218 protein-coding genes and 5 tRNA genes (1 of these 223 cut by a window edge) are annotated in these 230,686 nt (G+C 43.9%); 123 read left to right on the top strand and 100 right to left on the bottom strand.

The annotated features are described in order from the left end of the window. Positions 1-3,129, bottom strand: the 5' portion of a protein-coding gene (gene mfd, locus HKI82_RS06680; protein ID WP_171137550.1) for a transcription-repair coupling factor. 333 nt of this gene lie to the left of the window's left edge; 3,129 of the gene's 3,462 nt are visible here — the first part of the coding sequence; the start codon lies at positions 3,127-3,129; the stop codon falls past the left edge of the window. A gap of 8 nt (positions 3,130-3,137) precedes the next feature. Beyond that, positions 3,138-3,707 (bottom strand): PilZ domain-containing protein, encoded by a 570-nt coding sequence (locus HKI82_RS06675; RefSeq protein WP_171137549.1) that lies wholly within the window; start codon positions 3,705-3,707, stop codon positions 3,138-3,140. Between the two features lie 249 nt (positions 3,708-3,956). On the opposite strand from HKI82_RS06675, the gene lolC reads away from it, so the two are divergent. Genes lolC through lolE form a run of 3 tightly spaced genes read left to right on the top strand, consistent with a single transcriptional unit; the run spans position 3,957 to position 7,088 of the window. After that, the gene (gene lolC, locus HKI82_RS06670) at positions 3,957-5,165 is read left to right on the top strand and encodes a lipoprotein-releasing ABC transporter permease subunit LolC (RefSeq protein WP_171137548.1); all 1,209 of its coding nucleotides are present in this window, start codon (positions 3,957-3,959) and stop codon (positions 5,163-5,165) included. Next, positions 5,158-5,844 (top strand): lipoprotein-releasing ABC transporter ATP-binding protein LolD, encoded by a 687-nt coding sequence (gene lolD / locus HKI82_RS06665; RefSeq protein WP_171137547.1) that lies wholly within the window; start codon positions 5,158-5,160, stop codon positions 5,842-5,844. The genes lolC and lolD overlap by 8 nt, the downstream gene beginning before the upstream one ends. Continuing rightward, positions 5,844-7,088 carry a lipoprotein-releasing ABC transporter permease subunit LolE gene (lolE, locus tag HKI82_RS06660; protein ID WP_171137546.1) on the top strand — a complete coding sequence of 415 codons (1,245 nt, stop codon included), beginning with the start codon at positions 5,844-5,846 and terminating at the stop codon, positions 7,086-7,088. Before lolD ends, lolE begins: the two co-directional genes overlap by 1 nt. Positions 7,089-7,235: 147 nt before the next feature. Here lolE and HKI82_RS06655 read toward each other — a convergent pair whose 3' ends face one another. Next, entirely contained in the window at positions 7,236-7,751 is a 516-nt protein-coding gene (locus HKI82_RS06655; RefSeq protein ID WP_171137545.1) for a DUF2062 domain-containing protein, read from the bottom strand. A gap of 8 nt (positions 7,752-7,759) precedes the next feature. Here HKI82_RS06655 and HKI82_RS06650 point away from each other — a divergent pair, with 8 nt between their 5' ends. From HKI82_RS06650 to kdsB, 5 genes are read left to right on the top strand one after another with little or no spacing between them, the layout of a single operon-like run. Then, positions 7,760-10,003, top strand: coding sequence for a DNA internalization-related competence protein ComEC/Rec2 (locus HKI82_RS06650; protein WP_171137544.1), 2,244 nt, complete (start codon positions 7,760-7,762; stop codon positions 10,001-10,003). 32 nt (positions 10,004-10,035) lie between these two features. Next, on the top strand, positions 10,036-11,784 hold the full coding sequence (msbA, locus tag HKI82_RS06645; protein WP_102940706.1) for a lipid A ABC transporter ATP-binding protein/permease MsbA: 1,749 nt from the start codon (positions 10,036-10,038) through the stop codon (positions 11,782-11,784). Positions 11,785-11,793: 9 nt separating this feature from the next. Beyond that, positions 11,794-12,801 carry a tetraacyldisaccharide 4'-kinase gene (gene lpxK / locus HKI82_RS06640; protein ID WP_171137543.1) on the top strand — a complete coding sequence of 336 codons (1,008 nt, stop codon included), beginning with the start codon at positions 11,794-11,796 and terminating at the stop codon, positions 12,799-12,801. Beyond that, the gene (locus tag HKI82_RS06635; RefSeq protein ID WP_102940655.1) at positions 12,782-12,961 is read left to right on the top strand and encodes a Trm112 family protein; all 180 of its coding nucleotides are present in this window, start codon (positions 12,782-12,784) and stop codon (positions 12,959-12,961) included. The genes lpxK and HKI82_RS06635 overlap by 20 nt, the downstream gene beginning before the upstream one ends. Continuing rightward, entirely contained in the window at positions 12,961-13,716 is a 756-nt protein-coding gene (gene kdsB / locus HKI82_RS06630; protein WP_171137542.1) for a 3-deoxy-manno-octulosonate cytidylyltransferase, read from the top strand. The genes HKI82_RS06635 and kdsB overlap by 1 nt, the downstream gene beginning before the upstream one ends. Positions 13,717-13,857: 141 nt before the next feature. Here the strand turns inward: kdsB and HKI82_RS06625 are convergent, their stop codons facing one another. The 3 genes from HKI82_RS06625 to HKI82_RS06615 all read right to left on the bottom strand — a co-directional run bounded on the left by HKI82_RS06625 (position 13,858) and on the right by HKI82_RS06615 (position 18,755). Beyond that, a complete protein-coding gene (locus HKI82_RS06625; RefSeq protein WP_171137541.1) occupies positions 13,858-15,414 on the bottom strand; it encodes a SpoVR family protein in 1,557 nt (518 codons plus the stop codon). Between the two features lie 12 nt (positions 15,415-15,426). Continuing rightward, the gene (locus tag HKI82_RS06620) at positions 15,427-16,698 is read right to left on the bottom strand and encodes a YeaH/YhbH family protein (RefSeq protein ID WP_171137540.1); all 1,272 of its coding nucleotides are present in this window, start codon (positions 16,696-16,698) and stop codon (positions 15,427-15,429) included. Between the two features lie 122 nt (positions 16,699-16,820). Continuing rightward, entirely contained in the window at positions 16,821-18,755 is a 1,935-nt protein-coding gene (locus HKI82_RS06615) for a PrkA family serine protein kinase (RefSeq protein WP_102940651.1), read from the bottom strand. Between the two features lie 308 nt (positions 18,756-19,063). On the opposite strand from HKI82_RS06615, the gene HKI82_RS06610 reads away from it, so the two are divergent. Next, positions 19,064-19,834 (top strand): MipA/OmpV family protein, encoded by a 771-nt coding sequence (locus HKI82_RS06610; protein WP_390631924.1) that lies wholly within the window; start codon positions 19,064-19,066, stop codon positions 19,832-19,834. A gap of 92 nt (positions 19,835-19,926) precedes the next feature. Here the strand turns inward: HKI82_RS06610 and HKI82_RS06605 are convergent, their stop codons facing one another. From HKI82_RS06605 to pflA, 3 genes are all read right to left on the bottom strand, one after another. Then, positions 19,927-20,427 carry a YfbU family protein gene (locus tag HKI82_RS06605; protein ID WP_102940650.1) on the bottom strand — a complete coding sequence of 167 codons (501 nt, stop codon included), beginning with the start codon at positions 20,425-20,427 and terminating at the stop codon, positions 19,927-19,929. Positions 20,428-20,551: 124 nt separating this feature from the next. Beyond that, on the bottom strand, positions 20,552-21,193 hold the full coding sequence (locus tag HKI82_RS06600; RefSeq protein WP_390632445.1) for an energy-coupling factor ABC transporter permease: 642 nt from the start codon (positions 21,191-21,193) through the stop codon (positions 20,552-20,554). A gap of 139 nt (positions 21,194-21,332) precedes the next feature. Further along, complete coding sequence (gene pflA / locus HKI82_RS06595) at positions 21,333-22,073, bottom strand: pyruvate formate lyase 1-activating protein (protein ID WP_102940704.1); 741 nt, start codon at positions 22,071-22,073, stop codon at positions 21,333-21,335. A gap of 236 nt (positions 22,074-22,309) precedes the next feature. On the opposite strand from pflA, the gene HKI82_RS06590 reads away from it, so the two are divergent. Further along, complete coding sequence (locus HKI82_RS06590) at positions 22,310-24,190, top strand: methyl-accepting chemotaxis protein (RefSeq protein ID WP_102940648.1); 1,881 nt, start codon at positions 22,310-22,312, stop codon at positions 24,188-24,190. Positions 24,191-24,203: 13 nt separating this feature from the next. Here HKI82_RS06590 and HKI82_RS06585 read toward each other — a convergent pair whose 3' ends face one another. The 3 genes from HKI82_RS06585 to HKI82_RS06575 form a co-directional block, all read right to left on the bottom strand. Next, positions 24,204-25,190 (bottom strand): lipid A deacylase LpxR family protein, encoded by a 987-nt coding sequence (locus HKI82_RS06585; RefSeq protein WP_102940647.1) that lies wholly within the window; start codon positions 25,188-25,190, stop codon positions 24,204-24,206. A gap of 189 nt (positions 25,191-25,379) precedes the next feature. Next, positions 25,380-27,659, bottom strand: coding sequence for a formate C-acetyltransferase (gene pflB / locus HKI82_RS06580; RefSeq protein WP_102940646.1), 2,280 nt, complete (start codon positions 27,657-27,659; stop codon positions 25,380-25,382). A gap of 319 nt (positions 27,660-27,978) precedes the next feature. Then, complete coding sequence (locus HKI82_RS06575) at positions 27,979-29,526, bottom strand: DUF3360 family protein (protein ID WP_171137538.1); 1,548 nt, start codon at positions 29,524-29,526, stop codon at positions 27,979-27,981. Between the two features lie 611 nt (positions 29,527-30,137). On the opposite strand from HKI82_RS06575, the gene HKI82_RS06570 reads away from it, so the two are divergent. The 4 genes from HKI82_RS06570 to HKI82_RS06555 all read left to right on the top strand — a co-directional run bounded on the left by HKI82_RS06570 (position 30,138) and on the right by HKI82_RS06555 (position 33,305). Next, a complete protein-coding gene (locus HKI82_RS06570; protein WP_102940644.1) occupies positions 30,138-30,908 on the top strand; it encodes an ABC transporter ATP-binding protein in 771 nt (256 codons plus the stop codon). 83 nt (positions 30,909-30,991) lie between these two features. Beyond that, entirely contained in the window at positions 30,992-31,768 is a 777-nt protein-coding gene (locus tag HKI82_RS06565) for an ABC transporter substrate-binding protein (protein ID WP_102940643.1), read from the top strand. Positions 31,769-31,893: 125 nt separating this feature from the next. Next, positions 31,894-32,625, top strand: coding sequence for an ABC transporter permease (locus HKI82_RS06560; RefSeq protein WP_171137537.1), 732 nt, complete (start codon positions 31,894-31,896; stop codon positions 32,623-32,625). A gap of 2 nt (positions 32,626-32,627) precedes the next feature. Continuing rightward, positions 32,628-33,305, top strand: coding sequence for an ABC transporter permease (locus tag HKI82_RS06555; RefSeq protein WP_042486663.1), 678 nt, complete (start codon positions 32,628-32,630; stop codon positions 33,303-33,305). Between the two features lie 97 nt (positions 33,306-33,402). Here the strand turns inward: HKI82_RS06555 and xthA are convergent, their stop codons facing one another. Further along, positions 33,403-34,209 (bottom strand): exodeoxyribonuclease III, encoded by an 807-nt coding sequence (gene xthA, locus HKI82_RS06550; protein ID WP_171137536.1) that lies wholly within the window; start codon positions 34,207-34,209, stop codon positions 33,403-33,405. 251 nt (positions 34,210-34,460) lie between these two features. Between xthA and HKI82_RS06545 the strand changes: the two genes are divergently transcribed. Next, a complete protein-coding gene (locus tag HKI82_RS06545) occupies positions 34,461-36,581 on the top strand; it encodes a methyl-accepting chemotaxis protein (RefSeq protein WP_171137535.1) in 2,121 nt (706 codons plus the stop codon). A 40-nt stretch (positions 36,582-36,621) separates the two neighbouring features. On the opposite strand, the gene rsmS is transcribed toward HKI82_RS06545, so the two are convergent. The 4 genes from rsmS to dinG form a co-directional block, all read right to left on the bottom strand. Beyond that, entirely contained in the window at positions 36,622-36,792 is a 171-nt protein-coding gene (gene rsmS, locus HKI82_RS06540; RefSeq protein ID WP_102940639.1) for a pleiotropic regulatory protein RsmS, read from the bottom strand. Beyond that, positions 36,793-37,341: a primosomal replication protein gene (locus HKI82_RS06535; RefSeq protein ID WP_171137534.1), complete on the bottom strand. Its 549-nt coding sequence runs from the start codon at positions 37,339-37,341 to the stop codon at positions 36,793-36,795. It abuts the gene before it with no gap. Beyond that, positions 37,338-38,117: a TSUP family transporter gene (locus tag HKI82_RS06530; RefSeq protein WP_102940703.1), complete on the bottom strand. Its 780-nt coding sequence runs from the start codon at positions 38,115-38,117 to the stop codon at positions 37,338-37,340. Before HKI82_RS06530 ends, HKI82_RS06535 begins: the two co-directional genes overlap by 4 nt. 198 nt (positions 38,118-38,315) lie before the next feature. Continuing rightward, positions 38,316-40,391: an ATP-dependent DNA helicase DinG gene (gene dinG / locus HKI82_RS06525; RefSeq protein ID WP_171137533.1), complete on the bottom strand. Its 2,076-nt coding sequence runs from the start codon at positions 40,389-40,391 to the stop codon at positions 38,316-38,318. 511 nt (positions 40,392-40,902) lie between these two features. Here dinG and HKI82_RS06520 point away from each other — a divergent pair. Both HKI82_RS06520 and HKI82_RS06515 read left to right on the top strand, forming a co-directional pair. After that, the gene (locus tag HKI82_RS06520; protein WP_171137532.1) at positions 40,903-41,853 is read left to right on the top strand and encodes a porin; all 951 of its coding nucleotides are present in this window, start codon (positions 40,903-40,905) and stop codon (positions 41,851-41,853) included. A gap of 91 nt (positions 41,854-41,944) precedes the next feature. After that, complete coding sequence (locus HKI82_RS06515) at positions 41,945-42,550, top strand: DUF2057 family protein (protein WP_171137531.1); 606 nt, start codon at positions 41,945-41,947, stop codon at positions 42,548-42,550. Between the two features lie 67 nt (positions 42,551-42,617). Here the strand turns inward: HKI82_RS06515 and HKI82_RS06510 are convergent, their stop codons facing one another. The 4 genes from HKI82_RS06510 to HKI82_RS06495 all read right to left on the bottom strand — a co-directional run bounded on the left by HKI82_RS06510 (position 42,618) and on the right by HKI82_RS06495 (position 45,752). Next, the gene (locus HKI82_RS06510) at positions 42,618-43,085 is read right to left on the bottom strand and encodes a YchJ family protein (RefSeq protein WP_171137530.1); all 468 of its coding nucleotides are present in this window, start codon (positions 43,083-43,085) and stop codon (positions 42,618-42,620) included. Between the two features lie 66 nt (positions 43,086-43,151). After that, positions 43,152-44,366, bottom strand: a complete 1,215-nt coding sequence (locus HKI82_RS06505; RefSeq protein ID WP_171137529.1) for an EAL and HDOD domain-containing protein — start codon at positions 44,364-44,366, stop codon at positions 43,152-43,154. Between the two features lie 100 nt (positions 44,367-44,466). After that, positions 44,467-45,195 carry a UDP-2,3-diacylglucosamine diphosphatase gene (lpxH, locus tag HKI82_RS06500; protein WP_102940632.1) on the bottom strand — a complete coding sequence of 243 codons (729 nt, stop codon included), beginning with the start codon at positions 45,193-45,195 and terminating at the stop codon, positions 44,467-44,469. Between the two features lie 62 nt (positions 45,196-45,257). Further along, positions 45,258-45,752, bottom strand: a complete 495-nt coding sequence (locus HKI82_RS06495; RefSeq protein WP_171137528.1) for a peptidylprolyl isomerase — start codon at positions 45,750-45,752, stop codon at positions 45,258-45,260. Between the two features lie 145 nt (positions 45,753-45,897). Here HKI82_RS06495 and cysS point away from each other — a divergent pair, with 145 nt between their 5' ends. The 16 genes from cysS (at position 45,898) to nadA (ending at position 60,116) form a co-directional block, all read left to right on the top strand. Then, positions 45,898-47,280, top strand: coding sequence for a cysteine--tRNA ligase (cysS, locus tag HKI82_RS06490; protein WP_171137527.1), 1,383 nt, complete (start codon positions 45,898-45,900; stop codon positions 47,278-47,280). A gap of 105 nt (positions 47,281-47,385) precedes the next feature. Further along, positions 47,386-47,907, top strand: a complete 522-nt coding sequence (gene ruvC / locus HKI82_RS06485; protein WP_042486630.1) for a crossover junction endodeoxyribonuclease RuvC — start codon at positions 47,386-47,388, stop codon at positions 47,905-47,907. 121 nt (positions 47,908-48,028) lie between these two features. Continuing rightward, positions 48,029-48,646, top strand: coding sequence for a Holliday junction branch migration protein RuvA (gene ruvA / locus HKI82_RS06480; protein ID WP_042486627.1), 618 nt, complete (start codon positions 48,029-48,031; stop codon positions 48,644-48,646). An 84-nt stretch (positions 48,647-48,730) separates the two neighbouring features. Next, on the top strand, positions 48,731-49,735 hold the full coding sequence (gene ruvB, locus HKI82_RS06475; RefSeq protein WP_171137526.1) for a Holliday junction branch migration DNA helicase RuvB: 1,005 nt from the start codon (positions 48,731-48,733) through the stop codon (positions 49,733-49,735). Positions 49,736-50,195: 460 nt separating this feature from the next. Then, positions 50,196-51,782 (top strand): cytochrome ubiquinol oxidase subunit I, encoded by a 1,587-nt coding sequence (cydA, locus tag HKI82_RS06470; RefSeq protein ID WP_102940628.1) that lies wholly within the window; start codon positions 50,196-50,198, stop codon positions 51,780-51,782. Between the two features lie 15 nt (positions 51,783-51,797). Further along, positions 51,798-52,934 carry a cytochrome d ubiquinol oxidase subunit II gene (gene cydB, locus HKI82_RS06465; RefSeq protein ID WP_102940627.1) on the top strand — a complete coding sequence of 379 codons (1,137 nt, stop codon included), beginning with the start codon at positions 51,798-51,800 and terminating at the stop codon, positions 52,932-52,934. Between the two features lie 12 nt (positions 52,935-52,946). Continuing rightward, entirely contained in the window at positions 52,947-53,054 is a 108-nt protein-coding gene (cydX, locus tag HKI82_RS06460; protein ID WP_000270285.1) for a cytochrome bd-I oxidase subunit CydX, read from the top strand. Next, entirely contained in the window at positions 53,047-53,352 is a 306-nt protein-coding gene (gene ybgE / locus HKI82_RS06455; protein WP_102940626.1) for a cyd operon protein YbgE, read from the top strand. Before cydX ends, ybgE begins: the two co-directional genes overlap by 8 nt. Before the next feature lie 169 nt (positions 53,353-53,521). Beyond that, entirely contained in the window at positions 53,522-53,929 is a 408-nt protein-coding gene (ybgC, locus tag HKI82_RS06450) for a tol-pal system-associated acyl-CoA thioesterase (protein ID WP_102940625.1), read from the top strand. Then, complete coding sequence (tolQ, locus tag HKI82_RS06445; RefSeq protein ID WP_102940624.1) at positions 53,919-54,602, top strand: protein TolQ; 684 nt, start codon at positions 53,919-53,921, stop codon at positions 54,600-54,602. The genes ybgC and tolQ overlap by 11 nt, the downstream gene beginning before the upstream one ends. A 3-nt stretch (positions 54,603-54,605) precedes the next feature. After that, positions 54,606-55,049, top strand: coding sequence for a protein TolR (tolR, locus tag HKI82_RS06440; RefSeq protein ID WP_102940623.1), 444 nt, complete (start codon positions 54,606-54,608; stop codon positions 55,047-55,049). A 14-nt stretch (positions 55,050-55,063) separates the two neighbouring features. Then, the gene (tolA, locus tag HKI82_RS06435; protein WP_171137525.1) at positions 55,064-56,134 is read left to right on the top strand and encodes a cell envelope integrity protein TolA; all 1,071 of its coding nucleotides are present in this window, start codon (positions 55,064-55,066) and stop codon (positions 56,132-56,134) included. Between the two features lie 14 nt (positions 56,135-56,148). Then, positions 56,149-57,501 (top strand): Tol-Pal system beta propeller repeat protein TolB, encoded by a 1,353-nt coding sequence (gene tolB / locus HKI82_RS06430; RefSeq protein WP_171137524.1) that lies wholly within the window; start codon positions 56,149-56,151, stop codon positions 57,499-57,501. A gap of 28 nt (positions 57,502-57,529) precedes the next feature. Beyond that, positions 57,530-58,072 carry a peptidoglycan-associated lipoprotein Pal gene (gene pal / locus HKI82_RS06425; protein ID WP_042486596.1) on the top strand — a complete coding sequence of 181 codons (543 nt, stop codon included), beginning with the start codon at positions 57,530-57,532 and terminating at the stop codon, positions 58,070-58,072. A 16-nt stretch (positions 58,073-58,088) separates the two neighbouring features. Continuing rightward, complete coding sequence (gene ybgF / locus HKI82_RS06420) at positions 58,089-58,865, top strand: tol-pal system protein YbgF (protein ID WP_102940620.1); 777 nt, start codon at positions 58,089-58,091, stop codon at positions 58,863-58,865. A gap of 189 nt (positions 58,866-59,054) precedes the next feature. After that, positions 59,055-60,116, top strand: coding sequence for a quinolinate synthase NadA (gene nadA, locus HKI82_RS06415; RefSeq protein ID WP_102940619.1), 1,062 nt, complete (start codon positions 59,055-59,057; stop codon positions 60,114-60,116). Between the two features lie 87 nt (positions 60,117-60,203). Here nadA and HKI82_RS06410 read toward each other — a convergent pair whose 3' ends face one another. After that, positions 60,204-60,776, bottom strand: a complete 573-nt coding sequence (locus HKI82_RS06410; RefSeq protein ID WP_171137578.1) for a UPF0149 family protein — start codon at positions 60,774-60,776, stop codon at positions 60,204-60,206. 188 nt (positions 60,777-60,964) lie between these two features. Here HKI82_RS06410 and HKI82_RS06405 point away from each other — a divergent pair, with 188 nt between their 5' ends. The 3 genes from HKI82_RS06405 to HKI82_RS06395 all read left to right on the top strand — a co-directional run bounded on the left by HKI82_RS06405 (position 60,965) and on the right by HKI82_RS06395 (position 64,334). Continuing rightward, complete coding sequence (locus HKI82_RS06405) at positions 60,965-63,382, top strand: hybrid sensor histidine kinase/response regulator (RefSeq protein ID WP_206361832.1); 2,418 nt, start codon at positions 60,965-60,967, stop codon at positions 63,380-63,382. A 259-nt stretch (positions 63,383-63,641) separates the two neighbouring features. Continuing rightward, the gene (locus HKI82_RS06400) at positions 63,642-64,091 is read left to right on the top strand and encodes an L-alanine exporter AlaE (protein ID WP_042486582.1); all 450 of its coding nucleotides are present in this window, start codon (positions 63,642-63,644) and stop codon (positions 64,089-64,091) included. A 155-nt stretch (positions 64,092-64,246) separates the two neighbouring features. Beyond that, a tRNA-Ser gene (locus HKI82_RS06395) sits at positions 64,247-64,334 on the top strand. Positions 64,335-64,431: 97 nt separating this feature from the next. Here HKI82_RS06395 and gltS read toward each other — a convergent pair. Both gltS and HKI82_RS06385 read right to left on the bottom strand, forming a co-directional pair. After that, a complete protein-coding gene (gene gltS, locus HKI82_RS06390; RefSeq protein WP_102940618.1) occupies positions 64,432-65,658 on the bottom strand; it encodes a sodium/glutamate symporter in 1,227 nt (408 codons plus the stop codon). Between the two features lie 289 nt (positions 65,659-65,947). Beyond that, entirely contained in the window at positions 65,948-67,444 is a 1,497-nt protein-coding gene (locus HKI82_RS06385) for a hypothetical protein (RefSeq protein ID WP_102940617.1), read from the bottom strand. 301 nt (positions 67,445-67,745) lie between these two features. Here HKI82_RS06385 and HKI82_RS06380 point away from each other — a divergent pair, with 301 nt between their 5' ends. Further along, positions 67,746-68,585 (top strand): SGNH/GDSL hydrolase family protein, encoded by an 840-nt coding sequence (locus HKI82_RS06380; RefSeq protein WP_102940616.1) that lies wholly within the window; start codon positions 67,746-67,748, stop codon positions 68,583-68,585. Between the two features lie 191 nt (positions 68,586-68,776). Then, the gene (locus HKI82_RS06375; protein WP_171137523.1) at positions 68,777-69,493 is read left to right on the top strand and encodes a carbonic anhydrase; all 717 of its coding nucleotides are present in this window, start codon (positions 68,777-68,779) and stop codon (positions 69,491-69,493) included. 62 nt (positions 69,494-69,555) lie between these two features. Here HKI82_RS06375 and HKI82_RS06370 read toward each other — a convergent pair whose 3' ends face one another. From HKI82_RS06370 to HKI82_RS06355, 4 genes are all read right to left on the bottom strand, one after another. Then, positions 69,556-69,825 (bottom strand): DUF1496 domain-containing protein, encoded by a 270-nt coding sequence (locus HKI82_RS06370; RefSeq protein ID WP_171137522.1) that lies wholly within the window; start codon positions 69,823-69,825, stop codon positions 69,556-69,558. Positions 69,826-69,836: 11 nt separating this feature from the next. Continuing rightward, a complete protein-coding gene (locus tag HKI82_RS06365) occupies positions 69,837-70,760 on the bottom strand; it encodes a 1-aminocyclopropane-1-carboxylate deaminase/D-cysteine desulfhydrase (RefSeq protein WP_171137521.1) in 924 nt (307 codons plus the stop codon). 72 nt (positions 70,761-70,832) lie between these two features. Then, positions 70,833-72,095 (bottom strand): sensor histidine kinase, encoded by a 1,263-nt coding sequence (locus HKI82_RS06360; RefSeq protein ID WP_102940612.1) that lies wholly within the window; start codon positions 72,093-72,095, stop codon positions 70,833-70,835. Next, on the bottom strand, positions 72,095-72,769 hold the full coding sequence (locus HKI82_RS06355) for a response regulator transcription factor (RefSeq protein ID WP_102940611.1): 675 nt from the start codon (positions 72,767-72,769) through the stop codon (positions 72,095-72,097). The genes HKI82_RS06360 and HKI82_RS06355 overlap by 1 nt, the downstream gene beginning before the upstream one ends. 482 nt (positions 72,770-73,251) lie before the next feature. On the opposite strand from HKI82_RS06355, the gene psrA reads away from it, so the two are divergent. From psrA to fabV, 3 genes are all read left to right on the top strand, one after another. Further along, the gene (gene psrA, locus HKI82_RS06350) at positions 73,252-73,881 is read left to right on the top strand and encodes a TetR family transcriptional repressor PsrA (RefSeq protein WP_042488247.1); all 630 of its coding nucleotides are present in this window, start codon (positions 73,252-73,254) and stop codon (positions 73,879-73,881) included. A 44-nt stretch (positions 73,882-73,925) separates the two neighbouring features. Further along, a complete protein-coding gene (locus HKI82_RS06345) occupies positions 73,926-76,208 on the top strand; it encodes an acyl-CoA dehydrogenase (protein WP_171137520.1) in 2,283 nt (760 codons plus the stop codon). Positions 76,209-76,385: 177 nt separating this feature from the next. After that, positions 76,386-77,588 (top strand): enoyl-ACP reductase FabV, encoded by a 1,203-nt coding sequence (gene fabV / locus HKI82_RS06340; RefSeq protein WP_102940609.1) that lies wholly within the window; start codon positions 76,386-76,388, stop codon positions 77,586-77,588. Positions 77,589-77,711: 123 nt separating this feature from the next. Here the strand turns inward: fabV and HKI82_RS06335 are convergent, their stop codons facing one another. Next, positions 77,712-79,394: an aspartate:alanine antiporter gene (locus HKI82_RS06335; RefSeq protein ID WP_102940608.1), complete on the bottom strand. Its 1,683-nt coding sequence runs from the start codon at positions 79,392-79,394 to the stop codon at positions 77,712-77,714. A 174-nt stretch (positions 79,395-79,568) separates the two neighbouring features. Beyond that, on the bottom strand, positions 79,569-79,835 hold the full coding sequence (locus HKI82_RS06330) for a GrxA family glutaredoxin (RefSeq protein ID WP_102940607.1): 267 nt from the start codon (positions 79,833-79,835) through the stop codon (positions 79,569-79,571). 350 nt (positions 79,836-80,185) lie between these two features. Between HKI82_RS06330 and HKI82_RS06325 the strand changes: the two genes are divergently transcribed. Continuing rightward, positions 80,186-81,430, top strand: coding sequence for an iron-containing alcohol dehydrogenase (locus HKI82_RS06325; RefSeq protein WP_171137519.1), 1,245 nt, complete (start codon positions 80,186-80,188; stop codon positions 81,428-81,430). 46 nt (positions 81,431-81,476) lie between these two features. Here the strand turns inward: HKI82_RS06325 and HKI82_RS06320 are convergent, their stop codons facing one another. The 5 genes from HKI82_RS06320 to HKI82_RS06300 all read right to left on the bottom strand — a co-directional run bounded on the left by HKI82_RS06320 (position 81,477) and on the right by HKI82_RS06300 (position 86,897). Further along, positions 81,477-82,331, bottom strand: coding sequence for a MurR/RpiR family transcriptional regulator (locus HKI82_RS06320; protein WP_042488260.1), 855 nt, complete (start codon positions 82,329-82,331; stop codon positions 81,477-81,479). A gap of 301 nt (positions 82,332-82,632) precedes the next feature. Continuing rightward, positions 82,633-84,279 carry a pyridoxal-dependent aspartate 1-decarboxylase PanP gene (panP, locus tag HKI82_RS06315; protein WP_102940605.1) on the bottom strand — a complete coding sequence of 549 codons (1,647 nt, stop codon included), beginning with the start codon at positions 84,277-84,279 and terminating at the stop codon, positions 82,633-82,635. A 125-nt stretch (positions 84,280-84,404) separates the two neighbouring features. Beyond that, positions 84,405-84,917, bottom strand: a complete 513-nt coding sequence (locus HKI82_RS06310) for a hypothetical protein (RefSeq protein WP_102940604.1) — start codon at positions 84,915-84,917, stop codon at positions 84,405-84,407. A 134-nt stretch (positions 84,918-85,051) separates the two neighbouring features. Further along, positions 85,052-85,957, bottom strand: coding sequence for a LysO family transporter (locus tag HKI82_RS06305; RefSeq protein WP_171137518.1), 906 nt, complete (start codon positions 85,955-85,957; stop codon positions 85,052-85,054). Between the two features lie 19 nt (positions 85,958-85,976). Continuing rightward, positions 85,977-86,897, bottom strand: a complete 921-nt coding sequence (locus tag HKI82_RS06300) for an HDOD domain-containing protein (RefSeq protein ID WP_171137517.1) — start codon at positions 86,895-86,897, stop codon at positions 85,977-85,979. Positions 86,898-87,264: 367 nt separating this feature from the next. On the opposite strand from HKI82_RS06300, the gene HKI82_RS06295 reads away from it, so the two are divergent. Beyond that, positions 87,265-87,855: a TfoX/Sxy family DNA transformation protein gene (locus HKI82_RS06295; protein WP_102940601.1), complete on the top strand. Its 591-nt coding sequence runs from the start codon at positions 87,265-87,267 to the stop codon at positions 87,853-87,855. A 64-nt stretch (positions 87,856-87,919) separates the two neighbouring features. On the opposite strand, the gene HKI82_RS06290 is transcribed toward HKI82_RS06295, so the two are convergent. The 3 genes from HKI82_RS06290 to HKI82_RS06280 all read right to left on the bottom strand — a co-directional run bounded on the left by HKI82_RS06290 (position 87,920) and on the right by HKI82_RS06280 (position 91,104). Beyond that, positions 87,920-88,468: a hypothetical protein gene (locus HKI82_RS06290; RefSeq protein WP_102940600.1), complete on the bottom strand. Its 549-nt coding sequence runs from the start codon at positions 88,466-88,468 to the stop codon at positions 87,920-87,922. A gap of 187 nt (positions 88,469-88,655) precedes the next feature. After that, the gene (locus HKI82_RS06285) at positions 88,656-89,153 is read right to left on the bottom strand and encodes a response regulator (RefSeq protein ID WP_102940599.1); all 498 of its coding nucleotides are present in this window, start codon (positions 89,151-89,153) and stop codon (positions 88,656-88,658) included. Positions 89,154-89,166: 13 nt separating this feature from the next. Further along, positions 89,167-91,104, bottom strand: a complete 1,938-nt coding sequence (locus tag HKI82_RS06280; protein ID WP_102940598.1) for an ATP-binding protein — start codon at positions 91,102-91,104, stop codon at positions 89,167-89,169. A 212-nt stretch (positions 91,105-91,316) separates the two neighbouring features. Here HKI82_RS06280 and HKI82_RS06275 point away from each other — a divergent pair, with 212 nt between their 5' ends. Together HKI82_RS06275 and serC are read left to right on the top strand one after the other, a co-directional pair. Continuing rightward, positions 91,317-92,582 (top strand): DUF945 family protein, encoded by a 1,266-nt coding sequence (locus HKI82_RS06275; RefSeq protein WP_171137516.1) that lies wholly within the window; start codon positions 91,317-91,319, stop codon positions 92,580-92,582. Between the two features lie 138 nt (positions 92,583-92,720). Beyond that, positions 92,721-93,815 (top strand): 3-phosphoserine/phosphohydroxythreonine transaminase, encoded by a 1,095-nt coding sequence (gene serC, locus HKI82_RS06270; RefSeq protein ID WP_171137515.1) that lies wholly within the window; start codon positions 92,721-92,723, stop codon positions 93,813-93,815. 97 nt (positions 93,816-93,912) lie between these two features. Here the strand turns inward: serC and HKI82_RS06265 are convergent, their stop codons facing one another. After that, a complete protein-coding gene (locus HKI82_RS06265; RefSeq protein WP_171137514.1) occupies positions 93,913-96,252 on the bottom strand; it encodes a YgiQ family radical SAM protein in 2,340 nt (779 codons plus the stop codon). A 190-nt stretch (positions 96,253-96,442) separates the two neighbouring features. Here HKI82_RS06265 and HKI82_RS06260 point away from each other — a divergent pair, with 190 nt between their 5' ends. Both HKI82_RS06260 and HKI82_RS06255 read left to right on the top strand, forming a co-directional pair. Continuing rightward, positions 96,443-97,126, top strand: a complete 684-nt coding sequence (locus tag HKI82_RS06260; protein WP_102940595.1) for a hypothetical protein — start codon at positions 96,443-96,445, stop codon at positions 97,124-97,126. A gap of 91 nt (positions 97,127-97,217) precedes the next feature. Further along, positions 97,218-97,418: a DUF4250 domain-containing protein gene (locus HKI82_RS06255; protein ID WP_042488289.1), complete on the top strand. Its 201-nt coding sequence runs from the start codon at positions 97,218-97,220 to the stop codon at positions 97,416-97,418. Positions 97,419-97,432: 14 nt separating this feature from the next. Here the strand turns inward: HKI82_RS06255 and metR are convergent, their stop codons facing one another. Then, a complete protein-coding gene (gene metR / locus HKI82_RS06250) occupies positions 97,433-98,344 on the bottom strand; it encodes an HTH-type transcriptional regulator MetR (protein WP_102940594.1) in 912 nt (303 codons plus the stop codon). A 256-nt stretch (positions 98,345-98,600) separates the two neighbouring features. On the opposite strand from metR, the gene metE reads away from it, so the two are divergent. After that, the gene (metE, locus tag HKI82_RS06245; RefSeq protein WP_171137513.1) at positions 98,601-100,910 is read left to right on the top strand and encodes a 5-methyltetrahydropteroyltriglutamate--homocysteine S-methyltransferase; all 2,310 of its coding nucleotides are present in this window, start codon (positions 98,601-98,603) and stop codon (positions 100,908-100,910) included. 72 nt (positions 100,911-100,982) lie between these two features. Here metE and HKI82_RS06240 read toward each other — a convergent pair whose 3' ends face one another. The 12 genes from HKI82_RS06240 to trpL2 all read right to left on the bottom strand — a co-directional run bounded on the left by HKI82_RS06240 (position 100,983) and on the right by trpL2 (position 111,697). Then, a complete protein-coding gene (locus tag HKI82_RS06240) occupies positions 100,983-101,378 on the bottom strand; it encodes a GspS/AspS pilotin family protein (RefSeq protein WP_102940592.1) in 396 nt (131 codons plus the stop codon). A gap of 1 nt (position 101,379) precedes the next feature. Beyond that, positions 101,380-101,676, bottom strand: a complete 297-nt coding sequence (locus HKI82_RS06235) for a YciI family protein (RefSeq protein ID WP_102940591.1) — start codon at positions 101,674-101,676, stop codon at positions 101,380-101,382. Positions 101,677-101,773: 97 nt separating this feature from the next. Further along, the gene (gene yciA / locus HKI82_RS06230; protein WP_171137512.1) at positions 101,774-102,175 is read right to left on the bottom strand and encodes an acyl-CoA thioester hydrolase YciA; all 402 of its coding nucleotides are present in this window, start codon (positions 102,173-102,175) and stop codon (positions 101,774-101,776) included. A 116-nt stretch (positions 102,176-102,291) separates the two neighbouring features. Continuing rightward, entirely contained in the window at positions 102,292-102,837 is a 546-nt protein-coding gene (locus HKI82_RS06225) for a septation protein A (protein WP_042488305.1), read from the bottom strand. 154 nt (positions 102,838-102,991) lie between these two features. Continuing rightward, on the bottom strand, positions 102,992-104,287 hold the full coding sequence (locus HKI82_RS06220; RefSeq protein WP_171137511.1) for a dicarboxylate/amino acid:cation symporter: 1,296 nt from the start codon (positions 104,285-104,287) through the stop codon (positions 102,992-102,994). A gap of 337 nt (positions 104,288-104,624) precedes the next feature. Beyond that, positions 104,625-105,431 (bottom strand): tryptophan synthase subunit alpha, encoded by an 807-nt coding sequence (gene trpA / locus HKI82_RS06215; RefSeq protein WP_171137510.1) that lies wholly within the window; start codon positions 105,429-105,431, stop codon positions 104,625-104,627. Continuing rightward, positions 105,431-106,621, bottom strand: coding sequence for a tryptophan synthase subunit beta (gene trpB, locus HKI82_RS06210; RefSeq protein WP_042488314.1), 1,191 nt, complete (start codon positions 106,619-106,621; stop codon positions 105,431-105,433). Before trpB ends, trpA begins: the two co-directional genes overlap by 1 nt. Positions 106,622-106,704: 83 nt before the next feature. After that, positions 106,705-108,090: a bifunctional indole-3-glycerol-phosphate synthase TrpC/phosphoribosylanthranilate isomerase TrpF gene (trpCF, locus tag HKI82_RS06205; RefSeq protein WP_171137577.1), complete on the bottom strand. Its 1,386-nt coding sequence runs from the start codon at positions 108,088-108,090 to the stop codon at positions 106,705-106,707. Between the two features lie 112 nt (positions 108,091-108,202). Next, positions 108,203-109,201: an anthranilate phosphoribosyltransferase gene (gene trpD, locus HKI82_RS06200; RefSeq protein WP_171137509.1), complete on the bottom strand. Its 999-nt coding sequence runs from the start codon at positions 109,199-109,201 to the stop codon at positions 108,203-108,205. Between the two features lie 73 nt (positions 109,202-109,274). Then, a complete protein-coding gene (locus HKI82_RS06195) occupies positions 109,275-109,853 on the bottom strand; it encodes an aminodeoxychorismate/anthranilate synthase component II (RefSeq protein ID WP_102964368.1) in 579 nt (192 codons plus the stop codon). 19 nt (positions 109,854-109,872) lie between these two features. Continuing rightward, positions 109,873-111,459, bottom strand: a complete 1,587-nt coding sequence (locus HKI82_RS06190; protein WP_171137508.1) for an anthranilate synthase component 1 — start codon at positions 111,457-111,459, stop codon at positions 109,873-109,875. Positions 111,460-111,580: 121 nt separating this feature from the next. Then, the gene (trpL2, locus tag HKI82_RS20710; RefSeq protein ID WP_175579696.1) at positions 111,581-111,697 is read right to left on the bottom strand and encodes a tryptophan operon leader peptide; all 117 of its coding nucleotides are present in this window, start codon (positions 111,695-111,697) and stop codon (positions 111,581-111,583) included. A 93-nt stretch (positions 111,698-111,790) separates the two neighbouring features. On the opposite strand from trpL2, the gene rnm reads away from it, so the two are divergent. The 3 genes from rnm to rluB all read left to right on the top strand — a co-directional run bounded on the left by rnm (position 111,791) and on the right by rluB (position 114,541). Further along, the gene (gene rnm / locus HKI82_RS06180; RefSeq protein ID WP_171137507.1) at positions 111,791-112,678 is read left to right on the top strand and encodes an RNase RNM; all 888 of its coding nucleotides are present in this window, start codon (positions 111,791-111,793) and stop codon (positions 112,676-112,678) included. Positions 112,679-112,680: 2 nt separating this feature from the next. After that, positions 112,681-113,301, top strand: coding sequence for an L-threonylcarbamoyladenylate synthase (locus tag HKI82_RS06175; protein WP_171137506.1), 621 nt, complete (start codon positions 112,681-112,683; stop codon positions 113,299-113,301). Positions 113,302-113,515: 214 nt separating this feature from the next. Next, positions 113,516-114,541 carry a 23S rRNA pseudouridine(2605) synthase RluB gene (gene rluB, locus HKI82_RS06170; RefSeq protein WP_171137505.1) on the top strand — a complete coding sequence of 342 codons (1,026 nt, stop codon included), beginning with the start codon at positions 113,516-113,518 and terminating at the stop codon, positions 114,539-114,541. A 134-nt stretch (positions 114,542-114,675) separates the two neighbouring features. Here the strand turns inward: rluB and cydC are convergent, their stop codons facing one another. The 3 genes from cydC to trxB form a co-directional block, all read right to left on the bottom strand. Next, positions 114,676-116,397 carry a heme ABC transporter ATP-binding protein/permease CydC gene (gene cydC / locus HKI82_RS06165; protein ID WP_171137504.1) on the bottom strand — a complete coding sequence of 574 codons (1,722 nt, stop codon included), beginning with the start codon at positions 116,395-116,397 and terminating at the stop codon, positions 114,676-114,678. Then, entirely contained in the window at positions 116,390-118,192 is a 1,803-nt protein-coding gene (cydD, locus tag HKI82_RS06160; protein ID WP_171137503.1) for a heme ABC transporter permease/ATP-binding protein CydD, read from the bottom strand. Before cydD ends, cydC begins: the two co-directional genes overlap by 8 nt. Before the next feature lie 121 nt (positions 118,193-118,313). After that, complete coding sequence (gene trxB, locus HKI82_RS06155; protein WP_102940579.1) at positions 118,314-119,273, bottom strand: thioredoxin-disulfide reductase; 960 nt, start codon at positions 119,271-119,273, stop codon at positions 118,314-118,316. A gap of 170 nt (positions 119,274-119,443) precedes the next feature. Here trxB and HKI82_RS06150 point away from each other — a divergent pair, with 170 nt between their 5' ends. From HKI82_RS06150 to HKI82_RS06140, 3 genes are all read left to right on the top strand, one after another. Further along, positions 119,444-119,833: an ACT domain-containing protein gene (locus HKI82_RS06150; protein ID WP_171137502.1), complete on the top strand. Its 390-nt coding sequence runs from the start codon at positions 119,444-119,446 to the stop codon at positions 119,831-119,833. Positions 119,834-120,271: 438 nt separating this feature from the next. After that, complete coding sequence (locus HKI82_RS06145; protein WP_171137501.1) at positions 120,272-120,928, top strand: 2OG-Fe dioxygenase family protein; 657 nt, start codon at positions 120,272-120,274, stop codon at positions 120,926-120,928. Continuing rightward, a complete protein-coding gene (locus HKI82_RS06140) occupies positions 120,912-122,153 on the top strand; it encodes a cysteine desulfurase-like protein (RefSeq protein WP_171137500.1) in 1,242 nt (413 codons plus the stop codon). The genes HKI82_RS06145 and HKI82_RS06140 overlap by 17 nt, the downstream gene beginning before the upstream one ends. A 73-nt stretch (positions 122,154-122,226) precedes the next feature. Here the strand turns inward: HKI82_RS06140 and HKI82_RS06135 are convergent, their stop codons facing one another. The 4 genes from HKI82_RS06135 to HKI82_RS06120 form a co-directional block, all read right to left on the bottom strand. Then, positions 122,227-123,054 (bottom strand): DUF2797 domain-containing protein, encoded by an 828-nt coding sequence (locus HKI82_RS06135; protein ID WP_171137499.1) that lies wholly within the window; start codon positions 123,052-123,054, stop codon positions 122,227-122,229. A 98-nt stretch (positions 123,055-123,152) separates the two neighbouring features. Then, a complete protein-coding gene (locus HKI82_RS06130) occupies positions 123,153-123,917 on the bottom strand; it encodes a SanA/YdcF family protein (RefSeq protein WP_171137576.1) in 765 nt (254 codons plus the stop codon). Between the two features lie 56 nt (positions 123,918-123,973). After that, positions 123,974-124,297 (bottom strand): DUF3392 domain-containing protein, encoded by a 324-nt coding sequence (locus HKI82_RS06125; protein ID WP_042488356.1) that lies wholly within the window; start codon positions 124,295-124,297, stop codon positions 123,974-123,976. Positions 124,298-124,393: 96 nt separating this feature from the next. Then, the gene (locus HKI82_RS06120; protein ID WP_171137498.1) at positions 124,394-126,082 is read right to left on the bottom strand and encodes an NAD-dependent malic enzyme; all 1,689 of its coding nucleotides are present in this window, start codon (positions 126,080-126,082) and stop codon (positions 124,394-124,396) included. Positions 126,083-126,301: 219 nt separating this feature from the next. On the opposite strand from HKI82_RS06120, the gene HKI82_RS06115 reads away from it, so the two are divergent. Then, the gene (locus HKI82_RS06115) at positions 126,302-128,650 is read left to right on the top strand and encodes a helicase-related protein (RefSeq protein ID WP_171137574.1); all 2,349 of its coding nucleotides are present in this window, start codon (positions 126,302-126,304) and stop codon (positions 128,648-128,650) included. 187 nt (positions 128,651-128,837) lie between these two features. Then, the gene (locus tag HKI82_RS06110; RefSeq protein ID WP_102940697.1) at positions 128,838-129,230 is read left to right on the top strand and encodes a transporter; all 393 of its coding nucleotides are present in this window, start codon (positions 128,838-128,840) and stop codon (positions 129,228-129,230) included. An 87-nt stretch (positions 129,231-129,317) separates the two neighbouring features. Here HKI82_RS06110 and HKI82_RS06105 read toward each other — a convergent pair whose 3' ends face one another. From HKI82_RS06105 to HKI82_RS06075, 7 genes are all read right to left on the bottom strand, one after another. After that, entirely contained in the window at positions 129,318-130,421 is a 1,104-nt protein-coding gene (locus HKI82_RS06105) for a phosphoribosylaminoimidazolesuccinocarboxamide synthase (RefSeq protein WP_171137496.1), read from the bottom strand. 326 nt (positions 130,422-130,747) lie between these two features. Next, positions 130,748-131,170 (bottom strand): hypothetical protein, encoded by a 423-nt coding sequence (locus HKI82_RS06100; protein WP_240956658.1) that lies wholly within the window; start codon positions 131,168-131,170, stop codon positions 130,748-130,750. Between the two features lie 375 nt (positions 131,171-131,545). Then, on the bottom strand, positions 131,546-131,734 hold the full coding sequence (locus HKI82_RS06095) for a hypothetical protein (protein ID WP_042488375.1): 189 nt from the start codon (positions 131,732-131,734) through the stop codon (positions 131,546-131,548). Positions 131,735-131,953: 219 nt separating this feature from the next. Then, positions 131,954-132,970, bottom strand: coding sequence for a tetratricopeptide repeat protein (locus tag HKI82_RS06090; RefSeq protein WP_171137495.1), 1,017 nt, complete (start codon positions 132,968-132,970; stop codon positions 131,954-131,956). A 284-nt stretch (positions 132,971-133,254) separates the two neighbouring features. Continuing rightward, positions 133,255-133,923 (bottom strand): YiaD family glycine zipper/OmpA-like lipoprotein, encoded by a 669-nt coding sequence (locus tag HKI82_RS06085; protein WP_171137494.1) that lies wholly within the window; start codon positions 133,921-133,923, stop codon positions 133,255-133,257. 118 nt (positions 133,924-134,041) lie between these two features. Beyond that, positions 134,042-134,725 carry a DUF2786 domain-containing protein gene (locus HKI82_RS06080; protein ID WP_042488512.1) on the bottom strand — a complete coding sequence of 228 codons (684 nt, stop codon included), beginning with the start codon at positions 134,723-134,725 and terminating at the stop codon, positions 134,042-134,044. Between the two features lie 120 nt (positions 134,726-134,845). Further along, positions 134,846-135,523, bottom strand: a complete 678-nt coding sequence (locus HKI82_RS06075) for a DUF3334 family protein (protein WP_171137493.1) — start codon at positions 135,521-135,523, stop codon at positions 134,846-134,848. A 257-nt stretch (positions 135,524-135,780) separates the two neighbouring features. On the opposite strand from HKI82_RS06075, the gene ydiJ reads away from it, so the two are divergent. Both ydiJ and HKI82_RS06065 read left to right on the top strand, forming a co-directional pair. After that, positions 135,781-138,819 (top strand): D-2-hydroxyglutarate dehydrogenase YdiJ, encoded by a 3,039-nt coding sequence (ydiJ, locus tag HKI82_RS06070; RefSeq protein WP_171137492.1) that lies wholly within the window; start codon positions 135,781-135,783, stop codon positions 138,817-138,819. A gap of 104 nt (positions 138,820-138,923) precedes the next feature. Continuing rightward, complete coding sequence (locus HKI82_RS06065; RefSeq protein WP_102940567.1) at positions 138,924-139,385, top strand: methyltransferase family protein; 462 nt, start codon at positions 138,924-138,926, stop codon at positions 139,383-139,385. Between the two features lie 71 nt (positions 139,386-139,456). On the opposite strand, the gene HKI82_RS06060 is transcribed toward HKI82_RS06065, so the two are convergent. The 5 genes from HKI82_RS06060 to hutC all read right to left on the bottom strand — a co-directional run bounded on the left by HKI82_RS06060 (position 139,457) and on the right by hutC (position 145,780). Then, complete coding sequence (locus tag HKI82_RS06060) at positions 139,457-140,176, bottom strand: DUF3581 domain-containing protein (protein ID WP_171137491.1); 720 nt, start codon at positions 140,174-140,176, stop codon at positions 139,457-139,459. A 128-nt stretch (positions 140,177-140,304) separates the two neighbouring features. Beyond that, the gene (gene hutH / locus HKI82_RS06055; RefSeq protein ID WP_171137490.1) at positions 140,305-141,840 is read right to left on the bottom strand and encodes a histidine ammonia-lyase; all 1,536 of its coding nucleotides are present in this window, start codon (positions 141,838-141,840) and stop codon (positions 140,305-140,307) included. A gap of 11 nt (positions 141,841-141,851) precedes the next feature. After that, positions 141,852-143,549, bottom strand: a complete 1,698-nt coding sequence (gene hutU, locus HKI82_RS06050; RefSeq protein WP_102940565.1) for a urocanate hydratase — start codon at positions 143,547-143,549, stop codon at positions 141,852-141,854. Positions 143,550-143,714: 165 nt separating this feature from the next. Next, on the bottom strand, positions 143,715-144,920 hold the full coding sequence (gene hutI / locus HKI82_RS06045; protein WP_171137489.1) for an imidazolonepropionase: 1,206 nt from the start codon (positions 144,918-144,920) through the stop codon (positions 143,715-143,717). 140 nt (positions 144,921-145,060) lie between these two features. Next, on the bottom strand, positions 145,061-145,780 hold the full coding sequence (gene hutC / locus HKI82_RS06040) for a histidine utilization repressor (protein WP_171137488.1): 720 nt from the start codon (positions 145,778-145,780) through the stop codon (positions 145,061-145,063). Positions 145,781-146,009: 229 nt separating this feature from the next. Between hutC and yqfB the strand changes: the two genes are divergently transcribed. Further along, a complete protein-coding gene (yqfB, locus tag HKI82_RS06035) occupies positions 146,010-146,327 on the top strand; it encodes a N(4)-acetylcytidine aminohydrolase (RefSeq protein WP_171137487.1) in 318 nt (105 codons plus the stop codon). Between the two features lie 91 nt (positions 146,328-146,418). Here the strand turns inward: yqfB and HKI82_RS06030 are convergent, their stop codons facing one another. Both HKI82_RS06030 and yeiP read right to left on the bottom strand, forming a co-directional pair. Further along, positions 146,419-146,739 carry an HI1450 family dsDNA-mimic protein gene (locus HKI82_RS06030; protein WP_042488411.1) on the bottom strand — a complete coding sequence of 107 codons (321 nt, stop codon included), beginning with the start codon at positions 146,737-146,739 and terminating at the stop codon, positions 146,419-146,421. Between the two features lies 1 nt (position 146,740). Further along, positions 146,741-147,307: an elongation factor P-like protein YeiP gene (yeiP, locus tag HKI82_RS06025; RefSeq protein WP_042488415.1), complete on the bottom strand. Its 567-nt coding sequence runs from the start codon at positions 147,305-147,307 to the stop codon at positions 146,741-146,743. A gap of 200 nt (positions 147,308-147,507) precedes the next feature. Between yeiP and HKI82_RS06020 the strand changes: the two genes are divergently transcribed. Continuing rightward, positions 147,508-148,275: a nucleotidyltransferase domain-containing protein gene (locus HKI82_RS06020; RefSeq protein WP_171137486.1), complete on the top strand. Its 768-nt coding sequence runs from the start codon at positions 147,508-147,510 to the stop codon at positions 148,273-148,275. A 100-nt stretch (positions 148,276-148,375) separates the two neighbouring features. Next, the gene (locus HKI82_RS06015) at positions 148,376-150,463 is read left to right on the top strand and encodes an EAL domain-containing protein (protein WP_240956657.1); all 2,088 of its coding nucleotides are present in this window, start codon (positions 148,376-148,378) and stop codon (positions 150,461-150,463) included. On the opposite strand, the gene HKI82_RS06010 is transcribed toward HKI82_RS06015, so the two are convergent. Then, positions 150,460-152,823, bottom strand: a complete 2,364-nt coding sequence (locus HKI82_RS06010) for a DNA polymerase II (RefSeq protein WP_171137485.1) — start codon at positions 152,821-152,823, stop codon at positions 150,460-150,462. The two genes, HKI82_RS06015 and HKI82_RS06010, sit on opposite strands and share 4 nt — an antisense overlap. 395 nt (positions 152,824-153,218) lie before the next feature. On the opposite strand from HKI82_RS06010, the gene uvrY reads away from it, so the two are divergent. The 7 genes from uvrY (at position 153,219) to HKI82_RS05975 (ending at position 156,965) form a co-directional block, all read left to right on the top strand. Then, positions 153,219-153,863, top strand: coding sequence for a UvrY/SirA/GacA family response regulator transcription factor (gene uvrY, locus HKI82_RS06005; RefSeq protein WP_042488427.1), 645 nt, complete (start codon positions 153,219-153,221; stop codon positions 153,861-153,863). Continuing rightward, the gene (gene uvrC, locus HKI82_RS06000; protein WP_042488429.1) at positions 153,863-155,695 is read left to right on the top strand and encodes an excinuclease ABC subunit UvrC; all 1,833 of its coding nucleotides are present in this window, start codon (positions 153,863-153,865) and stop codon (positions 155,693-155,695) included. Before uvrY ends, uvrC begins: the two co-directional genes overlap by 1 nt. A 46-nt stretch (positions 155,696-155,741) precedes the next feature. Continuing rightward, positions 155,742-156,299, top strand: a complete 558-nt coding sequence (gene pgsA, locus HKI82_RS05995; RefSeq protein WP_042488433.1) for a CDP-diacylglycerol--glycerol-3-phosphate 3-phosphatidyltransferase — start codon at positions 155,742-155,744, stop codon at positions 156,297-156,299. Positions 156,300-156,580: 281 nt separating this feature from the next. Next, positions 156,581-156,654 (top strand) — tRNA-Cys (locus tag HKI82_RS05990). A gap of 2 nt (positions 156,655-156,656) precedes the next feature. Further along, positions 156,657-156,732: transfer RNA gene (locus HKI82_RS05985), tRNA-Gly, on the top strand. A 62-nt stretch (positions 156,733-156,794) separates the two neighbouring features. Next, positions 156,795-156,881 (top strand) — tRNA-Leu (locus tag HKI82_RS05980). Positions 156,882-156,889: 8 nt separating this feature from the next. Beyond that, positions 156,890-156,965 (top strand) — tRNA-Gly (locus tag HKI82_RS05975). A 213-nt stretch (positions 156,966-157,178) separates the two neighbouring features. Here HKI82_RS05975 and HKI82_RS05970 read toward each other — a convergent pair. Then, on the bottom strand, positions 157,179-158,255 hold the full coding sequence (locus HKI82_RS05970) for a PQQ-dependent sugar dehydrogenase (protein ID WP_171137484.1): 1,077 nt from the start codon (positions 158,253-158,255) through the stop codon (positions 157,179-157,181). A gap of 264 nt (positions 158,256-158,519) precedes the next feature. Here HKI82_RS05970 and HKI82_RS05965 point away from each other — a divergent pair, with 264 nt between their 5' ends. The 4 genes from HKI82_RS05965 to ihfA all read left to right on the top strand — a co-directional run bounded on the left by HKI82_RS05965 (position 158,520) and on the right by ihfA (position 164,064). Further along, positions 158,520-159,638 (top strand): GGDEF domain-containing protein, encoded by a 1,119-nt coding sequence (locus HKI82_RS05965; RefSeq protein WP_171137483.1) that lies wholly within the window; start codon positions 158,520-158,522, stop codon positions 159,636-159,638. A gap of 292 nt (positions 159,639-159,930) precedes the next feature. Then, positions 159,931-160,914, top strand: coding sequence for a phenylalanine--tRNA ligase subunit alpha (gene pheS / locus HKI82_RS05960; protein ID WP_102940541.1), 984 nt, complete (start codon positions 159,931-159,933; stop codon positions 160,912-160,914). Positions 160,915-160,932: 18 nt separating this feature from the next. Further along, entirely contained in the window at positions 160,933-163,320 is a 2,388-nt protein-coding gene (gene pheT / locus HKI82_RS05955; RefSeq protein WP_171137482.1) for a phenylalanine--tRNA ligase subunit beta, read from the top strand. Positions 163,321-163,767: 447 nt separating this feature from the next. Further along, on the top strand, positions 163,768-164,064 hold the full coding sequence (gene ihfA / locus HKI82_RS05950) for an integration host factor subunit alpha (protein WP_042488443.1): 297 nt from the start codon (positions 163,768-163,770) through the stop codon (positions 164,062-164,064). Between the two features lie 93 nt (positions 164,065-164,157). Here the strand turns inward: ihfA and HKI82_RS05945 are convergent, their stop codons facing one another. After that, positions 164,158-164,931: a nucleotidyltransferase family protein gene (locus tag HKI82_RS05945; RefSeq protein WP_171137481.1), complete on the bottom strand. Its 774-nt coding sequence runs from the start codon at positions 164,929-164,931 to the stop codon at positions 164,158-164,160. A gap of 321 nt (positions 164,932-165,252) precedes the next feature. On the opposite strand from HKI82_RS05945, the gene HKI82_RS05940 reads away from it, so the two are divergent. Then, on the top strand, positions 165,253-165,900 hold the full coding sequence (locus HKI82_RS05940; RefSeq protein ID WP_171137480.1) for a thiopurine S-methyltransferase: 648 nt from the start codon (positions 165,253-165,255) through the stop codon (positions 165,898-165,900). A gap of 94 nt (positions 165,901-165,994) precedes the next feature. On the opposite strand, the gene purT is transcribed toward HKI82_RS05940, so the two are convergent. From purT to HKI82_RS05925, 3 genes are all read right to left on the bottom strand, one after another. After that, entirely contained in the window at positions 165,995-167,170 is a 1,176-nt protein-coding gene (gene purT / locus HKI82_RS05935) for a formate-dependent phosphoribosylglycinamide formyltransferase (RefSeq protein WP_171137479.1), read from the bottom strand. Between the two features lie 103 nt (positions 167,171-167,273). Then, positions 167,274-168,587 (bottom strand): ferredoxin reductase family protein, encoded by a 1,314-nt coding sequence (locus tag HKI82_RS05930; RefSeq protein WP_171137478.1) that lies wholly within the window; start codon positions 168,585-168,587, stop codon positions 167,274-167,276. A 112-nt stretch (positions 168,588-168,699) separates the two neighbouring features. Further along, a complete protein-coding gene (locus tag HKI82_RS05925; RefSeq protein WP_171137477.1) occupies positions 168,700-169,575 on the bottom strand; it encodes an AEC family transporter in 876 nt (291 codons plus the stop codon). A 327-nt stretch (positions 169,576-169,902) separates the two neighbouring features. Between HKI82_RS05925 and HKI82_RS05920 the strand changes: the two genes are divergently transcribed. Continuing rightward, positions 169,903-172,641, top strand: a complete 2,739-nt coding sequence (locus HKI82_RS05920; RefSeq protein ID WP_240956656.1) for an EAL domain-containing protein — start codon at positions 169,903-169,905, stop codon at positions 172,639-172,641. 87 nt (positions 172,642-172,728) lie between these two features. Here the strand turns inward: HKI82_RS05920 and cdd are convergent, their stop codons facing one another. The 4 genes from cdd to sbcB all read right to left on the bottom strand — a co-directional run bounded on the left by cdd (position 172,729) and on the right by sbcB (position 176,338). Continuing rightward, positions 172,729-173,616 (bottom strand): cytidine deaminase, encoded by an 888-nt coding sequence (gene cdd / locus HKI82_RS05915; protein WP_171137475.1) that lies wholly within the window; start codon positions 173,614-173,616, stop codon positions 172,729-172,731. Positions 173,617-173,821: 205 nt separating this feature from the next. After that, positions 173,822-174,499, bottom strand: a complete 678-nt coding sequence (locus HKI82_RS05910) for an LrgB family protein (protein WP_102940532.1) — start codon at positions 174,497-174,499, stop codon at positions 173,822-173,824. Continuing rightward, positions 174,499-174,864, bottom strand: coding sequence for a CidA/LrgA family protein (locus tag HKI82_RS05905; RefSeq protein WP_102940531.1), 366 nt, complete (start codon positions 174,862-174,864; stop codon positions 174,499-174,501). Before HKI82_RS05905 ends, HKI82_RS05910 begins: the two co-directional genes overlap by 1 nt. A gap of 49 nt (positions 174,865-174,913) precedes the next feature. Further along, on the bottom strand, positions 174,914-176,338 hold the full coding sequence (sbcB, locus tag HKI82_RS05900; RefSeq protein ID WP_171137474.1) for an exodeoxyribonuclease I: 1,425 nt from the start codon (positions 176,336-176,338) through the stop codon (positions 174,914-174,916). Positions 176,339-176,518: 180 nt separating this feature from the next. Between sbcB and HKI82_RS05895 the strand changes: the two genes are divergently transcribed. Further along, entirely contained in the window at positions 176,519-177,703 is a 1,185-nt protein-coding gene (locus HKI82_RS05895) for a tyrosine-type recombinase/integrase (protein WP_171137473.1), read from the top strand. A gap of 29 nt (positions 177,704-177,732) precedes the next feature. Then, the gene (locus tag HKI82_RS05890; RefSeq protein WP_171137472.1) at positions 177,733-179,112 is read left to right on the top strand and encodes a HEPN domain-containing protein; all 1,380 of its coding nucleotides are present in this window, start codon (positions 177,733-177,735) and stop codon (positions 179,110-179,112) included. Here HKI82_RS05890 and HKI82_RS05885 read toward each other — a convergent pair. The 9 genes from HKI82_RS05885 to HKI82_RS05845 all read right to left on the bottom strand — a co-directional run bounded on the left by HKI82_RS05885 (position 179,109) and on the right by HKI82_RS05845 (position 183,755). Further along, entirely contained in the window at positions 179,109-179,408 is a 300-nt protein-coding gene (locus HKI82_RS05885; protein WP_171137471.1) for a helix-turn-helix transcriptional regulator, read from the bottom strand. The genes HKI82_RS05890 and HKI82_RS05885 overlap by 4 nt on opposite strands. Before the next feature lie 58 nt (positions 179,409-179,466). After that, on the bottom strand, positions 179,467-179,727 hold the full coding sequence (locus HKI82_RS05880; protein WP_171137393.1) for a hypothetical protein: 261 nt from the start codon (positions 179,725-179,727) through the stop codon (positions 179,467-179,469). A 57-nt stretch (positions 179,728-179,784) separates the two neighbouring features. Next, positions 179,785-180,639, bottom strand: a complete 855-nt coding sequence (locus tag HKI82_RS20475; RefSeq protein ID WP_240956655.1) for a 3'-5' exonuclease — start codon at positions 180,637-180,639, stop codon at positions 179,785-179,787. Between the two features lie 40 nt (positions 180,640-180,679). Then, on the bottom strand, positions 180,680-180,916 hold the full coding sequence (locus HKI82_RS05870) for a DUF7220 family protein (RefSeq protein ID WP_171137470.1): 237 nt from the start codon (positions 180,914-180,916) through the stop codon (positions 180,680-180,682). A 63-nt stretch (positions 180,917-180,979) separates the two neighbouring features. Then, positions 180,980-181,354: a hypothetical protein gene (locus HKI82_RS05865; protein ID WP_171137469.1), complete on the bottom strand. Its 375-nt coding sequence runs from the start codon at positions 181,352-181,354 to the stop codon at positions 180,980-180,982. Further along, a complete protein-coding gene (locus HKI82_RS05860; protein ID WP_171137468.1) occupies positions 181,351-181,611 on the bottom strand; it encodes a hypothetical protein in 261 nt (86 codons plus the stop codon). The genes HKI82_RS05865 and HKI82_RS05860 overlap by 4 nt, the downstream gene beginning before the upstream one ends. Before the next feature lie 154 nt (positions 181,612-181,765). After that, entirely contained in the window at positions 181,766-182,041 is a 276-nt protein-coding gene (locus HKI82_RS05855) for a hypothetical protein (protein WP_171137467.1), read from the bottom strand. A 222-nt stretch (positions 182,042-182,263) separates the two neighbouring features. Beyond that, complete coding sequence (locus HKI82_RS05850; protein ID WP_171137466.1) at positions 182,264-183,064, bottom strand: hypothetical protein; 801 nt, start codon at positions 183,062-183,064, stop codon at positions 182,264-182,266. Positions 183,065-183,086: 22 nt separating this feature from the next. After that, a complete protein-coding gene (locus HKI82_RS05845; protein WP_171137465.1) occupies positions 183,087-183,755 on the bottom strand; it encodes a LexA family protein in 669 nt (222 codons plus the stop codon). A 90-nt stretch (positions 183,756-183,845) separates the two neighbouring features. Here HKI82_RS05845 and HKI82_RS05840 point away from each other — a divergent pair, with 90 nt between their 5' ends. The 6 genes from HKI82_RS05840 (at position 183,846) to HKI82_RS05815 (ending at position 187,595) form a co-directional block, all read left to right on the top strand. Beyond that, positions 183,846-184,079: a helix-turn-helix domain-containing protein gene (locus HKI82_RS05840; RefSeq protein WP_171137464.1), complete on the top strand. Its 234-nt coding sequence runs from the start codon at positions 183,846-183,848 to the stop codon at positions 184,077-184,079. 49 nt (positions 184,080-184,128) lie between these two features. Continuing rightward, on the top strand, positions 184,129-184,677 hold the full coding sequence (locus tag HKI82_RS05835) for a hypothetical protein (RefSeq protein WP_171137463.1): 549 nt from the start codon (positions 184,129-184,131) through the stop codon (positions 184,675-184,677). A 191-nt stretch (positions 184,678-184,868) separates the two neighbouring features. Continuing rightward, on the top strand, positions 184,869-185,726 hold the full coding sequence (locus tag HKI82_RS05830) for a hypothetical protein (protein ID WP_171137462.1): 858 nt from the start codon (positions 184,869-184,871) through the stop codon (positions 185,724-185,726). A gap of 5 nt (positions 185,727-185,731) precedes the next feature. Next, positions 185,732-186,445, top strand: coding sequence for an ATP-binding protein (locus HKI82_RS05825; protein ID WP_240956654.1), 714 nt, complete (start codon positions 185,732-185,734; stop codon positions 186,443-186,445). Continuing rightward, positions 186,442-187,014 (top strand): MT-A70 family methyltransferase, encoded by a 573-nt coding sequence (locus HKI82_RS05820; RefSeq protein ID WP_171137460.1) that lies wholly within the window; start codon positions 186,442-186,444, stop codon positions 187,012-187,014. The genes HKI82_RS05825 and HKI82_RS05820 overlap by 4 nt, the downstream gene beginning before the upstream one ends. After that, a complete protein-coding gene (locus HKI82_RS05815; protein ID WP_171137459.1) occupies positions 187,014-187,595 on the top strand; it encodes a hypothetical protein in 582 nt (193 codons plus the stop codon). Before HKI82_RS05820 ends, HKI82_RS05815 begins: the two co-directional genes overlap by 1 nt. 44 nt (positions 187,596-187,639) lie before the next feature. Here HKI82_RS05815 and HKI82_RS05810 read toward each other — a convergent pair whose 3' ends face one another. Together HKI82_RS05810 and HKI82_RS05805 are read right to left on the bottom strand one after the other, a co-directional pair. After that, positions 187,640-188,521, bottom strand: coding sequence for a DUF4435 domain-containing protein (locus HKI82_RS05810; RefSeq protein ID WP_171137458.1), 882 nt, complete (start codon positions 188,519-188,521; stop codon positions 187,640-187,642). Positions 188,522-188,525: 4 nt separating this feature from the next. Next, positions 188,526-189,857 (bottom strand): AAA family ATPase, encoded by a 1,332-nt coding sequence (locus tag HKI82_RS05805; protein ID WP_171137457.1) that lies wholly within the window; start codon positions 189,855-189,857, stop codon positions 188,526-188,528. Positions 189,858-190,118: 261 nt separating this feature from the next. On the opposite strand from HKI82_RS05805, the gene HKI82_RS05800 reads away from it, so the two are divergent. The 32 genes from HKI82_RS05800 to HKI82_RS05645 all read left to right on the top strand — a co-directional run bounded on the left by HKI82_RS05800 (position 190,119) and on the right by HKI82_RS05645 (position 216,089). Further along, a complete protein-coding gene (locus HKI82_RS05800; RefSeq protein ID WP_261881145.1) occupies positions 190,119-190,598 on the top strand; it encodes a lysozyme in 480 nt (159 codons plus the stop codon). Then, positions 190,595-191,074 (top strand): lysis protein, encoded by a 480-nt coding sequence (locus tag HKI82_RS05795; protein ID WP_171137455.1) that lies wholly within the window; start codon positions 190,595-190,597, stop codon positions 191,072-191,074. The genes HKI82_RS05800 and HKI82_RS05795 overlap by 4 nt, the downstream gene beginning before the upstream one ends. 5 nt (positions 191,075-191,079) lie before the next feature. Beyond that, a complete protein-coding gene (locus HKI82_RS05790; protein ID WP_171137454.1) occupies positions 191,080-191,358 on the top strand; it encodes an HP1 family phage holin in 279 nt (92 codons plus the stop codon). A gap of 326 nt (positions 191,359-191,684) precedes the next feature. Further along, entirely contained in the window at positions 191,685-192,155 is a 471-nt protein-coding gene (locus HKI82_RS05785) for a hypothetical protein (RefSeq protein ID WP_171137453.1), read from the top strand. Further along, a complete protein-coding gene (locus HKI82_RS05780; protein WP_171137452.1) occupies positions 192,136-194,226 on the top strand; it encodes a terminase gpA endonuclease subunit in 2,091 nt (696 codons plus the stop codon). Before HKI82_RS05785 ends, HKI82_RS05780 begins: the two co-directional genes overlap by 20 nt. Then, a complete protein-coding gene (locus HKI82_RS05775; protein ID WP_171137451.1) occupies positions 194,223-194,441 on the top strand; it encodes a hypothetical protein in 219 nt (72 codons plus the stop codon). Before HKI82_RS05780 ends, HKI82_RS05775 begins: the two co-directional genes overlap by 4 nt. Continuing rightward, positions 194,434-195,924, top strand: a complete 1,491-nt coding sequence (locus HKI82_RS05770) for a phage portal protein (RefSeq protein ID WP_171137450.1) — start codon at positions 194,434-194,436, stop codon at positions 195,922-195,924. The genes HKI82_RS05775 and HKI82_RS05770 overlap by 8 nt, the downstream gene beginning before the upstream one ends. Further along, positions 195,917-198,091 (top strand): head maturation protease, ClpP-related, encoded by a 2,175-nt coding sequence (locus tag HKI82_RS05765; protein ID WP_171137449.1) that lies wholly within the window; start codon positions 195,917-195,919, stop codon positions 198,089-198,091. Before HKI82_RS05770 ends, HKI82_RS05765 begins: the two co-directional genes overlap by 8 nt. Positions 198,092-198,155: 64 nt before the next feature. Beyond that, the gene (locus tag HKI82_RS05760) at positions 198,156-198,494 is read left to right on the top strand and encodes a hypothetical protein (protein WP_171137448.1); all 339 of its coding nucleotides are present in this window, start codon (positions 198,156-198,158) and stop codon (positions 198,492-198,494) included. Between the two features lie 2 nt (positions 198,495-198,496). Further along, entirely contained in the window at positions 198,497-198,838 is a 342-nt protein-coding gene (locus HKI82_RS05755) for a hypothetical protein (RefSeq protein ID WP_171137447.1), read from the top strand. Next, positions 198,810-199,340: a phage tail protein gene (locus tag HKI82_RS05750; RefSeq protein ID WP_171137446.1), complete on the top strand. Its 531-nt coding sequence runs from the start codon at positions 198,810-198,812 to the stop codon at positions 199,338-199,340. Before HKI82_RS05755 ends, HKI82_RS05750 begins: the two co-directional genes overlap by 29 nt. Beyond that, on the top strand, positions 199,306-199,818 hold the full coding sequence (locus tag HKI82_RS05745; protein ID WP_171137445.1) for a hypothetical protein: 513 nt from the start codon (positions 199,306-199,308) through the stop codon (positions 199,816-199,818). The genes HKI82_RS05750 and HKI82_RS05745 overlap by 35 nt, the downstream gene beginning before the upstream one ends. Further along, positions 199,775-200,476 carry a phage baseplate assembly protein V gene (locus HKI82_RS05740; protein ID WP_171137444.1) on the top strand — a complete coding sequence of 234 codons (702 nt, stop codon included), beginning with the start codon at positions 199,775-199,777 and terminating at the stop codon, positions 200,474-200,476. Before HKI82_RS05745 ends, HKI82_RS05740 begins: the two co-directional genes overlap by 44 nt. Then, a complete protein-coding gene (locus HKI82_RS05735) occupies positions 200,473-200,805 on the top strand; it encodes a GPW/gp25 family protein (protein WP_171137443.1) in 333 nt (110 codons plus the stop codon). Before HKI82_RS05740 ends, HKI82_RS05735 begins: the two co-directional genes overlap by 4 nt. Then, on the top strand, positions 200,802-201,782 hold the full coding sequence (locus HKI82_RS05730; protein ID WP_171137442.1) for a baseplate J/gp47 family protein: 981 nt from the start codon (positions 200,802-200,804) through the stop codon (positions 201,780-201,782). Before HKI82_RS05735 ends, HKI82_RS05730 begins: the two co-directional genes overlap by 4 nt. Continuing rightward, positions 201,766-202,383, top strand: a complete 618-nt coding sequence (locus HKI82_RS05725; RefSeq protein ID WP_171137441.1) for a phage tail protein — start codon at positions 201,766-201,768, stop codon at positions 202,381-202,383. The genes HKI82_RS05730 and HKI82_RS05725 overlap by 17 nt, the downstream gene beginning before the upstream one ends. Next, the gene (locus HKI82_RS05720; protein ID WP_171137440.1) at positions 202,376-203,485 is read left to right on the top strand and encodes a phage tail-collar fiber domain-containing protein; all 1,110 of its coding nucleotides are present in this window, start codon (positions 202,376-202,378) and stop codon (positions 203,483-203,485) included. The genes HKI82_RS05725 and HKI82_RS05720 overlap by 8 nt, the downstream gene beginning before the upstream one ends. Beyond that, positions 203,478-204,176 carry a DUF4376 domain-containing protein gene (locus HKI82_RS05715; RefSeq protein ID WP_171137439.1) on the top strand — a complete coding sequence of 233 codons (699 nt, stop codon included), beginning with the start codon at positions 203,478-203,480 and terminating at the stop codon, positions 204,174-204,176. The genes HKI82_RS05720 and HKI82_RS05715 overlap by 8 nt, the downstream gene beginning before the upstream one ends. An 82-nt stretch (positions 204,177-204,258) precedes the next feature. After that, positions 204,259-204,462, top strand: a complete 204-nt coding sequence (locus HKI82_RS05710) for a hypothetical protein (protein ID WP_171137438.1) — start codon at positions 204,259-204,261, stop codon at positions 204,460-204,462. Between the two features lie 2 nt (positions 204,463-204,464). Further along, the gene (locus tag HKI82_RS05705; RefSeq protein WP_171137437.1) at positions 204,465-205,634 is read left to right on the top strand and encodes a phage tail sheath protein; all 1,170 of its coding nucleotides are present in this window, start codon (positions 204,465-204,467) and stop codon (positions 205,632-205,634) included. Then, on the top strand, positions 205,627-206,103 hold the full coding sequence (locus HKI82_RS05700) for a phage major tail tube protein (RefSeq protein ID WP_171137436.1): 477 nt from the start codon (positions 205,627-205,629) through the stop codon (positions 206,101-206,103). Before HKI82_RS05705 ends, HKI82_RS05700 begins: the two co-directional genes overlap by 8 nt. A gap of 59 nt (positions 206,104-206,162) precedes the next feature. Further along, positions 206,163-206,870: a phage tail assembly protein gene (locus HKI82_RS05695; RefSeq protein WP_240956653.1), complete on the top strand. Its 708-nt coding sequence runs from the start codon at positions 206,163-206,165 to the stop codon at positions 206,868-206,870. Positions 206,871-206,981: 111 nt separating this feature from the next. Next, on the top strand, positions 206,982-209,723 hold the full coding sequence (locus HKI82_RS05690; protein WP_171137435.1) for a phage tail tape measure protein: 2,742 nt from the start codon (positions 206,982-206,984) through the stop codon (positions 209,721-209,723). Between the two features lie 2 nt (positions 209,724-209,725). After that, positions 209,726-210,091, top strand: a complete 366-nt coding sequence (locus HKI82_RS05685) for a phage tail protein (RefSeq protein WP_171137434.1) — start codon at positions 209,726-209,728, stop codon at positions 210,089-210,091. Next, positions 210,091-210,294 carry a hypothetical protein gene (locus HKI82_RS05680; protein WP_171137433.1) on the top strand — a complete coding sequence of 68 codons (204 nt, stop codon included), beginning with the start codon at positions 210,091-210,093 and terminating at the stop codon, positions 210,292-210,294. The genes HKI82_RS05685 and HKI82_RS05680 overlap by 1 nt, the downstream gene beginning before the upstream one ends. Next, positions 210,294-211,265, top strand: coding sequence for a hypothetical protein (locus tag HKI82_RS05675; RefSeq protein ID WP_171137432.1), 972 nt, complete (start codon positions 210,294-210,296; stop codon positions 211,263-211,265). Before HKI82_RS05680 ends, HKI82_RS05675 begins: the two co-directional genes overlap by 1 nt. After that, positions 211,265-212,542, top strand: a complete 1,278-nt coding sequence (locus HKI82_RS05670) for a tyrosine-type recombinase/integrase (RefSeq protein WP_171137431.1) — start codon at positions 211,265-211,267, stop codon at positions 212,540-212,542. Before HKI82_RS05675 ends, HKI82_RS05670 begins: the two co-directional genes overlap by 1 nt. A gap of 50 nt (positions 212,543-212,592) precedes the next feature. Beyond that, positions 212,593-212,880: a MarR family transcriptional regulator gene (locus HKI82_RS05665; RefSeq protein WP_171137430.1), complete on the top strand. Its 288-nt coding sequence runs from the start codon at positions 212,593-212,595 to the stop codon at positions 212,878-212,880. Positions 212,881-212,897: 17 nt separating this feature from the next. Next, positions 212,898-213,470 carry a hypothetical protein gene (locus HKI82_RS05660; protein WP_171137429.1) on the top strand — a complete coding sequence of 191 codons (573 nt, stop codon included), beginning with the start codon at positions 212,898-212,900 and terminating at the stop codon, positions 213,468-213,470. Positions 213,471-213,963: 493 nt separating this feature from the next. Next, positions 213,964-214,407 (top strand): DUF6932 family protein, encoded by a 444-nt coding sequence (locus tag HKI82_RS05655; protein ID WP_390631883.1) that lies wholly within the window; start codon positions 213,964-213,966, stop codon positions 214,405-214,407. A 2-nt stretch (positions 214,408-214,409) separates the two neighbouring features. After that, complete coding sequence (locus tag HKI82_RS05650; protein WP_171137427.1) at positions 214,410-215,345, top strand: hypothetical protein; 936 nt, start codon at positions 214,410-214,412, stop codon at positions 215,343-215,345. 39 nt (positions 215,346-215,384) lie between these two features. Then, positions 215,385-216,089 carry a phospholipase D-like domain-containing protein gene (locus tag HKI82_RS05645; protein WP_171137426.1) on the top strand — a complete coding sequence of 235 codons (705 nt, stop codon included), beginning with the start codon at positions 215,385-215,387 and terminating at the stop codon, positions 216,087-216,089. A 73-nt stretch (positions 216,090-216,162) separates the two neighbouring features. Here the strand turns inward: HKI82_RS05645 and HKI82_RS05640 are convergent, their stop codons facing one another. Continuing rightward, positions 216,163-216,753, bottom strand: coding sequence for a phage antirepressor N-terminal domain-containing protein (locus HKI82_RS05640; protein ID WP_171137425.1), 591 nt, complete (start codon positions 216,751-216,753; stop codon positions 216,163-216,165). Between the two features lie 443 nt (positions 216,754-217,196). Between HKI82_RS05640 and HKI82_RS05635 the strand changes: the two genes are divergently transcribed. Together HKI82_RS05635 and HKI82_RS05630 are read left to right on the top strand one after the other, a co-directional pair. After that, positions 217,197-218,258, top strand: a complete 1,062-nt coding sequence (locus HKI82_RS05635) for a hypothetical protein (RefSeq protein ID WP_171137424.1) — start codon at positions 217,197-217,199, stop codon at positions 218,256-218,258. A 331-nt stretch (positions 218,259-218,589) separates the two neighbouring features. Continuing rightward, on the top strand, positions 218,590-219,042 hold the full coding sequence (locus tag HKI82_RS05630) for a hypothetical protein (RefSeq protein WP_171137423.1): 453 nt from the start codon (positions 218,590-218,592) through the stop codon (positions 219,040-219,042). 290 nt (positions 219,043-219,332) lie between these two features. Here HKI82_RS05630 and HKI82_RS05625 read toward each other — a convergent pair whose 3' ends face one another. After that, positions 219,333-220,049 carry an NAD(P)H-binding protein gene (locus HKI82_RS05625; RefSeq protein WP_171137422.1) on the bottom strand — a complete coding sequence of 239 codons (717 nt, stop codon included), beginning with the start codon at positions 220,047-220,049 and terminating at the stop codon, positions 219,333-219,335. Positions 220,050-220,214: 165 nt separating this feature from the next. Between HKI82_RS05625 and cobT the strand changes: the two genes are divergently transcribed. From cobT to btuD, 6 genes are all read left to right on the top strand, one after another. Further along, positions 220,215-221,243: a nicotinate-nucleotide--dimethylbenzimidazole phosphoribosyltransferase gene (gene cobT, locus HKI82_RS05620; RefSeq protein WP_171137421.1), complete on the top strand. Its 1,029-nt coding sequence runs from the start codon at positions 220,215-220,217 to the stop codon at positions 221,241-221,243. Next, positions 221,243-222,043 (top strand): adenosylcobinamide-GDP ribazoletransferase, encoded by an 801-nt coding sequence (locus HKI82_RS05615; RefSeq protein WP_171137420.1) that lies wholly within the window; start codon positions 221,243-221,245, stop codon positions 222,041-222,043. Before cobT ends, HKI82_RS05615 begins: the two co-directional genes overlap by 1 nt. Next, entirely contained in the window at positions 222,040-222,594 is a 555-nt protein-coding gene (gene cobU, locus HKI82_RS05610; protein ID WP_171137419.1) for a bifunctional adenosylcobinamide kinase/adenosylcobinamide-phosphate guanylyltransferase, read from the top strand. Before HKI82_RS05615 ends, cobU begins: the two co-directional genes overlap by 4 nt. A gap of 264 nt (positions 222,595-222,858) precedes the next feature. Further along, a complete protein-coding gene (locus HKI82_RS05605; RefSeq protein ID WP_171137418.1) occupies positions 222,859-223,887 on the top strand; it encodes a succinylglutamate desuccinylase in 1,029 nt (342 codons plus the stop codon). Between the two features lie 103 nt (positions 223,888-223,990). Further along, positions 223,991-224,986 (top strand): vitamin B12 ABC transporter permease BtuC, encoded by a 996-nt coding sequence (gene btuC / locus HKI82_RS05600; protein ID WP_171137417.1) that lies wholly within the window; start codon positions 223,991-223,993, stop codon positions 224,984-224,986. Then, positions 224,973-225,728: a vitamin B12 ABC transporter ATP-binding protein BtuD gene (gene btuD / locus HKI82_RS05595; RefSeq protein ID WP_171137416.1), complete on the top strand. Its 756-nt coding sequence runs from the start codon at positions 224,973-224,975 to the stop codon at positions 225,726-225,728. The genes btuC and btuD overlap by 14 nt, the downstream gene beginning before the upstream one ends. Positions 225,729-226,003: 275 nt before the next feature. Here the strand turns inward: btuD and HKI82_RS05590 are convergent, their stop codons facing one another. The 4 genes from HKI82_RS05590 to HKI82_RS05575 all read right to left on the bottom strand — a co-directional run bounded on the left by HKI82_RS05590 (position 226,004) and on the right by HKI82_RS05575 (position 229,122). Then, positions 226,004-226,579 (bottom strand): nucleoside triphosphate pyrophosphohydrolase family protein, encoded by a 576-nt coding sequence (locus HKI82_RS05590; RefSeq protein WP_171137415.1) that lies wholly within the window; start codon positions 226,577-226,579, stop codon positions 226,004-226,006. A 120-nt stretch (positions 226,580-226,699) separates the two neighbouring features. Next, on the bottom strand, positions 226,700-227,050 hold the full coding sequence (locus HKI82_RS05585) for a DUF2750 domain-containing protein (protein WP_171137414.1): 351 nt from the start codon (positions 227,048-227,050) through the stop codon (positions 226,700-226,702). A 121-nt stretch (positions 227,051-227,171) separates the two neighbouring features. Next, positions 227,172-227,795: an OmpA family protein gene (locus tag HKI82_RS05580; RefSeq protein WP_102940521.1), complete on the bottom strand. Its 624-nt coding sequence runs from the start codon at positions 227,793-227,795 to the stop codon at positions 227,172-227,174. A 1-nt stretch (position 227,796) separates the two neighbouring features. Further along, positions 227,797-229,122, bottom strand: coding sequence for a TolC family outer membrane protein (locus HKI82_RS05575; protein ID WP_390632441.1), 1,326 nt, complete (start codon positions 229,120-229,122; stop codon positions 227,797-227,799). Between the two features lie 527 nt (positions 229,123-229,649). Here HKI82_RS05575 and HKI82_RS05570 point away from each other — a divergent pair. After that, a partial coding sequence (locus HKI82_RS05570) for a VCBS domain-containing protein (protein ID WP_171137413.1) occupies positions 229,650-230,686 on the top strand: 1,037 nt, incomplete at its 3' end.

The raw sequence follows: 230,686 nt of genomic DNA, 5'->3' as shown, positions 1-230,686 counted from the left end.
AGCAAGCTCGCTTTCATCATGGACGCTGGCAATTTGTTTATACATAGACAAACGCGTATTGATATCAGGAATATAGTCTTCCGGTAACAGCGCTGGTAAACGCATTTCCACTTCGGTTTGTTCGCGTAGTAAGTCATCCAAGGATGGCTCTTTACCCGATTTCAATGCTTCAACAGCTTGTTCCAGCATCTCCATGTAAAGCGTGAAGCCGATGGATTGGATCTGACCACTTTGCTCATCGCCCAACAGTTCACCAGCGCCTCGAATTTCCAAGTCGTGTGTGGCTAACGTAAAGCCTGCACCTAGGTCTTCTAACGAAGCGATCGCTTCAAGACGTTTGACTGCATCCTTAGTGATTGCTTTTGGTGGCGGCGTTAACAAGTAAGCGTAAGCTTGGTGGTGCGAGCGGCCTACACGGCCACGCAATTGGTGTAACTGTGCCAAACCTAACGAATCCGCGCGGTTCATAATAATGGTGTTGGCGGTCGGAACATCAATACCTGTTTCGATAATGGTAGTACACACCAACAGGTTGAAGCGCTGATGGTAGAAATCATTCATCACGCGTTCCAATTCACGTTCGCGCATTTGCCCGTGAGCAGTGGTAATTCGAGCTTCAGGAACCAGCTTAGTTAAGTCTTCCGCCACTTTTTCGATGGTTTCGACTTGGTTATGCAGGAAGTACACCTGACCACCACGCATAATTTCACGCAGAACCGCTTCACGTATCACATTGTCTTCACTTTGGCGGACAAAGGTTTTGATCGCCAAGCGACGAGCGGGTGGGGTTGCGATTATCGATAGATCTCGCATTCCACTCATTGCCATATTCAATGTGCGCGGAATTGGCGTTGCTGTGAGAGTCAGGATATCCACATCCGCACGCATCGCTTTCACTTTCTCTTTCTGACGAACACCAAAACGGTGTTCTTCATCAACAATCAGCAAGCCTAAATCAGCAAACTTAATATCGTTAGAAAGCAGCTTGTGCGTCCCGACTAAGATGTCGACTTTGCCTTCAGCTACGTCTTGCAGAATTTGCTTTTGCTCTTTGGCGGATTTGAAGCGAGAGAGCACTTCGACACGAATTGGCAGGTTGGCAAATCGGTCACGGAAGTTCTCAAAGTGTTGCTGCGCCAGCAGGGTAGTCGGAACTAATACCGCTACTTGTTTGTTGTTATCCGTACACAAGAACGCCGCGCGCATCGCCACTTCAGTTTTACCAAAGCCCACATCACCACACACCAGTCGATCCATTGCTTTGGCTTGGCACATATCAGACAGTACTGCATTAATTGCCATTGCCTGATCATCGGTTTCCTCAAATGGGAATCCTGCTTTGAATGTCGCGTACTGGTCTCTGTCCAGAGTGAACTTAAAGCCCGGTTTGAGCTCGCGTTTGGCATAGACATCCAACAATTCAGCCGCGACGTCACGAACCTTTTCAGCGGCTTTGCGACGAGCTTTAGTCCATGATTCACTACCCAGTTTGTGTAACGGCGCACTCTCTTCCGCGCCGCCTGAGTATCGGCTAATCAGATTCAGAGATGAAACCGGAACATAAAGTTTGGCTTCATTCAAATACTCCAGTGTTACGTATTCTGTGGTTAAACCACCGGCTTCTAAGGTTTGCAGACCGACGTAACGGCCGATACCGTGGTCAATATGAACCACAGGTTGACCCGGTTTGAGTTCAGCTAGGTTGCGAATTACGGCATCGCTATTGGTGGTTTTACGATCTTTTTTGCGGCGTTGGATGACGCGGTCACCCAATAAATCACTTTCACAGATCAGTGCGACCTTGTCGGTTCCAAAAATAAAACCATGCTCTGAGGAGCCAAGAATCAGCGCAAATTTATCACTGCTTTGTAACGCTTCACTAAATGAGCCTTTGCTGTGTGGGCGAAGCTTGATCTGTTGTAACAGTTCAAGCAAAGCTTCACGCCGACCTTCCGATTCTACGGAGAAGATGATCTTGCCAGTAAATTGTTCGCTGAACTGACGCAGTGCCGCCATCGGTTCTTTGTTTTGGTGCTGAACGGCAAGCGTAGGAAGAGCGCTGATATCAGAATTCGTGCGACCGGCTTTTTCAGCCACTGGGTCGATACTCATCACGGTATGAGCCAGTTCCTTGAACTGTGAAAACAGTTCGTCTTTCTTAAGCCACAATTCTTCTGGTGGAAGCAGAGGACGCAGTGGGTCTACTTTACGCTGATCGTATCGGTAGTCGACGTCTGTTAAGAATTGGTCGATGGATTTTTCTAAATCCCCAACGGAAATAAGTTGACTGCCCGCTGGCAAATAATCAAACAGAGTCTCGGTTTGTTCGAAAAACAGTGGTTGCCAGTATTCAATACCCGCAGGCCAAGTGCCTTTTGAAACCTGCATGTAAACCGACTCAGGCTCGCGACGCGCTTCAAAGCGTTGACGCCAGCGAATTCGAAAATCTTCAATCGCACTTTCTGTTGTTGGAAACTCGTGCGCCGGAAGCAGACAAATCTCCTGAATTTCTTCAATTGAGCGTTGGTTCTCTGGATCGAACGTGCGGATGGTATCAATTTCATCGTCGAAGAAATCAATACGATACGGATCTGAGCTGCCCATAGGGAACAGGTCGAGAATCGAGCCGCGACTCGCGTATTCACCCGGGCCAAACACTTGGTCTACATGACGATAACCAGATTTTTCCAGTTGTATTCTCAGTTTTTCTAACGAGAAAAGATCGCCGCGCTTTACCATCAAGGTGTGCTGAAGCAAAAAGTCTCGCGGCGTTTGGCGTTGAAGCAGTGTGCTTACCGGTACAATAGTCACGCCTGACTTCAGCGTAGGCAGCTTATACAGTCGGGATATACGGTCAGAGATAATTTCCTGATGAGGTGAGAAGTTGTCGTACGGTAAGGTTTCCCAGTCAGGGAAAAGAGCGACTTCGTTCTCGCTGAACTGTTCAATTTCATGAAGCAGTTTCAGTGCGGTTTGTGGGTCTGGCACCGCTAACAATGTGTGTCCTGAATGACCATTCGCTATTTCTGCGATAGCTAATGCCAAACTGGCACCTTTCAGGTTACCTATGTGCTTTTTGTCTCCGGCAGTGGATGCCGGATTCAAAGAGAGTAGTGTATTTTTAGTCATGGAAACGCTTATGTTTTATCTCTATCCAAAGAGCGCTGACGCAGAAGTTTTTGCTGTTGATAGAGTGCAGCTTTGATCAGCAAGTCTTGGTCAGTGTCACGCAGCAAATCGTATTTTACAGTGACGACTTTTTCAGCATCGTGTTCTTCAATGCTATGGACAGTGGCGTAGCAATAAATTGCCGCCGCAGGATGTTCTAAAAATAGCTTGATGCGCAGTTTAGTACCCACCGCTGGCGTTTTATCGGTCAAGTAGGATAACTGGCTTGCCCCAAAAGAAGTGGTTTGGTGGCGCAGCTCTGGTTCATCTTGTTGGGACAACATGAAGGTTAATAACAGATTCAGCTTTGAGTTCTGAGTATCCAGCAACTGGACAACATGTTTGAAGTCACTGTTTTTGAGCTCTAGCTTCGCAGCATCATTGAGTTGGTCCAACTGACTGAACTCGCTGGCAACGACAAATGGCGCGGGGATCTCAGCAACGAAATGCTCATAAGAAGGAAAAACGAAATCGTCCGACATTGGCTCGACATTGATAGTGAGTGCATGATGTACAGTGAAAAATTCTTGATCTGTCATATAAGTTCCTTCTTTTCTCTGTTGATTATCGCCATACCGACCAAGTAATCAAGTTATGCCTGTCCATCGGGCGCAAATATTTGTTTTTCTCGTAAATGTTGGCTTTTGTTAGCAGAGATAGGTTCGAAGCAAGAAAGCTTTTCTTCCTCATAAATAATTTGCGCTCTTACATAGATTTGGCAAAGAAAAGCTACAACCTTGGAGGGTTTATAGTTACAGTATCGGCATCTTATTTTATTGGTTTTTATTATGTTTCATCCGATATCGACCTTTATCGGCCTGCGTTATCTCAGAGGACGCTCCGGTGACAGGTTCAGTCGATTCGTGTCTTATATGTCTACTGCTGGTATTACGATAGGCGTGATGTCTCTGGTTACCGTTCTTTCCGTCATGAATGGTTTTGAAGCACAGCTTAAAAGTCGCATTCTTGGCGTGTTGCCACAAGCCGTTGTTTCTCAGGCTCAAGATAAAACGACGCTAACAGAACAAGCGCCTGAATTTATTACTCAGCTATCCACTCAGCGTAGCCCTGAACCCATTGTCCGTAGTGAAGCAGTCATACAGAGTCCGTCTCAATTAGCAGCTGGGCTCATGGTCGGAATTGAGCCTAGTGACAAAGATCCAATCATGGATTATCTGATTGCTGGAAGTCTTTCGGCGCTAAAAGCAGGAGAGTACCAAGTGTTTTTGGGCCATACACTGGCTCGCAATCTCAACGTATCACTGCACGATAAAGTCAGATTAATGGTCACCAGTGCCAGTCAGTTCACACCTCTGGGACGTATTCCAAGCCAGCGCAATTTTACTGTTGCGGGAATTTTTAACACGGGTTCCGATGTTGACGGGCAATTAATGATTACCCATATCAGTGACGCAGGAAAACTGCTGAGATTTAACCAAGACATGGTATCGGGATGGCGTCTGTTTTTTGAAGACCCGTTTGTCGTCGGTGAGCTTGCGAATACCAAGTTACCAGAAGGCTGGCATTGGACAGATTGGCGTGAGCAGCGTGGTGAACTTTTCCAAGCCGTAGGAATGGAAAAGAACATGATGGGCTTAATGCTTGGACTGATTGTCGGTGTTGCGGCTTTTAATATTATTTCAGCCCTGATTATGGTGGTGATGGAGAAACAGGCCGAAGTTGCGATTTTGAAAACACAGGGCATGACAGATCGACAAGTGTTGGCGATTTTCATGGTTCAAGGAGCCAGTAGCGGTGTGATTGGTGCCATCGTAGGTGGAACCTTAGGCGTGTTGCTGGCGAGTAACCTGAACACCATCTTGGATAGCTTGGGTGTCGCCCTGTTCTCGCTGGGTGGCGAACTGCCAGTGGTGATCAATCCAACCCAAATTCTTATTGTGGTGATATTGGCGATATGCCTGAGTCTTTTAGCGACTTTATTTCCGTCTTACCGTGCATCATCTGTTAAACCCGCTGAGGCTTTACGTTATGAATAACCTTTTACGTTGTCACCAAGTTTGCAAAACTTACCAAGAAGGCGAACTACAAACTCAGGTATTAAAAGGCGTCAGCTTCGATATTCAGCGCGGGGAACTCGTCTCAATTATCGGATCTTCCGGCTCGGGTAAAAGTACTCTGTTACACATTCTCGGTGCGCTTGATGATGCATCCGAAGGAAGTGTTGAGTTTCTTGGGCAAGATCTGACAAGTTTACATTCCAACAAGCAGGCGAAAATTCGTAACAAGCACCTAGGGTTTGTGTATCAGTTCCATCATTTATTGGCAGACTTTTCTGCTTTGGAAAACGTGGCTATGCCACTTCTCATTGGTGGAATGAAAGTTTCTGAAGCGAAAGCGGCGGCACAAGCCTTGCTGGAACGAGTAGGGCTGAGTCACCGTTTAGAGCATCGTCCTTCTGAATTGTCTGGTGGCGAACGTCAGCGTGTTGCGATTGCTCGGGCACTGGTCAACAAACCTGATCTCGTGTTGGCTGATGAACCAACGGGTAACTTGGACCATACTACGGCATTGTCTATTTATGAGCTGATGCGTGAACTGAACAGAGAATCAGGAACCGCTTTCTTAGTCGTCACCCACGATGGAGAATTGGCGGCGAAAATGGATCGCCAGATGCACATGAAAGATGGCTTGTTGATTGATGTGGAGGAGGCGTAGTGTTCTCTTCACTATCAATGTTCATTGGTGGCCGTTTTAGTCGTGCAAAACAGCGTAATAAAATGGTTTCCTTTATTTCTCTTTCTTCAACCATCGGTATAGCGGTGGGTGTTGCGGTGATTATTATCGGTCTTTCTGCCATGAACGGCTTTGAGCGCGAATTGCAAAACAGAGTGCTGTCTGTGATCCCACACGGTGAGTTTGAAGGTGTCCGCCAGCCGATTAATAACTGGCAGGACATCGTTAAAAAAGCTAATGAAAATTCTGAAGTAGAGGCTGCTGCGCCTTATGTGAAGATGACTGCGTTGGCTGAAAAAGGCGCTCAGCTCAAAGCCATCGAAGTTCGAGGCATTGATCCTCAGATGGAGCGAGCGGTATCCAGCCTTTCTCAATATGTGACGGATAATGCGTGGCAAGATTTTACACCTGGTCAGCAACAAGTGATTTTGGGCAAAGGTGTAGCCGATAAATTGGATGCTAAGGTTGGCGATTTCATCACCTTGATGATCCCTAGCTCTAACAGCGAAAACAGAGTTCAAGCACCAAAGCGGGTTCGGGTAAAAATTGCTGGGCTTTTAGCCTTGAATGGGCAAATTGATCATAGTCTGGCACTCCTGCCGATTGAAGACGCGCAGCAATATTCAAACTTGGTCGAAGCGGTTACTGGTGTTTCTATCAAAGTGCGCAATGTACTGACCGCAACGAATGTGGTTCGAGAGGTTGGGACGACGCTAAATGAATACGTCTACCTTCGAAGCTGGCAACAAAAGTTCGGTTTCCTTTATCGAGATATACAAATGGTACGCAGCATCATGTATCTGGTGATGGTGCTAGTTATTGGTGTTGCCAGTTTCAACATCGTTTCGACACTGATGATGGCAGTAAAAGACAGAGCCGCAGAAATCGCAATTCTTCGCACCATGGGCGCGAGCGATGGTTTGGTTAAACGTATTTTTGTATGGCAAGGCGTGTTTTCTGGCGTGCTTGGCGGTGTTGTCGGCAGTGTGTTAGGCGTGCTGGTGGCTTTAAATCTGACACCTATGGTGAAAGCTCTAGAGTCATTGATTGGTCATCAATTTTTATCTGGAGATATCTACTTTGTGGACTTCTTACCGTCGCAAGTGATTGCCGGAGATGTTTTCTTAGTGTCAGGGACTGCAATTGCCTTAAGTTTGTTGGCAACTTGGTATCCAGCTTCCAGAGCAAGTAAGCTCAATCCAGCCTCTGTTCTGAGTAGCAAATAAAACGCCAGCGTTAGCGATTTTAGCTAGACGATGGAAAAGCAAAAAAGGACCGAAAGGTCCTTTTTTCATGTTCGCGCTACATTCATTTCATTGCTGAGCAATAAGCTCATCTCAAGTTAGAACGTACGTTATTTTCTCTTTAGGTATTCAGGTTATTTTCGTACGTCGTCTCTGCCAGCTTCTCACGACAGAATAACGCCATAAGCCACGAATACCGAAATAACCAACCACTGATGCCACAACCGCGCAAACAGCGCATCCTAACAGGAACGGTGGAGCGATAGTGCCCATTTGGTGTGCCAGAAAATCCAAAGACAGTTCAAAATGAAAATTCTGTGGCGGGATATTGAGTAACCAAGCGCCAAGCTTATAGGCGATATAGAAGATGAATGGCATGGTTATCGGGTTTGTGATCCATACCAAAGCAACAGATAACGGCAGATTAACACCCAAAGCGATGGCTATACCTGCGGACATGATCATCTGACTTGGTAGTGGAACAAATGCCATGAAGAGACCAACAGCAAACGCACCCGCTGCTGAGCGTCGATTAAGACACCACAAGTTAGGGTTATATAGAACATTGCCAAAAATTTTTAATGCCTTTTGACGCTTAATAACGTCATGGTTAGGCATAAATTTTTTGATGAATTTTCTTGGCATAGGGAACCATGACTCTCTTATCGAAAAATTGGACGCTTGCTTCGTTTTCGCTCACTGTTTTGTCATCGCCCTATTGGCCATATATGCCAGATTTGGGTTTTGCGCTATTTTGCCCACTTTTTATCTTTCTTAGTGTTCGATTCACTAAGCTTAGAAGCTGGGGCGGGATCGTACTCGCTTTGCTAGTGATAATAACACATGGCAACGTAGTAAAAACTCAATCCAGTAGCATTTTTCAAGCAGGGCTGGATATTACCATAAAAGGAAAAGTTGACAGCTTTTTTAAACAAATAAGTTATGGATACGAAGGTTCTGTTGCCGTACATCAAATAAATGACCAATCTGTCACTACATGGTTCCCTCCTCGTATTCGCTTAATATCACCTTTGCCGTTGCAAATTGGCGATCACTTTGAATTTTCAGTCAAAGTGAAACCTGTTGTTGGCAGGTTGAATGAAGTTGGATTTGATGCCGAATCCTACTCTTTAAGCCAAGGTTGGGTAGCTAGGGCATCGGTCGTTAACAATTCCCGCTTTCAGATTAGCTCCGGATTAAGTCTGCGAAACTGGATTTACGACACGGTTCAAAAACAAATATCAGATAGCCCATTTAAGGGAATGATCACCGCTTTAATGTTCGGTGAGCGTTCTGGGTTGAGCCAAACAGATTGGATGCAACTGAGAAACAGCGGGTTGATTCATCTGGTGGCGATTTCCGGTTTGCATATAGGCATTGCATTCGGGATAGGGTATGTACTTGGCCTAGGAGTATCAAGACTCCATCCTATGTTCGTTTGGCTTCCTTTTATTTTGGGCGCATCGTTCGCGGTGAGCTATGCGTGGCTTGCTGGCTTTACGTTGCCGACGCAGCGAGCACTGATTATGTGTCTGCTCAATGTGCTGCTTATTGCCTTACGGATTCATGTATCTGTATCTCGGCGAATTTTACTTACGCTAGCGGCAGTCTTGATAATTGACCCGTTTGCTTCTTTAGCAAGCAGTTTCTGGCTTTCGTTTATTGCCGTTTGTATCGTTATTTATCTCTGTTCAATCACCGCACAATGGAAACAGTGGTGGACGCGATTTATCGCAGGACAGGTGATGTTGGTGCTGATGATGGCACCTGTAAGTGCTTACTTCTTTGGTGGAGTAAGCTGGGTATCAACCCTGTTCAATATGGCTTTTATTCCTTGGTTCTCTTTTCTTATCATTCCTGTACTTTTTGTGGCGGTAATTGCTACTTGCCTTGATTTCCCCCATATCGACGGTTTGTGGCAACTAGTCGATTTTTCCTTTCAACCACTGGCGCATGCGCTCCCTTATGCGACTTCAGGTTGGATTGCCGTCAGTGAATGGCTGCTTCAGTTGATGCTAGTTTTGACCCTAGTTTGGCTACTGCGGATGGTTGTGAGCCGCTTTAGCCAAATGTTGCTAACGATAGTTCTGATCTCAACCCTGTTGTTTAGAACTCCGCCATATGACTGGCGGATGGATGTGCTCGATGTTGGTCACGGTCTGGCTGTTTTGATCGAAAAAGGAGGTAAAACATTGCTTTACGATACAGGAAGCAGTTGGGAGAACGGCAGCTATGTTCGTTCTGTGATTGTACCGCTGCTTGCAAAAAGGGGAACAGACACGATTGATGCAGCGATATACAGCCATTTCGATGATGATCATGCCGGTGGCAGAAAGGATGTCGACCAGCTACTGCTACCTCGCAATGTGTATTCCAGTCAGTATATCGAAGAGGCTTTGGCATGCGTGCGGGGCGAAGAGTGGCTGTGGCAAGGTCTGCATTTCTCTGTGCTATGGCCGCCAAAGCGAGTCGAGCGGGCCTTCAATCAGCATTCATGTGTAGTCCGCGTTTCAGATATGAAGCATGCTCACAGCGTATTGCTTTCTGGAGATGTTACTGCTGTTGGTGAATGGTTGCTGGCTCGAGATAATGAGATGTTGCAAAGTGATGTAATGATCGTTCCTCATCATGGCAGCAAAACCTCTTCTACACAGGCATTTATTGAGCGTGTGTCACCTCAAATAGCGATTGCATCGTTAGATAAAACGAATCGATGGAACCTTCCTCACCCTGAGATCGTCGATAGGTACACCAGTTTCGGCTCTGAATGGTACGACACAGGAGAGAGCGGTCAGATAACTTTGCAATATAGAGCAGAAAGTCGTCACTTATCTACTCTACGGCAAGATGGGATTCTCCCTTGGTATAGGCAGATGCTGCGTAAAGAGGTAGAATGACGACCAATATTGAAATAAGAATAAGCACTTATATGTCACTGAATACCGACGAAACAACATGGCAAACATTTAAACGCTTGTGGACTTACATCCGCCTCTACAAAGCAGGGCTATTTGTCGCTGTCATTGCTTTAATTGTGAATGCCGTTTCTGACACCTACATGATTTCTCTACTGAAGCCTCTTCTTGATGAAGGTTTTGGTGACGTTGAATCTAATTTCTTACAAGTTATTCCGTTTATTATTCTTGGTGTAATGGCTGTTCGAGGCCTGAGTGGATTTGTTTCTTCCTACTGCCTAAGCTGGGTTTCCGGGAATGTGGTCATGCAAATGCGTCGCGCCATTTTCCACCATTTCATGCACATGCCAGTCACTTTCTTTGATAAAGAACCAACCGGTAGCTTATTGTCACGTATTACGTACGACTCTGAACAAGTTTCTGGCGCGACTAGCCGAGCTTTAGTGAGTATAGTACGTGAGGGTGCAAGCATTATCGGTTTGCTTACACTGATGTTCTGGAACAGCTGGCAGCTTTCGTTAGTACTGATCGTTGTTGCACCGATCGTTGCTTTGGGTATCCGTTTCGTTTCTAAGCGTTTCCGCAAAATTTCTAAAAATATGCAAACCACGATGGGTGATGTTACCTCGTCGGCCGAGCAGATGCTGAAAGGACATAAAGTCGTATTAAGCTACGGTGGTCAGGCTGTAGAGCGTGAACGATTTGATGAAGTAAGTAATCGTATGCGTCAGCAAACCATGAAGATGGTTGCGGCACAGTCGATCGCTGATCCTGTGATTCAAATGATTGCGTCGTTAGCGTTAGTGACGGTGTTACTGCTTGCCAGCAATGACAGCATTCGTGCTGAACTGACTCCGGGTACTTTTAGTGTGGTTTTCTCAGCAATGTTTGGTTTGATGCGTCCTTTAAAAGCGTTAACCAACGTGACATCAGAATTCCAACGCGGTATGGCAGCAAGTGCAACGCTATTCAACCTTATGGATCTAGAAACCGAGCGTGACAACGGTACTTTCGAAACGGACAAGGTTCGTGGTGAGATTGCAGTGAAAGATGTGACTTTCACCTATTCTGGTAAAGAAAAACCAGCGCTATCACACGTCAGTTTTGAGATCCCTCAGGGCAAAACGGTCGCTCTGGTGGGGCGTTCTGGTTCGGGTAAATCGACTATTGCAAACCTGTTTACACGTTTTTACGATGTGGACTCCGGTTCTATTGAGCTTGATGGCCACGATGTTCGTGACTTCAAACTAACGAACCTGCGTAAACACTTCGCTTTAGTGTCGCAGAACGTGCATTTATTCAATGACACCATTGCAAACAACATCGCTTATGCAGCAGAGGGTGAATACACTCGAGAGCAAATTGAAGAAGCTGCTCGTTTAGCTCATGCGATGGAATTTATTAATGGTATGCAGCATGGCCTAGATACCATTATTGGTGAGAACGGAACGAGCTTGTCTGGTGGTCAGCGTCAGCGTATTGCTATTGCGCGTGCACTGCTGCGTGATGCTCCAGTATTGATTTTGGATGAGGCAACATCAGCTTTGGATACCGAATCTGAGCGTGCTATTCAAGCTGCGTTAGATGAGCTGCAAAAGAACAAAACCGTACTGGTTATTGCACACAGACTTTCTACCATCGAACAAGCAGATGAAATATTGGTTGTGGATGAAGGTGAAATCATTGAACGCGGTAAACACGCTGAATTGATTGAAAAAGATGGTGCTTATGCACAGCTGCACCGAATTCAATTTGGTGAGTAGGTTCGAACTGTGATTGAAAAAATCTGGTTTCAAGGTCATCCAATTCGTTTTCTCTTATGGCCACTTTTGTGGCCATTAAGCCTTGTGTTTAAAGCAGTGAGCCACTCTCGCAGAAAGGCATTTCAATCCGGAAAGAAACAGAGCTACAAGGCACCAGTGCCTGTTGTTATCGTCGGTAATATTACTGCTGGTGGTAATGGCAAAACGCCTGTGGTTATCTGGTTAGTCGAAACGCTTCAACGGCTAGGTTATAAACCCGGCGTGGTTTCCCGAGGATATGGAGCGAAAGCGCCTTCTTATCCGCTGATGGTCTCAGATAACACATCGACAGCCCACTGTGGTGATGAACCCAAGCTTATTTATCAACGCACCAAAGCGCCTGTTGCGGTAGACCCCATTCGCTCTAATGCTGTGAAAGCACTGCTGAAAGAAAACATCGATATTATTATTACCGATGATGGCTTGCAGCATTACGCACTGGATCGTGATATTGAATTTGCCGTTGTTGATGGCGTGAGACGATTTGGCAATGAGCAGTTACTGCCTTTGGGCCCACTGCGTGAGCCTTTGTCACGTTTGAAAGAAGTGGATTTTACGATTACTAACGGCGGAACGCCTCTCGCGGGTGAAGTGGCTATGACACTGCAACCTGACTTGGCGGTAAATATGGTCACGGGAGAAAGAGTGCCTGTAGACACGTTGTCAAACATCGTTGCTTGGGCAGGTATTGGGCATCCTCCACGCTTTTTTAATACTTTAAAAGAGCTCGGTGCTAAACCTGTAGTAGAACATGGATTCGCTGACCACCAAGACTTTGATTCCTCACAGTTGTTTGCATTAGCAACACGTGGGGATCATGTGGTTATGACAGAAAAAGACGCTGTAAAATGTGCTGCGTTTGCCAATGAGAACTGGTGGTATCTGCCAGTCTCAGCGCAGATCTCTCATCAAGATGAGCAGCATATTGTGGAAACTATTAAAGAGGTTATGGAACAGTATGGATCACCGTCTGCTTGAAATCGTTGCTTGTCCTTTATGTAAAGGCAAGCTGACTTACGATAAAGATAAACAAGAACTCATTTGTAAATTTGACCGTCTTGCTTATCCAATCAAAGAGGGCATTCCTGTTCTCCTTGAACCGGAAGCGCGTACTATGTCAATGGACGAGGGACGATAATGTCATTTACCGTTGTTATTCCTGCTCGTTATCAGTCGACACGTTTACCGGGTAAACCGCTCGCGGATATTGGTGGTAAACCTATGATCCAATGGGTTTATGAGCAGTCTCTTTTGGCGGGTGCTGAAAGAGTGATTATCGCAACTGACGATGCTCGTGTTGAACAGGCGGTTAAAGCGTTTGGCGGTACTGTGTGTATGACTTCTCCAGACCATCAGTCAGGCACTGAGCGTTTGGCAGAAGTGGTGGCATTAATGGGCATTGAAGATGACCACATCATAGTCAATGTGCAAGGTGATGAACCCTTGATTCCACCCGCTATTGTTCGTCAGGTTGCGGATAATTTGGCGGCGAGCAACGCTCCTATGGCAACACTGGCGGTTGAAATTGATCACGAAAGTGAAGTGTTCAACCCCAATGCAGTGAAAGTGGTGACAGATAAAGACGGTTACGCACTTTACTTCAGCCGTGCAACGATTCCATGGGATCGTGATAACTTTGCTTCGCAAGACAAAACCATAGTGCAACCTTTAATGCGCCACATTGGTATCTACGCTTATCGTGCTGGTTTCATTAATACCTATATCAACTGGCAGCCTAGCCAGCTTGAGAAAATTGAATGTTTAGAGCAGCTACGTGTGCTTTGGTATGGTGAAAAAATTCACGTCGCAGTCGCGCTGGAAGCGCCTCCTGCGGGTGTCGATACTCCTGAAGATTTGGAGTTAGTACGCAGTATTGTGGCGAAGCAGTCGTAAGCGAAAAGCAGTCAGAATAAGAAAAGCCCCAGATGAGAGTCTGGGGCTTTGTTCGTTATATAGAACTATTTACTTTTACAACTACTTACTTTTTACAACTAATTGTTAGGTTAGATGTTTTAGTTGTCGCAACGATAATCACTAATCGTGATCACCTTTTTTAGGACAGGTTGCGAGGATTTCTCTTCTTCCAGTGTCTTTTACCTCCTCTAATTTGACTTCAAAACCCCATAGGCGATGCATGTGTTTTAGTACCTCCTCGTAGCTTGGGTCTAAAGGAATTCGGTCGTGGGGGACATACTGTAATGTGATAGAACGGTCTCCACGAACGTCGACGCTGAATACTTGGATGTTCGGTTCCAAGTTACTCAGATTGTATTGAGCAGCGAGCTTCTCTCGTATCTGTTGATAGCCGCTGTCATTGTGGATGGCGGTGACTTCAATGAAGTTCTTCCTGTCGTCGTCGGTAATGGCGAACAGTTTGAAATCACGGATAAGTTTTGGCGACAAATATTGGCTGATAAAGCTTTCATCTTTGAAGTTGTGCATAGCGAAATGTACCGCTTCTAACCAGTCTGAGCCTGCCAGTTCAGGGAACCATTCGTAGTCTTCATCGGTTGGGTTTTCACAAATGCGCTTAATATCGGTAAACATGGCAAACCCTAGCGCGTAAGGGTTGATACCGCTAAAATAACGACTGTTATATGGCGGTTGAGCCACAACGCTGGTGTGGCTGTGCAGAAATTCTAGGATAAACTTGTCTGACACTAATCCTTCGTCATACAGGTGATTCAAAATTGTGTAGTGCCAAAACGTAGCCCAGCCTTCATTCATTACCTGGGTTTGTTTTTGCGGATAGAAATACTGACTAATTTTACGCACGATACGGACGATTTCACGCTGCCAAGGTTCAAGTAATGGTGCGTGCTTTTCGATGAAATAGAGAATGTTCTCTTGTGGTTCACTCGGGAAACGCGGTTGGTTATCTTCCGCTCTCGCTTTCTGTGGAACGGTGCGCCAAAGGGCATTCACCTGAGACTGCAAATACTCTTCACGTTCTTCTTGGCGCGCTTTCTCTTCAGCGATGGAAATTTTCTCTGGGCGTTTGTATCTGTCGACTCCGTAATTCATTAAGGCATGGCATGAGTCTAATAGGCGTTCTACCTGATCAACACCATATTTCTCTTCACATCCGGCAATGTAATTTTTAGCAAACAGCAGGTAGTCAATAATTGAACTTGCATCGGTCCATGTTTGGAATAGGTAGTTTCCTTTAAAGAAAGAGTTATGTCCGTAACAGGCGTGAGCCATTACTAACGCTTGCATGGTTACGGTGTTTTCTTCCATCAGGTAGGCTATACAAGGGTCGGAGTTGATGACGATCTCATACGCGAGCCCCATCTGCCCATGCTTATAGTTTTGTTCGGTATGGATAAACTTCTTACCAAATGACCAGTGGTTGTAATTAATAGGCATACCAATACTGGAATAGGCATCCATCATTTGTTCAGAAGTGATGACTTCAATTTGGTTCTCATAGGTATCCAGTTTATAAAACTCAGCGACACGTTTTATCTCTGTGTGGTACTCCTCAAGGATGTCAAAGGTCCAATCCGGCCCATCAGGCAGAACTTTCGATTTGGTTGCGCGTTTCTTCGGCGCAGCATTTGACTTATTTTTTGTAGCATTGGTTGTCATACGCGCTCCCCCCTATGCGTTTTCCTTCTGGAATAGTTCCCTAAAGACAGGGAAGATATCCTCCACACTGCGAATATTCTTCATAGCAAAATTACCAAAGGCTGGCTGCAGTTTTTCATACTCGTGCCATAAGGTTTGATGTGACCGACGGGTAATCTCGATATAGGCATAGTACTGACAGTAAGGTAGCAGTTGTTTGGTGAGCAACTCTTTACAACGTGGCGAATCATCCGCCCAGTTATCACCATCGGAAGCTTGCGCACCGTAGATATTCCATTCGCCAAGCGGATATCGTTCTTCAATGATCTCATGCATCAGCTTAAGTGCACTGGAAACGATGGTGCCGCCAGTTTCTTGGGAATAGAAGAATTCTTGTTCATCCACCTCTTTTGCTTGAGTATGGTGACGAATGAACACTACTTCGACGTTTTTGTATGTTCGAGTCAGGAACAGATAGAGCAAGACGTAAAAGCGTTTCGCAATGTCTTTGGTGGCTTGGTCCATAGAGCCAGAGACGTCCATCAAACAGAACATCACCGCTTGGCTAGATGGGATAGGGCGCTTTTCATAATTTTTGAAACGCAAATCGAAGGTATCAATAAAAGGCACGCTTTCAATTTTGGCGCGCAGTTCTTCAATCTCTTGTTTAATGCGTTTTTCTTCCAGAAGTTGAGCTGGTTCAGCGGCTTTAATACGCTCTAACTCATCTTCCAGTTCTTTCATTAAACGACGTTTATTGGCGGTCATCGCCGTGCGGCGTGCCAATGATTGTTGTAACGAGCGAACAATAGCAATGTTAGAAGCTGAACCCGCAGTCTGGTACCCCGCGCGATGGGTTTTCCACTCCGTTATCTTATTGATTTGGTTTTTTTCGAGATTGGGCAGTTCGAGGTCTTCGAACAGAATATCCAAATATTCGTCTTTGGAAATCTGGAATACAAATTCGTCCTCGCCTTCACCGTCTTGGCTGGCTTCACCTTCACCAGAACCGCCGCCTTGACCGCCTCCGCGAGGGCGTTCTATCTTGTCACCGCGTATGAATTGGTCATTGCCTGGGTGAACACGCTCACGCATACCTCCCTGACCTTGATGAAACACAGGCTCTTTGATGTCCTTATTTGGAATAGAGACATCTTCACCAGTTTCTGTGTTCGTGATTGAACGGCGGTTTACCGCATCGGAAACCGACTCTTTAATTTGTTCTTTATAACGGCGTAAAAAGCGTTGGCGATTTACCGCGCTTTTGTTCTTACCGTTTAATCGTCTATCGATGAATTGCGGCATGAGTCTTCCCCCGTATACGTCACCTGAATAGCTCCCCCAACGAGGCATCCTGTCCTTGGATGCCTGCTTAGTTGGATTTCAGATATACCCGTTACAACAAGTTCTTTGGGTACAGACAGTGTTTAAGAAGATTTACGTACGCGTAAATACCACTCAGACAATAGTCTCACTTGTTTTTCGGTATAACCTTTCTCCATCATGCGAGCGACAAAGTTGTCGTGTTTTTTCTGATCCTCAGAAGAGGTTTTCGCATTAAAGGAGATAACAGGTAGTAGTTCCTCAGTATTCGAGAACATTTTCTTCTCGATAACGGTGCGCAATTTTTCGTAGCTGGTCCAAGCTGGGTTGTTACCATTATTATTCGCACGTGCACGTAATACGAAGTTGACGATTTCATTTCGGAAATCCTTCGGATTACTGATCCCAGCGGTTTTTTCGATTTTCTCCAATTCTCCGTTGAGTGAAGCTCGGTCAAACAGTTGTCCGGTTTCCGGATCGCGGTATTCCTGATCCTGAATCCAGAAATCCGCATAAGTGACGTAGCGGTCGAAAATGTTTTGACCGTACTCAGAGTAGGACTCTAAATATGCGGTTTGAATTTCTTTACCGATAAACTCGACATAACGCGGTACTAGGTAGCCTTTAACAAACTCTAGATAACGGTCAGCTGTTTCTTGTGGGAACTGCTCACGCTCTACTTGTTGTTCAATCACATAGAAGAGATGTACAGGGTTTGCTGACACTTCACTGTGGTCGAAGTTGAATACGCGAGAGAGAATCTTGAACGCAAAACGAGTGGAAAGCCCCGACATGCCTTCATCGACACCAGCGTAGTCACGATACTCTTGGTAGCTTTTCGCTTTTGGATCGGTGTCTTTGAGTGTCTCACCATCGTAAACCCGCATTTTCGAAAATAGCGATGAGTTTTCAGGAATTTTCAAACGCGAAAGTACGCTGAATTGAGCAAGCAGATCGAGAGTGCTTGGTGCGCATGGCGCGTTGGATAGCTCACTGTGCTCAAGCAGTTTTTGGTAAATTTTAACTTCTTCGGAAACACGCAGACAGTAAGGAACCTTAACTATGTAAACACGGTCTAGGAATGCCTCATTGTTTTTGTTGTTGCGGAAAGCCTGCCATTCAGATTCGTTAGAGTGGGCAAGTATCATTCCGTCAAACGGCAAGGCTGAAAGACCTTCTGTACCGTTATAGTTCCCTTCTTGTGTCGCGGTGAGTAGAGGGTGAAGCACTTTGATTGGCGCTTTAAACATCTCTACGAACTCCATTAAACCTTGGTTCGCGCGGCACAATGCGCCTGAATAGCTATAAGCATCAGGATCGTCTTGAGAGAAGTGTTCTAACTGACGAATATCGACTTTACCTACCAGTGAAGAAATATCTTGGTTGTTTTCATCACCCGGTTCGGTTTTCGCTATCGCGATTTGATCCAAGATGGAAGGGCGTACTTTCACCACTTTAAACTTGGTAATATCACCACCAAACTCGTGTAATCGCTTGGCTGCCCAAGGTGACATGATGGATTTGATATAGCGTTTTTCAATACCGTACTCTTGCTTTAAAAGTTCTCCATCTTCGTTGACATCAAACAAACAGAATGGATGATCGTTCACTGGACTGCGTTTGCCATTTGCCGAAAGGACATAAATAGGCATCTGTTGCATCAGTGCTTTTAGTTTTTCAGCAAGAGAAGACTTACCACCACCCACAGGGCCGAGTAAGTAAAGAATTTGTTTACGTTCTTCTAAGCCTTGAGCGGCGTGTTTTAAGTAAGAAACGATTTGCTCTATGGCTTCTTCCATGCCGTAGAAATCTTGGAAAGTTTTGTATCTGGAGATAACTCGGTTTGAAAAAATACGGCTTAAGCGAGGGTGTTTTGAAGTATCTACCATCTCGGGTTCGCCGATGGCGAGCAACAGGCGTTCGGCCGCATTTGCGTATGCGCTTTTATCTTCTTTACATAGATTTAAGAACTCTTGAATCGTTAGCTCTTCATCCTTGGCTGCTTCATAGCGTGCCTGAAAGTGGTCAAAAATACTCATAGTAAGTCCCCTCTAAAAATGTCACACAGACATACAACCGCTTTAAAACATAAATCCCTAACAATTTAAGACTAGTTTGCTATTCGCGATTTTGCTTAGAGATTATGCATTTATTTAAAATTAGTGATGATAAAAAGAAATTTCGAATTTGATATTTGCAGAAGAAAAGTTTTGTGCTTGTCGTGTCAAATGTGGTTAATGAATGAGAGCTTTAAAAGGTTTTAAAGGCTAAAAATCACAATAGTTCTCATCTTTATTGTCAATGGGTGCATAGGTTCGTATGATGTGGCTCAATGGATTGCATACCAATGGACATAACTATCACTATGAATAAGTTCTACTTTTCTGCGTTTGTTGCTCTCTCTTTGACAATGGCACTTCCTGCTCAAGCGCAACCTGATCAATGGTCGTTAGGCGTCGCAGCGGCGTATTCACCAGCGGTTTATAAAGAAACGCCATCGAATCAAACGGTAATTCCTGTTATCGGTTATGAAGGTGAGCACCTGTTTCTGCGTGGCTTCAGTGCGGGCTACCGAGTTCTGCCGATGAGTTCTCCGCAAAACTTCGTTTTCAGACTGATGTATGATCCGAGAACTCTCAAACCGGGAGACTCAGATAACGCGCAAATTCAAATGTTGGACAAGCGTTCTTCGACAATTTTAGGTGGTGTTAGCTACCAGTTGAGAACTCCGGTAGGTTTGCTTGAAACCTCTGCTGCGACAGACATCGGTGATACACATAATGGTTTATATGCAGAAGTAGCGTTGCGTTTCCCGTTGCGTTTTAGTAACTGGGGAGTAACGCCGGGTATTGGTTATTCATACAACTCAGATAAGTTAAATAACCATCTCTATGGTGTTTCTAGTGAAGAAGCGGCGCGTAGCGGATTGCCTGAATTTGAAGCGAAGTGGGACGGCCAGTACTTTATTGGAGCGTCAGCCTACTGGAATATCATTGATACCGTGAGAGTGACTGGCAACGTTCGTTATACGAATCTGGAAGGCGATATAGAAAAAAGTCCAATCATAGAAAGTGGAATTAGTACTACCGTTTCTTTTGGTATTGCTTACCTGTTCTAAGCCCGACTTGTAACTTGTAGATATAAGTAAGGCGGACTCTGTCCGCCTTACTGCATTATAAACTGGTATTTTTAACGATGGTTAGCTCTCAACTATGCGTTGAAGATCTGACGCAATTCATTTGCAGACAAATGGTATTGACGAGGGCAATGACGCCATGTCGCCAGCATACGACGATATTTGTCAGCCATTGGCATCTGACTGTTGAAATGGTGGTCGCCTTTGTCAAATTGAGGGTAAAGACCTTCAGAGTCGACTAGGAAGCGCACGTAGTTGACCAACTGACCTTCTGTTGCAATATCGTAGCCTAAGAAGTTCAAACGACGCACATCAACGTCTTTTCTCGCCTCTTCACTAAGCATTTTGTGTGATTCTTGCATTGCGTGATACATCTCCATGATGTCGATAACTTCGCGACATTGTGCATCACTTAAACAGCCAAACTCTTTATTCAATTCACACATTTGGAGTTCATAACCGCGTTCAACAATGGTTTGCATACGCTTGTATTTTGCTGAGTTTGAAGGGTCAAGCTGAGACATTAAGAAGTATTGGTTTGAAAGAATAAGACGTTGAGCGTTAGTCATTTCCATAGCTGGCCTCACTAAAAATTGATTATTTTTTTGCTGAGGTTAGGTTAACAGTAATGCATTAATCTGAAACATGATCTCAACACTGTTTTAATAGAGATAGTACATAAAATATGCAGAGGTGGGACTATTTTTTGTGATGATGATGGTAGATATAGTCTCGGTCAGAGAACACGCGTAGCCATTCTGGCTTAAAGACGGAAAGTATCGCCAAAGCCATGCCGTTGAGAAGCCCTTCTGGGAAGGCGAGTAGAGGCACAAAGATAAGATAGTTGTCCAGTATGGTTTTCCAGTCGTGGTTACCCAGATTGAGCTGATAACCGGCATTGATAGCTAGGTGCAGACTTCCAGTCAAACCGCCGTTGAAAAATCCTGCGACAAAAATGAATACAAAAATATTGCGTGGTAGATAGTGATAGCTTAATGAGAAGACAGCATAAGAGATCAGAATCGGAACCAAGCTGGAAAGCAATAAAAACTCAGGCAGAGCAAATAGCGTCAGTTTCCCTACGATGACCAGAGCAAAACTGACCGGAATGGTTAGGATGAAAGCGCTTCTCCAACCAAACATCATGGTCAGTGTTGTGAGTGCTAAAAAATGGATTTGAAGCCCTTCCTTGACACTGGCTTGCGCAGACCAAAGTAACACAAGGGCAAACATCACCGCATAGGTCAGGTGCTGAAAGGATTTTTCAGTTTTAAACTTTGGCAGGAAAGCGTGTTGAACATCTTTGAGCGAGATGACGAAAAAGATAACCACTATAGCCAGTGCGACCAGTTCTTGTAACTGCAAAATAATCCCTCAGTGTTAAGTTCATCCTGTAGAGCATTTTATGGAATTTAGAACAGATATAAAAATGCCAACCTATTGAGGTTGGCATTTTTCACGATTAGTCATCGAGTTTGAATCAGTATTTTACGTTTGAGTGATATTGCTCAAGAATAGATACGATTCTATCCATAGTTTCCTTGCTAGGAGGTTCTACACCTTCAAGCGGGTACTCTTCTCCCATCGCTTCCCATTTATGGGCACCAAGTTTGTGATATGGAAGCAGCTCTATCTTCTCAATGTTGTCCATATCTTTAATGAACTCACCCAGTTTATGAGCAGACTCATCATCATCGGTATACCCTGGAACAATCACGTAGCGTAACCAAGTTGGCTGGTTAATTTTGTGCAGGTACTGAGCAAAATCGAGAGTACGTTTGTTGGACACGCCCACTAAATCTTGGTGGATATCGTCGTTAATCTGTTTGATATCGAGCATCACAAGATCTGAGACTTCAAGAACTTCATCGATCACAGGCGTAAACTTACGGATATAACCGTTAGTGTCTAAGCAGGTATGGATACCTTCAGCTTTCGCTGCGCGGAAGAAGTCTCTCACAAATTCTGGCTGAAGCATGGCTTCGCCGCCAGAGCAGGTAACACCACCGCCAGAGGCATTCATAAAGTGACGGTAAGACTTGGCTTCGTTGATGATCTCTTCAACGCTAACCACTTTGCCTTCGTGTGTGTCCCAAGTGTCACGGTTGTGACAATACTTACAACGGAATAAGCAACCCTGAAGAAAAACGATGAAGCGAATTCCTGGGCCATCAACCGTACCGCAAGATTCGAATGAGTGAATTCGACCAGAAGTAGACATGTGCTGCTCTCGATTGTGTAATTTAGTCGTCATTTTATTACAAATAGTAAGGATTAAATAGGTTTTCCTTCTCCCATTCAGGGTTGTAATAAATAGTTTAAAAAAAAATCGAAATTGCTGAAGATGGGTGTTATAAAAAAGATATTAGTGACAAAAATGTAAATGAAACATTACGACACTTTAGCCCGTAGTATCTTGAAGTCTAAAGTCACAGGATGGTGACAAGGAAGATTAGCATGGATGTACTGAAATTATCTCAGAAGCAAAAAATCACACTTTTTATTATTGTTCTTTGTATTGGCTTCGTTAGCCTCGGTCTTTACACCGCAATGAGCCTATCCGGTATGGGCTCTCAATATAAGCAGAGTTCGGACATTACGTCTGGAGCATTGGCCATGCACTCAACTCAAGCCGATCTTCTAGCTTTGGCCTCCGAAAAAGAAAGTCTTACCGCAGATCAGGTTTCTCAAGCAAAGGAAAAGTTAAAAAGCTTGATGGAACATGTGCAAGCAGACATTACTTTTCTCCAGCAGTTGAATTTCAGCGAAGAGTCTCAGCAGCTGTTACAAGTTACCTCACAGTTTGAACAGTCACTCTTACCCTGGATGGAGCTCAAATCTGAATTGGGTTTCAACGTCGAAGAGGGCAAACTGGGTGAGCTAAAGAATTTGGCGGCAACCATAGAAGCGAAAATTGCGGAAACGGGTATGGTCACCATCAACTCTGATTTCCAAGCCGTTGTCAAAGCACAACAAAACTATCTGCTTCAGCCAAGCGAACAAAACCTAAAACTATTTAATCGCGCAATGGCGGGCTTTATCAACATGTCGAAAAGCTACTCAATGCTCTCTCTTTATGAAAAAGAAGTGGCACAGTTTAAAGAGACTTTTCTGCGTGTCAGTGAGCTTTCGCAATTAGTTAACGACCAGCAAGCGCAATTGATGGCCAGTGAATCTCAAGCGAAAAGTTTAATTGAAAGTTTATCCAAACAGATTGAGAGCCTTAGCGAAACCTATCAGCAACAAGCAGAAAAAGCTGGCGTACAAACTCAATGGTCTGTGCTGGTGGCCTGTGCTGTTTTGGCGGTAATAACCATTTCTATTTTTGTCATGTTAAGCATCTCTTTAACTCGTTCACTATCACAAACCAAAGCGGTGATGGAGCGTTTATCACAAGGTGATTTGTCACAGCGTATGCCTATATCGAATAACCCTAATGATGAGTTTAACCAATTGGCTGTCGCGATTAACCAGAGTTGCAAACACTTAGGGGAGTTGGTCAAAGCTGTTCAGCAGCGAAGTGAAGCGTTATCAGGAGATGCTGCACAACTAAACTCTGGCATTGACGACCTTGTGAACGGGCAGTCTGATGTTTTAGGGCAAACTCAGCTATTGGCTTCAGCCACAGAAGAAGTCAGCGTTACTACTCATGAAGTGTCTAATTCTCTGGCGTTTGTTTCTGATGTGAGCAAGTCATCGACAGAGGCGGCGCAAAATGGTGCGAAAGTTATCGCCGCCGCCATTGGTTCATTAGAGGATGTCGGCAAAATTCTAAGTTCCGCGACGACCAATATTCAGCAACTGGAAGAAGCTTCGACCAAAGTTGACTCAGTGATGGACATTATTAACAGCATTGCTGAGCAGACTAACTTGCTAGCGCTAAATGCCGCTATTGAAGCTGCGCGAGCAGGGGAGCAAGGACGTGGTTTCGCGGTTGTGGCAGATGAAGTTCGAAACTTGGCTGTTCGTACCGTGAATGCAGTTGCGGAAATCTCAGGCACTATCGAAACGATGAAGAAAGAGAGTGCGGAGGTGATTCAGAAATTTGGTCAATCTGGCCAAACGATGCAGATTGGTCAAGAGCGAGGCCATGAAGCGATGGAAGCTCTGGCTCAGATCACCAATAAAGCGGGAGAAGCGGCGCACCAGACGGAAATTATTGTTAGCTCTATCAAAGAGTTGGCCACCACCAGTCAATCGATGGCCGATAATATGACGCAAATTTCTGTGGCAATGAAAGAGTTGGAAGATAACAACGAGCAACTGCGTTCAATCAGTCGCGTCGTTGACCAACGCTCTTCAGAGCTAAACTCCGATTGCCAACGCTTTAATATCTAACCCATAAATGCGTTTAGAAAAACGCATAGAAGGATACGCCGCCAGTACCGTGCAGAGATTTCTTATCTTGTTTATATTCAGAGGTATTGGCGGTTGTCGTAAAAGTAAAACCAAAATGACGGCTGTACCAAGCAGCACCCGCTACAGCGGTTGCTTGCCAAGGTTCTAACGTCACTTCGTAATAACTGGCAGGATGTTCCAAGCCATTTAATGGTCTATTTCCTTCAATCGTAATGTCGTTAAAGCGATAACGCCCTTCAATACCGCCAAACAGAAACCATCCATAGTCAGACGCGCCAATCATTCCCGCTTTAAATGGGTTTTCTACCGATATCTGTGCACTACCAAAGTTACCAGCCAGATCTTGTCCCCAACGTACCATAAATCCGGTTGCGGCATCGCTACGGTAGTTGCCGACATTGATTTCTGAAACGTTCGATATTTCAAAGTCAGTGCTTAAAGTGAAGCGTCGACGAATTAAGTTGAAGTGTGAAAGATAGCCGACACTGCCTACGACTTTGTCTTCAACCTGATATGCCCAGCCGTTTGGATCGTCAGATTTTGTAATGGAATGGACGATGCGTTGAGCTTCTTCAGAAAGAGAACTCTCGCCTGTTGTTCCTATTAGAAGATTAAAACGCTGCGCTTGTTGTGGGTGCAAACTGATGTAGCTGAATTCACCGTGTAATAAGCCAGCATAAGGACGTTCATTCGGTTGCGGAGTCTCAAGCGTGATGTCTGAAGGTGTCCACATTTTATGGCCAACACTGATTTCCCACTTATCTAAACTTGCTGCTCCCCAAGCAGAAAGGCTAAGTGGTTTCGACCACCAATTTGGACGAACAGCACCTGACGTGTAAGAGAGGAAAAGACCACTGGTGTAGTCTTGGTCTATCCCGTAAATACCATCGTTATCAATGTTGAGAGTGACAGTCGACGTTTGAGCAGCAAGAGCGGAAAAACTGCATGTTAATAAAAGGAAAAAGCGGGATGCGGACATTTGATACAGCTCGAATACAACAGAGTAGTGAGTTTAACTGATTGAGAAGGCTAAGACGAGTAATGATAAACGGTGAATTTAAATATTTGAGTTTCACTAAGCATTGTTAACGCTTTGATAAATTTACTGAATAAATAAAAAAAGCCCCCGCAAAAGCGAGGGCTTGTAGCTCATTATTTAAGCGAAGTCTTACATTGACTCAGTAAATGTACGAGCGATAACGTCAGCTTGTTGTTCAGCAGTCAGAGAGTTGAAACGAACAGCGTAACCAGATACACGGATAGTTAGCTGAGGGTATTTCTCTGGGTGTTTAACAGCGTCTAGTAGAGTGTCGCGGTTAAGCACGTTAACGTTTAGGTGTTGACCACCTTCTAGTTTGCCAGCTTCGTGGTGGAAGTAACCATCCATTAGACCTGCTAGGTTAGCACGTTGGCTTGCTTCTTCTTTACCTAATGCGTTAGGAACGATAGAGAAGGTGTAAGAGATACCATCTTGAGCGTCAGCAAACGGTAGTTTCGCTACTGAAGTCAATGATGCTACTGCACCTTTCTCGTCACGACCGTGCATTGGGTTTGCACCTGGTGCAAATGGAGTACCAGCACGACGACCGTCAGGAGTATTACCAGTCTTCTTACCGTATACCACGTTTGAAGTGATAGTAAGGATAGACTGAGTAGGAATCGCATTACGGTAAGTCTTAAGCTCACGGATCTTGTTCATGAATACAGATACAAGTTCACAAGCGATGTCATCTACACGTGGGTCGTTGTTACCGAATTTAGGGTAATCGCCTTCGATTTCGAAGTCGATTGCTAGACCATCTTCGTCACGAATTGGTTTAACTTTCGCGTATTTGATTGCAGATAGTGAGTCAGCTGCAACAGACAGACCTGCGATACCACATGCCATAGTACGGATAACGTCACGGTCGTGTAGAGCCATTAGAGACGCTTCGTAGCTGTACTTGTCGTGCATGAAGTGGATAGCGTTTAGTGCAGTCACATACTGCTTAGCTAGCCAATCCATGAAGTGGTCCATTTTTTCCCAAAGTTCGTTGTAATCTAGGTATTCACCAGAGATCTTGTCCATTTTTGGACCAACTTGGATTTTCAGTTTCTCATCGATACCGCCGTTGATGGTGTAAAGCATCGTTTTAGCAAGGTTCGCACGAGCACCGAAGAACTGCATTTGTTTACCAACAACCATTGGTGATACACAACATGCAATTGCGTAGTCGTCAGAGTTCATGTCTGGACGCATTAGGTCGTCGTTTTCGTACTGGATAGAAGAAGTATCGATAGATACTTTTGCACAGAAACGTTTGAAACCGTCTGGTAGCGCTTCAGACCAAAGAACAGTGATGTTTGGCTCTGGAGAAGGACCCATAGTGTATAGGCTGTTTAGGAAACGGAAGTTAGAACGCGTTACTAGCGTACGACCGTCAAGACCCATACCACCCATTGATTCTGTTGCCCAGATTGGGTCGCCAGAGAATAGCTCATCGTACTCAGGAGTACGTAGGAAACGAACCATACGTAGTTTCATTACGAAGTGGTCGATCATTTCTTGAGCTTGAGCTTCAGTGATCTTACCTGCAGCGATATCACGCTCGATGTACACGTCTAGGAACGTAGAAGTACGGCCTAGAGACATTGCAGCACCGTTTTGAGACTTAACAGCAGCTAGGTAGCCGAAGTAAGTCCATTGGATAGCTTCTTGAGCAGTTTCAGCTGGACGAGAAATATCGAAACCGTATTTCGCAGCCATTTTCTTGATTTGACCTAGAGCGCGGTGTTGCTCAGCAATTTCTTCACGAAGTTGCATAGTCATGTGAAGGTCTTCACCATTCTCAAAACGCTCTTGTAGAGACGTGAATTGAGCTAGTTTGTCCTTCATTAGGAAGTCGATACCGTATAGTGCAACACGACGGTAGTCACCGATGATACGACCACGGCCGTATGCGTCAGGAAGACCAGTTAGTACACCAGACTTACGACATGCAAGGATGTCTGGAGTGTAGATATCGAAAACACCAGCGTTGTGAGTTTTACGGTATTCTGTGTAGATTTTAGAAACCATAGGATCAAGTTCACGATCGTATGCTTTGCATGAACCTTCAACCATACGGATACCACCGTTAGGGATGATTGCACGCTTAAGTGGAGCGTCAGTTTGAAGACCAACGATAGTTTCTAGATCTTTTTCGATGTAGCCTGCATCGTGAGCAGTGATGGTAGAGATAACAGAAGTGTCGAAATCTACAGGAGCGTGAGTAGAGTTCTCCTGTTTGATGCCTTCCATTACTTTAGCCCAAAGCGTTTTAGTCGCTTCAGTTCCTTCAGAAACTAGGAAAGATTCGTCACCCTCGTACGGAGTGTAGTTCTTTTGAATGAAATCACGAACGTTTACTTCATTTTGCCACTCACCTGCAGCAAAACCTTCCCAAGCTTTAGCAAATTGCTCTGCCATGACATACCTACCTTTTTAGTAGAAAAAACACGTACTGTTTCGCCGTTGAGCCAGCTATCTCTTCAGTCAAAGAGAGGCAGTACACTCTATTTAATAACAATATGTATAGTTCATAATCTCAGATTAATACTATAGATATTGTTACTTGTTCTTACAGTGAAATGTCCGTTTGATGAAATTACATTACACTAAAAAAAATTTGCAAAACTTAAACTAAATCAATAAAAGTTGAATAAAACAAAAATAAGTTGAAAAAGATAATCAAATAATAAAAAGAGGGTAGCGTCTTGCGCTACCCGTCTAATCTTGAAACTTTATCTTATAGCCAAGCTTTTAGACCATATTGAGCTTCTAGCATACCAACAGCCAGCATAGCAACAAGACAGATAATAAACACGGTTACAGGGATAACAATTTTATCCATGAATGACAAGCGTGAAGCACGTTCTTTGTCACCAATTAAACCGTTGTTGTCTAGGAACATGGTTAGTGCCCAAGCTAATACTGGGTTTGCAACGATAGATGCAAAGATACAGATACCAGCAGCTTGTGAGTCTTTCGTATCGCGAACCATTTGCATACCAGCTTCTAGTAGAGGTAGAGATACACCTACTAGTAGCGCAACACGCATAACAGGTGGCCATACTGCAACGTCCATTGGGAAACCAAGTATCGCAACTGTCATTACGATCAGACCAAGCAGAATTGAACCCGCTGGGATTGGACGCTTAGCGATAGCCGCAGGGATCATGTATGTACCCCAAGATGACGTGATGTTACCACCACCTACTGCTGTACCAACCATCTGGCGGAATGAACACATAGTCATAGTGTCATCAACGTCCATTAGTACTTTTTCAGAACCTTTAGGGTAGTTCATCTCTTGGAAGATACGGTGACCAAGGAAGTCTGGAGACCACATTGCTACTGCAAGAATCGCGAATGGCAGAGATGCAATGAAGTGTTCCATATTAGGAAGACCTAGCATCCAACCTTCTTCTGTGCTGCCCCACCAGTAAACTGGGTTCAGGTTTGGAAGACCCATGTGAGTTTCGAATTTAATGTCGAAACCAGCACCAAGAGCTAGAGCGATCGCAAGACCAGAGAATGCACACACTGGGATAGCAAGCCAACGCTTGTTCACTTTAGCTAGGTAAGCATAAATCGCTACGTTGATACCAAGTACGATAATACCCACATAACCCATGCTGCCCGCAGCTACGTCTGCCGATTGCAAACCGACAGCCCAAGCCTGTATGGAGTTAATCTGGCTAATTGTGCCCGTCAAACCAAGGAATATGAGCAAACCACCGGCTGTGCCTTCAGAAGTGAGGTTAACAAGCTTAGAGCCGCCTTTGAAGAAGCTAAGTAGCAGACCAAAGACACCAATAAGCAGTGCTAATGCAAGAGGGTGAGCACCAGCTAGCGCGATAGTACCGATAAGTGGAATCATCGGACCGTGGTTACCTGCTAAGTTTGCTTTCGGGTTAAAGATACCAGAAGCAAGCACACAGAATAATAAAGCAGGAATCAACATTTCCACACGAGCGACTTCGATAGCGAACTCTTTCGTTAGATGAACGTGATCCCAAGCTTGTGTCAGACCTTCTGCCCAAGACATCATAACAGCGGAGTACATCGAGATGATGCCGATAGTACCAGCTAGAGCAGGAACGAAATCTTCAAGTTCAAAACGGAAATCGCGACCTGGTAAGTTTAAACCATAGCGGCGAGGCTTCATGATTTGTAGTTCATGATCTAAGTAATCTGAACGGCTGTCGAACTCAGACGCTGGACGATGAAGCTCACTGTAGCTCTTAGTCTCGATATCTGAATCAGAATGCGCTTTATTCACTGCTTCTGACATAGATTCCTCATTTTATAAAGTTATTAATTCTGAATTGAATTCTGCTTAAATGTCCGCAATAGCGAAAGTTTCGGCTGAATATGTAACACGTTTCTGTTGTGCTTTATAGCATAGCCAACGAAATTAATAATGGGCTTTAGAATCGCCTTATAATTGGTGGCGAGTTTAACGTGCTAACCCTTTATAGTGATTGATCTTGATCACTTTAGTTTGGGAAATGAAAGAAAACTACATCGTTATAATAAAATCAGGCAGATAGTGGTTTTTATGGTTGAAATTAATTTTCAAAGTGTGATGTTTATTACCCCTTTTGAACTTGCCAAAACGTGGAAACCTATGCGTAGTGGTTATGTTTCAAAGTTTGCTATAAGTCTTGCTTTTGGCATTTTTGTTAAATTGGTGTAGCTGTGTCAGACAGGTGTAGAGTGTTTGAATATGCGAGCTTTGAAGAAGAAATAGCCATTTTATGAATTAATACTCACATAAAATAATTAAATATTTCATTTTTGCAGGTTAATAATTTGTTGCATGTTATGGCGCTGAGTGATACTTTGTAGCGAAATTGAGCTGGAATGCTCTGCAGTGTCATAAAATACAGGGAGTTAAAGCGCATGAATGAAGTACCAGCGCTCGATATAAAACAACTGCACAAAACATTTGGCCAGAATGAAGTTCTGAAAGGCATTTCACTTCAAGCCCATAAAGGCGATGTTATCTCTATTATCGGCTCATCCGGTTCTGGTAAAAGTACTTTCCTTCGTTGCATCAATTTGCTCGAAACACCGACAGATGGTGAAATCTGGGTGAATGGTGAGTTGATTCAAATGAAAAAGAATCGTCAAGGTATCTCTCTTCCTGCCAATGAAAAACAGGTGCAGCGTATCCGTTCGCGCTTAGCAATGGTTTTTCAAGGATTCAATCTCTGGTCACACATGACAGTGCTGGAAAACGTGATTGAAGCACCTGTCCACGTTCTTGGTGTTCCTAAAGCTCAAGCAATTGAAAATGCAGAACTACTATTAAAGAAAGTGGGTCTTTACGAGCGTAAAGATTACTACCCGGGTCACCTTTCCGGCGGTCAGCAACAACGTGCTGCAATTGCAAGAGCACTCGCTGTTGAACCAGAAGTATTGCTATTTGATGAGCCAACTTCAGCTCTTGACCCTGAGTTAGTGGGAGAAGTGTTGGGAGTTATGCGTTCGCTAGCTGAAGAAGGGCGAACCATGTTAGTGGTTACTCATGAAATGGCGTTTGCTCGTGACGTTTCTAACCACGTTTTGTTTTTGCATCAAGGATTGGTGGAAGAACAGGGCGATCCTAAAAAGCTGTTTAGCAATCCGGATTCAGAGCGTCTTAAGCAGTTTATCTCTTCAATTTATTAAAATATTTCAGCCCTTTGTTTTACTTAAGACGGGCTGAGAAAACTAAAGTAAAAATAAAACACAACAATCACAGGAGTATGGAAATGAAAAAGTGGTTATTAGTTGCGGCAATAGCTGCTACAGCTGCGACCGGTGTTGCCCAAGCGAAAGAGTGGAAAACTGTACGCTTTGGTATTGAAGGTGCTTACCCTCCGTTTAGCTGGACAGAATCAGATGGTTCTCTGAAAGGCTTTGACGTTGATATGGCAAACGCGCTTTGTGAAGAGATGGCAGTAAAATGCCAAATCGTTGCTCAAGACTGGGATGGTATTATTCCTTCTCTACTTGCTCGTAAATACGACGCGATCATTGCTGCGATGTCTATTACTGAAGAGCGCAAGAAGAAAGTTGATTTCACCAACAAATACGCACTGATCCCAAACAAATTTATCGCTAAAAAAGGCGCTGGTTTAGATTTCTCTAAAGAAGGCCTTAAAGGCGTTAAAATTGGTGTACAACGTGCGACAACTCACGACAAGTACCTAACAGACAACTATGGTGATTCTGTAGAAATCGTTCGTTACGGTTCATTCGATGAAGCTTACCTTGACCTTGCAAATGGCCGTATTGCTTCTGTTCTAGGTGATGCGTCTGCTCTAGAAGATGGCGTACTAAACAAACCAGGTGGTGAAGGCTATGAGTTCGTTGGTCCTTCATTGACTGATCCTAAATGGTTCGGTGACGGTTTTGGCATTGCAGTTCGTAAACAAGATAAAGACCTGACTGAAAAGCTAAATGGCGCTATCAGTTCACTTCGTGAAAAAGGCGTTTATCAACAAATCGCGGCTAAATACTTCAAGTACGACGTATACGGCGATTAATAAGCCTCAAATGTCTCTGTTGTGTTGAACAACAGAGACGAAACAATAATAAAGGCATTCTTGGCTGTTGGTTCCTAGTTCGTAGCAGTACCCAGCAGCCAAGCTTTAAGGACTAGGAAGTTTTTATGCTGGATCTACAGGGATATGAAGCCTCTATAGCAAAAGGGGCAGTACTCACCATTGAAGTTGCCATACTTTCACTTTTATTAGCTGTTGTGCTTGGCATGTTAGGCGCACTGGCAAAATTGTCTCCTTATGCATGGGCTAAGGGCATAGCAACGCTCTATACCACCATTATTCGCGGCATTCCGGATCTTGTTCTGATGATGCTGATTTTCTTCGGTGGTCAAATCTTACTGAACAACAGTCTTTACTCAATCAATGAAACTTTGAACGACTGGCTCGGCACTGCGGAGGAATGGGTTCAGTATGTGCCTGATTACATCGATGTAAGCCCGTTTATTGCTGGTGTATTGACGATCGGATTTATCTTTGGTGCTTACATGGCTGAAACCTTCCGCGGCGCAATCATGGCGGTGGATAAAGGCGAAATGGAAGCAGCCAAAGCTTATGGCATGAGCGCTGTATTGTCGTTCAGACGCATACTTCTGCCGCAAATGATTCGTCATGCGCTACCGGGGTTTGGTAACAACTGGCTGGTTCTACTGAAAACAACGGCTCTGGTTTCTATCATCGGTTTAGAAGACATGGTTCGTATGAGTTCACTGGCCGCAGGTTCAACGAAAATGCCATTTACCTTCTACATGACGGTTGCGGTCATATTCCTTCTGTTTACCAGCATTTCGACTGGCCTGCTTAAGCTAGTTGAGCGCAAATTTAGCATTCATACGAGGTAAATATGGACTTTTCACTGATTATTGAAAGCCTTCCAATTTACTTTCAAGGCTTATGGACAACAGTATGGTTAGTGTCTCTCTCTCTGATCATCGGCATATGTATTGCGATTCCTTTAGCTATCGCACGTAACAGTAAAAACTATGCGCTGAACTTGCCTTCTTGGGGCTACATCTATTTCTTCCGTGGTACGCCATTACTGGTTCAGTTGTATCTGATTTACTACGGTATGGATCAGTTCTTCCCTGTAAAAGGAACCCTTTGGGAAAATGCATGGTTCTGTGCTTTGGTGGCGTTCATTCTCAACACTTCCGCCTACACCGCAGAGATTGTGCGTGGTGCAATTAATGGCCTACCAAAAGGCGAAGTGGAAGCGGCTAAAGCTTATGGTATGAGTGTATTCCAAACTTATCGCCGTATTATTCTGCCAAGTGCGCTTCGTCGTGCATTACCAGCTTACAGTAACGAAGTGATTTTTATGATCCACGGCAGCGCAGTAGCTGGTATTGTAACCATTATGGATTTAACAGGTGCTGCTCGTTTGGTGAATTCACGCTACTACGCACCATTTGAATCGTTCTTAACAGCGGGTCTGTTCTATATGAGCTTAACCTTCATTGTACTTTGGTGCTTTAAAGGTGCTGAAAAACGTTTCTTGCGCTATTTGCGTCCACTTAGCTAACGTTTCTGAACAACTACATTTGCGGTTTAGACATGAAATAAACAAAGCCCCTGAGTAGGGGCTTTGTCATATTAGGAAAGAGACATAACTGGGATGGCTAGTTGAATACCGACCAGATAGGTGCGTGGTCAGAAGGTTTGTCGATGCCGCGAAGTTCATAGTCGATATCCGCCTCAACACATTTTTGAGCCAGCGATGGTGTAGCCAAAATGACATCAATACGGAGACCTCTGTTGTCATCAAAGCCGCGAGAACGGTAATCAAACCACGAGAACTTATCATTAACGCTTGGGTTAAGTTTACGGAATGTATCTTCGAAGCCCCAATCGGTGAGCGCTTTTAGCCACTCGCGTTCTTCTGGTTGGAATGAACATTTACCCGTTTGTAGCCAACGCTTGCGGTTTGCTTCGCCAATGCCGATATCTGAATCGATAGGACTGATGTTAATGTCACCCATAACAATAAGCTGCTCATCATTACTGTGGTGTTCAGTTAAGTACGTCATTAAATCTTTATAAAACTGGCGCTTGTATGGGTACTTAACTTCATGTCCGACGTTGTCGCCTTGCGGGAAGTAACCGTTAAGAACAGTCACTTTTTCACCGTTGTCATCCAAGAATGTCGCCATGATCATACGCTTTTGATGATCTTCGTTGTCGGTAGGAAAACCTTTCTTAACTTCAATCGGTTCTTTCTTACAGAGCATAGCCACACCGTAATGCGCCTTTTGCCCGTGAAAGTAGACGTGATAACCCATGGCTTCGACATCTTCGATAGGGAAGGCTTCATCGTGAACTTTGATTTCTTGCAAGCCGATAACATCAGGTTGATGTTTATCAATTAGTGCTTTGAGTTGGTGAAGTCTTGCTCGTAACCCATTGATGTTAAAGCTAATAACTTTCATTGGTTAGTCCTTAATTTAATGTTTATTAAGTCGTTACTAATTGAATTGATTACATAAAAAGGTAACAACGAACCAGAGTGATGTTACCACTTCGCATGAACAGAACAAACCGAAGAACTCGCTCAAACTGAATGTGTCCGAAAATGGTGAGTTTTGTGTCAGATTTGTATTGATATATCGATAGATTGTGGTCTAATTTCTAGCTATCTCATTCGATTATATGAGTTTAAACGCTAGCATAAGGATGTTGTATGCGAACACTATCAGTTCAGTGGAAAATTACACTGCTGGCAGGTTTTTGCCTGCTCGTAACCTCGTTATCTCTTATCGGGTTCTCGGTTTACAATGCTGTGACTAATCAGCAGGTCATTAAAAATCAGAGCGCTGAATCCGTTATCAATAAGTCTCAACAATTACTTAAAACCCGCGCTCAGTTAAATTCTACTGAAATATCGGAATATCTCAGTGAAGCGATTTATCGTGCAGAAATGCTCTCTTCAACGGCTTTATTCCTCAAGAAAAACTCGGAAGACAACTTCGGTGAAAGTGAAGCGCTACGTACAGCACTTAACGAAATGGTTCGCAAATCCGTACTAGATTTCCCAACCATCGAAGGCGCTTACCTAGTATTCAAACCTAACGCTCTCGATTCTGAAGACAGTAACTATGTAAATGCCGATTATGTTGGTTCCAACGATATCGGACGTTTTGCTCCGTATTGGCGATCTGCCGATGATGGCCAGAATGCAGTGAATGAAGTTTTAACTGAGAAACAGCTGTCTGATAACGAAAATAGCGAGCGTTTTAGCTGCCCGATTAATGACGGAAACGCTTGTGTCACTTCTCCACGATTAATTAGCCAAGGAACAGAGCAGTTTTTGGCAACTTCTATTTCAGTTCCAATCGTGGTTGATGAGGAAGTAATTGGCTTTTACGGAATCGATTTAAAATTAGATCCTTTATTAGTTATCGCGAAAGACTCTGATAGCAGCTTATTTAATGGTGAAGGCAAAATTTTCATTATCAGTTTGGATGGAACTCTTATCGCCAGCGACGACCAAGCTCTGGCTATTGGACAACCATTTGGCGGCTCAAGCGTTTCTAAAGACAAGGTTTCAAGTCTGCTGTCTGGTAAAAAAGTTGAATCATTGTGGAGTGAAGACGGGCAATGGATGACGGTGTTTGCACCGATTACCGTTGCTAATCAGACTTGGGGCGTGATATTCGAGATGCCCCGTAGTAGCGTACTGAAAGATGCAGATGAACTTGATAGCGTTATTACTGCGCAAGTAGAAAGTGGCGTAAAAGTAGAATTGCTTGCAGGTTTATTATTTGCTGTTCTAGGGTTAACGGTGATTGCTTACACAGCATCACGCATAGTGAAACCTATTCGCGAAGTCGTAATACGTTTGAATGACATTGCTGATGGCGAAGGCGACTTAACTCAGCGTTTAGATGTTCAATCGCAAGATGAAATTGGTCAGTTGGCTCACGGGTTCAATAAGTTCCTCGATAAACTGCAATCCACAATAAGGCAAGTGATTGAAACCACACATTCTGTTGCGGACACCACTGAGCAGGCAAAGATCACCGCAGGTGAGACAAGACGTAGCAGTGAAGCGCAGTTTAGAGAAGTCGACCTTGTTGCGACTGCCTCTGAAGAGATGACGCAAACAGCGAGCTTGGTTGTCCACAACGCAGAAAATGCGGTACACGCAGCAGAGCAAGCAAATGAGTCCGCCCGTATCGGGCAGGAAGTGATTAAAACTTCGGAAGCTGAGATGCTTAACTTGGTCAATACCATGAACCGCGCTGTACCAATTGTTGAAGATCTTGCGCGTAACAACGTCAATATCACCGATATTCTTGAGGTGATTGAAGGTATTTCAGAACAGACGAACTTACTCGCACTCAATGCTGCTATTGAAGCAGCTCGAGCAGGAGAGCAAGGAAGAGGCTTTGCAGTGGTTGCAGATGAAGTTCGCAACCTAGCCAGTCGCACACAGGCGTCGGTTGGTGAAATCCGAACAGTGATTGAGAAAGTTGAAAAAGGCACCCGTGATGTGGTGAACGCTATTCAAGAAGGCAACAGTTTGGCGAATGGAACGGCGTCGCATGTACAGCAAGCGGTATCTGAGCTGAACAAGATTTTCGATGCTATCTCAGCGATTAACGATATGAATTCTCAGATTGTGAAAGCCGCAGAAGAACAGCAAACGGTTTCCGCTGAAGTGAATCAAAACGTAGCGAATATTCGAGATTTGAGTGCTCAAATATTAGAGCAGGCTGGGGAATCTGAAGCTGTGGGCGCAGAAATTAGCTCGCTTTCAAAACAGCAGCAAGCATTGGTAAATCAGTTTAAAGTGAGTTGATAGCTACTAAGTGGTTTGTTTTAATAAAAAAGAGCGCTAATTAAGCGCTCTTTTCCTTTTCTAACTTAGCCTGAAAATCGGATTTAACGATTTCTAACGCTGCGAGAGCAACTTTGGTGTCGACGTTATTGGATTCCAGAAGATAAATAAGATCAACGGCAAGTTTGATTTCATCCGGAGCATTTTCTAAAGAGGAACTGGTGTCGTTCATTTATTGATTCTTCTCTCTAAAGGTAATCTGTTTTTCAATTTTTGTTTTTGCTTCCTGACAGCGTTTAAGCCTCTGTTCCGCTGCGAGCAACGCTTGCTGAGCACTTGTTTTATCAGTTCCAAACGAACCCTCAACTGCCATTTGCTTATCTTGAACAAGGAGCATCAGTCTTCGCTCCCAGTCTTGATGCTGAGCAAGATCCTGATACAAATCGCTGATAGGCTTTCTTGTGTCTCTGTAATGCTTAGGTTCTTTCTTACGAATAGCTTGGGTCGACATTTCGCGCTGAATCGCGCCAATCTGCGCAAGCAGACGCTCTGTAAGATATTCTGCCCGAGGTTGAGTCAGCTTTCCCGATTTTTGCTCTCGGAGAATAGAATTCAATGTGCTCTCTGTTTCTATAACACACGGAGTCAAAAGCTTACCGTGACAATGAAACAAGGTGTCATCAAACAAAGGGCGGTAGTGTTCACCTCGAGTTCGGTCAATCAGTGCAGCAGTTGATTTAAGTTCTTCAATGATCGAATTTAATCTGGATAAGTCTTTCATAGCGTCACAAACCAAGCATCATAAGCAAGTTTTACCGCAAGTATACTGACTACGGTGACAAATACAGGGCGAATGAATTTAGCACCAAAACGAATCGCGGAATGTGCTCCGACAAAAGCGCCAGCCATCAAACAAACGCCCATGGTTAAACCGAGTACCCAGTCAATATGGCCTAAAATCGCGAAGGTGATCAACGACGTCAGGTTGCTGGTGAAATTCATTGCTTTAGCTAAACCCGATGCCAACAGGATGTTTAAGCGATAAAGCGCCATGGAACTCACTGTCCAGAATGCCCCCGTTCCTGGGCCAGCTAGGCCATCGTAAAACCCTAAGCCAAAACCTTGTAGATATTGCTTAGTATTGAATTTCTTACATCCCGCAGGCATTTCATTTTGTACCGTTGTAGGGGCCTTGTGCCAAACGGTATAAATTGCAGCGGCAAGAATGATTAACGGAAGCACCTTTTGTAACCAGTCGGTGCTGATAGCATCAACGACAAGGGTACCCACAGTTGCACCGATTAGCGTCATCACGAACGCACGCAGCCAATACTTCGGCTTAAAGAGCTTCTTTCGGTAATAAGTAAATGCAGCTGTGGAGGATGCAAAAGTCGCTGCAAGTTTATTTGTACCTAGCGCAATATGTGGAGGCAATCCTAAAGACAGCAATGTAGGGACAGTTAGCATGCCACCACCACCGGCAACAGCGTCTATAAATCCAGCAATAAAAGCCACTAAAGCCAACACGACCAACATGGTTGGTTCGACAAGTTCAATCAAAAATACGTTCCTGATTTCTATTTTTTAAGTGATAAGTAGGGGAGGATAAACCCAAACTATTGGGGCTGCAGTCAAGCAGCAAGCGAATGAGACCTCATGAACATAGTTTACTTTTTCTTTAATGATAGTGATTGGCGCGAATAAACAGCGGCAATTCCCTTGTGGTATAAGGCAACAAGGGAACTAGCACGTCTATTAATGCTCGATGGTTCGTTTAAACGGAGGAAGGGAGTCCAACAACGCCTTTCCGTATCGTTTTGACACCACTCTGCGATCAAGTATCACGACTCTACCAGAATCCTGCTCTTTACGCAGCAAGCGTCCCACAGATTGAATCAGCTTTTTACTTGCTTCTGGTACCGATATTTGTAAAAACGGATTCCCACCACGATGCTCAATATATTCAGCGTGTGCCTGCTCTACAGGTGAAGTTGGAACAGCAAACGGTATCTTGGTAATAATCAGGTTTTCTAATAAGTCTCCAGGTAAGTCTAATCCTTCCGAAAAACTTCCCGTACCAAATAACACGCTTGTTTTACCACACTGAACGAGCATTTTATGTTTTTTTAGAATTTCCCCGCGAGATTTTTCACCTTGAATCTGAAGTGTCCAACCCTTTTGAGTGATGGTTGAGGACAACTTTTCCGCGACTTCTTTCATCTGCCAATAAGAAGCAAACAAAACAAGGTTGGCTTTATCAGCAACTAGATACTCATTTACTTTATCGGCGAGATAAGGAGTAAAATCTTTCGCTGGTGGTTCAAGTTTCATTGCAGGAACCAACAGTTCTCCCTGTTCTATGTAGTTAAATGGTGATGCCAGAGAGAGAAATTGAACACCATCTTCAGGTTTCTCACTAATACCTGCTTGGCGGCAGAAAAAACTGAACGAGTTGAGAGCGCGTAATGTTGCGGATACCAGAATAGCACCGATACAACGGCTCCAAATTTGTTGATCAAGCTGCCAACCGATTTCTAAAGGAGAAACATGAACGGTAAAGTCGCCTTCACGTTCAGTATGGGTTTGTAACCAACGAGCGAGCGGAGCGCCTTTTTCTCGTTTAGGTTCAGCCATTAGGTTCCATACTTGGTATAAATTGTCTAAACGTTGAATATAAAAACCCAGCTCAGTCAGAGCAGGTTCAGCTAAGCGAGAAGCCAGTTCTCCTTCCTTTACTTTTTCTGCTATCAAATCTGCAATTTTCGCAACACTTTGATTAGCCTTCTGGCTTTGGCGTTTTAGATGCTTTGATTCTTCTTCCAGCCACTGAGGCAAATCGCCGTGCTCAAAGCGATAAATGTTGTCTTCAAAAGAAGCGGGATCAAAGCGCTGGGTCAGTTGGCTTAATCCCGGAATTAACTCTTGGATTGCGGTTTGTGCTTCATCTAAAAAGCGAGATGCCCGTTTTGCTTCAGCGAGATTGCTCAATTTAGGTAAAGAGCGGTTGAGACTTTCAAGCCAAGAGGAGGCCCCTTTTAACGAAGTTGCGGCTGAAGCGTGATCCCTAGCAACATGAGGAAGGTGGTGTGCTTCGTCGAAGATATAAATTGTATTTTCAGGCTCAGGTAAGATTACACCGCCACCCAACTCAGCATCTGCCATCACTAAACTGTGGTTTGCAATAATCACATCCGCTTTATCGAGTTCTGAACGTGCTTTTTGGAATGGACAGTGTCTGTGTGCAGGAAAACTGCCATTACAGCTATGTTTGTCGCTGACAATAGAATTCCAGATTTCGTCACTGATCGTTTTAGGCCAGGAATCTCTGTCTCCGTCCCATTTTCCTCTATTAAAGGCGTCATACATGGTTTCCAACATGTTTACGTCAGCAGCCTTGGGCTTGGTTTCAAACATTGCGAGTTGAGCACCATCTGTGCCTGAAGCTGCGGCCAACTTCTCAGCACAGCAATAGCGTTGGCGACCTTTAGCAATAATAAAAGTAAAAGTTTGGTCAGTGATTCGTCTATATAGAGGTAAATCTTTATGAATCAACTGTTCTTGCAATGCAACCGTGGCGGTGGATACCACAACTTTACGATTATTGGAGATCGCGACAGGAATCACTCCCATTAGATAGGCGAGTGATTTACCAATTCCGGTGCCAGCTTCGGCAACCATCATTCGGCTCGACTTGTGATAACTACCACACAATGTCTTTGCAATTTCTGCAACAAGAAAGTTTTGTGCTCTGCGAGGAACGAAATTATCGAGCTGATTTTGCAGGTTTTGGTAACTACTGCGGATCGATTGTTGGATTTTTTTTGTAAGCATAACGAGCCCTGCGTGACGGGAATCGCATGTTAGCACAGTTTACAAATCCTACGTAGCTCACGAATTTGCATCATTTTAAAAGGAATGTAGATCTTCTTCACAAAAAAAAACTGAACCTTCAGGAACTTAAATTTAATTCATGAAATAAAAAATATAAAACTTAACAATATTGCTGATGAGTTTATTTAATTCTGTGTTTCTAATTTTTATAATTACCTATCAGTATAAAATTCTAATTTGCTTGTTTGTGAAACGTTTACATTTTTATGAATATTTCAATACATACTGTTCGATAAATGTGCATTTTTTAGATTAACTTAATGAATTTTAAGGAATTTATTTATTTTTATGCGACCAATTTAGAGTATTTGACACGCAGGATATTCTTTTGCAATCTAAACCTCGAAATTTAGTGGCGGTAGGAACTAACCGAAGAGTTGGTCACTACCATCAAAAATAAAAGGGAACCGGACAAGGATTTCCCAAATTTAAGAAAAGGCAGTGGATTACTATGAAAAAGACTCTATTAGCACTAGCTGTATTTGCAGCAGCAGGTTCAGCACAAGCTATCGAACTTTACAACCAAGATGGCGTTACAGTTCAGCTTAAAGGTGATATTGAAGTTCGTTACAAAAAGACAACTGATAAAGAAGACAACCTAAAGCAAGAGATCGATGATGCTGATATCGGTTTTGACACTCGTTACCAAGTGAATGATGACTTCCAAATCGGTGGTTACATCGAATATTCTGGTGACTCAAGTGACCGTACTCAAGGTACTGTAGCTAATGGTAATACTTACGTTGGTTTCTACTCTAATACTTTCGGTAGCCTAAAATTTGGTAAGCTTGACACTGTAATGGATGATGCAGGTATCGGTAACGATTACATGTTCGGTATCAGCTCTTTCTTCGGCGATGACTTAGATTTTGGCGGTGAAGAAGCTGTTCGTTACGACTACGATGCTGGTGCATTCTACTTCAGCCTTGGTTACAACCAAGATGAGTACAACAATCATGTTTATAACCGCGATAGCTACTTCGATGCTAAAGTTGGTGCTCGTGTAGCAGGTTTTGATTTTACTGTATTCCACGGCCAAGCTGATGTGGATGGTGCTTCAGTAGCAGGTACTGATGATATTTCTTTAACTGGTGTTGAAGTTCGTTACGGTGGTATCGAGAATCTAAACCTTGAATTCGGTTACTACGCAACAGATTTAGGTTACGGTGACGAAGGTGATACATTCGGTGTAGCAGCTGATTACACTATGGATGCTTGGTCTTTCTCTTTTGGTGTTAGTAACACTGACTTTGACTTAGCTTCTGAAGAAGACTTCACTGCATGGTTTGTAAACGCTGGTTACGGCATCGCTCCTAACACTACTCTATACGCAGAAATCGGTGGTACTGATGAAGACAATACTGAGACAGCTTACGGTTTCGGTGTTAAGGCATTCTTCTAATCATTTAACTAGTATTTAGTTTACTGATTTAATAAAGCCACCCAATTGGGTGGCTTTAATTTATTTATGATCTTTTATGGAAGATAGTTGTATGAAAAATTTGTTGTCGCTAGCCCTCTCAATTATCACCTTCTCCGTACATTCTGCTGTTTTAATACCAGAACAAGGAGTTTCTGTTTTGTTTATAGATGGTGTAGCAACAGAATCATCAATTGGTAATCAAACCATAAATTCAGGAACTGTGGACATTATCGTCCGTATGGATAAAGAGTTAGGTAGGGGTAATTCGGCTAAAGCTTATACTTCTCCACCATATGTATTGAAACTAAATGTTACTGGGGAAGAAGTGAAAATTTTGCTTCCTCAAGCACGTAGTGTTCAAGAAGCTGAAAAAGCGTTTCGTGATAATGAACCTAAGTGGACAATACTTCAAGATGGCAAAGAGGCAGCATATCAGCAAGAGATTCTCCCTCCTAAGGAAGGTTTGTTTCCGTATTTAGGTATGAATACTTTAGTTTCTGACTATTACAAGAAGAAAAACAAAGACGTTACAGCAGAGCAAGCAGTTGTTTCTCTTGCTCCAGGCATCAACACAACATCTGCCACTTCTAATCTAGTCCAACTTAAAGCATGGTACCTAAAATCATCAACCGAAGAGCGTAAAGCTTTCCGCCGTTGGATGATTGATCAAGAGTAATTTAAAACGCCAGTCGAAGACTGGCGTTTGCTTTTGTGCTGTTGATTAAACAACTAAGGCTTTAGCGTTAACCACAACATTTTTTATACTTTTTCCCACTACCACAGATACAAGGATCGTTTCGTCCAAGTTTGAGAGTTTGGTTGTGCTGGGGGAACTCACCATCAATGTAGAACCACAAGCCGTCTTCTTTTACAAAACGTGAACGCTCTTCTAGGCATAGCTCTTTACCTTGTTCTTCTATAAAAGCTTTAAAGTGAACATAGCCTTCATTTTCAGTTGAGCCGTTGTCACTTTTTATCACTTGCAAACGCTTCCAATTGCTATTCACTGAGTCCGCGATTGCTTCTCTATCTGTCTCTGCATTGCAGGATGGGTGATAAGTACTGACGATAAAATCCACTAAACCAACGACGTGTGCACTGTAGCGAGCCCTCATTAGCTGTTCTGGCGTTTTAGCTTTGTGGTGGTCGTTATGGATAGGTTGGCAGCATTCCGAATAGGATTGTGTATTTCCGCAGTAGCAACTAGTCATTAGGTATTGGATATAAAAATGGCTTCAAAAAGTGAAGCCAAGTTTAGGGATGTGCGGAGGGAAAGTCTATATATCGACTTGCAGTAGATCTGCGCTCCACTGAAGAGCTTCATCATAACACTGACTTAATACTTCATCGCTTAGTTCTAAACTGATTCCCAACTCAGAAACTTGTTCCCAATCTGCGTGCTCATAGGCATTTGACAGTGATAAAATTTTACCTAATGCACCTTCACCTTTGGTTAACGCCAGTTTCACCGCTTCATCGATGGGAATGAGTTCAACGATACTTTCTAGAGGCTGATCTAACAGACAGTCGAGCAACGAAAACATTCCGGTAAGGAACGCAAGATCTGCATCACTACGTTGTCCGCTTTTGCACCACGCCAATTGACAAAAACGCGCGCGTTGAATGGAAAGACCATAGAGATAGTTGGGCTTAGAGCTGTCAGTTGATGCAATAGCCACTAGCGAAATAAACTGTCTTAGGCGTTTTTCACCTAAATACACCAGCGCTTGCTTAAATGACTGAATCTTTGAGCTAACGATAGCTGAAGAATTAACAAAAGTGAGCAGCTTATAGGATAGCGAGAGATCTCGTGCTATCAAGGATTCTAATTCCTTGTAGTCTATCTCTTCTTTCGCAATCTCTTTACACAGCTGAACTATGGTTAAAAACGATGGCTGCAAAGCTTTGCGTTGGATGAGCTCGGGCTTACTAAAGAAATAACCTTGAAAATAGTCAAACCCAGCCTTTTTAGCTTGCTCAAATTCATCATAGGTTTCAACTTTCTCGGCTAAAAACTTAATTTTTGAACCTCGCAGTTTACTGATGAATAGACCCGCTTTTGCGATAGGGACGATGCGAATATCAAATTTGATGAAAGAGACATAAGGTAAAAAAGGCTGCCATTCTTTACTTGGTACAAAGTCATCTAGCGCGATTCTATAACCTTGTTTAGCCATCTTTTTAATCGCGTCTAAAAGCTCTGATGTAGGCTCACAATCTTCTAGAACTTCAACCACTAAACTGTCTGACGGGAAGAGCGTAGGGACAAGGTTCACTAAGCTCTGATAAGGGAAGTTTACAAAGCCGACGTGATTACCCAGTGTCTGATAATGGGTCGAAAGGAAATGATCCGACAGTAGTCTGCTGGTTGCTTTATCAGGATCTATTTCTGGAAAAGTGTTTTTTGGCCCGTCTCTGAATAGCAGTTCATAACCGAAAGTTTTTCGGTCACTATCTAATATAGGCTGTCTAGCGATATATGAGTACTTCAAGGCTTTACCCTAACTCCATTTTTGGTGTGCCAATTATATCAATATAAAATCGATTTATTGTGCACATACTCAAATCCCTCTGCAACATCGATCACCAATTTCATGATGTAAATCTTTTGTTTTGCAGTTCATATCCATGGTCTGAATAAACAAGTATAGAACCTTGTGTGTACCAATCACCTAAAACAATACGAGTCTTTTCTTCACCTGATATTGAAATCTTATGGATGTTTGGGCGATGAGTATGTCCGTGAATCATGGAATTTACCTGATGCTTTTCCATCACCGCCAAAACTTCGCCGGGGGTCACATCCATAATAGACATTGATTTGTTGCTTTTATCGCTGCTGGTATCCGATTGGATCTTTCTTACAATTCGAGTTTTGATAAAGAAAGGTAGGCGATTGAAAACCCACTGCAACCACGGCTTATGCACTTTCTCTCGGAAGGCTAAATAGCGTACGTCTTCTGTGCATAATGTATCACCATGAAGTACCACGACTTTTTCACCGTAAAGATCAACAACCTGTTCTTCTTCGAGTAGAGTGACGCCAGTTTGTTTTGCAAATCTCTTTCCAACAAGAAAATCACGGTTGCCGTGTGAGAAGAATACTGGAACGCCTTTGCTAACTAGTGTTTTAAATTCGCTTTTAATCTGCTCGGCAAAGTTGGTCGGGTCATCATCCCCAATCCAAAAATCGAAAAGATCACCCAGTACATAGAGTGCGTCTGCCTTAATGGCGTCTTCACGCATAAAAGAGATAAAACAATTGGTAATATCTGGGCGCTTAGGGGTGAGGTGGAGGTCTGAAATAAATAATGTATGCATAGGAAGAGAATTTTATGTTGAGTGATAGACAGTGGAGCGCATTTCGCGCTCCACTTTAAAGATTACTCTTCGATAGTTGTGCCAGTGATGACAACATCTTCTAGTGGTACGTCTTGGTGCATACCGTAAGAGCCAGTGCTTACACCTTTAATTTTGTTTACTACATCCATGCCTTCTACAACTTCAGCAAAAACACAGTAGCCCCAACCATCTAGGCTTTCTGAACGGAAGTCTAGGAATGTGTTGTTGTTTACGTTGATGAAGAATTGAGAACTTGCAGAGTGTGGTTCCATAGTACGAGCCATTGCAAGCGTGCCAACTTTGTTGCTTAGGCCGTTGTTTGCTTCGTTACGGATAGGTGCGCGAGTCTCTTTTTCACGTAGACCAGAAGTCATACCGCCACCTTGGATCATGAAGCCGTCGATAACACGGTGGAAAAGAGTGTTGTCGTAGAAACCGTCACGGCAGTACTGTAAAAAGTTTGCGCTAGTTTCTGGCGCTTGCTCTGCATTCAGCTGAACTTTAATGTCACCAAAGTTTGTATGAAGGGTGATCATGTGCATTACCTTTGCTTGTTTTGTATGAGTATTGGATTTTAGCTTAACTTTTTGCTCATTCAAAACATCAAATGGATGACCTAGCGATAACAGAGTTGTTATACTGCACAACTATTTTGGTTTTAACGGTAATTAGATAGAGATCATGCTGAAAATATATAACTCACTAACAAAACAGAAAGAGGAATTTAAACCCATTACTGCTGGTAAAGTCGGCATGTATGTCTGTGGAGTGACCATATATGATCTTTGTCATATCGGACATGGCCGTACATTCGTTTCATTTGATGTGGTTGCCCGTTACCTTCGTTACTTGGGTTACGATTTAACATTCGTTCGTAATATCACTGACATCGATGACAAAATCATTAAGCGTGCCTCTGAGAATAAAGAGTCATGTGATTCACTGACTGAACGCCTGATTCAAGAAATGTATACAGACTTTGATGCGCTAAACATCAAACGCCCTGATATTGAACCTCGTGCAACGGCTTATATCCAAGAAATCATTGAACTGGTTGAACGTTTAATTGAGCGTGGCTTTGCTTATGTTGCTGACAACGGTGACGTGATGTTCGAAGTAGGCAAGTATGATGAATACGGCAAATTGTCTCGCCAAGATCTAGACCAACTGCAAGCTGGTGCTCGTGTTGATATCGAAACAGCAAAACGTAGCCCATTAGACTTTGTACTTTGGAAAATGTCGAAGCCGGGAGAACCGACTTGGGAATCGCCATGGGGACCGGGTCGTCCAGGTTGGCATATTGAGTGTTCAGCAATGAACTCTTCAATCTTAGGTAATCATTTCGATATTCACGGTGGTGGTTCTGACCTTATGTTCCCACACCATGAAAATGAAATTGCACAGTCTTGTTGTGCGCACGGTACTCAATATGTAAATACGTGGATGCACAGTGGCATGGTAATGGTAGACAGAGAAAAAATGTCAAAATCACTAGGCAACTTCTTCACCATTCGTGATGTATTGAACCACTACGACCAAGAAACTGTACGCTACTTCTTGATGTCGGGTCATTACCGTAGCCAGCTGAACTACAGCGAAGAGAACCTGAACCAATCGCGTGCTTCTCTTGAGCGTTTATATACTGCACTTCGTGGTTTAGATATGAACGCAGCCGCGGCGGGTGGTGAAGAGTATGTTAGCCGCTTTACAGCTGCGATGAATGACGACTTCAATACACCTGAAGCTTATTCTGTGCTGTTTGATATGGCTCGCGAAGTGAACCGTCTTAAGAACGAAGATATCGCGCATGCAAGTGCTCTTGGCGCATTAATGCGTGAACTTGCTGATGTGATTGGTATTTTGTACCAAGACCCAGAAGTATTCCTAAAAGGCGGTCAAGGTGACGATGATGAAGCTGCAGAAATTGAAGCTTTGATTAAGTTACGTAATGACTCTCGCGCTGCGAAAGATTGGGCAAATGCGGATTTAGCTCGCGACAAGTTAAACGAAATGGGTATCGTTCTAGAAGACGGTCCAGCAGGAACAACTTGGCGTCGTAAATAATTCGTTTTAGGTTTTAGATTGTGGGCGTAAGCCCACTTTCTTTATCTAGATTATTGTCCTTTTCTAGACTCTTTTTAAGTTATTCAAATTTTAAAATGGCACTGAATGTCGATTATTTTAGGGATTGACCCCGGCTCCCGCATAACGGGCTATGGCGTAATCAAACAACAAGGCAGACACCTCTATTATTTAGGTAGTGGCTGCATTCGCACCTCAGAGAAAGATCTTCCCACGCGCCTAAAGCAAATCTATGCAGGTGTCACCGAAATCATTACTCAGTTTCAACCGGATGTATTTGCTATCGAGCAAGTATTTATGGCGAAGAACGCTGACTCTGCACTCAAGCTAGGGCAGGCAAGAGGTAGTGCTATTGTTGCAGCGGTAAACGCAGACCTTCCGGTTTACGAGTATGCAGCACGTCTAATCAAACAAGCGGTTGTCGGCACTGGTGGTGCAGATAAATCCCAAGTTCAGCATATGGTTCAACAGATGTTGAAGTTACCTGCAAAGCCACAAGCGGATGCAGCCGATGCGCTGGGAGTTGCTATTTGTCATGCCAATACCAATAAAACATTGATAGCTCTGGCTGGTAAAGCGACAGGTGCCAGAAAAGGGCGATACAGATAGGTTTTTCTCGCTGGCAGAAAAGAAAGTGTGAGAAATTCCTCACCTATCTTTTACTGGCTATATATCCAGTTATTTATTATCATCTTTCCCATTACAAATTTCCCAACCAAAGGAATCTCAAGTGATTGGACGTCTTCGTGGCACTCTAATAGAAAAGCAACCACCAGAACTATTAATTGAAGTTGGCGGCATTGGTTATGAAGTGCAAATGCCTATGAGTTGTTTCTATGAACTACCAAACATCGGTGAAGAAGCCATCATTTATACTCACTTTGTTGTCAGAGAAGATGCACAGCTTCTTTACGGTTTTAATACTGTTAGTGAACGAGCATTGTTCCGTGAAGTGATTAAAGCAAATGGGGTGGGTCCTAAAATGGGCTTGGGTATTCTGTCTGGTATGACGGCATCTCAATTTGTTTCTTGTGTTGAGAGAGAAGATATTTCAACTCTGGTTAAATTGCCAGGGGTCGGTAAGAAGACAGCCGAGCGCTTAGTGGTTGAAATGAAAGACCGTTTGAAAGGCTGGGGGGCAGGTGACCTGTTTACGCCTGCAACTGACGCTGCTCCAATCGATTCTCGACCGAATGTTCAAGAGCAAGGTGCAGAAGACGAAGCGGTAAGCGCTCTGCTCTCACTTGGCTACAAAGCACCACAAGCAGCTAAAGTCGTGTCTCAAGTTGCTAAACCGGGGATGACCAGTGAGCAACTTATCCGTGAAGCATTGAAATCCATGGTTTAGAATGTTTTGTTTATTGCGGACGTGTTTTATCTTAGAAGTGTTGATACATAAGAACGACGAAGAGCAGACGTTAGGAAACTATATATGATTGAAGCTGATCGCCTCATTGCTCCAATGAACCCTTCATTTAAAGATGAAGAGGTGATTGATCGTGCGATTCGTCCTAAGAAATTGGCCGATTATCAAGGTCAGGATCACGTTCGTGATCAAATGGAAATTTTTATCAAAGCTGCGCAAATGCGTAGTGAAGCTCTCGACCATCTGCTGATATTCGGCCCTCCTGGGTTGGGTAAGACCACACTAGCAAATATTGTCGCTAATGAGATGGACGTGAATATCCGCACTACTTCAGGCCCTGTGCTTGAAAAGGCGGGTGACTTAGCGGCACTGCTCACCAATTTGGAAGAAAACGATGTGCTCTTCATTGATGAAATTCATCGTCTCAGCCCTATGGTTGAAGAAGTTCTGTATCCGGCGATGGAGGACTATCAACTGGATATCATGATCGGTGAAGGCCCAGCGGCTCGCTCTATCAAAATAGATTTGCCTCCATTTACGTTAATCGGGGCAACAACCAGAGCGGGTTCCCTGACCTCTCCGCTAAGAGACCGTTTTGGTATTGTTCAACGCCTTGAATATTACAAAATTGCTGACTTGCAACATATTGTGCAGCGCAGTGCCAACTGTCTAGGTTTGTCTATGGATAGCGAAGGTGCGTTGGAAATTGCCCGTCGAGCTCGAGGAACACCTCGTATTGCTAACCGTTTATTACGCCGTGTTCGTGATTATGCGGAAGTGAAGGGCAATGGGCACATATGTGATGACACCGCAGACAAAGCATTGAATATGCTGGATGTAGACAATCAAGGCTTTGACTACATGGACAGAAAGCTGCTTCTAGCTATTATGGAGAAGTTTTCTGGCGGCCCTGTTGGTCTTGATAACCTTGCAGCGGCAATAGGTGAAGAGAAAGATACCATCGAAGATGTTATAGAACCGTATCTAATTCAACAAGGTTATTTACAAAGAACACCACGTGGACGTATTGCTACTGATCGTGCCTATCTGCATTTCGGTTTGGATAAATAAAGTTACAATTGTGTTTGATTAATTTGCGGTCAAACAATTTGTGATAAATATCACAATTCAAAAATCTTAAAAGGTTATAAAGGGTTATCAAAGTTTGTAGGTTTGTTAATCCTTTGTTTTTTTAAGCTCACCCCTTTTTGGTTGTTTTTACCTAATCCTAACAATAAAGTTTGATTTCTGTTGATCTGGGTCATTTTGTTGTTCTGTTGTCTAAAATTCACGCAGTTAACTTGATTTAAGTCAAAGCTTATTTGTCTGAGAAATCTTTTGAAACGTAGGTTTTTTCTCAGTAGTATTAGCTCAAGCTATATTAGCTGTTACTTAACAATTAACTAACCACAAAAGTACATAAATGCAACAACTAGCTGTTAAATAGCAACATCTCGACGCTATCATTAACAGGTGCTGTGTTGTTGTAATATGTCATAAGGTGTCATTCAGCCGGCACAAAGGAGTTACTATGATTGACGTAGTTGATCTGTCGCGGTTGCAGTTCGCACTGACAGCGATGTATCACTTCTTGTTCGTTCCATTGACTCTCGGTATGGCTTTTTTACTAGCCATCATGGAGTCTCTATATGTAATGACTGACAAGCAGATCTACAAGGACATGACTAAGTTCTGGGGTAAGCTTTTCGGTATCAACTTCGCATTGGGTGTGGCAACAGGCCTGACAATGGAATTCCAGTTTGGTACCAACTGGTCTTATTACTCTCACTACGTAGGCGACATTTTTGGTGCACCTCTTGCTATCGAAGCCTTAGTAGCCTTTTTCCTTGAATCTACCTTTGTTGGCTTGTTCTTCTTTGGTTGGGACCGTCTAACCAAGCGTCAACACTTGGCGGTTACGTGGTTAGTAGCACTAGGCTCAAACTTCTCTGCACTTTGGATCTTGATCGCTAACGGCTGGATGCAAAACCCTGTAGGTGCTGAATTCAACTTTGAAACCATGCGTATGGAAATGGTGAGTTTCGCTGAAGTTGTATTTAACCCGGTAGCTCAAGTTAAGTTTGTTCACACAGTAGCTTCTGGTTACACAACTGGTGCAATGTTCATTCTTGGTATCAGCTCATACTACCTGTTGAAAGGACGTGATGTTGCTTTTGCTCGTCGTTCTTTTGCTATTGCTTCATCTTTCGGTATGGCGGCAATTTTGTCGGTAATCGTACTGGGTGACGAATCTGGCTATGAAGTTGGCGAAGTGCAAAAAGTGAAGCTGGCTGCTATCGAAGCTGAATGGCACACAGAACCTGCTCCAGCAGCATTCACCATGTTTGGTCTTCCAAATCAAGAAACCATGCATACTGATTATGCAATTAAGATCCCATATGTAATGGGCATCATCGCGACTCGTTCATTCGATACTGAAGTAAAAGGTCTGCGTGACCTTCGTGATGAGCACGTTGATCGTATTCGTAACGGTATGTATGCATATGAACTTCTAGAAAAACTTCGTGCTGGTGATAAATCATCAGAAAACATGATGGCATTTGATGAAGTGAAAAATGACCTAGGTTATGGATTGCTGCTTAAACGCTATACAGACAAAGTTACTGATGCGACTGAAGATCAAATTCAGGCAGCGGCAGATGACTCAATTCCAACAGTATGGCCTCTATTCTGGTCATTCCGTGTGATGGTGGGTGTTGGCTTTATCATGCTGTTTGTATTTGGTATGGCATTCGTACAGACATGTCGTCAAAAAATTGAACAGAAACCTTGGGTTCTTAAAGCGGCACTGTTTAGTATCCCGCTACCTTGGATTGCAATTGAAGCTGGTTGGTTTGTGGCTGAATATGGCCGTCAGCCATGGGCTGTTGGTGAAATCTTACCAACTAACGTTGCCGCTTCTGCATTAAGTGCGGGTGAAATCTGGACGTCTTTGTTCGCGATTTTGGCTCTGTACACAGTATTCCTGATTGCTGAAGTATATCTAATGGTTAAGTTTGCTCGTAAAGGCCCGAGTAGCCTGAAAACTGGTCGTTACCATTTTGAGCAAGACGCTAACTCTGTAGAAGACAAAGTTAGTCGCCAAGTAGAAGCATAAGCAAGGAGAGAACACATGTTTGATTATGAAATCTTGCGACTAATCTGGTGGGTACTAATTGGTGTATTGCTGGTTGGTTTCGCAATTACAGATGGCTTTGACATGGGCGTTGGTGCTCTAGTCCCTGTTATCGGCAAAAGTGACAATGAACGTCGCGTAATGATTAACTCTATCGCTCCTCACTGGGATGGTAACCAAGTTTGGTTAATCACAGCGGGTGGTGCTTTATTTGCTGCATGGCCTTTGGTTTACGCAACGTCGTTTTCTGGTTTTTATCTCGCGATGATTGTGACTTTGGCAGCGCTTTGGTTGCGTCCGCTTGGTCTTGATTACCGTTCTAAAATTGAAGAACCAAAATGGCGTAATGCATGGGATATCTGTATCTCAATTAGTGGTTTTGTTCCGCCAATCATTTTTGGTGTGGCATTTGGTAACTTGCTACAAGGTGTACCATTCCAACTGAATGAATTCCTGATGCCAACTTACCATGGTTCATTCTTTGGTCTGCTAAATCCGTTTGCACTTCTGTGTGGCCTAGTCAGCTTGTTCATGATCCTTCTGCAAGGCGCTTCTTGGCTACAAATGAAGACCACAGATGCGGTTCATGCGCGTGCGCGTGGCGTGGCACAGATTATGGGTCTGTTAACGACGGTTGCATTTGTTGCGGCGGGCTTCTGGGTTCAAGGTATTGAAGGCTATGTTATTGCTGGTGGCATTGATGGCAATGCAGTGTCTAACCCTCTAAACAAAGAAGTTGTACGTGAAGTGGGTGCTTGGATGAACAACTTTGAGCAATATCCTTTAATGTGGGCTGCGCCTGCATTAGGTGTGGTAATGCCACTACTTGCTGCTTTAGCTTCTCGTTTTGAGAAAGGTGGCTTTGCGTTCTTGGCATCGAGCTTAGGTAACGCGGGTGTTATCTTTACTGCTGGTTTGGCTATGTTCCCGTTTGTAATGCCATCAAGCTTAGATCCGAAGAGCAGCTTAACCATGTGGGATTCTACATCGAGTGAACTGACTCTGAATCTAATGACGGGTGTCGCATTTGTAATGGTGCCAATTATTCTGGCTTACACTTCATGGACTTACTACAAGATGTTTGGTCGTCTTGACAACAAATTCATTGAAGAAAACAAGAACTCACTTTACTAAGGAGCAAAAATTATGTGGTACTTTGCATGGATTTTAGGCGTATTACTCGCTTGTGCATTTGGCATCATCAATGCTCTTTGGCTAGAGCACACTGAAATGATGGATAAAGATAGTGAATAACTTGTCGACTCAGGTTGCCAAGTTCCACTCCCCAATGGATAAAGCCTTATTCAAGGCTTTATCCTTAGTTCTGGGTTTCTACCATCTGTTTTCTATTATGTGGAACCCGGAATCTTACGCTGACAGTATTGGTGGTTTTAATGCCATTGTAGCTCCATTGATTATTTGGGCCATGTGCTCGAGCATGGTGTATGGCGTAGGGTTTAAACCACGTTTTTGGGTTTGGCAGCTATTGTTTAGCCCTTACATGTCACTTCCGATACTGATTATTTTCACTGGGATACGACTTCTCGCTTAAGTGATTGAATTTTCAGTTGGTGAAGAATTAGACGAATTAGCGCTTTCTCTTTGAGGTAGCGCTAATTTTTTTGACACTCTGTTACGAATTACCTCATTCCCCCTTGTACTATCGACAATGAGTTGCGTTATAGTAAAACCTCATTCGGTAAATCAATTAATCCAAAATTATGAAAGCGTTTCATTGGCCAATCACCATTTACTACGAAGATACGGATGCAGGTGGTGTCGTTTATCATTCGAACTACCTAAAATTTTTTGAAAGAGCTCGCACTGAGATGCTGCGTGCAATTGGCGTATCTCAACAAGTATTGTTGGAACAACGCATAGGATTTGTTGTCAGACATGCCGACATCGATTTTATACAAGGTGCTCGATTGGACGATCAGCTTAATGTTGTCACGACTATTTCTGAACTAAAGAAAGCATCGCTAATATTCTGTCAGGAGCTCGTCAATCCTGATAACAAGGTGTTGTGTAAAGCAATAGTTAAGGTAGCATGTATCGACAATGAGAAGATGAGACCTAAGGCCATGCCTCAATTAATTATTTCGGAGTTAACCAACAGTGCAAGCTGATATTTCAATTCTCGACCTTTTCCTTCAGGCCAGTTTGCTAGTCAAAATGGTCATGCTTATTCTTTTGGGAATGTCGATTGTTTCGTGGGCGATGATCATCAAGCGTTACAAAGTTTTGTCGCAAGCCACCAGAGATGCGGAAGCATTTGAAGATAAGTTTTGGTCGGGCACAGACTTAGCCGTTCTCTATCAAGATGTGAAAAAGCGCAAAGATGAAATCATGGGTACAGAAGAGATCTTCTATTCAGGTTTCACGGAATTTGCTCGTCTACGTAAAACTAATGCCGATTCACCAGACTTCGTAATGGAAGGGACTGGCCGAGCAATGCGCGTGTCTGTAGCTCGAGAAGTAGAAGAGTTAGAAGCTAACCTGCCATTTTTAGCAACGGTTGGTTCGATCAGCCCATATATCGGTTTGTTCGGTACGGTTTGGGGTATCATGCATGCGTTTATTGCTTTAGGTGCGGTAAAACAAGCAACATTAGCAATGGTAGCTCCGGGCATCGCAGAAGCGCTGGTTGCGACCGCTATGGGCCTATTTGCAGCGATTCCAGCAGTAATGGCATATAACCGTTTAAGTAACACAGTAGGTAAGTTAGAGCACTCTTACGCAACGTTTTCTGAAGAATTCCATAGTATTTTACACCGTCAAGCAATGGCGGGAAGGGAATAATCAATGGCCGGTTATCAGCCAAAAAAGCGTAAACTCACCGCTGAAATCAACGTTGTACCTTACATCGACGTTATGTTGGTGTTGCTGATCATCTTCATGGTTACCTCACCGTTTGTTACGCAAGGTGTCGATGTAGAGTTACCTAAAACATCAACGGCTAAGCCAGCGTCTGAGATGGCTGGGGATAGTGATGCAAGCTTTATCATTGTAGAAATTGATAAAGAAGGTAACTTAGGCCTGAGCGTCAACGATGAAGAGGTGCAGCGAGGACTTTCGCTACAAGATATTATCGTCAGAGTGAAAGCGGAGCTATCAATAAAGCCAAATTCTCCGGTAGCCGTAGGTGGTGATGCTGCCACACCGTATGCAGAAGTGGTACTTGTGTTAGATGAATTAAGTCGAGCCGGTATACCAAAAGTCGGGTTGTTAACGGATATCAAGGAATAGGCTTAACATCGTTCATGAAAGATCATAAGTCGAATAAGAGTTCATATACCAAGCCGATAGCGATTTCTGTCGGCCTTCATGCCGTTTTGATTGCCGCTTTGCTTTGGGGGACGGACTTCACTATGTCCAAACCTGAACCTTCTGGGCAAATGGTGCAAGCGGTAGTGATCGACCCAAATTTGGTCAAGCAGCAAGCGGATAAAATCCGTAGTCAACGCGAAGCTGCATCTAAAAAAGAGCAAGAGCGTTTGGATAAGCTGCGCAGAGAAAGTGAGCAGTTAGAAAAGAATCGCAAAGCGGAAGAAGAACGCATTCGTAAGCTGAAAGAGCAACAAGCGAAAGAGGCTAAAGCAGCGCGAGATGCTGAGAAGCGTCGTGAAGAGCAAGAAGAGCAGCAAAAGATTGCTGCAGAGAAAGCGCGCGTAGCAAAAGAACAAGCGGCGAAAGCAGAAGCAGAACGTAAAAGCAAAGAAGAAGCGGCTAAGAAAGCAGAAGCAGAGCGAGCAGCGAAAGAGGCCGCGGCAGCGAAAGCAGAGCAAGAAAGAGTAGCGAAGGAAAAAGCAGCTCAGGAAGCTCAAGAAAAAGCGCGTCGTGAACGCGAGGCTGCGCAGAAAGCTGAACAAGAACGAATAGCGAAAGAAAAAGCGGCAAAAGAAGCGGCTGAAAAAGCGAGAATAGAGAAAGAACGGGCAGAAAAAGCAAGGCTAGAGCGTTTGGAACAGGAAAAAGCACTGAACAGTATCTTTTCAGGCTTAGAAAGTGAAGCTCAGCAAAACACCTCGGCTCGTTCACAATATGTAATGAGTGAAGCGGAACGTTGGGGGGCAATATATACCCAGATGATTCAGCAAAATTTGTTACTGGAAGACAGTTTTAAAGGAAAAGAATGTAAGGTGAACTTACGTTTAATCCCAACAGGCGCAGGCGCAATAGTGGGTGAGTTATCGGTTATGAACGGTGATTCGCGCCTATGTTCTGCGACAAGACGTGCAGTAGCGCAAGTTGGAACATTTCCATTACCGAAAGACGATTCTGACGTAGTCGAAAAACTGAAAAATATTAATTTAACCGTAGTACCAGAGTAAAAAGGATAAAGCTTGTGTTTAAGCGATTGATTTTAGGATGTGTACTTGTCATCACAAGTAGTCTGCAATTTGCCAATGCAGCGTTGGAGCTGGTTATTACCGACGGTATTAACTCTGCGCGCCCAATTGCCATTGTTCCATTCAAATGGGAAGGTTCCGCTCCGTTACCGCAAGACGTTTCGGCTGTTATTTCATCAGACCTACAAAGAAGTGGGAAATTCAGCCCAATTCCTACAAGCAAAATGCCGCAAACTCCGTACACTGAAACACAAGTGAAGTTTGATGCTTGGACCAGTATCGGTGTCGATGCGCTGCTGACAGGAAGCATTACCCAAAATGCTGAAGGCAACTATGTTATCAATTATCAACTAGTAGACGTTGTACGTGGGCAACTGACTCAGGGACAAGGTAAAACGTTGAGTTCAGATGGTCAGTTGGTTCTTTCTAAAGATCATGTACTGTTCAACAAGGTGGCGACCGTACCTGCGAAACGACTACGTGAATACGCGCATCGAATTTCAGATCTTGTTTATGAACAACTCACTGGAGAAAAAGGTGCGTTTTTAACTCGTATTGCTTATGTGGTCGTGAACGATAAAGACCAATACCCATATCAGCTACGCGTTGCGGATTATGACGGTTACAACGAAAGACTGGTTCTTCGTTCTAAACAGCCTCTTATGTCGCCTTCATGGTCACCGGATGGCAAAACACTGGCTTACGTTAGCTTCCAAAATGGTCAGGCAGAAATTTATCTGATGAACATTTACACCGGAACTCGTGAAAAAGTGACGTCATACCCACGTCATAATGGGGCACCAAAATTTTCTCCAGACGGAAAACAGTTGGCGTTAGTATTGTCTAAAACAGGCAGTCTACAAGTGTATACCTTGGATTTAGCTTCCCGTAAGCTGACGCAAATAACGAGTGGTCGCTCAAATAACACGGAACCGTTTTGGCATCCGAATGGTGAATCGCTCATATTTACATCAGATCGGGGTGGTAAACCACAGATATATCAAGTAAATTTGTCAGACCGTGCAACGACGCGTTTGACTTGGCAGGGCAGCCAAAATTTAGGCGGTCAGATTACTCCGGATGGTCGATTCCTCGTTATGGTGAATCGTTCAAACTCTGGCTTTAACCTGGCAAAACAAGATTTGGAAACGGGATCAGTACAAGTTCTTACAAAAACTTTGCTTGATGAGTCTCCAAGTATTGCGCCGAATGGTGGTATGGTTATATACAGTTCCATCTACAACAAGACCAACGTATTGTCGATGGTCTCAATAGACGGAAGATTTAAAGCTAGATTACCGGCAACCAACGGACGTGTACGCGCTCCTGCCTGGTCTCCGTTCTTATAGCGAAAAATACAAAATAAAGGAAAACAAGATGCAACTTAATAAAGTTCTTAAAGGGCTACTAATTGCGCTACCAGTACTAGCAGTGACAGCTTGTAGTTCAAGTGATGACGCAGCAAGCAACGCTGGTTCAGAAACAACTAACCAATCAACTTCAGGTTCAGCTAACCAAGTTGACACAACTGTTGTTTCTCCAATGGATCAAAACGGTCAGCTTTCTGAGCAAGAGCTTAAAGAGCAAGCTCTACGTGAAACTTCAACAATTTACTTCGCATTCGATAACGCAACTATCGCTGGCGACTACGAAGAAATGCTAGCGGCTCACGCAGCTTACCTAAGCAAAATGCCAAGCCTTAAAGTAACTATCGAAGGTCACGCTGATGAGCGCGGTACACCAGAGTACAACATCGCACTTGGTGAGCGTCGTGCACAAGCAGTAGCTAAATACCTAGAAGCACTAGGTGTTCAAGCTGACCAAATCTCTATCGTTAGCTACGGTGAAGAGAAGCCTCTTCTTCTTGGCCAATCTGACGAAGTATATGCTAAGAACCGCCGCGCAGTTCTAGTATACTAATTCGGGGATGAACCTCATGTTCAGTAACTTAAAGCGCCTGATCACGCTTACGTTACTGGCAAGTGCAGTGAACAGTTCGTTCGCTGCACCAGCTCCAGTATCTGATCTCAGCAATAATTCATCTAGCCAAGCGTCATCGACTCGTTCTGCGTCTTCAGAATCGGAAGTTCAGCGATTAGAACGTCTGCTTGAAACTCGTGCGCGCCTTCAAGTGCAAATGCAGCAGCAGCTAGACACCATGGCTCTCGAAATCAATGAATTACGTGGGCAGATAGAAAAAAATAACTACGATATGCAGCAGATGTTACAACGCCAAAGGGAGTTGTTTGTCGAACTTGACCGTGTTCGTGGTGAAATGAAAAAACCTGCACCTGCGGCGGCGGCATCTAACGATGAAGACGTTCCTCAAGGCACATTCAGCAGTGATGCAGATGAACAAGCGGCCTATCAAAATGCCGTAGACCTAATTCTGAAGAAACGTGACTACGCTGGTGCGATAGCCGCTTTCCAACAATTCCAAAAAGATTATCCAAACTCGAATTTTGCACCTAATGCGCATTATTGGTTGGGACAACTGTACTTCGCTAAGAAACAAGATAAAGAAGCTGTGACCAGTTTTGCTGCCGTAGTTTCTTACAAAGAATCTAACAAGCGAGCAGATGCTTTAGTGAAGTTAGGCGATATTGCTAAACGAAACAATAATGAAGCGCAGGCTAAAAAGTACTATCAACAAGTGGTTGATGAATACCCAACCAGTGCTTCAGCGAAAGTCGCCAGTGAAAATCTGAAGTAATAAAGCAGATGAATAGAAAAGAGGTTGCCAAACGGTAGCCTCTTTTTTCTTTCACTCTTAGCTAAAGCAACGGATATTGCTGTTGAGCAACAACACTTACTGTCGCTGCGCAAAAGAATCATTTTTGCCTATCTATTCTATGTCGGTGTACAATGCCCGAATTAAAGGAAGTTGCATAGAGCATGAGCAATGAGCCATATATTAGATAAAATCGATACGGTTTACCCATTCCCTCCAAAACCGATTCCATTGTCGGCGGAAGAGAAGCAAACCTACCTTGCGAGTATTAAAGAGCTGCTGAAAGAGAAAGACGCAGTATTAATCGCGCATTACTACACAGACCCAGAAATCCAAGCCCTTGCGGAAGAAACAGGCGGTTTTGTTGGTGATTCTCTGGAGATGGCAAAGTTTGGTAACCGCCACCCAGCAAGCACTTTGATTATTGCTGGCGTACGTTTTATGGGCGAGTCTGCGAAGATTCTTACCCCAGAAAAACGTATTTTAATGCCAACGCTAGAAGCAGAATGCTCGCTTGATTTAGGCTGTCCTGCTGATAAGTTTTCCGAGTTTTGCGATGCGCACCCAGACCATACTGTGGTTGTGTACGCGAACACTTCTGCTGCTGTAAAAGCGCGAGCTGATTGGGTAGTGACGTCGAGTATTGCACTTGAGATCGTAGAGCAACTTGAATCAGAAGATAAGAAAATCATCTGGGGACCAGATCGCCATCTTGGCTCTTATATCGCGAACAAAACCGGAGCAGATATGCTGCTTTGGCAAGGCGAGTGTGTGGTACACGATGAGTTTTCAGCAGATGCACTGAAGAAGATGAAGAGCCTTTATCCTGAGGCGGCAATTTTGGTGCACCCAGAATCACCTTCAAGTGTAGTTGAACTGGCGGATGCAGTAGGCTCTACCAGCCAGTTGATCAAAGCAGCCAAAGAACTCCCTCATCAGAAAATGATTGTCGCAACAGACAAAGGCATTTTCTTTAAGATGCAGCAGTTGGTCCCTGAGAAAGAATTGATTGAAGCGCCAACAGCAGGTGCAGGTGCGACTTGTCGTAGTTGTGCGCATTGTCCTTGGATGGCAATGAACGGCTTAAAAGCGATTGAAAAAGCGTTAAAAGATGGTGGCAGCGAACACGAAATTTTTGTTGATGAAGAGTTACGTGTTAAGTCTTTGATCCCATTAAATCGTATGTTGGATTTCGCAGAGCAGCTTAATATCAAGGTAAAAGGTAATGCTTAAGCGCAGCTACCAACGAATTGATACATCAATCAAAATGAAAGAAGCCAGCATAATGCTGGCTTCTTTGTTTCTTATAGAAGATAACGACTACTGAGCTTCCGCGAGAGCAACACCGCGCTGAGTTAAGCCGCATAGCATGACCGGAATCGCTGCGTAGATCTCTTCAAACTGATCTAAGCCTTCCATACCTTGTTCATTTAAAGTCGTCAGCGCTGTCTCTGGATCGTAAAGCATGCTGAGAGAAAGCAGAACACCACCCAGCAGAGCATTGTCTTGACTCTCTTCTGGCATTAGCACTTCCCAATCATCACGAGCAAGCTGCCAACCCTGCAATACACCTTCACAGAAATCACGTACTGAATCGGTAACGATTTCTTCTTCGTCAAGGTCATAACCTTCAGGCCAAACCCAGGTACCTTCTAAAAATGAAGAACGATACTGGTTCCACATATCAATGATATGTTGGATGTATGTTTCTAGTTGTTCTCCATCGCTAAAAGGTGCAACTTCTTCACCACCCCAAAGGAAAGGTAACCATTCCTGCGGCGGAAGAATGTTTGGCGCACAGGCCATTGCAGCTACAAAGCCACGTGACTTAGCTTCGTTAAGCAACTTATCTTCAAATTCAGGTTGGGTAAGGATATCGTGTAAGGTCAAAATAAGGTTCCATACTTTACTGCAAAAATTAGCACTATCTTACCCTTAACCGCCTTTTGATGCGAGTTCACAGAGGGACCCGTTTTTTAACAAACAAAATGCGGTTTGGATTAACATTTACAGTCCTTTAGTAGGTAAATTCTCATATAATTTCACTATACTGTCGCTAAAGGATTTTTTATCAAAGGCTTATGGAAATACGTTCATCATTAAAGCGCAAGAGCATGTTCGCTCTCATCGTGTATTTGTGCTTTTTCCTAGCCACGATTGGCTCGCTGACTTACCTGGCTGTGGATTCCCCTTTCCGAAAAGAGTTGAAGCAGTATTTGGACTTGCGTGCTGAGCTACTTTCGTCACAAGTTTTAGATCCTCTCAATCGTTCAGTGGGCGTTCTGCAAAGTATTGTTAGCATCGCTCAAGCATCAGAAAGCCAAGAAGAGGCTTCACGTATGCTACGTTCGATATTTTCTACGGTTGATGACGTTGTCATCAGCGGTGGCATTTGGCCAAAGCCTTTCAGCGTCGACCCTTATGTGAAGTACAAAGGTTTGTTCTTCAACAGAGCAACCGATGGCAACATTGATCAGCTCTATTCTTGGAACAATCCTGAAGCAGGCGGGTACGACAGCGAAGTTTGGTACGTCTCAGGGATGGAAGAACCTAGCGGTAGCATATTTTGGTCTCCTGTTTATGTGGACTCATTCACTCAGATCCAAATGATTACTGTGACTTCGCCGTACTATGTAAACGGCGAATTTGCTGGTGTAGCCACAGTGGATCTCTCTTTACAAAGCCTGACTGAATTGATTTCGCTTCATGCCGAGAGATATCAACTCGGCGTTTCGCTAAAAGATTCATTCGGATCGACCATCACAGAACACAACTTCCGCTTACGCGATGGTGCGTATGTCAGTAAATACACCTTTGGTGACTTTAATTGGAAGCTCGATGTCGTGAATTCGCATCGCTTGGTCGACGATGATGTCTATGACTTAGTGATGAGTGTGGAGAAGGGGATTCTCCCACTTTTACTCTTCTGTCTGATGTTCGGTTACTACTTAATTAATCGCTATTTGATTAATCCGATTGTTGTGATTGCGCAGAAAGTCGATGATTCCAAAGAAGGGGGCATCATTGATGTTCCTTACAACAGCCAAGATGAAATTCGCTATTTGATTGATACCTTCAATCAGAAAACGGTGTATTTGGAAGCGGAAAAAATCAAAGCGCAAGCTTCGACAAAATCGAAAAGTATTTTCCTTGCCACTCTGTCTCATGAGATCCGCACGCCAATGAACGGTGTGCTTGGTATGGCTCAGATACTGCTGCGTGGAGACTTAAAACCTCAACAACGTAAACAGTTGAAAAGCCTGTATGAGTCCGGCGAACACATGATGTCACTGCTCAATGAGATGCTCGATTTCTCTAAGTTCGAACAAGGGCATATGGAGCTTGATAACAGTAAGTTCCCACTTGAATTCATTATTGGCAGTGTCACCAGTGTTTACTCCTCCCTTTGCCACGAGAAAGGTTTGCAATTTAAGGTGCACTCAGAAGTGCCTGCAAATCGCTGGTACTATTCCGATAAGGCGAGAATTCGTCAGATTCTGTTTAACTTATTAAACAATGCGGTCAAATTTACCTCGCGTGGTTTTGTGGAAGTGTTTTTCAGCGAAGTGAAGCTCGATGGCCAGCTTTATCTCAGTATTAGAGTCCGTGACACTGGTATTGGTATCGAGAAAGCGGCGCAGGAGAAAATATTCCGACCATTTGAACAGGCCGAATCTTCAACCACCCGACGTTTCGGTGGCACTGGCCTAGGCTTAGCGATTGTTAAGCAGATCGCTGAACTTATGGAAGGAACGGTTTCTGTTAACAGTAAGGTGGATATTGGCACCAGTTTTCAAGTGAATTTAAAAATTGACGTTTGTGAGCCTGAACTGGTCGAGGGTAACCATTCACGTCATTTGAGTTATTCTGGTTTGAAAGTCTTGATCGTGGAAGACAACCGCACCAACACCATGATCATCGAAACGTTTATGAAAAATAAAGGTTTTGAATGTGAATGTGTTGAAAATGGTGAACTTGCAATACAAGCGGTTGCGAATGGGCAATTTGACCTCATTCTTATGGATAACCACATGCCAGTCAAAGACGGTGTCGAAGCAATACATTCAATCCGTCAACTTCAAGGCCCTCAATCTCAAGTTCTGATCCTTGGCTGTACCGCAGATGTGTTTAAAGACACAAGGGAAAGCCTGTTGAATGCCGGAGCAGACTCGATAGTCGCGAAACCTATCAATGCAGGTGAGCTGGATGATGCTCTCTATAAGCACATCAACAAGCTTTACCAGTACCATTCAGAAATGCCTAAACTCACTTTTAGTGGCAGCGCTGAGGAGCTGTTAGTAAAACTCTATATCGCCATCGAAAATAAAGCAGTCGGTGAAGCGTTAGAGATAGTTGAGTTATTAGAAAACTCCTTGGATCTGCCTAGTGATAGTCAACTGGTAACGACGCTGGCATCGGTAAAATCTCATCTAGAAGAAGGGGAGCTACCGCCTAAAGCTTCTATCGATTTATTAACCATATTACTGTCAGATTTTTAAATCATTAGAAGAATCTAAAGGCTTAAGTTTCACAACTTTAAGCATAGATGAATCATTTGTTATAACGGTGTGAAATAAGAGAGAGATGCTACTTTGCATTTCATTTATGGTTGTTTATTTAGCAACTGAATAAAAATACGAGATCAAAAACTATATAAGTTGTGCTCTAATGGCGCCATCAACTGCCTGATCTTTTGATGGTGGTGATATGTGTTATGAGAGCGCTAATTTTGCAGTTTATTATCTTGTGAGGACATAAATGAAAGCTCGTGGCCCTTTTTGTATACGTCATGCTGCTGCGGACACTTTTGCAATGGTTGTTTTCTGCTTTGTATCGGGGATGATTATTGAGATCTTTATCTCTCAGATGACATTTGAACAGTCACTAGCGTCGCGAACCTTGTCTATCCCCGTAAATATCGCTATCGCTTGGCCTTATGGTGTGTTTCGAGATTTTATGCTGAGACAGGGGCGCCGTATTTCAGAAACCAGTTTGATGAAAAACGTGTCCGATCTCGTGGCTTATGTGCTTTTCCAATCACCAGTATATGCTGCAATCCTATACACAGTTGGTGCTTCAACAGACCAAATAATGACAGCTGTTGCGAGTAACGCTGTGGTTTCTTGTGGAATGGGTGTGATTTATGGCTATTTCCTCGATATGTGTCGTCGTTGGTTTAAAGTGCCTGGCTATTACCGTGCGATGTGATACAGCTAAATAAAACACAGTTGTAGGGAAAACATTCAATTTAGCCAATTAGTAAGCAAATAACTTAGTTAGAACGCTTTTTTTGGGATTTTTCCTTGACGATCATTAGCTGAATCATTAAATTAGCGCCTCGTTAGCCGTTATGGTTAACCTCCGGTGAGTTGTCCGAGTGGCTTAAGGAGCACGCCTGGAAAGTGTGTATACGGCAACGTATCGAGAGTTCGAATCTCTTGCTCACCGCCAAATTAATGTTAAAAGACGCCTTATGGCGCCTTTTTTCTTATCTGAAAAAGAAAGGTACGCATTGCGTACCTTCTTTGTATCTAGCCTTTAGAGTTGCTTAACCTAAAAACGATATGTAGCCCTGTAGGATGATCAGGTTAACTATGTCGATGAAGAATGCTCCGACAATAGGAACCACCATGAAAGCCTGTGGTGACGGTCCAAAACGATTAACGATAGAACCCATGTTCATCACCGCTGTAGGCGTTGCTCCTAAACCAAAGCCACAGTGTCCCCCTGAAATAACCGCCGCGTCATAGTTGCTACCCATGACTTTAAAGGTCACATAATAGGTAAATACCGCAAGCATGGCTGACTGAACCGCCAAAATGACCAAGAACGGAACAGCAAGGTCGAAAATGTTCCACAGTTTAAGACTCATTAGCGCCATGGCTAAGAACAAGGCTAAGGATACTGTACCCAACATATCGATGGTTTCAGCGTCTAGTTTTCGGATTTTGGTGACTTCTAAGAAGTTGGTAATGATCACACCAATAAACAAGGCGTAGACAAAGTCGGGGATCATTAGCCATGAGATTTCATAAGAACTGACCCACTGTTCTAAATACTTCGCTCCTGTTACACAGATAAGCAGAAAGAACAGTTTTTCTATAACTTTCTTCGCCGTCACCTTGTCTTCTTCATACTCATTGTAGGTAACCAGCTCTGGGTACTTCTCGTGTGTTTTTGAACCTCTGCCATACTCAGACTCAATGTTGTTCTTTTCCACCAGACGTTGAGCAACAGGGCTACCGATTATACCGCCGATGATCAGACCAAAGGTAGCCGATGCCATAGCGATTTCGAGAACGTTATCCATGCCATAAACATCTTGGAAAGTCTGAGACCATGCTGCACCCGTACCGTGTCCGCCGGACAAGGTGATTGAACCGGCTATTAAGCCCATTAGTGGCTCTATTCCTAAAGCCGATGCCATTGACACACCCACAGCGTTTTGAATGATGATATAGACGGAAGCTACAGCTAAGAAAATAAATACTTTCGCTCCGCCTTTTATCAACTGTGTATAGTTGGCAGCGAGACCAACCGTGGCGAAGAACATCAACATAAAGGTGTTTTGTAGCGGTAAATCAAATTCCAAATCGACGCCGTAAAAATGCAGGATTGTGATAGCACAGGCGATGATCAGGCCGCCAACAATTGGCTCTGGAATGTTAAACTTGTTGAGAATCGGCAATTTAGCATTAATGAAATGCCCTAGGAAAAGTACACTGATGGCTACTAAAAATGACTCAAGCGCACTTACTGAAATCAAATGATTCATATTGCCCCTTATTCGTGGTTATCTTCATCGTTCTTAAGGTGAGAGTGTTATGCGACTTATAGATTAATGACAAGCCCTCACAGGCTTTTTCAGAAAATATTTACAGAATATAGCGAAATTATTGAAGTTATCTTTGTTTATTGAAGTTATAGCGAAATGGATTCCAGCCAACCGGAAGATACTAAAGTAATGACCACATACCTTTGACAGAGAGATGTCAAATTAAAAGCCCCAGCGTTTAATACTAGGGCACTGCAAAGTATAAAAAACTTTTACTGACACATAATTCTTATTGGGTTGTCTTTTCCCATAAAAAACCGTTGAAGCGATAGCTAACACTATTTCCTGTAGTGATTACATCGCCAGAACCATCGTGATAGACAGTCGAACTGTATGTTGCACTAGCCTTAAAGTTAATGACTTTTCCTGTATCGACATCAGTACTTGGAAGTGTAAATTCAGAACGCCACACCCCATCATAAGTGGTTACATTAATCACATCATATTCACTCAACCAAGTAGAAATTTCATCGTCAAATGAGCTCATGCTAGTAGCACTTGCGACGTTCAAGATAAACTTATTTAACACCACTGATGACATTTGTAATGAATTGTCTGAGTAGAAAGAGACATAGACATCCGTCTCAGGAATCTCGGTAAAGGTAACAGTAAAATCTGAACCAGATTTGGTTACAGTGGCAGATAGATCTTTCGTAGATAGAAGTCTAACTGAAATTTTGTCAGCCGACTCGCTCAATCCAAGTTTGAAGGTATAAGTGAGATTTGCTGTTTTTTCGTACTGCTGAATAATCGTGTCTGACAGTATTAGTTTGTCACCATAAGTCGGTAGATATCTGTTAACGACTTTTTCGCCGAACATGTCATCCACACCATTACTTGAAGCCCATCCGCTATCATGCGTAAAGCCGTAGTTGTGGTACAACTCATGGACGAAGGCTTGCCAGCTTGCCATCTGACTAGACACGGATTCACTATGAACGTTACCGATCAAAGTTGGGTGCATCCAGATGTTCATATTGCCGTTTTTGGTCGAACTGGTGAAGTTTAACGAGGTTAAACTTCCTAAGCCCCATACATCGGTGTCTATCCAGATACGTGAATTCATTCCAGAAACTGATTTAGCGTAATAAGTATCGGCTGCGTAGTTTATTACTGATTCACCGTAGCTACTGCAATCACTGTTATCGCTGCAGATATCCGTGAGATGGGCAGTGACTTCGGAAAGTGTACTTGGTGCATTAGTCATAAAGCGGTCGTACATTTGTACACGTTCGCCAGTGAGACGCTGTTCACTGTTGGAGTGAACAGAATTAGGGTAGTTTTCTAGCACCACGGAAGATTCATACTCAAACGTGGAGTTGGCGAGAGGTGTTTGGTTAAGTAGGTAGTAGCCGTCCCATTCTGAACCAATATTACCCTTAGAGTATTTCGGTAATGTACTGCTCAATGTTACCCAATGTGTATTTGAGCCATTTGTTAGGGTCAATTGGTCAATTTCATAAGGGGTGTTATTGATAAGCTCACCAGCAGTAATGACGATGTTGTTTAGGTCAACAATGCTTGGTTGCGAGACTGACACAATGGATTGAATGGTAACATTTGTGGTGCTTATCAGATCCATAGATGCTGCAGAAAATGCGACTTCGTTGGTTTTAACGTTATTTATGGTTGTAATATCATCACTGACTTCTTGACTGGTATCTTTTTTATCTTCTGAACACCCGAAAAGGGCAATCAAAATTGAAATGGCTATCAGCTTTTTCATTATAAAACCTTTTATTTTTATAATTATTAATAAGTTATCGATTGGCCAATGTATGGACAGGTAGATTTTATGTGGCCTGTTGGAATGTTATTGAATACATTGGTATTTATTGGTTAAGGATATTACCACTGTTAATGTTTTTTCTCTAGAAAGCTCGAATAAACAATGGGAGTAGTGTCATGGTTAGTATAAATAGGTTGATGATTTATTTACTTTGTTTTTATTTGATTTAAATATTTATTGATGGATTCTATCTGTTATATTTTTACTCATTATTAATTGGGTATATTTAGAAAAAATAATGGACAAAAATGACTTACTTATCGAGCTGGAACAAAATCAATGCCTAGACTTGATAAAGCTATATCAAGCAAACCCTTCCCAACATTTTTACACTCTGGTTGAGCAGCTTTATACATTACGTGATGAGCACGAGCTAACTACACGAATTTCTAGATTTAAAACCGATGTTGAGAAACTCACTCAATCGCTTAATGATTTCAATGTTGCTCCAGAGCAGTTTAAGCAGATAGCTCAGTCGCTCGATCTTAATCAACGTACTCAAAAGGTGATCCGATTTATGCAAACCCAAGATAACCACATAGCTTTTGCAAAACCTGTCGATCTGGTGATGTATGGTGATTCCATAACAGAGTGGGGGCCTTGGCATGATGGTATTCAAGGAGTGACGTTAGCAAACCGTGGTTTGAGTGGCGACACAACGGATGGAATGAAGTATCGAATCGAAAGCACCACCGTCTGTCAGCCGAAACTCATCTGCATGATGGCTGGAATTAATGATTTGTCTCAAGGCTATAGTGTTGACGAAATTATGGAGAACTATAGCCAGATGCTGAACTACTGGCATCAGAGAGATATCGAGGTATGGGTACAGTCGACGTTATTTGTTGGTCAGCGACTAAACGAGTTAAATCCTCTGGTGGCACAGTTAAACCAAGGACTCATTAAACTGTGTAACAATACTGGAGCAAAGTACATCGATCTGAATGCGGTCATATGCCCGGAAGGTTTCTTGCCATTAACTTGCAGTGCCGATGATCTTCACCTTAACTCATATGCGTATGGAAAGTGGCTATCACTATTAACGCCAATGCTGGACGATTATTTCAAGCATGTTTAGCAATGAATTCAGAATGAAGTTACCTCTGTGTTGGACGTGGATAGAAGGTATTAGCTAATTAAAAATTTGCAGCAGTCTCTAACTTCGGTGACTCGGATTTATCACAATTGAGTAATCAAAGATTTCATCGATTTTTCGGTTAATGCTCTGTGTAATTATCCGGTTTTTCTATTAGTTAACAGGGATAAACAATGAAAAAAACGCTAGTGGCTGCTGCAATGATTCTCGCTTCAATGAGCCAAGTTCAAGCTTCTGATTGGGGATATCACGGGGAGCATGCGCCTGAGCATTGGGGTAAGGTTTCAGCGATATGTGCTCAAGGGCAAAACCAAAGTCCTATCGATATCAGCGATGTAACAAAAGCAGAACTGAAAAACCTTAAGTTTGATTATTCCGGTCAGGCAGTGTCTGTCACTAACAATGGTCACACTCTGCAAGCATCTGTTTCTGAGCAGAATACATTGTGGGTGGATGATAAGGCTTTTGAGTTAAAGCAGTTCCACTTTCATACACCTTCAGAAAACCATGTCGATGGGCAGTCTTATCCGTTAGAAGCGCATTATGTTCATGCTGATAAAGACGGTCACCTAGCGGTTGTTTCTCTGTTTTTTAAATTGGGTGAGCAGAACGCTGAGTTGGCAAAATTACTGGCTGTAGCGCCGAAAGAAGAAGCAAAAGCGGATCTGTCGAAACCGTTTGACGTGACGTCTCTGTTACCAAAAGAAAAGCAGTACTACCGCTTTAATGGTTCATTAACTACACCGCCGTGTTCTGAAGGTGTACGTTGGTTGGTATTGAAACAGCCACTGACCATTTCAGCCGATCAGGTTGAGAAGTTTGAACAGTTGATGGGGCATAACAACCGTCCTATTCAAGCTATTAATGCTCGTGTAGTCATGGAGCAATAATTATCTCGAAGCCTACTTTGATCAATTTGGTATCGAGTAGGCTTCTTCATTTCACACATTAATCACTTTTTGTGAGACTTTTTGTCATTGTCGAGTTGAACCCACTTTAACTGCCCGTTAGTTTCAAAGTTGTTTGCTGCTTGGCAAATCATGTATAGCTCTCCGACCTGCAATAGTGCACCTTCTGAATAAGCTTGGTCTTGATAGTAGCAAACGCGCTTACCAACATTGCCATCGACAACTACAGGGACGGGAGTCGCCGGAGTGGAAATCGTTTTAGCCATCGAGATAGGGCTAACAAGTACTAACAATAGGGCGAAATATTTAGGCATACATCTGTTCCTTATAGGTCAAATTGGCGTTGGTAACGAGGAAGCATGCTTTCATTACCCAACAGACCACCTTGATGAATATAGATGAGTGAAGGGTGGTTTTCAGGCTGTTTACTTTCTTCTTGAGAGGTTTCTTTTTCAAACCACGTTTGTAAACAGCGCCACATCATAGGGTCGTAAAGTAAGTCGAATTCGACATGGGTTTGATCTTGTAGCTGCTGCCAGATATCAAAATCTTCACGATAGAGATGACCAAAGTAGTGTTTGTTTCCAAGTTGCAGTATCTCTGGATGGCTCGTTTCACCCAGTTCGTGGAACTGTTCCGTAAGGTATTCTGCGCCACCGACACAAGGGCAGGTGATAACCTTAACTCCATGGGGTTGCAGCGCTTTGTGCAAAAAGAGCGCTGTAGTGCCTGTTCCCGAAGGAAGTGCAACACACCACTCTTGTTTAGGTTGCATTCGAATCCATTCCAAAATCTCAGATGCCAGTTGTTTGACACCGGCTTCGGCTAATTTTGAACGACCACCTTCAGGTACAGACAAACAGCTTTCATCTGGCTGTCGAATCTGCTCAATATACTCTCTTGGATGCAGACCAAATGGGCGGGTTTCTATGAGGTTTGCGTTAAGCTCGAGAGCGCCACGGTAGTTGCCAATTGGGCGCTGTTTTAGCCATGCAGGAATATGGTCAACATAAAACTCTAGCTGCCAGCCACGAATGCGAGCTAAAGCTGCCATCGAATACAATGAGTTAGCCTGAGCCGAGCCATAGCCAATCAGTGTTGTTATGTGAGGCAAATCAGCCTCCAGTAGAGACATGAATTTTCTGGCTTTATTACCACTAAACTGCGAGTGCAACTGGTCATCACGTTTGAGATAAAAATGATGACCGTTGAAATGGTGCTCAGTAATAGGGCTGTTTGCGAGTTTCATAACTCTTCCTGTTGCAATGAAATAGCCAAGGGAAGCGCATTATAACCTTAACAACTCCGCTCACACGTAAGTTTATTGCCCAAAACTGATTAAGGCTTCGCAGCCTGTAGTAGGACGATTCTTAATCGAAAAATGCCAGTGATATCGGCGACATAAGTCTTCTACTATCAGTAAACCTAAGCCATGCCCGTCTTGATTTTTTGCCTGATTAAGGCCAGGGCCATTGTCTCTGACGCATAAAGAGTCAGCAGAGACTTCCAGCGTGATCTCTCCTTGATGTGTGGCGGCTATGGCGTTTCGCAGCAGGTTTCCTACCACCATATTCAAAACGGCGGGTGCTGCTTTGAGCTGAGGCATTTGGTGGAAGATCAAAGCAATGTCGATATCTTTGTCTTTAGCCTGAGCACTGTTGAGTTCAATAATGGTTTCAAATTCAGCTTTACTTACGTCTCTGACAACGGCTTCCTCTTCGCTGCGTTCATAACGCACAAGTCCGAGCAGAGCGTCAACCATAGTGCTCATTTGAGCGGTGGCTTCATTGATACGCACAATTTGTCGTTTTTGGAAATCGTCAGAGGCATTGCGTTCCAACAGTTTGCTTGCGCCCTTTACTATAGTTAACGGCGTTCTGAGTTCGTGGCTGGCATAGCGGGCAAACGCCTGTTCACGCTTAATTAGGTTGTGAATTTCATGTCGATATTGATTGAGCTCGTCGGCTAGAATTTTAAATTCACTCGCACCGCCGCTAGGTATTTCAAATACATGAGCAGCGTTGCCACTGTGTTCTGTCAGTTGCTGCGTGAGGTTATTAATCGGTTCAATTAAACGTTGCGAGAGTCGTAACAGCAGGCCACCAAAGATGAACAGAAGTCCTGCTACACTGGTAATAACAATGAGGCCTGAGAATAAGGTTTCATTTTTCCCGAACTCAATCTGGTTGATATCTGACAGCAAGATGACGGGCTTTCTTGAACCATCTTTGTAGTAGTAGCTGAAAAACACCATTCGTGAGTCTGGGTCGCTACCGACTTCACCGACAAAGCTATCTCTGCCTTCAAAATACTTATGGTATTCGGCTGGAACTAGGCTGATATCGTTATAGGCGGTGGTGAGGACATCAATGGTGATCTTTCCTTCTTCACCATTCATAAAGCGAGTGATGGCTTCGTTCTTATCTATCTCGATACGTCGTTCACCCACTTTATCTTCTGACCAGTGCAGGGCGGTATAAAAAATAATGTAACTGGCTAAGCCCATAACCAAAGCAACACCAGTAAAAAATAGGGCCAACTGACCAGTAAGAGTACGGGTATTGGCAAAACTAATCGTGTTCATTATACCTTCTCCAAACGGAAGCCAATTTTAGGTACGGTGACCAGCATAGAAGACTCGAAAGGCTTATCTAACTGATTGCGGAGCTGGTAAATATGGCTACGCAGTACATCGTTGTTTGGCTCGTTATCCTGCCAAAGCATGTCCGTAATTTCTTCGCGAGTGACCACATCGGGAGCGCGCTGGCAAAGCAGTTCCAAAATGGAATAGGTGGTTGGATTTAATGAAAGCTTGATGCCGTCTCGATACGCCTGATGCGTTTTTTGATCGATGCGCAGGCTCGCGAATTCGAGAGACGTTTCAGTTACTGTTCTTCTATAACGCTTAATTAATGCGTGCAGGCGAGCTTCGAGAATTTCGAGATCAAAAGGCTTGGTCAGGTAGTCATCGGCACCGTATTTAAAGCCGCTCAGCATATCTTCACGGCTATCCAGAGCAGTAAGCATGAGCACTGGTGTAGTATTACCAGCCTCTCTGAGTTTTTCACAGACGGTTAATCCATCCATACGAGGTAGCATCAAATCTAAAATGATGGCGTCGAACGGGGTTTCTAAAGCCAGCTTGAGGCCTAGCTCACCATTGTCGGCATAGTCGAGCTCCATCCCTTCACTTTCAAAGTAATCAAACAATATTCCCGCCACTTCTCGATTATCTTCTACCAGCAATATTTTTTTCATTTCAACGCTCGTTCATTTGCATTGCCTAACGCCTAACGCCTAAAGCGCAAGCCTAGACCTATTTGGTTCTATCTTGCATCTATTTATCGTCGAAGAAAAGTCATATCCCTTTGCGGCTTTAACGAGAAGTTGTTTGAAACACATAAAAAAAGCCCAGAACATAAGCGATCTGGGCGGATACAAAAATGGAGTTAAATATGAAAAGCAGTGGTGTTTGTGTTGTTAGAAGAAAAAACAGTTTGACGGCCTGTGAAACTCTTAATGCGCTAACAACGGACATTAATTAGGACTGTGTGTTTTTGGTTTAGTTCCTCGTGGATGGAAAAAATGTGAAATTTTTTGTTTGGCGTTATCGATTACTAGGGATGCAAGGAAATGGCAAAGTAAGATTAAGAAGTGTGATGTTAATCTGTTGTTAATTTTGTGTATCAGAAGTATATTTCAAACAGGTGTTTGATTTAAGTGTTTCCTGTGAGTGATGAATGGCGTCGAGAAGTAGTACCAAAGAAAAAATACTGGATGTAGCTGAAGGGCTTTTCGCTGAACAAGGTTTCAATGATACCTCGTTAAGAACGATTACCGGCAAAGCCGGAGTCAATTTGGCTTCAGTGAATTATCACTTCGGTGATAAGAAAACTTTGGTTCGCGCAGTGCTGAACCGTTACTTAGAGGCGTTTATGCCTGAAGTACACAAAGCTCTGATTGCGTTGAATCAACGTGAGTCTTACTCAATGGAGGAAGTGTTTGAATCGTTGCGTGAACCCTTGAAGAACCTCAACAAGGTCAGTACACATGGTACCAGCCGCTTTATGTTGTTGATCGGAAGAGGTTATACAGATGTGCAGGGGCATCTGCGCTGGTTTATCACCACTCGTTACCAAGATGTATTGAAATTGTTTACAGACTCGGTAATGAAAGCGAACCCTGAATTAACACGCGAAACTCTGTTTTGGCGTCTGCACTTTACCTTAGGCACTTGTGTTTTCACTATGGCTTCAAGTAAGGCGCTGGCAGAAATCGCAGAAAATGATTTTGGAAGTAAGGTCGATGCAAAAGTCGTTGTTGACCAGATCATTCCATATCTTGCTGCTGGCGTTGCAGCGAAAATATAAGCTAAAAATAATAATAAAGTCCCGTGAACAAAAGGATCTGAACAATGAGCTCTCTACGACAAAAATGGATAAGTGACCCTGCTTTTAAGCTGTTTAAGAAGGTATTGCCACCGCTGTCTAGTACTGAAAAAGAAGCAATGGAAGCGGGCAGTGTTTGGTGGGATGGTGAGCTGTTTTCTGGTCAGCCAGATTTTCAAAAGCTTCACCATTACCCAAAACCGTCGTTTACTGCTGAAGAACAGTCATTCATGGATAACGAGCTGGAAACCCTGCTTGAAATGCTTGATGACCATAAAATCGTAAAAGAAGATCGCGACTTGCCAGAGGATGTCTGGACATTCATGCGCAAAGAGCGTTTCTTTTCTCTAAACATCTCTGCTGAATATGGCGGCCGTGAGTTTTCTGCTTTAGCAAACTCAACCATCGTTTCACGCATTGCGACACGTTCAATCAGTGCAGCAGTAACCGTGATGGTTCCTAACTCTTTAGGCCCAGGTGAGTTACTTTCCCACTACGGTACCCAAGAGCAAAAAGACTACTGGTTGCCTCGCCTTGCTGACGGTACAGATATTCCATGTTTCGCACTAACAGGACCAGAGGCCGGTTCTGATGCGGGCGGTATCCCTGACCAAGGCGTAGTGTGTTACGGCAAGCACGAAGGCAAAGAAGTTCTGGGTATTCGTTTAAGCTGGAACAAACGCTATATCACGCTTGCACCCGTGGCAACAGTGGTTGGCTTGGCATTCAAACTGAGCGACCCTGAAAAGTTACTCGGTGACAAAGAAGATATCGGTATTACCTGTGCGTTGATTCCTGCGAGTCACGAAGGGGTAGAGATTGGTGAACGCCATGATCCGCTCGGGCTTGCGTTCATGAATGGCCCAACACGCGGTAACGATGTGTTTATCCCAATGGATTGGCTGATTGGCGGCTCAGATTACGCAGGTAAAGGTTGGCGTATGCTGGTGGAATGTCTGTCAGCAGGTCGCGGTATCTCGCTTCCGGCATTAGGTACAGCGATTGGTCATCTAACAGCTCGTACTACAGGTGCTTATGCCTACGTTCGTAAGCAGTTTGGTATGCCGATTGGTAAATTTGAAGGTGTTGCTGAATCTCTAGGCCGAATTGGTGGTTTAACTTATCTGCTAGAGGCGACCCGAACACTGACGACCACTTCTCTGGATCTGAAAGAGAAACCGGGTATTGTTACTGCAATTGCCAAGTACCATATGACCGAAATCGCCCGTACCATTTTGAATGACTCTATGGACATTCATTCTGGTCGTGCAATTCAAGATGGCCCGATGAACTATCTGGCGAGCCATTACTTAGGTGTTCCTGTCGCGATTACGGTAGAAGGTGCAAACATTCTTACTCGTAACCTGATGATTTTCGGTCAAGGTGCGACGCGCTGTCATCCATATGTATTGAAAGAGATGGAAGCGGCGGCAAACCCTGATGAAAAAGAAGGGGCGAAAGAGTTCGATAAGTTGCTGTTCAAGCATATCGGTCATGCAACGAAGAACTCGATTGGAGCACTTACTGCGGCGTTAACAGGCTCTGCATTTGTTAAAGCGCATATGAGTGGTCCAACAAAAACCTATTACAAACAACTTACTCGTTTAAGCCGCGTGTTGGCAGTGAGTGCAGATATGGCGATGTTAACGCTTGGCGGTGAACTGAAACGTAAAGAGATGATCTCTGCCCGTTTGGGTGACGGCTTGAGCTATTTATACATGGCGTCAGCGGTACTGAAGAAATACGAAGATGATGGTCGTCAGCAATCTGACCTAAATTATGTTCATTACGCAATGCAACACTGTTTGTACCATGCTGCGAAGTCTATGAACGAAGTTTACCGAAACTACCCGTCTAAAGCGGTAGGTAAGTTGCTGAAAGGTCTATTGTTCCCGCTGGGTAATCATTATCAAGCACCAAGTAACGATTTAACGCTTGCTGTGGCAGAAAGCTTAATGATTCCAGGTGCTCATCGTGATCGTCTGACACATCTTTGCTATATCGGAAAGAGTGAGGATGACAGTGTTGGCTTGATGGAAAAAGCATTCCTGTCGCTTTATGCTATTCAAGGCCTTGAGAAGAAACTGTATCGTGGCGTGAAAGAGGGTAAAGTGGCTCGTAAAGGTTTACTTGCAGACCGTTTAATTCAAGCCAAAGAAGCGGGCGTGCTCACTGCTGATGAAATTGATGCCATTTTGGCGGCTGAAAAACTGCGTTATAAAGCGATTCAAGTGGATCACTTTAGCCATGATTTTTCAAAAGTTTTGACCAATCAGACAGTGAAACCTAAGCTAAACAACGTAGCTTAAGGATAAGAGTGATCACTTATATAAAGGCTTCCATCGTGAAGCCTTTTTTATGTCGCTTGGAAAATGTTGATGGAAAGTGATCCAACCACTTGCTAAATCGGACTATTTTTACAGAAATAGGGTGCGAATTGTGGTTGAACCTTTTATCCTAGCGAAGATTTTTGAAGGAAGTTGAATATGATCATCAAACCTAAAATTCGCGGATTTATCTGTACGACAACGCACCCAGTGGGTTGTGAAGCTAATGTAAAAGAACAAATTGCTTACACTAAAGCACAAGGTCCAATCAAGAATGCGCCTAAGCGCGTGCTTGTTGTCGGTTCTTCTAGTGGCTACGGCCTGTCTTCTCGTATTGCTGCTGCGTTTGGCGGCGGTGCTGCAACTATCGGTGTTTTCTTCGAAAAACCAGGTTCAGAGAAGAAGACGGGTACTGCAGGTTTCTACAATGCAGCAGCATTTGACAAACTTGCTCACGAAGAAGGTCTATATGCGAAAAGCCTGAACGGCGATGCATTCTCAAACGAAGCTAAACAAAAAGCTGTAGAGCTTATTAAGCAAGACCTAGGTCAAATTGACTTAGTTGTTTACTCTCTTGCGTCTCCAGTTCGTAAAATGCCTGAAACAGGCGAAGTGGTTCGTTCTTCACTAAAACCAATTGGTGAGACTTACACTTCAACAGCGGTTGATACCAATAAAGATGTCATCATCGAAGCAAGCGTTGAACCTGCAACTGAAGAAGAAATCCAAGACACGATTACTGTAATGGGTGGTCAGGATTGGGAACTTTGGATGCAAGCGCTTGAAGAAGGCGGCGTTCTGGCTGAAGGCTGTAAAACAGTGGCTTACAGCTACATCGGTACTGAGCTAACTTGGCCAATCTATTGGGATGGTGCGTTAGGTCGTGCGAAGATGGACTTAGATCGTGCAGCAGCAGCTCTGAACGAGAAGCTATCTGCAACAGGCGGTACTGCAAACGTTGCAGTTCTTAAGTCTGTTGTGACTCAAGCGAGTTCTGCAATTCCGGTAATGCCTCTGTACATTGCGATGGTATTCAAGAAAATGCGTGAAGAAGGCATCCATGAAGGTTGTATGGAGCAAATCTACCGCATGTTCAGCCAGCGTCTATATAAAGAAGACGGCACAGCGCCAGAAACAGACGAGAAAAACCGTCTGCGTCTAGATGACTGGGAACTTCGTGAAGACATCCAAAAACACTGTAGCGACCTATGGCCTCAAATTACTACTGAGAACCTAAAAGAGCTGACAGACTACGAACTCTACAAAGAAGAGTTCCTAAAACTGTTTGGTTTCGGTGTTGAAGGTGTGGATTACGATGCAGACGTTAACCCAGAAGTGGCATTTGACGTTATTGATATCTAATCTCTCGGATTCGAAATAAACAAAAGGCGCTTATTAAAAGCGCCTTTTTTCTTTTCATCGATTTTTGCATTCATCGTTCAGGTCATCGCTTTAAACCGCTGCCTAAGCAGCGATATTTGAAAGCTAGAATAAGAGAATAACGATGGTACCTGTCAACGTCATCAGAACGTTGGCAATCGCATAAGTGCCAGCATAGCCCAGTGCTGGGATAGTCGACTTAGCGTAGTCGTTCACAATATCCATGGCTGGGGCGCAAGTACGTGCACCGATGATGGCACCAAAAAGAAGTGCTCGGTTCATCTTAAGCAAGTAAGCACCTACGAGATAAGCAAACACAACAGGAACAAAGCTAACCAAGAACGCAAGGCCAAGCACTTGCACACCTACTTCAGATAAATGCTGGAACATGTTTCCACCGGCACTTAAACCTATGCCCGCCATAAAAAACATCAAGCCTAAGTCTTTCACCATGTTCAGTGCCCCTTGCGGAACATAACCGAAGGTAGGGTGGTTGGCTCGTAAGAAGCCTAGCGTAATACCTGATAGTAAAAGACCGACAGCATTACCTAAACCAAATGAGACCTGACCGAAAGTCATGGTAACTAAGCCGAACAGTATGCCCAAGATGAAGAAGCTACAGAATGCGAGCAAGTCTGCCATCTGGCTGTGAATCGAAATGAAACCGATTTTTTCAGCCAAACCTAACACTTTGCTTTTCTCGCCACTCACCTGAAGGATGTCTCCTTTGGCAAGTACGATATCTAAATCCATCGGCATTTCTACCTGCGCACGGACAACTCGGTTTAGGAAACAGCCGTACTCAGACAAGTTCAAATCGGATAAACGTTTCTGAGCATATTTGTCGTTCTTAACCACGATCTCTTCTTCAGAAATACGTAAATCCAGCAAGTTACGGTCGAAGACTTCTTTACCTTCGCGGAAACTGGAATCAAGACGAGCGTGGCTATCAGGGTAACCAACCAGTGCAATTTCGTCACCCTCCTGCAAAATAGCTTCGCCGTCTGGATGGGCTAGAATGCCGTTACGACGGATTCGTTCGATGTAACAGCCTGTTTGACCATAGATGCCTAGCTCGCGAAGGTTACGACCATCAACCCATTTAATCAGCTCAGGACCAACGCGGTAAGCACGAATAATTGGCAGATAGACTTTGCGTTGGCTGTTACCACCAATGCCTCGTTCTTGAGCAATCTGTTGTGCGGAGTCGGATAGGTTCTGTTTTTGCAATCTAGGCAATAGCTTGGCAAACAGAATCATACTGATTAAACCAATCAGATACGCCATCGCATAACCGACAGACATATTCTCCAGAATGGTTGATAGTTCCATGTTACGTGGTGCGGTAGCTAACCCAGAATTCAACGCGTCTTGAGCACCAACGAGCACGGGGGTAGAGGTGAGGGCGCCAGCCATCATACCCGCAGCGAGTCCAAAATCGAGGTTGAGATAATAACCGCCGAAATAGGTGATCCATGTTGCTGTCGTCAGTACGACGATACTGAGAATGAGATAATCTTTGCCGTCTCGGAAGAAGATACCGAAAAAGTTCGGTCCAGCTTCAATACCGACACAGTAGATAAAGAGCATAAAGCCGATAGTTAACGTTTCAGGGTTAATATAAAACCCTAAGTGTCCCATCAACAAAGAGGTGATGAGTACGCCGATGGAATTGCCTAACTGTAAGCTACCAAAGCGAATTTTGCCGATAGTTAAGCCAAGTGCTAATACGACAAAAATTAGCAATATTGGGTTTTGTTCAAGTAAAAGGACGACGTCGATGTTCACAAATTATCTCAATTATTACATGTGCAACAGTAGAACTATAAAGTGTGACGATTCTAACGTAATAACAAAAAAAAATAATTAAATTCTTGAGTAAACCTGTCGTTCATCAATAAAAAAAGCCCGCATAAATGTGCGGGCTTTCTAGCAATCGTTTTTATGCAGTAATTTGCATTCTTACTCGTCGAAAAGACCTAGGTGTTCTTTTGCGTAAGCTTCAAATTCTGTACAGCCACCAATATGAACTTGGTCAAGGAAGATCTGAGGAACCGTTTCTACTGGTTTACCAACAGTCTTTTCTAAATCTGCTTTTGAGATACCTTCCGCATGAATATCAACATAACGGTAGTTAAAATCGTCACGTTTTGCTTTTAGCGTTTCAGCGTGCTCTTTAGCACGAACACAATAAGGGCAAGCTGGGCGACCAAAAATAACTGCGAACATATCTTTCTCCTATAATTCATTTGAGACTACTATGCCCGATCCCACATAGAAAATAAAGCTGCATTTATCACTTGTTTTAATAGTTAAAACCTATTGAATAAAGCGTGTTTTGAGCGTGTTACTGATGAAGTGATGAGTTGTTTAAAAAGACGACTTTTTACGATTAATTATTATTCTGTTGAAGTCGAGCAGCAAAGAAACCTTGGTGCTGAATCGGGGCATACGTGATTTGGAGCATATTCTCAGTTAAAAAAAGCGGTTATTGCTTACGAATTGCCCTGAGTCAAAAAAAGCCGTTTTGGATAGGGGCAATCTAGTTGCAATTTATTGTAGCGGAATGGAGTTCCACTATGTTCCAGTTCATGACTTCCAGCCGAATTATCTTTGGAGAAGGGGCTCTCGAAAACTCTCTCTCATTGATCAAGCAGTTTGGTTACAGCGTTCTCTTAGTCTCTGGTAAACAGAGTGAACGTGCTCGCCCAATTATTGACTACCTCAATCAACAAAAGCTCCGATATCAGCATGTATCTATTTCGGGTGAACCGAATATCACCATGGTGGAAGAAACCTCCATCATCGGGCGTCGCTTTTCTCCTAATCTCGTCGTTGCAATAGGTGGTGGTAGTGTGCTTGATATGGGGAAAGCGTTAGCGGCGATCATTCCCAATCAAGGTAACGTTTATGACTATGTTGAAGTGCTGGGGCGGTGTGTTCCCCTCAAAACCAAACCTCTCCCTATGATTGCGATCCCCACTACCGCAAGTACTGGTTCGGAAGTCACGCGTAAAGCCGTTCTAAAGTCTGGTCAGGATAAGGTGAAAGTGAGCCTGCGCAGTCCGGATATGATCCCTGATGTTGCGATAGTGGATCCGACGTTGACCTATGGTACAGAGCCGCTGATTTCAGGCCGCGGTGCGATGGAAACCTTCACGCATCTTATGGAGTCCTATGTTTGCGGAGACCCAAATCCACTCACGGATATGGTCTGTGAAGAGGGGATGCGCAAACTTTCTCGGGCGGTATTACCAGCGTGTTTGCAAGATGATAGAACTGCTCGTGCTGATCTGTCTTTTGCGGCCATGTTGGGTGGAATGGCATCAACCAATGCTAAGTTGGGTGCTGCTCACGGGTTAGCGTCGGCACTGTGTGGCAAGTTGGAAGCCCCCCATAGTGTAATTACTGCACGTCTCTCGCCTTATGTCATGCTTGAAAACATCAATGCAGCGCGACTAGCTGGCCGAGATGACATTCTTCATCGATACACACACTTGGCGGAACTGCTTACGGGTAACAGTCAGGCAAAAATAGAAGACGGAGTTGCCTGGGTTGAAGATATGCTCGACACGTTAGGATTGCCGTTACTAAGTAGCTTTGGTGTATGTAATACCTCTTTTGAAAAAGTGGCTCAAGATGCATTGAAATCCAATTCGATAAAGGGAAATCCAATCCCACTGACCAAAGAGCGTTTGGTGTATATCTTGAATCAAGTTTGTGAGTGCAGTGGTGTCTGCCAAGAGCCAGCTGAGGTTCAGATGAGTGGCAAGGTTGAACTGCTCTACAACTCTATGCGAGAAGAAGGTTCAAAAACGGAATAGTTAATGCAATCAAGGGAAAGAAAAACGGAGCCGAAGCTCCGTTTTTTTAGAATTGTGAAGACTTGTCATAACGAGAGTCTTTCAGTACTTCTTTTACTCTCTTCAAGTTTTCGCGGAAACCTGAGCCTCTGCGTAAAGTAAAGCCCGTAGCCAAAACATCGATGATGGTCATCTGAACAACGCGGCTCGCCATTGGCATATATACATCAGTATCTTCAGGAATATCCAAACAGATAGATAAAGACGCTGCTTTATCAAGAGGTGAATCTTTTGCTGTAATTGCAATTACAGTTGCGCCGTTTTCACGAGCGAGATTTGCGATTTCAACTTGGCTCTTTGTTCTACCAGTGTGCGAGATAAGAACGATAACGTCATTATCAGTACAGTTAATGCAGCTCATACGTTGCATTACAATGTCTTCAAAGCAGCTGATCGGAATATTAAAACGAATGAACTTGTTTTGCGCATCACGAGCGACAGCTGACGATGCCCCTAATCCGAAAAACGAAATACGCTTCGCCTGTGTCAGAAGGTCAACTGCACGATTGATTTGCATTGGCTCTAAGCTGTTTTTCGCTACATCTAAACACGCCATAGTTGATTCGAAAATCTTGTGGGTGTAAGCATCCGGACCATCGTCTTCTTCAACATTGCGGTTGACGTAAGGCGTTCCGTTGGCAAGGCTTTGCGCTAAATGTAGTTTGAAATCAGGAAAACCTTTTGTGTCTAGGCGACGACAAAAACGGTTTACAGTCGGTTCACTCACATCAGCCATTTTCGCTAATGTTGCAATGCTAGAGTGAATGGCAGTCTGTGGTGAAGCCATAATAACTTCAGCGACTTTGCGCTCTGACTTGCTAAAATTTTCCAGATTTTTTTGAATTTTTTCTAATGTATTCATAGTGTTCACGCAGGCATAGAGAACAACTTGTTGGTTTCATGGATAAACCATTTAAAAATAAGGAAATAATAAATTTCCTAATACCAACGCCATGATGTCAGTATAAACCTAAGCTGTAGGAATCCCGAAACGAAAAATCCACGGGATGATGAGAATATGACAAGCCTCAAACTAAAAATTAAAAAAAACTACAGTTTTTTAGCTGCGATTTGTCGATATAAGAGAATATTAGCGAGTGAATGATGAAAAAGTTACAGCAAATCGAAAGTAATTTTCAATTTCACTGTAACTTTTAAAGCTTTTACGCGCTTAGGATACTTTGTGCCATCTGTTCAATTTGGCGCATTAAGTTAGGAGCCTGTTGAACAATCTTACGTTGCTCATCTAGCACCGAATGCAGAATATCGTGCGTCGTTAACGGATTTGCCAACACCACACGGAAAACGATCGTATTAAGTTGCTCCCAACATTTTGGATTTAACTGAGTACGAGATACGAATGACTTACCCGTTTCACGTTGAGTTTTTTGCACAAACTTGGTCAACTCGTTGAGCAATTCATTCAGAGCGAGCTTCTGTTTAGCGTCCGCTTTTTCTAATGCTTGTTTAAAATGTTCTGGCAAATAGCGATATGTCAGCAGGCATAACTCAGGTTCTGATACCAGCTCAAAATCTGGCTGAGCTTTGATTAGATCAGCAAAATAACGCGCTTTGGCAATACTCTGGTCGATCAACAGCTCATAACCAGCTCGGCTGATGATGTGCATGCTTGCATAAACCAGCATTGCCATACCCGAGCGAGAACCTTCTAATGTATGACTACCGAGATCCTTTGAACCTTTACGCAAGATATATTGAGCGTGGTGTTCTATTGATTTCATCGCGTCAGGATCTTTAAACAACACCATGCCAGCACCCATAGGGATGTAGAGTTGTTTATGGGCATCAATGGTGACTGAATCCGCTAGTTCTATGCCATCGAGTAGGTGACGATGATTATTCGACATTAATGTCGCGCCACCCCACGCTGCATCGATGTGGAAGTGGCAGCCTTCGTCTTGGCAAATTTTTGCAATTTCTCTTAACGGGTCGATATTACCTGTTTCGGTCGTACCCGCGACACCAATAACCGCAAACGGCTTGATGTTTTGTTGTTTAAGCTCGGCAATTTTATCTTGCAGGTCTTTAGGGCAGATGCGGTTGTTATCCGCAGTTTTTACTGACACCAGACCTTCTTGTCCAATACCGAGAACATCTACTGCCTTCTTGAGAGAGTAGTGTCCACGTTCGGAAACAAGCACAGCTAAGCCTTCATAACCATAATGTTTCATGGCTTTGAACAGGCCTTCTTTTTCCACGCCTTTAAAGCTGCCTTGTGCTTTTAATGCTTTGTTGCGCGCGACCCAAAGTGCAGTAATGTTGGCGATGGTTCCGCCAGAGCAAAATGCACCTAAAGAGTGTTCTGCACTGTGCATCCATGAGGAGTAAAAGCTGTCATCACGGTTGTAAATCAAACGGTGCAACATACCTAAAACTTGACGTTCTAGGGGCGTGAAAGCTTTCGATGTTTCAATTTTTACCAAGTTTTGGTTTAAGGCGATCATGATTTTCGACAGCGGCATTAAGAAGTAAGGCAAAGCCGATGTCATATGACCAATAAAGCTTGGTGAAGCGGTATGAACAGAATGAGACACAAGGGTGTCTAGCAGATGCTGCGTATGGTCAGAGACAAACTCCGGTTGCTCAGGAATGTGAGCATCGGAAAAATCTTTTTCGATATCCTTGAGCGATTTCTCTTCGGCAACGATATGCTCTCGCAAAAACTTGTTTAGATTGCGTGAAAGTTCTTCTTCTATTTTGGTCAGCGTTGAGTCTGGCCCTTCTGGTACGGTGAAGATTCGAAGCAGAGATTCGAAATTCGCATCAGCGGTTCTTTGTTCTGATACCATGTCGCGTCTATATATAGTTGTAGTTTTAGGGTTGCAGCGGGACAATCTAAACGAAAACGGGACTAATGTCCCGTCTTAATTCGGAAAGCCTAAATTACGAAAATTATGAGCTAAAAAATGTACTTTTACTTACATTCAATTTTTTCTAGTTTCGCAATCGCAGTGTTGTAGCGGTTAAGCGCAGTATCGATTTGTTTCGGGTGGCTTAAAAGCTCTGCAAATGCTGAACGTAATTCATAATTTTTTTCGTGCGGCTTTGATTGGCGATCATCGAAGGTGGTTTTGGCGATTTTGCCTAGCTCGTCACTACGTGATGCCAGTACTTTAATATCATGCTGTTCAAGCTTTAACCAAGCTTCCACAGGTTGGCTTGTGGCAACTTTTGATGCATCGTGATCGAGGTAGTAGTGTACCGCTGCGCGGTTAAGTTCGAAGTGGTGTTTACGACCTTCGAGAAACCACTGGCTAACATCCGCCAGTTCAGGGTAACTATCTGTAGTCAGTTGTGCTAGATCCTCATACCACCCTAATGACGCATCGATGTATGCGTCATACTTACCAGCGAAGCACTGATTATCTGAGGCAGCTGCACTTAGAGAAGTGGCTGAAAGAAGTAGTGTGGTTAGAAGGCGTTTCATAACTGTTCCTTTGTTAACTATTGTTATTATGCTCTCGCGGGTCTTGTTTTGACGCACTGGCATTTCTTTTTTATGTTGGGCTGACAAATTCGTCTTTTATAAGCGTTGCATAATGTACATAAATTCTCATGCAATTAGTGCGAGAGAGATACAAAAAATAGCATCAAAACTGGAACGAGCAAGCTTAGTATAAATCCGCTGACGATAGCGACAGGAACACAACGAACTCCGCCGGTAGTTTGAATCACCGGAAGCGTAAAGTCCATCGCTGTTGCGCCAGCGTATCCAATCGATGTGCAAGGCATACGGCCAACAAACATAGGGATAAGAACCAAAGAGATCAGTTCGCGCAGCAATTCAATCAGGAAAGAAGCACCGCCAAAAACAGGACCGAATGCATCGCCCATCAGAATGCCTGCTAAAGAGTACCAGCCAAAACCTGATGCCATCGCAAGCCCTTGGTAGAGCGAAATATCCAAAATGAATGAAGCGATTACGCCACCGACGAGGCTAGTGACGACGATGACACTGGCGATAACCATGCCATGTTTATTCAGCAATATTTGACCTAGCGATAAACCACTGTTTCTTAACTGAATACCAATAAAGAACAGCAGAATGAATAAAATCCATTCACTAGCGCTGTCTACCCAACTCAAATCAAAGCCAAGCACAACGCCAATAACCAATCCACCTCCGACAACTAAAATCAGCTTTGCAGATTCCAAGGCCATTCGGGAAAGTGGTAATTTGGTATGGCTGACATCGGTTTCTAATGGCAGAAGCTTATCGACAAACGGTAAAACAGCTAGGTTGCAGCTACCAATGACGAGGAAGAATACCGCGGTATATTTAATGATGAGCTGTAAGTTGTCACCCAGATTGTCAAGTGAAGCAAGACTTAAGCCCATGAGAAACAAGATCACATAAACAAGCGATGCAGTCGCACTGTTGAGTTTTACTAGCCAATTTTTATTGTTAATAGAGAACAGATACCCCACCACAAGTGGGGCAAAGATAAACAACATCCCTGAAAGCATACATTCCTCGAAGTAAGGTTTAGAAACCGCTGGCGTTTATAACCGCTCTAAGTTTTGAGTTAAATTCCATTTCGCTAAGATTGCTTAGGTTAAAGAGAACTTCGGCACCAGTTGTGTTGATTTCCACTTCGTGGTCATCAATGGCATCGTCTTGTTTTCTAAACATAAGCAAGTGGTTTGATATTCGTGCTACATCAAGGTAACTGACTTCGAAAGAATGTTCCACACTTTGTTTGTTGCAACATACGTCTAAGAAGTCAGCATCGAAACCCCAATGCTTTAATACCAATTGACTGGTGTCTGAACAGCGGGAGTGAAAAATTTGCAGAGCAATGTCTTGGTCAAGGTAGTTGCCATTTTCCAGATACTGATGGTACTCGTTGACCAAACAAAATAATCCAATATCAGCTAATAATCCTACAAGCAGGGCTTTTTCTAGTTCCAGATGCTGATAGTGTTCCGGATCCAATTCTTTGAAAGCCTGTGTTACCAATACCATGGTCGCGCCCAACTCCCGAGAAACGGTAGCACTGTGAATCAGGATATTGTTGCACTCTTTACTCAGGTTGGTGGCGTGTTTTAGCTGCTCGATTGCTTGAGCAGTTACTATATCTCTCACGCGCAAAATACCCAGCCGTGAAACAGCGGTAATCAAATCATTGCAGGTAATGTTGCGGCGGTTAAAAATGACGGAATTCGCAATACGAATCACGACGGCGGCAAGGCTGGGATCATCGGCAAGACAGTTTGCTACGTCTGAAATTGTTGTTGATTCTTGTGACGTCATCTTTTGTATTCTCAATACCACATCTGGTATTGGCGGGAGTGTAATTCTCCCTGTACTGATCGAGGTTTCTACAAGTTTCGCAAACTCGCTCTCGACTCCCTTGATCAGAAGTTGTTTGTTGTCTGGAAGCCAGTAAAAAGATAAGTGATTCATAAAAATTAGTAGTAGGCAGAAGTCGGCATATTTTAACTTTCGCTAATGTGTATAAGCAACCGAATCTCTCCCAGTCTCGCTAATTTCTTCTATTGCAAGTCAAAATTCGGAATGTGGAAGGAATTTTTAAATCTTAAACAATCAAAAATATGCCAATGCGAGGCGAATCTCATTTTTGATAAATAAAAAGTAGTTGAGTGTGAGATATATCCTGACTTAATTCGCGTCGTTAACTATCATAGTACTATAACAAAGCAGGTATCCTCATAGTAAATGAGGTGCTAATAATTAAATCATTAATTTTATTCGCTAAATTGTACTGCTATCTGGTGATCTTTCTTAATCGGGGAATTTGATTAAAGGGTCAATGACTATGGTAGAGCGAACATTTTTCGATTATGTAAATAAGTTTGGTGAAAGCCAACAGCGTTCAATGTTTGGTGGTATAGGTTTATTCCAAGAGGATGCTATGTATGCATTGTTGACCAACGACTGCATATATATCCGAGGTGGAGAGGAGTTAGACGATCAGTTAACCGAGTTAGGTTGTGAAAAGTACCGTCATGTGAAGAAACAAACTGTAGCAACAGTTAACTACTATGACATCACAGATCTGTACTCGAGTAATTACCAAGAATTAGATGCCATTGTTGGCACGTCAATTAAAAACGCAGTTTCTCAACGTGTTGTGCAAAAATCGTCGCTTAATCGTCGTCTAAGAGATTTGCCTAACATGCAGCTTACATTGGAGAGAATGGTTAAGAAGTCCGGTGTAGAAGATGTTGATACATTTATAAAGTTAGGTGCTCCAACGGTGTTTAACAAAGTCTGCCAGACCTATGGTAATGACGTTGATATTAAACTGTTGTGGAAGTTTGCAGGGGCGATAGAAGGAATCCATTGGAAGCTACTTCAAGAGCCTCGTAAACGCCAGTTGCTAGAGAGTTGCCAGCGTTAACCCAATTAAAAAGCCGAAGTTTAAAACTTCGGCTTTTCTTTTTTATGTCATGTCTCGATTCAAATTACAGTTTGAAGCGAGTAGTAAACATAATTTGGTCGCCGTAAGAGTCGTTGAAACGCGCTTCAGCACCGATTGAGAACAATTCTGTTGAGTGGAATCGTGCGTAGAAAGAAGCAATCCAGTCATCGTTGTCTTCAATTGAAACGTAACCCCCTTTGCCACCCACTTCAAGTTGTGGACCTAACCATTGGCGGATACCCAAGTTTAGCTCCATACCAGTGTCAGCACTTGAACCGTCTTTCTTATCTTCAATACGGAAAAGCATTTCGCCAGTGAAATCAGCCCAGTTATTTACTGGAGCGTGGAAGCCGAAACCTGCAGCGGCAGCGTAATCGCTATCAAGTTCAGAATCGATTCGGCCAATTGCGTGAGCATTTGGGTGAATTGATTTGCTGATACCAGCACCAAAAGTCATTGGGCTCGCACCAATTCGAGCTTCCGCATAGTCATAACTAAAGTTGCTCATAATTGATGGGCTGTTACGGTCAACTTCGGCTAAGCTTTGTCCCGAAGCAATTAGTAGTGCTGCTGCAATGATTGTTTTACGCATAGTTACGGTAAACCTGTTTTTATCGTTAATTCCATGGTTTTAAAGAAGGATTCGCACTTGCTCCTGAATCCAACTTCAACTCTTTTGACATCATAAAGCATTGATGTATAGAGAAACCATCAAAAAATGTCATAGTTTTGTCGTTTGTAGGTTTCTAGCAATTTAAATGCCAGCTTGACGGATAAGGTTATTCACCAAAGTCCATACGCTTCTCTGCGATAGCGTTGAGTATTTTTTCGGTATCCAGAACCTTTACCCAAGGCATAAGATCTTTTTCATTTTCAATTACATAGTGGGTAAGCTGTTCTTTAACTACTTGTCTCAGTTGTTCGCCCATCCAAGGTTTAGCAATAAAAAAATCTAGACTTGCATGGTTAACCGCTTCTACGGTGTCATTGAGTCCGGCTTGCCCTGTTAACAAAACCTTACGAGTTTTTGCCGTATCCGGTTCATCATTCAGTTCAATTAAAAAGCTAATTCCGGTCTGTTCCGGCATGATGTGGTCACATAGGATCAATGCCAATGCGACTTCTTGCTCGCGGTAGTCTTCAATAACTGACTTGGCTTCGCTAACAGACTGCGCGGCTTCAACAATGAAGTTGTCTTCAAAGCAATCAATATCCTGCATGACGCTATCAAGTACTTCTCGTTCATCATCGACACATAAAATCATGAATTTGTTCATGTTATTTTCCTTATTAATCAGTGCTGGCGAGGAGTAAAGGAAGCCATACTCGCATGTTGGTGTATTCGCCGAGCTTAGACTCAACGTCAATCCAGCCGTTATGCTGATGCATAATTTGCTGGCAAATCGAAAGCCCAATACCTAAGCCAAAATTACCTTCACGTTTTGTTGTGTAATTGAGTTCGAAAATCTTCTCTTGGGTTTCTTCTGAAATACCATGACCGTTATCCTTGAAGCTAACAACGGCATACGTTTGCCCGTCTTTCTCTCCCAAATAAGAGTGTATTTCCAGTACGCCTTTGTCAGGGAACGCGTCTATCGCATTGGAAATTAAGTTCGTCCACACTTGTTGAAGTGCAATCGGTAGGCATCTTACGGGCGGGATAGATGAATACTCTTTGACTAACTTATGAAGTTTCAATCGGTTTTCAAAAATAACTAGTGTATCTTCGATGCCTTCATGGATATCAACCACATGGAAAGTCTCATCATCGGCTCGAGCGTAGCCTTTTAAGCTCTTCACCATATCGGTAATTCTTTGCGCGCATACCTTGATTGAGCGAAGAGTACTGCCCGTCAGATGGTAGCGCTCTAACGATTCCAAGTTCCTCAACATGGCATCGGGGTTTGATTTGGCCTGTTTGATGGACTCTTCGTTATTATTAAGGCCGAGTTTAACCATTTTCTTGGCGAGAAGTCGGTGGTGTATTTGGCTTTCGAGCTGTTTTGCGAGTTCACGTTCTTCTGAAGTCGACATAGGTTTTGCCACCAGAGCCGCTTTGAGCATTTGTGAACCTTGATGATTGGTTGCTGAATCAGCGTATGACTCGACAATATTTTCAATGTTATTGGAGAGCGTATCGGTGCCGCGCAAAATTGCTGACACTGGGTTATTGAGTTCATGGGCCACACCGGCGACTAACTGCCCAAGCATCGCCATCTTTTCGCCTTCGATTAACTGTTGATGTGCAGATTCCAACGATTCAAGCGTTTCTTGTAGCTGTATTTTGGTATTAATGCTTCTTTGTAAGCGTCGATTGAAGTGACGTAATAACAGGTTGGTAAAAAGCGGTAATAAACTGGTGTTGGTGTGCATGACTTTGGCGAATACATCTCTGTCTAGCTTAATCACCTCAGTTTTAGTCAACGTGATTGCGGTCGAAAAGGAGTTTTCACCAGTCACAAATGACATCCCGCCAACGATATTCCCTTTTTGATGCCTAACAACCTCTCGCTGTTGACCATGTTTGTCTTTTTTGTAAAGAGCAACTTCCCCTTCAGTGATAAACCATAAAAAGCGGTTTTCTTGACCTTCAACAGTCAGTAAGTGCTCGGCGGAATATGTTCGACAAGCCTTAGTGTCATCTTGCTTATCAAAAAATTGATATAGCGCGCCAATGACCTGATCAGCCAGTTCAGCGTCCGTTAACTGATGGTACTCAGAGATAAAACCTTGGCGGTAAGAGTGCATTTTGTTGTCGATATGCGAACGCAGCAGTCTTTGCTGATCAAGAACACTGCTGTAGTGAAGCGCGTTATCTTTGTCATTTTCTAGCACATAGGTGGTGAGTTCTTGGACGACTGTTTTATAGAGCACGTTATCTTGCAAGGGCTTAGTTAAGCAGTAATCCAAACGTCCTTCATTGACTGCACTGACGATCGCCTGAATATCTTGACCGCAACTGATTAGTACTTTTCTTGCCGTCTTAGTGTTGTCCATTCTATCCAGATGAATCAAAAAATCTGCGCCGTTTAAGTTTTCGTTATGACTGGCAATGACTAACGCGACCGTTTGATTCTGAGATTCCAGATACTCCAGCGCCTGCTGAGCTTCTTCAAAAGAATCGGCAGTATGAAGGTCAAATTTAGTGGCGAACGAGCGCAGTTCATGCCGCCATTGTTCGATACTAATAGGGTTGTTATCTAAGCAGAGTAGGGCGTATTGATTCACGTTGCTCTCATCATATTGAAATCTGACAGCATTACTCTATCAAGTGAGCGTAAAACGAACTGAGAGCGAGGTTTTAGAATGCTAAATCAGCGGCAACTATCGCCCCATATTCTGAAAGGACAAACACTTTTACAATCAATTCACTAAGTGCCGCCTTGAGCTCGTTGAACCTTGTCGGTAGACTGCATGAAACATGATAGGAACCTACTTATATGAAAAAACTAAAATTAATTGGTGCAGTTGGTGGCGCAGTTTCGCTGGCTTTATGTTGGCCTTTAGCTGTGGGACAAATTGGTCAGAATGTGATTAGCGATGGCTTAAAACACATCAGCAATAACGATATCTCTGCGGAACTGATCAGTTATGACCGTGGTTACCTGTCTTCTCATGCGCAAACACGTTTTACTGTTACCAACCCGGTTCTTAAACTGCAAATGCAGCACGAAGGTTTACCAACCGAAGTTATCGTGGACAGCAATATTCGACATGGGTTGGCGAGTATTTCTTCTGTGTCGACGTTCCCTAATTATCCAGAGTCGCCGCTGGTGGTTAACAGTACGACGCAACTGAATGGAAACACCCGTTTCTCTTCCACATTAGACAACTGGCATTATCAAAGTGAAGGTCCAGATTCTGTAGCGATTTCCATTCTCTCTTCTCAAGTAACAGGCACGGTTACGGCTCTAGGGCAAGTGGATTTCAATGTTTCGATTCCGTCTGTCGCTTTGAACTTTGACACTGGCGAGAACATGCTGATTTCTGATTTCTCAGGACAAGGTAATGGTAAACAGGATTCTGGGTTTTGGATTGGAAAGCAAAACATCACTCTTGGAAGTTTAACCGTTGACGATGGGCTAGGTTCGACTCTGTTTGCTGCCGACAACACCTCTTATCAGTTTGAGTCTAAATTCAACACCGAAAAATCGCGTTTTACCAGCAACCACAAAATGAATGTCGGTAAAGTTATGGTCGATGATGGTGAAGTAAACAATGTTCAGCTCGATTTCACTTTGGGTGATGCAGATAGCGAAGCTTTCCTTGCACTGTCAAACATCTATCAAAGTAACCCCTATTTAGAAGCAGAAGATCTTGAAAAAGCGATGCCATTCGTTGATTCACTGTTTTCTAAAGGGTTCTTTGTCAGCATCAAACCTTTTGCTCTTAATCTCGGCGAAGGAGAGTTTTCGTCAAAAATGACGCTTAACATTCCTGAAGGCACCAATGACGTACAGAAAGACCCGAGTGTGATTATGTCTGCGTTAACGGGTGATCTTGAAGCGTTTGTATCGAATCAACTGGTTGAAGATTACCCTTCTATTCAACAGGGCGTGGATGAGCTACTGATGATGGAGATGATGACGCAAGACGATAAAGGCTATCAATTAAAAGCAGACATCAAAGAAGGCAATGTCGTTTTCTCTAATGGTCAGAAGGTTCCGCTTTTTGCTCTGTTTATGTATGGAATGATGGCGCGTTAATTCGCGATGGCAATCTAAACTCTTTGAAATTTAGATTAGTTGAAGAAAAGAGGTCGAAAGACCTCTTTTCTTGCTTTTTATCCGATGAAAAAAGTGGTATTAATCACACTCATCATCGATAGCAGGAGCAAGGAACACATGGAGCCGAAAACGGACACTGTTTATAACTTTAGTGCTGGTCCAGCAGCGTTACCAAAAGCCGTGATGGCAAAAGCACAGGCTGAGTTTGTTAATTGGAACGGCATGGGCGTTTCGGTTATGGAAATTAGCCACCGCAGCAAACCTTTCATCAAGGTGGCAGAAGAAGCAGAGCAGGATTTGCGCGATCTTCTAAATATCCCAGACAACTATAAAGTACTATTTTGCCAAGGTGGCGCACGTGCACAATTTGCAGCTGTGCCTCTGAACCTGATGGGCAACGCGAAGAAAGCAACCTATATTGATGGTGGATACTGGGCTGAAAGCGCAGTTAAAGAAGCAAAAAAATATTGCGAAACGGATGTTTTTGACGCGAAAGTAGAAAAAGACGGCAAAATTGCTATTTTGCCAGCAAGCGAGTGGAAGATTGATCCAGAAGCGGCATATGTTCACTTCTGTCCAAACGAAACCATCGACGGTATCGAGATTAATGATTTACCAGTAACGGATAAACCAATCGTTGCTGACATGTCTTCAACGATTCTTTCTCGTGAAATCGATGTTTCGAAATACGGTGTTATCTACGCGGGTGCACAGAAAAACATTGGCCCTGCGGGCATTTGTATCGCGATTGTACGTGATGACTTGCTAGAGCTAGCAAGTGACCTTGTTCCTGGCATCCTGAACTACAAACTGTTGGCAGAACAAGATTCAATGTTCAACACGCCACCGACTTACGCTTGGTATCTATCAGGCTTAGTATTCAAGTGGTTAAAAGAGCAGGGTGGTGTGAAAGCGATTGAGAAAATCAACCGTGAAAAAGCAGCACTGCTTTATAACTATGTTGATTCATCTGACTTCTACCGCAACGGTATTCACCCAGACAACCGTTCTCTAATGAACGTACCATTCCAGTTAGCGAAGCCTGAACTAGACGGTACTTTCCTTGAGTTAGCTGAAGCTCGTGGTTTAACTTCACTGAAAGGTCACCGTGTTGTAGGTGGTATGCGTGCATCAATCTATAACGCAATGACGCTTGAAGGTGTGCAAGCTCTTGTTTCGTTTATGAAAGAGTTTGAAGAGCAGTATGCGTAATTCGCGTTAGTTTCTGCTTATAAAAACCAACAGATCATTGACTAAAAAGCGCAGCCTGAGAGCTGCGCTTTTTTATGCTTTGCTATTCACTAACGCTTTATTGTGTACGTTGAGAAGGTCGATTTTGCCCTTTGCCTTTGTTCGCATTTGGTCGAGCGCTGCTTTGCGGGCGGCCGTTACCTTGCGGACGACTGCTGCCTTGTGAACTACCGTAGGAACCTTTTGTACCGGATTTGTTGTTGCCCGATGCTTTGTTACCTCGTGGGTTATCGCCACGATTGTTCTCTTTACGGCCATTTTCACCACGACTATTGTCACCACGTAGCGCATCAAACCCTGGTTGTGACTTGGTATGTTTAGTGGCAAATCGGTTTGAACCGTGACGACCTGACTTACGACGATGCGCCGGCGTGAGTTTGTCACCATCTTCAGCAGGGACTAAACAGTTAGGTTTATCACCAATCAAATGCTTCTTGCCCATGTTGATTAGAGCTTCGCGGATCAGCGGCCAGTTTAGTGGGTCGTGATAGCGAAGAAGCGCTTTGTGCAAACGTCTTTGACGATCACCTTTCGGTACAGTGACATCTTCACGTTTTTTGTATTTCACACGTTTTAAAGGGTTCACTTCAGAGTGATACATCGCCGTTGCGTTACACATTGGTGACGGATAGAAGTTCTGTACTTGGTCACACTCGTAGTTATGGCTTTTCAGCCATAGCGCCAAGTTCACCATATCTTCATCTTCTGTACCTGGGTGAGCAGAGATGAAATAAGGAATTAAGTATTGCTTCTTGCCCGCTTCCGCACTGTATTTATCAAACAGTTCTTTAAAGCGGTCGAATGTACCCATACCCGGTTTCATCATCAGATCAAGCGGGTTCTTTTCCGTATGTTCAGGAGCAATTTTTAGGTAGCCGCCTACGTGGTGAGTCACAAGCTCTTTAACATATTCAGGTGACTCAATGGCGAGGTCGTAGCGAACACCAGACGCAATCATCACTTTCTTAATGCCTTCCACTTTACGCGCTTCACGATATAAATCGATAGTGTGCTTGTGGTCGGTATTGAGCTTATGACAGATACCCGGGAACACACAGGATGGACGACGACAGTTGGCTTCCGCTTTAGGATCAGAACAACCTAAACGGTACATGTTTGCTGTCGGGCCACCTAAGTCCGAGATAGTGCCAGTAAAGCCCGGTACTTTATCGCGGATCTCTTTGAGTTCGTTGATGATCGATTCTTTTGAACGGTTCTGAATGATTCGACCTTCGTGTTCGGTAATAGAACAGAAAGAACAGCCGCCAAAACACCCACGCATAATGTTCACTGACGTTTTAATCATGTCATACGCCGGGATCTTATCTTTGCCGTATTTAGGATGCGGTACACGTGCATACGGCAGATCAAACACATAATCCATCTCTTCAGTAGACAATGGGATTGGTGCTTGGTTAACCCAAAGCTCACGGTTGCCGTGGCTTTGAATCAGAGCACGGCCGGAATACGGGTTAGTCTCTAAATGCAGTACACGGCTTGCGTGTGCATAAAGAATACGGTCATTAATCAGTTTCTCGTAAGAAGGCAAACGCACAGCTGTGGTTTTTGAGTCATGGCGGGAAGGGCGAACGGTAATCGGTTTCGCTTCTTCTTCCTCTTTCTTAGTTTCACATTGTGTTTCAACTTCGTACGGGTTGGTCGGTACAAACGGCGTACTTGGTTTATCAATTCTTGATGAATCAATAACCTTGAAACCTTCAGGTACTGCCGCAAGGTTAACTGCTGTACCGCGCACGTTAGTCAGATCGCTGATTGATTCACCATCTGCTAAGCGGTGTGCCACTTCTACCAGAGCGCGTTCTGCGTTACCAAATAAAAGAATGTCGGCTTTCGCATCAAATAACACTGAACGGCGAACTTTGTCTGACCAATAGTCATAGTGAGCAACACGACGCAAGCTTGCTTCAATACCACCCAGTACAATGGGTACGTCTTTATAAGCTTCACGACAACGCTGCGAGTAAACCAGTGTTGCACGATCAGGACGCTTACCGCCTTCATTGTTCGGAGTGTAGGCATCATCATGACGCAATTTTCTGTCTGACGTGTAGCGGTTGATCATCGAGTCCATGTTGCCTGCTGTAACGCCGAAGAATAAGTTCGGTTTACCCAGCGCCATAAACGCGTCTTTGTTCTGCCATTCTGGCTGCGCAATGATGCCGACGCGGAAACCTTGAGCTTCCAACAGACGACCAATGATTGCCATACCAAAACTTGGGTGATCAACATAAGCGTCACCGGTCACAATGATAATGTCGCAGCTATCCCATCCAAGCGCATCCATCTCTTTACGGCTGGTAGGTAAAAAGCGTGCCGTACCGAAGCATTCTGCCCAGTACTTTTTGTGTTGATGGATAGGAGTGATATCGCTGTACATATTTTGACCTTGTATTTGAGAGGTGCGCATTATAGCGGCTTGAAGATGGAGTATCTAGCGGAACATCACCTCATCTTTGTTGGGGATTTTTCTATGCTGGTAGATATCGGAAAGTTTGCAGAGATAGGAAAGCGAACTGTGCTTTGCTATTATCGCCCTCTATTAAAACTTAGCTCACTTATTTGAAATTATGGTTTATTCACTACTTTCTGTTTTCGCTCCTATGCTTTTGGGCGCTCAAATTATTCTGACGATGATTTTGGTCAAAGGTGACATTTGTCCGGGTCAACGCGGGCGCTTGCATAAGGTATTACCTTCAATAGGTGTGCTTTGGCTGGCTGTCGCTTCGATTAAAATTGAAGCATTTCTGGTGGTATTTGCCATTTTCTACTTCTATTCCCGTGTACAGACGACCAAAACTCGTAATGAAGGACCTTTATGGGTTCTTTACTTAGTTAACGGTCTTTCATTAGCTTACGTCGGCATCCTTATTGGCGAAGCGCCAAGTTGGAGTGCTTCTTTATCACTGTTCATGATGATATTTCTGCTTGGGTCGGTGTTCGCGAACATGCTTTTGTCCATTGCTCGTAGCCGACTAGATGCGTTTCATCGCATTCTTCCAGTGGTAGGAATTTTGTCTGCAATGGCAACGACGTTGTGTATCGTTCCATTTGCCTACTCACTTGAAAGTGAACAGTTAACCGAGTTAACCATGCCATTGGTCATCAGTTTCAGTTTACTGATTGCCGGTATCGTTTTTTGGAGCTGGCATATTATTACGGCCAAGAAGCCGGAGAAAGGTCAGTTAGCGGTAGCATTCTTGCTGGTATTGCTGGCAAGTACAGGTTTTCACAGTCTTTATCTGATCCAATAATCAGAATTTAACTCCCTAGAGCAAAATCACTTTTCTTGTGTGAAATCCCGACTAGGCTTAATAAGTGGGTTTTGTTCGAAGGAGTACCGATATGGATCTGAGCAATGTTAATAAGCTGGATAGTATTATTCTCTTAGGCATAGTGAATGAGAAGCTACGCTTGGAGTGTGACAGCTTAGATGAGCTGGTTTCCACTTATGAAATGGATGTTGAAAGCGTGGTTGGTAAATTGAGTCATCTTGGCTTTCGCTATGATCCATTAACCAACCAGTTCAAATCATCAGGTCGTTAAGTTTAATCGCATTTTTAAGCCATCTTGATTCCGTCAAGGTGGCTTTTGCATTGCTGTTTCGCCGTTGCAAAGAAGGTTTGTAAGTAGCGTTTGTCTTTATCGCTATTACGCACTGCTGCAAACAGTCTGCGCCATAAACCATTGCCTAGTGGTTTACTGGTGATCAATCCCTGACGCGAAAACTCGCTGATAGCCCAATTAGGCAGAGCAGCAACACCCAAGCCTGCAGACACCATCTGTACCAACATCAAGGTATTATCCGCTTGCTTCCATTTTGCTGGCTCTACACCGGCGGGTTGTAGGAAGTGCTTCACTACATCTAAACGCTGTTTTTGTACTGGGTAGCTCAACAATGTTTGTTGTGCCAAATCTTCTGGTGCAATCGATTCTTTGCCAGCGAGAGGATGGTTAGTGGCAGTGATTAAGCGCATTTCAAAATCAAACAGAGGTTCGTAGTGCACTTCTGAGCGAGGAAGAATGTCGGAAGTAATCACTAAGTCCAGTTCACCAGCGAGCAGTGCCGGCAGAGGTTCAAAACCGAAGCCAGATGAAAAGTCTAATGCGACGCTTGGCCAAGCCACTTGATACTCTCTTAACGCGGGCATAAGCCATTGGAAACAGGAGTGGCACTCTATAGCCATATGCAACCTGCCGTTCACGTCTTCTTTTAAGCTCGCCAGTTCATTTTCCCCTTTGGCAATTCTCGGCAAAATGTCATCGGCAAGCTTAAGCAGTATCTCACCCTCGGAAGTAAACTTTACTGGTCGTGTTTTTCGTAAGAATAGTTGGCTACCAAGTCTCGCTTCTAGGTCTTTAATCTGATGAGAAAGGGCTGATTGAGTCAAATGGAGTGAAGTCGCAGTCGAGGTCAATGATCCTGTGTCTCGCAGCGAAGCAATCGTTCTTAAATGTTTTAGCTCTATCATGAGATTTCCTCATCATTCCGTAAGCATCATGAATTTAAAAACTAACTTACGCCCTTTTTTTGGAGCTGTAAACATCTAGACGTCTATTTATTAGTTTGGTTTGCAACGCTGCTCGTTAAGCTGGATTGGTGTGTATGAATATTTTTAATAAACAAGTTGAATATTAGTTGATTGTTTCATTGAGCGGTTAGCGAGATAGTTTAGCCATCTAGACATCTTTTGTGTCTGACCTCAGCTTAATAGAAGGAACGATCACATGGCGACAATTACACATATTTTGGGCTATCCACGTATTGGCGAAAAACGCGAACTTAAATTTGCACTAGAGAAATACTGGCGTGGTGATATTACTCAGCAAGAGCTAAAAGCGGTGGGTAGCGAAATCCGCCACAACAACTGGGCTTTACAGAAAGAAGCGGGCTTAAGCTTTGCGACAGCGGGCGATTTTGCATGGTATGACCATGTTCTTACAACTACTTTGCTGCTTGGACATGTTCCTGCTCGCCATCATCTATCTCATAACAAAGATAGCTTTCCAGATCTCGATACGCTTTTCCGCGTTGGGCGTGGTCAGTCGCAAAACTCGTGCGGTTGTAGCGGCAGTGCGGCGTCCGACATGACCAAATGGTTCAATACTAATTATCACTACATCGTTCCTGAATTCAGTTCTGATGATAAGTTTGAAGTGAGCTGGCCGCAGCTATTTGAAGAAGTCAATGAAGCGGTGAAAACAGGTGCAAACGTAAAACCTGTGCTTTTGGGGCCTGTGAGTTATCTCTACTTGGGTAAAGAAGTTGAAGATAATTTTGACCGCTTAACATTACTTCCGCGTTTGCTGACGGCTTATCAAAACATTTTGTCTAAGTTGGCTAAACAAGGGGTAGAGTGGGTTCAAATCGACGAGCCAGTGCTGTCACTTGAGTTAGAAAGCCAATGGCAAGATGCATTTAAGCTGGCGTATCAGGTACTGCAAGGCGATGTAAAAGTGCTGCTAACGACCTATTTTGATTCGGTGATTGATACATTGGACAAAATCGTTGCACTGCCTGTAAACGGTCTTCACATCGACATTTCAGCCGCGCCACAGCAGCTAGATAGTGTACTAGAGAAACTGCCACAACAGTGGGTGTTGTCAGTGGGTGCTATCAACGGCAGGAACGTTTGGCGTGCAGATTTAGGTCACCTGCGTAACAGATTGCAGCCAGCAAAAGATAAGCTGGGTGATCGCCTCTGGATTGCGAGTTCATGCTCACTGCTGCACAGCCCGGTGAATTTAGAACTCGAACAAAACCTCTCAGCAGAAGTACGTAGCTGGTTTGCGTTTGCCAAGCAAAAAGTCACCGAAGTCGCGCTACTTGGACGAGCATTAGATGGCGACCAAGAAGCGATTCTGGCTTGTGATACTTACAGCTTGCCTATTGTTGATAGAAAAACCGCAACGCATGTGAACAAGCCGCAAGTGCAATCGCGAGTGAACGCTATCACTGCATCATTAGCGCAGCGTAGTGAACCGTACGAACAGCGTGCAGTGACACAAGCGAAGAAACTGGCGTTACCATTGTTCCCAACCACGACCATAGGTTCATTCCCGCAAACCAGCGAAATTCGAACTCAACGCAGTGCATTCCGAACAGGGGTATTACCAGAAGCTGAGTATATTTCAGCATTGAAAGGGCATATTGCAGATGCAGTGAAGCGTCAGGAGGCTTTGGGGCTGGATGTTTTAGTACATGGCGAAGCGGAACGTAACGACATGGTTGAATACTTTGCTGAAAACCTATCAGGTTTCCAAACCACTCAGTTTGGTTGGGTGCAAAGTTACGGCTCTCGCTGCGTTAAGCCAGCGATTGTGGTTGCCGATATTGAACGTGAAAAACCAATCACTGTTGAATGGTCAAGCTATGCTCAATCACTAACCAATAAGAAGATGAAAGGGATGTTAACGGGGCCTGTCACTATCTTATGCTGGACTTTCCCTCGTGAAGATATCAGCCGCAAAGAAATCGCCCAGCAACTGGCACTTGCATTACGTGACGAAGTCTCTGATTTACAAGATGCAGGTATTAACATCATTCAGATTGATGAACCGGCGATTCGCGAAGGATTGCCTCTGAAGAAGCGTGACCACAAGGCATACTTAGATTGGGCAGTGGAAGCGTTCAAGATATCTGCGGCAAGCGCCACACCGCAAACCCAGATCCATACTCACATGTGTTACAGCGAATTCAATGAGATCATCGACTCAGTGGCAGCGCTGGATGCAGATGTGATTACGATTGAAACCTCACGCTCGAACATGGAACTTCTGAAAGCCTTTGAAGACTTCAATTATCCGAACGAAATTGGTCCGGGTGTCTACGATATTCACTCACCAAACATTCCAACACAGGAATGGATTGAAGGCTTATTGCGTAAAGCTTCTGCCAAGATCCCAGCAGAACGATTATGGGTAAACCCTGATTGCGGTCTGAAAACTCGTAACTGGAAAGAAGTGGAAGCATCACTGATCAACATGGTGTTAGCGGCAAAAACCTTGCGCGAAGAAGCACAAAGTAACGCAGCTTAATTGCAAATTGGAATAACAAGGGGCTCATGTGAGCCCCTTGTTTGTAGAACAAAGCATTTATAGGGAACAAAACTATTGTGAAGCGCAAGTTTGCTGCGTGATGGTTTCATCCACCATCAGTTGTCCGCGAGTGTTACGCATTTTGATTCGGTAACTTAAACCTACTTCGAGGTTTGCTTTGATATTTTTGTCTGAGCAAAAGGTTTTGATGCTACTTTGCATAACCTGAGTTACTGGTTTGGCATTTTTATCATCAGCGTTATAAACCATCATCATTTCAATATTGGTGCCTTTGGCAGTCGCACGCATGATATTGAGTGGGCCGTACTCTAAAGGCAGTTCAGCGCTCAGCAGGCTGGCTCTATTATCCGCGAGTAGTTCAAGGTTTCTCTGGTTGTCTGAACTAGAGCTACAACCTGAAAGCAGAACTAAGCCGAAAGCGATAATTCCAGCGGTACTTTTTTTCATACTAAAATACTTTTTTGAACGGTTTGATGATGACATTAGCATAAACACCTGCTGCCACATAGGGATCTGCGTCTGCCCATGCTTTCGCTTCTTCTAACGAGTTGAAATCAGCAATAACAGTTGAGCCAGTGAAACCTGCCTCACCTGGGTTTTCAGAATCGATGGCAGGCAGAGGACCCGCTGTCAGCAAACGGCCTTCATCTTGAAGAACTTGTAAGCGTTCTAAGTGCGCAGGACGAACACTCATGCGTTTTTCCAGAGAGTTCTCAACGTCTTGAGAAAAAATGACATACCACATAATCCATATCCTTATTAATGACTGAAACTGCAAGTTACCGGCAACTAATGTACTGAAACTTGGCAATATTTAAACCTTGATGGTGATATTTCTGTGATCAGTTCCCTGCGTTAATCGGGCGAGGGCGCCCATCGGAATCAATCGCGACATAATTAAATGTGGCTTCACACACTTGGAAACGGTCACCGATGCCGTCAACTTTAACGGGCTTCACCCAAACTTCTAAATTAATTGACATAGAAGTGCGGCCAATCCTAGTACATTCACCATAACAGCAGACCACATCACCCACTTTCACTGGTTTTTTAAACGCGATACTGGAAACAGAGACGGTAACGATACGACCAGAAGATATCTCTTTCGCTAATATACCGCCAGCCAAGTCCAACTGAGACATAATCCAACCACCAAAGATATCACCATTTGCATTGGTGTCTGCCGGCATAGCAACGGTTCTAAGTAATAGTTGGCCTTTAGGGGAACTGACTTCCTGACTCATTTCAAATTCCGTAGTAAACAAAACAGCGACCGTGTTACCAAGTCGCTGTCAGAAAAGAGGGCATTATAGCAGTAAATTCTGCGGCTTATTAACCCCTAAGAGTCATGTATAACTATCTATTGGTTAGAATTTTTCTGCTCTTTAGGAAGATGTTTATAAATATAAACGCCAGTCAGCAGAGTATAGACAAATGTTGCGATAAGAAGACCGAACACTTTGAAATTAACCCAGACATCCAAAGGCAATTGATAAGCAATGTAGATATTAACGACTGCACAGATAGTGAAGAAGGCAACCCATGCCCAGTTTACTTTCGCCCATACACTGTCAGGCAGAGTGATTTCCTTACCTAACATACCTTTGATTGCTGATTTACCCATCAAATGACTGATAGTCAGGCCGAGAGCAAACACAGTGTAAACAATGGTCACTTTCCATTTAATAAAGTTGTCGTCATGAAGGAAAATCGTCATACCACCAAAGATGGCGACAACAGCAAAGGTAATGAGCTGCATTTTTTCCACTTTCTTGTACACGAAGTACGAAATAGCGACTTGAATGGCAGTTGCAGCGATCAACGCAGCTGTCGCGACATAAATATCGTATAGCTTAAAAAGCGCGAAGAAGATAATTAGAGGAATAAACTCAATCAGTTGTTTCATTATGTAGGTACATCCAAACTTTTCGTTGCCGACAGTCTACTCAATTTGCTCTATCATCTGAATAGCCAGTAGCGATTTAGTTACAAATTTGAGTATCTTGTTGCTGAAAGCAAAAAACCGCTCATCAGAGCGGTTTTTACTAGAGATTCAACTATTAAGCTTGCTGATCTTGATAAACTTTTTCAGCTTCAGAATCTTCAATCATAGAATCAACGATGACTGCACAAGCTGCGTCACCAGTGATGTTTAGTGCTGTACGGATCATATCGAAGATACGGTCTAGAGCGAATAGTAGTGGTAGACCTTCAATTGGAATGCCTGCAGCAAGAAGAACCGCAACAACAAGGAATGAAGGACCAGGTACACCAGCTTGACCTACAGCGCCTAGTGTTGCAGTCACGACGATTGCAATGTAAGCACCCATTGATAGGTCAATGTGGAACAGTTGAGCAAAGAAAACTGCAACTAAACCGTAGTAGATTGCGTTACCAGACATGTTGATCGTTGCGCCTAGAGGCAGAACGAATGACGCTGTCGAGTTACGTACACCTAGGTCTTTCTCAACGGTATCCATAGTAACAGGAAGTGTTGCCATAGAAGAAGCTGTTGAAAGCGCAACCGCTTGTGGCTTCTTCATTGCGCTGATGAATTTCTTAGCTGACGTTTTGCTGAAGAAATGAATCATTGCTGGGTAAACGATGAAACCAAAAATCAGGATAGCGGCTGTGTAAACAACAAATAGTTTGAACACCACCATTAGCGCGCCAAAACCGAATGTACCCACAGCTTCAGCCATCAGACCGAATACGCCGATTGGAGCGATAACCATCACTTTGTTGATCATCCACACCATTGAATCAACGATAGTGTTTACACCGTTGATTACTGGATCGCGTTTCTCTGGGCTTTGTTTTGAAATGGCAATACCTAAGAACAAGCAGAAAACGAGGATTTGCAGAATGTTTGCGTCGTTCAAAGATTGGAACACGTTAGTCGGAATCATACCGGTAACCGTTGCCCAAAATGTCGGTAGTTCACCTTTTGATGCGTATTCTGCTGAGAACATGCCTTCAACACCAGAAACATCAATACCCATACCCGGTTGGAATACTTCACCCATAACCAGTGCAAGAACAACTGCTAGAGCAGAAGTCACAGCAAAGTAACCTAGAGTAACGAAACCAACTTTACCTGCTGAGTGGCTATTGCCTAGTCCAGCTGCACCTGAAATCAGAGCAACAGCGACCAAAGGAATAACTAACATCTTGATTAAGTTAATAAAGATGGCACCCAATGGAGAAAACATTGTCGCATCGTGACCCATGGCAGCACCGATGAGGGTACCGAGTACCATGGCAATCACAACTTGAACACCAATGTTCTGTAGTAAATTCTTTTGTTTTAACACTTCCTTAACCCCTGTGCTAATAATGTGTAAATTTCTAGACATAACCACTAACCAATCCTCGATTAGTGGAAAATTATGTTGCTCGGTTTTTTACACTTATATTTCACAATTGGCAATATGCATCTGCGTCGGATTTGACGTAATCACCTATTTTTGCTGATAAGGAGGTCATTTATTCATCATGGAAAACGTTTGCTTTGGGTTTTGAAGCAGAAATGAACAATGGCAGAGTGGGGGATATCTTGAATGCAATATTCGATGAAGTGTTAAAAAAATGATCAATTCCTAAACTGGCTAGCCTTAAATAGCTATAAAATCGCCAGTTAAAAATTGATCATTAGAAGTAGGTGGTAGGGTCACCAAACCCTACCTTTTGCAGCTATTTGATGGTCGTTTGTTTCATTGGTGTTATAAAACCAGCTAACGATTTCAGCAGCGCCTCAGGGTCGTTTTGGTTTGTTTCGATAATTTTCACTACAGCAGAACCGGAGATTGCGCCAGCTGCGCCAGCTGCAATCGCTTGTTTAACCTGTTCCGGTTGTGAAATACCAAAACCAAGAAGTGCTGGTGGCGCATCAAACTGATTCAAACGTTCCAACAACTCATGCACTGGCATATTGGCTTTTGTTTCCGCACCAGTCACACCCGCACGAGAAAGCAGATAAGTGTAGCCTTTACTCAATGAAGCGACAGATTTCAGCGTTTCATCACTGGCCGTTGGTGGCGCAATGAAAATTGGCTTGATGCCGAATTTCTCCGCAGCCGCAACGAATTCAGCGCTTTCCGTGGTTGGTACATCAGCGACCAGCACTGAATCAACACCGGCTTCCTGACAACGTTGATAGAAGTTTTCAATACCGCGAGAGAACACCAAGTTGGCGTACATTAACAAACCGATTGGCGTGTCTGGATTCTTAACACGGATTTGCTTGATAAGGTCAAAACAGATATCCGGAGTAGTACCCGCCTGAAGGGCACGATTGTTTGCTCCTTGAATCGTTGGACCATCTGCCAACGGATCTGAGAACGGAAATCCGAGCTCAAGAGCATCTGCGCCTGCATCAATTAATGTCTGCATAATTTGCAGAGAAAGCTCAGGAGAAGGGTCACCAATCGTTACAAACGGAACAAATGCGCCTTGGTTTTGCTCAGCTAAGCGCTGAAAAAGAGATTGATAACGATCCATTACAGCACTCCTTTATCTTGTAAAATTTTGTCCACGGTGAAGATATCTTTGTCTCCACGGCCAGACAGGTTAACCACTAATAACTGCTCTTTCTCTGGCTCAGCAAACGCCATTTTCAATGCGTGCGCTAATGCGTGTGAAGATTCCAGCGCAGGAATGATGCCTTCTTTACGAGCAAGCAGCTGGAAAGCGTCCAATGCTTCATCGTCGGTGATGCTGTCGTATTCTGCACGGCCAATCGAGTTCAGATACGCATGTTGTGGACCCACAGAAGGGAAGTCCAGACCAGCAGAAATTGAGTAAGACTCTTCAACCTGTCCGTATTCATCTTGCATCAAGGGTGCTTTCATACCTAAGTAGATGCCTGTCTTACCATGTTTTAAAGGCGCGCCGTGTTGGTCGGTATCAATACCTTTACCCGCAGGCTCTACGCCGATGAGACGAACTGATTCTTCTTCGATGAAATCAGCGAACATGCCGATAGCGTTAGAACCACCGCCAACACAAGCAATTACCGCATCTGGTAAACGACCTTCACGGGCTAAAATTTGATTCTTAGTCTCTTCACCAATGATGTGCTGGAATTCACGAACAATGGTAGGGAATGGGTGAGGACCCGCAGCAGTGCCTAATAAGTAGTGGGTATTTTCATAACTTGCAGACCAGTCACGCATTGCTTCGTTACAAGCATCTTTTAATGTCGCTGAACCTGAGTGTACTGGGATTACTTCTGCACCCATTAAGCGCATGCGGAAAACGTTCGGGCTTTGGCGCTCAACATCTTTTGCACCCATGTATACGCGACATTTCAAATCTAGCAGTGCACAAGCCAGAGCTGTTGCAACACCATGTTGACCAGCGCCAGTTTCAGCGATGATTTCGGTTTTGCCCATACGTTTTGCTAATAGTGCCTGACCAAGAACTTGGTTGGTTTTATGCGCGCCGCCGTGAAGCAAATCTTCACGTTTCAGATACAGCTTAGTTTTTGTACCTTTGGTGATGTTACGCGTTAGAGTTAGTGCCGTAGGGCGTCCAGCGTATTCCTGCAAAAGAGTCATGAACTCCGAACGGAACTCTGGGTCTTCTTGAGCATCAATAAAAGCTTGTTCTAGCTGGTCTAGAGCGGGTACTAAAATCTGAGGTACGTACTGACCACCGTACTCTCCAAAATAGGCGTTAAGTTTTGCCATGTTCATTATCCCTTAATTGCGATCCCCGTTGGTGTCTTCGGGGATACGATAATAGTCGTCGATGTGTTCGTATTTTCTAAAATTTAGTAATTTCTAATCGCACTGAAAGCTTGCTTCAACTTTGCTGCGTCTTTTTTACCGGGTTCGGATTCAACACCTGAGTTGAGGTCTAATCCCATACATCCTAGTGTTGCCGCATGTTGTGCATTCTCTGGAGAAAGTCCGCCCGCCAGCATGACATTGGGAACCGAAGCTTTTGCCAGTAATGACCAATCAAATGAAGTTCCGGTGCCACCGCTTTGTGTGCCAACTTTGGCATCCAGTAAATGGCGGTCGACATGGTTTTCAATAAATGCAGGTAATTGATCGGTGACCCCGTAGGCTTTCCAGATTTCTACCTGTTCAGGCAAAGCACTTCTCAGTTCATTGATAAATGCTTGCGATTCATCACCGTGTAATTGCACTGCAAATAACCCGAGCTGAACGGCGGTGTCTGCCACTTCTTTCACTGAGTGATTCTGAAATACACCCACATATTGCAAAGGTGCACCTGCCATGGTTAAGCGTGCAGCTTCTGTATCAACATAACGTTTTGATTTAGGAACAAAAATCAGACCACCAAATACCGCGCCTGCTTGATAGGCTTTAACAGCATCATCAGGGTGAGTCAGTCCGCATACTTTGTTTTCGCCCAGAACCACTTTACGTACCGCCAGTTCAAGGTTTTCCTGCGCCATTAACGCGCTGCCAATCAAAAAGCCGCTTGCGTAAGGCACCAAGTCACGCACTTGCTGGTGGGTGTATATGCCAGACTCAGAGATAACCGTTGTACCTTCTGGCAGCAGCGGTGCGAGTTCTTTCGTGCGGTTAAGGTCGGTTGACAGGTCGCGTAAGTTGCGGTTGTTAATTCCGATTACTTTTGCTTCAAGAGCAATAGCTCTGTGAATTTCTTCTTCGTTGCTGGTCTCAGTCAGAATGCCCATACCGAGTTCATGGGCCACAGCAGCCAGTTCTTTATATTGCTCATCATTGAGAACAGAAAGCATCAGTAGAATTGCGTCTGCGCCGTAATGACGAGCCAGATAAACCTGATAAGGGCTGATCATAAAGTCTTTGCACAGTACAGGCTGTGTTACCTGAGAGCGAATACGTGGCAGAAACTCAAAGTTACCCTGAAAGTATTTTTCGTCTGTCAGAACGGAAATTGCGTTCGCGTACTGGTTGTACACCGATGCGATGTAATCCAAATCAAAATGCTGACGAATCAAGCCTTTTGATGGCGATGCTTTTTTGCATTCCAGAATGAAAGCTGTTTTGCCGTTGTCCGAATTTTGATGACCTAAAGCTTGATAGAAATCGCGATCAGATGTGGTCAGAAGATTTTTAAAGCTCTCAAGAGGCTGCTCCTTCTGGCGTTCTTCAACCCATACTGCTTTGTCTTTGACGATCTTGGCTAACACTTGAGCCATTTTCGTATTTTCAACGGAAATATGTTCAGAGAGTTGTTGCGGTTGTCCGCTCTCAGCTTTCTCGTTAGCAAGAAGTTCGTTACTGACGTTGGTTTCGTTAGACATGTCGACGTTAACCTCGATTCGCTAATTGTTGAACTAATTCGTAAGCTTTACCTGAGTTCATAACGTCAATGGCTTGCGCCGCGTTCGCTTTGAGATCTTCTTTTCCAAATAGTCGTAAAAGAAGAGCAACGTTGACAGCAACAGCAGCGAGTTGTGCAGGCGTTCCTTTGCCATTGAGGATATCAGTGATGATGGCGCGGTTTTCTTCAGGCTCCCCACCTTTGATTGCGTCTAGCGGGTAAGCCTCTAATCCAAAATCTTGCGGTGTCAGAGTGTATTCAACAATCTGTCCGTCTTTGATCTCTGCAACATGGGTTTCACCATGTACAGCCACTTCATCTAATCCTGAGCCATGAACTACAGCGGCTCTTTTGAGACCCATTTGTAACATGGTTTCCGCAATAGGACGAACCAAATCTAAGCTATAAACACCCATTAATTCGATATTGGGTCTCGCAGGGTTAATCAGTGGACCTAAAATGTTGAATATGGTGCGAGTTTTCATGGTTTGACGCACAGGCATCGCATGGCGAACACCACCGTGATACTGAGGTGCAAACAAGAAAGCGACACCCAAATCGTCCAGTGCTTGACGAGTGTCTTCAGCACTCATTGCTAGGTTAATACCGAATGAGTCGAGAAGATCAGAAGAACCGGATTTGCTAGAAACACCACGGTTACCGTGTTTTGCGACTTTTACGCCACAGGCGGCTGCAACAAACGCTGAAGTGGTTGAAATATTGATGGTATTGGAACCATCGCCACCAGTACCAACAATGTCAGCGAAGTCATAATCCGGACGTGGGAAAGGATTGGCGTTCGCTAGCAAAGCTCTAGCTGCACCCGCAATTTCATCCGGTGTTTCGCCTTTAATTTTCAATGCTGTCAGTACCGCAGACATCAGAATTGGGTCCATTTCGCCACGAATTATGTGGTCGAAAAGCTCTTGGCTTTCGCTTTGGCTTAGTGACTGTTGCTCGTAAAGTTTGTTGATGATGTTTTGCATGTTTCTATTCCTTATCCTTTTCGCCACTGTCTTATTGGGCTCTAATCTTTTTCGTTGAATGCGCTTGAGATAGTTAACTGAGCGCCCAATCAATCGCGTTTTCTAACAGTGTTGCTCCCTGCGTAGTCATAATGGATTCTGGGTGAAACTGGAATCCACACACTTTGTCTTGTTCATGTACAACTGACATCACTAAACCATCAACTTCAGCGGTTACAGTTAACTCTTCGCTCACATGCGTCGCGACCAGTGAGTGATAACGAGCAATTGCCAGTGGCGACGGTAGTCCTTGATAAAGCGCGTGGTTTTGATGTTCCATCATGGATACTTTGCCGTGAACGATTTCACCAGCGCCTGCAACCGTACCGCCATAAGCTTCAACAATCGCCTGATGGCCAAGGCAGATACCAATCATTGGCACTTTACCTTTCAGACGTTTTAAAATTTCTGGCATGACGCCGGCTTCAGAAGGTGCACCCGGACCTGGCGATAAAACGATAACTGGCTGCTCTAGGGCTTCCACGGCATGTTGAATGGTGTCTGCCGCAATGTGGTTACGGTAAATCGTGACCTGATGACCTAATGAACGGAACTGATCAACCAAGTTGTAGGTGAATGAATCAAAGTTGTCGATGAATACGATATTCGCCATGAGTTATTCCTCCTACTTCTTACGCTTTATTTAAAGAAGATTGCGCTTGGTGAGCGTGTTGAATCGCTGAAATGACGGCTTGAGCTTTACCGCGTGTTTCATCTGCTTCTGCTTGTGGATCGGAGTCGAAGACCACGCCAGCACCGGCTTGAACTTGAGCCATACCGTTTTCCACATAAGCAGAGCGAATCACGATACAAGTATCCAAATCGCCTTCACCGGTCAGATAACCCACAGCACCACCGTAGCTACCACGACGTTCTTTCTCTACGTTACGAATTAGCTGCATAGCACGGATTTTTGGCGCACCGGTCAGCGTGCCCATGTTCATACATGCTTGGTAAGCGTGCAGAGCATCTAAGTCTTGACGAAGCTGACCAACCACGCGAGAAACCAAGTGCATCACATGGCTGTAACGGTCTACTTTAAGTAAGTCGGCCACATGACGAGTACCCGCTTGCGAGATACGAGCCACATCGTTACGTGCTAAATCCACCAACATCATATGTTCCGCGTTTTCTTTCTTATCCAGACGCAGTTCCAGTTCGATACGGCTATCCAAATCAAAATCAATACTGCCATCGGCACGTTTGCCACGACGACGAGTTCCCGCAATAGGGTAGATTTCAATTTGGTTGGTTTCTTTCTCGTACTTCAGAGCACTCTCAGGTGAAGCGCCGAACAGAGTGAAACGTTCGTCCTGCATGTAGAACATGTAAGGGCTAGGGTTACTCTTTTTGAGCTGCTCATACGCTGCAAGTGGAGAAGGGCAAGGAAGCGTAAAGCGGCGAGACGGTACCACCTGGAAGATGTCGCCTTTCACGACGTAGTCTTTCAAGTCTCGAACTATGGAGCAAAACTCTTCATCGCTGATGTTAGTGTTAACCGATACGTCTGCAATTTTTTCAGCTTGTGGCTTCAATTGAGGAATCGCAGCTTGCTCAGTGATAACAGCTAGACGACTGATTAGCGCTGTATGAGTTTCTGTGGTGCGTGAGAATGCGGTTGCTTGAAGTTGACAAGTCTCAGTCTGATGGTCGACAACCATTAATGTCTCTGCCACATAAAAAACGTAATCAGGGCATTGGTTACTTAGAGTCGCATCACCGAGCGGTTCAAAGTTGGCAACTAGGTCATAAGCAAACAAACCACCAATGAAAATGGCGTGTTTGTCTTGTTTGCTGAGATCAAAACTGTGCTGAACAAGTCGTAATGCATCGAATGAAGACGCTTCTTTTAAACGCGAATCTTCATCTAGCGTATCGCACGGCGCTTCAAAGTTCAGAGTAAGAAGCGAGCCTTCCAGTGTTGCTGGAATGGCATCAACAACGTTCTGCTTCAAAATTTTAACCAGTTGCATGCCGTTATCAGTTAAAGCTTGGAAAGTTACTTTGTGACCTAAGCAAGTGATTCGCACGGCAGCGTCAATTAGCAGCAGACTTTTGAGGTTCTGTTTTGAATCAATTTCAGCAGACTCAAGCAATAAACAGTCGGTTTTGCCTTCGCACAGTGCGTGAAATAGTGCAGTAGGATCTTGCGTATAAGGAATAGAGGTCTTGATGACTTCTAACTGTGCAAGGTTTTTAATTTCAATGGCCTTGTTCACAAGACCTCCTTATTAAATCGTCTGAATTTGTTCTCTAACCAGTTGAAAGTGAGGATGCGATATGTCAACTGATAAAATAAAAGCCCGCTAATTGCGGGCTTTATGAATGCGTTTCTCTGAATTAGAAGTGCACGTTTGCCCGCCAAGAATCTGACCACATACGCCACCAATTAATATTAAGCTCAGCAGAAGCTGTGCTTAAATTAGAATATGGGTTTGTGTTGATTTCTTGTAACATAGCAAGCCTTAATTTGTGCTCTCGTATTTGTGTACTAGTAAACTAGTGCGAGAGGTGAAAGTCAAGCCTTAAAAACAGGCAAAATTAAAAAATATGAAAATAGACTTACATAGTCACACGACAGCGTCTGATGGTCGCATGTCTCACCAAGAGCTGATCGAACGCGCTATCGGATTTAATGTTGATGTTCTTGCGATTACAGATCACGACACCATTGAGGCATTAGCGCCAGCACGCGCTTATATTGAAGAGAAACAGCATCCGATTACGCTTATCAATGGTATTGAAATCTCGACGGTTTGGCAGAATAAAGATATTCATATTGTTGGTTTAAATATCGACCCATTGAATCCGCATCTGCAAGGTCTAATTGAGCAACAGAAAGAACACCGAGTCGGACGTGCGGAGCTGATTGCTCATCGATTAGAGAAATCAACCCGAGAAGGCGTGCTTGAGGAAGTCAAAGCGATTGCAGGCGATGCACCGATCACGCGTGCCCATTTTGCTAAATGGCTGGTGGATGCGGGTTATGCGAAAAATCTTCAGCAGGTCTTTAAGAAGTTTTTAACGCGCGATAATCCGGGCTATGTACCACCGAACTGGTGCTCAATGGCGGATGCGGTTAATGCGATTCATGCAGCCGGAGGGCTGGCGGTACTTGCTCATCCGGCTCGATATAACTTGACGGCTAAGTGGCTTAAGCGCTTAATTGCTGCGTTTGTAGAAGCCGGTGGTGACGCAATGGAAGTTGCTCAACCTCAACAAGCGCCACAAGAAAGGCGCACTTTGGCTGATTATGCTATACAATACAATCTATTAGCTTCTCAAGGCAGTGACTTTCATTACCCGTCTCCGTGGATGGAGTTAGGGCGAAATTTATGGCTGCCTTCTGGCGTGGAACCAGTCTGGAAAGACTGGGAAATACTCTCTAAAGACACAGCTGAGAGACTAGGGCAAGAGACCCTAGGTAAAGAGGAATAATAATGAGCCAGTTTTTTTATGTTCATCCAGAAAACCCACAAGCACGTTTAATCAATCAAGCGGTTGCTATTATTCGGAATGGTGGTGTGATTGTTTACCCAACTGATTCCGGTTATGCATTAGGCTGCCAGTTAGAAAATAAACAGGCATTAGAGCGTATTTGTCAGATTCGTCGTTTAGACGACAAGCACAATTTCACATTGCTGTGCCGCGATTTGTCTGAGATTTCACTTTATGCACGCGTGGATAATACGGCTTTCCGTTTATTGAAGAACAATACGCCTGGGCCTTACACCTTTATTTTTAAAGGTACGAAAGAGGTACCGCGTCGTTTAATGAACCCTAAGCGTAAAACCATTGGTATCCGTATTCCGGACAACAAAATCGCGTTGGATCTGCTTGAAGCATTGGGCGAACCTTTGATGTCGACTTCGCTTATTTTACCGGGTAATGAGACGACGGAATCGGATCCTGATGAAATTCGTGATCGTCTTGAACACGCGGTGGACGTGATTCTCAATGGCGGATTTTTGGGTGAACAGCCGACAACCGTGATTGATTTCAGCGATGATGAACCACAAGTTGTTCGTGTTGGCTCGGGTGATCCATTACCGTTCGAATAAGCGGTGAAACGAGACAAGATTCTTTTTTGTTCGCGCTCGCGCCCACTCAGGTTTGCTTGGTGAAATCTCTACTTAGTTTGGGGATAAACTGGATGCTTTTGTCGGTGTAATCTGTAATAATACGCGACCGCGATTTTTGCCAGAAAAACTGGTACTGAAGTCAGATCGCATACTAATATTTCGACGTCTGAGAAGACGACACAAAGGTAGATAAATGAGCGAAAAGTTACAAAAGGTTTTAGCACGCGCCGGTCATGGTTCTCGTCGTGAGTTAGAAGCTCTGATTAGAGCTGGTCGTGTTAGTGTTAATGGCAAGGTAGCTGCGTTGGGTGAGCGCTTAGAAGATGAAAGCGCTGTTGTACGTATTGACGGGCATACCGTATCTGCAAAAGCACAAGAAGAAGTTGTATGTCGCGTACTTGCGTATTACAAACCAGAAGGTGAGTTATGTACTCGTCATGACCCTGATGGTCGCCGTACGGTTTTTGACCGTCTACCGAAAATTCGCGGTTCGCGCTGGATTTCAGTAGGTCGTCTGGATGCAAACACTTCAGGTCTGCTTCTGTTCACTACTGATGGTGAGTTGGCTAACCGTTTGATGCACCCAAGCCGTCAAGTGGAACGTGAATACTTAGTGCGTGTTTTCGGTGAAGTAACTGAAGATAAAGTACGCAACCTTGTTCGTGGTGTTCAACTTGATGATGGTTTAGCACGTTTCGAAGACGTGGTATACGCTGGTGGTGAAGGTATGAACCACACCTTCTACGTTGTTATCAACGAAGGTCGTAACCGCGAAGTTCGTCGTCTTTGGGAATCTCAAGAGACCACAGTTAGCCGTCTTAAACGTGTACGTTATGGTGATATCTTCCTAGATAAGAAATTGCCTCGCGGCGGTTGGATGGAACTAGACCTTAAGCAAGTAAACTACTTGCGTGAACTGGTTGATCTACGTCCAGAAGACGAAACGATGCTTGATGTGTCTAAAGACAACACATCGCGTAAACGTGAGCGTTCTCGTAGTCAGAAAATTCGTCGTGCAGTACGCCGCCATGAAGAGCGCGTAACAGCACCGGCACCGAAGGGTCGCCGTAAGCCAACAACTGCGACAAATAAGCCATCATCTGGTGAGCACGGCTCTCGCGCAAAAGCGGGTACAGCTGCTGGTAAAGGCCAAGCAGGTGGCAAAGGCAGAACAGGCGGAAGACCAGCGCAAAAGAATACGCCTCGTACGCGTAAGTAAACTGAATTTATCAGACTCTCTAATTTGAAAAATCCCAAGCTTAGCTTGGGATTTTTTGTATCTGAAGCCGATATCTTTTCGCTGGCTGGAGAAGAGAATAAAAAGCCCTTTAGGAAACTAAAGGGCTTTGTCTTTTATAGCGTTTGATTAAGCTGATAGTAGCGACCTTGCTGCGCTAGTAACGCTTCATGGGTACCATGTTCGACAACTTCACCTTGTTCAATCAGGCATATCGCATCCATTTGATCCAAATTAATCAGACGGTGCGTAATGAAGATGACCGTTTTACCCGAGAAATGAGACTTAAACAGATCCATGATTTGCTGTTCTGTTTGTTTATCCAAACCTTCGGTAGGTTCATCCAACAATAGGATAGGGGCGTTATTCAAAATAGCGCGTGAGATACCAATACGGCGTTTCTCACCGCCGGAAAGCTGACGTCCACCATCACCTAGCCAAGCATCTAATCCCGGAGCTTCAAGCAGCTTTTGTAATCCCACTCGCTCTAGAATTGTGCACAATTCTTCGTCCGTAGCTTGCGGTTTCGCCATTAGCAGGTTGTCGCGTAAGGTGCCATTTAAGATGTCGACACGTTGACTTACCACACTGATGGATGCACGCAGGTCACTTTCACTCCAGTTTTTCAGAGGCGTTCCGGCGATTTTAATCTCACCTTGGTTAGCATCCCAGTAACGGCAGAGCAATTGGATCAGTGTTGATTTACCAGAACCGGTTTGACCAACAATAGCAAGTTTGTGGCCAGCTGGAACCGAAACTTGGACATTGTTCAGCACTTGCTGTTCGCTGTCTGGGTATTGGAACGACACTCCGTCGAACTCAACTGAAAACTCACCTGAATGCGTTGTATTCTGTTTAGGGAATACAACGTCAGGCTCACTAAGAATGACTTCATTCAAACGACGGGCAGAAGTCAGTGTTTGGCCTAAATGTTGGAATGCTCCTGCAATCGGCATGAGTAGCTCAAAGCTTGCCATGGTTGCGAAGATCATCAGAGCGATCATAGGGTCAGGTGCCTGACCGTTGACACCGTCAGCCGCTAGCCACAGCATCAGAACCAGTGTCCAGCCGTTTGCCAATAACAGAAGGGCTTGGGCTAAACCAGTAAAGCTCGCATTGATTTTCTGATTGGTCAGCAGTTTTTCTTGCGCGGTATAAATGGCTTCGCGGTAACGAGATTCCGCACCAAAGATAGTAAGTTCGCTATAGCCTTGCAGCCAGTCCATGGTTGCAATACGCATGTCTGCTTTATTTTGGGTAAGTTCAGCACCGTTACGTTTGCCAAGCTTGTAGAACATAACTGGCCAAAGCAGTAAAAGTACAAATAAAACGGTACCCAGAACTAAGCCTAAGCTTGAGTCAAACCAGCAGAGTAGGGCCGTGATTGCCGCAATACCGAGTACACCAACGGTCACTGGGCTGATAAGACGCAGGTAAACATGGTCCATTGCATCGATATCGGCAACAAGACGGTTTAAAAGGTCTGCATCACGCAGGTTTGAGATTCGGCCTGGAATCATAGGTGCGAGTTTTTCAAAAAAGAAAATTCGCAAGTCAGTCAGCAGTTTGAACGTGGCGTTATGGCTTACGACTCGCTCGCCCCAGCGTCCCGCCGTACGCCCCATGGCAAAGCCGCGAACGAATGCGCCCGGCAACATGTAGTTGAAGGTTTCACGGGCAATCGTTAAGCCAGCTACCGCAGCGGCAGAGAGGAACCAGCCTGAAAGCGTAAGCAAACCAATAGATGCTAACAGGGTTAGAAACGCCAGCAACATCCCGAGAGACAAACCAAACCAGTGCTTTTTATACAGTTTTAAGTATGGCAGTAAATCACGCATCTAGATTCCCCTTATCAGCTTCTTGAACGGCTTGATTGGACGCTAACATTGAGGCAAACAGGCCTTGTTGTTGGCTGAGCGTATTGAAATCTCCGGATTGCTCAAGCAAGCCATCACGCATCACGAGGATTTGATGGACGGATTTCAACGGGAGTAGTTGGTGAGTGACAAGCAGCGCTGTTTTGTCTGCAATTTGAGTATTAAGCCCTTGCATGACCAACTGTTCGCTGCGTGCATCTAAACTTGCGGTTGGTTCATCCAGTAACCAGAAACGGCCTTTTTGTAACATCGCACGGGCTAAGGCTAAGCGTTGTGCCTGACCTACAGACAAGCCACCAGAGCGGTCACTGATCATATAATCCAAACCATGCTTGTTAACAAACTCTGAAGCATAAGCATTATCGAGCACTTCTTGCACGGCTTGGTCAGTAATATCGTTTTTACCTAGGGTTACGTTGTCACGAATTGTGCCGTGTACCAGTAACGGGTTTTGACCAACCCAGCTAATCGCTTTGCGCCAACTTGTATGATCGAGTTGGCTGAGCTCGATGCCATTAATCGTCAAACTGCCTTGATATGGCATAAACCCTAAAATGGCATTTATCAGGCTGGTTTTACCTGCGCCGCTTGGGCCAACTAACGCTGTTGTTTCATGGCTGTTCAATGTGAAAGAAACAGGACCAACTAAGCGTTTACCTTCAGGGCTAAGCACTTCCAAATCACGAGCAACGATCTCAACAGAATCATTGGTCGATTGATGATTCGCTGGAAGAGGTGTTGAACCTGAAGCCACTTTGCTCACGTCGGTTTGTAAGAACTCAACAATACTTTCAGCCGCACCCACCGCTTGCTGTTTCGCATGATAATAAGTGCCCAGCTCACGCAGCGGCTGATAAAACTCTGGAGCGAGAATAAGAATAAACAAACCGGAGAACAAGGTGACGCCTGCGCCGTAGTAACCAAATTCTAATTCGCCGATAAAGCTGAAACCGAAGTAAACCGCAGTAATCGCAATTGAAATCGATGTAAAGAACTCAAGTACAGCGGAAGACAAGAATGCTATGCGTAAAACATCCATAGTTCGTTTACGGAATACTTCAGATGCACCGCGCATATGCTCTGTTTCTGCTGCGGTACGGTCAAACAGACGAATTGTCGTCATTGACTGTAAGCGGTCATAGAAGTGACCAGAAAGACGTTGCAGTGCTTTAAAGTTTTTTCTGCCTGCGTCAGCGGCTTTAATACCAACCAGCGCCATAAATAGCGGAACAAGGGGCGCAGTGAGCAGGAAAATCAAACCCGCAGCCCAGTTGACTGGAAAGACGACAATCAGAATGACAAACGGGATCAATACAGAAAGCGACATCTGCGGTAAGTAACGAGCAAAGAAGTCGTGCATGTTTTCAACTTGCTCAAGTGTCAGCGTCGCCCATGCGCCAGCAGGCTTGCCTTTGATATAAGCAGGGCCTAACTCACGCAGTTTGTCGAAGATTAACTGGCGGATATAAATTCGGATTTCTTTACCGGCTTTAAAGCCTGCGATCTCTCGTCCCCAAGTACATCCAGCACGTGCAGCAACAGTTACCACTAAGCCCAAAAAGTAAGGGATTAGCGAGTATTTATCTGCATGCTCGATAATCAGCTGATGCAAAATTGTCGCGAGCAGCGCCGCTTGGGCAAGTAGAAATAGGCTCGAAAGTACCCCAAGCCCAACAGCAATCATAAGCCAGCGTTTGGCTAATTTACTTTGCTGCTTGAGCCATGCGTTCAAGCTACGTTGTTTTTTCTTATCCATTATGTAAAGGCTTAATAATATTTCTTCTTATATGTTGAGGGCACGTAGTATACAAAAGAAAACCCAGCGGATATACCGCTGGGTTTTATGAGTTAGATATTAATATTGTAAATTCTTATGCTTATTTATCATTAAGACTATCTAGGTAACGCTCTGCGTCTAACGCAGCCATACAACCAGTACCGGCAGAAGTAATCGCCTGACGGTAGTTATGGTCCATAACGTCACCAGCTGCAAAGATACCTTCGATGCTGGTTTGAGTGGCATTACCTTCCAGACCGGATTTCACGATAATATAGCCGTCTTTCATTTCAAGCTTGCCTTCAAAAATCGCTGTATTCGGCTGGTGACCAATCGCGATGAATGCACCCATGACTTCAAGCTCTTCAGTTTTGTCTGATTGAGTATCTTTCAGGCGAACACCTGTTACACCCATCTCATCACCCAGTACTTCATCAAGAGTACGATCGGTGTGCAAAACGATATTGCCGTTCTCTACTTTGTCCATCAGACGGTTTATCAAGATCTTTTCTGCACGGAAGCTATCGCGACGGTGAATCAGATGAACTTCAGATGCGATGTTTGATAGATATAGCGCTTCTTCAACCGCAGTGTTACCACCGCCGACAACCGCAACTTTCTGGTTACGATAGAAGAAACCGTCACACGTCGCGCAAGCCGATACGCCACGACCTTTAAAGGCTTCTTCAGAATCAAGACCGAGATATTTCGCTGATGCGCCAGTTGAAATAATTAATGCATCACAGGTGTATTCGCCTGAATCACCTTTTAGACGGAAAGGACGCTGGCTGAAATCCACTTCGTTGATGTGGTCGAACACGATCTCTGTTTCAAATCGCTCTGCGTGTTCTTTCATTCTTTCCATTAGTGCTGGGCCTGTTAGACCTTCAGCGTCACCTGGCCAGTTTTCGACTTCAGTTGTCGTAGTCAACTGACCGCCTTGTTGCATGCCAGTTACTAACACAGGGTTTAAATTCGCGCGCGCTGCATATACCGCTGCGGTATAGCCAGCAGGGCCCGAACCTAAGATAAGAAGTTTGCAATGTTTAACGTCGCTCATTATTGCTCCAATCGTTTAATGATCGAAAAGTTAACTCGATTGTAGGGATAAATTACTAGGAATAAAAGGAGAAACAGCCGAATAAATGGTTATAGTTTAGAATTATAAATAGGGTTGAATTCCTTGTTTTTAAAAGGGATTTGAGCCATTAACTGGAGAATGGAGCAAAAATGGCGGGAATAACAGACTTACAACAACTACTTAGTTCAATGCAGCCACATTTAGTTGAAGAGGAATTTGTATTTTGCACACTAACTGGCAAGGTAGATGAGTACCTGCACTGGCGACCTGTTACGACTTTCTGTGAACAAGAAGGCTTAAGTTTGGTGATACGTAAACAGACGGCTTTGGAGAACCACATTGAGTTTGAAAACACATACCGACAAATCACTTTAACGGTGCATTCCAGTCTCGATGCTGTGGGCTTAACGGCTGCTGTGTCCACCAAATTAGCTTCTCATGGTATTAGCGCGAATGTGATTGCCGCTTTTTATCACGACCATATTTTTGTTCAATCCTGTCATGCCGAAACGGCATTAACGCTTCTATCAAATTGGTAGCTTGAAGTGAAAGGGCCGGAATTTTTCGGTCTTATTCTCTTATCTCACCTGACACTAAATGACTTCATATTGACTTGAATCTAGGGTTTTTACACTAGGCTTTCCTCTCTTCGTTTGACCAGTTGCATAGCGAAAAATTCTTTCCCCTTTAAATCTGTGATGTTAAGCGAACTCGCCTCTGGAAATGAGAAATAATATATTTAAATGAATAAGTTAGGTGAGTTTAAGGGAAAGCGTTCAAATTTAGCCTTCCTAAAGGTTGTGATTTGAAGTAATAGACCACTATTTTGATTATTTGTAGTGTATTGTACTTTTTTGTTTCAATATGTGGATTTTATTGCCGTAAAAACTGGAATTCACCAAATTAATGCGTACTATAAATGTAAAATAATTGTTAAATATAATAATAACAAAAGTGTCTTCATTAAGGAGTCGATGATGTTGCACTCACACTTAAATACCCTACATATAACTCAATTGAGTCAAAACGCTTTATCTCAGCTTGCGCCATCCTTTGTTAACTTGCCACGTACTGATCATGCTGACGGGCAGTATCGACTACGTCGTTACTCTGTGGTTCGGTTTATCGGAGGCGAAGTGGTTCCGACGGACAAACACGACTTTATGCAATCTGACGAAATTAACCATTTCCAAGGCAATGTCGTTCGTCATTTCGAACCGATCTTATCTTCGACTTTGAAAAGTGAAGGTATGAGAGAAATGTGCGAATTGTTTGTATCGAGCAATGAACTGCCTGACGGTCAAGAAATAGAAATTCACCAGATGCGTATAGCAGCCATTTACGATGAAACCCAAGTTGCACCTGAAGGTGTTCATCAAGATGGCTTTGACCATATCGCCATTATTGGTATCGACCGACACAACATTGTGGGCGGGGAAATCATGCTTTACCAAGACTGCCATGACGCACCGTTTTTCCGCAAAGTGCTAGATAACGGTGAAGTTGCGATGCTGGCAGATAACATACTTTGGCATAACGCTCGTCCGATTCGTTCAGTTGAACATGGTGAAGAAGGGCATATGGACGTATTCGTATTAACCGCGAAAGGAGCAAAGAATGCCCTCCAATCTTAATGCATTCAGTTTAGAAGCCGTGAGAGGGCAGTTTTCTGCTCTCTCTCAAATGCATAACGACAAACCTGTCATTTTCTTTGATGGGCCGGGTGGTTCTCAGGTACCGCAATCTGTAATTGAACAGATGTCGCACTACCTTGGTCACTACAATTCCAATTTGGGTGGACACTATTTTTCCAGCCGAATTACTACCGATTTGATGCAACAGGCTCGCGAACATGCTCAGGCACTTTTAAATGCGGAGTCTTCAGGCAACATTGTGTTTGGCGCAAACATGACGTCACTGACTTTTCAGCTTAGCCGAGCCATCAGTCGAGAGTGGAATGAAGGTGATGAAATCATAGTGACGTCACTTGACCATTACTCGAATGTTTCAAGCTGGCAACAAGCAGCGCAGGACAAAGGGGTTGTTGTTCATCAGGCGCAAGTGGATATCACAGACTGCACTTTGGATACCGAACACTTACTGTCTTTAATCAACTCTAAAACTAAGCTGGTGGCGGTGACTTATGCATCGAATACCACTGGCTCAATTGTTGATGTGAAACGAATTGTCGATGAAGCGCATCGTTTTGGGGCTATCGTCTATGTTGATGCGGTTCACTATGCGCCGCATCACCTGATTGATGTTCAACAGTTGGGTTGTGATTTTCTTGCATGTTCTGCTTATAAATTCTTCGGCCCACATGTGGGCATTGCTTATGTTGCACCTCACTGGTTGCATGCATTGAAACCTTATAAGGTTGAACCCGCAACCAATATTGGTCCGGGTCGCTATGAAACGGGTACGCAAAGCTTTGAAGGTTTAGCGGGTGTGATTGCGGCGATTGAATATCTCGCCCAATGGGGGGACCCCGAGGACAGTTTGCGCCAACGGTTGGTCACGAGCTTTGAGCAGTATAATCACCATGAACAACAATTAAGTGCTTACTTTCTGGAAAAATTAAGCCAGCTTAATGGCGTGACACTTTATGGTTTACCGTGCTCTGATAGTGAAAAACGTACCCCAACATTTGCTATTCGAATGAATCACTTCCCTCCGGAATTTGTCGCAAAAACCTTAGGTGAGCACAACATCTGTGTCTGGAACGGCCACTTCTATGCTCTGGGATTGGCTCGTCAGCTAGGGTTGGAACAAAATGGTGGTGTGATTCGTATAGGCTTTATGCACTACAACACCAAAAGCGAAATTGACGAGCTGTTTAAAGTGCTCTCAAGCTTGTAGGTTCTGAAATAACAAAGTCTTAAAACGAAGGGCTCGGTACTTACACCGAGCCCTTCTTCTTTATAAATAGAGCTTATTCTGCACTTACTTCGACTTCGTAAGAGGTGAATTTACGAATGTTAATAACACCCGTATCCAAAATGAGGTATTGACCTTTTATACCTTGCAGTACTCCGCTAACTACCGGCTCTTTATCAAAGTTATGCGAGGTGATCTTGCTTGGAAACACTTCTACTGGGTATTGAATTTCGGTGATTTGAGCGTTGACCTCTTCAACGGCATCGTCACCGAATCGCTGTTTAATCTCTGCGATCTTTTCTTCAACCAGTGGACGGAGCTTAGCAAACTGTTCTTCCAAAGGTAGCGGGGCACCATTGCCTTTTAACAGCGTACGCCAGTTTGTTTTGTCGGCGATGTGCTTCGCCAGTTCAACTTCAACCAAGCCAGAGATATGACGAGTTTTCACCTTATAGATAGGCAGACCTTGAGTGGCCCCTTGATCTATCCAGCGGGTTGGAATTTGCGTATGACGCGTGATGCCCACTTTTAAACTTGAAGTGTTTGATAGGTAAACATAATGGTCAACCATGCAGTGATCTTGTGCCCAATCAGGTTCACGGCAGGTGCCTTGATCATAATGACAAGTTTCCGGCTTCATAATACACATGTCGCAGCTCGCCAGTTTAGTCATGCACACATAGCAATGGCCTTGCGAATAACTTTTCTTGGTTTTCTTGCCGCATGAACAACAGAAAATATTGCCCGTGTGCTTTAGCGTGATGGGTTTATTGATGAACGGATTCAGGTCAACAAAACCTTCGCCGACAGGCAACTGATAGTGGACATTTTCGCCCAGTTGAGCGCGCATTTTTTTTAATACGCCCGATGCGATGACTGACATGACATTACTCGTGTTTTATTAGTTTGCGCCAACTGTAACAAAAAAAAGTGGCAACAATAAATAATGACGGTAAAAAACCAAGAATTGTCAGCTAAAAGCTATTGCGAGTCGTTGAGTGTCGGTTGTTCTGTCTGTTCTTCAACCATTTGATCTTGTGGTGTTGAGTCTGTGGTCTGTTCTGAATCAGTTGTGGCTTCTAGCTCAGAGGTTGGTTCTGACTCAATAATGATCGGCTCTTTAGGACCTAAAAACTTAGGTTGAGTATTGAAAATGTAGAGATCGAAAAATGCTTTGGTGCGCGCAAAAACTTCCCGAGTGCGAGTCTTAATTCCAGAATGATTAACAGGATCTGACACCGCTAGGCAGGTGGCATTGATGTCGTGATACTTAGCAATAAACAGCGCACGCTCACAATGGAAGCGTTGCGTGATGATCAAGAAGTTATCGGTATCAAAAATGCGTTTTGCGCGAACAATCGAATCTAGGGTTCTGAACCCGGCGTAATCCAAGAAAATACTGCCATCAGGTATACCCGCTTTGAGCAAATCCCGTTTCATTGTCCAAGGTTCATTGTAGGAACGGTGCGCATTGTCGCCACTGAGTAAGAAGCGATTTACTTTACCCAAGTCATAAAGTGAGATAGCTGCATTGATGCGGTGTGAATAGTATTCGTTAAGCGTTTTGCCCAGATACTTACTGGTGCCCAAAACCACAGCTACCTGAAATTCAGGAACCTGTGTGATATCGCTGATGATATGGTCTTCACTTCTCAAGCTTACCCAGCGATCGATTCCATAAATGGAGAGTGCGCTTAAGATAATCAAGACAGAGAGCAGTCGTAGACCACGCTTAAGTAACGACATGCCTTTAAACTTACCGTTTTTACATTTACGCATGCGCATACTGAGCGAATTCGATTTTAGATGTGACGATGTTTTTGAGCCCATAATCCAATTACAACGAAACTGCCTGTGACTAAACAAAACATCATGCCCTGTTCTAAGTTTGCGAGTGTCCGAGTTAAGTAAGGGCTTGCTTTGATGATGATTAATCCGTAACCAAACGCATTGACTAAGATAAAGGCGACAGTTCTAAAAATAAAGTGCTGATTACGCATTACACGGCGTAATAAAGCATTAATCTCACCACCGAGCATCACCAGTAAGCAGGCGATTAAGGCAACGGATATGTCACTCAGATACGGGGCAATATAATGTCCGGCAGGTGCGAAGAAACTTAACATAGGTATTTACCAAACAGAAGATTATTTATTGGGTGAATGGTTGAGCTATACAAAAAGCCCCCGCATTTGGGTTTGTGGGGGCTTAGGTCTGTCGAATTAGAACGCAGTGCGTTTGTAGCGGCGGTATGTTGGTTGCCAGAAATGGTTTTCGATAGCCAGTTCTAGTGCTTCATCCGTAATTTCTAGTGCTACACCTTGCTCAATGGCTTTTTTCGCCACTGCAAAGGCAATTTTCTTCGATACAGAATGGATAGCTTCCAAAGGCGGTAGCAATGGACCATGGCCATTAATCGCTAGCGGTGAACATGTTGCTAACGCACGGCTTGATTCCATAAGCATCGCATCTGTTACACGTTTTGCGCCCACAGCAAGAACACCAAGACCAATACCTGGGAAGATGTAGCTGTTGTTACACTGCGCGATTGGGTAAGTTTTACCTTCATGAACCACAGGCTCAAATGGGCTGCCTGTTGCTACCAAAGCTTCACCATTTGTCCAACGAATAATGTCGTTTGGTGTTGCTTCTACACGGCTTGTTGGGTTCGAAAGTGGGAACACAATTGGGCGAGGGCAGTGAAGGTGCATTTCTTTAATCACTTCTTCACTGAACAGGCCTGGTGCACCAGAAACACCAATCAGAACCGTCGGTTTCGCATTGCGAACCACTTCAAGTAATGAATAACCGTTGTTTTCAGAAACCCACTCTTTCGTGTTGGATTTCTTCTGAACAAGACGCTGTTGGAAGTCCAGTAGATTCGGCATACCTTCTTCCAGTAGGCCCCAACGGTCAACCATGTAAACTTGTGAACGAGCTTGCTGATCGGTAATACCCTCAGAAACCATTTGAGCAATAATAGCTTCCGCGATACCGCAGCCGGCAGAACCTGCGCCAAGGAAAGTGATACGTTGTTCACTCAGTTGTGTGCCAGCGGCTTTACAAGCAGCCAGTAGCGAGCCAACAGTAATAGCAGCAGTGCCTTGAATATCATCATTGAAGCAGCAGATACGATCTTTATAACGCTCAAGCAGAGGCATTGCGTTTTTCTGTGCAAAATCTTCAAACTGAATAAGCGCATCTGGCCAACGGTGTTGAACCGCTTGAATGAACTCGTCTACGAACTGATCGTATTCCGCACCGGTAATACGAGGATGACGCCAGCCCATGTACATAGGGTCAGCTAAACGTTGCGGGTTGTTTGTACCTACATCAAGCACGATTGGCAAAGTGTAAGCTGGGCTGATACCGCCACAAGCTGTGTACAGAGATAACTTACCGATTGGAATACCCATACCACCGATGCCTTGGTCGCCCAGACCTAGGATACGTTCACCATCGGTAACAACGATGACTTTTACGTTATGGTTTGCAGCGTTGTTTAGCAGGTCATCAATACGATCACGGTTAGAGTATGAAATGAATAGGCCACGACCACGACGATAGATATTTGAGAAGTTTTCACATGCAGCGCCAACGGTCGGCGTGTAGATGATTGGCATCATCTCTGAAATGTGGTTTTGCACCAAACGGTAGAAGAGCGTTTCGTTTGTGTCTTGAATGTTACGTAGGTAGATGTGCTTATCCATATCGTTGACGAAGCTACAATATTGTTGGTAGGCACGAACCACTTGTTCCTGTATTGTTTCGGTTGTTTCAGGCAATAGCCCTTCTAGATTGAACTGTGCACGTTCTTCCGCTGAGAAACCGCTACCTTTATTAAGTAGAGGTGTGCTCAATAGAGCAGGCCCAGCATATGAAATATACAGAGGGCGTTTGTCGTTATTCATTTTTGGCCTATGGATTTATGTGAAAAGGTTGACACAAAAATGATAACGGCTTGGTGACTGTCTTGTAAATAGACAACCGCTAGACTTCAGAACATTATGCTGCTTTATTCTAGCGAGCCTGAAGTTAATTGTGGCTTGAGCGTCGATGTTGAGCTGCGACTAGAATCTGCATTCACTCAAACACATTCATCCATTGTTTCTTTTATCTTGTTATTTATTATGCCGTTACTTCCTATTCATCCTTTAAAACCCACCTTTTTAACTACGCTTAATCAATCCCCTGTCATCGTTGAAGCGGAAACGGGATCTGGTAAGTCAACGTGTTTGCCTGTTTGGGCTGCTGAACACGGCAGAGTTCTTGTTATCGAGCCACGCAGAATTGCGTGTACCTCTCTGGCGGAATATTTGGCGTTGCAGCGTCAAGAGCGCGTAGGGGAAAGCATTGGTTATTCCATAAAACTGGAAAATCGCTTTAGCGAAGAATCTCAGGTGGTTTTTGTTACCCCCGGTGTGGCATTGCGTTGGTTTGCAGAAGATAAGCTGGCGAGCTTTGATATTGTTATGGTGGATGAATTTCATGAAAGACGCTGGGACACAGATTTACTTGTAGCCTTACTTAAACAGCAACAAAAGATCCGCTTGATTGTTACCTCTGCAACCTTAGAAGGGGAGCGTTTAGCGGACTATTTAGGAGCTGTGCGGCTAAAAGCAGAAGGGCGTGTTTATGATGTTGCGGTCGAGTACAGAGCCACTGATTCACGACAGTTACCTGACGCTCGTTACCTTGCCGAACGTGTAAAGCAAGAGGTGACAGAGGTACTGACAAGAACCAGCGCAGATATTTTGGTTTTTCTTCCCGGGCGTAAAGAAATTCAGCAGTGCCAGCAAATGCTCAGCAGTATTGAAAATATTCTGGTCGCTCCGCTGCATGCTTCTGTTTCTGATAAAGAGCGCAACCTCGCTCTCACCCCGCAAAATCAGCAAAAAGTGGTGCTGGCGACCAACGTTGCTGAAACCTCACTGACTATCCCCAATATTGGAGCCGTAATTGATAGCGGATTAGAACGCAGAAATGTGCAGCGTAACGGTCGAACCACACTCACTCTAAAACAGATTTCACAAGCAAGCGCTAAACAGAGAAGCGGTCGTGCAGGACGAGTGATGAATGGTATCGCTATTCGTCTTTATGGGCAGCATGCAGCGTTGGAGGCAGTAACACCTCCCTCTATGCAGCGAGAAGAGCTGGTGGAACCTATGCTGGCCGCAGCGAGCTGTGGTCATCGTCTATCGGATTTACATTTTCTAGAGCCGTTACCAGAAAAAACGCGAATACAAGCAACGAATATTCTCACAGGCATGAAAGCGATCGATGAGCATGGCAACATTACTGAGCATGGTGTTCAGATAGCGCCGCTTCCGGTGGATGCCCTTTATGCCGATTTGGTTGCGCGTATTGAATCCAAGCCTTTAAAAGAGGCGATGATCGATCTCGCTGCCGCGCTTTCCGTTCCGGCTTCGGTTTATAAACTCTCATCGAACGAAGAGGCTTTAGAAAAGCTCAGTCAAGAAGAACCTCAATGCTGTGACGGTCAGTTGTTGATTCAACTGGTTCGAGGAAAAGAGTATTCGGCGGTTAACCTTGATCTTGAAGCATTGAAAGAGGCTCAAGGATTGTCTGAGCAAATGAGAGAGATCTACGGACTACCGCAACTGGAAGTGGCTTCTCGATATCAACATCATGCGTTGACTCGTGCGATTGCTACGCTTCACCCTGAGTTGGTATTTGTGCGCAGAGAGCGACGCAAAGAAGCACTGGCTAATGGACAGATGGAAGTGCTGATTGGGCGAAACAGTCGATTTTCCGCTAAAGCAGAAGCTGCATTGGTGCTTGATCAGCACAGCTTGCCAGGACGGGGAGTGAAGCAGACACTGACACTAGCGACAGTGATGATGCCTGTCTCTTTTGATTTAATAGAAGAACTGCAACTCGGGTATTGGACGCAGGTGGAAGCTAGCCTTGATAGTGGTGTGCTGATGTCTGAACAACAGCTTATTTATGCCGGTCGTGTAATCAAGTCTAAAAACGTAGAAGCCAGTGGCGAGTTTGCCATTCAATCGATCGTAAAATCCGTTATAGCTGAAGAGTGTTTTGCTGGATTTGCGAAGCAGCGTACGGCCGAGATTGAACTATGGAAAATCTATGTTGAACTGGGGTTGGATGAAAAGACGAAACACCATAATGACCTGACTTTCACTACATGGTTTGAACAGCAATTGACGGCTTTAGGTATTTGCTCACTTGAAGAGTTGGCCATGTTCAGCGGCGACGATTTCCCGTTTGAAGGTATACCATATTGGGAAAAAGAAGAGTTCGCCGAGTTATATCCGCTAGAAATAACCCTTAGTGATATCCAACTTAAGGTTGAGTATTTTGTGCAACGAAAACTGGTGTGCGTCTTCTATCAAGGTGGCTTACGCAAAGGTGACCCAAAACGCTGGGAGTTACCTCGTTGGTTCGGTTATCGGGTTCAATATCGCAAAGCCAGCAGAGTGGTCGATATCCGATAAATATGTTTCAAACTCAAAATATTAATCATTAACACATAGGTTGTTGAACTCTATAGCTACTTTTTGTTACCAGTTTGGTTTTTATATATCAGCACCTCTGGAAATAAGGGTATAAAAGAACGTTTTTTTATATCGTATTGCTATAAAGTTAGGGATGTCTAATATTGATAGCACTGTGTTGCCAATTATGTCGGGGGACAGAATGGATAAACCACAACGAATTTGCGCAGTGTTTGATTACACCTCTTTTTTAGGAACCTCAAGTTCTAAGAAATGGACCTTTTCTGAAGCGCTAAAGTCGTTTGCTCCGGTTTTTGGTACTGTCTGGAATGAATCTGTAAAAGAAAGAATGAGTCCCGAAGACCGGCTTTGGGAAATAGCTCTAAAGCGTTTATCAAGTAATCACAGCGATGAGTCCAATCTCATTGAACTGGTGAAGCTAGCAAAACGCGAAGGCATTGAAGAAATTAAGCTTGTCATGCCATATGCATTAGATGAACAACAGATTGAGTCTATTCAATCTCACTGCGAAGCTCATATTAAAGCAGGCAAGCAAGACGAGTTTATTATCACTCTGTGATGATTTATTCAGAAATAAAAAGGGCACTTAACTAAGTAGTTTCTTGTGGAAACGGGTAGTTAAGCGCCCTTTTTGCTGATCAGAGGATTAATCAATCAGACCATATTGTTCGTCAAGAATCTTGATGATCTCTTGCTTTGGATTGTCACTTAGTTCGATTTTGTGGCCGACAACTTTCTCTGCAATACCCAAGTAAGTGCGTGAAATATCCATTAGCGCTTCTAGTGGTAAAGCATTGTCACGTGCCAGTGCTTCACGCTCAGGCATACGATCTTTGTTAAGAAGGATATCTGGGTCAGGGAAGTAATTTAATAGGAACTGACGGAAGCCTTCTTTCGAGTTTTCAATAATCTTGCCTTGCAAGTACTGCGCTTCATCCCAGATGCGTGAAGAGTCTGGTGTACCCACTTCATCCATGTAGATCAGTTTTTCTGCACCGTTAGCATCGGTAACGTAACCAAATTCAAATTTGGTATCTACGAAAATCTGGCCGATTTCTTTGAGTGCTTGGCTAATCACACTGAAGCCTTCTTTAAGAAGTTTTTCGTACAGTGCAATGTCTTCTGCTTTGCTGAAGTTGAACGCCGCGAAGTTGTCTTCGATATTTTTACGAGTGATGTTCACGTCGTCTGCTTCAGGAACTCCCGGAATGCCTTTAAGGATGCCTTTGGTTGAAGGTGTCATTAGCAGTTCAGGAAGTGCTTTGTCTTTTTCTAAACCTTCAGGAAGTTCAATGCCACAGAACTCACGTTCGCCTTTTGCGTACGCACGCCACATGGAACCTGTGATGTATTGACGACAAATGGCTTCAATCTTAATTGGCTTAGCTTTTTGAACAATCCAAACAAATGGGTGTGGGATATCCAGAATATGGCTATCTGCCAGACCGTTGTCTTTGAAAAGTTTGAACCAGTGATTAGAGATAGCATTCAGTGCCGCGCCTTTGCCCGGAACGCCTGCAATACCGCCTTCAGCATGCCAGATACAATCGAAAGCAGAGATACGGTCGCTGATCACCATAATGGCAAGTGGTGCATCTTCAGCGACATCATAGCCTTTCTCTTTGATAAGGCGACGGCTGTCTTCTTCAGTTAGCCAGTACACAGAGCGAACTTTACCGCTATGAACAGGCTGATGGGTACGAATTGGGAGATCGTCATTGACGGCAAGAACTTGGTCAGCAAGGCTCATGGAGACATTCCTATCTTATTTCAAACGTCATATACCCATCCTACTTATAAACTGGCGCAGTGGCAGAACTAAGAGACTCGGGTATAGAAAGAAGATATCTAAGCACGGTGAGATATCAATTACTGCGCGCATCATACCAGAACTATTTTATGTCGCCATATAAAAAGCAAACGTTTGCTTAAATATCTTTTTGTTCACAGATATGGTGTAAAAATTGAGTCATACAAACATGCACAAAATGAAATGCTAGAGAGTGGGGATGCAAAGCATTCAGAGAAAAGTAGAAAAAGCCCTCTCATCGAGAGGGCAAAAGGCAGTGATAGAGATTAGTGGAATTGTGGTGCTGTAGGTTCTAGGAAAAACACTTCACAACGGTATTCTGCTGCCATTTGTTTGAGTAGTTTTTGGCTAACGATATCAATGTTACCAGAGGCAACTACAGCACTCGCATTACCCGATTGGATAGCTTTCATCACAATGGTGATTTCTGATTGCGATTGCGATGGCTTCATATGAATGATTCTACTGCAATGTATTTGGTGAGCTGCTAGCTCGTGATACTGAGGACGTGGACATTCACCAGTAAACAGGATCCATTGTTTGTGCTCGGAAAGACTTGAAAGGCGAACAAACATATCTGCGGCTGATGGAGCCGAAAATGAATGATGTTTACTCGTTGGATTTCCAAAGCGAGTTACGTTTGATTCAATACCGAATGATTTGTTAACTAGCAATTCACTATTTAGCATAACACTGTCCCTTTATACATGCTGTATGCGTATACAGTAGTATTAAACCAAATACTGATCAAGAAGAAATTTATGTTTTTGTGGGAAATTTGAGCAAAAAGTTATGGTTGGTTTTTTAACCTATTGATAAATAAAATAGTTCTGGTGGAGTAAGTATGTCGGCAGGTCAATAAGTTTTATAGTGGATGTTTCAGGAGGTTTGCCAAACGTACAGGCAATATCGGTGTTAAGTTATTGGTAAGTGTTTCAACGGGGATGGCTTTTGAATTCGAGAAAAACCTTCCCCTCGATGATGTGTTAAATATTGCAGACCAGTCTATGTATCACTCTAAGCACAGATTTCGTCATGCAATTAGAAGTTAGTTATTTATGAACTCACAAGGAGTGAGGCTGTTGTCGCTCCCGCATCGCTTGTTCCGCGATATTGAACTGTCTTACATCCATACGTGCAAAGTCATTGCAGCGTTCACATGAGTGATGGGCTTTACCATCTACATATTCGTGTTTTGTCAGTAGTAAACTTGGTCTTTTGCACCAGTCACACACGCCTTCAATAGTAAACATTTCTTCTCCTTACTGGTAATTAAAAGACTCATCAATCAATCTCTCACTAAGTATGATAGTGAGACGACAAGACTCTTAGCTGTTAGGCGCTAATTTCGCGCGGATTATGCCACAGTAAATTGAATAAAGTTAATGAAATGTTGTCATATTGAGAATGTTATCGATTGCAAAATCTAAGTATTTAAAAGGTCTAGAGATATTTTGACACTCTAGTTGTAACTAATTGTTAACTTTATTTAGGATGGTTTTGAGAGCGCCATTTAAGCGCTTCATCTCTTCGTCGCTACCTTTCATATCTGGATGGTAGATCTTGGATAATTGCTTATAGCGAACCTTAATGGCTTTATCATCAGGTACTTGGCTCGGGTGATAGCCAAATACTGCACAGGCGAGTTGAAACTTCTGATCTTGGTTTGAATTCGCTTGGTTTTTTTGTGACCGCTTTAACTCCTGATAAAGAACTTCAAGTTGTCTTTTTTGTTTCTTAATAACAGCTATATTGTCAGCTAGCTTTTGCTCTAGCTGTTGTTGCTCTGTTAACTGATCTAACGCATTGGTCTCTTTCTTGTGCCTTTTTTGGCGCTGATAGAGTGAAGCAATAAGCATGAGCAGAGCAATCGAAGCCAGTATCACGACATAGACCCAATTCAGTTTGTCTAAGTCTAAACGGGAAGGAACAGGACTTGTCTCTTGCTGAAAGGTGGCTTCGTTGTCGAGCTGGTCGATCGCTGATACCTGTTTTGCTCTCTGCTGATTGAACTTATCTTCTAGGATTTGAGTGTATGCTTGTTCGGCTTCAGGAAGTGACTCGGCAGCTGTACGGAACCAAATTTCTGCCATCTGCTGTGAAGTAGGAGAGTTTTTCAATGTCTGATACTGCTTGCCTAGCTCAAACTGCGCCTCAGGGTTCCCTTGTGTAGCCAGTTTGGTTAGCCAGTAAATGCCTTCTGTAGTATTTATTTCAATGCCTTGGCCCTGTAAATACATCTTTGCCAGTTGATGCATTGCCTGAGGTTGATTTCTTTCAGAGGATTGTTGAAACCAGTAGAAAGCTTCGCTTATATCTTGAGGAATGCCATCGCCAGATTGGTAGCGAAGGGCTAGTTGATACTGTGCCTCAGCATCTTTGTTGTTGGCTTTACGCAGTAATTCAGCTAGTTGTGGATCTGCGGTTGTATCTGCGTATACGGAGAAAGCCCAGCAGAGAGAAATAAGCCCTATTAGCAATCGATTCAAGATGACCTTCCGTGTTCTACTTCAGAGAATATACTCTTCCTACTTGAAGCTGCAGCTGTGTTGTCTACGTTCGTTCACCCCAATCACATAATTTATCTATGCTCATGGGATTCACTCACTTGTCGCCTACCTGCAACTCCAAGTAGTTTGAGTATAATTCCAGCCTTATAGCTGGGATTCAAACTAAGTCTATCTTAACGCTAGTCGCTGATGAGTTAAACGGAGTTATCTTTTAAAGCCAATCAAACACCGTTTTCTGCTGTATCAGCGTCTTCCTCGGCGGCTTATTTCAACGGTAGAATTTGGATCTCTACACGGCGGTTGCATGAACGACCTTGCGCAGTGCTGTTTGAACAAAGCGGGTAGCGTTCACCATTTCCGCGAGCAATTGCACGACCTGTCGCAACACCTTGTGAGATGAGGAATGAGCGAACAGATTCAGCACGACGCTCAGACAGAATTTGGTTGGTGTTGTCACTGCCAGTACTATCTGTGTGACCATCAATGACAAGGCTTGTATCAGGGTATTCAACAAGAATACGGGCAACACCGCGTAGTGTGTTGTGAATGCTTGAGTCAAGTTGGTAGGAGTTGCTAGAGAAACCAATACCGTTTTCCAGACGAAGAAGCAGTTGGTTTTCGCCCACACGCTCCACTTGTACGCCTGAATTTAAAAGTTCTTTACGAAGCGCGGCTTCTTGCTGGTCAAAGTAGTAACCAACGCCACCACCGACAGCAGCGCCGCCTGCTGCACCAATCAGTGCGTATTTACGACGCTCTTTTGCGTCATCACCTGTCGCTAAACCTGCAGCTGCACCAGCTAGAGCACCGAGCAAAGCACCTTTGGTTGCAGAGTTTGTTTCTGTTTCACCGGTTGTCGCGTTTTGGCGTTGAGTTGCCTGACAGCCAGATAATGCAATTGCCACTGCTAAGGCTAATGTAATTTTTTTCAAGGTATTTACTCCATGTCTTGTTTTTTTGCCGCATGCATCAGACGAAATTCGAAGGAGAAGATCAACTAGGAAAAGTCTGATTTGACGTAGGACTGACGAAAAACTTTCAACGAAAGGTCTACTTCAATAGTTTAGGGGCTTGTGCGCCATTTATCGGGCGATTGACAGAAACTCTGCGACCTTTCTTTAAGCCGACTTCGTAATCCGCAGTCAGGTTTTTCATTGCCTCACGCAACTGTTGCTTGAACGTTTCTCGGTCGACGTTCTTAAATTCTTTATCAATGTAATCGTTGATTTTGTTTGCAGAGTCTTCATCCGGCGAGATGACAGGAAGTTTTTCCAGCGCACCTTCAATCCATCCAGAAACAAAAGAACCGACACGTCTGTTTACTTCAAGCGTCGATGTTCCGCTTCCGGCAAAGCTGTTGCGGAATTGTCCTGTGTGCTCGTTCATTTCTCTGTAAACAATATCAAAAGCAAAAGCGGCGAAGATGGCTCTATCGGCTTCACCGATGAACTCTACGCGTTTTAAACCTTTGTGATTGATTAGCACAGCTTCTACACCAAACTTAGTATTGATACCTCGAATGATGCGTAAAATACCTGAGCTGATAGAGGCGGGTAGCAAGTGGCTCGACTGTGTTTTACCCAGTTTAATGAATTCAATATCATCTTTATCAAGACCATATTTCAGCATTAGACGGTGCGCCATTTTTATCGCATTGGCGGCTTCGTTTACGTTTGCTGAGTTTCCAAGTTCTAAACACTTGGCAATTTTTTTCAGGGCTTTCTTTTTATCAATCGACATTCAAAAACTTTAGGGTCTGTTGACCTATTACCGAGATTAGAAAAGTCCGATATTTTAACGTTTTTGCAGCATTAGGGGAAGGGAAGATGCCACCTTTGTCGGTGGCAACTAATACTATAAGCCCAGTTCGTCCAATAGGTCTGACGCAATGTCATCGTCTTGCTTAGTTTCTTTCTTCGCTGTTAAACCTTTTTGAGCGCTTTCAAGAATCGCGTCTGGACTTTCATCTTCGTCCATCTCGAAGTCTTCAAGCTGGATAAACTCGGTTTTATCCATAGCAAGTTCTAAGTAGAAAATGTTGTTCTTCTCGGTTGAGAAGGTGACACGTCTTACTTGAGGTCTGTCGAGGTTGGTATCAACCGACAAAATAACCTGTTTGTTCAAAGACAACATTTTTGGCTGGTTCTGGGTAATGTTGGTTTGTAACTCTTTGCGGATCTTGTTAGTGAAGTCACCAACTAATTGGTTCATCAGTTCGCCCAGTACGTCACCCACTTCGTCAGAGGTGTGTAGAATAGCGAGCTCTTCTTCGGGCATGCCCATGCTTCGCATATAATTGGTGTAAACCTCAAGGGCAGCTTTGGCGGTAAAGTTGATAACGACTAATCCTGAAAAGCCACCATCAAAAAGAACGAAACAACCAAAATCTGGTTTAAGAGAGGTTTTGTTGATTTTCTGCACCATCGCCGAGTAGCTGATGTTGGAATTGGTGGCGGAAGTTAATACTGAAGAGACGGATTGACACAGTTTTAGCAAGATATCTTCCGTGGTTACGATTTTGTTTTTTCTCATGGTGTATCCGTAAAGGCCAATTGGCCTTGGTAATGCATAACAACTTTTTAGTCCAGCTTTTTGGCAAACGTTTGCACAGCGTAACTTTATGTTTTCAAGCGAAGCGAATTTGAACAGTTAGAAAAATGGATTTGATTCGCTCTGTCAACGAGATTCTGATTTGATCACCTTTTCAAATGTTGTAAAGTGACCGAATTCATATAATTAACCTATAAACCCATAGCTGATTGGATCAGCGAATTACGGGCAGGAAGCAAATGTTACCAAGACTTCACTTTCAATCTGATGTCGATCCGGTTGTATTAACGTTTTTACATGAACTAGAAGCTGCTGGTTTTACTGGCGATATCGAAACTCAATATTCTAGCCGTCTGGCAGTAGCCACTGATAACAGTGTATACCAACAACTCCCACAAGCTGTGATTTTGCCTAAATCCACGGAAGATGTTGCCCTAATCGGTAAGATGAGTGCTAAACCTGAATTTGAAAGAGTGACTTTTTCCCCACGCGGTGGTGGCACGGGTACTAACGGTCAGGCACTGACTAAAGGTATCGTGGTCGATCTTTCTCGTTACATGAATCAGATTCTTGAAATCAATGCAGAAGAAGGCTGGGTTCGTGTTCAAAGCGGTGTGATTAAAGATCAGCTCAATGACGCTGTTCGACCATACGGCTTTTTCTTCTCTCCCGATCTTTCTACCAGTAACCGCGCAACGATAGGCGGTATGGTGAACACTGACGCCTCTGGTCAGGGTTCATTGAAATACGGTAAAACTTCTGATCACGTATTGTCTCTGCAAGCCGTATTCGCGGATGGTTCGATTCTTGAAACTGACATGTCACGCGGCACGCCAGATGAAGGTAATTACGCTTATCAAGCGATGCAGGTGACCGAAGCAGTATGTCGTGACAAGCGTCAGCAGATTGTTGACAAGTTTCCTCCTCTTAACCGTTTTCTCACCGGTTATGACCTGAAAAATGCCATCAACGAAGAAACGGGAGAGTTCAATATCACTCGCGTTCTTTGTGGTGCGGAAGGCTCATTGGCATTCATTACTGAAGCCAAACTTAATCTGACTCGTATTCCTAAAGCACGTACCTTAGTGAACGTGAAATACGACAGCTTTGATTCCGCCTTACGTAATGCGCCTCTTATGGTCGAAGCGGATGCGTTATCTGTTGAAACGGTCGATTCTAAAGTTCTTAACCTTGCCAAAGAAGATATCGTTTGGCACAGCGTCAGTGACCTTATCACGGACGTTCCGGGCAAAGAGATGCAAGGCATCAATATCGTTGAGTTCGCCGATCAGGATGAAGCAACGGTAGATTCTTTAGTGGCAAAGCTAACGGCAAGTCTTGATGAAGCTTTGGCTAATCAGCAAGGTGGCATTATCGGCTACCAAGTGTGCACGGATTTAGCCAGCATCAACCGTATCTACAACATGCGTAAAAAAGCGGTAGGTTTGTTGGGCGCAGCGAAAGGGCGAGCTAAACCGGTACCGTTTACTGAAGATACTTGTGTTCCGCCAGAAAACTTAGCTGACTTTATTGCTGAATTCCGTGAACTATTAGATTCGAAACAACTTGCTTACGGCATGTTTGGTCACGTCGATGCGGGTGTGTTGCACGTTCGCCCAGCTTTAGATCTTTGCGATCCGAAGCAAGAGCTGATGATGCACGAAATCTCTGACGAAGTGGTCAAGCTGGTGGCCAAATATGGCGGTTTGATGTGGGGTGAACACGGCAAAGGCTACCGCTCGGAGTACGGCCCTGCATTCTTTGGTGAAGAGCTGTTTACCGAACTGCGCCGCGTGAAAGAAGCCTTCGACCCGCACAATAAGATGAACCCAGGCAAAATCTGTACGCCGCTCAACACTAATTTTGAATTGGTCAAAGTGTCAGACAGAAAACGTGGCTATTACGATCGTCAAATCGATGTTCAAGTGCGTGACAGCTTTAAACAGGCGATGGAATGTAATGGTAACGGCTTGTGTTTCAATTACGAAACCAGCTCACCTATGTGTCCGTCAATGAAGGTGACCGCGGATCGCCGTCACTCGCCGAAAGGTCGTGCGGGTCTGGTGCGTGAATGGCTGCGTCAGCTTACAGAGCAGGGTATTGATATTCTGGATCTGGAAAATCAAACACTGTCCAAGACGGCCAGCATCAAAACCATGATTGACCGTATTCGTAATCGCATCAACCAACGTCACGAATATGACTTCTCGCACGAAGTCTATGAAGCGATGAACGGCTGTTTGGCGTGTAAAGCGTGTGCAAGCCAGTGTCCAATCAAAGTTGATGTTCCTAGTTTCCGTTCACGTTTCTTAAATATCTATCACTCACGTTACCAGCGTCCGGTGAAAGACTATTTGGTGGCAAATATCGAAACTATGCTACCGCTGATGGGTAAAGCGCCGAAACTGGTCAATGGTGTGTTGGAACAAAAATGGGTTCAAAGCCTAACCGCAAAAACGGTTGGCTATGTTGATGCTCCGTTACTGACTGTTCCTACGCTTGCACAGCGTACTCGTCGTCACCCAGTGGCTACTTTTGATATGCAGTATTTGGCTGGCATCTCTAAAGATGAGCGTGAGCAACATGTCATCATCGTTCAAGACCCATTCACCAGTTATTACGATGCCGAAGTGGTAGAAGATTTCATCGCATTAGCCATTAAGCTGGGTAAGAAGCCAGTGTTGTTACCGTTCAAGCCGAACGGTAAAGCACAGCACATCAAAGGTTTCCTGAAGCAGTTTAAAGCAACGGCAGAAAGTACAGCGGCTTTCCTAGAGAAGGTGGCGGATCTTGAAATTCCTATGGTTGGCGTTGATCCGGCGTTGGTGCTTTGCTATCGCGATGAATACGCAGAAGTGCTTGGCGACAAGCGTGGCGATTTCTCTGTGTTAACGGTTCATGAATGGATGAAACCGCGTCTGTCTGAGTTTGCTACTACAGACAGCACCAACGGCGAAGCGTGGTATTTGCTTGCTCACTGTACCGAAAAAACCAAGTTACCGAACGCTGAAAAAGAGTGGGGCGAAATTTTCGCTCACTTTGGCGGACTGTTAAAAACAGTACCCGTTGGTTGTTGTGGTATGGCGGGTACGTTTGGTCATGAGCTTGATAAGCTGCAAATGTCGAAAGATATTTACGGGTTAAGCTGGAAACCAAGTTTAGAAAAACTGCCAAAAGAACGCTGCTTGATCACGGGCTACTCTTGCCGAAGTCAGGTGAAACGTTTTGAGCACATTAAGCCTAAACATCCGTTACAGGCGTTATTAGAGTTAATCTAGTCCTGAATATGAATAATTAAGCCCGACATTGTCGGGCTTAATTTTATCTATCATTATTAGACGATTAAGTTTATCAATTGAATGTGTGCTAATGGAGAAAACCAATGCATCGACTGGAACTCAAAATTCCGCCAGTAGCCGTGTTTGTGATTGCTATGGTACTGATTAATCGCTTTGCCCATATCTTCACGTTTGCTCATATTCCATTGCCTTATGTCGGCGTAGTCTGGAGCATCTGCTTTGTTCTTTCGGGTTTTATTGGCATTGCTGGTATCTATGAGTTTCGTAAAGCGAAAACAACGGTAAACCCTACAAAACCCCATCAAGCCACGAGCATAGTAGAAAGCGGTATCTTTCACTATTCACGCAATCCCATGTATTTAGGGTTGCTGCTGCTGTTGATTGGTTTCGCTTACTGGCAAGAGAATGGTTTGAGTTTGCTTACCTGTGTTGGGTTCGTTTGGTATATGAATCGCTTTCAGATAGAGCCAGAGGAGCGTACCTTAACGCAGATTTTTGGTCAGCCTTATGTTGACTATAAAACCCGTGTCCGACGCTGGATATAAAGCCAATCTGCTTGTGAGATAAATAAAAAGCCCCACTCAATGGAGTAGGGCTCAGTTATTCTTAAGAACGATTAAGCTGCAAGCTGAGCTAAAAAGGTCTCTTTGCGTTCGTTAAAGCGATTCACTAGATCGTCAATTTCACTTTGTTCGTAAGGTTTCAGACCACTTGCAACCATACGTTTCACGCCACGACCGACAACCACGCCTTCTTCTTTGAATGCGAAAGTCATTGTCACTACGCCGCGCTTACCATCCACATCGAAAGTCGCGCCAGTGTATTCCACTTCTGGGTGTGTCAGGTCTAGACGATCAAATTCTACTTCCATGCTTTCATAGATAACTAACGGACGTTGAGGGTTAATCATCATCTGTTGTTCTTCCATCAAAGGCACCATGATATGAGGGAAGTTCATACCAGAGAACTGAACGTAATTAGTAACAACGTGTTCAATGAATGCTGGATTGTGGCTAACTTCACCTTCTCGGCTCATGTGCAGATATTCTTTACCTGCTTCATCAACCACGGCGCTCTCTTTTTCGCACTTGTTTTCAATGTGCAGAGCAATACCGTCGTTCACCATGCCAGAAAACTTAAAGCGCATCTTTTTGCTGATGCCTTCTTTTTGAAGCAACACTGCGAATAGGAGATCACCCGGTACACAGAAGCGTTTGCTGTCTTCATCGTGAATAGGGTTGTAGTCACCCGCCACTTTTTTCGCGAAATGGCTAGCTTGTTCGCGAGTGAATTGGAATTGTTTATCTTGGCTTGAGAAGTATGGTGTTAGAAACATAATTTACGCTATTTCACAAAAACTGCGTGGATTATAACTGCTAAAGTTTTTTTAATGGTCCAATCAGTCAAATTAGGTGCAGAACAGTTAAAAAAAGAGCCCCGAAGGGCTCTAGTTACCGGTTTAGATTATTGAAGACTTGGTAAAATATTTGCTGGCATCAGGTGGTTGTGAACCGCCAGTTCAAGCAACGTATTCGCTTGTTCAATATCTGGTGAGAAGTAACGGTCTTTATCATAGAACGGTACTTTATCGCGCAGGATTTGCTTCGCTTCTTCAACGCGAGCTGAAGATTTATTCGGTGCGCGGAAATCCAAACCTTGAGCAGACGATAAGTATTCAACCGCCAAGATACCGCGAGTGTTTTCACTCATGTCACGGAGACGGCGACCAGCAAAGGTAGCCATAGATACGTGGTCTTCTTGGTTTGCCGATGTTGGCAGGCTGTCTACTGATGCTGGGTGAGCCAGTGTTTTGTTTTCACTTGCAAGCGCTGCTGCAGTAACCTGCGCAATCATAAAGCCTGAGTTTACACCGCCGTTATCAACTAGGAACGGTGGCAGTTTGCTTAGTGCGCTGTCGATAAGCAGAGCCATACGACGCTCTGACAAGCTACCAATTTCAGCGATAGCAAGCGCTAGGTTGTCTGCTGCCATTGCTACAGGCTCTGCGTGGAAGTTACCACCAGAGATGATGTCGCCATCTTCTGCAAATACCAGTGGGTTGTCTGAAACAGAGTTTGCTTCCGTTTGCAGAATCTCAGCTGCATTGCGAATTTGCTGTAGACACGCACCCATCACCTGAGGCTGGCAACGCAGTGAATACGGGTCCTGAACTTTTTCACATGAAGTATGTGACTGACCAATTTCACTGGTGTCATCTAATAGGTGACGATATGCCGCTGCTGCGTCAATTTGACCTTGGTGACCACGTACTTCGTGGATGCGGTAATCAAACGGACGACGGCTGCCTAGGGCTGCTTCAACCGACATCGCACCACATACGGTCGCAGAGGCAAACAAATCTTCCGCCATAAACAAGCCTTCTAGCGCAAATGCTGTAGAAGCTTGAGTGCCGTTTAGCAGAGCAAGACCTTCTTTTGGTGCAAGCGTGATTGGAGAAAGACCAGCAAGTTTCAGAGCTTCTAAGCCCGAGATGATCTCGCCATTGTGACGCGCTTGACCTTCGCCTAGAAGAACTGTGCTCATATGAGCCAGAGGCGCTAGGTCACCAGATGCACCGACAGACCCTTTTTTAGGAACACATGGGTAAACTTGGTGGTTAACCAGTGCCATCAGTGCTTCTAGAACTTCTAAACGAATACCTGAATAACCACGCGCTAGACTGTTGATCTTTAGAACCATCATCAGACGAACGGTTTCGTCTGACATGAATTTACCAATACCTGCCGCGTGCGACAGTACAATACTTCTCTGCAGAGTTTCTAAATCTTCTGGGGCAATTTTGGTGTTGGCGAGCAAACCAAAACCTGTGTTGATGCCGTAAACAGTGCGACCTTCGGCAATCACTTGCTCAACCACTTTAGTGCTGCGCTCGATAGCTGGAATAGCTTCTGGATCAAGAGAAAGAATCACAGGTGAACGGCTAACGTTACGCAGTTGGTTTAGCGTCAGAGTACCCGGTTTAATGACTAAATTTAACATTTATGATGTCCTTACTTCAGTTTAGCCAGCTCTTCATTGAGCATTGGTAGGTCAAGTTTTTGCTCTTTTGCACAGCGTTTTGCGATTTCGTAACCAGCATCCGCGTGACGCATTACACCCGTTGCTGGGTCGTTGTGAAGAACGCGAGCGATACGCTCAGAAGCATCTTGAGTGCCGTCACAACAAATCACCATACCAGAATGTTGAGAGAAGCCCATGCCTACGCCACCACCGTGGTGCAGAGAAACCCAAGTTGCGCCGCCTGCCGTGTTAAGCAGTGCGTTCAGTAATGGCCAGTCAGACACAGCATCTGAACCATCCATCATACCTTCGGTTTCACGGTTAGGGCTTGCTACTGAGCCTGAGTCTAGATGGTCACGACCAATGACGATAGGGGCTTTAAGTTCGCCATTCTTAACCATCTCGTTAAATGCCTGACCTAGACGCTCACGATCTTTCAGGCCAACCCAACAGATACGTGCTGGTAGACCTTGGAAGCTGATGCGCTCACGAGCCATATCCAGCCAGTTGTGTAGGTGAGGGTTATCTGGGATCAGCTCTTTAACTTTCTGGTCTGTTTTGTAGATATCTTCTGGGTCACCAGACAGCGCTGCCCAACGGAATGGACCAATACCTTCACAGAACAGTGGACGGATATAAGCTGGAACAAAACCCGGGAAGTCGAATGCGTTTTCTACGCCTTCTTCCAACGCCATTTGACGGATGTTGTTACCGTAATCCAGAGTGGCAGCGCCGCGAGCTTGTAGCTCAAGCATTGCACGTACTTGTACCGCCATTGATGCTTTTGCTGCTTTCACTACTTTTGCTTCGTCGCTGTTACGCATTTCAGCAGCGTATTCCATGCTCCAACCTTGTGGTAGGTAGCCGTTTAGTGGATCGTGAGCAGACGTTTGGTCTGTTACTACGTCTGGAGTGATGTTGCGATCAACAAGCTCTTGGAAAATATCGGCAGCGTTACCTAGTAGACCTACAGATACTGGCTCATCAGATTCGTTGATGATAGCGAGAGCTTCATCTAGGCTTGTTGCTTTCTTATCAACATAACGAGTACGTAGACGGTAATCGATACGTGATTCATCACATTCAACAGCGATCATAGAGAAGCCTGCCATTGTTGCAGCTAGAGGTTGAGCGCCACCCATGCCACCAAGACCGCCAGTCAGAACCCAACGACCTTTTGCTTCGCCGTTGAAGTGCTTCTTAGCAACCGCAACGAAAGTCTCGTAAGTACCTTGAACGATGCCTTGTGAACCGATGTAGATCCAAGAACCCGCAGTCATTTGTCCGTACATCATCAAGCCTTCTTTATCTAGCTTATTGAAGTGCTCCCAGTTTGCCCAGTGAGGAACAAGGTTTGAGTTTGCAATCAGTACGCGAGGGGCATTTTTGTGTGTAGGGAACACACCCACAGGTTTACCTGATTGAACAACCAGAGTTTGGTCTTCTTCTAGACGCTCTAGAACTTCAACGATTTTGTCGTAACATTCCCAGTTACGCGCAGCGCGACCGATACCACCATAAACCACAAGTGCATGTGGGTGTTCGGCTACATCAGGGTCTAAGTTGTTCATCAACATACGAAGCGGTGCTTCTGTTAACCAAGATTTTGCACGAAGTGTAGTTCCGTGTGGTGCACGAATAGTGCGGCTAGTATCAAGACGTGAACCTTGGTTTTGGTGCTGCGTCATGTGAGACTCCTTTTCATCATTAATCGATTTGGCCTTTTGAGTGCCAGACATCATTTGGTTTAAGCTCGGTTTCCGTGGAGCTTGAGTAAATCGTTTCTCTGCGTAAGCTGAGATTTAACTGCGTAGCGGTGAGGGGTTAGCCACTACGCGCAAATTTGTTTAGAGTTAGTCGTTGCAGATAGCGCCATCGACAATGCGAGCGTACAAACGCGGCACACCCACTTGGTAGCTGAGATCTGCTGGATGGTCGATGTTCCAGATAGCGATATCAGCATCAAACCCTGTAGCGATTTGACCGCGTGATTCACCGTAGCCTAACGCTTTAGCTGCATGGCAAGTCACACCACGCAAACTCTCTTCAGGTGTTAGTCCAAACAGAGTACAGCTCATATTCATCATCAGAGTTAAGTCTGCAAAGGGAGAGGTGCCCGGATTGATATCCGTAGCCAAAGCCATAGGAACCTTATGTTGGCGAAGCAGTTCAATCGGTGGCTTTTGCGTTTCGCGTAGGAAATAGAATGCGCCAGGAAGCAGCATTGCAACCGTGCCCGACTGTGTCAGTGCCTCTACACCTTGTTCATCAAGATATTCAATATGGTCTGCGGATAAGCCGTTATAGCGAGCTGTCAACTCTGTTCCGCCGAGGTTAGAAAGCTGCTCTGTGTGACCTTTAATTTTTAAGCCATGCTCGATAGCGCAGCGGAATACTTTTTCAGTCTGCTCTAGATTAAAGCCAATCGACTCACAGAACACATCCACGCTGGTGGCGAGCTCTTGCTCTGCAACCAGAGGGATAATCTCTTGGCAGATATGCTCTATGTAATCGTCTGGGCGATCTTTATATTCAGGAGGGAGTGCGTGAGCCGCCAGTAACGTTGTTGTGATTTTTATTCGACGATGCTGCTCAAGCTCTTTCGCGGCTTTCAGCATCTTAATTTCATCTTCCAGTGTCAGGCCATAACCAGATTTCACTTCAACGGAAGTGACACCGCTTTGCAGCAGTCCGTCTAATCTTGGCAGAGCCGTTTCCACCAACTGGCAAATTGAAGCTTTACGTGTGGCGTTAACGGTAGAAAGAATACCGCCACCTTGCGCTGCGATGGTCTGGTAAGGCACGCCTTGCAGACGCATTTCGAATTCATTGGCGCGATTACCTTCAAAGATAAGGTGGGTATGAGCATCAATAAGCCCCGGAGTAACCAGCTTACCTGTGCAATCAACCACAAAGCTATGTGTGGTATCGACGCTTTGAATGGTAATGGCTTCAATACGTCCATTCTTGATGACGATCGTTTTCGGCTGACTTGGTTGGTAGCCTTCGGTTCCAGCTTCCATGCTGACGATGCGAGCGTTAGTTAAAACGAGTTCCATAACATTCCTACTTCTTTAGACGATCGTTATCGAGTGGGTCGTAACGTATTGCAGTTTTATTTGTATGTTTAAATGTATATACAATTAATAGTGCAATTGAATGTTTTTATCAAGAAGAATGTTGTGAAAATGTGAGAATTTTATTTCTCGTTTAATAAAACCTTTGACGTGAGTTTATATTTTGAACCCGGATGGTAGAGTAGTGCAGAACTAACCAACTTGTCTTCGCTCCATGTGCGACGGTTAAGAAGTAAACACGGTTCGTTGCTGCCCAGTTCCAGAGAGGCTTTGATGTGGCTATCGGGAACGATAGCTTCAACGGTGTGCTCGATAGCGCTTAACGGGCAGTTCGCTGAAAGGTATTGGTTAGGGGTGATTTGCGAAAAATCCTGTTCGAGATAATTCGGCGCATAGCGGCTGTTTACCCAACGGATTTCAAGTTGCAATGGTGTGTCATTGGCGTAATGCAGAATTTCACTGTAGAACACATTACTACCGACCATAATGCCTAGCTTTATCGCGACATTTTCATCAGCAACGATGGCACGTTGTTGCAAAACCTTACTGTGGTATTGCTTACCACGGCTTAATACTTCGTCAGCAATATTGCGGATATCTAACAGGGGTGATTCAGCCTTCTCTTCTGGCACACACACAAAAGTACCTAGGCGAGGGCGGCGTTGCAATTTGCCTTCAGACACCAAATCTCGGATCGCTTTATTCACTGTCATACGGCTGACATTAAATTGCTCGGTCAGTTCAAGTTCAGTACTGATGCGGTGACCAACAGGCCAATGACCAGAATTAATCTTGTCGAGAATATAGTGTTTGATCTGTGTATAAAGTGGTGATGAAGACATGCTGCGCTCAAAGTTTAATTGAATATACAAATACTTTACGACTTAAAAGAAAATTGCAATGGCAGATTTTCTCTTTATGCAATTGAAGTAAATAAATTTTTATTTATGTGATAGGGCACAAAGTATCATCTAATTGTATACTCCTTCAATTGTTTGTTTTTGTTCCCGTCCAGCTTAGCTTTGTTCTATCGAGCTGGATGAGTCACTCCTTTTGCGCTAGAGATAAGTTATGCAATTTCCTACCACAATGACATTTTTCGCCCGTTTTGAAGCCGATATTCTCTCAGGCAAAAAAGTAATTACTATTCGTGATGAAAGTGAAAAAGACTATCAACCCGGTTCAGTGGTTGATGTAAGCACATTGGAAGAGGGGCGTTGGTTCTGCCGTTTAAAGATAAAGTCAGTTGACCCCGTACTGTTTTCTGATCTCAATGAATTTCACGCTGAGCAGGAGAACATGACTTTACCTCAGTTAAAGCAAGTGATTAATGATATTTATCCGGGCATTGAATCGTTGTACGTGATCCATTATGAGCTAGTGGAATAATGCGCTCACTGTTACAGAGATAAAGTTACAGAGATAAAAAAACGCCAACCCTAGGGCTGGCGTTTGACACTTGATGATAAGGAGATTGCGATTAATCGCGTTTCCACATCATATGACAAGCTTTATGGTCTGGATCGAGGCTGATGAGCATTCGTGCGAATACGTCATCCAGTTCATCATTGTCTTCATTGACGAGGCCAATACGGACTTCCGCGTAAGTTTCTTTATCAAATTCAAAACCTACTTGTTCTACCCAGTCGTCGCCAATTTCTACGACTTCTGCTGCACCGCGATCATCAAATTGAGCGGTGAACAGAATCACATCAACGGGTTCCAGATTGTCTGGAGCCATCTCTAAGAAAATGTCGTATGCAGCTTCGATTGCGTCGTCTAATGAGATCAATTCAGACATATTACGCTCGGCTCATGAACTTACGTTCAGTCGTGTTGATAACAACGCGCTCGCCACTAGCGATGTATTCTGGAACTTGAACAGTTAAACCAGTAGCAAAACGTGCTGGTTTAGAACGAGCTGAAGCTGAAGCACCTTTGATTGAAGGGTCAGTTTCTTCGATAACCATTTCAACAGAAGAAGGCAGTTCGATAGCAACAGGTTTGCCATCAACAAGCACAACTTGCATACCTTGAATTTCTTCAGTGATGAACAAGCACTCTTCTTCGATGTCTGCTTTCTTGAAGTTGAATTGAGAGTAATCTTCATTGTCCATGAAGATGTACTCGTCGCCATCAACGTAAGAGAAAGAGATGTTACGTTTGTTCATGTCAACGGTATCTAGGAAGTCGTCTGACTTGTAACGCTCATCAACACGAGCGCCAGTGTTTAGATCTGTACAACGTAGTTTGTAGATCTTAGAACCACCACGGCCACCCGGTGTTGTTACTTCGATATCTTTGATTAGTAATGTTTTGCCGTTTGATACGATCGCAAAACCTTTTTTAAGTTCACTTGCCTTTGGCATGGAGTCTTATCCTTCGTTTTTCGTTTCGGCGCATTATACATATAGCCAAGCTAGAAAAGGAATATCTGACTGCAACTTGAGATGAGAATAATGCATTAAATTTGTATTTCACGCTTCACAAACTGTCTAAGCTATTGATTCAAGCCCGTGCTTAAGGGAACATAAACAGCCTCTTCACTCTATGGAGCTAACACCCGTTCATGACGCTTATGGTTATTGACCCTAAACAGCCTTTTCAACCTGAGTTCCAAACCGCTGTTGACGACTTAGTTCGTTTTTTACGTGCGGGAGTGGGGGACGCATTGCACAGTATCTATCTGTACGGCAGTGTTGCGAGGAAAACAGCAGTAGCGGGTCAGTCAAATATGGACGTGGTGATTGTCACCAAACGACCTTTTGAAGATCGTAAAGTGACCCTGCTGAATACGATTCGCTGGCGATTCCAAAAGAGCTTCCCGTTTATAACCGATGTCAATATCAAGACGGCTCTGGTCGACGAGATAGCCACCTTAGACAGCATTTTTACTTGGGGCTTTATGCTCAGACATTGCTGTGTCTGTGTTTACGGCGACAACTTGGCGGAATGTTTTGGCGATTTTGAACCGAGCTGGGAAATCGCCAAGCACTGGAATATGGATATCTCTGACTGGGTTCCTGCACTTCGCGCCAAAATAGTTAAGGCCAATACACCTCAAGAGCAGTTAAAAGCGCAAAAGCAGATGGCGAAGAAACTGCTGCGAGCCAGCTACTCTCTTGTTATGTACAAAGATAAGAAGTGGTTTGACGATCCTGTCGAGTGTGGTCAGAATTTCCTCCGCTACCATCCCGAAATGAAGCTCGAAGTTGACCGTTTAGGTTTGCTATTGAAAGACCGAGTTATTCCCAAGCGATCTGTGATTGGCTTGCTGGATAGCTTTGGACCTTGGTTGGTTCAGCAGTATCAAAAAACCGAATTTCGCATCGGTTAGTGATTCGATTAAAAATAAATTCCTCAATATAACGAACTAATACGATAGTTAATTTTTTGCTGTGCTAACTTTAGAGAGTAGGGGTTGGTGGAGCAGTTGTATGCCAGTTAGTCTCAAAGAAAAGCCAAGTTATTTGTTCGGTCGTGTACTGAAGTATGGGCATTCCTCTATGCATGCCATTCGACAGGGTATGATTTGGTTAATTCCCTGTTTGATGCTCTCTTCGCTCGCTCTTTTTGTCGCTTGTATCGCTGAGTTCTACATCGGAAGTCGCCCGTCATGGGTACAAGCTTTCTATGACATGAACAGTGCGGTCGGTGATGTATTTCCCTATCTGATGACGGCAACGATATCTTACTTGCTTGCAATGCAGTGGCGAATTCCCAGACCACCGATGGCTTTGCTGAGCATCCTTTATCTGGTGATTAGCGCTTCGCTGATCAAAACCAATAGCACGCTTGAAATGCTCTATATCGTTATGGCAATCGTGACGCCGCTATATGCTATCCCTTTGATTGCTTACCTGTTTTCTCTCAAAGCATTGCATGTTACTTCATCAGAAAGTGCCGGTGCCATGGTGAAGGAATCGCTAAACCTTGTGCTGCCTGCGATCATTACCTTGGCGGCGGTGATACTGGTGAACTTTGTCATTCTCAAAGGACTGTCGCTTTTTTCTTTCGATCATCTGCTCACCTTCGATTATGCCAATAATCCTTATATCTTTGGCTCCGTGTTTGCAGTGTTAAATTCAACCTTGTGGTTTTTGGGTATTCATGGCTATTACGCCTTACTGCCCATGGTTGAGTTGTTACAACAAGCCAGCGACTTAACGTATTCCACGGTAGCGGCAGGAGGCACTGCGCCTTATGTCATGAACCTGTCGTTTATGGGCACATTTGTATTTATTGGCGGAAGTGGCTCGACCTTGTCTTTGGTGATTGCGCTACTGTTGTTTTCCAGACAAAAAACACTGCGTCTTATCGCGATAGCGAGCATCCCCATTGGTTTAATCAACGTGAATGAGATTCTGCTATTTGGTTTACCCATCATCTTTAACCCTCGTCTGTTTTTACCATTTTTATTAGCGCCTCTGGCGAATGTCATCATTGGTTTAACCGCGGTTAATCTTGGTTGGGTGCCAATTCCTTCCGTCTCTGTGCCTTTTAACGCTCCAGTTTTGGTCAATGCACTGATCGCCACTCACGGTGATTGGCACTCTGTGGCTTTACAGGCTCTTAATCTTGCGGTGGGAATTTTGATTTATCTGCCTGCGGTAAAAGCGACCAATAAGGTGTTGGGTGAACGAGAGATTCGTATTGCCTCACTCGACACCACCTATATGCGCCGTCAGGAAGAAGCCAAAACGTTAACGGATGATCCCATCGTTCTTGCACAACAAAAAGAGCACCATCAAGCGCGTGTGGAAAAACAAATCCAGAACATGAGCCAAAAAGAGTTTTGTTTGGAGTATCAACCCCAGGTTGCAAAACATAGCGGTGCGGTAGTCGGTTGTGAGGCGCTGGTAAGAGCGATGGATGACCAAGGAAATCTGTTACCTCCAAGCAGTTTTCTGCCTTGGTTAGAAAGCGCTGGACTGATGAAAGATATGGATTTGTGGGTATTCAAACGAGTGTCAAAAGACATAGTGTATTGGAACCAATTGGGAATTTATGTGCCTGTGAGCGTTAATATCACTCCCCACACATTGGTTGATGATGAGTATCTGGAGAAAATTATCTCTGCGATTGGTGAGGTCAGTGATCAGATCCACGTTGAAATTACCGAAGAGACATTGCTGGTGGAAGAACAAGCGCTGCAACGTGCATTAGAACGTCTGCACGCTATGAAAGTGAAAATCTACATTGATGATTTTGGTACGGGTTACTCGTCGCTTAGTTATCTCAATCGCTTTGATATTGATGCGATCAAAATTGACCGCTCGTTTGTGCTGGCTTTGGATACGCAAAGAGGGAGAAAGGTCTTTGCCAGTTTGCAATCTGTCGCTACAGAGCTAGATTTAGCGGTTGTGGTTGAAGGGGTAGAAACCCAGCAGCAGTTAGATGCCATTGCCGATCACCCGAACTTATCCATTCAAGGCTGGTTGTTTAGTCGTTCTTTGAAGCCAGAGGATTTTATCAACTACGTACAAGCTTCTCCTGCCATAACAAAAGCGCAGCGAGTCAGTTAGAAGAGACCTAACTGCGGCAGGCTAATGGATTCAAATTGCAAGCCTACAAAGGGTAATATCGCATCCGCGACAGGCTTTAGCTGCTTATCAATGTAGTGCTGATAATCGATACGGCTTTTTAGGTACTCTTTTGGCTCTGGGCCGTTGAGAGTCATCAGATATTCTATTCTTCCACGGTTTTGATACTGTAACGGTCTGCCTAACTGAGTGTTGATCTCATCAGCCATGCGGGCTGCACGTACTTGAGGCGGAACGTTTTTCTGATACTCATGCAGCTTTCTGCGCAGACGCTTCTGATAGACCAGTTCATCATCAAATTTACCTGCAAGGGTATCTTCAACGACTTGACGAACATAGCTATCAGGGCTTTCGCCGTGGAAAATCATTGAGTATAAGGTGTGTTGAAAGCGCTGTGCGAGTGGTGTCCAATCGGTTCTGGCACTTTCAAGTCCTTTGAATACCATTTGCTCTTGGTGACCCTCACCAATCAGGCCTGCATAGCGTTTTTTAGAGCCGGTTTCTGAGCCTCGGATCGTCGGCATCAAAAATTTGCGATAGTGAGTCTCGTATTCGATTTCTAATTTAGAGGTAAGCGCATAATTCTGTTTTAAATGCGATGTCCACCACTGGTTAATATGCGCGACCAGCTTTTTACCGATTTCGTCCGCATCAGCTTGGCTGTGCTCATGCCCAAGTGAGACAAAGGTTGAGTCCGTATCGCCATAAATCACTTGGTAACCTTGCTCCTCAACCAGAACTTTGGTCTGTTTCATGATTTCATGACCGCGCATGGTAATGCTGGAAGCAAGGCGAGTATCGAAGAAGCGGCAACCTGAAGAACCCAATACCCCATAGAAAGAGTTCATGATGATTTTAATTGCTTGAGAGAAGGCTTTGTCGTTGTTCTTCTTGGCAATATCTCTGGCAGCCCACAGGTTTTCAATCATCTGTGGTAGAAAATGTTTGCTGCGGTGGAACTGACCACCACGAAAACCCGGTACAGCTTGGTCATCGCCATTACCTATTTCCAATTTTAGACCTTCGATTAAACCTAATGGGTCAATTAGGAATGAGCGAATAATCGATGGATATAGACTTTTAAAATCCAGCACCAGCACAGAGTCATATAACCCTGGCAGGGAATCCATAACATAGCCGCCCGGACTTGCTAACCAGTTTTCTGAATGTAAGTTTGGTGCGGCGTAGCCAGCACGATGTAGCTGTGGAAGATATAAGTTGGTAAATGCGGCAACAGAACCACCGATGCGATCCAATTCAACGCCAGTCAGTTTTGAGCGCTCAATAGCGAAATCGAGTAGGTGAGTGTGCTGGAAAATCTTATTCACCAGCACGCAGTCTTGTAAGTTGTATTTTGCTAGTGAAGGCTTGTCGTGCCGATACATACGGTTAATTTCATCCATACGATCGTGAACATTGTGAATGTCTTTGCCTTCGCCAAGCAGTTCCTGAGAAACCGATTCTAGCGACCAAGAACGAAACTGATACGTGGCGGTTTTCAGCGTATCTATACCATCCAAAACCACACGTCCAGGTATGGTAATAAACCCTTGTTGAGTTTGGCTCGCGCTGCGGAAAAAGCTCGGCTGATTGCCTCTGCCGAGCATCAGCTTCATGTTGTGCCACTCCGCTCGCTTGTGCAGCAGTCGAAAGTCAAAATCGATAACACTCCAGCCGACAATAACGTCTGGATCATATTGTTCAAACCAAGCACACAATGCTTGCAGCAACTCGTATTCGCTTGATACCCACTGAATATTGGTCTCTGCATCTTGCGGTTCGCCGATCATAATAACTCGGCTATCCATTGGGCTATCTAGACCAATTGAATAGAGAATGCCTTTCTCCGAACACTCTAAATCCAAAGAAACCACTTTCAGCTTTGGCGTGTAATCTCCCGCTTTACACTTGGCGTTAAGGACTCTCTGATAGTTCGGGTAGCGTGTGAAATCACCGGTAAAGGTAATACCGCCTTGGATGAATCGTTCCATCAGAAAACGATCAGCCAGTTTGATATCTGACTCAAGAATCAGGATGTCTGCTTGTTCAAACAGTGTCTTTAAGGCATTGGCTTGTTGAATGGTGTCGCAATAGCAGGCCGCCAGTGGTTGTTGTTCAAACGACAGCATTTCAAGGTTACGAATGTTTGCGGAGAGTTTGTTTGCTGCAAGAAGTTGCTTTGCCTGCTCTACAGATGTTTGCTCAAGAAAAAACACCGGCTTTTCATCTTTGATGATTAATTGAGTCGGCCCCGAGTCCGTAGCAAGCCAAAGCTCGATGTGAGTTTTACCTTGTATGTCTCGTGATTGCCTTGTAAGCAGAAAGCCTTGCTGAATAGTCAAATGGTTGTTCCGAGCGAGAGAGTGAGCCTGCGGTTTATCTTGGTGGGCATAATAGCAAAAAGTTAACTAAATAGCAGAATCGATACGTCTTGCTTAAAACGTATGCGATAAGGTAACGATCTCTTGAACAGAACAAGAGCTCGCTCAAACTTCCTATAAAAGTCACTTTTAATGTAAGAATACCCTGATATGTTTGTCAGGTTGCTCAAAGAGTTGATATTTTTATAAATTCTCAATTTGTGGCAATGCCTATAAATAAGTGCTTGCTAAAGTTTGGGTTTGAGCACATATTCAGTGTGAGAAAAAATCCAATTTTAAGTTAGACTAGGCAGCCAAGCTGTTATCCACTACCTCGGTGGGTGCAGAGCCAAATAGATAAGTGTGGAGATACAAGAGTGATTAGTGTTTTCCTTGTAGATGATCACGAGCTGGTTCGCACAGGGATACGACGTATTATTGAAGACGTCCGTGGAATGAACATAGCAGGGGAAGCTGATAGCGGTGAAGAAGCGGTAAAATGGTGTCGTAACAACCATGCTGATGTTGTGTTGATGGATATGAACATGCCGGGCATTGGTGGGTTAGAGGCTACCAAGAAAATTTTACGCGTGAATCCAGACGTAAAAATCATCGTATTAACAGTACATACTGAAAACCCGTTCCCAACAAAAGTCATGCAGGCTGGGGCAGCGGGCTATTTAACAAAAGGTGCCGCTCCAGACGAAATGGTTAACGCTATTCGTGTTGTGAACAGTGGCCAACGTTATATCTCTCCAGAAATAGCGCAGCAAATGGCTTTAAGTCAATTTTCACCTGCTTCTGAAAACCCATTTGCCGATTTGTCTGAACGTGAACTTCAGATCATGATGATGATCACCAAAGGACAAAAAGTTACCGATATTTCTGAGCAGTTGAATCTGAGTCCTAAAACGGTCAACAGCTACCGCTATCGCTTGTTTGCCAAGCTGGATATTGGTGGTGATGTAGAGTTGACTCACTTAGCTATTCGACATGGAATGCTAGACACAGAGAAACTCTAGTGTCAGAAGTGTTCGACTCGGTCTCTTTTCTAAAGACAGTAACGGATCAGCCCGGCGTTTATCGTATGTATAACGCCGATGCTGATGTTATTTATGTCGGTAAAGCAAAAGACCTTAAAAAACGCCTTTCCAGTTATTTCCGTAAAAAAATCGACAGTGAAAAAACGCGTGCTCTGGTGAGTAACATTGCCAAGATTGACGTGACGGTTACTCATACCGAAACGGAAGCGTTGATCCTCGAACATAACTACATCAAGCAGTATTTGCCGAAATACAACGTATTACTGCGTGATGATAAGTCATACCCTTATATTTTTATTAGCGGACACAAACACCCGCGTTTGTCACTGCATCGTGGTGCTAAAAAGCGCAAAGGTGAATACTTCGGTCCTTATCCTGATGCGGGAGCAGTGCGCGAAACATTGCACCTGATTCAGAAAATTTTTCCAGTACGCCAGTGTGAAGATACGGTCTATAGCAACCGAACACGTCCATGCTTGATGTATCAGATTGGCCGTTGTGCTGGCCCGTGCGTAAAAAGCATTATTTCCGATCAAGAGTATGCAGAGCTGGTGGATTATGTCCGTTACTTCCTGCAAGGGAAGGATAAGCAGGTTCTCGAAATTCTCATTGAGAAGATGGAAAACGCCAGCCAACAGTTACGGTTTGAGCAGGCGGCAAAATATCGCGATCAGATTCAGGCTATCCGTCGTGTTCAAGAACAACAGTTTGTTTCTGAAGACAGCATGGATGATATGGATGTGCTGGGTTTTGCGCAGGAGAATGGCATCGCTTGTATTCATATTTTAATGATTCGTCAGGGCAAAATTCTCGGCAGCCGCAGTCATTTTCCTAAAATTCCAAACAATACTTCTCAAGAGGAAGTGTTTGAGAGTTTTCTCAGTCAGTACTATTTGAATCACAATGAAGCGCGGACGATACCTACTCGAATCATCCTCAATGAAGGTCTGCTAGAAGATTCCGTTCCTTTGCGCGAGGCATTACAGCAAGTCGCAGGCAGAAAGATCACTTTCCATGTGAATCCTACTGGCACACGAGCTCGTTATTTGAAATTGTCGAATACCAATGCGTTAACGGCGATTACGACCAAGATTAACCACAAGATGACGATCAACCAGCGCTTTAAAGCACTGCAAGAAGAACTCGATATGGATAACATCAGCCGTATGGAGTGTTTTGATATTTCCCATACCATGGGTGAAAGTACCATTGCGTCTTGTGTTGTGTTTAACCATGAAGGCCCTCTGAAACAGGAATATCGTCGTTACAACATCACGGGTATTACCGGTGGTGATGACTATGCCGCGATGGGGCAGGTGTTAGAGCGTCGATATTCAAAACAGCTAGACGTTGAAAAAATTCCCGACATTATCTTTATTGATGGCGGTAAAGGTCAGCTTAACCGTGCCCATGAAGTAATTGCTAAGTGTTGGGAAGATTGGCCCAAACGCCCAAGGCTGATTGGTATTGCCAAAGGTGTTACCCGTAAACCGGGGCTTGAAACGCTGATTACCGTTGATGGCGATGAATTCAATATGCCGAGTGATGCGCCTGCGCTGCATTTAATTCAACATATTCGCGACGAAAGCCATAACCACGCAATTGCTGGGCATCGAGCGAAACGAGGCAAAACTCGCCGCACCAGTGCGTTAGAAGGTATTGAAGGGGTAGGTCCAAAACGTCGCCAAGCTTTGCTCAAATATATGGGCGGGCTTCAGGAGTTGAAACGAGCGACTGTCGAAGAAATTGCCAAAGTGCCGGGAATCAGTAATTCTTTGGCAGAAAATATTTATCAGGCATTGAAACAATAACGAAAATACAGCACCATTAAGCGGCAGTCGACAAGAGCCTTATAATATGCGTTTTAATATTCCCAACATTCTGTCTTTACTACGACTTTTTCTGATCCCAGTATTTGTTGTCGTGTTCTATCTTCCGTATCAATGGGCTCCTTTTGCTGCTGCAATGGTGTTCTGGGTAGCTGGTTTTACTGACTGGCTTGATGGGATGTTGGCACGTAAACTAGGTCAAACTTCGCGTTTCGGCGCATTTATTGATCCAGTGGCCGATAAAGTACTTGTAGCAACAGCTTTAATTTTAATTACTGAGTACTACCACAATATCTGGATTACCATTCCGGCAGTGACCATGATCGCCCGTGAAATCATTATTTCCGCGTTGCGTGAATGGATGGCAGAAATAGGCAAGCGCGCAAGTGTCGCCGTTTCTTGGATTGGTAAAGTAAAGACCTTAACGCAAATGTTTGCCCTTTGGGTGCTTATCTGGCGCTACGATGACTGGATGGTTTGGCTAGGTTACGGTGCACTGTATATTGCAACTTTCTTAACTTACTGGTCGATGGCGCAATATTTGATGGCTGCCAAAGACGATCTTCTCGACGAAGAAAACCACTAGACAGATAGAAACGGGCGTAAGCCCGTTTTTTTATTCTCGGCGTTTTACCTTTCGTTGTATCAGGGGATGCAAGCGCTAGTTTCGTGGTTGTCTATTTCAGTTATCTCGTGGAAAACATAAGCTTTTTTGCTAACAAATTGACCAATTTGGTGCTTTTTGAACGCAAAATAGACAAACGATTTAAAATCAAAAAAATTGTGTTGACTCATTCCATCGAATCCGTAGAATGCATCCCGTACTCAAGAGGAACGCTAGATTAAAGCGGGTTTCTTGAAGTCTAAGGCGCGTTAGCAGAGTGGTTATGCACCGGATTGCAAATCCGTGTACATCGGTTCGATTCCGGTACGCGCCTCCATTGCGACACTAGCTCAGTTGGTAGAGCGCAACCTTGCCAAGGTTGAGGTCACGAGTTCGAACCTCGTGTGTCGCTCCAAATTAAATTGATATGGCATAACGCGGTATCAAGATGACAAAAGTCATCAAAAAGAATTGTGTGCCCTGGTGGTGAAATTGGTAGACACAAGGGATTTAAAATCCCTCGACTTTCGAGTCGTGCCGGTTCAAGTCCGGCCCGGGGCACCATAAAAATTGCGACACTAGCTCAGTTGGTAGAGCGCAACCTTGCCAAGGTTGAGGTCACGAGTTCGAACCTCGTGTGTCGCTCCAGAATAAAAAAACCTCGTTTATTTCGAGGTTTTTTTATGTCTAAAATTCAGAGTCGACAATCTCATTTGGTAGAACGCAAACCTTGCCAAGGTTGAGGTCACGCTTATTAGTTCAAAAGAACGGGAACCTCGTGTGTCGCTCCAGAATAAAAGAACCTCGATTAATTCGAGGTTTTTTTATGTCTAAAATTTATCATTCAATTTAAGTGTCAGGTTAACTGTCAGGCATTAAGCGGTATATATTGCCGCTGTCGGTAGTGAAATAGATCCAGCCGTCAGGGGAGAGTTTGATATCTCTGATTCGCTCTTGCAGATCTTCCAGCAATCTCTCTTCTTTAATCGCTGATTGGTTCTCATCCATGGTAATCACATTGATGTGAGTGAGCTTTAAGGCTCCGGTTAAGAGTTTGCCGTTGAGTTTAGGGTAGTGATCGCCTCGGTAGAGTAATAAACCACTTGGAGCGATGGACGGAATATAAACCTTGGCGGGTGATTCAATACCTTCCGCTTCTTTGCTTTCGCCCACATCTAATGGCCCCCAATACTCCTTACCATAAGAGGTTTTTGCCCAGCCGTAGTTAGCCCCTTTCTTGATGAGGTTTATTTCATCACCACCGCGAGGGCCGTGTTCAATTTCCCATAAGTGTTGAGTCTGTGGATCAAAGAACAAGCCTTGAGGATTTCGGTGTCCATAACTCCAGATCTCTGGGCGTGCATTTTTGACTCCGACAAACGGGTTATCTTGAGGAACCGTACCATCTAAATTGAGACGAAGAATACTTCCTGCGTGGGTAGAAAGATCCTGACCATTAGGTCTTTTACCTCTATCACCCACGGTGAAAAACAGATGCTTATCAATAAAACTGATCCGGCTGCCAAAGTGGCGGGAAGTGTCAGAGTTTGACGTGGTGACTAACAAATCATTCCACTGGGTCACTTTATCGACATTGAATTTTGCTATGGCTAACGTGGTATCTGCGCCAGTATTCGTTTGTTTACTGTAAGTGAAGTAAAACGTTTGGGGATCATAGGGAGAGAGGGCGATGTCAAGCAGACCGCCCTGTCCTTGTGCTGCAACATCTTCAATTTGAAGTAATTCCGTCTTTGTCCCTTTGTTCAAATCAACGAGCAAAATTTTCCCATTGCGTTCGGTAACAAAGGCTTGGCTTTCATTTAAGAAACTGACGCTCCACGGAACCAATAATCCGCCCATTACCTTTTCTGCTCGATATTGTGCCTGAGCTGTAATGGAACTTACGCAGAGTAATAGAAGCCAAAATCTTTTTTTCATCAAACGTGCTCTTATCTTTGGTTAATACCTGAAAAAGCATAGCTAGGAATGGAAAGAGATGCTTGGTGTGGCGACTTCGAATTTGTGTGTAAGTATTTCAAATCTGTCGTATCAAGCAGATAGCAGTGAACCAATCTGTGCTTCAAATACAAAATTTTAAACATTGCTTAACGTATAGTGATTAACTATAAGACGTTAACATTACATATTTTATGGATATATGAGTGTGAACATTTCGCACTGGTGAAAGGAACAGAAACACACATGAAGTCGTTTGAGTGGGATAAGCATTTTGAAACAGGTCTCAGCGAAGTGGACGAACAGCACTTGTATTTGGTCGGGTTCGTTAACCAATACGGAGGACTGCTGTCAGAGAATAACGTGTCAACAGATGATGTGCGTAAGGCTCTGTTTGAGTTAGCACGCTATGCCGAGTTTCATTTCAAAGAAGAAGAACAATTGATGCGTAATGCTGGCATCGCTGAAGAGCATCTCAGTGAACATATTCAGGTTCATCGCTCTTTTATGCTTGAGATTAATAGCATGCAGGCTTTTATTGCCGACGACGATCACCGACCAGCAGTTCTGCTACTCGAATTCCTTATTCATTGGCTGGCCTATCATATTTTGGGTATCGATCAGAGTATGGCTCGACAGGTGAAGGCGATTGAAGAAGGAGAAGATCCTTTCGAAGCCTATAAGCGAGAACAGCGCGAAAGAGATGCGGCTATTGAACCACTTCTTAATGCGTTGAATGGTTTGTTTCAGCAAGTCTCTGCTCGCAACAAAGAGCTGGTACGTTTGAACCAGTCACTTGAAGATAAAGTTGAAGAGCGCACTCGTCAGTTGCATCGCGCCAACAAACAACTGGAAAAGCTTTCTTTAACTGACAGCCTGACTTCTTTGCCCAATCGCCGACAAGCGATGCAGCAGCTCCAAGAGTTTTGGTTACGCTCGGTAGAGGAGGGCAACAACCTTACCTGTATGATGATCGACGCGGATCATTTCAAACACGTCAATGATACGTGGGGACATGATGCAGGAGACTCGGTGTTGATAGCGGTTTCCCGCTCTCTGAAACAGAGATTTCGCAACGATGATATTGTTTGCCGCTTAGGGGGGGATGAGTTCTTTGTTATCTGTCCTAATACCGATCTAGAGGGTGGGTTATATATCGCACAGCAAGTATTGGCGGAGATTAATCAACTTAAAGTGTCAGTTGGCGAAGACAGTTGGCAAGGCAGTATCAGCGTTGGTGTGGCTCAGTGTGATTCAGAAATGAAGGAATACACAGCGCTAATGAGCCTTGCAGATAAAGCTTTGTACAAAGCCAAACAGCATGGACGTAATCAAGTCTGTTTCGCAAAATTTGAAAGTATTTAAATTGGGGTCAACAGACCCTAATTTTATGGCTTAAATAGGCCTGACATTTCATGAATCGAACATTCCCTATTTTTGTCTAACTTCTATCAAATTTTCTTGTTTAATATTTAAACGAAAGTGCAGCTCAAGCGTATTTCAATTTGGCTTTGACGCCAGCTTTCGATACTATGTACAGCTATTTGAGATATCCCAAGAAACCCATTCGGTAACTCTTTGTGGCTCCCTTTTTTTGGAGTCGAAGGAACCCTTTTGGGCTCCTTATGGAAACTGCTAATCAGCAGACGAGGAAACGATGCAACATCTACAAGAGATTATTGCTAATGCGACAACAGCGATTGAAGCTGCGTCGTCGTTAGTTGCACTTGATGAAGTGCGTGTTCAGTATCTGGGTAAGAAAGGTGAACTAACGGTTCAACTTCAAAGCCTAGGTAAGCTACCACCAGAAGAACGTCGTACAGCTGGCCAAGAAATCAACGTGGCTAAAGCAGAAGTTCAAAAAGCGATCGCATTGCGTAAAGACGCTCTGCAAAGCGCAGAACTAGAAGCTAAGCTAGCGGCAGAAACTATCGATGTGACACTACCTGGCCGTCGTATCGATAATGGTGGTCTTCACCCAGTGACTCGCACTGTCGAGCGTATTGAGAAGTTCTTCGGCGAACTAGGCTTTAGCACTGAGTCTGGCCCTGAAATCGAAGATGCATTCCATAACTTTGATGCGCTTAACATTGCAGAAGATCACCCAGCTCGTACTGACCACGATACATTCTTCTTCAACCCAGATTTGATGTTGCGTACTCACACTTCAGGTGTACAAATCCGTACGATGGAAAATGGTAAGCCACCATTTCGTTTCATCGCTCCGGGCCGTGTATACCGTAATGACTACGACCAAACACATACGCCAATGTTCCACCAAGTGGAAGGTATGTTGGTTGATGAGAACGTAAACTTCGCTCAGCTAAAAGGCATCTTGAACGATTTCCTATGCAATTTCTTCGAAGAAGAAGTTGAAGTCCGTTTCCGTCCTTCATACTTCCCATTCACTGAACCTTCAGCAGAAGTTGACGTGAAAGGCAAAAACGGCAAATGGCTAGAAGTACTAGGTTGTGGCATGGTTCACCCTAACGTACTGCGCAGTGTTGGTATCGACCCTGAAAAATACTCTGGTTTCGCATTCGGTATGGGCGTAGAGCGTTTAACTATGCTTCGTTACGGCGTTAACGACCTACGAGCGTTCTTCGAAAACGATCTTCGTTTCCTTAAACAGTTCAAGTAATTCAAGGGTAAATACACAATGAAATTCAGCGAATCATGGCTTCGTGAGTGGGTAAACCCAGCGGTTACTACTGACGAACTAACGCACCAAATCACTATGGCTGGTCTAGAAGTCGATGACGTACTTCCAGTGGCTGGCGAATTCACTGGCGTAAAAGTCGGTTACGTTGTTGAGTGTGGTCAGCATCCAGATGCAGACAAACTGCGCGTGACTAAAGTTGACGTGGGTGAAGAAGAACTTTTAGACATCGTTTGTGGCGCACCAAACTGCCGTCAAGGCCTTAAAGTTGCTGTAGCAACTGTAGGTGCTGTACTTCCGGGCGATTTCAAAATCAAAAAAGCAAAACTACGTGGTCAACCTTCGCACGGCATGCTTTGTTCATTTTCTGAACTAGGTATCGACGTTGAGTCAGAAGGCATCATGGAGTTGGCAGAAGATGCGGTTATCGGCACAGATTTCCGTCAATTCCTAAGCCTAGATGACGTAACGGTTGATGTTGACCTGACTGCAAACCGCGCTGACTGTTTCAGCATTCGTGGTATGGCTCGTGAAGTCGGTGTTCTAAACCGCGCAGACGTCACTGAACCTTCAGTAGCGCCAGTTGCACCTTCAATCGACGATGTTGTATCAATCGAAGTGAAAGCACCAGCGGCATGTCCACGTTACCTTGGTCGTGTAATCAAGAACGTAAACGTTCAAGCTGAAACACCACTTTGGATGCAAGAAAAGCTACGTCGTTGTGGTATTCGTTCAATCGATCCAGTTGTAGACATCACAAACTACATTCTTCTAGAGCAAGGTCAGCCAATGCACGCATTCGACCTAGCAAAAATTGAAGGTGGTATTGTTGTTCGTCTTGCTGAGCAAGGTGAAAAGCTAACTCTGCTAGACGGCACAGAAGCAGAACTTAATGCGAATACCCTGGTTGTTGCTGACCACAAACAAGCGCTAGCTATTGCTGGTATCTTCGGTGGCGAAGGTTCTGGTGTAAATGCTGAGACTAAAGACGTTCTACTAGAATGTGCATTCTTTGCTCCAGACCATATCCGTGGTCGTGCACGTAGCTACGGTCTGCACACGGATTCTTCAATGCGTTTTGAACGTGGTGTGGATTTCGCACTGCAAGTAAACGCAATGGAACGTGCAACTCAGCTTCTTGTTGACATCTGTGGTGGTGAAGTTGCACCTGTTGTTGCTGTTGAGTCTGAAGCGGACCTACCTAAACCAAATACAGTATCACTACGTCGTACTAAGCTTGATAGCCTGCTGGGCCACCACATTGCGGATGCAGAAGTGGTTGAGATTCTAGAGCGTCTTGGTATGTCTGTTGAAGCTACAGAAGCAGGTTGGATTGCAACAGCACCAACATGGCGTTTTGATATTGCGATTGAGCAAGATTTGATTGAAGAAGTTGGCCGTATCTACGGTTACAACAAGATTCCAAACCAAGCGCCGATTGCAGCACTAAACATGAACGCTCAAAATGAAGCGAACCTTCCGCTTAAGCGTGTTCGTGATCTTCTTGTTGACCGTGGTTACCACGAAGCAATCACATACAGCTTCGTTGAACCTGAGCAACAAAAACTGATCGTTAACGATGTTGAACCTCTAATTCTGCCATTCCCAATTTCTGCGGACATGTCAGCAATGCGTTTAGGTCTGATCCAAGGTCTGCTAAACACTGTGGTTCACAACCAAAAACGTCAGCAACCACGTGTTCGTCTGTTCGAATATGGTCTACGTTTCATCCCATGTGATACAGCAGAAAACGGCATGCGCCAAGAGCCGATGCTTGCAGGTGTTATTGCGGGTACTCGCGGTGAAGAACACTGGGGTATGGAAACAGCAACGGTTGATTTCTTCGATCTGAAAGGCGATCTAGAAGCTATTCTTGAGCTTTCTGCGAACGAAAAAGCGTACAGCTTTGTTGCAACTCGTCATCCTGCTCTACACCCAGGTCAATCTGCTGCAATTATCGTAGATGGCAAACAAGTAGGTGTTATTGGTACTGTTCACCCAGAGCTTGAACGCAAGTTTGGTCTGAATGGTCGCACAGTTGTGTTCGAAATCGAGTGGAATGCAATTAACTCACGTGTGATTCCTGAAGCAGCTTCAGTATCGAAGTTCCCTTCAAACCGTCGTGACATTGCAGTCGTTGTTGACGAAAACATTGCTTCTGGCGATATCGTAGCTGCATGTTATGCCTCTGGTGGTGAACTTCTTAAAGATGCAAAACTGTTCGACGTATACGTAGGTAAAGGTGTTGAGGAAGGCAAGAAGAGCCTTGCTATCGCACTGACTCTGCAATCAGTTGAACGTACGCTAGAAGAAGCGGATATTGCAGCAGCAGTAGAAGCTATCGTTAAAGCGGTATCTGAGCAGTTTGGCGCGAGTCTACGCGACTAATAAGCGCTGAAGCAGTTCACGTATAAAAAGCAGGTTATATAACCTGCTTTTTTTTCGCCGCTATGATGAGAAACTGACGTGAAATTGTCTCCAGTTTAGGAAAAATGTAATTTATTGATAAATAGCTAAATTGTTATGGTCTGGGCGCAAAATTTTTTAAAATCACCTAATAAGATGAAAATTCTTTAAATCTAAATTATTTAAGATTTTTAGCGATGTTTTTGTTTTTCATTATCGGTTTTATAGTTTTAAATTATGCTTAGTTCGTTGTTATATGTGTCTGATTTAATGCTGTTGGAAGTTAAGCTTAAATAAAAAAGTTGGCGAAAATCATAAGCTTGGCATACACTTTTCTCGTAAAGCCGATATGTCGTTGATTGGCTAAGCAAAATTGCTCTGGCGCTGTCGTTAGACAGCAAGGTTTAACATAGCTTTGAGGGAAGTTTTATGGCGCTCACAAAGGCCGAATTGGCTGAAAACCTGTTCGAAAAACTCGGGTTTAGCAAACGGGATGCCAAGGAAACGGTTGAAGTGTTTTTTGAAGAAATTCGTAAAGCACTAGAAAGTGGCGAACAGGTAAAACTCTCCGGTTTTGGTAATTTTGATTTACGAGACAAGAATGAACGTCCTGGTCGAAATCCAAAAACGGGTGAAGACATTCCGATTACCGCTCGACGAGTTGTTACGTTCCGTCCGGGGCAAAAACTAAAAGCCCGCGTAGAGAACATAAAAGTCGCGAAATAGTCGCCAGTATTAGACCACGCCATATCGCGTGGTCTTTTGTTTTTATGAAGTGCTAGATGAAGTTTCAACCACCTCTGACGGTGGTTGATGTTTTTATGCTGCTTGAATATGTGTGGTGATGTAAGGCTGCCAAGCCTGTTGGTAGAGGTTCTTCGATTCACTACGCATACGTTTAATCTTGGCTGTTTCGAGTGAGGTTAGTGGACGTTGTTCGCGTTTTGCTACACGCTCAATGTGCTGGATTTGTTCATAAAGCTTATGTTCTGCACCATTTTTCACATCTGCAATTGCTTTTAAATGAAACTGCACTTCCGCAATAATACCCGTCTTAGGTAACTCGATAAGAATGTTCAAATCACGATAGCCAGAAGGGGCAGGTGATTTAAAACGATTCTTCACTTTGACAATGGTTGCTTCTTTACTCAGTGACTCATAAGCATCCATAAGGCTGGATACATCGTTCGCGACAATGGTTGCTCGCGCTAAATCAGTGATTCGGGCAGCGTTACCATCAAGTTCGGTAATCACTTTTTCTTTGGCTCTGTGGGCGGATTTTACGCCTGCAAAGTAGGCTTCGGTGGATGTTAGTAGCGCGGTACTTTTACATAAGGTTTCGAGTTCTGCCTGCGCATAGTGTGACTTGCTGTAGAGGATATCGAAGTCGTTATAGGGTTGATATACGGCTTCTTTCGAAGTAGCAATGGAATACAAGCCACTTAAGCTGTGTTTAAAGCGCTTAGAGGTGAGTTGATTTTCAAATTCACCGCCTTGTGCCTCTGCTGGCATGGTAGGGGGCACAGCCGCGAATGCCGGTGCTCGGCTCAATACTAGAAGCATTAGGGCCGCAGTACGTAGGAACTGGCTCATTCACTCTCCTTGGTTTGTGCTGAAAAATCAAAAGTGGCATTTAAAGGCGCGTTTTTCAGATAGCAAATTTCAAGAAGCTGTAATAAACAAATGGGGCTGCAAGCTTTGAATTCAATGCAGTTCGCCGACTCAATATGGTTATTGTCTATGAGTTCACATTTTTAGCTTGTGTAGTTAAGAGCATTGATGAGCACTTATAGTTCCTTATCCGGTTGTAAATGAATGTTTCTGATTATACGAAATGAGATTTGACTATCTCTGTAAATGAGAAATGGTTACCCTTATGGGCCGAATAAAACCAAACTCATTTAGAGAGCGTTGATGAAAGATCCAGAATTCTGGCATAGCAAATGGGCTTCCAATCAAATTGGTTTCCACCTTGATGACGTGAATCCGTTATTGATAGAACACTGGCACAGAACAGAGCCAAAAAGAGAAGAAAAAATCTTTGTTCCTTTATGTGGTAAAAGTGAAGACTTAGTGTGGCTAGCGACAAAGCATAATCAAGTGCATGGCGTAGAACTAAGCTCTATTGCTGTTCGTTCTTTTTTTGCTGAGCATTTCTACACTCCGTTAGTGATTCAACTGAATGCGCACCATGAGTTGTATCAGTTTGATGAGCTATCAATTTATACCGGCGACTATTTCACCGCGCCTGTAGAGACATACGATATTGTTTACGATAGAGCTGCGCTTGTTGCTCTGCCAGAAGAGATGCGTAAAGAGTATGTAGAACGACTCAAGTCGTTGTTAAATCCGGGTGGCCGCATTCTGCTTGTCACATTGGATTACGAACAACACGAAATGGCTGGGCCTCCTTTCAGTGTGCCTCAAGAGGAAATAGAGCAATTGTTTGCAGAGTTCTCTGTCGAAAGGGTGCATCAGGACGGTGCCAATGCACAGCATCCTAAAAGAGCCAAAAAAGGTTTATCGCGATTTGCAGAAGAGGTTTGGTTGATCAAAAGCTGAACCCTGAAACAAAGATAACCCAGCAATGCTGGGTTATTTTTTTTTAGCTTTTAGCCTTCACCGAGAGTGGTGTAGATGGCTTCAGGCGTTAGGATTAGTAAATAATCTTCACAGCTTTCACGCATTCTAATGCTTTGTCTACCGCTTCGGTCGTGTCTTTACCACGAGCAAGTGCAACACCTAAGCGACGACGACCATCAATGTCTGGTTTGCCAAACAGGCGAATTTGGGATTGAGGTACTGACAGCGCTTCACCAATACCATCGAAGCGAATGTTGGTTGACGTACCCTGACCAAGAATCGCAACTGAAGCCGATGGGCCATATTGGGTAATTTGACCAATAGGCATACCTGTAAATGCACGAACGTGCAGAGCAAACTCAGACACATCTTGAGACATCAAGGTCACTAAACCTGTGTCGTGCGGGCGAGGTGACACTTCGTTAAAGATAACGTGGTCACCTTTAACAAACAGTTCAACACCGAAGATACCGTATCCGCCGAGTGCATTAACAATTTGCTCTGCCACATATTCTGCTGCTTTAAGAGCGTTTTCAGACATCGCTTGTGGCTGCCATGATTCACGGTAGTCACCGTCTTCCTGACGGTGGCCTATTGGCGCACAGAAGTGAACACCGTCTGCAGCGCGTACGGTTAATAAAGTGATTTCGTAATCGAAGTCGATGAAGCCTTCAACGATAACTCGACCAGCGCCAGTGCGACCACCTTCTTGCGCATATTTCCACGCAGTCTCAATGTCTGCTTCCGTTTTAATGACGCTCTGGCCTTTGCCTGAAGAACTCATGACTGGTTTACAGACACATGGAATACCCACATGTTGAACCGCAGCGACGAAATCCTCATAGTTATCAGCAAACTTAAACGGAGAGGTCGGCAGAGAAAGTTCTTCAGCGGCAAGGCGACGAATACCTTCACGGTTCATGGTAAGGCGTGCTGCTCTCGCTGTTGGAACTACATTCAAGCCTTGTGCTTCAAGTTCTACCAACTTTTGAGTTGCGATAGCTTCAATTTCAGGAACCACGTAGTGAGGTTTCTCTAGTTCGATGATTTTCTGAAGTGCATCACCATCAAGCATATTGAGAACATGGCTGCGGTGAGCTACTTGCATTGCCGGTGCATCTGCATAGCGGTCGCATGCAATCACTTCCAGACCTAAGCGTTGACATTCAATTGCCACTTCTTTGCCAAGTTCACCAGAGCCAAGTAAAAGTACACGGGTTGCATTTTCACGTGTAGCCGTCCCAAACATAGATATTCCTTTTAATTCTGTAGTAGTCACTAAAAACTGCCGTCATCATACTGGAATATCTCGCAAAAGCAAACGATTGCGCGGTTTTCCTCTACTTGCAATATTATCGCATTACAAACCGTTCTGAATGATAGTTTTGTTTATTAAGCCCTAAGCCTAAAAGTCTATTTTTCAGTGTGTTACCAAAGTTAATCGGCCCACAAAAACTGACGCTGGCTTGAGACAAATCAACGTGTTGAGCGACTCGGTCTGCGCATAGGAACTCATTATGACTGGCGGTATAGATATGCAGCTTCACACTGGGCAGCTTGCTGACTAATTTTTCCAGCAAGTGAACAAAGTATGTCTGGTCATCATTGTCCCGACAGTAGAACAGATCGATGTGTCGGCTGGTTGAATGAGGCAGGTGAGTCAAGTAGTGTAGCCACGCTATAAAAGGTACGATACCAATACCAGCACCAATCCAAACTTGGTTTGATGATTTTGGTATTTGGAAGCGACCATAGCCACCTTCGACAGCAACGGCTCTGCCGACCAACAAAGAGTCATAGAGCGCATGAGTGTAGTCACCGAGATCTTTGATCGCGAACTCTATCTCTTGGTTGTGGGAATCGTAATTAAGTACTGAAAACGGATGTGGAGCTTCTCCATCATTGAAGTTGAGATAAGCAAACTGCCCAGCATGATACTTCATCGCCTCATTGAGCTTTATTTTTACGTGCAAAACCCGAGATTGGCTTGCTTGATCATGAATGCGTTGAATAGCAGTCACTTGACCATTGACTATGCGAGCACGACCAATTGAACCTATTAATGAAACAAACGCACAGATAGAACCTGCAATTGCGGCAAGCCAAATCACCGAGTTAAGTCCAGCCGAACTCCATTGATAATCAAGCAAAAACACACTGTGAAACGAACCTGCAAGGAAAATGGCACCACCCAGCTTGTGGGTCAGACGGAATTTTCGATAGCTGATCGCTTGGATAAGACTGATGGCAACAAACGCGAGAAAGACATAAAAAGTGTATTCGCCAACGACTTTTGCCCAGTGAGTCCAGTTTATACCTTCCACTATTTGACCTAGACGTTGTCTTTTCTGTTGGCCCTCAATAAGACCTAAACTCACAAGCCATTTCGGCGATTCAATCAGTACCCAGTGCATAACCATAGTGACTAGAGCACCAATACCCATCTGTTTATGAATGGCATAGCCTTTATCTAGCCCGTTTACATATTCTTCGACTCTTGGAATACGCATCGCCAGCAGCATCGCCACTGCCATATAAGCAAAGCCTAGTGCGCCTGTCAGCATGGTGAGTTGATGACGCCAGAAGAAGTAATTGGCATCGGGTTGCCATGTAAGCCATACAGATGGAAGCCATAACAGTATGATGAGAAGAGTGATTTTTTTCATGACAATTATTCCATGTGTTTCTTATGGTTTAATTGTAGTTCTGCGGCTTCGGCTAGGACATCGACTTTATCTAGTTTTACTTTGGTTGACCTAAGTTTACATATCGCATTCTCTACAGTGAGAAGGCAAAAATGAGCAACATAGGCAGGGTGAAAATACTGAGGAAATTACCAAACAACACCATTGAAGCGACGTTGGTTGCTTCAATCTTGTATCGCTCCGCAAACAGGTAGTTCATGACTGCTGGTGGAAGCATAGTGAATAACACCATCATTTTTAACTGCATGGGCGGTAAAGGAATGAAGTAGTAAATGCAGCTAAATGCGATCGCGCCTGTAAACAGTGATTGAGCGGTCGAGATCAGTCCCACTTTAATGCCCGCCATTTTCATATTGGTCATCTGTGCGCCTAATGACAGCAACATCACAGGCACTGCAGCCTGACCCAGCAGCTTTGTTGCTTCATATAGCGGTTCCCAGACATGAGTTCCTGATAAATTGATGCACATAGCGGCAACTGCAGCGATAAACACAGGGGCCGTAAAGATCTGCTTAAATGAACCTCCTTTACTTAATACTGCAAGCCCGATACTGATGTGTAAGCAGGCAGAAACAACAAACAGCAGTACCGCAGAAGAAAGAGCTTGCTGTCCGAATGCGTAGGTGAACAGTGGGATGGCTAAGTTACCGCTGTTTCTAAACATATGCAGTGGAGCCCAAGCTTTGAAGTTCCAACTACCTAGTTTGCATATCGGAATCATAAGTAAGCCGGGAATGAGCACAGATATTAAAGAGGCATAAATCAGGGGAAGTTCTGAGCGGCTAAGTGGCATGGTGGAGAGTGACGAGAATACCAAAGCTGGAACAAAGGCATCCATATTGATTCTGTTAATCGGACGGAAATCAGGTTTGAGCCAGCGACCAATGAAATAGCCAATAATGACCAGTGCCATTACAGGGAAAAGTATCCGAACGACTTGTTCAAACATAGGTATCCTTACGAGTGTTTGAGACGAAGAAAAGCCAAATTATCAGGCTATTACCTAATCGTCATTGGCGTAGACGTTAATCTGTGCGCTTCGTATATAAATGTGATGAAAGTAGGGAGGAAAACAGCTGAACAAGCTCAATGACCGACAAAAACGCATAGAAATTATGGTTTAAACAGCAGATTAATACTCAAAAAGAGGTATTGGTTCCAAATATTTAAGAGATTTATAATTTATTTCATTTTGTAACTAGACATATATCATTAAATTTATAGGCGATATGTGTTATTTGTATCGCAAATATTAACTTGAGAGTTGATACATTTCTTGAATAAACCTTCTCGCTTTCGCTTTGTTACGCTACATACCAAAACTGCATTTTTATTTGCAGTTGGTCTGGCTAGCATCATTTTCAGCAGCCTATTCCTTACCCGTTATTTCTTTCTATACAGTCTGAATGAACTGGAAAATATTGAGATCCACAGGGCTAGCTCACAAGCCTTCGCTGTGATTGATTCATTGAGTGTCAGACAGGAAGAAGCTTCCCATGACTGGGCATATTGGAGTGAGACTTATGATCTGCTCACTCAGTCTGATACTGGTTTTGAAGAACGCAACTTGTATATGGATAGCCTTGACTCATTAGGGCTCGACTTCATGTCATTCATTAATAGTCGGCATGAGTATGTAGCAGGCCTTGGGCGGGATATTGAAGATGCCAAAGCATTCACACAAACATTGCTACAAGATAAGGGCATTGCTCAACATCTCGATAAAATGAAACGCGTTCTCGACAGCGGGAAAAGAGGTACTTATGGATTAATCCGTGAGGGTGACGATATCTGGGTGGTTAGTATTACTCCCGTGCGTAACGGAACCAGCGAATCAGAATTTGCCGGATGGATGTTGTGGGCGCAGCATTTGTCTGACCGTTTCCCTTCTGACTTTGTTGGCATCTTAACGGCTCAGAACTCAATCATTACCGATCTTGATGAGATTAAGCATCTTGATGAACACATTCATGAAGAGGGTATAGATGATCACGATGATATAGATGTTTTTCGAACAGATTCAGAGCTTTACCACTATACATCGTTAAGCGATATCTATGGTGAAGAGATTGCTGCTTTAAAATCTCGTGAGTCGCGTACCTACTATCAAAAAGGTGAATCGGTCTTTTACTATCTCATCTTTGCTATTAGCGTGGTTACAACGCTGGTTTCTATCGTTATTTTCATTTTGTTCCGTAACAACGTAGGTAAGCGATTCAGCTACTTTGAACAGGACATAAAAGCCCTGATATCAAGCGATGAAGTGAACCTTGAAGGCCATCGGGATGAGTTTGAACGCATCACGACCTTAGTGCAGTTTTTGGCTAACAACTCCTCAAAAACAGAAGGCAAACTAAAAGATACGCTGCAAAAATTTGAAGCGCTATACCACAGCCAGACACTGGGTATGGTGCTTGTAGTCGATCAAATGATCGCAGACGTGAACCAAGCATTGTTAGATTTACTTGGCTATCAGCGCAGTGATTTGGTTGGTCAGCATGTAGAAACGCTGTGTGCTCACAGCAGTGACTCTATTTGCAGTGCTGAACAGTTATTCATCAATTTGAGTCAGGGGTTACGTCAGTTCGAAGCAGGGCTTAACAACAGTTATGGCGAAACCGTTCACTGTGTGATTGAAGCAACTCAGTTTGAGCAAGATGACAAGATGGCGGTTATGTTGTCGATAAAAGATATTAGTGAGCAGAAACAGCAAGCGGTATTAATCGACTCCCTCACTCATCGAGATTCGGCAACGGGATTATTGAATCGTCCGACAGTGATTAATCTTATTAAGGTTTTTTTCCAAAGTTCAGATCAAGAACAGAACTACTCGATCGTTTATTTCAACGCATCAAGGCTTAAAGAAATCGATGAAGTTTACGGACATCTGGTCCATGACAGTGTTTTAAAACACCTTGCTGATAACTTGCTGATTCGATTTGGTGACGAGTTCACAGGCCGTATCAGTGAAAATGAATTCTTAGTATGGTGCGTAGAAAAGGATTATCGACAGCTGCAAAGAATGGCAAACCGGTTGCTAGAAAGTTATTCATCGAAGATAAGTGTTTCTGGTTTTGAGTTCGATATTGGCTTAAAAGCGGTGTTTGTTCGTTCTTCTGCGAGTTTTGCTAACTTTGAAGATTTCAGCTATGTCGGCCTTTATGCCCTGACAGAAATGAAATTTACAGGCAAAAGGGAGCTTGTGACGGTTGATGACAATCTGATTAAAAGATCACAAGAGTCACTCGCTTTGAATCGCGACATTATGAAAGCGCTAAAAAGTGGCGAAATCGTTGCGCACTATCAACCTATTGTTAACGCGAGTACTGGGCAGGTTGTCGGTTTCGAAGCGCTGGCTAGATGGCGTCATCCAACATTAGGAATGGTCTCTCCTGGGCTGTTTGTCCCGCTGGCGGAGCAACGTCGATTAATTGTTGAGCTCGGTGAAGTGATCCTAGAGCAGGCGTGCGAGTTTATCAGGGATATGCAGCAAAAGAGCACCAGTTCTTCGCAAAACAGAATGAGTATTCATGTCAATTTGTCGACCCCTCATTTCCACCATAAGAGCTTGGTGGAAACCTTGGTCAACCTGATAGAGAAATACCAACTGTTGCCAGGGCAACTGGTACTGGAGCTAACAGAAAGTATTTTGTTGGGTGCTGAAGATGAGATCGTTGAACGTATGGAAGCGATCAAATCTTTGGGTGTTCAACTGGCGCTCGACGACTTTGGTACAGGCTACTCGTCATTCAGTTCACTGTGTAACTTCCCGCTTGATATCATCAAGCTGGATAAGTCTTATATTGATAATTTGGATGTCAACGACAAAGCAAAAACCTTAGTCAGGAACATCATTCACATGTCGCAGGAGCTCGGTATGACAACCGTGGCTGAAGGGGTTGAAACGGCTTCACAGCTTCGTAAGCTCAATGTTTGGAACGTGGATGAAATTCAGGGTTATTACTTCTTCAAACCTATGGATAAACACCAAGCGTTAGAAAAATTTGCGAAATAGGTGATTAGAAAAAGCAGGTGAGCAGAAAAAGTCGCAGACAACAAAAAAGCCAGACAAGAGTCTGGCTTTTACATGACTAAGCTACTGTTAAAGTGCGATGTAGCTTAGTGGCAAAGATGAACTCAGTGACGCAAGCGTCGCTTGAGTATCAACAAAGTGACTCACGCTGCCTTTCTCAAGCTCAGCCAGAGTGGCCGCTTCAATGTTGTCGAAAGATTCGCCAGCCATTCTCATCTGAATCAAAGCGACTTGCAGTGGCGGCAGGCTTGGGTTAAACGCTGCGTTTTCCGCATACGCGCCCAAATAAGTTTTACCGGACGACGATTTCAATGCCACACCACTTAAGTTTTCAGAGTAAGGGGCATAGCTGCTGTTGAGTGCCGCTACGGCCGATTGCATCAGCGGGTCTAATTCCTCGCATTTGTAACCGTGGTCGCTTTTGTTCATTAGCACTTGAGTGATACCTAGGTCGGCAGGACCAAAAGATTCTGGCAAGTAGTATTGCAGAGAGTTGGCATCACGTTTTGGTAACTGAATCATCAAGCTTTTCGAGGTGGTAAGCTCGTTCATGAACTGGCGACAGTGACCGCAAGGACTGTAGTTCACAGTGATATCACTGATGCCTTCTTCACCCTTCATCCAAGCATGGCTTATGGCTGCTTGTTCTGCGTGAATGGTTTGTCCCATCTGAACTTTGGAGAATTCCATGTTGCCGCCGAAATAGATGCGGCCAGACAACCCACGAGCTAGAGCTCCAACATAAAATTTCGAAATAGGTACGTAAGCATATGCTGCCGCAAGAGGCAGTAATTCAATACGAAGGTCTGCGTCACTCATTCCTGTAACGGAAAGTAGTTGCTTAAATTGGTCAGGAGATAGAGTAGCGTCAAACTCATCAGCTAATACGATTGGCGATAAAAACTCCGCCATCGGTCGTTGCATGTCTGCTAATGCCTGTTCAATACGGCCTTTCATAGATATTCCTAATTAATGCATTGAGCTTTAGTTTAGGGGAATATACTAGATTTACTGCGATCAAAATCTCATTATCGAATGCAACGTATTACATGTTTACATAATTAGAGTGATGTCACACATGTGAGGTTGATAGGTAGGAATAAGGCTCAGAATCTACAGTAAATGCAGTCTGAGCCTAAAGTTAAATAGATATGTCTATTAGTTAGTGAACAAACCAAAGAACAAAAGCAAATAAACTCGGGGCAAGAACAGAGGTAATGACACCGCAGACGACCAGAGCGAGTGAACTAAAAGCCGCGTCTTTCTGATCTTTTTCCGCACAAGTGGCTGTGCCTAGGGCGTGGGAGACATTACCCATGGTTAATCCTCGAGCAATGGGATGTGTAATATTCAGCATGTTATATATTGGGTATGCCACAATGGCGCCAAATACGCCAACCAGCAGAACCATGATGGCTGCAATTGCCGGTTCTCCACCTAAATTGTTTGCGACTTCCATCGCTATCGGTGTGGTGACAGATTTACCCATGAGTGCTGCAATTAAAGCGATATCAACATTCATTAACGCGGCAATGATCCCTGTTGTCAGCATAGAAAGCACGCTTCCCACACCACAGGCGAGCATGATGATTTTCCAATTTGCACGAATCTGAGGAAGTTGTTCATACAAAGGGTAAGCTAACGCAACGACGGCGGGTTGAAGCATGTAGTTCACCCATAGGTTGTCTAGCTCGTAAGTCTCGTAGGGGACTTTCAGCAACATCAGCGCAGGGATGATTAGACCTATGCTGATCAACAGTGGGTTGGCAAACGGAGAATTTAGCTTGCGAGCAATCCACCTAGAAACAAAGAACACCGCGATAGTGACTAGCAACCACATTATTTGCCTCCCTTTTTCAAAATGCGATCAAGAGAGAAGGCTAAGATCACAAGCACTAATGTAGTGCCACCGATGGCACTGGCTAAGATAGACCAAATGTTGTTTATCAGTATATCGAAGTGCACCATAAGGCCGACACTGGTCGGGATGAAAAGCAGAACCATGTAGCGAATGAATAAACTCGCACTTGGTTTCACCCAAGATGACGGTAAGAGTCCGCTCGACATGAGGCCAAACAGGATCAGCATGCCAATAATACTGCCAGGGATAGAAATGCCTAACCAAGATTGAAGATTATTACCTGCCAGCAAACAGAGAAATATCATTCCCATTGAGACTAGGTATTTAAGTGCGGTTTGAGCCATGAAACGTTGTTGCCATTTATATGTATAGATAAACCTAGGGACATAGCCCCTAGGAAACGAGTTTTGAGACGTATTGATAGACAGATTTTAAAATAGCGATTTTCTTTTCGTCACTCTCATGCTCATGAACTAAGTTTTCTAAATTGAGCATGTAATCTTCAATTCGCGACTCATAAAAATCACGACAGTGATTCGCCCAGCGGCGCTGTTCATTTTCATCCAGTGTCCATGGGAAGTGACGAGCACGATAACGGAATAATAAAGGCTCGATTCTTTTGTCGGCAAAAGTGATGCCCAGTGCCGCCAAATTTTCCGGTGGGGTACTGCGAATAATCTCCATCGACGCTTTGTCCGCAGGAGAGAAGAAACCATCGTATAACTGCGTATCAACATCGGTGCTCTGTTCAAATTCACGTTCAATCGAAAACAGTGCAACCAGCTTTTCTCGGATCTCAGGATGCTGGCGAATCAGTGCTAAGTTCGCTAAACACTGTTCGCGATTGATGCCTATCTTCTCAGCGTTTTCAGCGGTCAACGTCTTAGCTGGTGCAAGAATAGGGCACTTGTTGAGATGAACCAATTTGACAGGAACAGGCAGTTCGTCGGGCGCAAGTTCATCACGTTTGGTATAAAGACGCGTATGCAGTTCTTCACTGGAAAGCTCAATTAAAGGCTGAGGATCTTTGGCTAAGTCAGCCACAATCACAGCATTTTGATTAGTTGGATGCCAAGCAATAGGTACTATCCAACTGGTGTATTGGCATTCTCTGCCTAACATTCCAGAAACATGCATCAGTGGTGTCATGTTGACGATATCCACTAACTCATTGAGTTTGCGTTTATGGCGCATGGTAAAAAAGTAATCAAACAGCTTTGGTTGTGCAGCTTTGACTTTCTTAGCCAGCTCAATAGTAGCAATCACGTCAGCCATCGCATCATGCGCATTTTCGTGTTCAATACCATTGGCTTTTGACAGATGTTCCAGTTTGAAACTTGTAAACCCTTCTCCGTTTTCAGGCCAAACAATGCCTTCAGGACGAAGGGCATGGCAAGCACGCATCACATCGAGTAAGTCCCAACGTGAATTGCCGTTCTGCCAGCTCCAAGAATACGGATCGAAAAAGTTGCGATAGCAAGTGTAACGCGTGACTTCGTCATCGAAGCGAATGCTGTTGTAACCAAGGCTGGTGGTATTTGGCTGAGAAAGTTCTTGATGAATACGAGCAATGAACTCGGGCTCAGGTAGACCTTGAGCCATCGCCTTCTGCGGGGTGATACCCGTTATTAGCGCTGCCTCTGGTGCAGGTAAATAATCGCTAGGTAATTGGCAGTAGATAATTAATGGTTCGCCGATAATATTAAAATCCATATCGGTACGTACGCCAGCAAACTGACTAGGACGATCTTTCGCTGGGTTAGTGCCCCAAGTCTCATAATCGAAGAAGAAGAATGTTGGTTGTTCATCAGTTTTCATTGAATTTTGAACTTTTGTTGTAACTGTCAAAATAAGCCTTTAATAGCAATCGATTAGAGTTATTTCTTGTGATATCTTTTTCTATAGTTTTTTAAGTTTTCTCGCGTTTTACATTTGCACTTGCGTCTAAATGTGTGTCCGTTTTTTGTAAGTGCTGCGTCCAAATTTTTAAGGTATAGAATGAGCATTACAGACAAGCAACTTAAATCAATTGAGAAGCTTAGTGAATACAACGGACCATCAGAGCTAAATGATGGAGAAGGACTTGTTGCTAAGGTTTCACCCAAAGCCAATATCACGTTTCAATATCGATGCCGATTCAATGGGAAGAACAAACGCATCCGTATCGGCAAGTATCCTCGGGTCAGTCTAAAGCAAGCAAGGCAGATCCACAAACGAATGTTGGAGCTAAAAGAAGAAGGGCGAAACCCTGAAATAGCTTTAACAGGGGAAACTGATTTTGTAACGCTAAAGCAATGTCTTGATTATTGGTTTGATAACAAAGTGTCTACCTTAAAAGAAGGGACGCGAGTTCTATATGAATCTGTAGCTAAAAATTATTTCTACCCGGCGTTTCATGATGTTGATGTAGAAAAGATTACTGCCCGGGAATGGATGGTTTGGTTTGACGAGATAGCCAAGAAAAACCCTAAAACAGCCAATTCGGCATTTTCCAAAATGCGTGCATGTCTGAGCTACTGCAAATCTAAATTTTTAATTGATGGTACTCATTTTGAAAAGATTAAGCAGCAAGATGTTGGTGAAGCGCCTAAAGCCGGTGACCGGGTTCTGAGTTTGCCCGAACTTGCAAAAGTATGGATAGCGATAGAAAGAAGTAAAGCCGGGACTTCAACCAAGAACCTTCACCTGATGACAATGCTTTGGGGAAATCGAATTTCAGAGTTACGCCTGGCGCGTAAAGAGCATTTCGATATGGTTAATGATGTTTGGACTGTACCGCCAGAGATTAGCAAGATGAATAACACTATTCGTCGTCCAATTCCTAAGCATATTAAGCCTATGCTGGAACGTCTTATGAATATCTACGATGGGTTTCTATTCCCTGGTGCTTCGTTAAATGTTCCGCTTTCTATCTCAGCTGCAAACAAATATATAAGAAGAATTCGTGAAACTTTACCTTTGTCGCACTGGCGAACGCATGATTTTAGACGCAGCATTTCCACTATCTGTTCTGAACTTGGTACCGCTCCGCATGTGGTAGAGAAAATGCTGGGTCATGATTTGGGCGGGGTATTGGCCGTGTACAACAAGCATGATTGGCTAAGTGAACAAAAAGACGCTTACGAGGGCTTTGCTGAATCCCTTTTCATTCAGGTTAAGAAAGAGCTGAACAGCGGAACTTAGAATGAAATCTTTGATGAAGAGAGAAGAATATGAATGTTCAGATTTCAAATGCTCTATGCATGCTATTTGAAGAACTATGCCATGAGTACTTTAATGAACTTATGAAATACAACGAAAATTCGACTGAATACCTTAAGCATTCAGAATTTATTTTCGGAAATATCATAAATCCATCTACGGAAACTGAGTATGAGCGAATACAAAAAAGGGACAATCAAGGATTACCAGTTGTTCGTCAACTCTATAAAAACAGAAAAACGATAGACATTACTCATAAAATAGCGGAACTAATAATTAGATCTAATCGATTACTCTGCTTACCCAATGAAGTATACAACGTAGTAGATGCAATAGTATTTGCGTCGACTAGTGAAATTCTTTACTCCGAACCTCTTCCTAGCGAATCAGAGCAAAGAAATGTTTTGAAGAATATCCTTAAAGAACGGGTATCTATTTTAAAAAAACAGTTTTATAAGTATGAATTTAAGTTTCCAATACATGTTTTTGGATTGGAACGCAATTTGTCTCTGTATAAAGACATTAATTTGGTAAAAGAAGACAATCTCGAATTAGAAGGTCGGGATCTTGAGCAATATATGCATAGCAGAACATTTGAGCCAAATTATAGTATTCACATTATTTCAAGTGTTAAGTCTTCTAAAGAATACTCTAGTACCAGAGCTATAAGGGCAAGAGAAGCAACGACTAATTTACTAACTTGTTTGTATGGCGTTTATCTGGGCAACGACAATACTAATGGTCCTTTTATAAAGGACGAAGATTATAATCCACATTACCTACATTATTTTTCCTCTGGAAAGAAAGGTGAAACCTTAGAAGGCAATCGATTGTATAAATTCCATTATAATGCAGATAAGTGTAAGCAATTCTGGGATGTTTTTGAAAACGATTTTTCAGAACAAGTGGTTCTGCATAATTTATTGTTTAGTATCCCGTCTAAAATAATAAACAATGATAATTTCGATAAAACAGTTGCAAGTTTAACTGAACGTTCTTTGCGTTGGTTTGCTGATGCCATTAATGAGAAAAATTATGAAATTAAAATAGTTAAGCTTGCCATAGCAATTGAATCGCTGGTGAATTTTTATAGTGACTCAAAAAAGAGTGATGCCAATAGTGAGAAATTTAAAGAAATATTTATTAAGAGAGTATGTATCATAAATACTTATGACAAGGATGTAGAATCAAAAGCAACCAAGCTTTATAAGGCTAGAAGTTCAATAGCTCATGGTAGTACTCTGAAAATTACTTTTGACTTTGATGTTATTAGGTTTACTGCAGCCACTATACTTCTTGCCATACAACTATTCTCAATGTTTGAAAATAAAGGGTTAGATGAAACAGGGTTTGATAAGAGGCTGCCTAAATTTATTGAAGGTTATGGTTAACTGGCCTTAAATCCACCTTCATGTTCAATCCATTCCATTACTGCAGAACGGATCCAACGTAGTGGTGATTTGCTGATGGGCTCGGGGAACCCGCGTTCTTTGCGCCACATGATGATGGTGGTGCGTCCTTTTTGGAAAAAATCCAGCACTTCGTTATGACACATAATCGTGTTTGAAGATTCTGGGTACTTTTCAGCGTCATAAATAGCTTGCTCTTCTGCGCGTGCTTTTGTGTTACCAGGTAAAAAGCTTGGTGGTGTATAAGAAAAACTGAAGTTGGTATCGACGAAGTTCATTGCACTGTTCTCTATATTTGTTGTGTTTACTGCCCATTGGTCAGATGGGCATGTGTTGTTATCGCTTATCTGCACCCGCATAAGAGTTAAACGAAGAGTTTTTACTTCCGCCTTTTTGTGGCTCAGAGTTACGGAAGAAGTAAGCGGAAGCTTTTGGTGCTTCATCATTCATAATGGCGTTCATTTCTCTTTGAAACTCTAAATCGCTCATGCGTTTCATTGTTTCCGGATTTTTGTTTTCTCGGCTGAGTTTGCTTGAAGCCGGGCGTAGGGCCATTACACCTTCTACTGCTTTCATCTTTTCTTCGATAGTCATCATTGCACTGATCTCGGTTGGTTAATTGACTAGCCGCTGGTCAGGCGGCTAGGGGAATCGTTACTTTTTAAATGCTTGCCAAATTTCGCTTACATAACGGGCTTGGAACTTGGCGTCGTCGAGCGCAGAGTGGTGAACACCTTCGCGTTCTAGTGTGGTTTTCGGGTCGATGTTCAGAATGTCGCGTCCCATTTTTACTATGGTGCGGACATCACTATCATTCCAGTGCGAGAAGTTTGGTCTGATACGACAGGCATCAAAGGCATTGCGGACAATTACGTTGTCGAACTCTTTTCCGTTACCCCATAGATAAAGGTCGTTTGGATCACCCTGGGCAGAAAGCCATTCATTGAATTGGGTTAGGGCATCTTTCAACGTGGATTTAGGCGTGTCTTTGGCGTAAATAGCACGGGCTTCATTACTTTGCTGTAGCCACCAAACTACGGTTGAAGCGTCCATTTCACCGTAATAAGCGGAGCTATTCAGATTAACGACAACTTCAAATTCGTTACCCAGTTCACCAGTGCTTGGATTAAACACCACTGCACCTAAACTGGTGATTGGAGCTTTGCTACCTTTACCCATGCATTCAATATCGAGCATGATTTCTTTAGGCTTTGGAACCGCCCACCAAACGCAAGGACCATCTTCTGTATCGTGGATTGATAAAATGAATGAACTGCGTGAAGGTGGTGTTGGTTCCCACTTAATGCAGCTTTCGCCAGCTTCGAACCATTGATCAATGATGTCCTGATCGGCATTACCTTCCATGGAATAAATGACAACAGTAATGTTGTTCTCATTCTCAAAGGCTTCTAGCGTATCCTTGGATACCACTTCACCAAAGTTAGGCAGGTTAGGGTGAGTCCAAAAGCCCATTTCGTCGCGTTCTACTGGTAGTTTTTCAATGCTCATTGCACAAATTTCCTTGTTTAAGTTAATGGTTAGCCGCTGGTCAGTTCGGCATGTCTGCTATTGGGTTACGCAGCTGCTTACGGTTGAAGATTCTTCTTAGCGTGTAGCTGCGGATAATTGAAACGATGGTAAAGAACGCCCCAATTAATAAATTGTCTAAAAGTGGCAGGTTTACCCCGAACAACGGGAAGATGATCAGTTGGCTTAACAGTGCTACCAGGTAGCCAATCAGAACATTCAAAACACTTTCAATCAGGCTTTGCTTCTTACTTTGCATTGCGTTCACTCCATGAATACAGGAGGTAGAACACCACACATGCCATAGCGTAGGTTGCGATACTCATTGTTGACTCCTTAATGGAATTAATCGATTTCGGTTGATGGTGTGCCAGCAAGTGGCATCCCCCTTAAACAAACCGCCTTCGCGTAATTTGGCGCAGCCTTGTGGCAGTTGTTCACCACACTTACTGCACTTACCTAATTGCTTCTCTATGGTTGGAATCTCTGCATGTACCCGGTGAATTAGTGACTGCAAAGTTTCTACATCGGCAATTGGTTCATTGGGATAACCGAAGAACTGGCTAATTTCACTGAGCTTTTGCTGTTCCAGCTCAGAAAGCGATACGCGAATATCTTGCTCACCGCTGTTCTTACGTTTCTCTCTTAAGCGCTTTGCCCGAATAGCGGCTTGCTTGCGTTTACGTTCGTCGCTCATGCCGCTTTAGCCTTGCGCTTGTTCTTGGCGGCTTGCTTTTTGATAGGGGAGAGCAGTTGTTCTGCTTTTGCCAGACAGAAGTCGAAGCATTTGCCACCCCTGGAGCCGCCAAACGATGCTGTGTTCCGGTAGGTATCAACAGCGAAGTTTGCCGCGCGTTTTACGTCTAAAGTCTCAAAGCCTTTTTCAGTGAGTTTCAGAGAAACGTGTTTATGGATGAACGCTTCTTGTGAGTTGCGGAAAGTCATAGTACTCATTGCACAGAATCCTATTTGGTTTGGGTGAATACCCGCACTCAGCCTAAACGCTTGTTTTTGGTGGTCAGCCGCGTTTATACTGCATGCGAGGCGAAAGTCTCATTGCACAAAGAACGCCCCTGTTGGTTTGGTCACCGATGGGGGTTTTCTCTTTCTAGTGGTCAAATTCTTGATTACGCTTATCAGCTTCTACGCGAAGTCTTTCAAGATCACCGAATAGCTTTTCTGCATGTTCACAAGTGATTTCCTGCACCTGAAATTCCAAGTGTTGAAAATCTTCCGCACCTTCAATGATTGCTTCGGCACTGATTCGGAACGGATCGTCTTTCGGTAAATCTGCCAACGTTTCCTTTAGCTGGTCACAGCCAGTGTTCAGCACATGGATGTTGCTGATTAGCTTGTGTGTTTGTTGTAGCGATAGTGTTTTCATTTCAAAGTCTCATTGCATGAAGTTCTGGTTACCCGATTGGTCAAGTCGGGGAGATCGGTTGGTCAAGCCGCGGCTCATTACACACAAAACATGTTCGTTGTTTTGTTTCGGCATAAATAAAATACACATAACGTGATTGATGTGTCAAACACAAATTGTGTTTATTTTTGTTGCAGGTATAAAAAAACCGCCACGAAGGCGGTTTTATGTTTAATCTTTTGGTTATGCAGATATCTTTCTTGTTTTAATTTTTTCTTTGTTAAGCTCTGCATCATTAGAGAATGTAGGCTTTTTACCTCTAACTCTAACTTTTACACCATTTTTTTTGTATTTTTCAATGACTTCTTTAACATCAACTGGTGGAGCTTCAGCATTTGGTGAAGTCGTACAACCAGAATATCTTACTTTATCCATAAGGCCTCCTCTCTCACCTGTTTGCATAGATAAAATTAACTTTTCTACCTGCGAGTATATCTCGTCATACTCGGCATTGCCAATATCGCTTAAGTTTTCGACAGTATGATCACCGTCAAGAGTGTGATTAAACACAGACACTGGCTCAGATGAATATGGATCTATTTTACATGCCTCAATCACCGCAAGTTTTGTATTATACATACTATCAACATAGGCGTGTATTGCGTGATAAGCCCCAGTTCCGCCTGCAATTAGCCCTTGATCATGGATACATTTGGTTGGAATGGGTGTCCATTCATGTATGGTGACATCGACAAAACTTAACGAATCAAATCCTAATGATGCACAGTTCTCCGCTTGTACTTCATATTGCTCTTTGTCGAGCATTCCTAAAATTAGCGCTTGATGCAGTAATATTTGGTCATAAACACCGCTGTAGAAAATTATACGTTCAGCGCCGATTGTTTGTTGAGTCTCTTCGTCAAAAATATCCAAGTTTGGAATAAACAAATATTTGTTGAGTGGGACATCCACTTCCAGCCCATTTGTATTGGACCACATGGAATCGCAAGTACCTGAAGAATCGCTAACCAGAAACGTAGTCATTACAAACCTATAATTATCTTGTTTAAATCAGCCTTAGTCTCGCTTCAACAACTACGCCAATGATCTTGCAGTTACCATTGATAGGAACTGTTTTGTAATCTTTGTTCAGCGGCTTCAAGTAATCCTGACCACCATCAGAAACGAACTTCTTAAAGGTCGCTTCGTTCACATCCGTTAGTTTAGCGACAACAAGAGAACCATTACCGTGTTCTTTTTCGGTATCAACTAATACAAGTGTACCTTCAGGAACGCTAACGCCTGATGGACTTGTCATTGAGTCACCTTGAACTCTCAGCCAAAAGCAGCGTTCTGATGTTTTAACCGTGGCTTCGTACCATTCGTCAATCTCATCAAGTGAATAGGCTTCACAAGCTTCGGTCCATTGGCCTGCTTGAACAGAGCTTAATAGAGGGAATGAGTTTTGGAACTTTGGTTGAATATCAATTTGCCCTACGTTTGGCAGAGCTTCTATCTCTGAAGCATCAAATAGAATCTGATATGGCTTGATCTTTAATACAGACGCAATGATTTCAGCATCATCTAAATTGATACTTCTTACGCCAGCTTCGTAATTGCCAATACGAGACGCACCCCAGCCGCATTTCTCAGCTAGGGTCTTTTGGCTTATGCCTTGGGCTTCTCGGAACTGCTTTAAGCGCAATCCCACTTCTTGTTTTTTATTCATACTCATAAATTAACACGCTCCGTGTGCGGTGTAAGCACACTATTTGTGTTTACTATTAAACACGATTTGTGTATTCTCATTTTCGGAGGGCTATCAATGAACAATATTTCATTATTTCGCAGTCAAGCCGGAATCAGTCAGTCGAAGCTAGGTGAGTTGGTTGGAGTTATCCCATCAACCATTGGTAACTACGAGTCTGGAATTCGGGCAGTAAATATCAATATGGGATGGAAGATTGTGAACGCTTTTACGGCGTTGGGCATTCAGTGCCAATTCACAGAAGTCTTCCCTAATCCCTTAGTGCCTAAAGATAACAAGCTTCAGTCATGAGGGGATGAATAACAACATTCTGTACGTTTAACCAGTAAGGGAACCAAACATGAATATGAGTTTTAAAGGCGTTATGCGTAACGCAATAGAAAGTTGGCGAACGGAACTGAGCAAAGAGGTGATTAGTCACCGTGTCGCTGGCTTGTATCACAAACTCGACCTTGGGCATGAAATCGACGCACAACGTAAAGAGCTGCTCAAAGTGCCGGGCAAAGACGACAAGAACAACGCGCAAAACTTCTTCCGTTATGTAGAGCGTACCAGTGTGGAAGCGAAAGCTACCATGATGGATTTATTACCTGCGGTACTTCGTGCCATGCCAGCCAAACGCGCCTGCGACATGCTGAACCAGTTTTTAAACCCATTAGGCTTTTCTGTTACTGCCATTGGTGCCAGTGATGTGAACGCATGCCGTGACCAACTGCTGCACAACCACAACAAAGAAACATCGGAAGCTTTCCGGGCTGTTATTTCTCTGGGCGAGAACGCGAGCATTGACCAGCTTCGTGATGCTTACCGGGAAGTTCAGGAAGCGAAGAACTCGCATACTCCAATGCTCGAATACCTTGAAACGCTAATGAATAAAAAAGCCGCGTGATGATAAGCGCAGTGGCTGACCACCACATACCTGCGCCTCTAATCACCAAACCATGGAGAGCTTTGTGCAATGAGCCTTTATCGAAAAATCGTTAGGGGAGTCGATCACTGGATCGTCTTTAACGGAAAAATCACCGTGGAAGTTAGCCACGAAGAATTTAAACGCCTGTGGGCATGCTGTAGGAGAGCTCAATGAACCTTGTCGAATTGCTTGATCGCCCCATTGCGTTTCATCGACCGTTTGTTGAGTTAGGGCTTGGGATCACTGGCGCTTTGTTCCTCAGCCAAGCTTTGTATTGGAGCCGTAGAACCAACGGGTCTGGTTACTTCTACAAAACGCAAGATGAGTGGGAAGCAGAAACGGGAATGACGCGTCGTGAGCAGGAAACTGCGCGCAAAAAGTTGAAGTCACTCGGCATTCTGGAAGAGAAAAAACAGGGTGTGCCTTGTCGTGTTTTCTATCGCATTAATGACAAAAATTTGCTGTTACTTCTCAGTCAAAAAGAGTGCGAAAACCTGCCAAATCCAGAATGTACGGAAGCGCCAGACCAGTATGGCGGAATGCGCCAAACTAGAATGGCGGAAAGCGCCACGCTAGATTGCACGAAACCGCCAAGCAGTGATGGCGGAATCAGCCAAACTAAAACAGAGACTACACATAGACTACCAGAGACTACTAACAAAAAGATCTTACGCAAATCTCGAGTAGAAAATTCCAAATTGCCAAAGCAGCTCAACACGGTTGCTTGGGCTCAGTGGTTGGATTATCGCGCCAAACTCAAGAAACCATTCAAAACCGAACGTGGTGAACTTCGTGTCATGAACGAACTTGTGCAACTCAGCCATGGTGACCAAACCTTGCAGCAGCGCATTGTTGACCAGTCTATCGACTTCGAATGGGTAGGGCTGTTCGCGCTGAAAGCTCCGCAGCAAGGGCAGAGTAAGCCAGCAATCAACCAAGTCGAACCGTATTCCGAGAACATGGACACAAGCCAGTACGAAGCTCCAGCGTGGTTTCGTGAACGCAACGCACAAGGGGGCGACCAATGAATTTCATGCAGCGATTACAACAGGCCATGCCTGCCAATGTGGTTCCGTACACTCGTGAGCAAATGGCGCGGATTCATGATCAGTCTGTTCAGCAGACTAGTCAGGCGGTGTATGCGCACCACCAATCGTGTAAAGCTCAGTCAGTTCTTGGGCGTTCCGGTATTGGCAAAAAGCACCTCAAGTGCTCGTTTGATAATTACGTCACCACCAATCAGGGACAGCGTCAGGCGTTTAACGTTTCTCGTCGTTGGGTTACTGAATTCTTTGACGGCTTGCCTAAGAACTTTGTGTTCTCTGGTTCAACCGGCACAGGTAAAAACCACTTAGCTTGTGCGATGGCGAATGCACTGATGGCGCGTAAGAAAAACGTTTTGGTGATCACTGTTGCTGAGCTGATGCTGAAAATTCGCGACAAGTACAACAAGGGTTCGAACGTTACTGAGGCGCAGTTCCTGAAATACTTGGCTGAAGTTGATTTACTGGTTCTGGACGAAGTTGGCGTACAACGCATGAACGACCATGAAGCTATCATGATTAATACCATCATCGATTCACGTTATACCAACGAGAAACCAACCGGTATTCTTTCCAACCTAAACGTGAATGACTTAACGCATGTGCTTGGTGAGCGAGTGATAGAGCGTTTGTTAGAAAATGGCGAGTGGGTTGGTTTTACATGGGAAAGTTACCGCCGTCAGGCTCGTAAGGGGGAAGCGTGAACCAAGCAGAGCAAAAGAAATACTCAGTGATTTATGCTGATCCCCCTTGGGCGTTTAACTCCAAGCGTACAGGCGGCAATATGACAAGCGGAGCTGCTCAGCTCTACGATTGCATGACCATTGAAGATTTGAAGAACCTACCTGTGAATGAACTTGCTGCAGATGATTGCTTATTGGTGATGTGGTGGGTTGGGGCAATGCCACAGGAAGCGATTGATTTAGTCAAAGCGTGGGGTTTTACACTACGCAACATGAACGGCTTTGTGTGGGAAAAGCTAACCAAGAACAACCTACCGTTCTTCGGGTTGGGCTATTACACCCGTGCTGGTTCTGAATCCGCGATTATCGCCACCAAAGGCAAATTTAAACCTGCTTCGAGAAGTGTTCGTGCTGTTCGTCGTGCTCCCGTTGGCAGGCACAGCGAAAAGCCAAATGAATTCCGTGAAGATATTGTTGAGTTAGCCGGTGATGTTCCACGCCTTGAAATGTTCGCCAGAACAGCAACGGACGGTTGGGATGTGTTTGGTAACGAAGTAAGCGGTTCAATTGAATTAATGGAGAGTGCTTGATGCGACCAGAAACGTTGTTGGCGAAATTCAGTTTAAAAGGGCTTAATTACGAACAAATGCATAATGGCGGTGGAAAAGGCTTGTTCTCGTTAGAAGAGCAGCTTGCCATGGTTGGTATTACCTGGAAGGAATCACCGGTTGGTTTTCTGGTTCTGTTTGTTGAAACTCAGAATTGCAGCCATTCACGCAAGGCTTTGGAAAAGGCTGTGATGGTTGAGTGTGCAGATAAAATCAACACCTGGCGAGGTCAGAAAAGTGAAGCGGCCCTTTATGCGTTGGTGAGTGCTGCCATTGAAGAAGCAACGCACCCGTTAGGCCGTGTGTGCAGCAGCTGCAACGGTACAGGTGTTTATAAGAACCAACACAGGCACACACGTAATTGTGTTCACTGCGATGACGGCCGTGTGCCATGGAACAAAGAAACACGCTTCGCAATGATGTGCTCAACCCAGTTCGCTTGCACTTATTCCATGTTCAAACGCTATCACCCAGTTTTGGAAGATGTTGCCCGCTGGCTTTCAGATAAACGTAATGCGGCTATGTTGGCTTTGATGGAAAGGATTGAGAGGGAGGCGGCGTGATGTATTGGCAGTATACTTAGGTCTACTGCCATTTATCGGCACTGTTAATTACTTGATGGAACAATGATATGATTTTTGCAATCTGATATTAGGTCGACAGGACATTTTTTTGCCAATCTAAGAACAAAATTTGTTGTTGCAATATCTTTTGTTAATACTTTTTTAAACAGTCGCTTCATAAGTGGAAAGATATAATCTTTTCCTGATATATGAGTTAAAAAAACACAATCTGAAGTTGTGATATTTTTCTTTATTGATACTAGTTCATTTAAGTATTGTTCATTGCTGATTTTTTTTAATATTGCATTTTTACATTCTAATATCTTGCTTTCTATAAGATTTGAATCGACATTTTCTGAGTCATTTATAGTTAGTTTTGATACTTTGTGTTTTATTGTTTGAACACTATATATCTTATGCTTTTGTAAAATTGAATAATGAAGAAATAACTCAATTAAAGGTGTTTTATTATTATTGATCCAATCTTTGAATTTTATTTTTTCTTTTATGTCTTCATATAATTCAACTTCTACTTCATCATCTAAGTAATCAATGATTGAATCTTCGTCTAAAATTATATTTTCAATTGAATATCTTGGTAGTCGAAAAACTTCTTTTGGAAGAGGTTTTTCTTCGCCTTTAAGTAAAAATAAATCACCATCAACAATAAATAAGCTTGGTCTAGTTAGTTTATCTTTTTTTTCATTACATTTTTTTATCACTAATGCCCTTGGACCAATAGGATGGACATCTGATATTTTGTATTGGTCTTTAAATAGTCTAGATAATAATTGTATGTATAGTTTTTGATAACCTTTTTTTGTGTCTTCAATATAAATATCTATCTCATTAAAATCAATAGTTAGTATTGATCTTGCAAACTTTGCTTTCTCATTTCTAGTTGGTATTAGTAGTGAGTCATCCATGAAATTATCCTTGATTTTTAATTGGTCGACAAAAATCTATATTATCTCCAATAATATCAGGGGAGTGTGTCGCAAGAACTAGTTGCGCATCCTTTTTAATATTTTGTAAAACTTCGATAAATATTTCTTGCCATTTTACATGTAAAGATATTTCAGGCTCATCAATGATGACAACAAGTCCACGATTGTTATTTTTACAAAAAATCATGTTTGAGATTATTGATATTAGCTGCATTTCACCCGAAGATAATCGTTCAAGTTCTACTCTGTGTTTTCTATTCACGACAACAAACACTCGTCCGAGATTTGTTATGACGATTTTTTTTCCTGTATAACTAAAAAACTCGTTAACAGTATCCATAAATGATGTTAGCTTTTCTCTTTTAATATCCATTGTTTTTTTATTTTCATCGATTATAGATATTATGTTTGACACCCTTTCTATTTGAGAAAGATTTAAAAGAAGTTCAAATGTTATTTCTTTTTCTTTGTTTTTATCAAAAGCAAATTTTAGTCTATCTAGTTTATCAAAAAATATTCCTATTTGAGCGTTAGTGTTAGCATCATTTATGTTTAGTTTTTCTAGTTCCTCTATGATAGAATTCTTTCTATCGTAAACATTTTGTAATTTAGTTGATAAATCATCTGGAGATAAAAAATTTCCATCTAAATAATCAAATGAGGAAGTGATTATTTTATTTCTTAGTACAGATGCTTGAGCATCTTCGTATTTCTTAATTGACTCACTCTCATTCATTATCAGTTTTTTACATTGAGAGATACTATTGAACATGTGATCATTGTGAACGGGCTTCTCTTTAATCTTTGGTTCTCTTAACCATGGGTCTTTCTTTTCAATGTCAAATAGTGAAATTTCTTCTTCATTTTCAACTATACGATTGAGACCTAGCAGAAGGGGGGGTCTAATTCTAGAAAACACTAGAAAGCTTGAGGATGGATTTTGGAACAGAGAGTTTTGATAATGTAGAATAAAGTCATCCTTAAGAGTTTTTGTTCGAGCGAATAACGAGTTCTGCTTGTCTTCATAAGGTATACTTATTAGTTCATCGTTGATACTGAAATTAAATGTTTTTTGTTTTTTTTCTATTTCAATATTATAATTTTCTTGCTCATGTTCAAAATCTAAAGTAAATAAATCAAACTCTATTTCGTTTATGTAATTTATATTTAAGCGAAGTGCCGCATCAATCAATCTCAATATTTGAGTTTTTCCACTGCCATTTACGCCAGTAATGATACTTAAGTCATTATCAAATGATAACTCTGTTGAGATATATTTATGTAATTTTCTTATTGATACATTTAGTAGTTTCACACCATTTTCCCATAGAATCGAGTTTTCATCGTATTGTATTCTATTAAATTTTTTTGTGTAGAGAGAGCTTCATAATGTGTGAAACAAATAGTTATGCATTGATTTGAGTGTTGACATTCACCCCTAAATGGCGCAGTATTACCACGATGCAGAGCCTCACCTAATCGGTGGGGCTTTTGTGTTTCTGGCGTTTGCACAATGCCAACTTCATGTTTTCAGGCACCTTTCGGGGTGCTTTTTTTATGCCTTGGAGGTGAGCGAGTGAGTAAGTTGTCTACCAGAGTGATAGCGGCGATCTCAACTGCTGCACTCTCTATTGCAAGTGCCATGCTTATGGACTTAGAAGGTGTGCGCTACAAACCTTATTACGATGTGGCGGGTGTGCTTACCGTTTGTTGGGGGCATACAGGCGACGATATCATCAAAGATAAAACTTACACCGAAGCAGAGTGTAAGGTACTGCTTGATAAAGACCTCAAATATATCGCAGGACTTATTGACCCACATATTCAAGTCACAGTTTCTGTTACCCAAAGAGCCGCTTTATATTCCTTTGCTTACAACACCGGGGCAGGGGCGTTTATTCGTTCTACCTTACTCAAGAAGTTGAACTTGGGTGATCTCAATGGTGCTTGTGATGAAATGTCGCGTTGGATATTCGCAGGTGGTAAGCCTTGGAAAGGGTTGATGAATAGGCGCGAAATAGAACAAGCCGTATGCGGCTATGCGAGAACGGTATGAATACAAAGCTGATAGGTGTTGTATTAGTCGCGTTCCTGGTGGCGATGTTCTTTATTCAGAAATCTCGGATTAGTAGCTTAGAGTTGAAGCTGGATGAATCAAAGAAGCTTGCTGAGTCTCTTGCTTCCACTATTGAAACTATGAAGCTGAATAATGCAGAAGTGGCTTTGATAGATAAAACGAAAACCAAGGAATTGGAAGATGCTAAAGCGCGAATTGAACAGCTTGAGCGTGATGTCGCTGCTGGTAATAAGCGGTTGCTCGTCAATGCCCGATGTCCTGCAGTGTCCACAAAGCCCAGCACCGCCAGCGTGGATGATGAGCGAACCGCCCAACTTACAGCAAACGCTGAACGAGCTTATTTCCGTCTCCGAAACCAACACGAATTAGTCATTAAGCAGTTAACCGGCTTGCAGGAATATGTAAGAACGTTACCTGTTGAATGTGTCGCCCAACCACTCGTTACGGCGAGGTAACCAATATGAATCAGGCTTCTATGGATAAATCAGTATCAGCTTCGAGCTATGTGGCGAGTGTGTCTACCGCGATTGGTGGTTATTTGTCTCTTTCTAATATCGCTTTGGTGATTGGTATTGTTACGACTCTTATTTTGTTCTTTATGCAGCGGAAGCTCACTAATCAGAGGTTGGAGCATCACAAACGCAAGGTTCTTCAAGATGAAGAAGAGAAAAAACTAAAAGCTCTTCGTGATGAGGAATACCACAACGCCAGAATGAAAGCATTGAACACTCCTTCTTAACTTCCCTAATTAACACCACCAAAAGCAAAAAAGTACATGTCATTAGAAGTCGTCGAGCTTCTTCAGGCTTCGGCCATTGTGTTACGTGCTTACGGTGGTGGCCCTATTCATTAACCGTCTGGTTAGCGCGGGTGTCTCGCTGTTTTCTTTGTTAGCTATGACCATGGAGCAATCTGACCCATTGCTTACTCCTTCGTGTGAGCGCAACAGAAAAATCAAAAAGACACAAGTCAGGGTGAAGACTTCCCCTCATTAACGGCAACGTCAGCCTAAGGCGAACAAGCGGCGTGACTCTCGGAGAGACGGGATAACTAACAGAGGTCACTATGAACAATGAAAAACGACTCTGGAATTTAACAGAATTAGAGTTGTTCGATTACCACAGATCAACCATTCGGAAAAAATTGAAGGCAGCAGGTATCGAGCCTGTTGCCTACAAAGGCTCTACACCATTGTATGACGTGGTTCAGGTTGCGCCTTATCTGACTCAGGCACCTGTTAAAGAAAGTGATGCTCCTGATCTCATGGGTTTTAAAACTGCAGCTGAGTTTCGTGCTTACATTCAGGCGCAAGGCGAAAAGCTCAAGTTTATGAAAGACACCGAAGAGGTGGTTGATGTTACCGATTATGAAAGTGAGCTAGGGCGTTGTATCACCGCCATTAAGAGCTTTAAAACGACGGCGATTACTCGAGTAGAAACCGCTGTTTCTACGATTACTCCGCAACAGCTCGAAGAGTTGGAAAGGCTATTTAATTTTGATTTAGAGGCGGTGACTGATGGGCTTGAACAAGTTTGATGATTGCTTAGGCGTTAAGTTTGCAGATGCTGCAGCCATTCGTAGGAAGCTGGCCTACCTTTGTCGTCCAGAAGATAAAACCCCAGTAGAAGCAGCCGATGATGAATTGTGGATCTCTAACGGTACGGATGTCACCAAGTTCTTATCGTCTCAAGTACCTTATATGCGAGAGCCCATGAACAGCTTGCCGCGTCGAATCTACGATGTTGTTGGGTTAATGGGGCCAGCACGTAGCGGTAAAACGAAAGCACTGGTAGAAGGGTGGATCAACTACGCTCTCACCCAATCACCAGGTGATATGTTGCTGATCTACTCTACGAAGAAGAAAGCAGAAAGCATGGCGAAAAAAGACCTCGCGCGTTGCTTTTCAGCGACTAAAGGGATCGCCAAGCTTAGAACCGGCAGAAAGTCAGACGATACGCTAACGTACAAACACTTCTTGAATGGAATGAATCTCAACTTAGACTCCGCCACCGAGACCAGCCTATCGGCAGAAACTTATCGGTATGTCGCGTGCTCTGACTATGATCGTGATGATGATGGAGTCGGGCAAGAAGGTGACAAGTTCTCCCTAATGCGAAAGCGTGTTCAAAACGCAAAATCGTCAGGCATGGCTATGGCAGAAAGTTCTCCTGGTCGTTTGGTTCGAAACCCATTACCTGAAGAAAAGTTAGGTGCTCACGAAGCCCAGCCATGTGGGGGAATCGCAGAAATCTACAACCAAGGTGACAGACGTCGATTCTATTGGTTGTGTGACGATTGTGAACACTGGTTTATGCCTGTGTTTGAGGTGCTGCATTGGGATGACTCTCTCGATAACGATATTGAGATCTCTAAAACGGCTCACGTTAAGTGTCCACGTTGCACGCACATCATTGGCGAAGATCAGAAACAAGCTAAGAATTTAGAAGGTCGATGGTTCCGCGAAGGTGAAATTGATCAGTACGGTGAAGAAGTCATCGATGAAGGCCAAATAAGGCAGTCGAAATGGGCAACGTTTTGGTTTGAAGGCGTGGTGGCAACCTATCAAAGTTGGGATGAGTTAGTTCGCCTCTATTTGGCTGCTCAACGGCAGTTTGATACAACGGGTGATGAAAACAAGCTGATGTCTTTCTACAACGTTGATATCGGAAGACCCTACATTCTTCAAGCGCAAAGCAACGATATTGGCGCCCATGAACTAATGGCGAAAGCAGTGGATTATCCACGCGCGGTTATTCCTTCCGATGGTCGATTCCTGATCATGAGTATTGACGTACAAGGCGGCAGTAAAAATGCTCGTTTTGTGGTGCAGGCTCAGGTGTTTGGTGTTGGTCTGCAACGTTGGGTGATTGATCGCTTTGAGATTCTGACTAACCCGAACCGCAATAATGAACGTGTTAACCCGGCTGTCTATCCTGAAGACTGGGATTTGCTGATTGAGCAAGTGATTAAGAAAACTTACCCGTTAGCGGATGGTTCCGGACGAGTGATGAAGCCTGCTATGACTCTGTGTGACTCAGGCGGTTCCAGTGGTGAAAGGGACGGTAAGAAAACTTCGGTTACTGATTTCGCTTACCAGTTCTACAACCGATTAAAACCCAAAGGTTTAGCGCATTTATTCCGTTTGGTGAAAGGCGCAAGCCGTGACATGGATTCGCTGGTTAAAGAAAGCTATCCGGACAAGCGAAGCAAACTGGCCCATGGTGAAATTCCTCTGTTACTTCTGCATACCAACCGGTTGAAAAACCGGGTTGCGGCTAGTTATACCCGTCTTGAATTTGGTTCTCGTTATTTCCATCTGCCGAAATGGGCAAACCGCGACTGGTATGAAGAACTGACCGCAGAGTATATCGACGACAAAGGCAACTGGGTTTGTCCACCTAACACCTCTAACGAAACTTTGGATTTGTGCAGCTATGCGGAAGCAGGTATGCACCAGTTAGGCGGTGACAATATCAATTGGGACAGTCCGCCATTATGGGCGACACACTGGCAGCTCAACACCAATGTTGTGGATGCCGATGTTACGCCTGAGTTTGAGCGCAAACCTAAGCGCCGTTATAACCATTCAAAAGGCATTTTCGGATGACAGCATTACCCACCAATCGTGAACGCCTTGCATGGTATATCGAGGCAGAGCAGAAGATCTTAAAGCAACAGGAAGTGGTGACAGCGGAAGGTGAGCGTTTGACCTTAGCCAGCCTTTCTACCGTTCGTGGTGAAATTCAGCGCTTAAGTACTTTGGTTGCTCTGGAGTCGAACGGAGGGAGGCGCAGTATGATTAGGAGAAACTATCTTGAATAAACAGTTAAACCTAATCGACCGGATGGTTGCAGTATTTAGTCCTGAAAAAGGTTTAAAACGACTGTATGACCGTTCTCTTCTTAATAAATACACCGCAGCACTTCCTCAAGACCCAACCACAAAGCAAAAGCGAAACTTCTCCCGAGAGACACCGAACGAACTGAACAAAGGTGCAAAGTCGATTTATCAGCGTGCTCGTCATGGTGATGAAAACAACCCGTTTGTCACTGCGATTCTTGATGAGTTGTGTGCGAACGTTGTTGGTCCTAACGGGATTATGGTGGAGCCGCAGCCTTTAGATCATAAAGGTGAAGTACATATTGAATTTGCCCAGGCGATTGCCAAGTGGTGGGAACTGCATTCACTGGCTCAGAACATTGATAAAGAAACCTCGCGCAGTGAAACTGAGTGGTTAGCTTGCCGTACCTGGTTACGTGACGGGGAAGTTTTTGGTCGCATGTACATGGGCAAACACCCTCAGTTGCAATACCCGTCAACGACTCCGTTTGCTGTTCAGGCTTTTGAGCCTCAGTTTGTACCTCGCCATATTACTGAGCCGCAAGGCTTTGTGATGGAGGGTATTAAGCGTAATGCATTAGGGCAGGCAATTAGCTATCTGATCCAACGTGATGCAAATGGTTTTGAGTTTGCGGAAGTGGATGCGGATTTTATTTGTCACCTTAAGTTTACTCGCAGGCTACACCAGAACCGTGGTGTTTCCATTCTTCACTCAGTGCTGGATTTGATTGGCCGTTTAGAAAGTTACGATCACTCTGAAATGGTCAGTGCTGAGATTGCTTCCCGCTTTGCTTATTACATTAAGCGTGATGCCAATGTGGGTGAAAACGACTTCGAGCGCAGTGAAGATATTTTCTTGGGTATGGGTAACTCGTTTGAGCTGGCTCCCGGTGAAGATGCCGGTGTGGTGGAATCGAATCGTAAAGAATCGATGAGTAACCCGTTTCGTAGCTCTCAGCAAAAGTTGGTGAGTAGTGCTGTTGGGGTGAATAACTCGTCGGTAACCCGTAACTATGATGGTGCGTATTCTTCCAACCGTCAGGAATTGGTTGATTCCTACGCTCGTTATCGGGTGTTGCAACGTAAGTTCGTTCTTAGCTGGACTCGTCCACAGTATCGCAATGCTTTGGCAATGGCGATCATCAGCGGTGAACTAAAAATGCCGCCTGATGTGGATATGAATAGCATCTTCAACGCTATTTATCAGGCTCCGGTTATGCCCTGGATTGATCCGAAGAAAGAGATGGAAGGGATTGAAAAAGGTACCCGTTTGAGTCTGTTCTCGCTTAGTCAGGCTCAGCGTGAGCGCAACATTAACCCACTTTCTACCCGCAAAGAAATTCAAGCAGAACGTAAGCAGCTTAATGAAATGGGTATCGTCAGTACCGCTGACCCGGCTCATAACATTGCGTCTGCAGATACGATCACCACCAACAAAGAAGGCGAGGGAGTTCTCGATGCCTAAACCAATTGATAAGCGCTGGTATACGTTAACCAACGAAGCCGAAGACAAGCCAGCACAGCTCTATATTCACGGCATTATTGGCAGTTACGACATAGCCGCCCTTGATCTTGTCGCTGCACTGCAGGCTATCGGCAATAAGGACATTAAAGTTCATATCCACACCCGTGGCGGTGGGGTGTATGAAGGTATTGCGGTTCATAACGCACTGAAAGCACACAAAGGTAAAACTACGGGTGTGGTTGATGGTCTTGTAGCTTCGATTGGTACTTATGTTTTAAGTGCCTGTGATGTTCGCCAGATGCCAGCAAATACCACGATGATGATTCACAACCCGCAAATTGGTGCGTGGGGTGAAGACGAAGATTTGGAAGCGGCACTGCAGCAGTGGAATAACTCACGAGATCTGATCTCTCAGGAATACGTGGACCGCTCTGATGGTAAGAAAACGTTAGACGATTTCTTAGAAGCCATGAAGAAGGAAACCTGGTTCACCGCAGAAAAAGCACTTGAATGGGGCTTGGTTGATGAAGTGGTTGACCCTGTAGACCTGACGAACTGCTTCAGTGAAGAAGATATTCAGGAAATATCGAACTTCAAGAATGTTCCCGATGCACTTATTAACGGTTTGGATTTGAAGCCTGACAAAGGTAGCAAAGACAAGCCACAACAACAGGCGGCAGACGCCGACCCTAATCATTTACAAAACCATTTAGACGAACAGGTACGCGATATGCCGAAACCATTAACAGCTGAAGAGCTGCAAAACGCAGTAAAAGCAGAAAACAAACGTCAGCAAGAAATTCGCGCTTTGTGTGTAAAGCATAACGTAGGCGAAGAGCTGACTAACAAATTGTTAGAAGATACAGAATGTTCTGTAGAGCAGGCGTCTAGCAAGATTTTACTTAACATGGGTAACGAAAAAGAGAATCTTCGTAACCTGTGCAAAACATTAAACCTGAGTGATGAACTCACCAATCAGGTTCTGAGCAACCCGAACATTACAATTGAAACCGCCAGTGAGCAACTACTGAATGCTCTGGGTGATCAAAGCAGCTCGGGTACCAAAGCAAACTTAACGACCACTCACATGCGTATTGGTAATGGTGACCACGTTAAAGATGAACTGCAGAACGCCTTAAATGCGCGTGCAGGTGTTGGTGAGCTGGAAAAAGACAACAGCTTTGGTCATGAATCATTGCTGAATATGGCTAAAGCAGCACTCGGTGTGAATGCTGGTTCAGCCTTGAGTAAAAATGAGCTGGTCAACCGGGCATTTAACTCTGGTGATTTTGGCGACATCATCACTGAAAGTATCCGTACTGTAATGCGTGATGAAGCGAAAGTTCGCGCACCGTTGTGGAAAGAACTGGCGAACACTGAAAACCTTAGCGACTTCCGCGAAACGGAATTGGTGATGGTGAACGACTCACCTGACCTAATGTCGATTGGTGAAGATGGTGAATACAAAGCAGCTATCTTAAAAGGCAGCGGTGAACGCATTCAGTTGGCGACTTTTGGTCGTGCGATTCAGTTTACTCGTCAGGCCATCATCAATGATGAAATTGGTTTGATTGCGAAAGTGCCGCGTAAGTTCATGCAGGCAGGTTACCGCCTTTCTGACAAGCTGATGTTTAACGCGATTCTTAGCGGCAAGATGGGTGACAACAAAGATATCTTCCTGGCACCACCAAGTGCAGATAAGTGGGGTAACTTAAAAGCAGGTATCGCAGCTGGTGACTATCAGGCGCTAATTATGGCGTTGCATAAAGTCTTCGCGACCGCGACCTCTGTTCCTTTTGACGGCTCAAAAGATGGTGGCGGTGATGCACTAGACCTACGTGGTGAGTTCCTGATTGCCAGCCCTGATCACGCATCAATGCTTGAAGCTGTATTGAATACAGCTTCTAAACCAGACAGCTTCAACCCTGCATATAAGAAGTTCAATAAGGTGATTGAGACTGCGCGTGTTGCCGCGATTAACGGTGCGATTGGTTTAACTGCGAAAGACTTCGACACTGTGGTGATGGGCTTCCTTGATGGTCAGCAAGACCCTTGGTTAGAAACGGGTGACGGCTGGACAAGTGACGGTGCGAAGTTCCGCATTACTTACGACATTACGTCGAAAGTGTTGGATCGTCGTGGTATTGCGAAAGCGACATTTGCGTAATCTGGTATAGGTTACTTGGTTTACATGGGTGAGCAGACGCTCGCCCTTTTTTATGGTGAAAACTATGCGTTATAGCGATGGTAAAAAAATTGCGGTAGTGGCTCCTGCTGACGGTTTGGTGAAAGATGTTCCTGCTCTGGTTGGTGCTTTGGTGGTAGTGCCTACTCAATCGGTAGCGGTTGGTGTGACGGTGACGTGTCATATTGATGGTCACTTTAGCGGCCCTGTTAAAGAAGGTGATGAGCCAACCTTTACTTGTGAAGCGGCTTACTATGAAGCGGGTGAATTCACGAAAACTAAGCCAGTTGCAGAAGGTGCTGTTGCGCAGCCTGTTGGTGTATTTGTGGATGGTGGTGTGTTGCTGCTTGGTGATGTGATCACTGAATTAGTACCTGCTGCTTAATCATGAGCAGCTTATTTGAATCTGCCCGGGGACTTCTCCGGGCATCTATCGCGGATTGCTTTGGCTCTCCAATCACTATTATCACGTTAGAAGGCGATCAGCGAGAGATTACAGGTTATATCAAACAATCGAAGCAGGGTGAGCATGTGGTTCATCGGTTATTGACCAGTGAAGAATTACCTGAAGAGTGCAGCACCACTTACGAAGGGAATGATTACATACTGGTTTACGAGCTGCCAGTTAAAGGTAATGGCACTGATAGCCAAATCTCCCGTGAATACGTGATGATTCTTAAAGGTAATGGAGAGCGTGCTGATGGCTGGTCGGAGTATCCTGACGAATAACAATCGAATGCTACTCGATACAAACTTTATTCGTAAATTTGAAGCATTTGAGGATGAGCTGCCTAAGGTGGTTCAACGTGCAGCGGCCTTGACCAATCGTTGGTTGAGAACGGTGACAATGGCCGAACTGGGTTATGAACTTCATATTGATAACAAGGCTCTACGTTCTCGTTTTCGTACTTATAAGAATGGCCGTATATCCAAGCTGTGGATTGGTGTGAATGAAATTGGCGTTCACCGAATGGGTAAGCCGGTACAAAACAAGTTAGGCGTTCGGGTTGGCAGTGAATTCTATGACGGTGCGTTTATCTCGCCGATGCAAAGTGATCAGCCTTTAGTGTTTCGTCGAACAGGGAAAGGGCGCAGTAGCATTGAAATGGTGACGGTTGACATTTCCGAAGATACCGAAAACATCATTAATAACTACCTGCCTGACATTAACCGCAAGTTTGAGGAGTTCTTCTATCGTGAGTTCAGAAACGTACTTTCGCGCGCCGCGTGAGTGGGTTGCTAAGGTGGTTGAACACCTTGAGCAGGCGCTTAACATCGAGATTGGTTCTACTTATGTTCGTAGTCAGCACCCGTTGGACAATACGAAGATCAGCTATGTTGTTGGTGAAGTAGAGCCGGTTAATGAATATTCCAATGATGGCCGCAAGTCTCATGATATTGAGCTGCGCTTTTTGATTGAAGTTCCTATTAACCGGAACGGCTTCGATCTTGAGGCTCTGGACGCTTCAACGCGCCTTGAACGTGAGCTGCTTAAACAACGTTTCGGCTCTTATGAAGATGTGGAAGACGTTGAGATTGTTTCTAATCTTCCTAGCCGCTTTGACCCCCAAATGGGCGTGTTATCCAGAACGCTCACCATGCGACAGCGTGTTCGTATGGGACCAGTAGAAAAAACCTATTTAGAAATTGACGGGACAGAACTGGATGGAACTACTCAGGCGAATAGCAGCACTGCAGAAGCAAGTTGAATGGTTAACTGAAGAATTGGAAAGTACTAACCGACGACTGGAAAATATCATTCGGTTAGGAACGGTCGCGCAGGCCAATGCAGACACTGTGGATATTCAGGCTGGGGCGAACCTTGCGGAAGGAACGCCTTTTTTTGTTCCTGCTGCAGGACGGGTAAAACACTACCGCAGACCTACCGTTGGCGAGCAGTGTATCCTGATTAACCTTGGCAGTGGCGATAACCTCAATAATGCTGTGGCGTTGATGGGGCTTCGTTCTAACCTGTATCCGTTCCCTACGTTAAAAGAAAACGAAGTGATGACCGATTATGGTGGTGGTATGACCGAGACATATGATCTCGATGCTGGCTCTGTTAAATGTATTTATCCGGGTGGCATGTTCCTAAATGCTGATTTAACTCATGTTGGTGATCAGGAACATACAGGTAACACCAATCGAACGGGCGACAGTATTTTCACTGGCAGCTTTATTAGCACTGGCCTGTTTAATCACCAAGGCGCGTTTGCTGTTGCTGGTGGTGCTGGCGGTGGCGCTGCGACATTCGAAGGCGGCATGAATATTACTGGCGGCGATGTGGTTGTTGATGGTTACAGCGTGAAACTGCACTTCCATTACGACTACGAGAACCGCCCAACCAGTCAGGCGATGATGTCATGATAGCGATTGATCAAGATAACGGACTCACGGTAACCGGCATTAGTGCTTTGAAATGCCGAATTAAACGAGTGTTAACCACTCAAGTCACTTCACGCATTAAGCGCAGAACCTTCGGTAACCGAGCTGTTGACCGTTTGGGAAATAATCAAAACCCCGCTGAAGCGATGATCATTCAGAACCTTTCTATTGATGCACTCACCAATGAACAAAATGGCCTGACCGGGCTTACCGTTAGCCAGTGTCAGGCAGTCGCAACTGCAACAGGCTTTGCTGTAGCTGTGGTCGGAAGTTGGCAGGGTGAGCCATTAACAACGAGCGTATCCTTATGACGACTAAGCCTCAGGCATTTCAAGAGCCAGATTTTGAAACACTGCTTACTGAATATGTTGATTTTACCGTGACCTATTGCGCGGATAGCGACGAAGAGAAAGCAGAATATTTGCAGGAAGCACTCACCAATGACAGCGAACTGTTGGCGCAGGTGCTTCAGGCACTGATTCTGAAATACATTGCCGATACACGTGAGAAAAACTACTGGGCACTGCAGATGTTCCGCAAATATGTCACTGAATCTGACATGGTGGATTTGCTGGCCCTGCAGTACAGCCTGAAACGTCAAACATTAGAAGCTGCAGATACTTCGGTATTCCCGCCTAAAGCGGCGGTGATGGAGTCCGATGAAGACCTGCTAAGACGTTTTGATTTGGCGGCTTATCAGTTCCACACCACAGGAACGCGCTTAGGCTATAAGTTCCATGCTTTGACTCTGGATGAACGTCCGGTAATTACGGTTGAGTCAGAAGATGATGCGGTCGTGGTTCGTTATACCTTCCCGGAAGAAACGCAAACGGCTCTGGTTAAAGATGCTTCTGCACGCATGACCGAAGCGAATACGGGCAAGGTGAGTGTCGCTATTCTCAGCCGTGAAAGTGAAGACGGTATACCCAGTGCCGAGTTAATTGCTCGGGCTCAGAAATATTTAAACCGTGATGACATTGCTCAGGAGAGTGATGAAGTAACGGTGAAAGCGGCAACGATTAAGTCCTATGTGATTGAAGTTGACTTGTATACCGGAGCAAACCCAAACAACCATGTAACTAACGAAGTTGCTGTGGCAGCTGGTGAAGACTTTGCCGAACGTAAGCACCGGTTTGAAGAAGTGATTGACCGTGAAGAAATCGGGCATGAGTTCTTTGAACTGGGTGTTAAGCGCGTGAAGGTGTTGCAACCTGCTGAAGATGTAGTGTGCGCTTGGGATGAAGCTCCACACTGCACGGAGGTGATTGTTAATGTCCGAGCTGAATAATGACTTTGTGAGCGCTCAGCCTGAAAGTCGAACCCTTATTGAAGAAGCGTTGGAATATGCCTGGGATCAGGTTCTGGCGCAGCAAACAAATCCTTACCCTGATCTGAAAAATCCTGAATTAACCCCTGACGAATTTGTTGTGTTGCTTGCTGCAGAACGTGGCGTTGCTGACTGGCAACCTGGTGATTCAAAATCACAGCAACGTAAAACCACCGCTAATGCGTTTTCAATTCATAGTAAAGCAGGTACCCGATACGGGCTTAAAGGTGCGCTGGAAGCATTGGGTTTTACTTCTTCAGTAGTTCGTGGTGAGCAACCCTATTCGATAAATATAGAAGGGCGGTTGGATGAACAGCCGTTAACTGCTGAAATATCTCAGCGTATTAATTCGCGTGTGACGACTTATAAATCAGAGCGAGATTCTTCAACCATCACGCTATCAAGGTTACAAAGCGGAAAAAAGTATCGTGGGTTGTTACTACAAAGTTCCCGTATTGTTCGTGTGATTGCTGCTGAGCCTGTTCCTCCTCTTTATGTAATGGATAACACCCGATCTATTGCACTCTATTCCGTGAAATCAGTGAGAATTAAACATGGCTGATGAAAATACAGATTTACGCTGTTATCTAACCAATGCAGGTATTGCTGCAGAAAACAATTCAATTCAACTTAACCGAAGTTTAAATGTCACTGAAATGGTGTTTGGTAGTGGTTTGCTTCCGGATGCGTCAGACCCACGCGAACAAACTGCCATGATCAAAGAGGAGTATGCGGTTCCCTGTGCATTACTATTTGATGGAGAAACCCCTACATTACTGGTGTTTAAAGGTGATTTACCTGCAGATGTTGGCGGCTTTTATATTAATGAAGTCGGTATTCGTTTAGAAGACGGTACCATCTATGGTTATGCCCGTGGTAAAGGAGATTACAAGCCAACGTTAGAGCAGGGGGCTACAGATTCAGTGCGCTATGCGGTGGAGATGTATTCCACTAACGCGGACAATGTTGTGGCGAAAATTGACCTTTCAACGGTGTATGTGGATTGGGAAGATTTTGAAGTGCGTATTGCTGCTCACAAGGCAGAGGAAGACCCCCACACCCAATACCTAACCCGCGCCGACTTCCTAAAACACATGCTCTTCAAAGGCATGCCAATGTCAGCAGTGGGCCCAGACCCTGACCCTGATTTCTGGCTACCCGCAGGCAGGGTTGAACTACTACGGACAGATTACCCAACCGTATTTGAAATCGTCAGCGCATCCGCATTTTTCACAGACCAGGCAACCATTGATGCAACCCCACGCGCCTACGCAGGCCACTGGGGAACAGGTGACGGTGCAACAACCTTCACCACTGACGACTGGGCGCTGATGATGAACATCAAAGTGGCAGGCGGTTATGGTGCAGCGGGTTCGACGAAGGAAGACCATATTCAGAATATTACTGGTTTAATCAATACAAGTTCTGGTTCGGGTTCCAGCATGGCTTCAGCATTATTCAGCGCTGATGGTGCTTTTTATCAAGACGGTGTGCTTGATTTGCCGACTTTTGAAAAGAGTTCTGATACTACTGCTAGAGGTCGTTCACAGTATGCAAGATTTGACGCTTCGCGCGTAGCTCGAACATCTGACATCACAGATACAATGGGACTATTCCTAGACCACTACCGTGTGATCCCAAAAGGAGTATTCAGCTATGCTTAGACATTACTTTAGCGATGTTTCGGGCGCATTCAGAGCCTCTATTAAAAACCGTCCTAACAACGAAGGCTTTTCTACCACTCAGGCTTTACCTGATATTGAATTGGCTGAGAATGAATACCTCGCCATGTTGGATGAGAACGGCAAAGTAAACATGTGGCCGGACAAAGAAGAGAATGGCTGCACATGGCAGGTAAAAACATACTTTGAAAAAGTCACCGCATACAGTAAAGAAACCAAAGAGCCTAAACAGTTCGATGATAAAACACTGGTGACGGATGATTACACACTCACCCAACCACAACACCAATACGTCACCTGGAGCGCAGAGTTAGCCGACTGGCAGAATGATATCGAGAAACGTCGCATAGCTAAGAATGCTGAAATCAAAATATGGCGTGATAGTCAGGAAAACGCGAGTGATCTTGTTATTACAGTTGATGGTATTGACTGGAACGCAGACCCAGCAGCGCGTGACCGTATTCGTAACGCACTGGCATCAACATTTGTAGCGCCATTCTGGACGGATGCAAACAACGTAGACCAGGCTAATTATGACTTACAGAAAATACTTGATGCCTATGTTCAACGTGGAGCTGAGATTCACCAACGTAAACGTGAAATGAATGAAGCTGTAAATGCACTCACAACCTATGAAGAGATAGATTCATTCGTGGTTGGTTGGGCAGAATAACCCGATAGAACCCGCGGGTTCTTAAATCCCTAATTCAAACCCTCAACCTCGCTTCGGCGGGGTTTTTTATTGGAGCTGATTCATGGCTACGAAAAAACAGGCCGTAAAGCAGGATTACCCCATTCTAAAACCGCTTCGTTTGAACGGACGATGGTGGACTCCTGAGCAAGACAAAACCATTTCTCTTCTGCCAAACCAAGCTTCCATGTTGTTGCTTAACGGCAAGATTGGGAAGCCAACGACCACGGCAGCAACCACGAGTACTGCCACTAAGAAAGAGGGCTAATAATGCTCGTACCAATTGAAGATTTTGAACTCAATGGTGTAACGGTTGATACCATCGAGCCGTTGCCGAGTATGGGACCGTTAGCGTCTCACGTGATTCATTTAACCGGTACTGCAACCAACAAGAATGATGGTTTGCCATACAACGAACCGACGCGTCTGTATAAAATTTCAGATGCAATGCTGATGCTGGATACAACGGGTGACCGTGCGGGTACGCTTCCTTACGTGGTTCGCTACCTGATGGAATTCGTGAAGTGTGTGGTTTACGTCACTGTAGTGGAAGAAGGTCTTGATGCTGCGGCTACAGAAGCAAACGTGGTTGGTGGTACAGATGTAGATACAGGGGCGGTCACTGGCTTACAAACCATTAAAGCTTGCCCTGAAACACCTACGATTGTTGCGGCTCCCGGCTTTAGTTCTAAACCTGTTGGTCAATCACTTGCGTTGATTGGTCGCGATATTCGTTGTCGTCCGGTTCTGGATGGTCCAAACACTAACGATATGGCAGCGGCTGAATTTGCGGGGGAATTCGGTGCTGAAGGTACCGGAGAAGACAAGCTTGCAATCATCGACCCGTGGTTCCTGAAAACCTATGACGGTGTTCAACTGCTTATGCCTGCTTCCATTGCTTTGGTCGCGGCTATGGCTTCGGTCGAGGGTTATGAAAGCCCTCAGAATATTGGTGTTTCCTGTGATGAAACCTCGCGCAATGTTTCTTACAAGATCAACGATTCCACCACTCAGGCTAACTTCCTGAACAAGTATGGAGTGGTCACGATAGCACGAACTCGCATGGGTGGTTATTCGATCATCGGTAACCGTACAAACACAGGGCGATTCATTAGCCATGTCGGGCTTGAAGATTTAATGGCGCGTAAGCTGGAAGAAACCAGTCAGCCGTTAATGGGTAAACAGCTCACCGAAGACTTTATGAACCAAGTTATTGATCGCCTGACCAACTGGGGACAAAACCTCGTGGCTCAGGGCGTGATTCCGGTGTTCAAAGCATTCCTGCACCCAAGTAAAAACAACCTGGAGAACTACACCTCCGGGCGTTGGTATTTGTGTGTTAACTACGGTCGCTATTCTCCTAACGAACACATGGTGTACGAAATGAGCGTAGACAACGGCTTAATTGAAGCGTGGCTAGAGGAGGTCGTAAATGGCTGATCGTATTCGCTTACGAATTGCGGCATTGGTTGAAGCGGTACCGCTAATGAATGAAATCATCGATTTCACCCCGCCAGAAATTAACGGCAAGGTGGTTTCTAATGAAGGTGGTCTTGTCATCTCTGAAGATGTTGTAGGTTTTGAAGCGCTAAAGTGGACACTAAAAGTGCGTGGTAATCACTTGGCGATTCAAAACGCGCTTGGTAAGTACTTCATGGACAACGCGCAAATCAACATTACTGAGAACGGTAAAGATACGTTAACCAATGTATATGCGGAGGTTTATTCCTTGTACGGGCCGATCACCAGTATCAAGAAAGACCCGTTGAAGATGGGTGAGAAACCTTCGGTAACCATTGAAGGTACGTGTAAAGCGTACAAATTGATTGATACCGGAGTCATCGTTCACGATATCAACACCGATACGGGTAAAACCGTTGTTGGTGGTGTGGATCTCACAGGCCTGTAACACTCTAATTTAACCAAGCCCCTGACTGGAAACAGCAGGGGCTTTTCTATGGAAGTAATATGATGAATTTGACCAGTACCTTAACGTTTTTTAGCTGGGAACCTGAGAAGAGCAAAGCCCGCGAAGCGGAATTGGTTGGGCTGCGTAAAGAACTTAACGAAGTCACAGATGAAACCAGTGAAGAACAACTAGCCGCAATGCAGCGCATTCTTGCTCGTGCTGAAGAAGACGCAAAGAAACTGCGGACAGTGAATCTGAAAATAATTACCACTGCCGCGTTTAAAGCATTACCACATATCAAGCTAACCCAACTGACGGCTAAGCAAGAATATGAACAGCGCAAAGAGCTGATCTTAAAGTGTGCTGAATTACCTTTGGATAAGTTCAATACGCTGAAGTCGCCTGACTTCCTCAAACTCTATGAAGACATCTGTGATCTGATTCTTAAGGCGAGTGATGAAATTCAGGGTAATAAACTTAATGGTGAAAGCTTTGAATTTCCGCTGTTACATCCATTCGAAAATGAAGCTGGCCAGAAGTTCAACCTCATTAAGTTTCAGGTGCCTATGGTTTCCCACTCTCAAGCATTGGCTGACCTTGAAGATGAAGAAGAACGTGAAGATTTCATGTTCCGGGTGGTTACGGGCTTAACCAAAGCTGATTTTAATTTCCTCTCTCTGAATGACTATCTGGCGCTAAAACCGCAGGTGGGCGCTTTTTTTCAACAATCGGCGGGATACTTTCGCCCAGCGACATTGAATCTCTAATCGACCTAATTCCTATGCACCGAAACACTTCTGAAGCCGAGCTTATGAACTGGCGGCAGGATGTAGCGGTGCATCGTTATGAGTTGATTCTGTCAAAACTCGGAGCGCGTAATGGCGGATAAAATCAGCTTAGTTCTTGATGCTTCTGTAAGAGGTATTGAGGACATTGTTTCTACCACTTCCGCTGCAGAACGTTTAACGGCAGCAATTGTGAAGCAAAGAGGTGAGTTTGCTTCACTCAATTCGCAGCTTAAGAAAGTGGAAGGCTACCAGTCTGCTATTAAGCGAATGGAAAAGCTTCGTGAACAGTCGAAGAATGCAGAGCAGAGCGTTACCAAATTAGGGCTGCAGTTAGAAGAAAACAAGCAGCAAAGTCTCGCATTACGAACGTCATACAGTCAAACGCAATCTGAAATCAAAGGATTGAATAACCAACTGAAAAAAGCGTCCGGTGAAGGTGCGGAACAGTTAAAAGTTCAACTGCAAAGGGCGCAGTTGCGGCTTGAAACGCTGAATACTGAAATTCACGAAAGCAAGGTGCGTACTTCAGATCTTAACAGTGCGTACAAAAGGGCGAGTCAGCGTGTTTCGGACTTAACGGATAAGCAGACCAAACAACGTGATAAGTTGCGCGGTCTGGCTTCAGAACTGAAAGAATCTGGTGTTAATACTCGTCGTTTGGGTGATGAACAAAAGCGGTTAGAAAAGCAGACTGACAGAGCAACTGCTGCGATCGCTAAGCAGAACGCGCGCATGAAAGAGATGCAGACTATTCAGTCTCGCATTGATTCACGTAACGCAAAGCTGAGTGAGATTGGCGGTCAGGCGACTTCACTAGTCATTGCTTCTGCTCCCATGGCGGCTTCGGTCTGGACTGCCGTTAAGAATGAATCTTCCTTTGCTGATGTCAAAAAGGTTGTGAACATGTCGCCAGAAGAGGCGACGCAAATGCGGGAATGGTCGTTAAAGACTCAGGCTTCTAAAGCTGGCGGTGGTCTTAATGCGAATGATATTAACGCTATGTTGGCTGCAGGCGGTCAAAGCGGTATTTCAGACTTGAACGAACTGAAGCGTTTTGTTTTGGATTCTGCAGCGATGGGTGTTGCTTTCGATATGGATGCTGGCTCAGCTGGAGAAACTTTAGCAACGTTCAAAGCGGCTTTGGGGTTAGATCATGATGGTGCGGTTGGGCTTGCTGGCTTGGCTAACTACCTGTCTAACAACTCTAACGCAAAAGCGAAAGATATTGCTGGCGTTATGGCTCGTCAGGGGGCAAGTGCTCAGTTGGCTGGTTTTTCTACCAATGATGCTGCAGCGTTATCTGCAGCGATGTTGGCTGCAGGTATGGGCGAAGAACGATCTGCGACTGCGCTTAAGAACATCTCCGGACGTTTAACGCTTGGTGGTGCGGCAACTAAGGCTCAAAAATCTGCTCTGGGTTCAATTGGCTTTGATGCTGAAAGTCTTGCTTCTGATATGCAGAACAATGCTTCGGGTACATTCCTTGAAGTGTTGGAAGCGATCAAACAGGCACCATTAGAAGAGCAAAGTGCGTTAATTACTCAGATTTTCGGTGAAGAGTCGAAAGGTGCGGTTGCATCACTGACTAAAAATACTCAGCTTTTCCAAAAGACGTTGAAACTGGCGAGTGAAGATCAGGCTGTTCATACCAAATCATTAAAAGATGAGTTTGATAGCCGGGTGTCGACGACTGAAAACGGTCTGCAGTTGTTTATGAACAAGCTAAACCGTTTAAGTGTCATTGTTGGTAATGCGTTATTGCCTGCATTGAACTGGGTTTTGGAACCACTTGGTGACATGGTGACAGGCATTGCTGACTTTGCAGAAGCAAACCAAGGTTTAACTGCAGCAGTTGGTGTGGGTATCGCTGGTTTTATCGCTCTGAAAGGGGCAATTCTGGCAGGTAAAGCGGCTTCGTTGATCTTCGGTAACACCTTAGATAAGGGAAAGTTATTCCGCAAAGGCTTAAATCGTGAAACCAATGAAAGTGGTCGTGCTGCTCAGTTCGCGACTAAACAGTTTAGCCGGCTGAATGACACGCTTTGGAATTCTGGGCGTGGTGGCTCTGGTCGTGGTGGTCGAGGGGGGAGAAGTGGTGGTGGCAGAACTTCGAGTCGTCGTTCTCCAAGAGTTCGTTCCCGTAATCCGTTAGCCCGTGCTTATAACTTTGCTTCAAGAGCTTTTACGCATAAACGTGGAGCGTTGCCTCTGGCTTTAGGCGGTGGCGCTTTGGCTATGAGCCCTGCAATGGCAATGGCTCAGAATGCTTTAGATATTGGCGGTGATGTTGCCGAGGGTATTGGTAAAGGTGGTTTGAATAAACTTATTCGACCATTATCAATGGCAATCTCTGGTGTGAACATTGCACAGGCTTTATCTGACGGCAATACCAAAGGCGCGGTCACTGAAGGCGGTGGTTTACTTGGTGGTTTAGGTGGTGCCAGCCTTGGCGCTGCTTTGGGTACTGCAGTCCTGCCAGGTATTGGCACGGTGATAGGTGGTTTAGCCGGTTCACTGCTTGGCGATTTAGGCGGTGAACTGTTTGGCGGTTGGCTTGGCGATAAGTTAACGAATCCACCGGATAAGCTAATGGCCTCGAAAGAGGTTAAAGAGAAAATTGAACAGCGAGAGAGAAAAGAATCGATTGCTCGTTCACTTCCTCCCGTTCAAATCAATGTTGGTGGTATTCATGCCGCTCCCGGTATGGACGAACAACAACTCGCACAGCAAGTAAACAAAGAAGTGACCCTTGCCCTTGAACGTGCATTTGGCGGTATGACCGGACTCGCCATTAACGATTCCCTTTCTATTTCTTCCATTGACAGAGGTTAAGTATGTATCACCTGGTGATTGGTGAGTTCGTGTTTGCGGTGGGGGATAAAACCCCCATTAGCAAAATGGACCGTGTTACGCAGGGCGCGTATTCAGAAGTCGCTGTGATCAATGGCAGCAAATCTGAGTTCGTTGGTCAGCCGTTTGAAACTATCGATTTAACCATGGACTGGACCAAATACAGTGCGGCTCAGAAAGTGGATGATCTGCGCGCTTTGATTCCTGAACCCCAACAGGTGAGTGACGGACAAGGTTATAACCTGGGTAAGTGGACGGTGAAGCAGATTAAAGAGGGTAAATCGTCCCTTATTCATGATGGCCGAGCCATGGTTACTCAGGTTTCTATGCAGTTAGTGGAGTTTCGTTGATGCGTGTAAATGCGAAAGCCGGTGAACTGGTTGTCGATTTGCTGTTTAAACATGCCAGCCAAGATGACGACCAGATAGAAGCCGAATTCTACAGTTTAAACCCCCACGTACGCGGAGCCGTTTTCTCAGAAGACTGCTCCGTTCTTATTCCAGAGAGCACCGTTAACCAACAAACGCAGAACGTAGTAAGGAGTTGGAGTTAATGCAATTAAGAATTGAAGGTAAGAATTCAGAAATGATGATGGAGTTGCTTAAGAACTGGCAGCTCACAGACGGGAATGGCATCGAGAACGATAGCCTGTCTATGACGCTGTTCTCTGAAAATGTGGATGGTATTCCACCGAAAGGGGAGAAGTATCAGGTTTTCCTTGGTGATACGTATCGTGATGAGTTCCAGATTTCAAAACGTTCAATAAGTCTTCGCCCTCGTGAAGTGCGTTTGGTGTTGTGTGTTGCGCCATTTAATATTCTGGATTCAACAGGATATCGAGAGCGCAAATCATCCAGTTGGCCGCCGAATACACCTATTAGCCAAATCGTTTCTGATTGCGTTACTCCTCATGGGTTTACTGTTTATGTACATCCTGAATTACAAAATATTCAAACTGAGGGCGTGCACCGCACTGAGGAAAGCACCTCCGCCTTTATTTATCGACTAGCAAAACAGTACGATGCAGTTGCAAAGATTGTGGATGGTAAGTACGTCATAGCACCCAAAGGGAAAGCGAAGAGTGCCACTGGTAAAGAAATTGAAACCATTACACTGTCACTTAATGACAAGCAAGCCAGTGACCTTACCAATATCGAGATTGACCTTGATGGTCGTGACGATTTCCTTGGGGTGAAGGGCTATTACCTTTCCTCTGATTCGGGTGAGCGTGTTGCCGTTGTGGTTGGCACTTCTCCATGCAAAGTGATTCGCAATGAATTCAGTAGTCAGGTTGAAGTTGAGCAAGCCTGTTCAACTGAACTTAGACGAATTCAACGAGAGGGCCAGCGTGTGTCTATCTCGTCTTTGCCAAATGAAAAAGCCTTTGCTGAAGGTTTAGTAGTGATTGATAACACTTTCCCAACGGCATTTCGCGGTACTAGTTCGATTGATTCAGTTTGCTTTTCTGGCCGTGGTCGTCAGGCGACCAATATGACTATTCAGGCAACGTTAACGGGGGAGTGATGGGTATTCGTTTAAATCCTAATGCGAGAGTAACTTCAACAGTACGTTGCAAAATCTCTGATGCACAAATCAGAAAGCATATGCGTGACCCCCGTGTTCGACAGCTGAAGGATGAGCGCCATTCTCTCTACTTGCGCTTTAATGCCAACCGTACTGGTGGTACCTGGTGGTTAATGGTGTATGAAGACGGTGAACAGGTTCAACTTCGGGTTGGTCGCTGGCCCACAACCAAAGCGGATGATATTGGTGATGTGGTCAGTGCTGCGACGGTTCAGTACAAACGCTGTAATGTTGTGAGTTTTAGACGCTTTGAGACGGTTGATCAGTTGATTGATTGGCATGTGCAAAGACAGTTCAGGTTAAAAACATCCTCAAAAGAACGTTTGGCGAACATTAAGAGCATGGCAAATCGCCATTTAATGGGCGTGTTTCATGGTGAACCAGTTATGAGTTTGGATTCTCACGTGATTGATGAAGAGCTGATTCAACCGATGTTTGATGATGGGATGTCAGTCAGTTATGTGAAAGCGATGTTCAATTTACTAAAAGCTGCGTATGCAACAGCTCGGGAACTCAAACACATTACGATAAACCCAATTGCTGAGATTAAGTTTAAGCAGTTCTTTCCGGATAACTTTTCTATTACCAAGGCACAGGTTCGTGAATGTCGCTTATCGACAGATCAAGTACCTACCGTTCTGCAAAGTATCGAAACTGCTTTACCTAATGAGCGTTTGCTTGTGCTTATGATGCTTGGTCATGGTTCACGTATTGGTGAAACTCGCAAAGCTAAATGGAGTAATGTGAGTTTTCGTTCAAAGCGTTGGATTATCCCGGCTTCAGATGCAAAAAGCCGTGTTGAGATGGTTTATCCACTTTCTGAAAGCATGGTTGAGTTATTGCAATCATACCGGGAATGGCAATTGCAGTTAGGCTATGAGGGTGAGCATTTATTCCCTGTTAGTTGGCAGCAAGATGCACCTATATACGGAGCACTAGCCAGTGAATGGGTGAAAAACGTGGCGAATGGTTGGAGTGGTCACGATCTACGTAAGCGTGCTCGTTCAGTCTGGACGGATTTAGGCATTGATTACCTGGTCGGTGAAGCTCTATTAAACCACGCAAAAGGAAAGCTAGACCTTGTTTATATCCATACTCACATCGATTTGAAGAAAATTGAGGCTATTTCGCTCTATCATGAGTGGTTAAAAAAGTGCTGGCGAACCTGTTTCAGACCTGTCTCAATTGATCAACAGATCATCAAAAAGGCTATTTAGATCAATTCAATAGCTCATTTCATTTATAAATCTAAGCGGATGATAATTAGATGTCGTTTTTATGCCAAAACGAGCCTGTAAACGAGGCTCTTATAACTGCTGCGCGTTGTTTCCCTCACCAGGTAGCGCGCGTAAAACCAAGTAAAACTCAGCTAAAAGTGTTGGATTCGATCAGAGTGGCGGAACTGGTCACGGCAGTGGAAGTTGCTGATCGCTGTTGTCTATCAACCTCATTTGCTAGTACATTGCTTAAGACTCTGATGCAGAAAGGGTATTTAACAAGAAAAACTATGACGGAACGAACGGGTGGGGTAGAGTTTGGATATTCGATTTTGTGAGAAGGTCATTTTAGTTAATGGTTTATTATCATCTGTCTCGCCCTGGTTTAATAAAGTCTAAAACTCTAGATTTAGTCGTTGACCAAAAGCATATACATACTCACACATGGGATGATGGCTTTGTAAATAAATATGAGTTTGATGGTTTGTCACAGCATGGGCGATTTTATTTATCGTTAATTCGAGAAACAGGAATGATTTCTGTAGATAATAATACATATCATGAGCTACGCCTTGAAGAAATCAGAAAAAGGCACCACTCCGATAAGCCATCTCGTTTCAGTTCTGTTTTCGGCTGTGTATCTATTGGTGATATAGAACACATAGCTAGAGAATATTTTAAACTTGTTGGGATTTTCCCGATATATCAAATAAGCACATGTAATAGAGTACATGAGAGCGACATGGCGCTTACAAACCCTATGTTTGTTCATGTAGCTGATAGCCGGTTTAATGCTTATTGGAGCGGTTGTTCAGAACATAGTATGGGAAGCTTCAAAGAAGTTTTGATGGAGGCCCCTGTATCGATTATTGGGATTGCAGGGTGGTATATGAATTTTGAAGTAAACAATGAGCTTAGGTTCTTTTGAGCTCATTGAGTTAACAAACGAGGGCAACCCGCGCGAAATAAAAATTTTTCGAAACTCTAAGGCACCACCGCCAAGATGGATAATGGTGTATTTAGTGAAAAGTTTATTGAAATGCGTGATGCGTAACGCGGTATATAAGATTAAGTTTAGCCAACGCAAATTTGCTAATGGAAAGAATACTTCATTCAAAAAGGACAGCTCAAACTTGAGCACTCCTAGTTAGGGACCGATACGGGAATTCACGGATCGCTTTTCAAAGTGGGGAGGCGTAAAACACGACGCCCTATATTAAGAATGTAAGCAGCAACATAGCTTGTACTGCTTCCGGATAATTTATGTTTTCATATAATTTCAACTTTATTTGATAACCTTATGATTTTGATTAAGACTTTGTTGCGCAGTTACACGCTACGTGTCAATCTTTGAGAATGATATACGGTTTTAATCCGTATAAGAGGCTAGGGTTATATAATAAGTCGAGACATATAAGAAAATGGATTATCCAGCACTTTTAGAAGCAGGGATGCACAACATGACTTTTTCTGACCTTGAAAAAGTTTTTGTATCTCCGTTTGAACCAAACGATAGACGAAAAGCGTTGCTTAGCCGATTAGAAGCATTCGCAACTCGGCTGCAGGAGATCCCTATTGATATGGAAATCTGGATCGACGGTTCTTTTGCAACAAAGAAAGAGAACCCGGGTGATATCGATTTGGTTGTTGTGTGTGCCGCAGATGATGTAAATAAACTGCCTCAAGAAAAGAAGCTAATACTTGAAGAACTCTTCGCAAACAAAAGTCACACTAAACTTAGATATGAGTGTGATGCTTATTTTATTCTTGATAACTTCCACGATAAAAGTTATTGGCGAGGATTGTTTGGTTTTGATCGAAATGAAATACCTAAAGGCATTGCTAGGTTGAGAATGGTGGCGTAGCTATGAGCATTCAAAAATTAGAGTCGAAAATACAAGAGACCGAGCAATTAATCGAACTGAAGCGCAGCCAATCTGAGCAGGGTAATTTTGCTCTCAGCTTAAGTATCAAATCCCTTGAAAATCATTTAGATGATTTACGTCTCCAACTTATGCGTGAAAAGCAACTGCGTGAGAAAGAAGTCATTGAGTTGCGACTGATTGGCGGAGAGGTAAACAACGGCACTGTGCCATTAGAAATATTGGCAAATCTAGCTAAAACGTTTTCTGGTTTAATTTCATCAGCTTCAGCAAAAATCAAACTAGGACAAGATATATCTGGGGTTATACCCTTCGAAGTCACTCAACCTCTAAATCTAAGATTTGCGGATATTGGGCATGGCTCTTCACGACTTTTTGTCACAGGCGACAGTTCACCAGACTTATTTGGTGATAGTTTGTTGGAGAGCAGCTTACATGGTCTTTTTGAACTTTTAAATCAAGACCTAAATGAAGGGATAAGTGACCAAGTTCATTACATGGGGCTGAGAAGTACTCATAATCTTGCTGAGTTTCTTAAAGTTCTGCGTAAACGAAGTATCGAGTTGGAACTGAGTTGGGTAGCTCCGAATGCTCAAAAACATTCATGGTATGGTCGTTGGGACAAAATCCAAACTCTCGAAAAACTACTAGATGGCTTTAGTGCTACGGATCCAACCTCAGTAACAATTGAGGGGATCATAGAGTTGATAAGTAAATCAGGCAAGGTGGACATCCGAACCTCAAATGATGAACTAATAAAAGTAACGTATTCAAAAAAACTGTATGGTGAAGTGCGTAAACTTCGTTTAGGAGACCATGTTAGGTTTGATTGCAAAGAAGTAACGGTTTTTAATGCATCAACTCAAGAAAGCCGAAACAAGTACAGTTTAAGTAATGTGCTATGGGAAAAATTATCTTAGTAAATAGTTGAATTTTTACAAAAGAAATTTAGGAAAATTATGGAAGATTTAAATAAGTTTCAAATTGACAATGATGGTAATTTCAGCGAGAGCTTCGTTGATAATAGTGTCTCAACTATATCTGGAATAGAAGTGTATTTTCGAGATTTAGAGAGACACTTACTTTCACATATCGAGGGTGCAGATGCCGTATTTGGTGCTGTAGCTTGGTTAACCAGTTATCCAATATTGGATGCTTTAGCTAAAAAGGATAATGTGTCCATAATAGTGCAAAAAGAAGATTTTCTTCGTCCAGACGTTGGAAGTAGAACAAGCTTCAAAAGTAATTTGCGAAAAAAATATGATCAATTAACTTGCAAGGTTACAAGGTATTCTTTTGGGAATATATTGAGTTCAGTCTCGGTAGCATGTGACCCTTCACTGGATCCTGTTAGATGCGTTGGTAACCACAATCTAGATAAAGCACCAGCATTCCCTCGAATGCATAATAAATTTCTAGTCTTTGCAAAGGTAGAACCGAATCCCATGCAAAATGGTTTTGAGCTTATTGTTCCGTATGGGGTTTGGACGGGTTCTTTTAACTTAACTAAAAACGCAACGTTGTCTTTAGAAAATGCTCTTTATATAACTGATCCATTGGTGGTCAATGCCTACTTTAAGGAGTTTGGACAAATTGCCGCTATGTCTGAAGAGTTGGATTGGCGTTCTGATTGGGCTGCTCCTGAGTGGAGGATTGGTACTTAGGGTAGGTGATTGGATAATTTGTGTTCTGAATGCTCAAAACCCCAAGCCAATGCTTGGGGTTTCTCTTTCCATCCTACCTACGCAGCAACATCGCTTGCTCTGCACACATAGCTAATTGAGATAGGGCGGTATCGGCAACGTTCTTTAGTTGCTGCACCGTAAAGTAACCCGGTTCTTTTAGTAGCTTAGGAATGTCTTCAGTACGGAAAACCACACTATCTTCAGAAACTGGCTGCATTGACACAACATGACCCTTCTCCATGTACATCAAAACACGCATGCTGCTTGGTGGCATTACGGGCATTATTTCGTTGGGTGTGTTTTGCTTTGTCCAATGCTTCCATAGGACATCATCACATTCATTTTGGTATTGAATGACTTTGTCGCGAATATCTTCACGAACGCGGTTAGGTTGAAGTGTTTGGAGCCAGCCGAATAGTTTACGGAGAGGTAGGCAAGTCATAGCGTTGTTTCGATCAACTGAGGGTATCAGGATAACCTTGATACCCCATCTTTCAGGGTTAGATTTTATTTTTTCATGCTGACCTTGCCAAGACATCCCCATACCTTCAACGATAGATTTCATCGGGGTGTATGGTTCGCCATTGTGATCAACGATAAATAGATTTGAACCGTGAAAAGGGACTTTGATTTGATTAGACATAAGAATGTCCTCGTAGTAATAAAATTTTACCACCACGCTAAGGGACCAAACTTAGGGTGGTGAACTGAACCGGGTTGGTCCTACCGCTTACTACGCAACGGCCAGTTATTTAAAACTGCCCGATCCAGCCCACCATAATTCAGATGTGCGAAATCATACGTACAAAAAAACCAGCAAATAGACGCTGGTATCAGTACGTCGTAGTAATAAAACTCGAAAACGGGGGACCAATCCCGTCATTGGATTTTGCCAATGAGTCGTTAGAGTAGTTCAGGTGAGGTTGAATTGTCAATCTGGATGCAGTTTTTGCATGAAAACAAACTATTTATCCCGTTAATTCAGATAGCTAGCTGAGCAAAATTGCAACTGCGTCATTGATATATGGAACGGAAGTCTATATATGTTCATATGCAATGTGAATTCAAGGATTAACAGGGGAAAAGATGGAAGCTAAGCAAATGTACCATTTAGCAATTTGGTACAAAACAAATGTTTTGAGCAACAATATTACTGGTCAGTTATCAAATTTTAAGCAATCAATCACTCAACAAATGGCTAGTACTAGTAATGCTGCAAGTAAGCTTAACCAAGTAAGAAATGAAAGCAATAAGTATAAAGAAGTGTTAGGCCGCGTTGATAGCAAATCATTAAGTTTTGAAGATATAAATGTTTTAGAAAAGCTTGGGTTGCAATACATAATTCTTCGTCCAGCCATTCCTGAATTGAATAGAATTCTGGGCGTAGGAGACCTTCAGGAAATATCTGCTCGTATTGGTGATGCTTTGCAGACAATCCAAACAGTAGACACTTACTTCAGGCATTTTTTAGAAGCATTTGAGAAAATTTTTGGTTCTCCTGAAGAGCTTGATTCATTTGATACAAAAGGAAAAGTTCTAACCCGTATCCGGTTTCACAATGACGCATCAATTTCGAATGTAGTTGACTTGGTTGATTGGTCTGAACGATGGAACACTATTGCACGTGGTTATTCAATGGTTTTGGGTAAAGCACCAGAAGAATTTGAAATAGTTAGTGCATCAAAAGGTTCTATCATTTTCGATTTACTGTTAAATCTAGAAACAGTAAATATGCTTGGTGAAACATTCAATCATATTGCTACGTTTGTTCTAACTTGTGCAGAGATCAGGCGGACGCTCAAAAGTATGGATCATTTAGAGTCTAATCCTGAGTTGAAAAAACAAGTTGAAGCTCATTTGAACACTGAGCTTGAAAAGAAAACGGACGAGTTGGCTGAAAAAGTCGCAAATATACTGCTAGAAAAATTTGCCCAAGAAGGTAAAACCGATAATGGAGATGTAAAGGTTAAACTGAAGAAGTCAGTGAAAGAACTAGATAACTTTATTGGAAAAGGTGGAGATGTCGAGTTTAAGGCAGAAACCAATGATCTCGATGTTAATGAGCAAGTTAAGCTAGTTAACGATGCTATGAAGCAACTACAAAACCGCTCTCAGCAAAAGCAACTAGAAGATAAAACACAGAATTAAGATCGATTTAATGACACTCTCGGGAGTGTCTTTTTTTGCCTTGAAACGGACTGAAACAGCTCTTCAAAAACCACTGTATAATGACACCTTTATTACACCCTAATTACACCCGCGATTCAGTCGGGTATTCTAAGTCTTTGTAATTAGTGATTAAAATTGCTTTTTTAGGTTTTTAAAACGGTGAAACCCCGATGTTGGTAGCATCGGGGTATAAATAATGTGTGATCAGCTCTTAGTAATTGAAATTAACTATTGATAGTAATGATTCTCATTAATATCATTGGTTTTGTAAAATATCATCGTTTTTCAGTCAGTTAACTAAGAGAAGTATATGGAAATACATGAAGGTAAAATTTCTAATCTAAGAGAGTCATTGTCATTTAATGAAGGTACGAGTATTTATACTTACCACTTTAGAGTTGCTAATCAACCAGTGTCTTATACTTCTCACCAATCTTTAGTATTGGATGACGGTGATTTTGTAACAGTTGCAGGAAAAACCAAAAGCGGCATGTTTAAAGTATATGCCTATAATAATCATTCAGCTGGTGTAGTTGGAAGTAGTGCTCAGTCTACACATTGTTTTATTGGTGGTGTGGTTGGTATTGTAATGGCTTTAGTGGTACTCAGTGTGTTCTCAAGTCCATTTTTTGGCGCAATTCCTTATGCTTTTGCGGCATGCTTTTTGGGGTTGGGCGTCGTTTATCTGGTTAAAGGTATTAAGATAAAATCTGCAATTGACTCGGTTCTCAATCAGGTTGATAAAAGAGAGTCAGACATTTAAATAAGATCAGCGTATTAGCTTATGAAATTGTGTCCAAATTGCGTCTCAGTAGGTATGATTATTTGATTTAATTGTTTTTATTCAATAGGTTAAATTAGCATTCCTATAATCGAAGAAGAAGTAAGTTGGCGAGTTTTCCTGCTGCATGTGTGATTACCAAATCGCTGAAAGATTTACAGGTATTAGAACATCCCCCATACGACTAAGCAATCTCCATGGCGTGTTACAAGCGTTTGTTCAGTAACTTATCGCATTGTCTGGCTAACTATTGGGCAAGTTATGGTCTGATCTTAACGGTACTTTTCCAGCATATGTCGCATGGCGATGCTATCGAGTATGGTCACATGCTTTGCATCTGTATCGAACAAGCTGTAGAGCATACTTCTGGCCACTGCCTCCGCGCTTATTGGGACGAGATTTCTTAGTTTTCCAAACATCAGGTATTTGCCGACTTTCATAAAGTTTTGCAGTAGAACTTCATCTGGGCGAGTGATTGCGCGTTTACCCACTAGCGGTCCCGGTCTGACGAAAGTGACATGAGTAAAGCCGATTTGGCGAATGGTTTCTTCCATGCGACCTTTGCAACGTAAATAGTGAGAACGTGATCGTGCATGAGCGCCGTAACTAGAAACAACTGCTAACTTTTCAACTCCTAGCAATTTCATTTGCTGAGCGACATGACAAACAAGTTCGAAATCAACTTTTTCCAATCCTTGTTTTGAACCAGCCTGTTTTAAGGTCGTACCCAGCGCGATGATCCCCAATGTTGGGCGACTGTTTGAGTTTTCCCAATGTTTTATGTTCAGTTCTGCATTTATAAGCTGGGATAACTTACCATTTGTTGCTGCGAGAGACTCGGGCGCAAGTGGCTTTCTGCTCAAGGTAAAAACATGTCCAAGGGCATGCTCATTTAAAGCAATGTCTAAACAAGATGAACCGACTAAACCCGATGCTCCCGCGATAATGAGAATGGGTTTGTTTGTTGCTGTAAAAGGGGCGTCTTTCATCGTTGCTTCCCAGATGTTTAATGTCATGCTGTGAAATTAAGCTAATTACTCGGCAATATACAAGTATTTCATTTATTGGCGCTTTGTAGGTTTGGCGTCGGATGGATTTTGTGAGTAGACTGCGTCATCTCTTTTGAAATTTAAGCATTGTTCAAGGAATCAATAATGTTAGATCTATCGTTTAACGATGCAATTTGGCACCGTATTAATCAAAAAACCAAACCATTAGGTGCTTTAGGGCAGTTAGAGCAGGTTGCTCATCAACTGGCATTAATTCAAAGTCAGGGGCAGCAACAAGCGGTTGAACATATTGCGATTCAACAACCAACGGTACTGGTATTTGCCGGAGACCACGGCATTGCGGATGAAGGGATCAGCATTGCTCCTAGCGCTGTAACACAACAGATGGTACTGAATTTTTTGGCGGGTGGTGCTGCTATCAACTGTTTCTGCCGTGCAAACAATGTGGCGATGAAGGTCATTGATACAGGGATATTGTTGCCAGTGGACGCGCAGCATCCGGATTTTATTGTTCAACGTTTAGGTGTTCGTACCGAGAACTTTGCTAACCAACCAGCTATGTCGTTAGAGCAAGTTGAGCAAGGATTAGATTACGGCCAGTCACTGGTTGAAAGTGTGATTGATGCTGGCAGCAACTTAGTGATGTTCGGTGAGATGGGCATTGCTAATACTTCAAGTGCTGCCGCTCTGTTAGCCAGCTTGTCTGATTTACCTGTTGAAGAGTGTGTCGGTAAAGGCACGGGTATTTCTGATCAGCAGCTTGAGAAAAAGTATCAACTGGTCGCGAAAGGCGTAGAACGCACTAAAGGCAAGGGCGTGAAAGAGGTACTTGCCGAGGTTGGTGGATATGAGATTGTTCAAATGGTAGGCGCATTTTTAGGTGCTAATCGTAAGCGTACACCTGTGATAGTGGATGGGTTTATTGTCACGGTCGCCGCTTATGTTGCCACGCTTATTGAACCAGAGTGTCGAGACTATATGATATTTGCGCACTGTTCTGACGAATCGGGGCACAAAAAAGTACTGAACTTATTAGAAGCAACGCCTCTGTTGAACCTGCATTTGAGACTCGGTGAAGGTACAGGCGCGGTTTTAGCCGTTCCACTCATTAAAGCCGGAGCCGAGTTTTACAACAACATGGCGAGTTTTGCTGAGGCAGGAGTGACAGTGTAATGCTGGCTAGACTCAAATATCAGTTTGAACTGTTTCTTTTGGCGCTCAGTTTCTTTTCTCGAATTCCTGTGCCCGCCAATTTGCCTTATAGCAGTGAAAGGATGAATCAGTCTGGCCGATATTTTGCGTTGGTTGGAATACTTCTTGGGGCAATTTGCGCTGGCTTCTATGCTTTAGCTGATCTGCTTTTGACACCTGAAATCAGCATTTTTTTGACCATGGTGCTGAGCTTGATGCTGACCGGAGCCTTCCATGAAGATGGGCTTGCCGATATGGCGGATGGTGTCGGTGGCGGAATGACGGTAGAGCGTCGTTTAAGCATCATGAAAGATAGCCGGATCGGCACTTATGGTTCAACTGCGCTAATAATGGCTCTGTTGGGTAAATATGTGTTGCTGGTTGCAGCCAGCGACATCATTTCTCTCATTCCCATTTGGTTGGTGGGTTACACTTTGAGCCGCGCTGTCGCGTCGTCCTTCATCTTCAATACGCCTTATGTGTCCGACAGTGATACCAGCAAGAGTAAACCGTTAGCCCACAAACAGAGCTACAACGAATTGGCTGTGGTTGTCGTCACAGGACTAATACCTTGCATATTGTTAGATGGTTATTTGATTCTGGTTCTTATTGCTTTAGCGATTGTTTTTCGTCAGCTATTCAGACGTTGGTTGATCAGCCGACTTGGAGGATTTACTGGTGATTGTCTGGGCGCGGCACAGCAGCTAATGGAACTGATGATCTATCTTGTGGTTGTTGTTTTTGCGCAAAATGGTTTTCCCGTTTTAGGAGCCGCTTGGTGACAGTGCGGTTGATACTTGGTGGGGCAAGAAGCGGTAAGTCCAGCTTCGCTGAGCAATTAGCAAAGAGTAAAGTGCTTTTTGATAGTACAAAAGCGTTGCACTACGTAGCGACAGCGATCGCATTTGATGAGGAGATGGAGGCTCGAATACAACATCACCAACATCAGCGCGGAAAAGGCTGGATTGAACATGAAAGCCCTTACGAGTTGGCACAAACGCTTGAGCAGTTATCTAGTGATGACGTAGTACTGGTGGAATGTCTGACACTTTGGTTGAATAACGTGATTTACAATCATGGTCAAATGCGCGATTCGAAACAAATTGGCCAAGTAATCAAGCATCTTATTGATGTGTTAAAACAGAGCCGGGCTGATATTACTTTGGTATCCAACGAAGTCGGTATGGGGCTAACACCGGAAGGCGAAGTATCGCGTCTATTTATTGAACATGCAGGTTTGATGAATCAATGGATTGGAGAGATCTCTACTGAAGTTATTTTTGTCGCTGCAGGTTTAGCAAAAGTGCTGAAGGGAGCAAACTCTAAGTTGTAAAACGTAGTGATTATAAAAGAAAATCCAAAATTGAGATTTAAGACAAGCGTTTCAACGAATTGGAACTTCTAGGGTATAGAGTCTCAATAGCAGTTAGGATAGAATTCGCCTTCAACGTCATTCAGTTAATAGTCGAACAGGTTATCAAAGTACAGCAGGCATATTTCATTTTATATTGAAGTTCAGCTCAATAAGTGAGATCGCTTCAACATAAATTGTTTGCTCAATTCTTTAACATACCGCTGTGCAATAAAGGAGTAGCGCATGACGAAGTCTCTATTTCGCCAATCTTTTCTCTTCGACAGTCTAGATCTTGAACAATCCGTAAAGTGTACAGCGGTGACTACACCGGCAGGCGTCACTCTCAAATTGCTTCAACGCGGTATTTTAGAAGTTGTGCCAGCTAAACACGATGACGATACCAAAAACATCGTTATTTCTTGTGGTATTCATGGTGATGAAACGGCTCCAATGGAGCTTATCGATAAACTCGTGAATGACATTCTGAGTGGTTTCCAGACAGTAAATGAAAGATGTTTATTCATCATTGCGAATCCTGAAGCGACCAAGCTGCATGTGCGTTCATTGGATGAAGACTTGAATCATCTGTTTGACGAAAAAGCCCACGAAGAAAGCAAAGAGCTAGCCATTGCAGATAACCTTAAACTGGTAATTAAGGATTTCTATGCTGAGAGTGAGGTAAAGTCTCGCTGGCATTTAGATCTGCATTGCGCTTTTCGTGATTCAAAACATTATTCATTTGCAATCAGCCCTAAATCTCGTCATCCAGTGCGCAGTAAAGAACTCTTGGATTTTGTTGAGAATGGTCACATTGATGCAGTGATGTTCTCCAATGCGCCAGCAAGTACTTTTAGTTGGTACAGTGCGGAAAACTATGCCGCACAAGCCATGATGATTGAACTCGGTCGTGTCGCCGAAATCGGCTCTAACGATTTACAGTGCCTAACGGCATTTGATTTGTCGCTACGTGATTTGATTTCCAGAAGCCAATCTGAACATTTGCCTAGAAAGGCTACGATGTACCGCGTTAGCCGGACAATTGTTCGCATCCATGACGACTTTGATTTCTTGTTTGATGATAGTATTTCTAACTTTACGAGCTTTATGCACGGTGAAGTGTTTGGTCATGATGGCGATAAACCACTGATGGCGAAGAATGAAGAGGAAGCGATTGTGTTTCCGAATCGATATGCCGCGGTGGGCGAACGGGCTGCACTTATGGTGTGTAAAGTAAAAATTCGTTATGAAGACGGTCAAGCGGTATACGATTAACAGGTTTATTGCTGGTCTTCTATATTGAAGCTTTATATTTGAATGGCTTAACGGTAAGGTTAAGCCATTCTTTTTTGAACCGTTATTTTTTACATGAACGTCTATGGATTTTAGTCAACTCATGCTGCTTAAGCAGCGGCGCTGGATGCGAGCAGGCTATCTTTTGCTCGCATTGTTAGCATTAGCCAGCGTGGCCTATCTGATGGTTGGTGAAATCTTTATCTCGCCTTTCAGTTCGTTTGATGCTCTCGAAACTCGTTTGGTGTTTGATTTACGTTTGCCAAGGCTTTTTGCAGCCATGATGATTGGCGCTGCATTAGCGGTTTCCGGTGCAACTCTTCAAGTGTTACTTGGTAACGTTCTGGCAGAGCCGGGGATTATTGGGATCTCTGGCGGTGCAAGCGTAGCGATGGTTATCCTGCTGTTCTTCTTCCCAGCTATTTCTAGCCCTGAAGCATTTATGATTTCTGCAATTATAGGGGCTCTGATCTTTACTTTATTGCTGGTGTTTATCGCCAACGCAATGAGGCTTACAACAACCCGACTTCTTTTGGTGGGTGTTGCGCTGGGTATCTTGTCTGGTTCCGTCGTCACATGGGCATTTTATTTCAGTGATGAACTGAGCTTACGTCAACTTATGTATTGGCTTATGGGGAGTATTGGCGGTGCTAGTTGGTATCAACACACTCTAACTCTTATCGCACTGCCAGTTATGGGATGGTTGCTTTATCAGGGATCCGTATTGGATAAACTGATGCTTGGAGAAACCCATGCTAAACAGCTAGGTGTAGATGTTGCCAGCATTCGCTGGAAACTGATCATCGCCGTATCCGTTTTAGTGGGCGCTGCGGTTGCCCTAGGAGGCGTGATAGGCTTCGTTGGCTTGGTGGTACCCCATTTATTGCGTTTAGCACTAGGCTCTGAAAACCGCATGCTATTGCCTCTGAGTGCTGTCAGTGGTGCTCTTCTTATGGTATTGGCTGATATTGTTGCGCGCTTGGCTCTGGATTCTGCTGAGCTGCCATTAGGCGTTGTCACTACCACTATTGGCGCACCCATTTTTATTTGGATGCTGGTAAGAAATCATGATTCGCGTTAATAGCCTGCACGTTAAAGAGCGTTTACTGCCTTTGTCATTCCAATGCCAAGCAGGGGAAATACTTCATGTTGTTGGTCCTAATGGCAGTGGTAAAAGCACGCTTCTCTCTGCATTGGCGGGAGTGATTGACTGCGCTGGAGATGTTTTCCTCGGCGATTTTGATATCAAGAAGAACTCTTTGAGTGAGTTGGCCTTGCGCAGGGCTTACCTATCTCAAAGCGAGAAGCCCGCTTTTAATCTCGATGTCTTCCAATACCTCGCGTTATCTCTCCCCATTAATAGTTCACTGCATGACTCTAAAGTTAAAGAAGCGGTAAAGCTGTTTACTCATATATTGAAGATTGACGATAAACTTCACCGCTCTATTCATCAATTATCTGGTGGCGAATGGCAACGCGTGCGACTCGCAGGTAGCTGCTTGCAAGTTTGGCCTGCTATCAATCCTTATGCTCAACTCCTTATTCTTGATGAACCGGGTGCACCATTAGATATCGCCCAAGAAGGGATGCTTTATCAATTGATTGCGAAAATGGCACAAGAGGGATTGGCTGTTGTTATGGCGAATCACGATTTGAACCGAAGCTTACAGAACGCAAACAAAGTATTGCTGCTTGAGCAAGGTGTCGTACAGAGTATTGGTGAGCCGACAGAAGTCTTAAGTGAAGAGAACTTGCGTAATGTGTTTAACACTTCTGTGAGATGTGTCTCTCTTGATGGTAAACCATACTTGGTGTTCGATTAGTTTTGGTGCACTGAGCACAAATCTGGGTCAGTTTCAAAAGGTCTTGTGTACTAACTTATTGTTTACATTAAGAGTGAAATATTAATTTCTTTAAATATCAATGGTTTAATCTTTATTTAAAAGTTGGCACGCTATTAGCATTAATAAGAGTGATACATTCTCGTTCTTGTTAGGCTTTTTATAGTCTCATTAGCCACCTTGCTCCCAAGGTGGCCTTTTTTTATCTGCGATTCCGCGAGCCTAAAGGCAACTGGCATTGAAAAAGCAGTTAAGAACTATTGAGTTAGAGCTTCTAGGTTTGCTGGACGGTAATAAACGGACTTTAGGACTTTACCTTGGCGAATGGTTTTGCTTTCAGACAAGAAGTCTTCTGCACATTTCGCGATGAGATAATCGCCTTTTTGTACCGCCATTAGTTTAATACCTTGCTCAGCGTAGAACGCTTCCGTATCGCCATATTCTTTTTCGTTTCGACAAACCTTGCTCATGTTAGAGCTATGAACCTCATCCCAACAAGGAAGGAAATCAATACCACGATTGACCGCAACATTCAGTAGTAGGTCGATCAAGTAGCTGATAGCGATGTTGTCATTGATATTGCGATGACCAAGGTGCACTAGGCGACCCATAAGCACATACACGCTGTCTACAATCGCATCCGCTTGTTCAGTTTTGCTATCTGCTTCAGCCAGTTCGGTCAGTTCTTCGATGGCTAATGAGGTATGAAGGGTATCTGCTTTTGCATCTAAGCTTGCTGGATCCGCTACTGGTAAGTCAAAAGTGCTACGGAATTCGTTGATGTCGCGGTATAGGTGATCGTAAATTTCTTGTGTCAGCTTAGATAAATGCATGGGTTCAATCCAGTTGAAAATAAACAGGTCGTCATAGTACCAAAGCTCGTACTACAAATACAAAACAAGACGCTATTCGCGTCTTGCTTAAGTGGTCATGAATTGGCTATGCCAATTCACTTAAAGATACATTTTTGCCAGTTCTGAAGGCTCAAGTTCTTTTCCGTCTAAAGTTTGGTTCCAGTTAATGCCAACAAGAACACCATCTTCATCAAGAGTGATCAGCCAATCTTCAACGAAAATATCCAGTGGGATCTCTAGAACTTCGAAGTCTGCCCATTCTTCTACATTGTGCAGCTCAGCGTCTTCTTTTGAAGACCAGAAAGGCATAACTTCACTTTCTTCAAATTCTGTTGATTCACAAGATAACCAACCTTCTTCATTACGCAAACCCCAAACCAACTGGTTTTCTTGGGTTTCTTTGATGAAAAGTTCTAGGTTAGCTTGAACATCTGCTGTTAATTTGCTCATTTTATTTTCTCATTAAGAATGATGCACGAAGGGTAGCACTTTGAGGCATTTTTTCCCATTAAGATTTGGATATCTCACAATAAAAAGGCGGCTAATCGGCCGCCTTTCTTGATATATAGGTTTATTTAGGCAGTGCCGTAAATATGCTCCACTCTTTGACGATTGCACCTTTGTAGCCAACCACCGTCGCTGTCACTCGACGATTTAATGCATGAGCAACTTGTGTATCATCATGAGAAGCAAGTTCAGTGTCGCCGAAACCAACAATTCTCACTCTGTTGCGCTCAACACCGTAGCGTAGTAATTGAGCTTCTACTGCTTCAGAACGTCGTTTAGATAGGTTGAGGTTATGTTCTTGGCTACCGACTTTACTTGCATAACCTTTTATCTCGATAGAAGCCGAAGGGTAGGTGTTTAGAAATTCCGCCATTTGTCGAATCTGACTAACAAACACCGGAGGAATATCACTAGAATCATTAGCAAATAGGATGTGTAAACTTTGTAGCTTCGACGTTTTAACAAAGGTACCACATCCATCATTATCGATTTCCGATAGTGAAGGGGTATCTGGGCAAAGATCTCGAGCGTTGATTACACCATCGTTATCATCATCCTCAAGATCTGCGACTTGATTGATCTGCGGTAGAGCAATGTAATCATATTCATCGCTAGCTACATTTTCTTCAGCATAAGCGAACATTGTAGCGCTTAAGGTCGCTGTAAGAATAACAAATGTGCCTTTCATCTTAGTATTTCACCTTCTCTGTCCATTCCGGAGCGACATCAACTCGCAATGCATCTAGTAAATTACCTGTAGCGTTCATAACGCGATACTTTGCATATTGCTCAGCGTATTTCGCATCCAAATAGTCTTTACGGGCTTCAAACAGTTCATTTTCTGTATTGAGCAAGTCAAGAAGCGTGCGTTGACCAATCAGATACTGTTTGCGATATGAAGCAACGGTTTGGGAAGTTGAATCCACATGGTCAGCTAAAAATTCTTTTTGCTGTAACGTCAGATCGAGAGCGCTCCATGACAAACGTAAGCCTTCTTCTACGGCACGGAATGTATTTTCGCGTAAATCTTTTGCTTTATTGAGTTGATAAGCGGCGCTTTCAGATTGATCACTATCGCTACCACCATTGAAGATGTTGTAGCGTAATCTCACCATTGCACTGAGTTCATCACCACTGCCTTCATTACCTCCCGCATCGTCATACCAGCGCTGAGATGCTTCCAACGAAATAGTTGGATAGTAGGGCGCTTTTGACTGTTTATATTGAAAACGAGCCGCGTCTACATCTGTTTGTGCCACTTTAATGACTGGATGTTCTTCGAATGCTTTTTTCAGAGCGTCATCAATAGTGTAAGGAATTGCAGTACTGTCCGCTCGAGGAAAGGTTAAACCTAAAGGCTCTTGACCGACTAAACGGCGAAATTGAGTATGCGTATCGTACAAATTGTTTTGTGCCGCGAGTAAGTTACCCATTGCTTTAGCTATACGAGCTTCAACTTGAGTTACATCGGCGATAGACCCTACACCAGAATCAGCACGTTTTTTTATATCACGATAGATTTCTTTATGCGTTGCTAGGTTTTTTTCTGAAAGCACGAGAATTTCGTAAGCTTTTGTCGCTTCGAGATAAACATCCGTGACTTCCAGAGCTTTATTTGAGGCATCCGCAAGAAGCTGGTAGCGGTCTGATTCAGCTTCAGCAGCAGTACGATCCATATCATTTAGTGTGGATGAACCATCCCAAATAAGTTGATTAAGAGTTAGGGCTGCATCTTTACGGGTCATATCTGTATCAGGATTACCTGTAGAAGAGGCGGGATTGATACCTTCGTATCCAATACCAGCATCGAGATCGATTTTAGGTAAATATGCACCAGAAGAGGCACTTGAGTCAGATAAACGACTTTTATATTGGTTAAACGCACTTTTCAATTCAGGGTTTGAAGCAAGAGTGAGCGATACTGCTTGTTCAAGTGTCTGTGCAGACACGGATCCTGCGAGTACTAAAGAGCAGAAAAGTGTTTTAGTTGGGAACCCTTTCAAGATGAACTCCATCAAAAATGACATGTACAACGGACACCGAGTTTAAGGTAAAAGGTGTCTCATTGATAAGACGACTACTTAGATGTGTCAAAAATGTGACTAAAATTGTGATGTATATAGGATTTTTGCATAGTTTTGGGTGGAGATATAACAAATGCTTTATGTAACACATTAATGAATAAGTATTTTCTGCATGTGATACGGTAAGAAAAACCTTACATAAAGATTATCATGAAATGTGATGTTAATTCATGGAATTATTTGTCGTAAAAATAAGAAGTGTCAATAAAATGTTATTTTGATGCAATTTTCGCCTTTGTTAGACGGTTGAACGATGATATCTTAAGTCAGATTTTTCCCACAAAATATTCGAGGTTATCTCGAATATTAAACGGTTAAACATATAACTGTTTGTAACGTGTATTTTTGAGGCTTATATGGCAAAAGGTTCTTTATTTTCAATCACAAGTCTTGCTGTAAATCAAATGATAGTGATTGACAAAAATGGCGATATAAAAATAGCGACGATTGGCGAAAAATTGCCAGAAGGATCAGTTGTCATCCAAAGAGGAGATGAAGCTGGTTTCAATAACGAAGCTACTACTCAACTCGTTGGTCAAAACGATGAGCTTCAAGATGTTACAGATGATGTTGCGCAGTTACTTGCAGCCTTAGAAGAAGGTCAAGACCCTACACAACTTGATGATGAATTAGCTCCTGCTGCTGGTGGGAGTAATGGTTCCGCACCTACTGATAGTGCAAGTATTGACCGTGTGGGTTCAGAAATTATTGCTAGTACAAATTTCAGTACAACTGGATTTGAATCATTAGGTTTTTCTCAAACTCAAAGCCTCGCCTTAATCAACCTTACTCGTTCAAATGCAAGTGTGAATGGAGAATCCGCTGCCTCCAATTCCGATCCTGTTGCTGAAGATGATGCTATTTCAATTGATGAAGATTCATTAGCTGTAACTATCGATGTGCTGGCTAATGATACCGACTCCGATGGGAACTCTCTAACGATCATCTCTGCAAGCGTTTCTGAAGAAGAAGGAGCCGTCTCGATTGTCGACGGCAAACTCATATTTACTCCTGCTGAAAATTACAACGGCCAAGCAAACATCGAATACACCGTCAGTGACGGTCAAGGCGGTTTTGACTCGGCGACGGTGACAGTGACGGTCAATCCAGTTAACGATGTTGCTGAGATCAATGGCACTGACAGCGGCAGCGTGACCGAAGATACAGCCTTAACCACTGGTGGTAAATTAACCATCAGTGACGATGATGCGGGCGAAGAGCGATTCACTGCGCAAAATGACACTGAAGGCCAGTACGGCGAGTTCACTATTGATGAGCAAGGCCAATGGAGCTACAGGTTGGACAACGATCTGGATGCCGTGCAGCAGTTGGGCGAGGGTGACACACTGACCGAAAAGTTTGATGTGTACTCAGCCGATGGCACCAAACACACCATCGAAGTGACAATTGACGGTACCAACGACGCGCCGGTGGCGGAAGCGAAAGTGGACTCGGTGGTGGAAGACAGCACCATCACCGGTACCCTGACCGCTTC

The organism is Vibrio plantisponsor (assembly GCF_013041605.1).
Taxonomy (GTDB): domain Bacteria; phylum Pseudomonadota; class Gammaproteobacteria; order Enterobacterales; family Vibrionaceae; genus Vibrio; species Vibrio plantisponsor.
Note: the sequence above shows the minus strand (reverse complement) of the source record. Positions and strands in the feature narration are given on the sequence as shown.

Excerpts from the sequence above, each read along its gene's own strand:
- HKI82_RS05650 (WP_171137427.1), top strand. The coding sequence starts at position 214,410 with ATGAGCATTCAAAAATTAGAGTCGAAAATACAAGAGACCGAGCAATTA.
- HKI82_RS05835 (WP_171137463.1), top strand. The coding sequence starts at position 184,129 with ATGAATATGAGTTTTAAAGGCGTTATGCGTAACGCAATAGAAAGTTGG.
- purT (WP_171137479.1), bottom strand. The coding sequence starts at position 167,170 with ATGTTTGGGACGGCTACACGTGAAAATGCAACCCGTGTACTTTTACTT.
- HKI82_RS05940 (WP_171137480.1), top strand. The coding sequence starts at position 165,253 with ATGAAAGATCCAGAATTCTGGCATAGCAAATGGGCTTCCAATCAAATT.
- HKI82_RS06285 (WP_102940599.1), bottom strand. The coding sequence starts at position 89,153 with ATGAACAAATTCATGATTTTATGTGTCGATGATGAACGAGAAGTACTT.
- pal (WP_042486596.1), top strand. The coding sequence starts at position 57,530 with ATGCAACTTAATAAAGTTCTTAAAGGGCTACTAATTGCGCTACCAGTA.
- HKI82_RS06625 (WP_171137541.1), bottom strand. The coding sequence starts at position 15,414 with ATGACAACCAATGCTACAAAAAATAAGTCAAATGCTGCGCCGAAGAAA.
- HKI82_RS06330 (WP_102940607.1), bottom strand. The coding sequence starts at position 79,835 with ATGTTCGCAGTTATTTTTGGTCGCCCAGCTTGCCCTTATTGTGTTCGT.
- HKI82_RS05865 (WP_171137469.1), bottom strand. The coding sequence starts at position 181,354 with ATGAGCGACGAACGTAAACGCAAGCAAGCCGCTATTCGGGCAAAGCGC.
- HKI82_RS20475 (WP_240956655.1), bottom strand. The coding sequence starts at position 180,639 with ATGAGCATTGAAAAACTACCAGTAGAACGCGACGAAATGGGCTTTTGG.
- HKI82_RS05675 (WP_171137432.1), top strand. The coding sequence starts at position 210,294 with ATGCAATTAAGAATTGAAGGTAAGAATTCAGAAATGATGATGGAGTTG.
- sbcB (WP_171137474.1), bottom strand. The coding sequence starts at position 176,338 with ATGAAAACTGATGAACAACCAACATTCTTCTTCTTCGATTATGAGACT.
- HKI82_RS05780 (WP_171137452.1), top strand. The coding sequence starts at position 192,136 with ATGGGCTTGAACAAGTTTGATGATTGCTTAGGCGTTAAGTTTGCAGAT.
- ruvB (WP_171137526.1), top strand. The coding sequence starts at position 48,731 with ATGATTGAAGCTGATCGCCTCATTGCTCCAATGAACCCTTCATTTAAA.
- HKI82_RS05850 (WP_171137466.1), bottom strand. The coding sequence starts at position 183,064 with ATGACTACGTTTCTGGTTAGCGATTCTTCAGGTACTTGCGATTCCATG.
- HKI82_RS06150 (WP_171137502.1), top strand. The coding sequence starts at position 119,444 with ATGGCGGGAATAACAGACTTACAACAACTACTTAGTTCAATGCAGCCA.
- HKI82_RS06320 (WP_042488260.1), bottom strand. The coding sequence starts at position 82,331 with ATGAATACATTAGAAAAAATTCAAAAAAATCTGGAAAATTTTAGCAAG.
- HKI82_RS05740 (WP_171137444.1), top strand. The coding sequence starts at position 199,775 with ATGGAACTACTCAGGCGAATAGCAGCACTGCAGAAGCAAGTTGAATGG.
- cdd (WP_171137475.1), bottom strand. The coding sequence starts at position 173,616 with ATGAAAGGCCGTATTGAACAGGCATTAGCAGACATGCAACGACCGATG.
- serC (WP_171137515.1), top strand. The coding sequence starts at position 92,721 with ATGGAGCCGAAAACGGACACTGTTTATAACTTTAGTGCTGGTCCAGCA.
- HKI82_RS06585 (WP_102940647.1), bottom strand. The coding sequence starts at position 25,190 with ATGTCCGCATCCCGCTTTTTCCTTTTATTAACATGCAGTTTTTCCGCT.
- HKI82_RS05680 (WP_171137433.1), top strand. The coding sequence starts at position 210,091 with ATGCGTGTAAATGCGAAAGCCGGTGAACTGGTTGTCGATTTGCTGTTT.
- lolC (WP_171137548.1), top strand. The coding sequence starts at position 3,957 with ATGTTTCATCCGATATCGACCTTTATCGGCCTGCGTTATCTCAGAGGA.
- HKI82_RS05970 (WP_171137484.1), bottom strand. The coding sequence starts at position 158,255 with ATGAAAAAAAGATTTTGGCTTCTATTACTCTGCGTAAGTTCCATTACA.
- dinG (WP_171137533.1), bottom strand. The coding sequence starts at position 40,391 with ATGCTTACAAAAAAAATCCAACAATCGATCCGCAGTAGTTACCAAAAC.
- cobT (WP_171137421.1), top strand. The coding sequence starts at position 220,215 with ATGTTAGATCTATCGTTTAACGATGCAATTTGGCACCGTATTAATCAA.
- HKI82_RS06400 (WP_042486582.1), top strand. The coding sequence starts at position 63,642 with ATGAAAGCTCGTGGCCCTTTTTGTATACGTCATGCTGCTGCGGACACT.
- HKI82_RS05860 (WP_171137468.1), bottom strand. The coding sequence starts at position 181,611 with ATGAGTACTATGACTTTCCGCAACTCACAAGAAGCGTTCATCCATAAA.
- HKI82_RS05605 (WP_171137418.1), top strand. The coding sequence starts at position 222,859 with ATGACGAAGTCTCTATTTCGCCAATCTTTTCTCTTCGACAGTCTAGAT.
- HKI82_RS06310 (WP_102940604.1), bottom strand. The coding sequence starts at position 84,917 with ATGAAACGCCTTCTAACCACACTACTTCTTTCAGCCACTTCTCTAAGT.
- HKI82_RS06560 (WP_171137537.1), top strand. The coding sequence starts at position 31,894 with ATGCTGGATCTACAGGGATATGAAGCCTCTATAGCAAAAGGGGCAGTA.
- HKI82_RS06610 (WP_390631924.1), top strand. The coding sequence starts at position 19,064 with ATGGACATAACTATCACTATGAATAAGTTCTACTTTTCTGCGTTTGTT.
- HKI82_RS05795 (WP_171137455.1), top strand. The coding sequence starts at position 190,595 with ATGAATACAAAGCTGATAGGTGTTGTATTAGTCGCGTTCCTGGTGGCG.
- HKI82_RS06275 (WP_171137516.1), top strand. The coding sequence starts at position 91,317 with ATGAAAAAACTAAAATTAATTGGTGCAGTTGGTGGCGCAGTTTCGCTG.
- HKI82_RS05735 (WP_171137443.1), top strand. The coding sequence starts at position 200,473 with ATGATAGCGATTGATCAAGATAACGGACTCACGGTAACCGGCATTAGT.
- rsmS (WP_102940639.1), bottom strand. The coding sequence starts at position 36,792 with ATGAACGACACCAGTTCCTCTTTAGAAAATGCTCCGGATGAAATCAAA.
- HKI82_RS05925 (WP_171137477.1), bottom strand. The coding sequence starts at position 169,575 with ATGTTTGAACAAGTCGTTCGGATACTTTTCCCTGTAATGGCACTGGTC.
- yciA (WP_171137512.1), bottom strand. The coding sequence starts at position 102,175 with ATGAGTCAGGAAGTCAGTTCCCCTAAAGGCCAACTATTACTTAGAACC.
- HKI82_RS05830 (WP_171137462.1), top strand. The coding sequence starts at position 184,869 with ATGAACCTTGTCGAATTGCTTGATCGCCCCATTGCGTTTCATCGACCG.
- HKI82_RS06020 (WP_171137486.1), top strand. The coding sequence starts at position 147,508 with ATGACGCTTATGGTTATTGACCCTAAACAGCCTTTTCAACCTGAGTTC.
- lpxH (WP_102940632.1), bottom strand. The coding sequence starts at position 45,195 with ATGCATACATTATTTATTTCAGACCTCCACCTCACCCCTAAGCGCCCA.
- HKI82_RS05720 (WP_171137440.1), top strand. The coding sequence starts at position 202,376 with ATGGCTGATGAAAATACAGATTTACGCTGTTATCTAACCAATGCAGGT.
- HKI82_RS06115 (WP_171137574.1), top strand. The coding sequence starts at position 126,302 with ATGCCGTTACTTCCTATTCATCCTTTAAAACCCACCTTTTTAACTACG.
- hutU (WP_102940565.1), bottom strand. The coding sequence starts at position 143,549 with ATGACGCAGCACCAAAACCAAGGTTCACGTCTTGATACTAGCCGCACT.
- rnm (WP_171137507.1), top strand. The coding sequence starts at position 111,791 with ATGAAAATAGACTTACATAGTCACACGACAGCGTCTGATGGTCGCATG.
- pheT (WP_171137482.1), top strand. The coding sequence starts at position 160,933 with ATGAAATTCAGCGAATCATGGCTTCGTGAGTGGGTAAACCCAGCGGTT.
- HKI82_RS05585 (WP_171137414.1), bottom strand. The coding sequence starts at position 227,050 with ATGAGCAAATTAACAGCAGATGTTCAAGCTAACCTAGAACTTTTCATC.
- HKI82_RS06095 (WP_042488375.1), bottom strand. The coding sequence starts at position 131,734 with ATGTTTACTATTGAAGGCGTGTGTGACTGGTGCAAAAGACCAAGTTTA.
- HKI82_RS06535 (WP_171137534.1), bottom strand. The coding sequence starts at position 37,341 with ATGAAAGACTTATCCAGATTAAATTCGATCATTGAAGAACTTAAATCA.
- HKI82_RS05880 (WP_171137393.1), bottom strand. The coding sequence starts at position 179,727 with ATGATGACTATCGAAGAAAAGATGAAAGCAGTAGAAGGTGTAATGGCC.
- HKI82_RS05945 (WP_171137481.1), bottom strand. The coding sequence starts at position 164,931 with ATGAGCCAGTTCCTACGTACTGCGGCCCTAATGCTTCTAGTATTGAGC.
- HKI82_RS05715 (WP_171137439.1), top strand. The coding sequence starts at position 203,478 with ATGCTTAGACATTACTTTAGCGATGTTTCGGGCGCATTCAGAGCCTCT.
- HKI82_RS06135 (WP_171137499.1), bottom strand. The coding sequence starts at position 123,054 with ATGTCAGTCATCGCATCGGGCGTATTAAAAAAAATGCGCGCTCAACTG.
- HKI82_RS05775 (WP_171137451.1), top strand. The coding sequence starts at position 194,223 with ATGACAGCATTACCCACCAATCGTGAACGCCTTGCATGGTATATCGAG.
- metR (WP_102940594.1), bottom strand. The coding sequence starts at position 98,344 with ATGATAGAGCTAAAACATTTAAGAACGATTGCTTCGCTGCGAGACACA.
- HKI82_RS06030 (WP_042488411.1), bottom strand. The coding sequence starts at position 146,739 with ATGTCTGAATTGATCTCATTAGACGACGCAATCGAAGCTGCATACGAC.
- msbA (WP_102940706.1), top strand. The coding sequence starts at position 10,036 with ATGTCACTGAATACCGACGAAACAACATGGCAAACATTTAAACGCTTG.
- HKI82_RS06545 (WP_171137535.1), top strand. The coding sequence starts at position 34,461 with ATGCGAACACTATCAGTTCAGTGGAAAATTACACTGCTGGCAGGTTTT.
- HKI82_RS06015 (WP_240956657.1), top strand. The coding sequence starts at position 148,376 with ATGCCAGTTAGTCTCAAAGAAAAGCCAAGTTATTTGTTCGGTCGTGTA.
- HKI82_RS05825 (WP_240956654.1), top strand. The coding sequence starts at position 185,732 with ATGCAGCGATTACAACAGGCCATGCCTGCCAATGTGGTTCCGTACACT.
- rluB (WP_171137505.1), top strand. The coding sequence starts at position 113,516 with ATGAGCGAAAAGTTACAAAAGGTTTTAGCACGCGCCGGTCATGGTTCT.
- hutI (WP_171137489.1), bottom strand. The coding sequence starts at position 144,920 with ATGGAACTCGTTTTAACTAACGCTCGCATCGTCAGCATGGAAGCTGGA.
- HKI82_RS06130 (WP_171137576.1), bottom strand. The coding sequence starts at position 123,917 with ATGTCGTTACTTAAGCGTGGTCTACGACTGCTCTCTGTCTTGATTATC.
- HKI82_RS06265 (WP_171137514.1), bottom strand. The coding sequence starts at position 96,252 with ATGTACAGCGATATCACTCCTATCCATCAACACAAAAAGTACTGGGCA.
- HKI82_RS06360 (WP_102940612.1), bottom strand. The coding sequence starts at position 72,095 with ATGAACACGATTAGTTTTGCCAATACCCGTACTCTTACTGGTCAGTTG.
- HKI82_RS06060 (WP_171137491.1), bottom strand. The coding sequence starts at position 140,176 with ATGTTTCTAACACCATACTTCTCAAGCCAAGATAAACAATTCCAATTC.
- HKI82_RS06220 (WP_171137511.1), bottom strand. The coding sequence starts at position 104,287 with ATGTCTAGAAATTTACACATTATTAGCACAGGGGTTAAGGAAGTGTTA.
- HKI82_RS05640 (WP_171137425.1), bottom strand. The coding sequence starts at position 216,753 with ATGTCTAATCAAATCAAAGTCCCTTTTCACGGTTCAAATCTATTTATC.
- HKI82_RS05760 (WP_171137448.1), top strand. The coding sequence starts at position 198,156 with ATGCGTTATAGCGATGGTAAAAAAATTGCGGTAGTGGCTCCTGCTGAC.
- HKI82_RS06620 (WP_171137540.1), bottom strand. The coding sequence starts at position 16,698 with ATGCCGCAATTCATCGATAGACGATTAAACGGTAAGAACAAAAGCGCG.
- HKI82_RS06100 (WP_240956658.1), bottom strand. The coding sequence starts at position 131,170 with ATGCTAAATAGTGAATTGCTAGTTAACAAATCATTCGGTATTGAATCA.
- fabV (WP_102940609.1), top strand. The coding sequence starts at position 76,386 with ATGATCATCAAACCTAAAATTCGCGGATTTATCTGTACGACAACGCAC.
- HKI82_RS06655 (WP_171137545.1), bottom strand. The coding sequence starts at position 7,751 with ATGCCAAGAAAATTCATCAAAAAATTTATGCCTAACCATGACGTTATT.
- lolD (WP_171137547.1), top strand. The coding sequence starts at position 5,158 with ATGAATAACCTTTTACGTTGTCACCAAGTTTGCAAAACTTACCAAGAA.
- trpB (WP_042488314.1), bottom strand. The coding sequence starts at position 106,621 with ATGGCAAAACTTAACGCCTATTTTGGAGAGTACGGTGGTCAGTACGTA.
- HKI82_RS05635 (WP_171137424.1), top strand. The coding sequence starts at position 217,197 with ATGGAAGCTAAGCAAATGTACCATTTAGCAATTTGGTACAAAACAAAT.
- HKI82_RS06675 (WP_171137549.1), bottom strand. The coding sequence starts at position 3,707 with ATGACAGATCAAGAATTTTTCACTGTACATCATGCACTCACTATCAAT.
- pheS (WP_102940541.1), top strand. The coding sequence starts at position 159,931 with ATGCAACATCTACAAGAGATTATTGCTAATGCGACAACAGCGATTGAA.
- HKI82_RS06065 (WP_102940567.1), top strand. The coding sequence starts at position 138,924 with ATGCATCGACTGGAACTCAAAATTCCGCCAGTAGCCGTGTTTGTGATT.
- HKI82_RS06590 (WP_102940648.1), top strand. The coding sequence starts at position 22,310 with ATGGATGTACTGAAATTATCTCAGAAGCAAAAAATCACACTTTTTATT.
- HKI82_RS05840 (WP_171137464.1), top strand. The coding sequence starts at position 183,846 with ATGAACAATATTTCATTATTTCGCAGTCAAGCCGGAATCAGTCAGTCG.
- HKI82_RS05930 (WP_171137478.1), bottom strand. The coding sequence starts at position 168,587 with ATGAAAAAAATCACTCTTCTCATCATACTGTTATGGCTTCCATCTGTA.
- yqfB (WP_171137487.1), top strand. The coding sequence starts at position 146,010 with ATGCAATTTCCTACCACAATGACATTTTTCGCCCGTTTTGAAGCCGAT.
- HKI82_RS05645 (WP_171137426.1), top strand. The coding sequence starts at position 215,385 with ATGGAAGATTTAAATAAGTTTCAAATTGACAATGATGGTAATTTCAGC.
- HKI82_RS05655 (WP_390631883.1), top strand. The coding sequence starts at position 213,964 with ATGGATTATCCAGCACTTTTAGAAGCAGGGATGCACAACATGACTTTT.
- HKI82_RS05750 (WP_171137446.1), top strand. The coding sequence starts at position 198,810 with ATGGCTGGTCGGAGTATCCTGACGAATAACAATCGAATGCTACTCGAT.
- cydD (WP_171137503.1), bottom strand. The coding sequence starts at position 118,192 with ATGGATAAGAAAAAACAACGTAGCTTGAACGCATGGCTCAAGCAGCAA.
- trxB (WP_102940579.1), bottom strand. The coding sequence starts at position 119,273 with ATGAGCGACGTTAAACATTGCAAACTTCTTATCTTAGGTTCGGGCCCT.
- cydB (WP_102940627.1), top strand. The coding sequence starts at position 51,798 with ATGTTTGATTATGAAATCTTGCGACTAATCTGGTGGGTACTAATTGGT.
- HKI82_RS06290 (WP_102940600.1), bottom strand. The coding sequence starts at position 88,468 with ATGCGTAAAACAATCATTGCAGCAGCACTACTAATTGCTTCGGGACAA.
- trpCF (WP_171137577.1), bottom strand. The coding sequence starts at position 108,090 with ATGGCTCAAGTGTTAGCCAAGATCGTCAAAGACAAAGCAGTATGGGTT.
- panP (WP_102940605.1), bottom strand. The coding sequence starts at position 84,279 with ATGGTATCAGAACAAAGAACCGCTGATGCGAATTTCGAATCTCTGCTT.
- HKI82_RS05630 (WP_171137423.1), top strand. The coding sequence starts at position 218,590 with ATGGAAATACATGAAGGTAAAATTTCTAATCTAAGAGAGTCATTGTCA.
- HKI82_RS06110 (WP_102940697.1), top strand. The coding sequence starts at position 128,838 with ATGTCGGGGGACAGAATGGATAAACCACAACGAATTTGCGCAGTGTTT.
- HKI82_RS05765 (WP_171137449.1), top strand. The coding sequence starts at position 195,917 with ATGCCTAAACCAATTGATAAGCGCTGGTATACGTTAACCAACGAAGCC.
- xthA (WP_171137536.1), bottom strand. The coding sequence starts at position 34,209 with ATGAAAGTTATTAGCTTTAACATCAATGGGTTACGAGCAAGACTTCAC.
- HKI82_RS06140 (WP_171137500.1), top strand. The coding sequence starts at position 120,912 with ATGCCCTCCAATCTTAATGCATTCAGTTTAGAAGCCGTGAGAGGGCAG.
- HKI82_RS06570 (WP_102940644.1), top strand. The coding sequence starts at position 30,138 with ATGAATGAAGTACCAGCGCTCGATATAAAACAACTGCACAAAACATTT.
- HKI82_RS06565 (WP_102940643.1), top strand. The coding sequence starts at position 30,992 with ATGAAAAAGTGGTTATTAGTTGCGGCAATAGCTGCTACAGCTGCGACC.
- HKI82_RS06515 (WP_171137531.1), top strand. The coding sequence starts at position 41,945 with ATGAAAAATTTGTTGTCGCTAGCCCTCTCAATTATCACCTTCTCCGTA.
- tolR (WP_102940623.1), top strand. The coding sequence starts at position 54,606 with ATGGCCGGTTATCAGCCAAAAAAGCGTAAACTCACCGCTGAAATCAAC.
- HKI82_RS05685 (WP_171137434.1), top strand. The coding sequence starts at position 209,726 with ATGTATCACCTGGTGATTGGTGAGTTCGTGTTTGCGGTGGGGGATAAA.
- ybgC (WP_102940625.1), top strand. The coding sequence starts at position 53,522 with ATGAAAGCGTTTCATTGGCCAATCACCATTTACTACGAAGATACGGAT.
- HKI82_RS05810 (WP_171137458.1), bottom strand. The coding sequence starts at position 188,521 with ATGGATGACTCACTACTAATACCAACTAGAAATGAGAAAGCAAAGTTT.
- HKI82_RS06385 (WP_102940617.1), bottom strand. The coding sequence starts at position 67,444 with ATGAAAAAGCTGATAGCCATTTCAATTTTGATTGCCCTTTTCGGGTGT.
- HKI82_RS05700 (WP_171137436.1), top strand. The coding sequence starts at position 205,627 with ATGGCTGATCGTATTCGCTTACGAATTGCGGCATTGGTTGAAGCGGTA.
- HKI82_RS06120 (WP_171137498.1), bottom strand. The coding sequence starts at position 126,082 with ATGAATAACGACAAACGCCCTCTGTATATTTCATATGCTGGGCCTGCT.
- HKI82_RS05695 (WP_240956653.1), top strand. The coding sequence starts at position 206,163 with ATGATGAATTTGACCAGTACCTTAACGTTTTTTAGCTGGGAACCTGAG.
- HKI82_RS06355 (WP_102940611.1), bottom strand. The coding sequence starts at position 72,769 with ATGAAAAAAATATTGCTGGTAGAAGATAATCGAGAAGTGGCGGGAATA.
- HKI82_RS05625 (WP_171137422.1), bottom strand. The coding sequence starts at position 220,049 with ATGAAAGACGCCCCTTTTACAGCAACAAACAAACCCATTCTCATTATC.
- HKI82_RS05885 (WP_171137471.1), bottom strand. The coding sequence starts at position 179,408 with ATGAACTTCGTCGATACCAACTTCAGTTTTTCTTATACACCACCAAGC.
- HKI82_RS05590 (WP_171137415.1), bottom strand. The coding sequence starts at position 226,579 with ATGCATTTATCTAAGCTGACACAAGAAATTTACGATCACCTATACCGC.
- HKI82_RS06240 (WP_102940592.1), bottom strand. The coding sequence starts at position 101,378 with ATGAAAAAAAGTACCGCTGGAATTATCGCTTTCGGCTTAGTTCTGCTT.
- HKI82_RS06635 (WP_102940655.1), top strand. The coding sequence starts at position 12,782 with ATGGATCACCGTCTGCTTGAAATCGTTGCTTGTCCTTTATGTAAAGGC.
- HKI82_RS05895 (WP_171137473.1), top strand. The coding sequence starts at position 176,519 with ATGAGCATTACAGACAAGCAACTTAAATCAATTGAGAAGCTTAGTGAA.
- HKI82_RS05660 (WP_171137429.1), top strand. The coding sequence starts at position 212,898 with ATGGTTTATTATCATCTGTCTCGCCCTGGTTTAATAAAGTCTAAAACT.
- nadA (WP_102940619.1), top strand. The coding sequence starts at position 59,055 with ATGAGCCATATATTAGATAAAATCGATACGGTTTACCCATTCCCTCCA.
- HKI82_RS06145 (WP_171137501.1), top strand. The coding sequence starts at position 120,272 with ATGTTGCACTCACACTTAAATACCCTACATATAACTCAATTGAGTCAA.
- HKI82_RS06105 (WP_171137496.1), bottom strand. The coding sequence starts at position 130,421 with ATGAGCCTTGCTGACCAAGTTCTTGCCGTCAATGACGATCTCCCAATT.
- HKI82_RS05870 (WP_171137470.1), bottom strand. The coding sequence starts at position 180,916 with ATGCAAAGTAAGAAGCAAAGCCTGATTGAAAGTGTTTTGAATGTTCTG.
- HKI82_RS06615 (WP_102940651.1), bottom strand. The coding sequence starts at position 18,755 with ATGAGTATTTTTGACCACTTTCAGGCACGCTATGAAGCAGCCAAGGAT.
- hutC (WP_171137488.1), bottom strand. The coding sequence starts at position 145,780 with ATGTCTTCATCACCACTTTATACACAGATCAAACACTATATTCTCGAC.
- HKI82_RS05615 (WP_171137420.1), top strand. The coding sequence starts at position 221,243 with ATGCTGGCTAGACTCAAATATCAGTTTGAACTGTTTCTTTTGGCGCTC.
- HKI82_RS06365 (WP_171137521.1), bottom strand. The coding sequence starts at position 70,760 with ATGAAACTCGCAAACAGCCCTATTACTGAGCACCATTTCAACGGTCAT.
- HKI82_RS05575 (WP_390632441.1), bottom strand. The coding sequence starts at position 229,122 with ATGGAGTTCATCTTGAAAGGGTTCCCAACTAAAACACTTTTCTGCTCT.
- HKI82_RS06260 (WP_102940595.1), top strand. The coding sequence starts at position 96,443 with ATGGTTTATTCACTACTTTCTGTTTTCGCTCCTATGCTTTTGGGCGCT.
- HKI82_RS05670 (WP_171137431.1), top strand. The coding sequence starts at position 211,265 with ATGGGTATTCGTTTAAATCCTAATGCGAGAGTAACTTCAACAGTACGT.
- ruvC (WP_042486630.1), top strand. The coding sequence starts at position 47,386 with ATGTCGATTATTTTAGGGATTGACCCCGGCTCCCGCATAACGGGCTAT.
- kdsB (WP_171137542.1), top strand. The coding sequence starts at position 12,961 with ATGTCATTTACCGTTGTTATTCCTGCTCGTTATCAGTCGACACGTTTA.
- HKI82_RS05710 (WP_171137438.1), top strand. The coding sequence starts at position 204,259 with ATGGCTACGAAAAAACAGGCCGTAAAGCAGGATTACCCCATTCTAAAA.
- ihfA (WP_042488443.1), top strand. The coding sequence starts at position 163,768 with ATGGCGCTCACAAAGGCCGAATTGGCTGAAAACCTGTTCGAAAAACTC.
- HKI82_RS05725 (WP_171137441.1), top strand. The coding sequence starts at position 201,766 with ATGTCCGAGCTGAATAATGACTTTGTGAGCGCTCAGCCTGAAAGTCGA.
- gltS (WP_102940618.1), bottom strand. The coding sequence starts at position 65,658 with ATGAATCATTTGATTTCAGTAAGTGCGCTTGAGTCATTTTTAGTAGCC.
- pflA (WP_102940704.1), bottom strand. The coding sequence starts at position 22,073 with ATGTCTACTTCTGGTCGAATTCACTCATTCGAATCTTGCGGTACGGTT.
- hutH (WP_171137490.1), bottom strand. The coding sequence starts at position 141,840 with ATGTTAAATTTAGTCATTAAACCGGGTACTCTGACGCTAAACCAACTG.
- HKI82_RS06125 (WP_042488356.1), bottom strand. The coding sequence starts at position 124,297 with ATGTTAAGTTTCTTCGCACCTGCCGGACATTATATTGCCCCGTATCTG.
- HKI82_RS05690 (WP_171137435.1), top strand. The coding sequence starts at position 206,982 with ATGGCGGATAAAATCAGCTTAGTTCTTGATGCTTCTGTAAGAGGTATT.
- HKI82_RS05790 (WP_171137454.1), top strand. The coding sequence starts at position 191,080 with ATGAATCAGGCTTCTATGGATAAATCAGTATCAGCTTCGAGCTATGTG.
- ydiJ (WP_171137492.1), top strand. The coding sequence starts at position 135,781 with ATGTTACCAAGACTTCACTTTCAATCTGATGTCGATCCGGTTGTATTA.
- trpD (WP_171137509.1), bottom strand. The coding sequence starts at position 109,201 with ATGCAAAACATCATCAACAAACTTTACGAGCAACAGTCACTAAGCCAA.
- cydX (WP_000270285.1), top strand. The coding sequence starts at position 52,947 with ATGTGGTACTTTGCATGGATTTTAGGCGTATTACTCGCTTGTGCATTT.
- HKI82_RS05845 (WP_171137465.1), bottom strand. The coding sequence starts at position 183,755 with ATGAGTATGAATAAAAAACAAGAAGTGGGATTGCGCTTAAAGCAGTTC.
- HKI82_RS06300 (WP_171137517.1), bottom strand. The coding sequence starts at position 86,897 with ATGAATCACTTATCTTTTTACTGGCTTCCAGACAACAAACAACTTCTG.
- HKI82_RS06380 (WP_102940616.1), top strand. The coding sequence starts at position 67,746 with ATGGACAAAAATGACTTACTTATCGAGCTGGAACAAAATCAATGCCTA.
- HKI82_RS06370 (WP_171137522.1), bottom strand. The coding sequence starts at position 69,825 with ATGCCTAAATATTTCGCCCTATTGTTAGTACTTGTTAGCCCTATCTCG.
- HKI82_RS05665 (WP_171137430.1), top strand. The coding sequence starts at position 212,593 with ATGTCGTTTTTATGCCAAAACGAGCCTGTAAACGAGGCTCTTATAACT.
- HKI82_RS06325 (WP_171137519.1), top strand. The coding sequence starts at position 80,186 with ATGTTCCAGTTCATGACTTCCAGCCGAATTATCTTTGGAGAAGGGGCT.
- HKI82_RS06520 (WP_171137532.1), top strand. The coding sequence starts at position 40,903 with ATGAAAAAGACTCTATTAGCACTAGCTGTATTTGCAGCAGCAGGTTCA.
- HKI82_RS05890 (WP_171137472.1), top strand. The coding sequence starts at position 177,733 with ATGAATGTTCAGATTTCAAATGCTCTATGCATGCTATTTGAAGAACTA.
- HKI82_RS05910 (WP_102940532.1), bottom strand. The coding sequence starts at position 174,499 with ATGTGGTTGCTAGTCACTATCGCGGTGTTCTTTGTTTCTAGGTGGATT.
- metE (WP_171137513.1), top strand. The coding sequence starts at position 98,601 with ATGGCGACAATTACACATATTTTGGGCTATCCACGTATTGGCGAAAAA.
- HKI82_RS06225 (WP_042488305.1), bottom strand. The coding sequence starts at position 102,837 with ATGAAACAACTGATTGAGTTTATTCCTCTAATTATCTTCTTCGCGCTT.
- cydC (WP_171137504.1), bottom strand. The coding sequence starts at position 116,397 with ATGCGTGATTTACTGCCATACTTAAAACTGTATAAAAAGCACTGGTTT.
- tolA (WP_171137525.1), top strand. The coding sequence starts at position 55,064 with ATGAAAGATCATAAGTCGAATAAGAGTTCATATACCAAGCCGATAGCG.
- HKI82_RS05905 (WP_102940531.1), bottom strand. The coding sequence starts at position 174,864 with ATGGCTCAAACCGCACTTAAATACCTAGTCTCAATGGGAATGATATTT.
- HKI82_RS06295 (WP_102940601.1), top strand. The coding sequence starts at position 87,265 with ATGACTATGGTAGAGCGAACATTTTTCGATTATGTAAATAAGTTTGGT.
- HKI82_RS05730 (WP_171137442.1), top strand. The coding sequence starts at position 200,802 with ATGACGACTAAGCCTCAGGCATTTCAAGAGCCAGATTTTGAAACACTG.
- cydA (WP_102940628.1), top strand. The coding sequence starts at position 50,196 with ATGATTGACGTAGTTGATCTGTCGCGGTTGCAGTTCGCACTGACAGCG.
- HKI82_RS06405 (WP_206361832.1), top strand. The coding sequence starts at position 60,965 with ATGGAAATACGTTCATCATTAAAGCGCAAGAGCATGTTCGCTCTCATC.
- HKI82_RS05965 (WP_171137483.1), top strand. The coding sequence starts at position 158,520 with ATGAAGTCGTTTGAGTGGGATAAGCATTTTGAAACAGGTCTCAGCGAA.
- trpA (WP_171137510.1), bottom strand. The coding sequence starts at position 105,431 with ATGGATCGTTATCAATCTCTTTTTCAGCGCTTAGCTGAGCAAAACCAA.
- btuD (WP_171137416.1), top strand. The coding sequence starts at position 224,973 with ATGATTCGCGTTAATAGCCTGCACGTTAAAGAGCGTTTACTGCCTTTG.
- cysS (WP_171137527.1), top strand. The coding sequence starts at position 45,898 with ATGCTGAAAATATATAACTCACTAACAAAACAGAAAGAGGAATTTAAA.
- HKI82_RS06555 (WP_042486663.1), top strand. The coding sequence starts at position 32,628 with ATGGACTTTTCACTGATTATTGAAAGCCTTCCAATTTACTTTCAAGGC.
- HKI82_RS06255 (WP_042488289.1), top strand. The coding sequence starts at position 97,218 with ATGGATCTGAGCAATGTTAATAAGCTGGATAGTATTATTCTCTTAGGC.
- psrA (WP_042488247.1), top strand. The coding sequence starts at position 73,252 with ATGGCGTCGAGAAGTAGTACCAAAGAAAAAATACTGGATGTAGCTGAA.
- HKI82_RS06575 (WP_171137538.1), bottom strand. The coding sequence starts at position 29,526 with ATGTCAGAAGCAGTGAATAAAGCGCATTCTGATTCAGATATCGAGACT.
- HKI82_RS06510 (WP_171137530.1), bottom strand. The coding sequence starts at position 43,085 with ATGACTAGTTGCTACTGCGGAAATACACAATCCTATTCGGAATGCTGC.
- HKI82_RS06650 (WP_171137544.1), top strand. The coding sequence starts at position 7,760 with ATGACTCTCTTATCGAAAAATTGGACGCTTGCTTCGTTTTCGCTCACT.
- HKI82_RS05855 (WP_171137467.1), bottom strand. The coding sequence starts at position 182,041 with ATGAAAACACTATCGCTACAACAAACACACAAGCTAATCAGCAACATC.
- HKI82_RS06605 (WP_102940650.1), bottom strand. The coding sequence starts at position 20,427 with ATGGAAATGACTAACGCTCAACGTCTTATTCTTTCAAACCAATACTTC.
- HKI82_RS06345 (WP_171137520.1), top strand. The coding sequence starts at position 73,926 with ATGAGCTCTCTACGACAAAAATGGATAAGTGACCCTGCTTTTAAGCTG.
- ybgF (WP_102940620.1), top strand. The coding sequence starts at position 58,089 with ATGTTCAGTAACTTAAAGCGCCTGATCACGCTTACGTTACTGGCAAGT.
- HKI82_RS05580 (WP_102940521.1), bottom strand. The coding sequence starts at position 227,795 with ATGAAAGGCACATTTGTTATTCTTACAGCGACCTTAAGCGCTACAATG.
- yeiP (WP_042488415.1), bottom strand. The coding sequence starts at position 147,307 with ATGCCAAAGGCAAGTGAACTTAAAAAAGGTTTTGCGATCGTATCAAAC.
- HKI82_RS05705 (WP_171137437.1), top strand. The coding sequence starts at position 204,465 with ATGCTCGTACCAATTGAAGATTTTGAACTCAATGGTGTAACGGTTGAT.
- HKI82_RS06195 (WP_102964368.1), bottom strand. The coding sequence starts at position 109,853 with ATGGCGAATATCGTATTCATCGACAACTTTGATTCATTCACCTACAAC.
- pflB (WP_102940646.1), bottom strand. The coding sequence starts at position 27,659 with ATGGCAGAGCAATTTGCTAAAGCTTGGGAAGGTTTTGCTGCAGGTGAG.
- btuC (WP_171137417.1), top strand. The coding sequence starts at position 223,991 with ATGGATTTTAGTCAACTCATGCTGCTTAAGCAGCGGCGCTGGATGCGA.
- pgsA (WP_042488433.1), top strand. The coding sequence starts at position 155,742 with ATGCGTTTTAATATTCCCAACATTCTGTCTTTACTACGACTTTTTCTG.
- HKI82_RS05785 (WP_171137453.1), top strand. The coding sequence starts at position 191,685 with ATGAACAATGAAAAACGACTCTGGAATTTAACAGAATTAGAGTTGTTC.
- HKI82_RS06175 (WP_171137506.1), top strand. The coding sequence starts at position 112,681 with ATGAGCCAGTTTTTTTATGTTCATCCAGAAAACCCACAAGCACGTTTA.
- HKI82_RS06305 (WP_171137518.1), bottom strand. The coding sequence starts at position 85,957 with ATGCTTTCAGGGATGTTGTTTATCTTTGCCCCACTTGTGGTGGGGTAT.
- trpL2 (WP_175579696.1), bottom strand. The coding sequence starts at position 111,697 with ATGTTACAAGAAATCAACACAAACCCATATTCTAATTTAAGCACAGCT.
- HKI82_RS06235 (WP_102940591.1), bottom strand. The coding sequence starts at position 101,676 with ATGTGGTATGTCATTTTTTCTCAAGACGTTGAGAACTCTCTGGAAAAA.
- HKI82_RS06495 (WP_171137528.1), bottom strand. The coding sequence starts at position 45,752 with ATGATCACCCTTCATACAAACTTTGGTGACATTAAAGTTCAGCTGAAT.
- HKI82_RS06375 (WP_171137523.1), top strand. The coding sequence starts at position 68,777 with ATGAAAAAAACGCTAGTGGCTGCTGCAATGATTCTCGCTTCAATGAGC.
- HKI82_RS06075 (WP_171137493.1), bottom strand. The coding sequence starts at position 135,523 with ATGAGAAAAAACAAAATCGTAACCACGGAAGATATCTTGCTAAAACTG.
- HKI82_RS05815 (WP_171137459.1), top strand. The coding sequence starts at position 187,014 with ATGCGACCAGAAACGTTGTTGGCGAAATTCAGTTTAAAAGGGCTTAAT.
- HKI82_RS05755 (WP_171137447.1), top strand. The coding sequence starts at position 198,497 with ATGAGCAGCTTATTTGAATCTGCCCGGGGACTTCTCCGGGCATCTATC.